This window comes from Sphingobium chungangianum (assembly GCF_977014255.1).
On record NZ_CDRNIV010000006.1, the window covers coordinates 2,748,565 to 2,920,000 of the forward strand.

General features: G+C 63.3%; 165 protein-coding genes, 4 tRNA genes, 2 rRNA genes and 1 pseudogene (2 of these 172 running past the window's edge). 80 read left to right on the forward strand and 92 right to left on the reverse strand.

The genetic code is table 11. The annotated features are described in order from the left end of the window. Window positions 1-514: the end of an ammonium transporter gene (locus tag ACWNC0_RS20650; RefSeq protein ID WP_449474329.1), read on the forward strand. Its footprint begins 911 nt before the window's first position; 514 of the gene's 1,425 nt are visible here — the last part of the coding sequence; the start codon falls outside the window, past its left edge; its stop codon occupies window positions 512-514. Window positions 515-619: 105 nt separating this feature from the next. Here ACWNC0_RS20650 and ACWNC0_RS20655 read toward each other — a convergent pair whose 3' ends face one another. From ACWNC0_RS20655 to crtY, 4 genes are all read right to left on the reverse strand, one after another. Then, window positions 620-1,519: a phytoene/squalene synthase family protein gene (locus ACWNC0_RS20655; RefSeq protein WP_449474689.1), complete on the reverse strand. Its 900-nt coding sequence runs from the start codon at window positions 1,517-1,519 to the stop codon at window positions 620-622. A 95-nt stretch (window positions 1,520-1,614) separates the two neighbouring features. Further along, a complete protein-coding gene (locus tag ACWNC0_RS20660; protein WP_449474330.1) occupies window positions 1,615-2,196 on the reverse strand; it encodes an LOG family protein in 582 nt (193 codons plus the stop codon). Beyond that, window positions 2,193-3,674: a phytoene desaturase gene (locus tag ACWNC0_RS20665; protein WP_449474331.1), complete on the reverse strand. Its 1,482-nt coding sequence runs from the start codon at window positions 3,672-3,674 to the stop codon at window positions 2,193-2,195. The genes ACWNC0_RS20660 and ACWNC0_RS20665 overlap by 4 nt, the downstream gene beginning before the upstream one ends. Further along, on the reverse strand, window positions 3,671-4,825 hold the full coding sequence (gene crtY, locus ACWNC0_RS20670) for a lycopene beta-cyclase CrtY (RefSeq protein ID WP_449474332.1): 1,155 nt from the start codon (window positions 4,823-4,825) through the stop codon (window positions 3,671-3,673). The genes ACWNC0_RS20665 and crtY overlap by 4 nt, the downstream gene beginning before the upstream one ends. 91 nt (window positions 4,826-4,916) lie before the next feature. Between crtY and ACWNC0_RS20675 the strand changes: the two genes are divergently transcribed. The 3 genes from ACWNC0_RS20675 to ACWNC0_RS20685 all read left to right on the forward strand — a co-directional run bounded on the left by ACWNC0_RS20675 (window position 4,917) and on the right by ACWNC0_RS20685 (window position 7,887). Then, on the forward strand, window positions 4,917-5,189 hold the full coding sequence (locus tag ACWNC0_RS20675) for a metal/formaldehyde-sensitive transcriptional repressor (protein ID WP_449474333.1): 273 nt from the start codon (window positions 4,917-4,919) through the stop codon (window positions 5,187-5,189). After that, window positions 5,186-6,205 carry a CDF family Co(II)/Ni(II) efflux transporter DmeF gene (gene dmeF, locus ACWNC0_RS20680; RefSeq protein ID WP_449474334.1) on the forward strand — a complete coding sequence of 340 codons (1,020 nt, stop codon included), beginning with the start codon at window positions 5,186-5,188 and terminating at the stop codon, window positions 6,203-6,205. Before ACWNC0_RS20675 ends, dmeF begins: the two co-directional genes overlap by 4 nt. Before the next feature lie 251 nt (window positions 6,206-6,456). Next, window positions 6,457-7,887 carry a porin gene (locus tag ACWNC0_RS20685; protein ID WP_449474335.1) on the forward strand — a complete coding sequence of 477 codons (1,431 nt, stop codon included), beginning with the start codon at window positions 6,457-6,459 and terminating at the stop codon, window positions 7,885-7,887. An 18-nt stretch (window positions 7,888-7,905) separates the two neighbouring features. On the opposite strand, the gene ACWNC0_RS20690 is transcribed toward ACWNC0_RS20685, so the two are convergent. The 4 genes from ACWNC0_RS20690 to ACWNC0_RS20705 form a co-directional block, all read right to left on the reverse strand. Further along, on the reverse strand, window positions 7,906-9,099 hold the full coding sequence (locus ACWNC0_RS20690) for an NAD(P)/FAD-dependent oxidoreductase (RefSeq protein WP_449474336.1): 1,194 nt from the start codon (window positions 9,097-9,099) through the stop codon (window positions 7,906-7,908). A gap of 2 nt (window positions 9,100-9,101) precedes the next feature. Next, window positions 9,102-9,530 carry a TIGR01244 family sulfur transferase gene (locus ACWNC0_RS20695; RefSeq protein WP_449474337.1) on the reverse strand — a complete coding sequence of 143 codons (429 nt, stop codon included), beginning with the start codon at window positions 9,528-9,530 and terminating at the stop codon, window positions 9,102-9,104. Between the two features lie 160 nt (window positions 9,531-9,690). Beyond that, window positions 9,691-11,460 (reverse strand): DNA helicase RecQ, encoded by a 1,770-nt coding sequence (recQ, locus tag ACWNC0_RS20700; protein ID WP_449474338.1) that lies wholly within the window; start codon window positions 11,458-11,460, stop codon window positions 9,691-9,693. 297 nt (window positions 11,461-11,757) lie between these two features. Further along, the gene (locus tag ACWNC0_RS20705; RefSeq protein ID WP_449474339.1) at window positions 11,758-12,078 is read right to left on the reverse strand and encodes a hypothetical protein; all 321 of its coding nucleotides are present in this window, start codon (window positions 12,076-12,078) and stop codon (window positions 11,758-11,760) included. 38 nt (window positions 12,079-12,116) lie between these two features. On the opposite strand from ACWNC0_RS20705, the gene ACWNC0_RS20710 reads away from it, so the two are divergent. Then, the gene (locus ACWNC0_RS20710) at window positions 12,117-13,244 is read left to right on the forward strand and encodes a serine hydrolase domain-containing protein (RefSeq protein WP_449474340.1); all 1,128 of its coding nucleotides are present in this window, start codon (window positions 12,117-12,119) and stop codon (window positions 13,242-13,244) included. 267 nt (window positions 13,245-13,511) lie between these two features. On the opposite strand, the gene ACWNC0_RS20715 is transcribed toward ACWNC0_RS20710, so the two are convergent. From ACWNC0_RS20715 to ACWNC0_RS20725, 3 genes are all read right to left on the reverse strand, one after another. Further along, complete coding sequence (locus ACWNC0_RS20715; RefSeq protein ID WP_449474341.1) at window positions 13,512-13,775, reverse strand: DUF5818 domain-containing protein; 264 nt, start codon at window positions 13,773-13,775, stop codon at window positions 13,512-13,514. 6 nt (window positions 13,776-13,781) lie between these two features. Then, the gene (locus tag ACWNC0_RS20720) at window positions 13,782-14,075 is read right to left on the reverse strand and encodes a hypothetical protein (protein WP_449474342.1); all 294 of its coding nucleotides are present in this window, start codon (window positions 14,073-14,075) and stop codon (window positions 13,782-13,784) included. Window positions 14,076-14,179: 104 nt separating this feature from the next. Continuing rightward, entirely contained in the window at window positions 14,180-19,063 is a 4,884-nt protein-coding gene (locus ACWNC0_RS20725) for an autotransporter domain-containing protein (protein ID WP_449474343.1), read from the reverse strand. Window positions 19,064-19,524: 461 nt separating this feature from the next. Between ACWNC0_RS20725 and ACWNC0_RS20730 the strand changes: the two genes are divergently transcribed. Next, the gene (locus ACWNC0_RS20730) at window positions 19,525-20,259 is read left to right on the forward strand and encodes a hypothetical protein (protein WP_449474344.1); all 735 of its coding nucleotides are present in this window, start codon (window positions 19,525-19,527) and stop codon (window positions 20,257-20,259) included. Between the two features lie 43 nt (window positions 20,260-20,302). Here ACWNC0_RS20730 and ACWNC0_RS20735 read toward each other — a convergent pair whose 3' ends face one another. The 5 genes from ACWNC0_RS20735 to ACWNC0_RS20755 form a co-directional block, all read right to left on the reverse strand. Continuing rightward, a complete protein-coding gene (locus tag ACWNC0_RS20735; protein ID WP_449474345.1) occupies window positions 20,303-21,091 on the reverse strand; it encodes a PhzF family phenazine biosynthesis protein in 789 nt (262 codons plus the stop codon). A gap of 401 nt (window positions 21,092-21,492) precedes the next feature. Continuing rightward, window positions 21,493-22,566, reverse strand: coding sequence for a chorismate synthase (gene aroC / locus ACWNC0_RS20740; protein ID WP_449474346.1), 1,074 nt, complete (start codon window positions 22,564-22,566; stop codon window positions 21,493-21,495). A 19-nt stretch (window positions 22,567-22,585) separates the two neighbouring features. Further along, window positions 22,586-23,395: an enoyl-ACP reductase FabI gene (gene fabI / locus ACWNC0_RS20745; RefSeq protein ID WP_449474347.1), complete on the reverse strand. Its 810-nt coding sequence runs from the start codon at window positions 23,393-23,395 to the stop codon at window positions 22,586-22,588. Then, entirely contained in the window at window positions 23,392-24,363 is a 972-nt protein-coding gene (locus ACWNC0_RS20750; protein ID WP_449474348.1) for a YihY/virulence factor BrkB family protein, read from the reverse strand. The genes fabI and ACWNC0_RS20750 overlap by 4 nt, the downstream gene beginning before the upstream one ends. A 14-nt stretch (window positions 24,364-24,377) precedes the next feature. Further along, a complete protein-coding gene (locus tag ACWNC0_RS20755) occupies window positions 24,378-25,310 on the reverse strand; it encodes a DnaJ C-terminal domain-containing protein (RefSeq protein WP_449474349.1) in 933 nt (310 codons plus the stop codon). A gap of 118 nt (window positions 25,311-25,428) precedes the next feature. Between ACWNC0_RS20755 and pdxH the strand changes: the two genes are divergently transcribed. Together pdxH and ACWNC0_RS20765 are read left to right on the forward strand one after the other, a co-directional pair. Beyond that, window positions 25,429-26,004, forward strand: a complete 576-nt coding sequence (gene pdxH / locus ACWNC0_RS20760) for a pyridoxamine 5'-phosphate oxidase (RefSeq protein WP_449474350.1) — start codon at window positions 25,429-25,431, stop codon at window positions 26,002-26,004. Between the two features lie 193 nt (window positions 26,005-26,197). Continuing rightward, window positions 26,198-27,529, forward strand: coding sequence for a dicarboxylate/amino acid:cation symporter (locus ACWNC0_RS20765; RefSeq protein WP_449474351.1), 1,332 nt, complete (start codon window positions 26,198-26,200; stop codon window positions 27,527-27,529). A 3-nt stretch (window positions 27,530-27,532) separates the two neighbouring features. On the opposite strand, the gene ACWNC0_RS20770 is transcribed toward ACWNC0_RS20765, so the two are convergent. The 7 genes from ACWNC0_RS20770 to ACWNC0_RS20800 all read right to left on the reverse strand — a co-directional run bounded on the left by ACWNC0_RS20770 (window position 27,533) and on the right by ACWNC0_RS20800 (window position 34,984). Further along, the gene (locus ACWNC0_RS20770) at window positions 27,533-28,417 is read right to left on the reverse strand and encodes a bestrophin family protein (RefSeq protein WP_449474352.1); all 885 of its coding nucleotides are present in this window, start codon (window positions 28,415-28,417) and stop codon (window positions 27,533-27,535) included. Window positions 28,418-28,530: 113 nt separating this feature from the next. Continuing rightward, the gene (locus ACWNC0_RS20775; protein WP_449474353.1) at window positions 28,531-29,100 is read right to left on the reverse strand and encodes an NADPH-dependent FMN reductase; all 570 of its coding nucleotides are present in this window, start codon (window positions 29,098-29,100) and stop codon (window positions 28,531-28,533) included. Window positions 29,101-29,274: 174 nt separating this feature from the next. Next, the gene (locus tag ACWNC0_RS20780; RefSeq protein ID WP_062113188.1) at window positions 29,275-29,457 is read right to left on the reverse strand and encodes a hypothetical protein; all 183 of its coding nucleotides are present in this window, start codon (window positions 29,455-29,457) and stop codon (window positions 29,275-29,277) included. A 4-nt stretch (window positions 29,458-29,461) separates the two neighbouring features. Then, window positions 29,462-30,751 carry an adenylosuccinate synthase gene (locus tag ACWNC0_RS20785; protein WP_449474354.1) on the reverse strand — a complete coding sequence of 430 codons (1,290 nt, stop codon included), beginning with the start codon at window positions 30,749-30,751 and terminating at the stop codon, window positions 29,462-29,464. Between the two features lie 130 nt (window positions 30,752-30,881). After that, window positions 30,882-32,009 (reverse strand): ATP phosphoribosyltransferase regulatory subunit, encoded by a 1,128-nt coding sequence (locus tag ACWNC0_RS20790; protein WP_449474355.1) that lies wholly within the window; start codon window positions 32,007-32,009, stop codon window positions 30,882-30,884. 85 nt (window positions 32,010-32,094) lie between these two features. Next, a complete protein-coding gene (gene serA, locus ACWNC0_RS20795) occupies window positions 32,095-33,675 on the reverse strand; it encodes a phosphoglycerate dehydrogenase (protein ID WP_449474356.1) in 1,581 nt (526 codons plus the stop codon). A 148-nt stretch (window positions 33,676-33,823) separates the two neighbouring features. Next, entirely contained in the window at window positions 33,824-34,984 is a 1,161-nt protein-coding gene (locus ACWNC0_RS20800; RefSeq protein ID WP_449474357.1) for a phosphoserine transaminase, read from the reverse strand. Window positions 34,985-35,143: 159 nt separating this feature from the next. Between ACWNC0_RS20800 and ACWNC0_RS20805 the strand changes: the two genes are divergently transcribed. From ACWNC0_RS20805 to ACWNC0_RS20830, 6 genes are all read left to right on the forward strand, one after another. Next, window positions 35,144-35,839 (forward strand): extensin family protein, encoded by a 696-nt coding sequence (locus ACWNC0_RS20805; protein ID WP_449474358.1) that lies wholly within the window; start codon window positions 35,144-35,146, stop codon window positions 35,837-35,839. A gap of 19 nt (window positions 35,840-35,858) precedes the next feature. After that, window positions 35,859-36,734: an LOG family protein gene (locus ACWNC0_RS20810; RefSeq protein ID WP_449474359.1), complete on the forward strand. Its 876-nt coding sequence runs from the start codon at window positions 35,859-35,861 to the stop codon at window positions 36,732-36,734. 211 nt (window positions 36,735-36,945) lie between these two features. Next, a complete protein-coding gene (locus ACWNC0_RS20815; protein ID WP_449474360.1) occupies window positions 36,946-37,617 on the forward strand; it encodes a pyrimidine 5'-nucleotidase in 672 nt (223 codons plus the stop codon). After that, window positions 37,614-38,453, forward strand: coding sequence for a 2,3,4,5-tetrahydropyridine-2,6-dicarboxylate N-succinyltransferase (gene dapD, locus ACWNC0_RS20820; RefSeq protein ID WP_449474361.1), 840 nt, complete (start codon window positions 37,614-37,616; stop codon window positions 38,451-38,453). Before ACWNC0_RS20815 ends, dapD begins: the two co-directional genes overlap by 4 nt. Window positions 38,454-38,640: 187 nt before the next feature. Then, a complete protein-coding gene (locus tag ACWNC0_RS20825; protein ID WP_449474362.1) occupies window positions 38,641-40,500 on the forward strand; it encodes an ABCB family ABC transporter ATP-binding protein/permease in 1,860 nt (619 codons plus the stop codon). 11 nt (window positions 40,501-40,511) lie between these two features. Further along, the gene (locus ACWNC0_RS20830) at window positions 40,512-40,787 is read left to right on the forward strand and encodes a hypothetical protein (RefSeq protein ID WP_449474363.1); all 276 of its coding nucleotides are present in this window, start codon (window positions 40,512-40,514) and stop codon (window positions 40,785-40,787) included. A gap of 52 nt (window positions 40,788-40,839) precedes the next feature. On the opposite strand, the gene ACWNC0_RS20835 is transcribed toward ACWNC0_RS20830, so the two are convergent. From ACWNC0_RS20835 to ACWNC0_RS20845, 3 genes are all read right to left on the reverse strand, one after another. Further along, window positions 40,840-41,457, reverse strand: a complete 618-nt coding sequence (locus tag ACWNC0_RS20835; protein WP_449474364.1) for a hypothetical protein — start codon at window positions 41,455-41,457, stop codon at window positions 40,840-40,842. A gap of 89 nt (window positions 41,458-41,546) precedes the next feature. After that, the gene (locus ACWNC0_RS20840; protein ID WP_449474365.1) at window positions 41,547-41,945 is read right to left on the reverse strand and encodes an acyl-CoA thioesterase; all 399 of its coding nucleotides are present in this window, start codon (window positions 41,943-41,945) and stop codon (window positions 41,547-41,549) included. A gap of 82 nt (window positions 41,946-42,027) precedes the next feature. Beyond that, window positions 42,028-44,088 (reverse strand): S9 family peptidase, encoded by a 2,061-nt coding sequence (locus tag ACWNC0_RS20845; protein ID WP_449474366.1) that lies wholly within the window; start codon window positions 44,086-44,088, stop codon window positions 42,028-42,030. 106 nt (window positions 44,089-44,194) lie between these two features. Here ACWNC0_RS20845 and ACWNC0_RS20850 point away from each other — a divergent pair, with 106 nt between their 5' ends. After that, window positions 44,195-45,976: an aminopeptidase P family protein gene (locus ACWNC0_RS20850; RefSeq protein WP_449474367.1), complete on the forward strand. Its 1,782-nt coding sequence runs from the start codon at window positions 44,195-44,197 to the stop codon at window positions 45,974-45,976. Window positions 45,977-45,989: 13 nt separating this feature from the next. On the opposite strand, the gene ACWNC0_RS20855 is transcribed toward ACWNC0_RS20850, so the two are convergent. After that, window positions 45,990-46,160 carry a hypothetical protein gene (locus tag ACWNC0_RS20855; protein ID WP_449474368.1) on the reverse strand — a complete coding sequence of 57 codons (171 nt, stop codon included), beginning with the start codon at window positions 46,158-46,160 and terminating at the stop codon, window positions 45,990-45,992. An 86-nt stretch (window positions 46,161-46,246) separates the two neighbouring features. On the opposite strand from ACWNC0_RS20855, the gene ACWNC0_RS20860 reads away from it, so the two are divergent. Next, a tRNA-Thr gene (locus ACWNC0_RS20860) sits at window positions 46,247-46,321 on the forward strand. A gap of 151 nt (window positions 46,322-46,472) precedes the next feature. Further along, entirely contained in the window at window positions 46,473-47,414 is a 942-nt protein-coding gene (locus ACWNC0_RS20865) for a GGDEF domain-containing protein (protein ID WP_449474369.1), read from the forward strand. Between the two features lie 51 nt (window positions 47,415-47,465). Here ACWNC0_RS20865 and ACWNC0_RS20870 read toward each other — a convergent pair whose 3' ends face one another. The 5 genes from ACWNC0_RS20870 to paoA all read right to left on the reverse strand — a co-directional run bounded on the left by ACWNC0_RS20870 (window position 47,466) and on the right by paoA (window position 54,181). Beyond that, a complete protein-coding gene (locus ACWNC0_RS20870; RefSeq protein ID WP_449474370.1) occupies window positions 47,466-48,176 on the reverse strand; it encodes a Crp/Fnr family transcriptional regulator in 711 nt (236 codons plus the stop codon). Between the two features lie 132 nt (window positions 48,177-48,308). Beyond that, window positions 48,309-50,321 carry a TonB-dependent receptor plug domain-containing protein gene (locus ACWNC0_RS20875; protein ID WP_449474371.1) on the reverse strand — a complete coding sequence of 671 codons (2,013 nt, stop codon included), beginning with the start codon at window positions 50,319-50,321 and terminating at the stop codon, window positions 48,309-48,311. A gap of 58 nt (window positions 50,322-50,379) precedes the next feature. Continuing rightward, the gene (paoC, locus tag ACWNC0_RS20880; RefSeq protein WP_449474372.1) at window positions 50,380-52,596 is read right to left on the reverse strand and encodes an aldehyde oxidoreductase molybdenum-binding subunit PaoC; all 2,217 of its coding nucleotides are present in this window, start codon (window positions 52,594-52,596) and stop codon (window positions 50,380-50,382) included. Beyond that, complete coding sequence (locus ACWNC0_RS20885; RefSeq protein ID WP_449474373.1) at window positions 52,593-53,549, reverse strand: FAD binding domain-containing protein; 957 nt, start codon at window positions 53,547-53,549, stop codon at window positions 52,593-52,595. Before ACWNC0_RS20885 ends, paoC begins: the two co-directional genes overlap by 4 nt. Further along, entirely contained in the window at window positions 53,546-54,181 is a 636-nt protein-coding gene (gene paoA, locus ACWNC0_RS20890) for an aldehyde dehydrogenase iron-sulfur subunit PaoA (RefSeq protein ID WP_449474374.1), read from the reverse strand. The genes ACWNC0_RS20885 and paoA overlap by 4 nt, the downstream gene beginning before the upstream one ends. Before the next feature lie 248 nt (window positions 54,182-54,429). Between paoA and ACWNC0_RS20895 the strand changes: the two genes are divergently transcribed. The 8 genes from ACWNC0_RS20895 (at window position 54,430) to ACWNC0_RS20930 (ending at window position 63,484) form a co-directional block, all read left to right on the forward strand. Then, a tRNA-Gly gene (locus ACWNC0_RS20895) sits at window positions 54,430-54,504 on the forward strand. Window positions 54,505-55,074: 570 nt separating this feature from the next. Then, complete coding sequence (gene kdpF, locus ACWNC0_RS20900; protein ID WP_449474375.1) at window positions 55,075-55,164, forward strand: K(+)-transporting ATPase subunit F; 90 nt, start codon at window positions 55,075-55,077, stop codon at window positions 55,162-55,164. 15 nt (window positions 55,165-55,179) lie between these two features. Next, window positions 55,180-56,883, forward strand: a complete 1,704-nt coding sequence (gene kdpA / locus ACWNC0_RS20905) for a potassium-transporting ATPase subunit KdpA (protein ID WP_449474376.1) — start codon at window positions 55,180-55,182, stop codon at window positions 56,881-56,883. A 14-nt stretch (window positions 56,884-56,897) separates the two neighbouring features. Continuing rightward, window positions 56,898-58,928: a potassium-transporting ATPase subunit KdpB gene (gene kdpB / locus ACWNC0_RS20910; protein WP_449474377.1), complete on the forward strand. Its 2,031-nt coding sequence runs from the start codon at window positions 56,898-56,900 to the stop codon at window positions 58,926-58,928. Between the two features lie 11 nt (window positions 58,929-58,939). After that, window positions 58,940-59,530 (forward strand): potassium-transporting ATPase subunit KdpC, encoded by a 591-nt coding sequence (gene kdpC, locus ACWNC0_RS20915; protein WP_449474690.1) that lies wholly within the window; start codon window positions 58,940-58,942, stop codon window positions 59,528-59,530. Further along, window positions 59,527-62,193, forward strand: coding sequence for a DUF4118 domain-containing protein (locus ACWNC0_RS20920; protein ID WP_449474378.1), 2,667 nt, complete (start codon window positions 59,527-59,529; stop codon window positions 62,191-62,193). Before kdpC ends, ACWNC0_RS20920 begins: the two co-directional genes overlap by 4 nt. Then, window positions 62,190-62,876, forward strand: a complete 687-nt coding sequence (locus ACWNC0_RS20925; RefSeq protein WP_449474379.1) for a response regulator — start codon at window positions 62,190-62,192, stop codon at window positions 62,874-62,876. Before ACWNC0_RS20920 ends, ACWNC0_RS20925 begins: the two co-directional genes overlap by 4 nt. Window positions 62,877-63,094: 218 nt before the next feature. Further along, window positions 63,095-63,484, forward strand: a complete 390-nt coding sequence (locus tag ACWNC0_RS20930; protein WP_449474380.1) for a hypothetical protein — start codon at window positions 63,095-63,097, stop codon at window positions 63,482-63,484. 45 nt (window positions 63,485-63,529) lie between these two features. Here ACWNC0_RS20930 and ACWNC0_RS20935 read toward each other — a convergent pair. The 17 genes from ACWNC0_RS20935 to mnmA form a co-directional block, all read right to left on the reverse strand. Continuing rightward, a tRNA-Phe gene (locus ACWNC0_RS20935) sits at window positions 63,530-63,605 on the reverse strand. A 51-nt stretch (window positions 63,606-63,656) separates the two neighbouring features. Beyond that, on the reverse strand, window positions 63,657-63,851 hold the full coding sequence (locus ACWNC0_RS20940; protein WP_449474381.1) for a DNA gyrase inhibitor YacG: 195 nt from the start codon (window positions 63,849-63,851) through the stop codon (window positions 63,657-63,659). Further along, window positions 63,841-64,830: a ribonuclease gene (locus ACWNC0_RS20945; RefSeq protein ID WP_449474382.1), complete on the reverse strand. Its 990-nt coding sequence runs from the start codon at window positions 64,828-64,830 to the stop codon at window positions 63,841-63,843. Before ACWNC0_RS20945 ends, ACWNC0_RS20940 begins: the two co-directional genes overlap by 11 nt. Before the next feature lie 62 nt (window positions 64,831-64,892). After that, entirely contained in the window at window positions 64,893-65,465 is a 573-nt protein-coding gene (locus ACWNC0_RS20950) for a Maf family protein (RefSeq protein ID WP_449474383.1), read from the reverse strand. Window positions 65,466-65,477: 12 nt separating this feature from the next. Next, entirely contained in the window at window positions 65,478-65,696 is a 219-nt protein-coding gene (infA, locus tag ACWNC0_RS20955) for a translation initiation factor IF-1 (protein WP_003049127.1), read from the reverse strand. A gap of 59 nt (window positions 65,697-65,755) precedes the next feature. Continuing rightward, window positions 65,756-67,045, reverse strand: a complete 1,290-nt coding sequence (locus ACWNC0_RS20960) for an adenosylmethionine--8-amino-7-oxononanoate transaminase (RefSeq protein ID WP_449474384.1) — start codon at window positions 67,043-67,045, stop codon at window positions 65,756-65,758. Window positions 67,046-67,111: 66 nt separating this feature from the next. Beyond that, entirely contained in the window at window positions 67,112-67,531 is a 420-nt protein-coding gene (locus ACWNC0_RS20965; protein ID WP_449474691.1) for a DUF4168 domain-containing protein, read from the reverse strand. 168 nt (window positions 67,532-67,699) lie between these two features. Beyond that, window positions 67,700-69,721, reverse strand: a complete 2,022-nt coding sequence (locus ACWNC0_RS20970; RefSeq protein ID WP_449474385.1) for a M13 family metallopeptidase — start codon at window positions 69,719-69,721, stop codon at window positions 67,700-67,702. A 102-nt stretch (window positions 69,722-69,823) separates the two neighbouring features. After that, the gene (gene bioD / locus ACWNC0_RS20975; RefSeq protein ID WP_449474386.1) at window positions 69,824-70,438 is read right to left on the reverse strand and encodes a dethiobiotin synthase; all 615 of its coding nucleotides are present in this window, start codon (window positions 70,436-70,438) and stop codon (window positions 69,824-69,826) included. Beyond that, the gene (locus tag ACWNC0_RS20980) at window positions 70,435-71,559 is read right to left on the reverse strand and encodes an 8-amino-7-oxononanoate synthase (RefSeq protein WP_449474387.1); all 1,125 of its coding nucleotides are present in this window, start codon (window positions 71,557-71,559) and stop codon (window positions 70,435-70,437) included. The genes bioD and ACWNC0_RS20980 overlap by 4 nt, the downstream gene beginning before the upstream one ends. A 106-nt stretch (window positions 71,560-71,665) precedes the next feature. Beyond that, window positions 71,666-72,346 (reverse strand): DUF2490 domain-containing protein, encoded by a 681-nt coding sequence (locus ACWNC0_RS20985; RefSeq protein ID WP_449474692.1) that lies wholly within the window; start codon window positions 72,344-72,346, stop codon window positions 71,666-71,668. Between the two features lie 217 nt (window positions 72,347-72,563). Then, complete coding sequence (locus ACWNC0_RS20990) at window positions 72,564-74,687, reverse strand: sodium-translocating pyrophosphatase (protein WP_449474388.1); 2,124 nt, start codon at window positions 74,685-74,687, stop codon at window positions 72,564-72,566. 252 nt (window positions 74,688-74,939) lie between these two features. Continuing rightward, a complete protein-coding gene (thiL, locus tag ACWNC0_RS20995) occupies window positions 74,940-75,854 on the reverse strand; it encodes a thiamine-phosphate kinase (RefSeq protein ID WP_449474389.1) in 915 nt (304 codons plus the stop codon). Between the two features lie 54 nt (window positions 75,855-75,908). Then, window positions 75,909-76,355 carry a transcription antitermination factor NusB gene (gene nusB / locus ACWNC0_RS21000; protein WP_449474390.1) on the reverse strand — a complete coding sequence of 149 codons (447 nt, stop codon included), beginning with the start codon at window positions 76,353-76,355 and terminating at the stop codon, window positions 75,909-75,911. A gap of 94 nt (window positions 76,356-76,449) precedes the next feature. Continuing rightward, window positions 76,450-77,739, reverse strand: a complete 1,290-nt coding sequence (hisD, locus tag ACWNC0_RS21005) for a histidinol dehydrogenase (protein WP_449474391.1) — start codon at window positions 77,737-77,739, stop codon at window positions 76,450-76,452. Then, entirely contained in the window at window positions 77,729-78,391 is a 663-nt protein-coding gene (hisG, locus tag ACWNC0_RS21010; RefSeq protein WP_449474392.1) for an ATP phosphoribosyltransferase, read from the reverse strand. Before hisG ends, hisD begins: the two co-directional genes overlap by 11 nt. A 41-nt stretch (window positions 78,392-78,432) precedes the next feature. Then, window positions 78,433-79,539 (reverse strand): tRNA 2-thiouridine(34) synthase MnmA, encoded by a 1,107-nt coding sequence (mnmA, locus tag ACWNC0_RS21015; protein ID WP_449474393.1) that lies wholly within the window; start codon window positions 79,537-79,539, stop codon window positions 78,433-78,435. A 123-nt stretch (window positions 79,540-79,662) separates the two neighbouring features. Here mnmA and ACWNC0_RS21020 point away from each other — a divergent pair, with 123 nt between their 5' ends. From ACWNC0_RS21020 to ACWNC0_RS21030, 3 genes are all read left to right on the forward strand, one after another. Continuing rightward, a complete protein-coding gene (locus tag ACWNC0_RS21020; RefSeq protein ID WP_196224785.1) occupies window positions 79,663-79,959 on the forward strand; it encodes a hypothetical protein in 297 nt (98 codons plus the stop codon). A 107-nt stretch (window positions 79,960-80,066) separates the two neighbouring features. Continuing rightward, the gene (gene sciP, locus ACWNC0_RS21025) at window positions 80,067-80,366 is read left to right on the forward strand and encodes a CtrA inhibitor SciP (protein ID WP_097092542.1); all 300 of its coding nucleotides are present in this window, start codon (window positions 80,067-80,069) and stop codon (window positions 80,364-80,366) included. 210 nt (window positions 80,367-80,576) lie between these two features. Next, complete coding sequence (locus ACWNC0_RS21030) at window positions 80,577-80,831, forward strand: GlsB/YeaQ/YmgE family stress response membrane protein (RefSeq protein ID WP_449474394.1); 255 nt, start codon at window positions 80,577-80,579, stop codon at window positions 80,829-80,831. Between the two features lie 67 nt (window positions 80,832-80,898). Here the strand turns inward: ACWNC0_RS21030 and ACWNC0_RS21035 are convergent, their stop codons facing one another. Continuing rightward, on the reverse strand, window positions 80,899-81,147 hold the full coding sequence (locus tag ACWNC0_RS21035) for a GlsB/YeaQ/YmgE family stress response membrane protein (protein WP_449474395.1): 249 nt from the start codon (window positions 81,145-81,147) through the stop codon (window positions 80,899-80,901). A 175-nt stretch (window positions 81,148-81,322) separates the two neighbouring features. Between ACWNC0_RS21035 and ACWNC0_RS21040 the strand changes: the two genes are divergently transcribed. The 4 genes from ACWNC0_RS21040 to ACWNC0_RS21055 all read left to right on the forward strand — a co-directional run bounded on the left by ACWNC0_RS21040 (window position 81,323) and on the right by ACWNC0_RS21055 (window position 88,193). Next, window positions 81,323-82,492 (forward strand): efflux RND transporter periplasmic adaptor subunit, encoded by a 1,170-nt coding sequence (locus ACWNC0_RS21040; protein WP_449474396.1) that lies wholly within the window; start codon window positions 81,323-81,325, stop codon window positions 82,490-82,492. Between the two features lie 24 nt (window positions 82,493-82,516). Beyond that, a complete protein-coding gene (locus tag ACWNC0_RS21045) occupies window positions 82,517-85,678 on the forward strand; it encodes an efflux RND transporter permease subunit (RefSeq protein ID WP_449474397.1) in 3,162 nt (1,053 codons plus the stop codon). Between the two features lie 67 nt (window positions 85,679-85,745). Next, window positions 85,746-87,011 carry a DUF445 domain-containing protein gene (locus ACWNC0_RS21050; RefSeq protein ID WP_449474693.1) on the forward strand — a complete coding sequence of 422 codons (1,266 nt, stop codon included), beginning with the start codon at window positions 85,746-85,748 and terminating at the stop codon, window positions 87,009-87,011. Between the two features lie 99 nt (window positions 87,012-87,110). Then, a complete protein-coding gene (locus tag ACWNC0_RS21055; protein ID WP_449474398.1) occupies window positions 87,111-88,193 on the forward strand; it encodes an alkene reductase in 1,083 nt (360 codons plus the stop codon). Window positions 88,194-88,318: 125 nt separating this feature from the next. Here ACWNC0_RS21055 and ribH read toward each other — a convergent pair whose 3' ends face one another. The 6 genes from ribH to ACWNC0_RS21085 all read right to left on the reverse strand — a co-directional run bounded on the left by ribH (window position 88,319) and on the right by ACWNC0_RS21085 (window position 92,961). Beyond that, window positions 88,319-88,741, reverse strand: a complete 423-nt coding sequence (gene ribH, locus ACWNC0_RS21060; RefSeq protein ID WP_196224790.1) for a 6,7-dimethyl-8-ribityllumazine synthase — start codon at window positions 88,739-88,741, stop codon at window positions 88,319-88,321. 16 nt (window positions 88,742-88,757) lie between these two features. Further along, on the reverse strand, window positions 88,758-90,041 hold the full coding sequence (gene ribB, locus ACWNC0_RS21065) for a 3,4-dihydroxy-2-butanone-4-phosphate synthase (protein WP_449474399.1): 1,284 nt from the start codon (window positions 90,039-90,041) through the stop codon (window positions 88,758-88,760). Window positions 90,042-90,114: 73 nt separating this feature from the next. Then, entirely contained in the window at window positions 90,115-90,726 is a 612-nt protein-coding gene (locus ACWNC0_RS21070; RefSeq protein ID WP_449474400.1) for a riboflavin synthase, read from the reverse strand. 32 nt (window positions 90,727-90,758) lie between these two features. Further along, on the reverse strand, window positions 90,759-91,742 hold the full coding sequence (gene ribD / locus ACWNC0_RS21075) for a bifunctional diaminohydroxyphosphoribosylaminopyrimidine deaminase/5-amino-6-(5-phosphoribosylamino)uracil reductase RibD (protein WP_449474401.1): 984 nt from the start codon (window positions 91,740-91,742) through the stop codon (window positions 90,759-90,761). An 8-nt stretch (window positions 91,743-91,750) separates the two neighbouring features. After that, window positions 91,751-92,263 carry a hypothetical protein gene (locus ACWNC0_RS21080; RefSeq protein WP_449474402.1) on the reverse strand — a complete coding sequence of 171 codons (513 nt, stop codon included), beginning with the start codon at window positions 92,261-92,263 and terminating at the stop codon, window positions 91,751-91,753. Between the two features lie 8 nt (window positions 92,264-92,271). Continuing rightward, window positions 92,272-92,961: an energy transducer TonB gene (locus tag ACWNC0_RS21085; RefSeq protein WP_449474403.1), complete on the reverse strand. Its 690-nt coding sequence runs from the start codon at window positions 92,959-92,961 to the stop codon at window positions 92,272-92,274. 144 nt (window positions 92,962-93,105) lie between these two features. Here ACWNC0_RS21085 and ACWNC0_RS21090 point away from each other — a divergent pair, with 144 nt between their 5' ends. The 5 genes from ACWNC0_RS21090 (at window position 93,106) to ssb (ending at window position 96,589) form a co-directional block, all read left to right on the forward strand. After that, the gene (locus ACWNC0_RS21090) at window positions 93,106-93,771 is read left to right on the forward strand and encodes a COQ9 family protein (protein WP_449474404.1); all 666 of its coding nucleotides are present in this window, start codon (window positions 93,106-93,108) and stop codon (window positions 93,769-93,771) included. An 87-nt stretch (window positions 93,772-93,858) separates the two neighbouring features. Then, entirely contained in the window at window positions 93,859-94,113 is a 255-nt protein-coding gene (locus tag ACWNC0_RS21095; RefSeq protein WP_449474405.1) for a FeoA family protein, read from the forward strand. Continuing rightward, complete coding sequence (feoB, locus tag ACWNC0_RS21100) at window positions 94,110-95,774, forward strand: ferrous iron transporter B (RefSeq protein WP_449474406.1); 1,665 nt, start codon at window positions 94,110-94,112, stop codon at window positions 95,772-95,774. The genes ACWNC0_RS21095 and feoB overlap by 4 nt, the downstream gene beginning before the upstream one ends. Beyond that, the gene (locus ACWNC0_RS21105) at window positions 95,728-95,970 is read left to right on the forward strand and encodes a hypothetical protein (protein WP_449474407.1); all 243 of its coding nucleotides are present in this window, start codon (window positions 95,728-95,730) and stop codon (window positions 95,968-95,970) included. Before feoB ends, ACWNC0_RS21105 begins: the two co-directional genes overlap by 47 nt. Window positions 95,971-96,019: 49 nt before the next feature. Then, entirely contained in the window at window positions 96,020-96,589 is a 570-nt protein-coding gene (gene ssb, locus ACWNC0_RS21110; RefSeq protein WP_449474408.1) for a single-stranded DNA-binding protein, read from the forward strand. Between the two features lie 315 nt (window positions 96,590-96,904). On the opposite strand, the gene ACWNC0_RS21115 is transcribed toward ssb, so the two are convergent. The 3 genes from ACWNC0_RS21115 to ACWNC0_RS21125 form a co-directional block, all read right to left on the reverse strand. Further along, complete coding sequence (locus ACWNC0_RS21115) at window positions 96,905-97,804, reverse strand: UTP--glucose-1-phosphate uridylyltransferase (protein WP_449474409.1); 900 nt, start codon at window positions 97,802-97,804, stop codon at window positions 96,905-96,907. Between the two features lie 86 nt (window positions 97,805-97,890). Next, the gene (locus ACWNC0_RS21120; protein ID WP_196224798.1) at window positions 97,891-98,319 is read right to left on the reverse strand and encodes a hypothetical protein; all 429 of its coding nucleotides are present in this window, start codon (window positions 98,317-98,319) and stop codon (window positions 97,891-97,893) included. 195 nt (window positions 98,320-98,514) lie between these two features. Next, on the reverse strand, window positions 98,515-98,688 hold the full coding sequence (locus tag ACWNC0_RS21125) for a DUF1674 domain-containing protein (protein ID WP_449474410.1): 174 nt from the start codon (window positions 98,686-98,688) through the stop codon (window positions 98,515-98,517). 89 nt (window positions 98,689-98,777) lie between these two features. Here ACWNC0_RS21125 and htpX point away from each other — a divergent pair, with 89 nt between their 5' ends. From htpX to ACWNC0_RS21170, 9 genes are all read left to right on the forward strand, one after another. Then, window positions 98,778-99,710: a zinc metalloprotease HtpX gene (gene htpX / locus ACWNC0_RS21130; protein ID WP_449474411.1), complete on the forward strand. Its 933-nt coding sequence runs from the start codon at window positions 98,778-98,780 to the stop codon at window positions 99,708-99,710. A 156-nt stretch (window positions 99,711-99,866) separates the two neighbouring features. Continuing rightward, window positions 99,867-101,153, forward strand: coding sequence for an RsmB/NOP family class I SAM-dependent RNA methyltransferase (locus tag ACWNC0_RS21135; RefSeq protein WP_449474412.1), 1,287 nt, complete (start codon window positions 99,867-99,869; stop codon window positions 101,151-101,153). 53 nt (window positions 101,154-101,206) lie between these two features. Continuing rightward, the gene (locus tag ACWNC0_RS21140) at window positions 101,207-101,692 is read left to right on the forward strand and encodes a diguanylate cyclase (RefSeq protein WP_449474413.1); all 486 of its coding nucleotides are present in this window, start codon (window positions 101,207-101,209) and stop codon (window positions 101,690-101,692) included. Window positions 101,693-101,783: 91 nt separating this feature from the next. Continuing rightward, complete coding sequence (rpe, locus tag ACWNC0_RS21145; RefSeq protein ID WP_449474414.1) at window positions 101,784-102,446, forward strand: ribulose-phosphate 3-epimerase; 663 nt, start codon at window positions 101,784-101,786, stop codon at window positions 102,444-102,446. Continuing rightward, window positions 102,443-104,212: a heparinase II/III family protein gene (locus ACWNC0_RS21150; RefSeq protein ID WP_449474415.1), complete on the forward strand. Its 1,770-nt coding sequence runs from the start codon at window positions 102,443-102,445 to the stop codon at window positions 104,210-104,212. The genes rpe and ACWNC0_RS21150 overlap by 4 nt, the downstream gene beginning before the upstream one ends. Before the next feature lie 96 nt (window positions 104,213-104,308). Continuing rightward, on the forward strand, window positions 104,309-105,898 hold the full coding sequence (purH, locus tag ACWNC0_RS21155; protein ID WP_449474416.1) for a bifunctional phosphoribosylaminoimidazolecarboxamide formyltransferase/IMP cyclohydrolase: 1,590 nt from the start codon (window positions 104,309-104,311) through the stop codon (window positions 105,896-105,898). Between the two features lie 114 nt (window positions 105,899-106,012). Next, entirely contained in the window at window positions 106,013-107,539 is a 1,527-nt protein-coding gene (locus ACWNC0_RS21160) for an NAD(P)/FAD-dependent oxidoreductase (RefSeq protein WP_449474417.1), read from the forward strand. A 10-nt stretch (window positions 107,540-107,549) separates the two neighbouring features. Beyond that, on the forward strand, window positions 107,550-107,963 hold the full coding sequence (locus ACWNC0_RS21165) for a GtrA family protein (RefSeq protein ID WP_449474418.1): 414 nt from the start codon (window positions 107,550-107,552) through the stop codon (window positions 107,961-107,963). Next, the gene (locus ACWNC0_RS21170; protein WP_449474419.1) at window positions 107,941-109,770 is read left to right on the forward strand and encodes a hypothetical protein; all 1,830 of its coding nucleotides are present in this window, start codon (window positions 107,941-107,943) and stop codon (window positions 109,768-109,770) included. Before ACWNC0_RS21165 ends, ACWNC0_RS21170 begins: the two co-directional genes overlap by 23 nt. Here ACWNC0_RS21170 and msrB read toward each other — a convergent pair. Genes msrB through ACWNC0_RS21185 form a run of 3 tightly spaced genes read right to left on the reverse strand, consistent with a single transcriptional unit; the run spans window position 109,751 to window position 112,392 of the window. Then, window positions 109,751-110,227: a peptide-methionine (R)-S-oxide reductase MsrB gene (gene msrB / locus ACWNC0_RS21175; RefSeq protein WP_449474420.1), complete on the reverse strand. Its 477-nt coding sequence runs from the start codon at window positions 110,225-110,227 to the stop codon at window positions 109,751-109,753. The genes ACWNC0_RS21170 and msrB overlap by 20 nt on opposite strands. Window positions 110,228-110,236: 9 nt before the next feature. Continuing rightward, window positions 110,237-111,433, reverse strand: a complete 1,197-nt coding sequence (locus ACWNC0_RS21180; RefSeq protein ID WP_449474421.1) for an ABC transporter permease — start codon at window positions 111,431-111,433, stop codon at window positions 110,237-110,239. Further along, complete coding sequence (locus ACWNC0_RS21185; protein ID WP_449474422.1) at window positions 111,430-112,392, reverse strand: ABC transporter ATP-binding protein; 963 nt, start codon at window positions 112,390-112,392, stop codon at window positions 111,430-111,432. The genes ACWNC0_RS21180 and ACWNC0_RS21185 overlap by 4 nt, the downstream gene beginning before the upstream one ends. A gap of 22 nt (window positions 112,393-112,414) precedes the next feature. Here ACWNC0_RS21185 and queG point away from each other — a divergent pair, with 22 nt between their 5' ends. Continuing rightward, on the forward strand, window positions 112,415-113,464 hold the full coding sequence (gene queG / locus ACWNC0_RS21190) for a tRNA epoxyqueuosine(34) reductase QueG (protein WP_449474423.1): 1,050 nt from the start codon (window positions 112,415-112,417) through the stop codon (window positions 113,462-113,464). Between the two features lies 1 nt (window position 113,465). Here queG and ACWNC0_RS21195 read toward each other — a convergent pair whose 3' ends face one another. Next, window positions 113,466-113,834, reverse strand: coding sequence for a hypothetical protein (locus ACWNC0_RS21195; RefSeq protein ID WP_449474424.1), 369 nt, complete (start codon window positions 113,832-113,834; stop codon window positions 113,466-113,468). Then, window positions 113,831-114,499: an EI24 domain-containing protein gene (locus ACWNC0_RS21200; protein ID WP_449474425.1), complete on the reverse strand. Its 669-nt coding sequence runs from the start codon at window positions 114,497-114,499 to the stop codon at window positions 113,831-113,833. Before ACWNC0_RS21200 ends, ACWNC0_RS21195 begins: the two co-directional genes overlap by 4 nt. A gap of 109 nt (window positions 114,500-114,608) precedes the next feature. Here ACWNC0_RS21200 and ACWNC0_RS21205 point away from each other — a divergent pair, with 109 nt between their 5' ends. Beyond that, entirely contained in the window at window positions 114,609-115,613 is a 1,005-nt protein-coding gene (locus ACWNC0_RS21205; protein WP_449474426.1) for an adenosine kinase, read from the forward strand. A 61-nt stretch (window positions 115,614-115,674) separates the two neighbouring features. Here the strand turns inward: ACWNC0_RS21205 and ACWNC0_RS21210 are convergent, their stop codons facing one another. From ACWNC0_RS21210 to tsaD, 3 genes are read right to left on the reverse strand one after another with little or no spacing between them, the layout of a single operon-like run. After that, window positions 115,675-117,198, reverse strand: coding sequence for a lipopolysaccharide biosynthesis protein (locus ACWNC0_RS21210; RefSeq protein ID WP_449474427.1), 1,524 nt, complete (start codon window positions 117,196-117,198; stop codon window positions 115,675-115,677). Window positions 117,199-117,246: 48 nt separating this feature from the next. Further along, window positions 117,247-118,218: an NAD(P)H-dependent glycerol-3-phosphate dehydrogenase gene (locus ACWNC0_RS21215; protein WP_449474428.1), complete on the reverse strand. Its 972-nt coding sequence runs from the start codon at window positions 118,216-118,218 to the stop codon at window positions 117,247-117,249. Continuing rightward, complete coding sequence (tsaD, locus tag ACWNC0_RS21220; protein WP_449474429.1) at window positions 118,215-119,249, reverse strand: tRNA (adenosine(37)-N6)-threonylcarbamoyltransferase complex transferase subunit TsaD; 1,035 nt, start codon at window positions 119,247-119,249, stop codon at window positions 118,215-118,217. The genes ACWNC0_RS21215 and tsaD overlap by 4 nt, the downstream gene beginning before the upstream one ends. Before the next feature lie 44 nt (window positions 119,250-119,293). Between tsaD and hemC the strand changes: the two genes are divergently transcribed. The 4 genes from hemC (at window position 119,294) to ACWNC0_RS21240 (ending at window position 122,660) form a co-directional block, all read left to right on the forward strand. Beyond that, window positions 119,294-120,232, forward strand: coding sequence for a hydroxymethylbilane synthase (gene hemC / locus ACWNC0_RS21225; RefSeq protein ID WP_449474430.1), 939 nt, complete (start codon window positions 119,294-119,296; stop codon window positions 120,230-120,232). Further along, entirely contained in the window at window positions 120,229-120,897 is a 669-nt protein-coding gene (locus ACWNC0_RS21230; protein WP_449474431.1) for a uroporphyrinogen-III synthase, read from the forward strand. The genes hemC and ACWNC0_RS21230 overlap by 4 nt, the downstream gene beginning before the upstream one ends. Window positions 120,898-120,907: 10 nt before the next feature. Then, on the forward strand, window positions 120,908-121,795 hold the full coding sequence (locus tag ACWNC0_RS21235) for a hypothetical protein (RefSeq protein ID WP_449474432.1): 888 nt from the start codon (window positions 120,908-120,910) through the stop codon (window positions 121,793-121,795). A 115-nt stretch (window positions 121,796-121,910) separates the two neighbouring features. Beyond that, window positions 121,911-122,660 carry an esterase/lipase family protein gene (locus ACWNC0_RS21240; RefSeq protein WP_449474433.1) on the forward strand — a complete coding sequence of 250 codons (750 nt, stop codon included), beginning with the start codon at window positions 121,911-121,913 and terminating at the stop codon, window positions 122,658-122,660. 22 nt (window positions 122,661-122,682) lie between these two features. On the opposite strand, the gene gltX is transcribed toward ACWNC0_RS21240, so the two are convergent. Together gltX and ACWNC0_RS21250 are read right to left on the reverse strand one after the other, a co-directional pair. Further along, complete coding sequence (gene gltX / locus ACWNC0_RS21245) at window positions 122,683-124,008, reverse strand: glutamate--tRNA ligase (protein WP_449474434.1); 1,326 nt, start codon at window positions 124,006-124,008, stop codon at window positions 122,683-122,685. Window positions 124,009-124,012: 4 nt separating this feature from the next. Beyond that, window positions 124,013-125,667 (reverse strand): annotated as a pseudogene (locus tag ACWNC0_RS21250) (NAD+ synthase). A gap of 117 nt (window positions 125,668-125,784) precedes the next feature. Here ACWNC0_RS21250 and ACWNC0_RS21255 point away from each other — a divergent pair. After that, on the forward strand, window positions 125,785-126,720 hold the full coding sequence (locus tag ACWNC0_RS21255; RefSeq protein ID WP_449474435.1) for a ribose-phosphate pyrophosphokinase: 936 nt from the start codon (window positions 125,785-125,787) through the stop codon (window positions 126,718-126,720). A 28-nt stretch (window positions 126,721-126,748) separates the two neighbouring features. On the opposite strand, the gene ACWNC0_RS21260 is transcribed toward ACWNC0_RS21255, so the two are convergent. Together ACWNC0_RS21260 and ACWNC0_RS21265 are read right to left on the reverse strand one after the other, a co-directional pair. Then, window positions 126,749-126,985: a hypothetical protein gene (locus ACWNC0_RS21260; protein ID WP_449474436.1), complete on the reverse strand. Its 237-nt coding sequence runs from the start codon at window positions 126,983-126,985 to the stop codon at window positions 126,749-126,751. Window positions 126,986-127,034: 49 nt separating this feature from the next. After that, window positions 127,035-127,463: a VOC family protein gene (locus ACWNC0_RS21265; protein ID WP_449474437.1), complete on the reverse strand. Its 429-nt coding sequence runs from the start codon at window positions 127,461-127,463 to the stop codon at window positions 127,035-127,037. Window positions 127,464-127,543: 80 nt separating this feature from the next. Here ACWNC0_RS21265 and hisN point away from each other — a divergent pair, with 80 nt between their 5' ends. Continuing rightward, window positions 127,544-128,329: a histidinol-phosphatase gene (hisN, locus tag ACWNC0_RS21270; RefSeq protein ID WP_449474438.1), complete on the forward strand. Its 786-nt coding sequence runs from the start codon at window positions 127,544-127,546 to the stop codon at window positions 128,327-128,329. 34 nt (window positions 128,330-128,363) lie between these two features. On the opposite strand, the gene ACWNC0_RS21275 is transcribed toward hisN, so the two are convergent. Both ACWNC0_RS21275 and ACWNC0_RS21280 read right to left on the reverse strand, forming a co-directional pair. Further along, window positions 128,364-128,894, reverse strand: a complete 531-nt coding sequence (locus ACWNC0_RS21275; protein ID WP_449474439.1) for an O-acetyl-ADP-ribose deacetylase — start codon at window positions 128,892-128,894, stop codon at window positions 128,364-128,366. Window positions 128,895-128,934: 40 nt separating this feature from the next. Beyond that, window positions 128,935-131,115: an AsmA family protein gene (locus tag ACWNC0_RS21280; RefSeq protein ID WP_449474440.1), complete on the reverse strand. Its 2,181-nt coding sequence runs from the start codon at window positions 131,113-131,115 to the stop codon at window positions 128,935-128,937. 158 nt (window positions 131,116-131,273) lie between these two features. Here ACWNC0_RS21280 and rpmI point away from each other — a divergent pair, with 158 nt between their 5' ends. From rpmI to ACWNC0_RS21320, 8 genes are all read left to right on the forward strand, one after another. After that, window positions 131,274-131,477, forward strand: coding sequence for a 50S ribosomal protein L35 (rpmI, locus tag ACWNC0_RS21285; RefSeq protein ID WP_183955972.1), 204 nt, complete (start codon window positions 131,274-131,276; stop codon window positions 131,475-131,477). Between the two features lie 13 nt (window positions 131,478-131,490). Further along, the gene (rplT, locus tag ACWNC0_RS21290; RefSeq protein WP_022682430.1) at window positions 131,491-131,853 is read left to right on the forward strand and encodes a 50S ribosomal protein L20; all 363 of its coding nucleotides are present in this window, start codon (window positions 131,491-131,493) and stop codon (window positions 131,851-131,853) included. Window positions 131,854-132,014: 161 nt separating this feature from the next. Then, window positions 132,015-132,632: a LysE family translocator gene (locus ACWNC0_RS21295; protein WP_449474441.1), complete on the forward strand. Its 618-nt coding sequence runs from the start codon at window positions 132,015-132,017 to the stop codon at window positions 132,630-132,632. A gap of 71 nt (window positions 132,633-132,703) precedes the next feature. Next, window positions 132,704-133,807, forward strand: coding sequence for a phenylalanine--tRNA ligase subunit alpha (gene pheS, locus ACWNC0_RS21300; protein ID WP_449474442.1), 1,104 nt, complete (start codon window positions 132,704-132,706; stop codon window positions 133,805-133,807). After that, window positions 133,804-136,218 (forward strand): phenylalanine--tRNA ligase subunit beta, encoded by a 2,415-nt coding sequence (gene pheT, locus ACWNC0_RS21305; RefSeq protein ID WP_449474443.1) that lies wholly within the window; start codon window positions 133,804-133,806, stop codon window positions 136,216-136,218. Before pheS ends, pheT begins: the two co-directional genes overlap by 4 nt. A 157-nt stretch (window positions 136,219-136,375) precedes the next feature. Beyond that, window positions 136,376-137,257 carry an aldose 1-epimerase family protein gene (locus ACWNC0_RS21310; RefSeq protein ID WP_449474444.1) on the forward strand — a complete coding sequence of 294 codons (882 nt, stop codon included), beginning with the start codon at window positions 136,376-136,378 and terminating at the stop codon, window positions 137,255-137,257. A gap of 121 nt (window positions 137,258-137,378) precedes the next feature. After that, complete coding sequence (locus tag ACWNC0_RS21315) at window positions 137,379-138,944, forward strand: peptide chain release factor 3 (RefSeq protein ID WP_449474445.1); 1,566 nt, start codon at window positions 137,379-137,381, stop codon at window positions 138,942-138,944. A gap of 17 nt (window positions 138,945-138,961) precedes the next feature. Beyond that, complete coding sequence (locus ACWNC0_RS21320; protein WP_449474446.1) at window positions 138,962-139,579, forward strand: glutathione S-transferase; 618 nt, start codon at window positions 138,962-138,964, stop codon at window positions 139,577-139,579. On the opposite strand, the gene metW is transcribed toward ACWNC0_RS21320, so the two are convergent. Then, window positions 139,576-140,169 carry a methionine biosynthesis protein MetW gene (gene metW / locus ACWNC0_RS21325; protein ID WP_449474447.1) on the reverse strand — a complete coding sequence of 198 codons (594 nt, stop codon included), beginning with the start codon at window positions 140,167-140,169 and terminating at the stop codon, window positions 139,576-139,578. The two genes, ACWNC0_RS21320 and metW, sit on opposite strands and share 4 nt — an antisense overlap. Next, window positions 140,166-141,302, reverse strand: a complete 1,137-nt coding sequence (gene metX, locus ACWNC0_RS21330; protein ID WP_449474448.1) for a homoserine O-acetyltransferase MetX — start codon at window positions 141,300-141,302, stop codon at window positions 140,166-140,168. Before metX ends, metW begins: the two co-directional genes overlap by 4 nt. 66 nt (window positions 141,303-141,368) lie before the next feature. On the opposite strand from metX, the gene ACWNC0_RS21335 reads away from it, so the two are divergent. The 3 genes from ACWNC0_RS21335 to ACWNC0_RS21345 are packed head-to-tail and all read left to right on the forward strand — an operon-like array spanning window position 141,369 to window position 144,364. Beyond that, complete coding sequence (locus tag ACWNC0_RS21335; RefSeq protein ID WP_449474449.1) at window positions 141,369-142,316, forward strand: 2-hydroxyacid dehydrogenase; 948 nt, start codon at window positions 141,369-141,371, stop codon at window positions 142,314-142,316. 41 nt (window positions 142,317-142,357) lie between these two features. Next, window positions 142,358-143,455: a histidinol-phosphate transaminase gene (hisC, locus tag ACWNC0_RS21340; RefSeq protein WP_449474450.1), complete on the forward strand. Its 1,098-nt coding sequence runs from the start codon at window positions 142,358-142,360 to the stop codon at window positions 143,453-143,455. Window positions 143,456-143,458: 3 nt separating this feature from the next. After that, window positions 143,459-144,364: a prephenate/arogenate dehydrogenase family protein gene (locus ACWNC0_RS21345; RefSeq protein ID WP_449474451.1), complete on the forward strand. Its 906-nt coding sequence runs from the start codon at window positions 143,459-143,461 to the stop codon at window positions 144,362-144,364. A gap of 178 nt (window positions 144,365-144,542) precedes the next feature. Here ACWNC0_RS21345 and ACWNC0_RS21350 read toward each other — a convergent pair whose 3' ends face one another. The 4 genes from ACWNC0_RS21350 to ftsE are packed head-to-tail and all read right to left on the reverse strand — an operon-like array spanning window position 144,543 to window position 147,425. Continuing rightward, the gene (locus tag ACWNC0_RS21350) at window positions 144,543-145,271 is read right to left on the reverse strand and encodes a lysophospholipid acyltransferase family protein (RefSeq protein ID WP_449474452.1); all 729 of its coding nucleotides are present in this window, start codon (window positions 145,269-145,271) and stop codon (window positions 144,543-144,545) included. A gap of 11 nt (window positions 145,272-145,282) precedes the next feature. Then, on the reverse strand, window positions 145,283-145,813 hold the full coding sequence (locus ACWNC0_RS21355) for a YdcF family protein (RefSeq protein WP_449474453.1): 531 nt from the start codon (window positions 145,811-145,813) through the stop codon (window positions 145,283-145,285). Further along, window positions 145,810-146,712 (reverse strand): cell division protein FtsX, encoded by a 903-nt coding sequence (locus ACWNC0_RS21360; protein ID WP_449474454.1) that lies wholly within the window; start codon window positions 146,710-146,712, stop codon window positions 145,810-145,812. The genes ACWNC0_RS21355 and ACWNC0_RS21360 overlap by 4 nt, the downstream gene beginning before the upstream one ends. Beyond that, complete coding sequence (gene ftsE / locus ACWNC0_RS21365) at window positions 146,709-147,425, reverse strand: cell division ATP-binding protein FtsE (RefSeq protein ID WP_196224841.1); 717 nt, start codon at window positions 147,423-147,425, stop codon at window positions 146,709-146,711. Before ftsE ends, ACWNC0_RS21360 begins: the two co-directional genes overlap by 4 nt. 170 nt (window positions 147,426-147,595) lie before the next feature. Here ftsE and ACWNC0_RS21370 point away from each other — a divergent pair, with 170 nt between their 5' ends. Beyond that, window positions 147,596-148,423 (forward strand): MJ0042-type zinc finger domain-containing protein, encoded by an 828-nt coding sequence (locus tag ACWNC0_RS21370; RefSeq protein WP_449474455.1) that lies wholly within the window; start codon window positions 147,596-147,598, stop codon window positions 148,421-148,423. 171 nt (window positions 148,424-148,594) lie between these two features. Here the strand turns inward: ACWNC0_RS21370 and ACWNC0_RS21375 are convergent, their stop codons facing one another. After that, window positions 148,595-149,500, reverse strand: coding sequence for a pirin family protein (locus tag ACWNC0_RS21375; RefSeq protein WP_449474456.1), 906 nt, complete (start codon window positions 149,498-149,500; stop codon window positions 148,595-148,597). Between the two features lie 14 nt (window positions 149,501-149,514). After that, window positions 149,515-149,802: a BolA family protein gene (locus tag ACWNC0_RS21380; protein ID WP_449474457.1), complete on the reverse strand. Its 288-nt coding sequence runs from the start codon at window positions 149,800-149,802 to the stop codon at window positions 149,515-149,517. Between the two features lie 44 nt (window positions 149,803-149,846). Here ACWNC0_RS21380 and ACWNC0_RS21385 point away from each other — a divergent pair, with 44 nt between their 5' ends. The 6 genes from ACWNC0_RS21385 to ACWNC0_RS21410 all read left to right on the forward strand — a co-directional run bounded on the left by ACWNC0_RS21385 (window position 149,847) and on the right by ACWNC0_RS21410 (window position 155,171). Next, on the forward strand, window positions 149,847-150,464 hold the full coding sequence (locus tag ACWNC0_RS21385) for a DnaJ domain-containing protein (protein ID WP_449474458.1): 618 nt from the start codon (window positions 149,847-149,849) through the stop codon (window positions 150,462-150,464). Between the two features lie 88 nt (window positions 150,465-150,552). After that, window positions 150,553-151,560 carry a cobaltochelatase subunit CobS gene (gene cobS / locus ACWNC0_RS21390; protein ID WP_449474459.1) on the forward strand — a complete coding sequence of 336 codons (1,008 nt, stop codon included), beginning with the start codon at window positions 150,553-150,555 and terminating at the stop codon, window positions 151,558-151,560. A 4-nt stretch (window positions 151,561-151,564) separates the two neighbouring features. Next, window positions 151,565-151,984: an OsmC family protein gene (locus tag ACWNC0_RS21395; RefSeq protein WP_449474460.1), complete on the forward strand. Its 420-nt coding sequence runs from the start codon at window positions 151,565-151,567 to the stop codon at window positions 151,982-151,984. Then, window positions 151,981-152,766: a tyrosine-protein phosphatase gene (locus tag ACWNC0_RS21400; RefSeq protein ID WP_449474461.1), complete on the forward strand. Its 786-nt coding sequence runs from the start codon at window positions 151,981-151,983 to the stop codon at window positions 152,764-152,766. Before ACWNC0_RS21395 ends, ACWNC0_RS21400 begins: the two co-directional genes overlap by 4 nt. Beyond that, entirely contained in the window at window positions 152,766-154,592 is a 1,827-nt protein-coding gene (gene cobT / locus ACWNC0_RS21405; RefSeq protein WP_449474462.1) for a cobaltochelatase subunit CobT, read from the forward strand. The genes ACWNC0_RS21400 and cobT overlap by 1 nt, the downstream gene beginning before the upstream one ends. A gap of 108 nt (window positions 154,593-154,700) precedes the next feature. Further along, complete coding sequence (locus ACWNC0_RS21410) at window positions 154,701-155,171, forward strand: GreA/GreB family elongation factor (RefSeq protein WP_449474463.1); 471 nt, start codon at window positions 154,701-154,703, stop codon at window positions 155,169-155,171. Window positions 155,172-155,238: 67 nt separating this feature from the next. Here ACWNC0_RS21410 and ACWNC0_RS21415 read toward each other — a convergent pair whose 3' ends face one another. The 3 genes from ACWNC0_RS21415 to ACWNC0_RS21425 all read right to left on the reverse strand — a co-directional run bounded on the left by ACWNC0_RS21415 (window position 155,239) and on the right by ACWNC0_RS21425 (window position 156,777). Next, window positions 155,239-155,730: a Dps family protein gene (locus ACWNC0_RS21415; RefSeq protein WP_449474464.1), complete on the reverse strand. Its 492-nt coding sequence runs from the start codon at window positions 155,728-155,730 to the stop codon at window positions 155,239-155,241. 132 nt (window positions 155,731-155,862) lie between these two features. Then, window positions 155,863-156,429, reverse strand: a complete 567-nt coding sequence (locus ACWNC0_RS21420; protein ID WP_449474465.1) for a TMEM165/GDT1 family protein — start codon at window positions 156,427-156,429, stop codon at window positions 155,863-155,865. A gap of 15 nt (window positions 156,430-156,444) precedes the next feature. Then, the gene (locus ACWNC0_RS21425; RefSeq protein ID WP_449474466.1) at window positions 156,445-156,777 is read right to left on the reverse strand and encodes a hypothetical protein; all 333 of its coding nucleotides are present in this window, start codon (window positions 156,775-156,777) and stop codon (window positions 156,445-156,447) included. 207 nt (window positions 156,778-156,984) lie between these two features. Here ACWNC0_RS21425 and rpmG point away from each other — a divergent pair, with 207 nt between their 5' ends. Continuing rightward, complete coding sequence (rpmG, locus tag ACWNC0_RS21430; protein WP_007687342.1) at window positions 156,985-157,152, forward strand: 50S ribosomal protein L33; 168 nt, start codon at window positions 156,985-156,987, stop codon at window positions 157,150-157,152. Window positions 157,153-157,347: 195 nt separating this feature from the next. Here rpmG and ACWNC0_RS21435 read toward each other — a convergent pair whose 3' ends face one another. Beyond that, window positions 157,348-159,216, reverse strand: coding sequence for a PhoX family protein (locus ACWNC0_RS21435; protein ID WP_449474467.1), 1,869 nt, complete (start codon window positions 159,214-159,216; stop codon window positions 157,348-157,350). A 248-nt stretch (window positions 159,217-159,464) separates the two neighbouring features. Next, window positions 159,465-159,827 carry a response regulator gene (locus ACWNC0_RS21440; RefSeq protein WP_196224854.1) on the reverse strand — a complete coding sequence of 121 codons (363 nt, stop codon included), beginning with the start codon at window positions 159,825-159,827 and terminating at the stop codon, window positions 159,465-159,467. Between the two features lie 71 nt (window positions 159,828-159,898). Here ACWNC0_RS21440 and ACWNC0_RS21445 point away from each other — a divergent pair, with 71 nt between their 5' ends. Genes ACWNC0_RS21445 through ACWNC0_RS21465 form a run of 5 tightly spaced genes read left to right on the forward strand, consistent with a single transcriptional unit; the run spans window position 159,899 to window position 163,140 of the window. Further along, window positions 159,899-160,195 carry a DUF3572 family protein gene (locus ACWNC0_RS21445; RefSeq protein WP_449474468.1) on the forward strand — a complete coding sequence of 99 codons (297 nt, stop codon included), beginning with the start codon at window positions 159,899-159,901 and terminating at the stop codon, window positions 160,193-160,195. Next, the gene (locus ACWNC0_RS21450; RefSeq protein WP_449474469.1) at window positions 160,192-160,854 is read left to right on the forward strand and encodes an HAD family hydrolase; all 663 of its coding nucleotides are present in this window, start codon (window positions 160,192-160,194) and stop codon (window positions 160,852-160,854) included. The genes ACWNC0_RS21445 and ACWNC0_RS21450 overlap by 4 nt, the downstream gene beginning before the upstream one ends. Further along, window positions 160,844-161,308 (forward strand): RidA family protein, encoded by a 465-nt coding sequence (locus tag ACWNC0_RS21455; protein WP_449474470.1) that lies wholly within the window; start codon window positions 160,844-160,846, stop codon window positions 161,306-161,308. Before ACWNC0_RS21450 ends, ACWNC0_RS21455 begins: the two co-directional genes overlap by 11 nt. Continuing rightward, the gene (locus tag ACWNC0_RS21460; RefSeq protein WP_449474694.1) at window positions 161,289-162,014 is read left to right on the forward strand and encodes a glycerophosphodiester phosphodiesterase family protein; all 726 of its coding nucleotides are present in this window, start codon (window positions 161,289-161,291) and stop codon (window positions 162,012-162,014) included. The genes ACWNC0_RS21455 and ACWNC0_RS21460 overlap by 20 nt, the downstream gene beginning before the upstream one ends. Beyond that, on the forward strand, window positions 162,007-163,140 hold the full coding sequence (locus tag ACWNC0_RS21465) for a GNAT family N-acetyltransferase (RefSeq protein WP_449474471.1): 1,134 nt from the start codon (window positions 162,007-162,009) through the stop codon (window positions 163,138-163,140). Before ACWNC0_RS21460 ends, ACWNC0_RS21465 begins: the two co-directional genes overlap by 8 nt. A 3-nt stretch (window positions 163,141-163,143) precedes the next feature. Here ACWNC0_RS21465 and ACWNC0_RS21470 read toward each other — a convergent pair whose 3' ends face one another. Continuing rightward, window positions 163,144-163,440: an SEL1-like repeat protein gene (locus ACWNC0_RS21470; RefSeq protein ID WP_449474472.1), complete on the reverse strand. Its 297-nt coding sequence runs from the start codon at window positions 163,438-163,440 to the stop codon at window positions 163,144-163,146. Window positions 163,441-163,638: 198 nt separating this feature from the next. Between ACWNC0_RS21470 and ACWNC0_RS21475 the strand changes: the two genes are divergently transcribed. Continuing rightward, the gene (locus ACWNC0_RS21475; RefSeq protein WP_449474473.1) at window positions 163,639-164,916 is read left to right on the forward strand and encodes a multidrug effflux MFS transporter; all 1,278 of its coding nucleotides are present in this window, start codon (window positions 163,639-163,641) and stop codon (window positions 164,914-164,916) included. 40 nt (window positions 164,917-164,956) lie between these two features. Here ACWNC0_RS21475 and ACWNC0_RS21480 read toward each other — a convergent pair whose 3' ends face one another. After that, a complete protein-coding gene (locus ACWNC0_RS21480; protein ID WP_449474474.1) occupies window positions 164,957-166,573 on the reverse strand; it encodes an amino acid permease in 1,617 nt (538 codons plus the stop codon). A 140-nt stretch (window positions 166,574-166,713) separates the two neighbouring features. Between ACWNC0_RS21480 and pgeF the strand changes: the two genes are divergently transcribed. Further along, the gene (gene pgeF, locus ACWNC0_RS21485; protein ID WP_449474475.1) at window positions 166,714-167,472 is read left to right on the forward strand and encodes a peptidoglycan editing factor PgeF; all 759 of its coding nucleotides are present in this window, start codon (window positions 166,714-166,716) and stop codon (window positions 167,470-167,472) included. A gap of 22 nt (window positions 167,473-167,494) precedes the next feature. Here pgeF and ACWNC0_RS21490 read toward each other — a convergent pair whose 3' ends face one another. The 4 genes from ACWNC0_RS21490 to ACWNC0_RS21505 form a co-directional block, all read right to left on the reverse strand. Continuing rightward, the gene (locus ACWNC0_RS21490) at window positions 167,495-168,406 is read right to left on the reverse strand and encodes an oxidoreductase (protein ID WP_449474476.1); all 912 of its coding nucleotides are present in this window, start codon (window positions 168,404-168,406) and stop codon (window positions 167,495-167,497) included. 249 nt (window positions 168,407-168,655) lie between these two features. Then, a tRNA-Met gene (locus tag ACWNC0_RS21495) sits at window positions 168,656-168,732 on the reverse strand. Window positions 168,733-168,817: 85 nt separating this feature from the next. Next, a 5S ribosomal RNA gene (gene rrf, locus ACWNC0_RS21500) occupies window positions 168,818-168,932 on the reverse strand. Between the two features lie 133 nt (window positions 168,933-169,065). Continuing rightward, a 23S ribosomal RNA gene (locus tag ACWNC0_RS21505) occupies window positions 169,066-171,436 on the reverse strand (it continues 443 nt past the right edge of the window).

Here is a 171,436-nt window from a genome sequence, read left to right on the forward strand (position 1 = left end):
GGTTGAACAGGTCCACCACGGCAAGGCTTCTCTGCTCGGCGCAGTCACGGGTGCTGTCGCTGGCCTCGTCGCCATCACCCCGGCGGCTGGTTTTGCGGCTCCCATAACCTCCATCGTGCTCGGCTTCGCCGTCTCCCCGATCTGCTACCTCTTCGTGGCATTCGTGAAGGGCAAGGTCGGCTATGACGACAGCTTGGACGTGTTCGGCGTGCACTGCATCGGCGGCATCGTCGGCGCGATCGCGACAGGTATCGTCGCGGCTCCTTCGCTCGGCGGCCAGGGCGTGTTCGACTACACCGTCTTCCCGGCAGCCTTCCATCCGGAAGCCTACAGCATCCCGGGCCAGGTCTGGATCCAGATCAAGGCGGTCGTGTTCACCCTGCTCTTCTCGGGCATCGGCAGCGCGATCCTCTACTTCATCATCGACAAGACCATGGGTCTGCGTCCGAGCCGCGATGCCGAGATGGAAGGCCTGGACCTCGCGAGCCACGGCGAGCGCGCCTACAACTACTAAGACTTCGGCAGGGCGGGCCGGAAAGAACGGCCCGCCCGCCACACGATGTTCCTCCTGCGAACACGCCTCGGGACCGGTACGAAAGTATCGGTCCTTTTTTTGATGTCAGGCCTTTGGTCGGGTCCAGAGATGTGCCGGTCGGCGCATCGATAAGGGCCAACGGCGGGACCGGGCCACGACGTGCAGCCCCGCCCGAAACACCCAACCCAGTTTCTCACTCTTCGGCGTCACCACGCGATCGTCCCAGGCATGATCGCCCCGCCGATCCACTTCCCGAGCGATATCGCCATAAATGCCCGCTGCGGCCAGAACCGCCCAGGCGGAGCGGCTCGGCAAGGCGCCCGTGCCATGCCGGGCGCTCGCCTCAAAATCCGCGGCCAGCCCGGCGAGACGGCGCGCCAATATCACTAGCTGCGGACGGAAGCCTGGCTCCATATGCCTGCCGCAAGGAATGTGCATCTCCGCCAGCCATTGCTGGGGCAGGTAACAGCGTCCCGCCGCCTGATCCTCGCCGATGTCGCGCGCAATGTTGGCGAGCTGAAACGCCAGTCCCAAGTCGCAGGCCCGGTCAAGCGTAGACTCATCCGCCGGATCAACCCCCATCAGCACCGCCATCATGCAGCCGACCGCGCCAGCAACATGATAACAATAGCGCAGCATGTCCGCTTCGCTCTGAGGCCGCCAATCTTCAGCATCGAGCGCGAAGCCTTCGATCAGGTCATGCGCATAGCGGGCCGGGATGGCGCATTCGCGCATCACTAGGCCAAAGCCATCGAAGGCGGGATCGCCCGTCGGCTCGCCGCGCAGGGCGGCATCGGTCAGCGCCCTCATACTGGCAAGGCGCGCCTGCCCATCGGCCACGCCTCTCATTACGCCACCATGATCCTGCCCGTCGGCGATATCGTCGCACTTGCGGCACCATGCATAGAGAAGCCAAGCACGCTCACGGGTTTGCCGGTCGAACAGCTTCGATGCCAAGGCGAAGGATTTGGAGCCCCGGGCGATACTTTCGCGGGCATGGGCGACGAGGGCGGTGCGATCGAGAATGGTCACACTGCGGCCATGCCCCGCGCCGATGGTCGCCGCAAGGGTGGCACGAATTACAGCCTGTCGGCCTTCATCGAAAAGATCGGCTCGTGCGCCTCATAGGCTGCCATTTTATCAAGCAGCGCCTCGATCGAGTCGGCATGGACCAGGATGTCGGCATGTTGCGGGCGGATGAAGCCGGTGTCGATCATATGCCGGTTGAAGGCGATGAGCTGGTCATAGAAGCCGGATGCATTCAGCAGGCCAACGGGCTTGGCATGATAGCCAAGTTGCGCCCAGCTGATCGCCTCCCACAACTCATCCATGGTGCCAACGCCGCCGGGCAGCGTGATGAAGCCGTCAGACAGATCGGTGAAGCATGCCTTGCGCTGATGCATGGTCTGGACGACGTGAAGCTCGGTGCAGCCCTGATGCGCGACCTCCGCCCGTACCAAGGCTTCCGGAATGACGCCGATCACCTCGCCTCCGGCCTCGAGCGCGGCATCGGCAACCGCGCCCATTAAACCCAGCCGCCCCCCGCCATAGACGACTCCAATGCCGCGCCCAGCAAGCGTGCGGCCGACTTGGCGAGCGGATTCCACATAGACCGGATCAGCAGGTAAAGCCGATCCACAATAGACGGCCAGCCGCTTCACAACAGGTCTTCGAGCATCAGCGCGGCGGTCGCCTTCGCACTGCCCACGACGCCAGGGATGCCCGCCCCCGGATGAGTACCGGCGCCAGTGAGATAGAGGTTCGGGATCACGTCATCGCGGTTATGGGCGCGGAACCAGGCGCTTTGCGTCAACAGCGGTTCAAGACTGAAGGCGCTGCCCAAATGCGCGGACAGGTCGCTCTGGAAATCGGGCGGCGCATAGTGAAATTGCGTGACGATGCGAGAGCGGATGTCGGGGATCAATCGGTGTTCGATCTCGTCAAGAATGCGCTCAGCATAAACGGGGCCGAACTGCTTCCAGTCGATCGGCAGCTTGCCCATGTGGGGCACGGGCGCAAGAGCGTAGAAAGTCGAATGTCCGTCCGGCGCCATCGACGGATCGGTGACGGTCGGGTGGTGCAGGTAGAGCGAGAAATCCTGAGGCAGCACGCCGTGATCATAGATGTCGGTCAGCAACCCTTCATAGCGGGGACCGAACAGGATCATATGGTGGGGGATGCCGGGCCAGCTACCCTTGATACCGAAATGCAGCACGAACAGGCTGGGCGACCAACGCTTTCTCGCGAGGCTCTCGGCCTGTTTCTGCCCCCTTGGGTGATGGCCGAGAAGGTCCCGATAGCTATGCATGAGGTCGCCGTTCGTGGCGACAGCATCGGCCTCCCCCCGCCATCCCGACGCGGTCGAGACAGCGACCGCGCGGTCGCCATGGGTCTCGATGCGCACGACCGGGTCGGCGAGGCGCAGCGTACCGCCGAGCCGCTCGAAATGCGTCGCCATGCCCTGGACCAGGCGGTTCGTGCCGCCCTTGGCGAACCAGACGCCGCCATCCTTTTCCAGCTTGTGGATCAGCGCATAGATCGCGCTGGTCTGCATCGGATTGCCGCCGACCAGAAGCGTGTGGAAGGACAGCGCCTGCCGCAGCCTTTCGTCCTTCACATAGGAAGAGACGATGGAATAGACCGAACGCCATGCCTGATGCTTCGCCAGCGCTGGCGCGGCGCGGATCATGGAAGCGAAGTCGAGGAAAGCCACCGAGCCGAGCTTGCGATAGCCTTCCTCATACACGCCTTCAGCATAGTCGAGAAAGCGCTGATACCCCGCAACATCCTGCGGGTTCAGCTTTGCGATTTGCGCTCGCAGGCTGTTTTCGTCGTTGGAATAATCGAAGTTTGTGCCGTCGCGCCAGTTCAGCCGGTAAAAGGGGGTGACCGGCACCAGGCTGACGTCTTCCGCCATGTCGTGGCCGGACAGGCGCCAGAGTTCTGCAAGGCAATCTGGATCGGTGATGACGGTCGGGCCTGCGTCGAAGACGAAGCCGTCCTTCTCCCACATATAGGCGCGCCCGCCCGGACGGTCCCGCGCTTCCACCAGAGTGGTGTCGATGCCCGCTGATTGCAGACGGATCGCAAGAGCAAGGCCACCAAAGCCCGCCCCGATAACTATCGATTTGCGGTTCATCGGGCGGAGGGGGTCAACAATGCGCGCATGGCGCTCCTTATGGGCACCGGCGGGCGTCCACACAAGATGCGGATGCGATCGGCCCAAGTTGATCGGCCCGCGTAGAAGCGACCGACCAGATGGGGATTGAGGCGATAGAAGCGCTCGAAGATGCGCCATCGCTGGTCCGGCCGGGCAGCGCGAAAGAGCATCTTGCCGAGCAGCCGGTAATATCCGCCAGCGCGCCAATGCGCCGCAGCGCGGGCACGGGTGGTGGCGGCAAGGTCTTCGAGGGGCTGGTCGGCGAGCCAGAGCGCGGTGGCAGCGGCGTCGGGAAGTGAATAGCCGGTCATCGGGTGAAACAGTGCGGCGCGAACTCCGGCGCGGGCAATGTCATCATCCGCTGGCCAGAAGCGATCGAAGTTGCCGCCATGGACTACGGGAAGAACGCCGCTTTCCTGATGGGTGATCTGTTCGACGTGCCAGCCCCGATCCTTTGCATAGTCGGCGATGCGACTGGCGAGCGTCGGGACATCGAGCGCAGGATCGTCGCTGTAATAGGTGTCCTCGACGAAGATGGTGTGATCATCGAAAGGGAGCAGATAGACGAAGCGGTAGCCGTCGATCTGCGCAACGGTCGCGTCCATGATCACGGGGCGTTCCAACCCGTGCGGATGGCTGAGGCGAAGGGCCTGACCGACGAACTTTTGCCAGCCGCACTCCAGCGCCGACATATCGCCGTCGCCGCGCGTATCGAGGACGGTGCGAGCGTGGATATGACGGCCTTCTTTAAGGGTGACGCTGATCGGCGTGATGTGGGGGACGTCGGCGTTGAGCAGGACGCGATCGCCGAGCAGTTGGCTGGCGTGGGCGTCAAGCTGAACGGAGGCGATGCTGTTATAGGCAGTGGGCAGGCGGCGCTGGTATGCGGGGAAGCGGACCTCATGGCCTTGGGGCCAGCGATGGGTGATGAGCGGATCGACCAGCCAGCGATCGGCGGGGCGGACATCGCCGTCGAAGAAGGACCAGAGATGGTTGCCGCCCAGCGATTCGCCGCGTTCGATCAGGAGCAGGTCGATGTCGGGGCGGAGTTGGGCGAAGGCGAGTGCGGTCAGAGTGCCGGAAAGGCCGCCGCCCAGAATCGCGAGGTCGCAGTCGAACGTCTTGGCCATGCTGTCCTGTTAGGGAGGGGGAATTAATGAAGCAATTGGCGAAAAGAACGGGGTTTGACGAAAATGGCCGTATAGGATAGGGGGGTATCCTATGCATGTGATCGAGAACAAGGAAAAGCTGCTGGCGCGGGTGCGGCGCATTGCGGGGCAGGTCGGCGCGATCGAGCGGCAGCTAGGCGGAGATGCGGGCTGTTCGGAGACGTTGCAGCTGGTCGCATCGGTGCGCGGCGCGGTTGGTAGCCTGATGGAAGAGCTGATCGAGCAGCATATGCGCGACCATGTCGCCCGCCCCGGCCTGACCGATGAAGAGCGGCAGACGGCGGCGGAAGAAATGCTGGCGCTGATCCGGCGGTACGGGAAATGACGATGCACGGCCACAGCCACGATCATGACGAAGCAAAGGCCCAAAGCGAGGCCCTGCCCCCCTTCCCCACCAATGGGGATGAGGAGGAAAGCCATTATTTCGACCATATTTACCTGAGCGCGGGTCATGACCAGAATGCCCGGCGGACGATGTGGGTCGTGTGGCTGACCGCCGCGACCATGGTGGTCGAGATCGTGTTTGGCTGGATCACCGGGTCGATGGCCCTGCTGGCCGATGGGTTCCACATGGCGACCCATGCGGGCGCGCTGGCAGTGGCGGCGGCGGCCTATGGCTATGCCCGGCGCCATGCCCGCAATCCGCGCTTCACCTTTGGCACGGGGAAGGTCGGCGACCTTTCGGGCTTTGCATCCGCCCTGTTGCTGGGCGTGACCGCCCTTTTCATCCTGGTCGAATCGGTGCTGCGCTTCTTTGAGCCTGTATCGGTGAAGTTTGGCGAGGCGACATTGGTCGCGGTCGTCGGCCTTGCCATCAACCTGATCAGCGCGTTGCTGCTGGGGCATGACCATAGCCATGATCATCATGGGCATGATCATGAGCATGCGGGGGGCCATGGGACGGATCACGATCATGGGCACGATCACAAGCATGGGCATGCCGACAATAATCTGCGCGCCGCCTATGTGCATGTGCTGACCGACGCGCTGACATCCGTGCTGGCGATCGCGGCGCTGCTCGCCGGGCGCTATATGGGCTGGTGGTGGCTCGACCCGGCGGTGGGCATATTGGGGGCGGTGGTGATCGCGCGCTGGGCCTGGGGGTTGATGAAGGACACCTCGGCCATCCTGCTCGACACCGCCGAACCGGCGTTGATGAAGCGGATCAAGGCACTGGTGGAGGCGGAGGGCGCGATCATCCGTGACCTGCATGTCTGGCGGATCGGGCCGCATGCACATGCCGCGATCATCAGCCTGGCGCCTGGCGGCGATGTTGGCGCGGTGCGCCAGCGGGTGCGCGCGCTACCGCGCATGGAGCATGTTACGGTCGAGTGCGGTTGAACGCAGCTTTGTTTCCATTCCGGCTGAACGGTGGGACAGCCCGAACGGGGTGATAAGAGGCACGACGCTTTAGCGTTCGGCTTGGGGCACGAGATCCCAGCGTTCGCTGGGATGACGGTTGAAAAAATACGTCAGCGTTTCGCTGTCATGTAAGCGAAAGATATTTGTCACTGAACTGTCACTGAAAAATCATAATCCGCCGGTCGATCGAGACAGGGGAAATTTTCGTGACAGGTTCCAAGAGGAAAAGCATGGCTCTGGCGGTGAGCCTGCTGGCGTTGATGCCGGAAGTGGCGCAGGCGCAGAGCAACGAGGCGTTGCAGCGCCAGATTGACGAGTTGAAGGCGCAGGTTCAGGCGCTGACGAATGCGCTTGCCGCCAACAAGGGCAGTGAAGTCGCCAGCGCGAACGCATCGGCCACGCCTGCTCCGGTCACGGGCTCGGCGACGGCTCCTGCGGTTCTTGCCGCTGCGCCCGCGCCGCCGGTCGTGACTCAGGCATCGGCGCCGGAAAAGAAGTCGAAGGCCTGGTATGAGCGGCTGTCGCTGCGCGGCTATACCCAGATGCGCTATAACGCGTTTCTGTCGGGCGACGACACCGCACCGGCAGGCCAGTCGCGCCTGCGGTCGGTGCATGACAGCGGAATTTCCGACAAGAGCAGCTTCTCGCTCCGCCGGACGCGTCTTGTCGTTCAGGGTGACATTTCCGATCGCGTGTCGCTCTACCTTCAGTCCGATTTCTCCGCTGCCGTAAACAATCAGGCAGGCAGTGAGCGGCGGGAAGGCTTTGTACAGCTGCGCGACGCCTATGCCGACGTCTTCCTGGACAAGGCCAAGACATTCCGCGTGCGCCTGGGCCAGTCCAAGGTGCCCTATGGCTGGGAGAATATGCAGTCGTCCTCCAATCGCCTGACGCTGGACCGCAGCGACGCGATCAACAGCGCGGTGCCGGGCGAGCGCGATCTGGGCATCGTCGGCTATTACACGCCGCCTTCGGTGCAGAAGATCTGGGACCGGCTGGGGCATGACGGGCAGAAGCTGTTCGGCAATTATGGTGCGTTCGGTCTGGGCGTCTTCAATGGTCAGGGCATCAACAAGACCGAGCAGAATCGCGGGCTGATGAAGGTTGCCTTTGCAACCTGGCCATTCGAACTGGATGGTCTGGGCGGCATGTTCGAGGATCAGGTGTTCGAAATCGGCGGATCGGCGATGATGAACGACTACCAGCCGGAAGTGCGCAACGGATCGGCGGTCGCGATCAGTGAGCAGTCCTATGACGAAAAGCGCGGCGGAATCCACGCGATGCTCTATCCCCAGCCCTTCGGCATTCAGGCCGAATGGAATTGGGGCAAGGGGCCGGAGTTCGACCGGGTAAGCCAGTCGATCGAAAAGAAGAAGCTGAACGGTGGCTATGTCCAGATGATGTATCGCCTGCCCACGGATTCGATCGGCGTGCTGGTGCCTTATGGCCGCTGGCAGCATTATCGTGGCGGGTGGAAGGCTTCCACCAATGCGCCTCGCCTGGAAACGGACGAGTTTGAATTGGGGCTGGAATGGCAGCCGTGGAAGGCGCTGGAGATCACGCTGGCCTATGCGCGGATGAAGCGGGCCGAAGCAGACGAGCGGCGGACGGGTCGGGCGACGGGTGATTTGATCCGTACGCAGGTGCAGTGGAATTACTGATTGGTGGCGGGCAAGCGGTCAGCCTTCGCTGATCGCCTGCCCCGCTGCCCAGCCGCTGGCCCATGCCCATTGAAAATTATAGCCGCCTAACCAGCCGGTGACATCGACGGCTTCGCCGATGGCGTAGAGGCCGGGGACGCGGCGCGCCTCCATCGTGCGGGAGGAGAGTTCGGCGGTCGAGATGCCGCCGACCGTGACTTCCGCCTTGGCAAAACCTTCGGTGCCATTGGGGGCGAAGGACCAGGCGGCAAGGCGGCGCTGTGCCTCTTCCAGCTTGCGGTCGGCGATGTTGCCAAGATCGCCGGGCAGCGCGAGGCGATCGGCCAAGGCGTCGGCGAGGCGGTCGGGGAGTTGCGTGCGCAGCAGCGCGGTCAGCGATGTGCGCGGCTTGCTACGCTTGGCTTCCGTCAGCCAATTGGCGGGCATGTCGGGCAGGAAGTCGAGGCTGACTTCGCTGCCATGACGCCAATAGGAGGAGATTTGCAGGATGGCCGGGCCGGACAGGCCACGGTGGGTCAGCAGCGCGGCTTCGCGGAAGGCCGTCTTACCATGGCGGGCGATCACGGGCGTCGAGACGCCGGAAAGTTCGCGGAACAGCATGTCTTCGCCGCCGAGGGTGAGCGGAACGAGCGCGGGGCGCGGCTCCACCACCTTGAGGCCGAACTGGCGGGCGAGGTCATAGGCAAAGCCGGTAGCGCCCATTTGCGGGATCGACGGGCCGCCGGTGGCGATCACCAGCGCGGGGGCCTGTGCAGTTTGGCCGCCATGGACGACGCTGAACCGGCCATCAGCGTGGGTGATGGGGCCGAGTTGGTGGCCGAGGCGGATGGTGACGCCGCCTGCCTCGCATTCGGCAAGCAGCATCGCGACAATCTGGCGCGCGGACTGGTCGCAGAAGAGTTGACCCAGCGTCTTTTCATGCCAGGCGATGCCGTGGCGATCGACCAGCGCGACGAAATCTGCCGCCGTATAGCGGCCGAGCGCGGACTTGGCGAAATGGGGGTTGGCCGAGAGATAGCGGTCGGGCGCGGTGTGGATGTTGGTGAAATTGCAGCGGCCGCCGCCGGAGATCAGTATCTTCTTGCCCGGCTGATCGGCGTGATCGAGGACGAGGACGCGCTTGCCGCGCTGCCCGGCCGACGCCGCGCACATGAGGCCCGCTCCGCCAGCGCCGAGGACGATGGCGTCAAATTGATCGGCTGTGGTGGACAAGATCAGCCTGCGGAGAGCGCGTCCATGATCTGACGAATGGGGGTGAGGTCATAGCCAGCCGCTTCCGCTTTTTCGCTGAGCGCTGCGGGGTGTTCACCGGCGCGGGCGCGTGTGAGTGCCCAAAGGAGCGTGCTGCGGGTGCCGGAGCGGCAATAGGCCAGGACCTTGCCTTCGCCTGCTTCGTTGAGTGCGGCGGCCATACCGTCAAGCTGCCAGGGGGCAAAGCCGCCATGGGCGACGGGGACAGCGGCGTAGGCGAGGCCTGCGGCCTTTGCGGCGGCCTCGATTTCCGCGCCGTTGGTCTGGCCCGGCTCCTCATCATCGGGGCGGTTGTTGATGATGACGGTCACGCCCAAGGCCTTGGCTTCCTCGACCTGATCGACGCTGATCTGGGGGGAGACGTAGAGGTTGGGGGTGATCTGACGGAACATGGGGCGGGACTCCTTCTGCCGCGAGCCATGCGCTTGTGGGGGGCGGGATTCAAGTGGGGTTTTTGGTGGGCAGAGGGGGCATCCGCCCTCCCCTCTCCAAGTACGCCTAGCTGCTGAAGCAGCAACGCTCCCTATCCTCTCCCCTGAAGGGGCGAGGAAGTTAGAGGTAGGGGCGGATCGCGGCTAGGAAGGCGTCGCCAAAGGCGTCGAGTTTGCGCTGGCCGATGCCGCTGATGTGGCCGAGTTCGGCGAGTGTCGCGGGGCGTTGTTCGGCCATTTCGCGCAGGGTGGAATCGTGGAAGATCACATAGGGGGGCACGCCCTGTTCCTGCGCCAGTTCGCGGCGGCAGGCGCGCAAGGCGTCGAACAGCGGATCGCCGACGGGGTTTTCCGGTTTGCCGTTACGGGCGCGGCGGCGGCGTTCGCGGCGTGGGGGGAGGATCAGGCTGACCTCCTCCTCCCCGCGCAGGATCGGGCGGGCGCTGGGGCCTAGTTCGAGGCCGCCATGTTCGTTAGTTTGCAAAGCATCTTTTACGAGCAGCGCGCGGGAGACTGGGCGGAGCAGCGCTGTCTCTTCTCCGGAGACGATGCCATAGACGGAAATCTTGTCGTGGCCGCGTTCCCGGATGCGGTCGGTGACGGCGCCGGTCAGGACTTGCTCGATATGGCCGGTGCCGAAGCTCTGGCCGGTGCGATAGACGGCGGACAGATATTTGCGCGCGGTTTCGGTCGCGTCGATGCTGGGCGGGGGATTCAGGCAATTGTCGCAGTTGCCGCAGCTCAGCGGGGGATGCTCGCCGAAGTGACGGAGGAGGATGGCGCGGCGGCAGGTGCCGGTTTCGACGAGGCCCCCGAGGGCGGTGATACGGGTGCGTTCGCCCTGCTGGCGGCTGGGGTCGAGTTCGGCGATGCGCTGGCGGGCGCGGGCGAAATCGTCGGCGCCCCAGAAGAGATGTGCTTCGGCCGGTTCGCCGTCGCGGCCTGCGCGGCCGGATTCTTGGTAATAGCCCTCGATCGACTTGGGCAGCGCGGCGTGGGCGACGAAGCGGACGTCGGGCTTGTCGATGCCCATGCCGAAGGCGATTGTCGCGACCATGACCATGTCTTCGCTGGCGATGAAGGCGGCCTGGTTGGCGGCGCGGATGGCGGGGTCCAGCCCGGCATGATAGGCGCGGGTCGGGCGGCCGGTGCGGGTCAGGGTGTCAGCCAGCTTTTCGGTGGCCGCGCGCGTGGGGGCGTAGACGATGCCGGGACCTTCGCTGGCGGAGATGAGATCGGACAGCTGTCGCGGCAGGCCGTCGCGGGGGTGGACGGCGTAGCGGATATTTGGGCGGTCAAAGCCCGCGATGATGAGGCCTTCGCGCGGGATGCCGAGCTGGACGAGGATGTCGTCGCGTGTGTGATGATCGGCGGTGGCGGTGAGCGCGAGGCGGGGGACGGTGGGAAATTCGTCCAGCAAGGGCCGGAGCAAACGGTAGTCGGGGCGGAAGTCGTGGCCCCATTCGGATACACAATGCGCTTCGTCTATGGCAAAGAGGGCGATCTTTGCCGAGCGGAGGAGGCTGCGGAAACCTTCTCCGCTTGCGCGTTCGGGCGCGACGTAGAGCAGGTCTAGGTCGCCGTTGCGCAGGCGGTCCTGGGTCTCGCGCCAGTCGGCATCGACGCTGGTCAGGCTGGCGGCGCGGATGCCGACCGCCTGCGCCGCGCGGAGTTGGTCGTGCATCAGGGCGATCAGCGGCGAGATGACGACGCAGCAGCCACCGAGCGCGACGGCGGGGAGTTGGTAGCAAAGCGACTTGCCTGCGCCCGTCGGCATGATGGCGAGCGTCGGCTGGCCCGCCATGACGCGTTCGACGACCTGTTCCTGTACGCCGCGAAAACCGGGGAAGCCGAAAATGTCGTGGAGGAGACTGGGGATGTCCGAACGCATTCGGCGGCTGTAGCGGGTTCGGCTGGCGAGGCAATGCAGATGCGCGACGGAAGAAGGTCGCGCTTCAGGTGGGCTGATAAAGTGGCTGTGCTGTGGATTTGCGGGCAGAGGGTTTGCCGAGCGCTGTGGCCGAAACGCTTTTAGGGCATCGCGTCTTAATTCCGCGATATCCCCCTGTTACCGTTCGCCCTCAGTCTGTCGAAGGGTCTACTTCCTTTTTTGCAAGAAGAGGGCTTCGACAAGCTCAGCTCGAACGGGGTTGGGCTCTATTTTGGATCTTGGGTCCCCCTATGCGGGTTAGTCGATTGGGTCGAGGAGGCAGCCCCAGCCCTTGCGGTAGCGCGCCGTGCGGGAAGCAAGAAGAGGGACGCTGGCTTCGACGCTGCGCGATTCGGGATTGTCGGAGAGGGTGACGAAGGTCATGCCCGGTTCCTTGTCGCCCTTGCAGCTGTCCATTGCCCGCCCCTCCACATAACGGCAGGAACAGGTGACGCGCGCGCCAAAACCAGCGCCCACGGCGGCGCGGGCGCGCAGGGCGCTCCAGTTCCATGCCAGCAGCAGGACGAGCAGCGCGACGATGGCGGCGAGCGCATAAATCCATTTCGGGCGTGCGGACATGCTCCCCTTTCCGATGAGCCGTGCTAAGGGCGCGGCTTATGAAGCTCGATCGGAAAAGCGTAAAGGCTGTTGGCGCTGGCGCTGCCATTTTGTCGCTGCTGGCGCTGGCGGGGGGCCTCGCCGTGCGCGCCGCCGATCCGGAGACGGATTATCAGGTGTCGGCGGATGCGGGCGTGAATGAAGGGGATTTGCGCGCCGCGATCGATCCGCTGTTCGAGGGCGACGAGGATGTCGGCGAGACGCGGGCGCTGATCGTCATGCATCGGGGCGAGATCGTCGCGGAGCGCTATGCTCCCGGATTCGGGCCGGAGACGAAGCTGCTTGGCTGGTCGATGGGCAAGAGCGTGACGGCGGTGCTGGTTGGATTGATGGTTGCTGACGGGCGGCTGGCGCTGGATTCGCCGGTACCGGTCGCGGCATGGGGTCAGCCGGGCGATCCGCGCGGAAAGATTACGCTGCGGCAATTGCTCGCCATGACGTCAGGGCTGGATCATGTCGAGGATGACGAGCCGCTGGCCGAGGCGGACACGGTGCGCATGCTGTTCACCGACGGCGCGCAGGATATGAGCGCCTTTGCCGAAGCGAAACCGCTGGCGCATGCGCCGGGGTCGCGCTTTTCCTATTCGACCGGCAACACATTGATCCTGGGCGACCTGATGGCGCGGATGGTGACCAGCAATCCCGATCCCGATGTGCGGCGGCAGGCGATGCAGACATTCATCGATGGACGACTGAAAATCCCGGCGGGGATCAAGAGCCTGACGGTGGAATATGACGCCGCTGGCACGATGATCGGCGGCAGTTTCCTGCATATGACGGCGCGCGATTATGCACGCTTTGGCGAACTGCTGCGGAACCATGGGCGGGGGCCGAACGGACATCAGATCGTGCCGGAAAAATGGGTCGATTTCATGCGCACGCCTTCAGGGCGCAATGCGGCCTATGGCGCGCATCTGTGGCTGAACCGCGAAAGCGAGGAAAGCGTACTGATGCCGGGGGATGCGCCGCGCAGCCTGTTCGGCTGTGTAGGACATGGGGGGCAATATATATTGGTGTCGCCGGGTCAGGCGCTGACGGTCGTTCGGATCGGAGCGTCGCCGGAAAAGGAGCAGCGAACGGCGGTTAAGCGGGGGCTTGCGCGGTTGATGCGGCTGTTCCCTGCCTGAGGGTGATTTCGTCCGGTATTATGCCCGGTTATCGGGCTGAATGATCCAGATACAAGGCACGATGCTATGGCGCCTCGCCGGGGCCTGCGCCCGCTCGCTAGAGCATGATGATGTTTGGGCGATCGTCGCCCCAGACTTGATCCGGGATCCCACTTCTTTTCTGACGCTGCCGAGGCAGCGGGACCCCAGGTCGAGCCGGGGTTACGGAAAATCGGCCCTAATGCTCATGCTTCCGTGTAAGACGATCACGCTATAGAGGCCGCCACGTCAACCGAGGCTGAAGCGCCCAAATAGTGCCGACCAGGTAGGCAGCAGCCGTTTTTCCAGGCCGTCGCCCGGACAGATGCGATGCACGTCCAGCAGGTCAAAGCCCGACCGCCTGCCCTCTACCGTCACTCGCCTGTCGAGATAGCGTCGCGCCGATCGGGGGGCGTCAAGCTGCCACGTGCCGCCATCATCTCTCTCCAGCGCATAGCCCCATTGGCCGATGCGCAATATTCCGGTTTCCACATGCCATGTCCCTTTGGGCATCGCGGCCTATCCCCGAACCCGCTGGCGGTGCGCCCCTCCGGCGCTGCCTGACGCCGACAGTCGATCGAATATGGCACGTTTGAGCAGCGGGGACGAGTGGATGAGATGTTGCAGTTCGCGAATGGCGCCATCGACCACGCCCTTGTCATAATCACTGACTGTCCAACGACGGGTGGATGGGGACGTTGGATCGACGAAGAAGCATATCGTTTCCTGTTCGCCCGTCAGAAGCTCAACATGGTGTTGCCTTAGCCGCTCGATCAGCATGTCAGCGACATAGTGTTCCCATTTCATATTCATGCCCGTCGTTCCAATCCTGGAATGTCATGGTCTGCCAGCACGGTAGCTGGAGCAAAAAAAGGGCGCGTCGAAATCGACGCGCCCAGTGCATGAGGAGGGTTGGATCAGAAACCGAAGCTGATGCCGCCGCGGACCTGAGCCAGGCTGTTGTGCCCACCGAAGCCGTAGCCGCCGGACAGGAACAGGTTGACGCGCTTGTTCACCGAAGTGTCGATGCCAAGTTCGATCAGGCCATGACCATCGGGATCGACGCCCTTCAGGTTGAAGGCATTGCCGCCGCCCACATATTGGACGGTGCGATCGCTGCCGATGTTGCCCTGGAAGCTGTACTGCACCTTGGCATAGGGGCGGTAAGCCACACCATCGACATCACCCAGCAGAGCGCCTGCCTTCACACCGATGACCGGCGAGAAGACCGTCTTCGACGCGTCTTCGACGTTGAGACCGATGCCTGCGCCACCTTCTTCGGTGAAGCCGTTCATCGACCAGCGGCGAAGCGCCAGCTTACCGAAGGGCGTTACGACGAGACCGTTACCGGCCGCGAAGTCATAACCCATTTCCAGGCTGGCATCCCACTGCGAACCCTTGAAGTTGCCTTCGATCGTGCGGGCAAGCAGGGTCAGGTCACGTTCGACTTCAAACTTCGAGAAGCCGTAGGCGAACTGGAAGCTGCCGTAGAAGGGACCAAAGCCCTGCGTCGCATAGGCACCGATGGTGTAGGTGCGGACCTGCGCTTCTTCCGGCGAACCCTGAGCGGTTACGTCATGCTGACCATAGCCGAAGCCAACACCGAAGGCGCCGTCTTCCTGATAAGCGACGTCGATACCGAAGGCGCCGCCATAGCTGTTGGTCTTGATCTTCGACGCGCCCGAGCGAGTGCCGCCCGTCTTGGCGAAGTTAGCCGAGGGGTTGAACCAGAGCTGGGTGCCCAGAGCCTCTCCATAACCGCGACGTGCCGCCAGACGGTTGACCGTGGTGTTGAAGACCGCGTTCTGATCCACCGCAGCAAGCGAACCGTAGATCTCGGCCGAGGAAAGCTCGTTGAAGACCTGCGCCGCCTGAGCGCTGTTCAGGCGCCAGTCGAGACCGGCCGCGATGTTGGCGATGTCCTGAGCGTTGGCGATCTCCGTGACCGAAGCAAAGCCATTGCCACCAGCAGCGTCCGTCTTCACCCGGGCGATGACGTCAGCCAGAGCGCTGTCGAGACCCACAGCCGCGGCAGCCGCGTTGCGGTTGGTCGCGCCGACGGCATAGCTGTTGCGGGTCGCTTCGATCGCCACGGTCTTGGCGGTCGTGTCATGCTTCAGGCCGAAGGTGACGAACTGCGAGCTGAGCGACGGGGTTGCGGTTGCCGTGACGTCGCCCGTTCCGGTGTAGGTGAACAGCGTGTAGCCGTCGCCCGTGGAATAGAGGCTGTCCTTCGACACGGTCACCGCGACCTTGCCAGCCAGGTTCAGGTTCCCATCCACCGACACAGATGACGGGGTCGAGAAGACACCGGCATTTTCGGGAGTGGTGAAGTAGGGAATGCTGACGCCGCCGGTGATCGGGCCCAGGATTTCCGGAGCCGAACCGCCATCGTTGACGTTCAGGCTGCCGAAGCGGACCAGCGAGGGGTTGACGCCCACAACCGTCGTGCCGTTGGCAGTCTGGGTGTAGTTGCCCTGCTGATAGACTTCGATGCCCTTGATGGCTTCAGGACCCGGGGTGACGATGCTGTTGCCGACCGTGCGGATGAAGGTCGGTGCGCGGCGGCCGAGGACGAGGGTCGCATCATTGTTGATGTTGCCCTTGATCCCGAAGACCGCGTCGTCCGAAGCGACGTCCAGCTGGAGTTCGCCAGCCTGCACGTTGAGGTTGCCGACATCCATCGTCCAGGCTGCGGGCGAGGAGCCTTCAGCCGGAACATATTCGGCGCCCGTCACGACGAAGGTGCCAGCGCCCGTCTTGTTGACGGTGTTGACGCCCAGCACGCGAACGGCCATCGGGTTGAACAGCCCTTGCGCGTCTTGCGGCAGGGTCGCGACCGGCGTGAAGTTGGCCGGGGTGGTCGATCCAGCCAGCTTCAGTTCGCGGGCGCCCAGGAAACCGCCGCCGTTCAGGTTGACGGTCGTGTCGGTCAGATAGGCACCGCTGTCGTCGCGCTGTGCGTCGATGTCGCCGAGCGTGATCGACCCGTTGTTGAGGTTGATCGCCGCCTTGATGTCGGCTGTCTTGACGGCAGCTTCGCCACCCACGCTGAGGTTGAACGCGGCAGGATCAACCTGCGATGCGTTCAGGGGAACGCCCGCGCCCGAAACCAGCGAAGCCAGTTCGGAGGCGACTTCGCCCTGCGTCGATACCGCACCCGTCACGGTGAAACCGCGCGAGATGCCGTTCTGATCGACCGTGTAGGTCTGCGCCGCAGGAGCAGCCGTGACGGTGACGGCGGTCGTGTTGACCGTCGCATCGACAGTAGCCGTGCCGCTGAACACCGATCCGCCGAGCGTCGTGTTGCCCGTCAGGATGCCGTTGTTCGTGACAGCACCAGTGACGCCTTCCAGCTCGACGTCGCCAAAGGCGATGCCGTTGTTGGTGAAGCTGGCGTTGCCGCCTGCCGGAGCCGCCGTGACGTTTGCCGCGATCGTGCGGGTGCCAGCGTCGGTCGGGTTGGTGTCGGTGATCGTCGCGGAGCCGCCACCGTCCAACGCGGAAACGCTGAACACATTGCCCGCACCCGGCGTGCCGAGCGAGCCATTGTTAACGAGCGAGGCGGAGGCCAGACCTTCGACATCGACATCGCCAAGGACAGTGCCGTTGTTCGTGACCGAAGCCGCGGCGCCGACCGGCTGACCCGTGAACGTCGTTACGACGCTGACGGGGGTGAAGCCATCAGCCGCATAGGTGGTGACGGTTTCTTCGCTGCTGTCGAAGCCCGAGCTGCTGGCGAAAAGGTTGCCGCCGGTCCCGTTGTTGGCATCGCCGATGACGCTGCCTTGGCCGATGGTGATCGATGCACCGCCTACGCCGGAAGCGAAGACGTTGCCCGCCACGCTGGGCACGCCCTGCTGCGAGGGAGCATCCACGACGACCGAAGCCTGACCACCTGCGGAGGTGAAGCTGTTGGTTTGCGTGCTGGTCGTCAGCGTGTCGATACCGCCAGTGACGCTGTAATTGTCAACGCTCTCGCTGTTTGACAGGTCGGTGCCCGACGAGGCGAAGACCGATCCGCCGACCGAGCCGGTGATGTTGGCGCTCGCGTTGCCGAAAGCCGAGGTGACGCTGCCGTCACCATCGATGCGTCCGGCATTGTTGAGCGTGGCGTTGCCAGCAGCGGCCGGAGCCGTTTGCGTCGAGGTGGTGGTGACAGTAGCCGTGCCATCTCCAGCGGCGTCTACCGTCCGCGTTGCGGAGGTGGCGAATGCCACGTCAGCGGGCGTGAAGGCGAAGGGGCCGACCTGCGCGGTGCTGACAGACACGTTGCCAGCGACAGCTGCATCCGCGCCGATGTCGGCCAATGCCGAAGCGGTGCCTGCGACGTTGAGGTTGCCGCCTACATTGGCAGCGCCTTGAAGCGCGACGGAAGCCGCACCGCCGGTCTGGCTCTGGGTGAACTGCGAGCTGGCGGACGAGCTGGTTCCCTGCAGAACGCCAGCGTCATAGGTGTCGGTGCTTTCCGAGGCGTTCGTCAGGTTGATGGCGAAGCCCTGGCTCGTCGAGGTGACGTTGCCCGAGATCTGGCCGCCGTTGACGTTGACCGCACTGCCTGCGTTGCCGGAGGAGAACACATCGCCGTTGCGGCCAGAATCACCGGGAGCAACCGTTCCGCTGATGTTGACGGTGCTCGTGCCGCCGGTGGTGGCGAAATCGGTCGTATCAAGGCTGGTGGCGACGACCGTTCCGGTGCCTGCGCCATCGCGGGAGTCCGTCGCAACGTCCGTGCTGGCAGTTGCGGATGACCCACCCTGGGCTACAGAAGACACGTCGCCATAGACGCTGCCGCTGACTGTCGCAGTGCTGTTGGCGGCGGAGAACTGGCTGACGCTGCCGTCATTGCCGGTGCCGAAGTTCAGCGAGCCGTTGATGCCCGCATAGGTGCCGGTGACGTCGCCGCCGACGGTTTCGCTCGAACTGCTCGACTGCGTGGTCGTGGTCGTTCCCGATACGGTGACCGTGGGACCGGTGCTGGTCGAGACCGTGCTGCCGCTCGACGCGGTGGTCTGGCCGAGGACCTGGCCATTGTTCGCGATCGTGATCGCGCCGGTGTCCGAATCGGCATCTACGTCGCCGCTGATCCGTCCAGCGGCGGCATTGGTGATCGAGATGGCGCCATCAGTGGTTGAGGCCAAGGCGTTGCCGCCGACCGAGCCGCTATTGGCCAGGGTGACGGAGCCGGTTGTTGCCGTGCCGACAAGGTCGCCATCGACGGAACCGGCGTTGGTGACGGAGACGTTGGCGGTATCGAGGGCTGAGCCGATCAGGCTGCCGCCGACTTCGCCCGCGGGACCGTTGACGAGCGCAACATCACCATAGGCCGAGCCGAATACGCTGCCGCCTACCGAACCGTTATTGGTGACCGAAGCCGTGCCGCCGAAGTCCGTTGCGCTGATGCTGCCCGTGACTTCGCCATTGTTGGTGGCGGTGAAGCTGTTCGCGGCGGCAGTGCTGCCGACGCCGCCAAAAGCGATGCCGGTGACCAGGCCATCGTTGGTCAGTGAAACAGCGCCATCGCCCTCGCCAGCGGCATAGCCGCCCGCGACGAAATCATAGCCGACGCTGCCGCCGCTGATGTCCGCGCCCGAGGCGATCGTTACCGTAAGGTCAGGGTTTGCAGGAGTGGTGATCGCGGCATCGATGCTGGCGTTCACCGCGGCGCTTGTACCCGCGCCGGTGGGCACGTTCACAGTTGCGGGAGCGGCTGAGGCTCCACTGGCGTTGGCGAGGAGCGCCATCGCCGGCATCGAGGCTGACAAGAGCAGCATCCGATGCAGTTTCGAGTTATTTCTCATTCTTTATTCCCCTAGTCATCGTGCAAAGCCGCAAAGCCAGACGGCAGAAGGGGACATCCGGGCCGGGACGACACCACCCGACCTGCCGCATCTGATATGCGCGGTGAAATCCCCTTCACCCCCTGCACATTGCTAGACGCACTTCACGTGCGTGTGCGCAACTTGCGCAAATCTCCTATGCGCAATCGCATTCGTTCGCAATCGCTTTTTGCGGCGTCGCAAAGATGTGCGCAAATAGCTCCGAGATTTGACGGATTTAGCCCGGGCTTTAGGCCTTTTCCATGAAAATTCTGGATTCTTAAGTGCGCAAATTGTATGATCGTTCAATATGCACTTGGCAGGTTTGCGACAGCGGTGTGAACGCTTCTAGAAACAACAACGAACAAAAGGCGACGCAAGATTTGCGATCGTCGGTTTTCCAGGTGGTCGCACGGGTGTGCCAAGAACAGGCGCAGAAAAACATGTCTTTTGATTATGAGTGGGATCAGCAGAAAGCGCGTGGGCTGATCAGCTGCCTGATAGAGGAAACCGGCCTGTCGGCGACGGAAGTAGCGCGCCGATCAGGGCTGGCTCCATCGACGCTGACGCGCATTTATCCCACACCTTCGGTAGGCTATTCCCTTTCGGCGCGGAGCATATCCAAGCTCAAGGAAGCATTCCCCGAGCCATTCGCCATGTGCGAGGCAAGGGGGATCACCGCCACCCCTTCACCGGCCCCCACACATCTAGTGAAGGAGCGGCCCCTGCCCTTTGCGATGCCGAGTGAAAGGACCATCCCGGTTTATGCCGCGTCGCTGCTGTTCCCGGACGAGGACAGTATATCGCTGGCCAACGACCTGGAGATGTGGGAGGGCGACTTCACCCAGCCGGCCGCCTTTATCCCCGCGCCATTCGGCCGTGCCGACGCGGCCCGCTATTTCGCGATCTACATCCCCAGCGAAGCGATGGAGCCGAGGTTCCGGGCAGGCGAGCGGGTGATATTGGACAGGATCAAGCCTGCGTCCATCGATACCGACGTAATCGTGCAACTGCGCGACGAAGAGGAACGGTCGCTTTGGACGATAGGCAGACTGAGCGCGCGGGACCGCAACCTGATCGGCCTGACCCAATATAAGGACCGGGTGACCGCTTCCATTCACCGCAGCAAGGTCCGGCATATCTTCCCCATCATCGGGATGCTCGGCGACGAGGCTTGAGGGTTGACGCGGCCCGGCTGCCGCCAAGCTCAATATCGCTCGCCTAGAGCAGGAACTGCCCCTCTATCACCGTGCGACAGGCGCCGGTCAGGATGACCCGATCGCCGTCCAGACGGCAGCCGAGGCGACCGCCGCGAGCAGATGCCTGCACGGCGCTGAGCTTTACCTTATCGAGCCGGGACGCCCAGAAGGGGGTGAGCAGGCAATGGGCCGAGCCGGTCACGGGATCCTCGTCCACGCCACCGCCTGGCACGAAGACGCGGCTGAGGATGTCGCTGTCCTCACCCTGCGCGGTGGCAATCAGCATGATGTCACCGAGCGCCGTCAATGCCGCAAAGTCAGGCTGGAGCGCGCGGACGGCCGCAGCATCAGGGAAGAGGAACAGGCTGTACCCGCCGTCGCGCCAATGGGATTCGAGGGGCTCCCCGCCGAGCCCGGCCGCAAGATCGGGCAGCGCGCGCGGCTCCATATGCCACGCGGGGAGGGAAAGGGTATAGCCATCCCGGTCGCGCATAACCGTCAGCACGCCCGCGTCACGGGTGCGGAAGCGCAGCGCGGTGCGGCCGCCCATCAGCACATGCCCGCTCGCCAGCGTGGCATGGCCGCAAAGCTTCACCTCGACCGTGGGCGTGAACCAGCGCAGCGCATAATCGGCGTCGGGATCATCGGGCGTCGGAACGGTGAAGGCGGTTTCCGACAGGTTGTTTTCAGCCGCGATCGCCTGGAGGGTGGCATCGTCCAGCCAGCGGCCGAGCGGCATCACGGCGGCGGGATTGCCGGTGAAGGGCGCGTCGGCGAATGCGTCAACCTGGGTGAAGGGAAGGCTGGTCATGGATTGGGTTTCCGCTGGCTTGTGAGGCCAATGATGACGCGCGGTGACGCCGGGCGATAGGGCCAGCGAGGAGACATTGGTCTGGATGTGCGTCAAGGGGGAGAGTGATCTGGCGTTCGATGCAGGGGCCTGAGATGCCAGCTTTCGCTGGCATGACGTAGGTGGGGGAAAGGAAATGGGCCAGCCATATGAAATGGCTGGCCCGTGTTCGCGGCTTTAGGGGACGCTTTGACCGTCAATCCAATTTTGGCCCGAAGGCCGGTGAGGAATGACGCTCCCCAGGCTTACGCACTGCCGCTCGCCCTCCCGCGGGCGATCGATGCTGACGATGTTAACGCAGATTCACTGAGTCGTCTCGCGCAAACATGGTTTTCAACGGGTAATCGGCTCGTGTCAGCCGGTTATGCGCCGCCGCATTGCGCGCGATGCAGGAGTTTCTGGTCCGCCAGCACCAGCGCCATCATCGCTTCGACGACCGGCACGCCACGGATTCCCACGCAGGGGTCGTGGCGGCCCTTGGTGATGATGTCGGAAGCTTCGCCCTCCCGCGTGATTGTTTCCACGGGGATGAGGATCGAGCTTGTCGGCTTGAACGCGACCCGCAGCTTCACCGGCTGGCCGGTCGAGATGCCGCCTGCAATGCCGCCAGCATGATTGGCAAGAAAGGCTGGCCCCTCTTCGCCCGGACGCATGGGATCGGCATTTTCCTCGCCACGCAGGCGGGCAGCGGCGAAACCGTCGCCGATTTCCACGCCCTTGACCGCGTTGATGCTCATCATCGCGGCGGCGAGTTCGCTGTCGAGCTTGGCGTAGAGCGGCGCGCCCCAGCCTGCCGGCACGCCGGACGCGACGCATTCGACCACGGCGCCAAGGGACGAACCGTCCTTGCGCGCGCCGTCCACCAGTTGCTCCCACCGCTTGGCAGCTTCAGGGTCGGGGCAGAAGAAGGGGTTATTGTCGATTTCCGCCGCGTCAAAACGGGCATAGTCGATCGCGTCGCCGCCTATCTCACTGACATAGGCGAAGATATCGACCTCCGGCAGGACGAGGCGGGCCACCGCGCCCGCAGCGACACGGCTGGCGGTTTCACGCGCCGACGAACGACCGCCGCCGCGATAGTCGCGAAAGCCATATTTGGCATCATAGGCATAGTCGGCATGACCCGGCCGATAGGCCTTGGCGACGTCCGAATAATCCTTCGACCGCTGATCGGTATTCTCGATCATCAGGCTGATCGGGGTGCCGGTGGTCTTGCCTTCGAACACGCCCGACAGGATGCGGACCTCGTCCGGTTCGCGGCGTTGGGTCGTGAACTTCGATGTGCCGGGCTTGCGCTTGTCCAGATAGGGCTGGATGTCGGCTTCGCTGATCGGCAGGCCGGGAGGGCAGCCATCGACGATCGCGCCGATGGCCGGACCATGACTCTCGCCCCAGGTGGTGAAGCGGAATACGCGGCCGAAGGTGTTGAAGCTCATATCCTGTCCCTAGCCCGGATCAGCCCTTGTCGAGCGCGATATCCGGCGCGTCTTCGGCCTTCATGCCGATGACATTGTAGCCAGCGTCGACATGATGGACTTCGCCGGTCACGCCCGATGCCAGATCCGACAGGAGGTAGAGGGCCGCGCCGCCGACATCCTCGATCGTCACATTGCGGCGAAGCGGGCTGTTCAACTCGTTCCACTTCATGATGTAGCGGAAGTCGCCGATGCCGCTGGCTGCCAGCGTCTTGATGGGGCCTGCCGAGATGGCGTTGACGCGGATATTTTCCGGTCCCAAGTCCATCGCCAGATATTTGACGCTGGTTTCCAGGGCCGCCTTGGCCACGCCCATGACGTTGTAATGGGGGATGACCTTTTCGGCGCCATAGTAGGACAGCGTCAGCATGCTGCCCCCCTCCGCCATCAGCGCGCGCGCGCGTTTGGCGACGGCGACGAAGCTGTAGGCCGAAATGTTCATCGTCATCAGGAAGTTTTCGAGGCTGGTATCGACATATTTGCCGCGCAGCTCATTCTTGTCGGAAAAGCCGATCGCGTGGACCACGAAATCAAGCTTGCCCCAGCGCGCCTTCACTTCGTCGAAGGCCGCGTCGAGCTTATCCATGTCGGACACATCGCAATCGAGCAGGAAGTCCGATCCCAGTTCCTCGGCAAGCGGGCGCACGCGCTTGGCCAGCGCATCGCCCTGATAGGAGAAGGCGAGTTCCGCCCCCTGTGCGCGCAATGCCTTGGAAATGCCCCATGCAAGCGACTTGTCATTCGCCAGGCCCATGATGAGACCTCGTTTTCCCGCCATCAAGCCCGTCATTCTACCGTCCCGTTCCCTTTACGATCCTCCATGCCACGCTCCACTTCCTCTTCGGGAAATTCGGCAAGCGCCGCATTGAGTTCCGCGCCAATTACCACGCCAAGCCCGACGAGGAAGAAAAAAATGAGTGTGATCATTACGCCAGCCAGACTGCCATAGGTGCGGTCATAGCCGCCAAGCAGCGAAAGGGTGGGCGGCAGCAGCATGGTGACGCCATACCACCAAAGCGCCGTAGCGACCGCGCCGGGCCATTTGGGAAAGCGTTTGTCCTTGTAGGCGCTGGGTGTGAGCGAGAAATAGAGATAATAAAGGGCGACGCAGAGGATCAGCATCGGCAGGGCGCGCGTCAGGGTGACGATCTGCATCGCCTGGTCCGCGAAGGGCAGCAGCTGGTGCAGGAACTGGTCGATGCCGGTTATGACGACCTGAAGGGAAAAGGCGAACATCACGGCAAACACGCTGACCAACGTGATGCCGATGGCGGTCAGGCGATAGTGCCAGAAAGGGCGCGTGCTTTTGGTGCCATAGGCCCGGCGGAGAATGTCGCGGATAGTTTCGATGAGGCTGCCCACCGTCCACAGACCGACAAGGCCGCCCAGCCATAGGAGAGGGCCGGTGCGGGCGGTGAGCACATCGATGATGGGCTGTTTCACCACGCTGGCGACGCCGGGCGGCACGGTTTCGAGGAAAGCGCCCACCGCCGCCAGACCATCCTGCGACCGGCCGAAGATGCTGGCTACCGCCGCCGCGACGATGAAGAAGGGGAAGAGCGTCATCAGCGAAAGATAGGCGAGGTTTCCCGCGTGGATGAAGCCATCGCTATAGGTGCCGACAGCCACCCGCTTCATGATTTCGAAGGCGTGGCTGCCGGGTCGGACCTTGGCTATGCCGCGGTTGAGATGGGCACGAGCGTCGTCCGCGATCCGTTTGCGGCGGGATTCGGGTGAGTAGGGTGAAGGCTGCGGCATGCCCTCCTAACGTCCTAGACGCCCAGATGGGCGCGAACGGCACGGCCATCCTGCCAGCTTTCGACCAGCGACAGGATCGCCGGGTCGTCGCCGGGGATGTCGATCAGCAGGCGGACGAGCTGATCGCCCCGCTCCCCAGCCTTGTGCGTGAAGCCCTTGCCGCGCAGGCGCAGCGTCTTGCCCGATGTGGTCCCGGCGGGGACGCCGAGCATCACCGGACCATCGACGGTGGGCACCTTGACCTTGCCGCCCTTCACCGCTTCGTCGAGGGTGATGGGGAGGTCGAGCAGCACATTGTCGCCGTCGCGGGTGAAGAAGGGGTGCGGTTTCACCTCGATAGTGACGATAGCATCCCCTGCCCCGGCTGGCCCCGCCTGCCCCTTCCCCGACAGCCGCATCTGCGTGCCGGTTTCGACGCCAGCAGGCAGCTTGAGGTCGATGCTCTTGCCGTCCTGCAGGGTGATCCGCTGCGGCGCGAGGGTGGCCGCGTCGACGAACGCGACGGCCAAGCGGTAGGACACATTGGCGCCCTTCTGGGGTGGCGCTCCACGACCGAAGCCGCCGAAACCCCCGCCACCGCGCCGGGCGCCGCCGCCGCTGAACAATCCTTCGAAGATATCCCCGAAGTCGGCACCTTCGTTGAATTCAAAGCCGCCGCCGCCACCCGGACGTCCACGAAAACCGCCGCCGCCGCCAGCGCCGCCAAATCCGAAGGGAGCGGTGGGATTGCCGTCGCCGTCAATCTCTCCCCGGTCGAAACGCGCGCGCTTATCCTTATCCGACAGCAGCTCATAGGCGCTGGAAACCGACGAGAAACGCTCGGCCGCCTTGGGATTATCCTGATTCCGGTCAGGGTGAAGCTCCTTGGCGAGCTTGCGGTAGGCCGACTTGATCTCTGCCTCGCTCGCGCCGCGCGCGACGCCCAGTATGGAGTAGGGATCCGCCATTGCCGAGTGTCTATCCTTGTTCGTGAAAGCTGATTTGCACCTTATGTGGCGAAATAGTCACGATCGTTCAAGCGGCGTGGCCATCGACATGAACGGAAACCAGCCGTAGATCAGCAGCATGACCGATCCCTTCATCCTGTTCGACCAATGGTATGGCGAAGCGCGCGACGCCGAGATCAACGACAGCAACGCAATGGCGCTGGCAACCGCCGACGCGCGCGGGCGGCCGTCGGTGCGAATGGTGCTGCTGAAAGGGCATGGGCCGGAAGGCTTTATCTTTTATACCAACTTCGAAGGGCGCAAGGCCGAGGATTTGCTCGCCAATCCGCATGCGGCGCTGCTGTTTCACTGGAAATCTCTGCGGCGGCAAATCCGGATCGAAGGGCCGGTCGAGACGGTGGATGAGGCCACGGCAGACGCATATTTCGCTACGCGCAGCCGCGACAGCCAGCTGGGTGCATGGGCTTCCGACCAGTCGCGACCCCTGCCGTCTCGGGAGGTTTTCATGGCCCGCTATGACGATGCGGTCGCCCGGTTCGAGGGCGGGCCGGTGCCTCGCCCGCCACACTGGTCGGGATTTCGCGTGGTGCCGCAGCGGATCGAATTCTGGCAGGACCGTGAGCATCGGCTGCACGAACGGCGGTTGTTCGAGCGGGATGGCGATGGTTGGCGCGAAGGGCTGCTGTATCCTTGAGGCGCGGGGGCCGCGTAGCGGTGGTGGAGGGAGCGTGGCCAGCGTTGCGCATTTCCCCTCCACCAGCCTTTGGCTGTTCCCCTCCCCACGCCTCCGGCGCAGGGAGGATAAGGCTGTCGTCGTTCGTTCAACAGGATAGGCGTTCCGGTCGGCGCCTGTTAGATGTGAGGCCAGCACGGCTAAGAGGGGTTGCATGCGGAATCGACTGACGGCCTTCATTCTTGCTGGCATGATCCTGGGCGTTCTCACCGGCTTTGCGGCCAATTTGTGGGTCGGAGCCGACAAGACCCTTGCCAAGGATGTGGCAGGATATTTCCACCTGCTGGCCGACATTTTCCTGCACCTCATCAAGATGATCATCGCGCCGCTGGTGTTTTCGACGCTGGTCGCGGGGATCGCGCATATGGGCGACAGCGCGGCGTTGGGGCGGATCGGCGGGCGGGCGTTGGCTTGGTTCATCATCGCCAGCCTGATTTCGCTGACGCTGGGCCTCTTCTTCGTCAATTTCTTCGCGCCGGGTGAAGGGCTGAACCTGGTCCGGTCAGGCGCGCAATCCGGGGTGAATACCGAGGCGCTCAATTTCAGGGATTTCGTCCTGCACGTCTTCCCCACCTCCATGGTGGGCGCGATGGCGGAAAATTCGATCCTCCAGATCGTCGTCTTTTCGCTGTTCGTGGGCGTCGCGCTGACCGCCATTGGCGAGAAGGGCAAGCCGATCGTCACCGTCATCGAGGCGATGGTCGAATTGATGTTGCAAGTGACGGGCTATGTGATGCGCGTTGCCCCCCTTGCCGTGTTCGGGGCGCTGGCGTCGGCGATCACGACCGAGGGGCTGGGCGTGCTCAAGACCTTTGGCGAGTTGGTCGGCGAATTCTATCTGTCGCTCCTCGCGCTTTGGCTGCTGCTCTGTGGCGCGGGTGCGATCTTCCTGGGGCGGCGCATGGTCAAGCTGATCAAATATGTGCGCGAGCCGCTGCTGATCGCCTTTTCCACGGCATCGTCGGAGGCGGCTTATCCCAAGATGCTGGAGCAGCTCGATCGGTTCGGCGTGCCCCGGCGCATCTACAGCTTCGTGCTGCCGCTTGGCTATTCGTTCAATCTCGACGGGTCGATGATGTATTCGACCTTCGCCACGATCTTCATCGCGCAGGCCTATGGCATCGACCTGCCGATCGCGACGCAGATCACCATATTGCTGGTCCTGATGGTGACGAGCAAAGGCATCGCCGCCGTCCCGCGCGCCTCGCTCGTCGTCGTTGCGGCGACACTGGGGCAGTTCGACCTGCCGGTGGAAGGCATCGCCTTCATCCTGGCCGTCGATCATTTCATGGACATGGGCCGCACCGCGACCAACGTGCTGGGCAACGCCATCGCCACGTCGGTCATCACCAAATGGGAAGGCATGCTGGAGGTCGAGGAACCCGACTATGTGCCGCATCCCAAGGCCCCGGCCCATACGCCCGCGCATGGCCGCGCTGGGCTGGAGCTGGCGTCGGACATGGTGGACGAAGAACCGCGAAGCTGACCGCTACCACAATATGCCCCTAACCGGCTGATCCGGTGCAGGCGCATCGTCACCGATGGATTGGAGCAGGTCGATCTCGATCGTGCGGCACATGGCGGAGAGTGGCACGTCATGTACGCTGCCCGCGAAAGGATCGACCAGATCATCGCCAATCCGCAGCACGGCGAGGAACATGAGGCCCGCCACCGTCGACCCCAGCGGCGTCGCAAGGCCGAGGGTTTCCACCAGCCCGATCGGCAGCAATACGCAGAAGAGATGCGTGAACAGCGTCGGCAGGAACCGATATTGGATAGGCAACGGCGTGTTCTTGAGCCGCTCCATGCCCCCTTGCGCATTGGAGATATCGACCAGCGTCTTTTCCATCTGCGTTTGCTGGATAGTGTCGATCCATCCTTCCCGGCGGGCGATGTCGATCCGGCGCCCGGCGCTGTCCAGCAGGCCATTGGCTGGATTGGTGCGCGCCAGCGCATGCTCCTTGTCCCGTTCCTCGATAAAGCCGGTGACCCGATCATCGAAGGGTTGGCGGCGCAACTGGCATCGCAAGGCGTTCACATAGGCGACCTGCCGTTTGATGATCTCTCGCTTCAGGTCCCGCGCTTCGGGATCGGGCAGGAAGTTGCGCGTGGCGCGCGCCAGGCTGCGCGAGGCGTTGATCATCGCGCCCCAAAGAATGCGCCCTTCCCACCAGCGTTGATAGGATGAGTTGCTGCGAAAGCCGAGGAAGAGCGCCAGCGCCGAGCCGAACAGGGTAAGCGGCAGCGGTGGCGCGCGAAAGGGCAGGATGAAATAGGTGATCGTGACCGCGCAGTCCCAGATGAACAACAGGGCGAGCGGCTTCCAAACTTCACTCGCAATCTGGCGCAGGCTGGGCGCGGCATTGACGATCATGCATTTCTCCGGATTTCAGCACAGGAGGGCATAAACAAAGCGGCCCTCCTTTGGATGCGGGCGGGGGACAATTTACCGGCTGCGCGTTACGCCCTTTTTGCAACGGGGGGAGGTCAGCGCGCTGCCTTCGCCGCTTCCGCCCACCAGATGAGGCTGCTCGCGAAACCCGCAAAACCGCGTTCGAGCGCCGCGCCGCCGTCACCCTGGGGCTGTCCCTGTTCATCAAGCGTCTGGGCGATCTGGCCGACGCTCAAACGTTCCGGGATGACGGCCATGCCCATGGCGGACAGCGTCACCGTCCAGGCGGCGTGGCTGTTGACCCCGGCATAGCGGCCCGCCGAATAGCTGGCGATGGCGGCGGGGCGACGGTCGAATTCCTTGAGATAATGATCCACCAGGTTCTTGAGGCCCGGCTGAACGCCGCGATTATATTCGCCGGTCACGAAGACGAAGGCATCGGCAGCGGTGAGGCGGTCGGCAAGCGCGGCCATGGCTGCGGGGGCCTGGCCGGGCGGGTAGTCACTGTAGCGCTGGTCGAGCATGGGAAGGCCGACCTGCATCGCGTCTATGAGTTCGGGCATGTGGCCGAGTTGCTGGAAGCCGTTGATGAGATAGTCGGCGAGGCGGATGCCCATGCGGTTACGCCGGTAGGAGCCGTAGAGGACGAGGAGGTTGAGGGACATGGCGGCGCTCCCTTGCTGTAAAGGGAGGTTTGTCGCATCGGCATGAGCGCGCGTCCAGCATATCGGCTCACCCCTTCATTCGTCATGCCAGCGGAAGCTGGCATCTCAGGAGAGAGGGCACGGCGTGAGGCCCGAGATGCCAGCTTTCGCTGGCATGACGGGATTCGATGGCCTTTACCGCAACTTCGCTATCGAAAGCCCGTCCTGCTTGGCGCGGGCTTTTACCGACTCCTCGCTGCGGGTCAGGGCCTTGGCGATCGCTTTCAGTGCCATGCCCTTTTTCGCCAGAGAATGGAGCTTTTGCAGCTCATCCGCCGTCCAGGGCTGTTTGTGACGCTCGAAGCGATCGCCTGCCATCGGATCAATCCGCGAAGGGATCGCGCACGAGGATGGTGTCCTCGCGCTCGGGACTGGTGGAGACGAGCGTGACCGGGCAGCCGATCAGCTCCTCGATCCGGCGGATATATTTGATCGCCTGCGCGGGCAGGTCGGCCCAGCTGCGGGCGCCCGCCGTCGTGTCCTGCCAGCCTTCGATGTCTTCGTAGATGGGCTGCGCCTTCGCCTGATCCTGCGCATGGGCGGGGAGATAGTCGTAGGTCTGGTCGCCGATCTTGTAGCCGACGCAGATTTTCAGCGTGTCGAAGCCATCCAGCACGTCGAGCTTGGTGAGCGCGATGCCGGTGACGCCCGAGACGGCGACCGACTGGCGTACCAGCACGGCGTCGAACCAGCCGCAGCGACGCTTACGGCCGGTGACGGTGCCGAACTCATGGCCGCGCTCGCCAAGGCGCTGGCCGGTTTCGTCCTCCAGTTCCGTCGGGAAGGGACCGGAGCCAACGCGAGTGGTGTAGGCTTTGACGATGCCGAGCACGAAGCCCGCGCCATTGGGGCCAAGGCCAGTGCCGCTCGCCGCCGTGCCCGCGACCGTGTTGGACGAGGTGACGAAGGGATAGGTGCCGTGGTCGATGTCGAGCAAGGTCCCCTGCGCGCCTTCGAACAGGATGCGCTGGCCTGCCGCCTTCGCCTTGTTGAGCGTCAGCCAGACGGGCTTCACGAAGGGGAGGATGAACTGCGCGATGTCGCGGAGGTCCGCCATCAGCGCGTCGCGGTCGATCGGCGCTTCGTTGAAACCGGCGCGCAGGGCGTCGTGATGGGCGGTCAGGCGGTCGAGTTGCGGGCCGAGATCGTCCAGATGGGCGAGGTCGCAGACGCGGATGGCGCGGCGGCCGACCTTGTCTTCATAGGCAGGGCCAATGCCGCGACGAGTGGTGCCGATCTTGCCCGCGCCCGATGCGTCTTCGCGCAAGCCATCGAGGTCGCGGTGGAAGGGCAGGATCAGCGGGCAGGTTTCGGCGATCTGGAGATTTTCGGGGGTGATCTCGACGCCCTGCCCCTTCAGCTTCGCGACTTCATCGCGGAAGTGCCAGGGGTCGAGGACCACGCCGTTGCCGATGACGCTGAGCGTGCCGCGCACGATGCCCGAGGGGAGCAACGAGAGCTTGTAGACCTTTTCGCCCACAACCAGCGTGTGGCCCGCATTATGGCCGCCCTGAAAGCGGGCGACGACATCGGCGCGCTCCGACAGCCAGTCGACGATCTTGCCCTTGCCTTCGTCACCCCATTGGGCGCCGATCACGGTCACGTTAGCCACAGATACAGTCCTCCGCCCGCCGCGGGGACCGGCCATGCCCTTCGACGGGACTCGGCATGCCGGTGGGATCGAGTGGGCGAGATCGCCCTATGCGGGGGCGCGTTAGCGGCGCTGCCCCATGTCCGTCAAGTCAGTAAGGGCGCGGTTCGTCGCCATCCAGCCAATGAGTGCAGCGCAGAGCTTCGCCATTTTCCTGGCCTGTGAGGGCTGCGACGGTCTGCCAGCCGTCAGCGCGAAGTTGCGCGGCGCGACTTTCGTCATGGTGCAGGGGCAGGAACAGGCGCTGAGGCGTTTCCGCGCCGAAACCCGCGTCGATGAGTGGATCGGGGTAGAGCGAGAAGCCGATCGCCGGTTCTTCCGACCCGTCCGCGCGGGTGATGGCGTAGCTGCCGCCCCGGCCGATCTCGCCGATGAAGCCTTCCGCAAAGATCGAGAAGCCGAACCAGTTCTGATATTCAAAGCCGTGGCGTTCGGTCGGGTCGAGCGTCAGCGTGATGTCCCAGCCGATCGGCTTGGCGATGGCGCGCAGGCCCGCGATGCGGCTGTCGATCACGCCGCCGAGCTGGGCGCTCAGCGCTTCGAGCTTTTCCATCGCGGGGTGGAAGGGGCCGGTCGCTTCCATCAGTGGGAGATAGGCGGCAGCCGCAGGGCTGATCGCAGCGAGCGCGCCTGCATCCTTGGCGTCGAGTTCGGCGCGGACGGCTTCGATTTCTTCGCCTGCGAGCGGGAGGGGTCCGGCGGCTAGGCTGTCGATCAGGTCCGGCAGGGTGAAGTCGATCGTGATTCCGGTGACGCCCGCGGCTTGCAGCGCCTCGATCGCTACGTTGACGATCTCGACGGCGGCGGCGACGCTATCGCTGCCGATGAGTTCGGCGCCGACTTGCAGGCGTTCGCGTTCGGGGCGGAGTTGGTTGGCCTTCAGCCGGATGACCGGGCCGCCATAGGACAGGCGCAGCGGACGGGGCGCGCTGGCGAGGCGGGTGGCGGCGATACGGCCGACCTGGGCGGTCATGTCGGGGCGGAGCGCCAAGCTGCGCTGCGACACCGGATCGACGGCACGGACAAGGTCCTGCGCGCGCATGGATTTGAGGCGACTGACCAGCGTTTCCTCAAACTCGGCGAGCGGCGGCATGACGCGCTCATAGCCATGGGACGCCACGGTATCGAGCACGCGGCGCGCGAGGCGCGCGGAGGCTTCGGCCTGCGGCGGCAGGCGGTCGGAGAGTCCTTCGGGAAGGAGGCCGGGTGGGATGGTCATGCGCTGGCCTTTAGCAAGATCGGCCAGATTATCCAGCCTCCGTTCGGTTCTCGACAAGCTCGAACCGAACGGAGTTTGTTCAGGATCAGGCGAACTTCAACAGCTTCACCGTCTTCACGCCTGCGAGCTTGCAGATGTCGTTCAGCACGGCTTCGCTGACCGCGCCATCAACCGACAGCAGCAGCACGGCTTCACCACCCTGGCTGCGGCGGCCGAGGTGGAAGGTGCCGATGTTGACGCCTGCTTCGCCGAGCGTTGAGCCGAGACGGCCGATGAAGCCGGGTGCGTCCTGGTTGACGATGTAGAGCATGTGGCCTTCAAGGTCGGCTTCGACCTTGATGCCGAACAGCTCGACAAGGCGCGGGCTGCCGTGGCCGAACAGGGTGCCAGCCACCGACTTGTCACCTGCTTCGGTCTTTACCGTGACGCGGACGAGGGTCTGATAGTCGCCTTCGCGATCGTGACGCACTTCGCGGACATCGAGGCCGCGTTCCTTCGCGAGGAAGGGTGCGTTGACCATGTTCACCGTGTCGGAATAGACGCGCATCAGGCCAGCGAGGACCGCCGCCGTGATCGGCTTCTGATTGAGTTCGGCGGCATGGCCCTCGACCTCGACCGAGACGCCCTGAATGCGGTCGCCTTCGAGTTGGCCAACGAGGCTGCCCAGTTCTTCCGCCAGCGCCATATAGGGCTTGAGCTTGGGCGCTTCTTCAGCGGACAGGCTCGGCACGTTCAGCGCGTTGGTGATGCCGCCGTCGAGCAGATAGTCGCTGAGCTGTTCGGCGACCTGAAGCGCGACATTGACCTGCGCTTCGTCGGTGGATGCGCCAAGATGCGGGGTGCAAATGAAGTTGGGGGTGCCGAACAGCGGCGATTCCTTGGCCGGTTCCTGCACGAACACGTCGAGCGCGGCGCCAGCGACATGGCCCGAATCCATCGCTTCCTTGAGCGCGGCTTCATCGACCAGACCGCCACGGGCGCAGTTGATGATGCGCACGCCCTTCTTGGTCTTGGCGAGGTTTTCCTTGCTCAGGATGTTGCGGGTCTGGTCGGTCAGCGGCGTGTGCAGCGTGATGAAGTCCGCCTTCGCCAGCAGCGTGTCGAGGTCGGCCTTTTCCACGCCCATTTCAACGGCGCGCTCGGGGGTGAGGAAGGGGTCGAAGGCGACCACCTTCATCTTGAGGCCAAGCGCGCGGCTGGCGACGATCGAGCCGATATTGCCCGCGCCGATCAGACCCAGCGTCTTGCCGGTGACTTCAACGCCCATGAAGCCGTTCTTGGGCCACAGGCCCTGCTGCGTCTGGGCGTTGGCTTCGGGCAACTGGCGGGCGAGCGCGAACATCAGCGCAATGGCATGTTCGGCGGTGGTGATCGAGTTGCCGAACGGGGTGTTCATCACGATCACGCCCTTGGCCGAAGCCGCGGGGATATCGACGTTATCGACGCCGATGCCTGCGCGGCCGATGACCTTGAGGTTAGGCGCGGCGTCCAGGATTTCCTTGGTCACCTTGGTCGAGCTGCGGATGGCGAGGCCGTCATATTGGCCGATGATCGCCTTGAGTTCTTCCGGGGTCTTGCCGGTGATTACATCGACTTCCAAGCCACGTTCGCGGAAGATCGCGGCGGCGCGGGGGTCCATCTTGTCGGAAATGAGTACCTTGGGCATGACGAATTGCCTTTCTTGCAATTCGTCATCCTGACGAAAGCTGAAACGAGTCACTTGCCTCGTTTCAGGATCTCAGGCGACTAGGTCGAACCTAGAGGCCTGAGATCCCAGCTTTCGCCGGGATGACGGGGATATGGGGAGAGGTTTGTTAAGCAGCCTTGGCCGTTGCGTAGGCCCAGTCGAGCCACGGGCCGAGCGCTTCAATATCGGCGGTCTCTACCGTCGCGCCGCACCAGATGCGCAGGCCCGCCGGGGCGTCGCGGTAACCCGCGACGTCATAGGCCGCGCCTTCCTTTTCCAGTAGGCCAGCCATGCTCTTAATGAGAGCTTCGTCCGCGCCTTCGACCGTCAGGCAGACGCTGGTGGTCGAGCGGGTCGCCGGATCGGCGGCGAGATGGCCGAGCCAGCTACGCTCCTCGACGATCTTGTTCAGCGCCGCCGCATTGGCGTTGCTGCGCGCGATGAGGCCGTTGAGGCCGCCGAGCGACTTGCCCCATTCCAGCGCGAAGATCGCGTCTTCGACCGCCAGCATGGAGGGGGTGTTGATCGTCTCGCCCTTGAAGATGCCTTCTGCGAGTTTGCCCTTCGCCATCAGGCGGAAGACCTTCGGCAGCGGCCAGGCGGGGGTGTGGTTTTCGAGGCGCTCCACCGCGCGGGGGCCGAGGATCAGCACGCCATGACCGCCTTCGCCGCCGAGAACTTTCTGCCAGGAGAAGGTGGCGACGTCGATCTTGGTCCAGTCGATCTCGTACGCGAAGACTGCGCTGGTGGCGTCGGCGAAGGTCAGGCCTTCGCGATCCGCCGGGATCCAGTCGGCGTTCGGCACGCGCACGCCCGAGGTCGTGCCGTTCCAAGTAAAGAGAACGTCGTTCGAGAAATCGACGGTGCCAAGGTCAGGCAGCTGGCCATAGTCGGCGCGGACTATCGTGGGATCGAGCTTCAGCTGCTTGGCGGCGTCGGTCACCCAGCCTTCACCGAAGCTTTCCCACGCCAGCGTCGTGACGGGGCGGGCGCCAAGCATCGTCCACATCGCCATTTCGAAGGCGCCGGTGTCGGAGCCCGGCACGATGCCGATGCGATGAGTTTCGGGCAGGTTCAGCAGTTCACGCATCAGGTCGATGCAGTAGGCAAGACGGGTCTTGCCGATCTTGGCGCGGTGCGAGCGGCCGAGGGATTCAGCGCTCAGCTTGTCGGCGCTCCAGCCCGGAGGCTTGGCGCAGGGACCGGAAGAGAAATAGGGGCGAGCCGGTTTATTCGTCGGCTTGGCCGCGGGCGCAATAGTGGCGTCGGCGGCGGTAACATCAGTCATGTACGCTTCTCCTTGCAGAGAGCTCGCGCGGCGTTGGGACCGCGTGGCCCGCTGGCCGCCCTAAAGATCGCAGGGGAAGAGTCAAGCTGAATGTCTGGATGCGACGAACCGTTGCGCTCGTTAACCCTCAATTGTGTAAGCCATGGTAAATGGTTGATCATGAACGAGCGGGTCAGGGGGAAAGCGGCGATACGCGGCGCGGGCCAAGCGGCTCTGCTGGCGCTGTGCATGACATTGGCATCGTGCGGCGGGGACCTCGTCCCGCGCGGGCGGGTGGAACGTCCGTCCAAGCCTGTAAAGAGCGCCCGCCCTGCCGCGCCTTCGCCGATGGAATTGCGCCAGTGCCTGGTGAAGCTGCAATCGCAATCGGTGCTGTTCACGCCCCTGCCCGATCAGAATTTCGGCGGCGGCTGTTCGGCGATGGGCAGCGTCAAGCTGCTCGACATCGGCGTGCCTGCCACCAATCTGGGCGCGATGACATGCGGGCTGGCCGCCAATTTCGCGGCATGGGCGCGCTATGGGGTTCAGCCTGCGGCGCGGCTGATCCTGGGCGCGGAGATCGAGCGGATCGAGACTTTCGGCACCTATAATTGTCGGCCGATCGCTGGCAGCGGCAGGCTGTCCGAACATGCGCACAGCAATGCGGTGGATGTGTCGGCCTTTGTCCTGTCAGACGGGCGGCGGATCACCATAGAGCAGGGATGGAATGGCGACCGGCAGACGCGGCAGTTTCTGGAGGTAGTCAGAGCGAGCGCCTGCAAGCGGTTCCGCACGGTGCTCAGCCCCGACTATAATGTCGCGCATCATGACCATTTTCATTTCGATATGGGTGGAAGAGGTGGCTTTTGCCGCTGACCTTCCTAAGTTGGGTTGAATGACAAGAAAAGAAATCGAAGAACGCAAATTCCGTCCCGCCCGGCAGGAAGCCGCCGATGCCCAGAAAGGCGTGGACACCCCGCAAACCACCAGCGCCGCCTACCGCCTGGCTTTTCAGGATACCGAGTTCTTGCTGCGCGAGGATTTGCGGCCGGTGCGGTTTCAATTGGAACTGTTGAAGCCGCAACTGTTGATGGACGAAGCGAGGATCGAATCCACTTTCGTCTTTTATGGGTCGGCGCGCATCCCGGAGCCAAGCCAAGTGCAGGCGCGGATCGACGCCGCCACGACGCCCGACCAGCGGCGGATCGCGGAGAATCTGGGGAAGAAGGCGCGCTATTATGAAGAAGCGCGCAAGCTGGCGGGGATGGCGGCGCAATATCCGGTGAATGAGGCGGGATGCCGCCACTTCGTGGTGTGTTCGGGCGGCGGCCCTTCCATCATGGAGGCGGCCAATCGCGGCGCGGCGGATGTGGGCGCGCAGACGATCGGGATGAACATCGTGCTGCCCCATGAGCAGGCACCCAATCGTTTCGTGACGCCGGAACTGAGCTTCCAGTTCCACTATTTTGCGCTCAGGAAGATGCATTTCCTGCTGCGGGCGCGGGCTTTGGCTGTGTTTCCGGGCGGGTTCGGCACGTTTGACGAGATGTTCGAACTGCTGACGCTGATCCAGACGGGGAAGATGAAGCCCATCCCGATATTGCTGTTCGGGCGGGAGTTTTGGACACGGGTCGTGGATTTCGAAGCGCTGGCGGATGAGGGGGTGATTTCGCCTTCGGACCTGAATTTGCTGACCTGGGTCGAGACGGCCGAGGATGCGTGGGAGGCTGTGCAGACTTTTTATCAGGATAGTGAAGTGCCGGGGTGCTGATGCTTGTCCTCTCTCCTTCAGGGGAGAGGATGTGGAGACTTGGTGCGAAGCGCCTAGTCGGAACTGGAGAGGGGCGAGAGATGACGCCTAGCCCCTTCCCCCTCATCCAACTTCGCCTAAGGCCTTTCGGGCCAAGGCTTCGTATCCTTCTCCCCATGGGGGAGAAGGGTTAGATGTTGCCTCTTGGGGTTGTGAAGACTAGGGCGCGGCCATGCGTGCCGAGCTTGATCATGTCGATTGCTGGATCTTCGATCTGGACAATACGCTGTACCCGGCGAAGGCGGACCTGTTCGCGCTGATCGACGTGAAGATGGGCGAGTTTATTCAAGGGCTGCTGGGCTGTGACCCGGACGTCGCGAAGGCCACGCAGAAGCGCTATTTCATGGAACATGGCACGACGCTATCGGGGCTGATGCATCATCATGGCATCGAGCCGCGCGCTTTCCTGGACTATGTGCATGATATTTCCATGGATCGGCTGGAGGTGGATGAGGCGCTGAATGCGCATATCGCTGCCCTGCCCGGCCGCCGCCTGATCTTCACCAATGGCGATGCGGATTATGCGCAGCGGGTTCTGGATAAACTGGGCCTTGGCCAGGCTTTCGAGCTGATCCACGACATCCATGCCTGCCAATATATTCCGAAGCCCGATCCGTCGGGCTATGCCGAGCTGTGCCGTGTCCATGGCGTCGATCCTACCCGCGCCGCTTTCTTCGAGGACATGGCGCGCAACCTGCAGCCTGCCAAGGCGATCGGCATGTCCACCATCTGGGTGAATAATGGCTCTGAAGCAGGCAATCACGAGCATCATCCGGATTTTATCGATTTCGAAACCGACCATCTGACGCCATTTTTGGCCGACATTCTGGGGACAAGACCATGAGCCAAGATCTGATCGCCACCATCGACGCCGCCTGGGAGGACCGGGCCAATGTGAGCCTGACCACGCAGGGCGAAGTCCGCCAGGCGGTGGACAAGGCGCTGGCGATGCTGGACAAGGGCGAACTGCGCGTTGCTGAACCCACGGCGGAGGGCTGGCAGGTTAATCAATGGGCGAAGAAGGCGGTTCTTCTGTCCTTCCGCCTCAACGATAATGCCATGATCGACAATGGCCCCGGCGCTGGCCATTGGTGGGACAAGGTGCCGAGCAAGTTTGCGGGCTGGGACGAAGCGTCGTTTCGCGCCGCCGGTTTCCGTGCGGTGCCGGGCAGTTTCGCCCGTGCGGGTTCGCATATCGCGAAGAATGTCATCCTGATGCCGAGCTTCGTCAATATCGGCGCATTTGTCGATGAAGGCACGATGGTCGACACCTGGGTGACGGTGGGCAGCTGCGCGCAGATCGGCAAGAACGTCCACCTGTCGGGTGGCGTTGGCATTGGCGGCGTGCTGGAGCCGTTGCAGGCCGATCCGGTGATCATCGAGGATGACTGCTTCATCGGCGCGCGGTCGGAAGTCGTTGAAGGCGTGCGCATCGGCAAGGGCTCGGTGCTGTCGATGGGCGTGTTCATCGGCATGTCGACCAAGATCGTCGATCGCGCCACCGGCGAAGTGTTCATCGGCGAAGTGCCGCCCTATTCGGTGGTCGTGCCGGGGTCCTTGCCGGGTAAGCCGCTGCCTGACGGCACACCGGGGCCGAGCCTTTATTGCGCGGTGATCGTGAAGCGCGTGGACGCGCAGACGCGGTCGAAGACCGGGATCAACGAGTTGCTGCGGGATTAAGCGACACTACTCCCCTCCTGCAAGCGGGAGGGGGTGGGGGCGAGCGAAGCGAGCGTGCTGACCGAAAGGTTGCCGGCGATCATTACATGATCGCACCCACCCCAGCCCTTCAAACGAGTCACGTGCCTCGTTTGAACTTGAAAGGGAGGGGCTTATAAGATGGGCGCCGGTCGCCTACATTCCCCCGATGCCGCCATCCACGCCTGACAACACCCCCCTTCCGCCCGTTTGGGCTACATTGCGGCGGTTTCTGCCCTATCTCTGGCCCGCAGACGCCCCGGCGCTGCGGCGGCGCGTGTCCATTGCCATGCTGCTGGTGATATTCGCCAAGGTCATCAGCCTGGCGATGCCCTTCGCCTATAAGGCCGCGGTCGACCGGATGGCGCCGGGTTTGGAACCGGGCGTAGCGCTCGCCGTAGCCCTGGTCGTCGCCTATGCGGGCGCGCGGTTTGGGAGCGTGCTGTTCGACAATCTGCGCAATGCGGTGTTCGAGCGGGTTGGGCAGGAGGCCGGGCGGCGGCTGTCCGATGATGTCTTCAAGCATCTGCACCGGCTGTCGCTGCGCTTTCACCTTGATCGGCGCACGGGCGCGGTCACCAAGATCGTGGAGCGGGGGACCAAGAGCATCGACACGATGCTGTATTTCCTGCTGTTCAACATTGCGCCGACGGTGCTGGAACTGGCGGCGGTCTGCGTCATCTTCTTCGTCAAGTTCGGGCCGGGCCTCGTCGTTGCGACATTGGCGATGGTCGGCCTCTACATCTGGTTTACCCGCACCATTACAGAGTGGCGCAATCAGCTGCGCCGCGACATGGTGGACATGGATACCAACGCGGTCGCCCATGCGGTGGACAGCCTGCTGAATTTCGAGACGGTCAAATATTTCGGCGCGGAAAGTCGTGAGGCGGCGCGCTATTCCAGGGCGATGCGGCGTTACGCCGATGCCGCCGTCAAATCGGAAAACAGCCTTGCCTGGCTGAATATCGGCCAATCGCTGATCACCAACCTGATGATGGCGGGCGCGATGGGCTATACAGTGTGGGGATGGAGCAAAGGCAGCTTCACCACCGGCGACGTGGTGCTGGTTAACACGTTACTTAGCCAACTATTCAGGCCGCTCGATCTGCTGGGCATGGTTTACCGCACGATCCGGCAGGGCGTGATCGACATGGAGGCGATGTACAAGCTGATCGATACGGAGGCGGAGATCGCCGATGCGCCGAACGCCCCGGCGCTGCACGTCCACGCGGGGGAAGTACGCTTCGATCATGTGCGCTTCGGCTATGATCCCGATCGCGAGATATTGCATGATGTGAGCTTCGCCGTGCCAGCCGGACGGACATTGGCGATCGTCGGGCCTTCGGGTGCGGGCAAGTCCACCATCGCGCGTACGCTGTTCCGTTTCTATGACATTCAGGGTGGCCGCATCCTAATCGATGGGCAAGACATCGCGCAGGTTACGCAGGCATCCCTGCGCGCCGCGATCGGCATCGTGCCGCAGGACATGGTGCTGTTCAACGACACGGTCGGCTATAATATCGGCTATGGCCGTGCAGGCGCGACGCAGGCGGAAATCGAGACAGCGGCCAAGGCTGCCTCCATCCACGATTTCATCATGCGGCTGCCGCAGGGCTATGATACGCGCGTGGGTGAGCGCGGGCTGAAGCTGTCCGGGGGCGAAAAGCAGCGCGTGGCGATTGCCCGCACGCTGCTGAAGGACCCGCCCGTGCTGGTGCTGGACGAGGCGACAAGCGCGCTCGACAGCCGCACGGAGACGGAAATTCAGGACGTGTTGCGCAATATCTCCCGCAAGCGAACGACACTGGTAGTGGCGCATCGCCTGTCGACGGTGGTGGACGCAGATGAGATCATCGTGCTGGATCAGGGACGGATCGTGGAACGCGGACGCCATGCTGATCTGGTGCGGGCCGATGGACTCTATGCCGCGATGTGGACGCGCCAAGCGACAGAGCGAGAGGAGATGCCCTCAGATCCGGTGATCGATGACGGCATCGCTGTCAGGGAAGCCTCGATGAGGACGGGTTGAGGATGGGGCAGATGACGGACAGCGGTCGCGGCTGGCGATTGGCACCTTGGGCGGCGATCGCGATCATCTTGATGGTACCGCTGGTCGCAATGCAATTCACCAATGAGGTGCGCTGGACGGGCCATGACTTTCTTGTAGCGGGCGTGCTGCTCGTCAGCGCCGTGCTGATCTATCAGCTCGGTGCGCGGCTAATTACTGGGCGCGGGCGGCGGTTGTTGTGGGCCGGTGCCGTCTTCATCGTGGCGATGTTGCTATGGGCGGAAGGCGCCGTGGGCATCTTCTCCTAAGGTTAGGCAAGCGGCCCCGGTTTGGAACGCGAGGCCGCTTGCCTTCCAGCTATCAGCGGTTGGTGACGGTCGTTGTCGTCTTTTCGACAACCGTGGCACGCGCGGGCGCGGACGTCTTCTTGCGGACGATCTTGCGCTTGACCGGCGCGGCCTTGCGGACGGTTGCCACCGGCGCGCTTTTCACGGTTTCGGTAGTGACGGTGGTGGCCGCCGGGACAGTCGCAGCGGCGGCCCGAGCGGCCCGTGCGTCGGCAGCAGCGGAAACGGCGGCACGTTCGGCCGCGTCAGCGCGCGCATTGGCGGCGGCGGCATCCTGCTGCGCGGCGGCGGCGGTGGAGGCCTGAACCTCTGCATCGGTCTTGACGCTCACCTGGCTCTGGCCGATGGCGGTGTCGGCAAAGCCCTGCGCTTCGACCGCAGCCTTGATGGCATCCTGTTCCTTGCCGCTCTTGAGCCGTTCTTGGGCGAGGCGGAGCGAAGTCTGAGCTTTGGCGAGAACGGCCGGATCGAACTGGCCCGCCTGCAGCTTGGCGGCGGCGTCGATCTTGCCCTGCGCCTGCGCGATGGCCTTGAGCGCCTGTTCTTCATCGCCTGCGAGCGCGGGACCGCTCGCGAGGAAAAGCGCCGAAGCGGCGGCAAGAGCGCGTAGGGAGTAGCCGGATTTACGCATATTCTCTCCTGAGACTGTTGAGAGCCGGGTAACGTGCCGGAATGAACCGGGTTCCGGATGCGCGGTTGCTGGAGAGAGACGGGCTGCCGTCAGTCTGGCAGAAAAGGGGCGGCTACATCGGTCGGCACGCGCAGGATGCGGCCGCTTGTCCGGTCGATGATCGCCCAGGTGGATTTGGCGCTGACCTTGACCTTGCCGTCCGGGCCGATGAACTCCATGTGCCGGTCGAAGCGCGCGCCACGCGGCGCTTCCGCTATCCAGGTGCGGGCGGTAACCACCTCCCCCTCCCGCACATTGCCGCGATAGTCGATCTCGTGCCGCGTCACGACCCAGAGATAAGCGTCGAGATGTTTCGGCGCGGCATCGCGGGTCCAATGTTCGGTCGCGACCTGCTCCATCCACTGCACCCAGACGGCGTTGTTCACATGGCCTAGCATGTCGATATGCTCGGGGCCTGCGGTGATCCGGGTGGTGTAGGTGGAGGACATTATATTGATGCTCCGTTGCTGGCTCGCTGCGCTCGCACCCTCCCCCGACCCCTCCCTTAAAAGGGAGGGGAGAGATTATTGGCTATTGAGATACGCCAAGCTGCCAAAGGATGAAGGCAAATTCCTCGGCCGTTTCCTGGAGGCTTTCGAAGCGGCCCGACTTGCCGCCATGGCCCGCGCCCATGTTGGTTTTGAGCAGCAGGACATTCTGGTCCGTTTTGGTCGCGCGCAGCTTTGCCACCCACTTGGCCGGTTCCCAATAGGTGACGCGCGGGTCGTTAAGCCCGGCGGTGACGAGGAGCGGCGGGTAGGATTGCGGCTTCACATTATTGTAGGGATCGTAGGACAGGATCGTCTCGAACGCCGCCTTGTCCTCGATCGGATTCCCCCATTCGGGCCATTCGCCGGGCGTCAGGGGCAGGCTTTCATCGAGCATGGTGTTGAGGACATCGACGAATGGGACGTGCGCGACGACGGCGCCCCATAGGTCAGGATCGCTATTGATCACCGCCCCCATCAACTCGCCGCCTGCCGAGCCGCCCGAAATGCTGATTCGGCCCTTTGACGTATAGCCGCGCTCGACCAGTCCCTTCGCCACATCGACAAAGTCGTTGAAGGTGTTGGTGCGCTTGTCGAGCTTTCCGTCCAGATACCATTGCTGGCCAAGGTCATCGCCGCCCCGGATATGGGCGAGAGCGAACACAAAGCCCCGGTCGAGCAGCGACAGGCGGCTGGTCGAAAAACCCGGTTCCATCGCGATGCCGTAGGCGCCATAGCCATAGAGGTGGAGCGGCGCGCTGCCATCGCGGGGGTGGTCCTTGGGATAGACGATTGAGACCGGGATGGGCGTGCCGTCACGCGCGGGGATGGTCAGCCGTTCGGTTGCGTAGCGGGTCGCGTCGTAGCCCGAGGGGATTTCCTGGACCTTCAGAACCTCCATCTCGCCGTTGCCGAGGTGGTAGTCGTAGATGGTGTCCGGCGTGACCATGGATTCATAGCCGATGCGCAGCTTCGTCACATCATATTCGGGATTGTCGTCGAGCGAGGCGGAATAGCTCGCCTCCGGGAAGGAAAGCCGCTTGGCCGAGTGGGTCGCGTAATCGCGCAGTTCGATCTGGTCGAGCCCGTCCTGCCGCCCTTCGGTGACGTAGAAGTTTTTGAACAGGGTGAAATCGGTCAGGTAGAAATGCGGATCGGCGGCGATCACTTCCGACCAGTTATCCGGAGCATTCAGCGAGGCTTTTACCAGCCGGAAGTTGGGATGGGTGTCGTTGGTGCGGATGTAGAGCGTGTCCTCATGCTCATCGACATCATATTCGCGGCCGGGCTTGCGCGCGGAAACGAGCAGCGGCTGAGCCAAGGGATTGTCGGCGGGCAGCAACCAGCTTTCGGTGGTGACATGGTCGCCTGTGGCGATGACGATCCATTTTTCCGAGGAGGTGAGGCCAACCGACACGCGGAAGCCCTCATCATCCTCATGGAAAAGCTCGACATCGCTATCCACCGGCTGGCCCAGCCAGTGGAGCCGCGCATTGTCAGTGCGCCATTGGTCGTTGGCAATGCCGTAGAGGAGGCCCTTGCTGTCACTGGTCCAGACAAGGGATGAGAGCGTATCGGGGATGACTTCGGGCAGGATTTCGCCGGTGAACAGGTCCTTGATCCGCGCCTCGAACCGTTCCGACCCATTATTGTCGATGGCGTAGGCGAGGTAGCGGCCGTCCGGGCTAACCGACAGCGCGCCGAGGCGGAAATATTCATGGCCTTCCGCCAGTGACGGCTCATCCAGGATCAGTTGGTCATCGCCGCCAGCGACCGGGCGGCGATACCATTTGCGATATTGCGCGCCGGTTTCGAACGCCCGCCAATAGACATAGTCGCCGTCTTTTTGCGGAACGGAGCTGTCATCTTCCTTGATGCGGCCCTTCATCTCCGCAAAGAGCGCGTCGGTCAGCCGCTTGTGCGGCTCCATCGCCTTTTCGAAAAAGGCGTTTTCCGCCTCAAGATAGGACAGGACATCCTTGTCCTTCACGTCCGGATAACCCGGATCGCGCAGCCATGCCCAGGGATCTTCCACCGTGATGCCGTGGCGGGCGAAGCTGTGCGGGCGGCGGGCGGCGGAAGGAGGCGTGCTGTCGGCGGTCATTCAGTATCCTGATTCTCGTATAGGAGGCGCGCTGGCATAAGCGGCTGGGCCTGCTTATGTTGGCGGCAGCCTGCCCTGCGCAAGGGTTCTCGATCAAGGAAATGCGATGTCGACCCATGAAGACCGTCTGAAAGCCCTGCGCGAACAGTTGGTGCGCGAGCGGCTGGACGGCTTTGTTGTGCCGCTGACCGATGAGCATATGAGCGAATATGTCGGCGAATATGCGCAGCGCCTCGCCTGGCTGACGGGCTTTCAGGGATCGGCGGGGAGCGCGGTGGTGCTTCGGCAAGAAGCGGCGATCTTTGTCGACGGGCGCTACACGCTGCAAGTGCGCGAGCAGGTCGATGCCGCGCACTGGCAATATGAAAGCGTGCCGCAGACCTCCGTCGCAGCATGGCTGGGCGTTCATGCTCCCGAGGGCGGGCACATCGGCTATGATCCCTGGCTGCACACCCGCGCATGGGTGAAGGCGGCGAGCGAAGCGCTGGCTGAACGCGGGGCGGAGCTGGTGGCGGTGGATAGCAACCCGGTGGACGCGGTCTGGCCCGATCGCCCTGCCCCTAGCGATGCGCGGCTGGTGATCCATGAGGATCGCTATGCCGGACAGAGCGCCGCGGACAAGCGGCAGGCAATGGCCGACTGGCTGACGGCGAAGAAGGCGGACGCGGTGGTGCTGTCGGCGCTCGATTCCATCGCCTGGACCTTCAACATCCGGGGCAAGGATGTGTCGCGCACCCCTGTCGCGCTGGCCTATGCCATCGTGCATGCCGATGCGACGGCGGACCTCTATGTCGCGCCCGAGAAGATGGACGAAGTGGTCGTGCAGCATCTGGGCAACGCAGTGCGCGTGCATCCGCGCGCGGACTTTGCCGGGGCGCTGGGAGATTTTGCAGGCAAGACGGTGGCAGCGGACCCGGAGCGGGCCGTGGCGGCGATTTTCGAAGCGCTGGACGCGGGCGGGGCAACGATATTGTCGCTCCGCGATCCGGCGGTGCTGCCCAAGGCGATCAAGAACCCGGTGGAGATTGCGGGGCATAAGGCAGCGCAGGCACGCGACGGAGCTGCCCTGTCACGTTTCCTGCACTGGATTGCCGTCGAAACGCCCAAGGGTGGCGTAGACGAGTTGACGGCCGCCGCCCGACTGGAGGCGTTCCGCAAGGAGACCGGGCTGCTGGAGGACCTGTCCTTCGACACAATCAGCGGCGCTGGTCCCAATGGCGCGGTGGTGCATTACCGGGTCGAGGAAAAGACCAATCGGCCGATTGAACAGGGATCTTTCTATCTGGTCGATTCGGGCGGCCAGTATCGCGACGGCACCACCGATGTGACGCGGACGATCGCGATCGGCACGCCGACGGAAGAGATGAAGCGGCGCTTCACGCTGGTGCTGAAGGGGCATATCGCGCTTGGCCGGGCGCTGTTTCCGGCGGGAACGCGCGGGAGCCAGCTGGATGTTCTGGCGCGCCAGTTTCTTTGGGCGGAAGGGCTCGACTATGCCCATGGCACGGGGCATGGCGTCGGCAGCTTCCTGTCGGTGCATGAAGGGCCGCAGCGCATTGCGACAGCCGGAGGTGGCGACGAACCACTGCAACCGGGCATGATCCTGTCCAACGAGCCGGGCTATTACAAGACGGGCGAATATGGCATCCGCATCGAAAATCTGGTGCTGGTCGAGCGGCGTGACGTGCCCGGTGCCGAGCGGGAGATGCTGGGCTTTGAAACGCTGACCTTCGCGCCGATCGATCGCAATGCCATCGCGGTGGAATTATTGACGGCGGACGAACGGGCGTGGGTCGATGCCTATCATGCCAAGGCGGTCGAGATTGTCGGGCCGCAGCTGGATGGTGACGCGCTGGAATGGTTGAAACAGGCCTGCGCGGCCTTGTGACGGCGTCGCACCCTTATTCGTCGGCCTGATCTTTCTGGTTGGCTGGTGACGGCGTGGCGCGACCTGCCTCCTCCCGCGCCTGCGCCTTGCGGCGGCGTAAATTGTCGCGCAGCGCCTGCGCCAGCCGTGCCTTGCGATCGTCCTGTCCACTGGTCATCGCCGCGCCATAAGCAAATTGGGGCATCGGCCGCAACCCGCCTTGACAAGCAGGACGCGCGCGGCCATAGGCCCGGCTCCGCAGCCCGAAAGGCTCTGCGGGATGGTGAAAGTGCTGCCGTAGCTCAGTGGTAGAGCGCATCCTTGGTAAGGCTGAGGTCGCGAGTTCAATCCTCGCCGGCAGCACCATTTCCCGACCGGCTGGAGCAGTCATGCTCGCCTATTTTCCTATTTTTGATTATTGTTACGTAATTTAATTCATATTATTTCGCCTGCGGGGAATCGGGAAATCCGGGGGGAATTTTAGGTGCGCGAGCAACAAGCCGTTGCGCACGAGGTCTTGACGTTTCTTCAACGTCAAAGCCTCGCGCCTACGCCGCAAAATTATGCAATGGGCTACGTGCTGAAAAGCGGCACGAACGAGCCGCTGTCGAAAGCCGTCAACGATGCCACGGATGGCGGCATCAGGATGAGTCAGCAGCAGGCGGACGACATCTTCGTGCGCTGTCTCGGCAACTTTGGCGGTCAAGGTACAGCCCATAACGCCGACGCCCTGAGAAACCAGACCCGGCATCAACTCCTGCGGCTGGCCGAAGTCGCCAACAGCGCGGCAGAACGGACCGGAGATTTCAACCGGGACCTCAACATCGGTTATGAAAAGCTGGCGGACAAAGACGTCGCTGGCGTGGGCCTTGTCATTTCCGACATGATCGAACGCTCATTGCGGGCCGAGCAGGATCTGGCCGCAGCAGCAAGGGAGGTGGAGGTCCTAAGGCAGGAACTCGACACCGCGCGCCATGACGCGAACCTTGATGCGTTGACCGGTCTGTTTAATCGGCGGGCGCTGGAAACGGCGATGGACCAGCTGAAAAGCGCGAAACGCTCCTTCGCCGTCGCGATCTGCGACGTCGATCATTTCAAGCGCGTCAACGACCAATATGGCCACTCGGTCGGCGACCGGGTGCTGAAGATGGTCGCAACTTCCCTAGTCGAAAGCTGTGGTGGCCAACTGGTGGGCCGCTGGGGCGGCGAGGAATTTCTGGTGGTAATGAAGGGATTGGCGCCAGAACAGGCCGTGGAGTTGCTGGACACAGCCCGGCGCGACCTCGGCCAACGAGCCTTCAGGCTGCGTGACACCGATGAGCCGATGGGCGCCATAACCTTTTCGGCGGGCGTCGCGCTGGTCAACGAAGGTGCGGATTGGGCAGGCGCGCTCAACGATGCCGACGCAGCGCTATACCGGGCCAAGGCGCAGGGGCGGAACATGATCCTGATGGGATGACGGGCGGTCCTGCCGCGTTCCCGGCTTTTCCTGGAGCATGGCAGACACAGGTCATGGCAGCGGCTTTGGCAGCCAACTCAAATCCCGCGCGAGTGTACGGGGCGGTACGCCGCTGAGTTTGCGCAGGGCCGGAATGTCGAGCAGTTCGATCATGTGGCCGTCCCGCAGGATGAGTCCCTTGTCCTCCAGCGCGCGGAAGACGCGGTTCACATGGACGGCGGTAAGGCCGATGACGTCGCCAATCTGTTCCTGCGTCAGCGGATGCTCGAAGCGCGGCCCGGTGCCCCGCTGAACCACGTTCAGGCGGCCATGCAGGTGGACCAGAAAGTCGGCGAGGCGGGATTCGGCCGAAGTGCGGCCGATCGAGCATAGCCGGTCCATCAGCATGACGCGTTCCTGCTGCACGCTGAGGAACATGAGGGCCGCCATGTGCGGCGCGCGGGTGAAAAGGCCGCCAAAGGCCGACAGGCTGATCGTGCGCAGCTTGACGGGCGTGAGCGCCGTCAAAGTCTCCGCCGCCCGGTCGAGCGCCATGCTGGGCGTGCCCAGAATGTCGCCGGGCAAATGCACCTTCAATATCTGCCGCCCGCCATCGGCCAGTGTCATGCTGCTGATCGCCCAGCCTTCCAGCAGCATATAGATTGACTGGGGGGTATCCCCTTCCCGCCGTATCGTCCGGTTGCGCGCGATCTGCTGAACCGGGCCTGCGAGGCTGGAGAAAATTTCCAGTTCCGCCGGGCTTGGCGACCGAAATTCAGCCAATCGGGCCGTCGAAAAAGCTGGCGGGGAAGAGTCATCGAAAATTGCGCGCACGGAACCTCGGATCGGATCGTTCCGGCCGCTCTAGCAAAGCGCGCGTCTGCCCTCTTTAAAGTGGAGCAAGAAGCGTAAGATTCAGCGGTTGAGGGTCAGTCCGACCCACAAGGTACGTGGCGCGCCGAGGTCCTCCGACACCCCCGTGCCGGTGGTGACGCGGCGGGTGACGACATCTTCATCGAACAGATTTTCGCCGCGCAGGATGAGTTGGACGCCGTGACCGATCGGCAAGCGAGCGACGGCGTCGGCCGTCACGGCGCCCGGCAGGCGATCGGCATGAAGATCGTCTTCATACTGGGCGGAGACATAACGCAGGGTGGCCGACAGGCTAGATCCGCGCCGGGGCTGCCAGGCCAATGTCGTGCTGGCGGCGTGGCGGGGCGTCTGGGCAGGGGAAAGGCCGTCGAACAGGCTGCCCGGCGCATGAACGACGCTGTGGCTGTAGGCATAGGAGGCGGACAGGAAGAGCGAGCCTATCTTGCCGATAGCGCTCAGTTCGACCCCCTTGGCCACGATGGCATCGACATTTTCCCGCTTGCGCAGATTGGTGCCGATCGTGACGTTGGCGATCGCGTCGTCCAGCCGGTTATAGAAGGCGGTTGCCGACAAGGTCATGCCTTTGACGGGGCTGACATCGATCCCGGCCTCGATCCCCTTCAGCTTCTCGGGCACCAGAGCGTCGTTGGCCTGCGTCGTGACCGGAAAGACGACGAAAGGCCGGTAAAGCTCATTCAGCGTCGGCAAGCGGAAGCCGGTATACGCCGCGCCTCGCACGGCAATCCCCTCCCCGGCATGCCATAGTACCCCAGCCCGGCCCGACATCTGCCAGTCGGAGCGATTTTTAAAATCCCGGTCGGTCGCGCCAGCACCCGCCGCGCGGAAGAAGCCGTCGGATATCGTCCAACGGTCGGCTCGCACCCCTCCAGTCAGGACAAGGCGACCCAGCGTCCAGTCATCTTCGGCGAACATGCCCGTGGTGAGTTGTCGCCCCCCCGCATGGCGGCGCGCGGTGACCAATCCGGTGACAGCGCTGTAGGCATCCTCGAACATGTCGCCGCTGGCGAAGCGGCTGTCCACGCCGATGCGCAGCAGATGGTCCGGGCCAACAGGCGGCCGCAGTTCGACTTTGCCACCAAGGCCCGTGGAAGGCGTGTTCCGCTGATCCAGCGTCTTGCGGAAAGGCGGATTGGAGGAAATCACGATGTTCGAAAAGTTGCGCGCCTGAACATAGGCAAGGGCGTCGACCTGCCACCGGCCCCGCGACACATAGCGGATGCTTGCATCCTGCCCTTCGCTTACACTGTCCGCGCCACGAAAGCGAAGCGTCCGATCGTCGTGGAACAGCGTCGTGCGGAATTGCAGTTCCTCGTTGGCGGAAACCGGAACCACGGCGCGCAGATTGGCCGACCAACTGTCATAGGCGGCAGGAACCGTCGCTGAAACGCGCTGGTCCGATGGCGTAGTTTGGAAGCCATCTCCTCTGTCCCAACGGCCGGAGAGGGAGACGAAGCCGCCGCCAAGATCAGGCGTGAGGCTGGCGGACAGTTCGGTCGCGTCGCGGCTGCCATAAAGGGCGCTGGCGGCCAGCATGGGCAATTGTTCACGTGTGGCGCTTGCCAGTTCGATGGTCCCTGCGACCGCGCCCGATCCGAAAGCGCCGACGCCGCCCCCACGCGTCACGCGTGCGCCTGAAAGCCGATCGGGCACCAGCGCGCTGAAAGGGATGTAGCCGAAAAACGGGTCGGCCATCGGCACGCCGTCCAGCAGCACCAGCGTGCGGCTGGACGCATTGCCACCCAAGGCACGCAAGCTTGCCCCTTGGGCCGAGGGGTTTGCCGACCGGCTGTCCGACCGGCGAAACTGCTGGAACCCGGATACGTCGGTCAGGATGCTTTCGATCCTGCCGGACGCGCTGTTTAGCAGGCGTTGCCGTTCGATCTCCACCGACCCATAGGCAGGCGTGCCGGGCGGAAGGGGCAAGCCCGCTCCGGTGATGACGATGCGTGCCTGCGCATTGTCAGATGCCGCCGGTTGGGCGAGCGCGGCAGAGGACAGCAATGCAGGCAATAGGCAAAGGCGCGCGGCTTTCATGGCGCCGCTGATAGCGGTGCGCCCTGCCCCTGACAACGACGCCGCCCGGCGTGCGGCGTCAGGCCAGCGCCGACCCTTCCCGCCCGGCCAGCAGCTTGTCGATGGTGAGCGGATAGTCGCGCAGGCGGATTCCCGTGGCGTTATAGATGGCATTGGCAACCGCTGCGCCAGCACCGCAGATGCCGAGTTCGCCCACGCCCTTGGCCTTCATCGGAGAGGATTTGTCGTCCAGTTCATCAAGGAAAAGTACATCCTGTTCGGGGATGTCGGCATGCACGGGGACCACATATTCCGCCATGTCATGATTGACGAAGAAGCCAAATCGCGTGTCGACATGCAGCTCCTCCATCAATGCCGCGCCAACACCCATCGTCATGGCGCCGATGACCTGGCTGCGGGCCGATTTTGGATTGAGGATGCGGCCCGCCGCGAACGCCCCGCCCATTCGCCTGACCCGTACTTCGGCCGTGTCGATGTCTACCCCGACTTCGCAGAAATGCGCTCCGAAGGTCGCCTGCGCATAGTCTTTGGTCAATTTGCCGAAGGTGATCCGATCCTCCGCCCACAGGCCGCCCTCTTCCGCGAGACTGCCGATGGGCTGCGACTGATTGCCAAATCGCACCAGCCCGTCTTCGAAAATGACGTCGTCCGCCGGGAAGCCAGCCTTGGCGGCCAGCTTGGCTCGCAAAGCAACGCAGGCAGCATAAAGTCCTGCGGTTGCGCTGTTCGCGCCGAACTGGCCGCCCGATCCAGCCGATATGGGGAAGCGACTGTCGCCCAGACGCACCGTAACCGCTTCGATCGGCACGCCCAGCATTTCCGCCGCCGTCTGGGCGAGGATGGTGTAGCTGCCGGTGCCGATGTCCGTCATGTCGGTTTCCACAATGACATGGCCGCGCCGGTCCACGCCGACCCGTGCGCCGGAGGGCGCGACGAGATTGTTGCGGAAAGCGGCGGCCATGCCCATGCCGATCAGCCAGCGGCCGTCCCGTATCTGGCCGGGCTGCGGATGACGCTTCTCCCATCCGAACCGCTCCGCGCCCTGACGCAGGCATTCGACGAACTTGCGGCTGGAAAAGGGGCGCTGCGGTCCTGCTTCCGGATCATATTGCACATCATTACGGATGCGCAGCTCGACCGGGTCAATGTCGCAGGCTTCGGCCAGTTCGTCCATGGCGACTTCCAGCGCCAGCAGGCCGACGGCTTCGCCTGGCGCGCGCATCGCATTGGCTTCGGGCAGGTCCAATACCGCCAGCCGGTGCGCGGTCAGCCGATTGGCACCCCGATAAAGCAGGCGCGTCTGTTGCGCCGCGACCTCCGGACCACCGCCGGGCAAGTCGCCGGACCAGACTTCATGGGCGATCGCGTCGATGACGCCATCCTTGTCCGCACCGATGCGAATACGCTGAATGGTCGCGGCGCGGTGGGTGGTGTTGTTGGGCACCTGCGGCCGGGCGAGGGCCACCTTGACCGGCCGACCCGCCATCCGTGCGCCCAGAGCCGCCAGCAATGCGTCGGCGCGCAGGAACAGCTTCGCGCCAAAGCCACCGCCGATATAGGGGGAGACGACCCGGACGTTTTCCTTCGGAATCTTCAGCGTGGCCGCCATGTCCTCGACGGTCCAGGCGACCATCTGGTTGGATGTCCACAAGGTCAGCTGATCGCCATTCCATGCAGCCGTGGTCGCATGGGGTTCCATCATCGCATGGCTTTGGTCGGGCGTCGTGTAGCTCCGGTCGATCTTTACCGCCGCGCTGGCGAAACCCGCGTCGAAATCCCCCGCGCGCGTGTCGGCCGGGCCGCCAAACCCCTCTTCCGGCACGATGGCATTCCCGCGTTCGGTAGCGAGATCGTAACGCCCTTTTTTCGGGCTGTAATCGATGCGCAGCAGCCTGGCGGCGTCGCGGGCATTTTCGAACGTATCGGCGACGATCAAAGCCACTGCCTGATCATAATGTTCGATCACGGGTCCGCCCAGCAGATGAGCGGTATTCCTCCCGCCCTTTGCCAGCGGCCCGGCATTTTGATGCGTGACGATAGCCAGAACGCCGGGTGCCGCTTGAGCGGCGCGCAGGTCCATGGCCTCAATCTTGCCCTTTGCGATTGCCGATCCGACAATCCAGCCATAGGCGGCATGGGGCGCGGCATCGTGCCGTTCATAGGCGTAGGGCGCGGTGCCGGTAACCTTTGCCGCCCCGTCGATGCGATCATGCGCAATCCCGACCACGCGGCCGCGATCGATGGGATTTGTCGTGGCTGGCTTGTCGAACTTCATGGCCGCGCCTCCTTCTGGCGGAAGAGGGATGCCAGCGTCCTGGCGGTCAGTTGCTGCTTGAACGCGTTCTGATCGGTGGGCCGTGCGCCTGCCAACGCGGCTTCAGCGACCGCAGCCGGACCAGCCTTAGCCGCCGCATCAGCCGCCGCGACGCGCCATGGCTTGGGCGCGATACCGCCAAAAGCGAAGCGGGCGCCTCCATCCCCGTCGAACACTGCCGCCACGGAAACAAGGGCAAAGGCATAGGAATGGCGATCCCGCACCTTGCGATAGACATGGGTGCCGCCAATCGGCCGGGGCAGGGTTACGGACGTTATGAGTTCGCCCGGTTGCAGCGCATGTTCGACATGCGGCGTATCCCCCGGCAGCAGGTGAAAATCCGCTATGGGAATGGAGCGGCGCGTCCCGTCCGGGGCCACCGTATCCACCGTCGCATCCAGCACGCGCATCGCCACGGCCATGTCGGAAGGATGCTGCGCGATGCAGGCGTCGCTGGTGCCGATGATCGCCAGACTGCGGCTGATCCCCTTCAATGCTCCACATCCGCTGCCCGGTTTCCTTTTGTTGCAGGGCATGCGTATGTCGTAAAAATAGGGGCAGCGGGTGCGCTGGAGCAGGTTTCCGGCAGTCGTTGCCTTGTTGCGCAATTGGCCCGATGCGCCCGCAAGCAGCGCACGGCTGAGCACTGCATAGTCGCGCCGAACCATTTTGTCCGCCGCAAGTGCCGTGTTGCGGACCATCGCCCCGATCCGTAAGCCGCCCTCGGCCGTCCGCTCGATCCGATCGAGGCCGAGATGATTGACGTCGATCAGATGCGAGGGTGTTTCGATCTGCAGCTTCATGAGGTCGAGCAAATTGGTGCCGCCTGCGATGAAGCGCGTCCCTTTCGTATCCGCAGCGGCTTTCACGGCATCTTCGACGCTGGCGGCTCGGCTGTAGGTGAATGGCCTCATGCCTTTTCCTCCCCGGCGACATCACGAACGGCGGCGATGATGTTGGGATAGGCGGCGCATCGGCAGATATTGCCGCTCATCCGCTCGCGCAATTCCGCGTCCGACGGAACCACCTGCTCCAGATCATCGGTCACGTGGCTGGGAATACCCGCCTTGATCTCGCCCAGCACGGCGACGGCGGAACAGATTTGTCCGGGCGTGCAGTAACCGCATTGATATCCGTCATGCGTGATGAAGGCCCGCTGCATCGGATGGAGCTTTTCCGGCGTGCCGAGCCCCTCGATCGTCGTGACTGTTTCGCCTTCATGCATGACGGCCAGCGTGAGGCAGCTGTTGATCCGCTGACCCTCGACAATCACCGTGCAGGCGCCGCACTGACCATGGTCGCAGCCCTTCTTGGTGCCGGTGAGGTGCAGATGCTCACGCAGGGCGTCCAGCAATGTCGTGCGCGGATCGAGTTGCAGATGCACCTGACGGCCGTTCACGGTCAGCTCCACGGTAGTCATGTGTCTTCCCTCGTTAAATTCGGGCACGCGCATCGCCCCGGTTTTCGCGTCCGCCACGGCCGGAACCGCCATCGCCGCGCCCCCGCCTTGCAACACGGCACGACGAGTCAGATCATCTGGCGCCATATCGTCCTTCCTCCTGCCGTAGCCAATACGAAGCATATTCCCGGATGATCCGCCACGGTCAGAAAAGATGCGGCACCGCCCAGATAGGGCGAGCACCTTCCACAGCCAAGCGCAGTCCTTCTGCCCCCGCCCAAAAGTCCGCCAGCGGGATAAATTTGGGCCGGGGCCAAATTCTCCCTTGCCGACCTCCCCAACCGCTGCTAGTTGCCCGCCTCACCCGCCGAGAGGGACTTCCTCCGGCCGCCAGAGCGGGCGTAGCTCAGGGGTAGAGCACAACCTTGCCAAGGTTGGGGTCGAGGGTTCGAATCCCTTCGCCCGCTCCAGATTTTCGAAGATTTTAGCAGCGTCTTTCGCAGTAATGCTCGGAGTTCGGATGTCCCGGGATTGCCGTCAAGGATATCCGTGCGCCGAATGTGAAAGAAGCCAGCCGCAGATTCCTCCGCGAGGCGCTCCCTTCGGTATTCAGCCTTATGCCTTCCCGCCCGGCGGGGTTTTCTCCAAGTGCAAGGTTTTGACTGGCGAAGAACGCCGCCCCGGGACCTGCGCTGATCGCTTGCTTGGCCCGGTAAGCGCCTCCCGTCCCTGTGAGAACAGGACGCTACCCTATGCAAATACTATGAAGATCGCCACTTCTCGATCTCGATAAGAAATGGCGGCCCATCATATCTGCAACCCCTCACGAATCGCCGCCGACCGGGTGGCGCGTATTTGGGGAAGATCGGACATGACCAGAACCGCAGCATTTGAGTGCCTGCCCCGCCGTTCGGCCGCGCCAGCGCCGGGGGAAGGAGCGTGATGATGCAGGACCTGCTCTGGATTGGCGCACTGGCCGGGCTGCTGGCGGCAACGCTGGCTTATGTCCGCCTGTGCGATCAGGCGTGAGGGGGGCGGGGATGACGCTTGACCTCACTCTCGCGGCGATCACGGCGATCGGCCTTCTTCTGTATCTGGTGGCGGTGCTCATTCGCCCCGAACGCTTCTGACGAGGAGCCCGGACCATGACTATCCAGGGCTGGATCCTGATATTCGCTTTCGTGGGCATATTGCTGGCGCTGACCAAGCCGATGGGCCTCTGGCTGTTCGCGCTCTATGAAGGCCGCCGGACGCCCCTTCATGCCGTGCTCGGGCCGATCGAAACCGGCTTCTACAAGCTGTCCGGCATCAATCCCGACGAGGAGCAGAGCTGGCGCCGTTATGCGGCGCATATGCTGCTGTTCAACTTCGCGGGATTGATCTTCACCTATGCCGTATTGCAGTTGCAGGGGGTGCTGCCACTCAACGGCCTTGGCTACGCAGGGATTGGCGCCGATGGCGCGTTCAACACCGCGATCAGCTTTGCCACCAACACCAATTGGCAATGGTATTCGGGCGAGGCGGCCATGTCCAACCTTTCCCAGATGCTGGGGCTGACGCTGCACAATTTCCTGTCAGCGGCGACCGGCATCGCGCTTGCCTTCGCCTTTTTCCGCGGGTTCGCCCGGCGCGAGGCAGCAAGCATCGGCAATTTCTGGGCGGACGTGACCCGCGTCATCCTCTACCTACTGCTGCCGATCAGTCTGGTTTACGGCGTTTACTTGGTCGCTTCGGGCGTGCCGCAAACCATGGCCGCTTCGGTCAATGTGACCACGCTGGAAGGCGCAAAGCAGGTTATCGCGCTTGGCCCGGTTGCCTCCCAGGAAGCGATCAAGATGCTGGGCACGAATGGCGGCGGCTTTTTCAATGCGAATTCGGCGCACCCGTTCGAAAATCCGACCGCGCTCACCAACCTGATCCAGATGCTGTCCATATTCGTGATCGGCTTCGGTCTTACCTGGTGCTTCGGCAAGGCCGTTGGCAACACCCGGCAGGGCTGGGCGATATTGTCGGCCATGACGTTTTTGTTCCTCCTGGGCGTGGCCGTCACTTACTGGCAGGAGGCGGCGGGCAATCCCGTTCTTCACAATCTTGGTGTTGCCGGTGGCAATATGGAGGGCAAGGAAGTCCGGTTCGGCATCGCCGCCTCCGCCCTTTTCTCGGTCGTCACCACGGCGGCGAGCTGCGGCGCGGTCAACGCCATGCATGACAGTTTCACCGCGCTGGGCGGCATGATCCCCTTGTTCAACATACAGCTGGGGGAAGTCGTCATCGGCGGCGTCGGCGCGGGCATATACGGGTTCCTGCTGTTCGCCATCCTCGCCGTGTTCGTCGCGGGGCTGATGGTCGGCAGGACACCGGAATATGTCGGCAAGAAGATCGAGGCGCGGGAGGTGAAGCTGGCGGTGCTCGCCATCGCCATCCTGCCGCTCTGCATCCTCGGCCTGACGGCGGTCAGCGCGGTGTTGCCTGCCGGACTAGCCGGGCCGCTCAACAAGGGACCGCACGGATTTAGCGAAATCCTCTACGCCTATACTTCGGCCACCGGCAATAACGGGTCCGCCTTTGCCGGGCTGACGGCGGGCACGCCCTTTTACAACGCGCTGTTGGGCGTGGCGATGTGGCTGGGGCGCTTCTTCGTCATCGTGCCCATGTTGGCAATCGCGGGCAGCCTCGCCGCGAAGAGGCATACGCCCGAGAGCGCCGGGTCTTTTCCCACGACCGGCGGCCTTTGGGTCGGGCTGCTCGTCGGGATCATCCTGATCGTGGGCGGTCTCACTTTCCTGCCGAGCCTCGCGCTTGGTCCCATCGCCGATCATCTCGCCATGATCCGCGGGCAACTTTTCTAAAAGGGGGGCGCCCAATGGCTCGCGCAACCAGCAAATCCCTGTTCACCGCCGAGTTGATCGCACCCGCGATCCGCGACGCCTTTTTCAAGCTTCATCCCAGGCAACTGATCCGCAACCCGGTGATGTTCGTGACGGCAAGCGTCGCCTCGCTGCTGACGATCCTGCTCGTCATCGGCACCGATACGCTGGGCGTTGGTTTCAAGCTTCAACTCGTCATATGGCTGTGGCTGACGGTGTTGTTCGGCACCTTTGCCGAGGCGCTGGCCGAAGGGCGCGGCAAGGCGCAGGCCGCGTCTCTCCGCGCCACCAAGGCGGAGCTGGTCGCTCGGCGCGAGAAGAACGGCCGGGTCGAGGAAATCCCCGCCAGCCAGTTGCGCGCAGGCGACATCGTGCTGGTCACCACCGGAGACCTGATCCCCGCAGATGGCGAAGTGGTCGAGGGCGTCGCTTCCGTCAATGAATCCGCCATCACGGGGGAATCCGCGCCAGTGATCCGCGAGGCAGGCGGCGATCGCTCTGCCGTGACGGCGGGCACCCGCGTCATTTCCGACGAGATCAGGGTCAGGGTGACCGTCGATCCGGGGCAGGGCTTTCTCGACCGGATGATCGCCCTGGTCGAGGGCGCAGAGCGGCAGAAGACGCCGAACGAGATTGCGCTCACCATCCTGCTTGTCGGCCTTACCATCATATTCCTGATCGCGGTCGGCACCGTTCCGGGCTTTGCCAGTTATGCCGGTGGGGCGATCCCCGTCGCCATTCTCGCGGCGCTGCTCATCACGCTCATTCCCACCACCATCGCCGCCCTGCTGTCGGCCATCGGTATTGCGGGCATGGACCGGCTGGTGCGCTTCAATGTGCTGGCCAAGTCGGGCCGGGCGGTGGAGGCGGCGGGGGACATCGACGTGCTGCTGCTCGACAAGACCGGGACGATCACCATCGGCGACCGGCAGGCGTCCGAATTCCGGACGGTGGGCGGCGCCCAACCGGGCCAGTTGGCTGAAGCCGCCCTGCTCGCCAGCCTGGCCGACGAAACGCCGGAGGGACGCTCCATCGTAGTGCTGGCGCGCGAGAAATTCGGCGTCGGGACAGCGTCCCTGCCCTGGGATGCGGAGGTTATCTCCTTCACCGCCCAGACACGCATCTCCGGCGTCAGGGTGGGCGGAACGTTGATCCAGAAAGGAGCGGTGGACTCGATCCTGAAGGCCAATCCCGGTCTGGACGAGACCGCCGCAGCGACCGAACTGCGGCGCATCACCGACGAGATCGCCCGGGCGGGCATGACCCCGCTGGCGGTCGCGCAGGACGGTCGGCTGCTGGGCGCCATCGCGCTCAAGGACATCGTCAAGGCGGGCATCCGGGAGCGGTTCGCGGAGCTTCGCCGCATGGGCATCCGCACCGTTATGATCACGGGCGACAATCCGCTGACCGCCGCCGCCATCGCGGCCGAGGCGGGCGTGGACGACTTCCTCGCGCAGGCGACGCCAGAGGACAAGCTGGACCTCATCCGCAGGGAGCAGCAAGGCGGCAAGCTGGTGGCGATGTGCGGCGACGGCACCAACGACGCGCCCGCGCTGGCACAGGCCGATGTCGGCGTTGCGATGAACACCGGCACGCAGGCCGCGCGCGAGGCGGGCAATATGGTGGACCTGGACAGCGATCCGACCAAGCTGATCGAGGTGGTGGGTCTGGGCAAGCAGATGCTGATGACGCGCGGGGCGCTCACCACCTTCTCGGTCGCCAATGACGTCGCCAAATATTTCGCGATCATCCCGGCGATGTTCGTCGCGCTCTATCCGGGGCTCGGCGTCCTGAACGTCATGGGCCTATCCACGCCGCAAAGCGCGATCCTGTCCGCCATCATCTTCAACGCGCTCATCATTCCGCTGCTCGTGCCGCTGGCGCTGAAAGGCGTGACGTATCGGCCCATGGGTGCCGGTCCGCTGCTGGCGCGCAACCTTGCGATCTACGGCCTTGGCGGGCTGGTGGCGCCGTTCATCGGCATCAAGATCATCGACATGATCGTCGGCGGCCTCGACCTCGCGTAAAGGAACATATGATGGGCAAGGACATCCTTTCTTCGCTGCGTCCGGCGATCGTCATGACGATCCTGTTCGCCATTCTGCTCGGGATCGCCTATCCTCTCGCCATGACGGGTATTGGACAAGCGATCTTCCCCCGCGCCGCCAATGGCAGCCTGATTCGCGACGACAGGGGTCAGGTGATAGGATCGACGCTGATCGGACAAGCCTTCACCGCCGACCGCTATTTCCAGACGCGTCCTTCGGCGGCGGGCAAGGGCTATGATGGCCTGGCCTCCGCTGGTTCCAACCTTGGCCCGACTTCCAAAGCACTGGCGGATCGGGTGAAGGCCGATGTGGAAAAGCGGCGCGCCGAGGGTGTTGCCGGACCGGTTCCGGCCGATCTTGTTACGACCAGCGGCTCCGGCCTAGATCCCGACCTGTCGCCTGCTTCCGCCATGGCGCAGGTGTCCCGTGTCGCCCGCGTTCGCGCGCTTGACGAACGGCTGGTGCGCGATCTCGTCAGCCGCCATGTCGAACGCCCATTGCTGGGCTTTGTGGGCGAGGCGCGCGTAAATGTGCTGGCGCTGAACCGGCAGCTTGACCAGCTTGGCGGCAGCGCGCGTTGAACGAACGGGATCGGCCTACCCCGGAAGCCTTTCTGCGCGCCGCCGCGCAGGAGGGTCGAGGCGGGCTGAAGATATTTCTGGGCGCGGCGCCCGGCGTCGGCAAGACCTATGAAATGCTGGTGCAGGGCGCGGCTCGGCAGAAGGCGGGCGTCGATGTCGTCGTCGGTGTTGTCGAGACGCATGGCCGTGTCGAAACGCAGGCGCTGACGCAGGCGCTGGAGATTCTCCCGCGCCGATCCATCGACTATCAGGGCCATGTCCTGACCGAGATGGACATCGACGGCCTGCTGGAGCGCCGACCGGCGCTGGCGCTCGTAGATGAACTGGCCCACACCAATGCGCCGGAAAGCCGTCATCCCAAGCGGTGGCAGGATGTCGAGGAACTGCTTGACGCCGGGATCGACGTCTATTCGACACTCAACATCCAGCATGTGGAGAGCCTGAACGACGTCGTTGCCTCCTTCACCCGCGTGCGCGTGCGCGAAACTGTGCCCGACGGCATCCTCGAACAGGCAGAGATTGAGGTCGTCGATATTCCGCCCGCCGAACTGATCGAGCGGCTGAAAGAGGGGAAGGTCTATCTCCCGCAGGAGGCGACCCGCGCCCTTGCCCATTTCTTTTCCAAGACCAATCTGTCGGCGCTCCGCGAACTGGCGCTGCGCCGGGCCGCACAGGCTGTCGATACGCAGATGCTCGAGGATCTTCGGGCTCAGGCGCTCGGCGGTACATGGGCAGGCAGCGAGCGCATATTGGTTGCCGTCAGCGAACTGCCCGGCGCCGAGACGTTGGTGCGCGCCGCCAAGCGCATATCCGACGCCGCCCGCGCGCCTTGGAGCGCGGTCCATATCGAAACGCCCCGGGCGCAATATTTCGGCGAAGCGGAAATGCGCCGGATTGCCTCTGCGCTCAACCTGGCATCCAGTCTGGGCGCGACGGTCGCCACGGTGCCCGCCTCCACGGTATTCGAGGGCCTGAAAAGCTACGCCGACGAGGCGCGCGCGACCCAGCTGGTTGTCGGCAAATCCATCCGATCGCGCTGGTTCGAGTTCCGGCACGGCTCGATCGTCGATCGGTTGGTGCGGGAAACGCCGGGCGTGGCGGTCCACGTCCTGCCGCTGGATGAAAGCGCCCCGGCCAGCCCTGCGCGCGCACGCCCATTGAACCATTGGGGCAAGCCTGCGGGATATCTCTGGACCGCGCTGCTGGTCGCTGGCGTGACAGCCCTTGGATCGGCCCTTTTCCACATCCTCAACCTGGGTAATGTCGGCCTGCTCTATCTGCTGCCGGTCATGGTCGCCGCCAGCCTGTTCGGCCTGCGCACCGGGCTGTTTGCCGGGATCGTGTCCAGCCTTGCCTATAATTTCTTCTTCCTGCCACCCACCGGCACGCTGACGATCAGCAATCCGGAAAATGTCATTTCCATCTTCGTCCTGCTGGGCGTGGCGATCGTGACCAGCCAGTTGACCTCGCGCGTTCGATCGCAGGCGGACCTCGCCGCTTCCAGCGCGCGGACCAACGCCGCGCTCGCTGGCTATCTGCGGCAACTGACGGCGCTCGGCGACCGGGAGGAAGTGGGGAGGACCGCCTGCCAGGAAATCGGGCGCCTGCTCAAACTCCGCGTGCTGATCCTGGAACGGCATCGAACGGGCTTGGTCGTCCAGGCCGCAAGTGAACCGGGCATCAATGTGGAAACGATGGAACTGGCCGCCGCGCAGTGGGTGCTGGACACCGGCCAACCCGCCGGGCGTGGCACGGGCAGCCTTGCGGCATCGGACTGGCAGTTTCAGCCGCTGCGCGCGGGAGAGCATATTCTGGCGGTCATGGGCCTTGCGCGCGACGACGGCAGCGATCCTATCCGTTCGGACCAGCTTCCGCTGCTCACCAGCCTGCTGGACCAGACTTCGCTCGCGCTCGAACGGCTGCGCCTGGAAAGCGAGATGCGCGATGTCGACAAGGTGCGCGAGCGCGACCGGCTCCGCGCCGCGCTGCTATCCTCCGTCAGCCATGACCTGCGCACACCGCTGACGGCGATCCTGGGCGCGGCGGCCGAGTTGCGCCAGCGCAACAGCGATCCCCTGCTCGACACGATCGAGAGCGAGGCCGTGCGGCTCAATCGCTTCGTGGCGAACCTGCTCGACATGGCGCGGGTAGAGGCGGGAGCGCTGCGCCTGCATATCGAGCCGGTGGACCTGACCGACGCCGTGGGCGGGGCCGTCCATGACACGCGCCGATCGCTGGAGGGGCATCCGATCCAACTTGACGTCCCCCCTGACCTGCCGCTCGTCAATGTCGATGCCCAGCTTTTTCACCATTGCCTGCTCAACCTGCTCGACAATGCCGGGCGCTATGGCGACCCCGGCACGCCGATCGCGATCCGCGCAGAACTTTCCGGCAGCGAACTCATCCTGTCGGTGCTGGACGAGGGGCCAGGACTTCCCACCGGACAGGAGAAGGAGGTATTCGAGACGTTCAAGCGGCTGGAGGGGTCCGATCGGTCGGTCAGCGGCACTGGTCTTGGCCTCGCCATCGTGAAGGGTTTCGCCGAGGCGATGGGCATGAATGTGGATGCGGGCAATCGGCCAGATGGCAAAGGCGCCCGGTTCAGCCTGCATTTCCCTGAATCCCTCCTCACCCGCGCTACGGAGCAGGACCAGCATATATGAGCAGCCAGCGGATTCTCGTCGTAGACGATGAGGTGCATATCCGGCGTCTGTTGCACGGTACGTTGACGCGGGCGGGCTATGACGTCGCCGAAGCGGTGAACGCGGCACAAGCGCTGGACGAAGCCCGGCGGACTAAACCCGATGCCATCCTCCTCGACCTGGGCTTGCCCGACCGCGACGGGTTGGAGATTGTCCAGTTGCTCAAGGCGGCGGTAGCCGCGCCCATCATCGTCGTGTCTGCCCGCGAAGCGACCGAGCAAAAAGTCGCCGCACTCGATCTGGGCGCGCATGACTATGTCACCAAGCCCTTCGATAGCGAGGAAGTGCTGGCCCGCCTTCGTGCCGCGCTGCGCGAGCGCGTCGCGGCGCAAGGGGCCGCGCCCGTGGTTCAGTCCGGCCTCGTGGAAATCGACCTCGCCAATCGGCGCATCATGCGTGACGGCGAGGAAGTGCATCTGACCCGCAAGGAGTTTGAGGTCCTCACCCAGTTGGCAATGCACCCCGGCCGCGTCGTAACGCATCAGCGAATTCTGGCAGCCGCCTGGCCGCACGATCATGATCGCCGGATCGACTATCTGCGAATCGTCGTGCGCAATTTGAGGCAGAAGCTGGAAAAGGACCCCGCGCGCCCGTCCATGATCGTCAATGAACTTGGCATCGGCTATCGACTGATGGCGGATTAGAGCGCGCTGCGTTAAATCGGACGCAAGGCGCGCGTTCTAGTTACTGTTGTCGCATCGTTTTTGCGCAAAACCGGTTCCCACTTTTGCGCACGATGCTCTAGGCCCGCCCCGCCTCCGCCCTGCAAATGCTATGATAATACTATGGCGATCGGAGATCCGGCCGCTCGAAAGCATATGCGCCCATCCGTAAGTCTCATGCCGCCACGATGGAGGGCGACATGCAGGCCAGGAAAACAAGCTTACAACAGGATATGGGCCTGCGACTGGCCGGAATTTCCCTGATTGGCGCGAGCTGGTTCGGCGTCAGGCTTCTGTCCCGGATGGTGAATCTTCCGCCGGAACATGAGGCGACCATGGCAGAAATGGGTGTGGCGGCGGCGAGCTTCCTCGGCGCAACGAGCGGGGTCGCATTGTCGGTGATCGGGGCGCATATCTTCGACCCCGTTCCACTATCGGCTCTCTGGGTCAGCGCTCCGGATCATGATGTAAAGAATGAGCAGTCGCGCGCGGCGCTATTCCCGTCCCGCTCGACGCGGAGACGTACCGATGGCGTCATCTCATCCAAAACTACTTCTGCAAACTCACAGAGTTCACACGCGTCACCATAATTCCGGGCAATTCGCGAGAATAAATCTTTATTTTCAGTGAGTTAGTGGTGCCCGGGGACGGAGTCGAACCGCCGACACTGCGATTTTCAGTCGCATGCTCTACCAACTGAGCTACCCGGGCACGAGCGCCGGGGAGGACCACCGGCGGCGTTGAGAGGCGTGCCTATAGGCATCAATCCGGGGGGTTGTCCACCCCATCATCGTCGCTTTTTTTCATCTCGTCGGCGGCGAGGGTTCCGGGGACGCGATAGCCTTCGCCCAGCCATTGCAGCAGGTCACGGTCACGGCAGGCCTTTCCGCAGAAGGGCCGCGTGTCGGGATGCGCTGGCTGGCCGCAGATCGGGCAGGAGGAGGATTTAGGCGACATGGGCCGCCGATATGGCAAGGGCCGGGTCCGCCTTCAAGCTGACGGCGCCGCCGCGTCGGCGGGCGAGCTGCTCCAACCAGTCGGTCGCCTTGTAAAGGCGGTCGATGATGGAGGGCGCAGCGGTGATCGTCACCGGCCCGCCATTGCCTTCCCTTTCGGCACGGCGGAGCAAGGCGAGAGCCGCCGTTTCGGTCGGATCAGCCCGCAACAACTCCATGAGATTCATCCGCTCGCGGCGGCGGATGACCTGGACGAAGCCGAAGCCGTTGACCGCCGTACGCTCAAAAGGAAGCGGCAGATATTTGTCGATCTGCGCGGAGGCGACGGCGCGCTCATCCTTGTTGTTCATGGTGGGCAGATCGACGCCGATCGATCCGGTCAGCCCCATGCGACGGATCGCTTGCGCCGCCAGTTTCGCGCCCTTGGGGCCGAGCTTCGCGGGCGGCAGCGATCCGTCTACGTCGATCAGGATCATCGCGGGCGTCGGGAAGATGCGGAGCGCCGCTTCCTCCGAGCCGATTTCACCAGACATCGCCTCTTCCATGAGTTCGCTCCAGCCATGGGCTTCGAAGCGATCCTCGCCATGGGCCGGGCATGGGGTGATGGGGAGGCCCGTGGCGCGCAGGCGCTGGAGGAGGCTGGGAGCCGGATGCACCTTGGAGCCCGGCTGGGCGATGCGGGCCTTGGCCAGCTTGGGGCGGCCTTCCTCCGGGATGGCTTCGCGCAGGATTTCGAGGAGAACGGTCGCACCCTCTGCGGTTTTTGGCGGGATTGGTTCGACCAGCACTTCCTCGCCCGAGATCAGGCGGGCGATGCCGCGCTTCTTGGGGATGATGGTCCGGACGAGCTTGCCCTGCATGACCGCACCGGCGCGGGCGCCATCTCCCTCACGCTCGATCTGTGCCTCGACCAAACGGCCCTTTTCGATCAGCGCGGCGCGGGCCTCGCCAATCCCTTCTTCATAGAGCCATTCGGCCATAATATATTCCTGTTGGTCGGGATTGCCGAGCCGGGAAATGTGCCATTTCCCTTGCCATCCCTCTAGTCCAATGGGTAGCCCGCTGCCTTCAGCAGCGCGCGGGTTTCGTAAAGGGGCAGGCCCATGATCGCGCTATGGCTGCCCTGTATCGCGCGGATCAGCCCGGCGGCACGGCCCTGAATCGCATAGCCGCCTGCCTTGCCGTGCCATTCTTCGCTGGCGATATAGGCGTCGATCTCGGCGCGCTCCAGACGTTTGAAGATAACGATATTGGTGGAAAGGCGATGCCTTGCCCTGCCCTCGCCATCGATGAGCGTGATAGCGCTCAGCACGCGGTGACGGCGGCCGGAGAGCAGCGAAAGACAGGCTCGCGCTTCACCCTCCGTCTCTGCCTTGGGCAGGATGCGGCGGCCTGCCGCGACGACCGTATCGCCGGAAAGCACCAGCGCGCCGGGATGACGGGTAGCCACCAACGCAGCCTTTTCACCGGCCACGCGCGCGGCATAGGCGGCTGGCAATTCGCCTTTCAAAGGGGTTTCATCAAGATTGGCGGGGTCCACAGCGTCGGGACGCACGCCGATCTGACCCAGAAGTTCACACCGTCTGGGAGAAGCCGAAGCAAGGATGAGCCGCATCGAAAAAGCGGCTTATTTGAAGCGGTAAGTGATCCGACCCTTGGTCAGGTCGTAGGGGGTCAGTTCGACCAACACTTCGTCGCCCACCAGCACGCGAATGCGGTTTTTCCGCATCTTGCCCGCCGTGTGGCCAAGGATCTCGTGATCATTTTCAAGCCGGACGCGGAACATGGCGTTGGGGAGAAGCTCCACAACCTGTCCGCGCATTTCAAGCAGTTCTTCTTTTGCCATAATATCCTGGGGAAACCAAAAATCGCGCCGCCATAGCGGCAAAATGCGGAAAATGAAAGTCAGGCTGACACGCCAAATACATCGCCCGCGTCAGACAAGGCCGCAAAGATGTGATCAAGCTGATCCACATCCGTACAAAAGGGCGGCATCAGGTAGATGCTGTTGCCCAAAGGACGCAGCAAAATGCCCCGATCAAGGAAGAAGGCGCGCAGGCGGGGAGCGAGGTCCGACAGATACCCTGCGTCCGGCGCGATCAGGTCAATCGCGACGATCGTGCCAAGCTGCCGGGCATTCGTGAAGGCTGGATGAAGCGCCAGCTTGCCGAGTCGCTCCGCCATATTCTGTTCGAGCGCGGCGATGCGGCCGAGCACATCCTCCTCGCGCCAGATGGCGAGGTTGGCCGCCGCCGCCGCGCAGGAGATGGCATTCGCTGTGTAGCTGGACGAATGGTAGAAAAGCCGCGCCCGGTCCTGTGACTTGTGCGCGTCGAATATGCGCGCCGTCGCGAGCGTCGCCGCAAGCGGGACGGAGCCGCCGGTGATCCCTTTGGCGACGGCCATAATGTCCGGCACGACGCCCGCCTGCTCGCAAGCGAAGACTGTGCCGGTGCGGCCCCAGCCGGTCATTACTTCGTCGGCAATGAAGAGAACATCATGTCGGGCGCAGATTTCCGCCATCTGCCGCAATATGGCAGGCGAGTAGATCAGCATCCCGCCAGCACCCAGCACCAAAGGTTCGACGATGAAGGCCGCCGGATGCTCCTTGCAAGCCGCTTCCAGCGCGTCGAGCGTCTGTTGCTCCGTTCCCGGCGCAGGGAAGGGAATGGTGCCAACGTCGAACAGCAAGGGCGTCCATGCGGCATTGTACACGCCACGCTCGCCGACCGACATCGTGCCGATCGTGTCGCCATGATAGCCATGTTCGAGAACGAGGATGCGATGCCGGGGCGCGGACAAACCATCCAGCGCGCGATTGTGCCAATAGCCGAGTGCCATCTTCAGCGCGACTTCGACGGAGGTCGATCCGCTGTCGGAGAAGAAGACATGGGCGAGCGGGTCGCGCCCTTCCGCGCGGGGGGCGAGTTCGATCAGGCCGCGCGCAACCTCTTCGGCGGGCTCATGCGTGTAATTTGCGAAGATCAGCTGGTCGAGCTGCCCAGCCTGCCGAGCGATGGCAGAGGCGATGCGGGGGTGACAGTGGCCATGCGTCGTCACCCACCAACTGGAGATGGCGTCGATCAACGTGCCGCCATCTGCCAGATGCAACAGGGAGCCTTCCGCACGAACGACATGCGGGATGGGTTCGTTGAGGCCGTGCTGGGTGAAGGGGTGCCATATAGGGGAGGTCATGACGAGACGCTTAGAATAGCCCAAGCGTCAGGCCAAGCACCCTCCCTTATATTATGCCGCTTACGCTTACTTGGCCGGAGTGGCCGGGGCAGCAGGGGCGGCTGGTGTCGCCGGTGCCGCAGGCGCGGCGGCCTGGATACGCTGCTGTAACGCAGGATCGGCGGCTGCAGCCTGGCCGATCTCATTGAATTTTTCCGGCGCGATGCCCGATGCCTGCAACGCGGCGAGCATCTTGGGTTGTTTTTCCGCATCAGCGATGCTGGTGTCGGACTGAATCTTGGTCACTTCGACCGCAGCAGCCGCAAACAGCTTGATATCAGCATCGCTAAATTTACCCGCATCGGCCGAAGGCGCCGCCGGAGTGGCAGGCGTCGCGGGCGTAGCCGGAGTTGCGGCGCCCTGAGCCAGAACTGGAGCCGCTGCCAACAAAGCGACCGATGCCATTGCCGTCTTCAAAACCAGTGATGAACGAAAACCCGTCAACATGCTTCTCCTTGCGATTTGATGTCTCAAAGCTGTGGAAGAGCGCACGAGGTTTAAAGAGTGTTCCGGCGAAACGTGAGATTTGAGGGACGACGGCCGGGAGTCGCGCGGCTCGTCCCTCGCATCATCACGGTTCATCGCAGGGCAGAATCGTTACTGGTCCTCATCTTTTCACCAGATTCTCACTCGATCCTGAGGCGCGAGATAGAGCTTGCTGCCGGGCGTAGGGTTGAACGCGGCGTACCATTGATCGAAATTACGCACGGTATCCGCCCGATATTGCGACGGCGAATGCGGGTCGGTGACCAGCCGCTGGCGCAAGTTGGGCTCGCGATAATTGCGCCGCCATACTTGCGCCCAGCCGAGGAAGAAGCGCTGGTCCCCGGTGGTGCCGTCGATCACCGGCGCGGGCTTGCCGCCGAGCGACGCATGATAGGCATCCAGCGCCACCGCGACGCCCGCCAGATCGCCGATATTTTCGCCCAACGTGAAATCACCCTTCACATGCGCGCCGGGAAAAGGCTCATAGGCGTCATATTGCTTTATCAGCTTGCCGGTCAGGGCCTTGAAGGCAGCGACATCAGCATCGCTCCACCACTGATTGAGCTTGCCGGTCTCATCATATTTCGCGCCCTGATCGTCGAAATGGTGGCTGAGTTCGTGGCCGATGACAGCGCCAATGCCGCCATAATTCACCGCCGGATCGGCATGGGGATCGAAGAAGGGCGGTTGCAGGATGGCGGCCGGAAAGACGATCTCGACCATGGAGAAGTCCGCATAGGCGTTGATCTCCATCGGCGTCATCTGCCATTCCCAGCGGTAGATGGGCTTGCCGAGCTTTCCCATCTGATAGTCGAATTCATATTGGTTCGACCGCAGCGCGTTGCCGAACAGGTCGCCCGCGGTGATTGCAAGCCCGCTATAGCCCCGCCATTTGTCAGGATAGCCGATTTTGGGCGTGAAGGCCGCCAGCTTCTTATGCGCCCTCGCCTTCGCGCCATCGCTCATCCAGCTGAGGCCATCGATGCGGCGGCCCATGGCGGCGATCACATTTTTGACGAGCTGGTCCATTGCCGCCTTGGTTTCCGGCGGGAAATAGCGGGCTACATAGATTTTGCCGACTTCCTCGCCCATCGCCTCTTTCACGAAGCCAACGGCGCGCTTCCACCGATCTTCGCGCTGCGGCGTGCCGGACAGGGTGGTGCCGTAAAAGGCGAAGTCGGCGTCGGCGATCCGATCGGGAAGATAAGTGGCGTAGCTGTGGAGGCTGCGCAGCAGCAAGGCGTCCTTCAGCACGCCGATCGGTGTCCGCGCGATCAGTGCTGCTTCGCCCGCGATCGCCGTCGGCTGCGCGACGATAAGCGCCTCTGGCTCCAGGCCGTTGGCGGCGAAATAGGCCGGGAAGTCGAAGCCGGGCGCGGCTTTCTGCAAATCGGCGAGCGTCATTCGGTTGTAGGTCTTGTCGGCCTCGCGGCTATCGACCTGGGTCCAGTGGACTTTTGCCACTTCCGTTTCGAACGCCATCAGGGCAGCGGCGCGCGCCTTTGCGTCGCTCGCGCCCGCCAGTGTCAGCATCTGTTCGAGATGCGCGAGATAGGCGGTACGGATTGCCGCCATCTTCTCGTCGGGCTGTAGATAGAAGTCTCGATCCGGCAGGCCGAGGCCCGATTGGCGCAGGTTCAGGATGTAAGTGTCGGGCGCCTTGTCATCCTGTCCCACATAGAAAGTGAACGGGCCTGCGATACCGGCTCGTGCAGCCTCCGCCGCGAGACGAGCATAGCCTGCCTTGTCCTTCACCGCCGCGATCTTCGCGAGCCAGGGCCTGATGGGGGTCAGGCCCTTCGCTTCCACGGTGGGGGCGTCCAGATAGCTGGCATAGGCGAGACCGATCCGGCTGGCGGGGTCTTTCCTTGCCTCCTCCAATATGCCCCGGGTGCGTTCGCGCGACAGGTCGTCAAGGACGTTGAACGCGCCATAGTTGGACTTGTCGGCAGGGATCAGCGTGGCCTTGGCCCAGCCGCCATTAGCATGAAGGTAGAAATCATCGCCCGGCTTGACGGCCGGGTCCATGCCCTTCTCGTCAAAGCCGTAGCTGCCATAGGTCGGCTTGGCAGATGACGCCTGGTCAGCCTGCGCGGTGTTTGCGGCGAACAGCAGAGCGCCAACAGCGACGCTCATCAAAAGATTTTTCATCGAAGCATCCCTTGCTTGATCCGATCATGGCAGTTGACCCGGCGCAGGGCGACAAGTCCATGTCATTTGTCGAAAATCCTGCAAAAGCGGCTGCGCCCCTCTTCAGGGCAAGTGGATATTCTCGGCGAAAGCAGCCTTCAGGCTGGCGGCATCCAACGGGTCGAGGCGCGGGAGGCGGCCGAGGCTTGGCACCCTGGCGAGTTGGGGGATAATGCGCTCATTCTCCTCATGGGGATCGCCGATGAAAGCGATACCCGCCAGCGGCACGCCCCGGCTGCGCAGCGCTTCGATGCTGAGCAGGCTGTGGTTGATCGTGCCGAGCGCGGTGCGGGCACATAGGATGACCGGCAGCTGCCAATGGGCGAAGAGATCGGCCATCAGCAAGGTTTCGCTGACGGGCACCAGCACGCCGCCTGCGCCTTCGACGACCAACGGGCCGTCCACTTGCGGCAAAGCGAGATTGTCGAGGCGGACTTCAACCCCGTCGAGGCGAGCCGCCAAATGGGGCGAGGCGGGCGTGGTAAGGCGGTAGGCTTCCGGCAGGATGCGCGCATTGGGGATGCCGCCTAGCCGTGCGACCGTTTCCTTGTCGCCTTCGGGGTCGATCCCCGCCTGAACAGGCTTCCAATAATAAGCGCCAAGGGCGTCCGCGAGCCCGGCAGCGAAGACTGTTTTGCCGATGTCCGTATCGGTCCCGGTGACGACGAAGCGCGTCATGCCATCACCCTTTGCAGTTCTTCGCCAAGAGCCGCCACATCGGCGCGGCCGACATTCAATGTCAGGGAGATGCGCAGGCGGCTGGTGCCGGGCGGGACCGTCGGCGGCCGGATGCCGCGCACGTCGAAGCCTGCCTCCTGCAGCGCGGCGGCGGCGGCCATGGTGCGCCGGTCTTCGCCAAGCAGCACGGGGACGATGTGGGTGCGCGGCGCAGGCAAGCCCAGTGGCGCGCAGATGACTTCGGCGGCATCGACGCACAGGGTCTTCAGCCGCGCGCGCAGGTCATCCGCCTGCTCGATCCGGTCGAGCGCAGCCGACGCCGCCACCGCCATCAGCGGCGACGGCGCTGTGGAAAAGATGAAGGCGCGCGCTCGGTTGATCAGATAGTCGATGATGATCTGCGGCCCGCAAATCAGTGCACCTTCCACACCCATGGCTTTGCCGCAGGTGTGGAGCGTCACCACATTATGCAGCCCATCCAACCCGGCGGACAGACCACGGCCGCTGGGGCCGAACACGCCCGTTCCATGTGCTTCATCCAGGATCAGCATCCCGTCATGCTGCGCGGCCAGTTTTGCAAGATCAGCGAGCGACGCCGTGTCGCCGTCCATCGAATAAAGCGTTTCGACCGCGATCCAGATGCGGCCCTTGCCACCTTCCTCGCGCCAAGCGGTAATCAGGTCGGCGAAACTCTGCACATCATTATGTCGGGCAAAGACAGTGGCGGCCTTGGACAGGCGGATGCCGTCATGGACGCTGGCGTGGATCAGCTCGTCCGCGACGATCAGGTCGCCACGCTGCGGCAATGTCGAAAACAAGGCGCAGTTGGCGGCAAAGCCATTGGCGAGAAACAGCGCCGCCTGTGTCCGGAAGAAGGCAGCCGCCTTCGCCTCCAGCCCTTCATGCTCAGGTGCATTACCGCGCAGCAGGCGCGAGCCACCCGATCCCACGGGCACGCCACGCGCCACCGCATCCGCCACCGCCTGACCGATCAGCGGATCGGACGCCAAGCCCAGATAGTCGTTGGAGGCGAAGTCGCGCCCGGCGCGCGGCACCAGACGGCGCAGGCGGCCGCGCTTTTCAAGGGCCGCCAGTTGCGATCGGAAGGGTTCGCTGGTCATGGCGCGCCCTATAGGCCCGCGAGGGGTAGAGGGGCAAGCTGGGCAGCCGCCGCTTCATCCGTCGGGCGGGGAAAGGCACCGCCCTCCCCCGCTCCGGTGCCGAAAATCAGAAGGAAAAGCTCAGCGCTAGCGATGCCACATTGTCGTTGGCATCGTCGGCATTCGGACGGAAGCCATGCTGATGCAGATAGCCGATTTCCGCATTCACATTCTTCGCGATCGGGGTCGTGATGGCGATCATGTTACGCATCCGCTCTTCGCCCTCGACCCGCTGAAAATTGGTGGTGTTGAGGTCGATGAAGCTTTCATGGCTCAGCACCAACGCGGTCTTGCCGCCTTCCTTGAAGGGCAGCACATATTTGACATAGGGGCGGAAGCGCCAGGCCGTGCCATCGACGCCTTCGCGCCAACGCTCCTCAAGGCGCAGGCGGGCGCTGAGCTGGCCGGGGCCGATCTTCACCATATTGTCGAACGTCACCTGCTGGCGGCCGCGATGTTCCATCACCGAGAAGTCACCGGCATTGTAATTGGGATCATGGGTATAACCCGCCCAAACCGTCACCTTCTTGCTGACCTTGTAGCCGATCATCGAGTTCATCTCGACCTCGTACAGACCGTCGCGATCGTTGCTGAACCGGGCAATGACCTCCTGCGAGAAGCGCCATTTGTCGCTCAGTTTCACAGTGGCGCTAACGCCGGTCCAAAGCTGGTCATCCTCCGAGGCATGAGCCACAGCCGGAATGGCCAAAGCCACCAGCGCAGGCGCCAGTTTCAAAATCGGTCGCATCATAATCTCCCTCCGCCCCATGGCGTCGGGGCGCGACTATGACCTTTATGTGACAACGTCATTTCTATTTTATGTAATATTTGTGACTATTGTTTCTGCGGCGTGACCGATAGCGGCAACCGTCAAAGCCGATTTGATCGGCCTTCCGCCTTCCGCACAAAAAATGACCCCGCCCCATGATAGGGCGGGGTCATATCCTTTTCGTTGCGAAATGCCGTCAGACGCCGTGCGCCAGAGCGGCGAGCAAGAGCAACGCGACGATGTTCGTGATCTTGATCATCGGGTTGACCGCAGGCCCCGCCGTATCCTTGTAGGGATCACCCACGGTATCGCCGGTCACGGCCGCCTTATGCGCTTCGGATCCTTTCCCGCCATGGTTGCCATCTTCGATATATTTCTTGGCATTGTCCCATGCGCCGCCGCCCGATGTCATGGAAAGGGCGACAAATAGTCCGGACACGATCACGCCCAGCAGCAATGCACCGAGCGCTGCAAAGCCATTGGGTGTTCCCGCCACGGCAGAGATCGCGAAATAGACGACGATCGGCGCCAGCACTGGCAGCAGGCTGGGGATGATCATCTCCTTGATCGCCGCTCGGGTGACAAGGTCGACAGTGCGGGCATAGTCGGGCCGTGAGGTGCCTTCCATAATACCTCTGTTGGTGGCGAACTGATCGCGAACATCCTTCACCACGTCGCCCGCCGCGCGGCCCACTGCCGTCATGCCCATTGCGCCGAACAGATAGGGCAGCAATGCGCCGAGCAGCAGGCCGACGATGACATAGGGGTTGGACAAGCTGAAATCGACCGGCTCGGTCAGGCCGAGGGCCGAGTTATAGAATTTCAGATCCTCGGTGTAAGCGCCAAACAGCACCAGCGCGGCAAGCCCGGCTGACCCGATCGCATAGCCCTTCGTCACCGCCTTGGTCGTATTGCCCACTGCGTCCAGCGCGTCGGTCTTGCTCCGCACACTGTCATCCAGATGCGCCATCTCCGCGATGCCGCCCGCATTGTCGGTGACGGGACCATAGGCGTCGAGCGCCACGACCATGCCCGCAAGCGCCAGCATCGCCGTAGCCGCAAAGGCAATGCCGATCAGGCCCGCCTGACTATAAGAGACGATGATGCCGCCCACGATCACCAGGGTCGGCAGCGCGGTCGCCTCCAGGCTGACGGCCAAGCCCTGGATAACATTGGTGCCATGGCCAGTTTCCGATGCGCGGGCGATGCTGCGCACCGGGCGATAGTTGGTCCCGGTATAATATTCGGTGATCCATACAATGAGACCCGTCACGCCGAGGCCCACCATCATCGACCAGAACAACTCCATGCCGGAATAGCCGCCATTGCCATCCAGATCGGTGCCGAAGCGCGTCTGAAGATCGCCCAGCGTGAACTGGGTGACGAAATAGAGCGCGGGGATCGACAGGATCGCTGTCGTCCAGAAGCCTTTGTAGAGCGCACCCATGATCGACTGGCTGGCACCAAGACGCACCATATAGGTGCCGATGATCGACGTGATGATGCACACCCCGCCGACGATCAGCGGCAATGCCATCAGCCGTTGCAGGAAGATGTTATCGACCCCGCTCACCAGCAGTGCCGTCAGCACCATGGTCGCACCAACGGTGACGACGTAGGTTTCGAACAGGTCGGCCGCCATGCCGGCGCAGTCGCCCACGTTGTCGCCCACATTGTCGGCGATCACGGCGGGATTGCGTGGGTCATCCTCTGGAATGCCCGCTTCCACCTTGCCGACAAGGTCGGCGCCAACGTCCGCCGCCTTGGTAAAGATGCCGCCGCCGAGGCGCGCGAAGATCGAGATGAGGCTGGCGCCGAAAGCCAAAGCGACCAGAGAGTCGATCACCAGTCGATCGTCCGGCGCATGACCTGCGGGTCCGGTCAGATACCAGAAGAAGACACTGATCGCGAGCAGCGCCAGACCCGCCACCAGCATGCCGGTGATTGCGCCAGCACGAAAGGCGACGGTGAGGCCGCTCTGCAAAGTCGTGCGTGCCGCTTCGGCGGTGCGGACATTGGCGCGCACCGAAATGTTCATGCCGATGAAGCCAGCCGATCCGGACAGGATTGCGCCAATCAGGAAGCCGATTGCGGATGTTGCGCCTAAAAAGAAGAAGACGATCGCCGCGACCACGACCCCGACCATGCCGATGGTCATATATTGGCGGCTGAGATAGGCCTTCGCCCCTTCCTGGATCGCCCCCGCGATCGCTTGCATGGTTTCATTGCCGGCGGAGGCCGCCAGTACCTGACGACTGGTTATCAGGCCGTAGAGCAGGGCTAATAGCCCGCACCCTATGGCGATATAGACAATCTGCATGAATGTTCCTCTCCCCCTGTTTTTGCTGTCATCGGCCGCTCCGCAGGGAAAAACGGGCGGGCGAAAGGCATAAGCGCGGGCGGCCGGAATTCACGCATCCGGCATCAGGCACCGCGTCAATCAGCATCAAGGTTACGCGCGTCATGGGCGTCCAACCGGGCTGAGAAAAGGATGGACGGAAGCTACAGGCAGGACGGGCGGCGTCAAGCCGTTACGAAACGCATCCGAATCAGGGTCTTGCGGGGTCCTGGTTCAGCCATGTTCCCAACCAAGCCGGTCGGGCAATGGCATATCCGCGCCGTCGATGATCAGCTTCAGCCCCGACCCCGATGAGAAACAACCCACCGGAATGGCTCGTACTGGCGGATTTGTCGTGGGCGGCAGTGCGAACAGCAACTCATAGTCATCGCCCGCCCGCGCCGCGGCGACCTGAGCGGCAGTGCTGCCGCCGCTGACCGCCTCCAGCGCCGAGGAAAGCGGAACATGATCGATGGTGACAGCCAATCCGCTAGCCTGCGCCATGCGCGCGGCATCGATCAGCAGGCCGTCGGACACATCCATCATCGCATGGACTTGGCCTGCAAGCAGCGCGCCTTCGGTGAGCCGGGGTCGCGGGCGGCGATAAGCCTCCACCAGCGGCCCGGAAGCGGCGGCGTTCGCGCGGAGCAGTTCAAGCCCCGCGCCGGCATCGCCAACGGGACCCGTCAGATAGAGACGATCACCTGCGCGCGCGCCGCTACGGGCGGGCACGGGGCCGCTTGTCTCGCCAATCGCCGTCAGACTGTAGCTGCGCGGACTGCCCAGCGGCATCTGCACCGTGTCGCCGCCCAGTAGCGGCATGGCATGACGGCTAAGCGCCTCGCCAAGCCCCTCTAGAAACGCCGCGTCCCAGCCATCGTCGCCCGACAGCGCGTAATTGAGCAGACAACCCACTGGCCGCGCACCCTTGGCGGCAAGGTCCGAGAGGTTCACGGCGGCAAGTTTCCAGCCGATGTCCGCAGGGGGATCGCCGGGGAGATAATGCACCCCCTCCACCATCGTGTCGCTGGTAAGGATCAGGCGAGCGCCACCTACATCCAGCACCGCTACATCGTCCTGCAAGCCGCGCGCGGCGGGATCATTGGCTAGCAGGCGCAAGAGGGTCAGGAAACGGGATTCAGCGGACATAATTGACCTCCGTTCGCCCTGAGCCTGTCGAAGGGCTCCGCCCGAGGTGGTTCGTTACTGGCGCACGTCCTTCGCCACGCCGTCCAGCAGGCCGTTGACGAAACCCGCCTCCCGCTTGTCGTAAAAGGCATGAGCGACATCGACATATTCGCTGATGACCGTGCCGGTCGGTACATCCTTGCGCGCGATCAGTTCATAGGCGCCCGCCCGCAAGATCTGCCGCATCGGCTTGTCCAGCCGCTCAAGGCTCCAGCCCTTGGACAGGCGGGAGGTGATCATGGCGTCAATCTCGTCGCGCCGTTTGTCCACGCCGGTCACGACATCGTCGAAAAAGCTCTCTTCCGCATCGGCATAGGTCACGTCTTCGATCGTCGCGCCCAGTCGGTGCTGATGGAATTCATGCAGCAGGGTGGCGAGGGGCGTCCCTTCCATTTCCAGCTGGTACAGCGCCTGCACCGCGGCAAGCCGGGCTGCGGAGCGGGATTTGGAGCGTTCAGTCATCGGGATTCCATATAGCCATGCGGGCTGGGCCTGTCGAAGCCCTGCCCTTCTTGAAGAAAATACTGCCCTTCGACAAGCTTGGGGCGAACAGAGGTTATTTGAGCCGCACCGCCACCGAGGCGGCATGGGCAGGCAACCCCTCCGCCTCCGCCAGCGCGACCGCCGCCGGGCCGATCGCATCGATCGCAGCCTGATCAAGGCTGAGGAAGCTGGTGCGTTTCATGAAGTCGAGTACCGAAAGCCCCGAGGAAAAGCGTGCACGGCGACCCGTGGGCAGCACATGGTTGGGGCCTGCGACGTAATCGCCGACAGCTTCGGGGGTCATGCGACCCAGAAAGACCGATCCGGCGTGGCGGACCTGCGCAAACAGGGCGTCGGGATCGTCCACCGCCAGTTCCAGATGTTCGGCCGCCAGCCGGTTAACCAGCGGCATCGCTTCTTCCATATCGCGCACGAGGATGATCGCGCCGTTTGCCGCCCAGCTGGTCGTGGCGACTGCCTGCGTCGACAATAGCGGCAGTCGTTTTTCGACGGCCGCCGCCACGGCATCGGCGAAAGCGGCATCGTCGGTGAAGAGGATCGACTGGCTGGTCGGATCATGCTCCGACTGGCTCAGAAGGTCAGCGGCGATCCAGTCCGGATCATTTTTCCCGTCGGCGACAACGACGATCTCGGACGGTCCTGCGACCATATCGATGCCGACGACGCCATAAAGCTGACGCTTGGCTTCGGCGACCCAGGCATTGCCAGGGCCTGTGATGACATCGACCGGTTTGATCCGATCCGTGCCATAGGCGAGCGCAGCCACGGCCTGCGCGCCGCCCACGCGCCAGATTTCCTCTATCCCCGCAATGCTGGCAGCGGCAAGGACGAGCGGGTTGATCACGCCATTGGGCGTCGGCGTCACCATGGCGATACGTGACACGCCAGCCACCTTGGCGGGAATGGCGTTCATCAACAGCGAGCTGGGATAGGCTGCCCGGCCGCCCGGCACGTAAAGCCCAGCCGCGTCCACCGGCTGCCAGCGCGCGCCCAGCCGTACGCCAGCGCTGTCGGTGCCGTCGCTGTCCTGCGGTCGCTGCTTTTCGTGATAGGCGGTGATCCGCGCCGCCGCGAGTTCCAGCGCCCCGCGCAACTCAGGCGAGATGCCGTCCAACGCGGCGCGGCACTCCGCGGGGGTAACCGCCCAGCCGCTTGCCTCCAGATCGTGCCGGTCGAACCGGCTGGTGTAATCGGCCAGCGCGGCGTCGCCTTCGGCGCGGACGCGCTTCAGGATTGCCGCGACATCGCGCGACACATCTTCATCCGCCTCGCGCCGGGCATCGACCAGCGCCGTGAACGCAGCGGCAAAATCAGCGTCGCGGCTGTCGAGCCTAAGCGGCATCGCGCTTCCCCACGGCCTTGCGGAAGCTTTCCACCAGCGGCGCCAGTTCGGCCGAGCGCATCTTGTAGGCGGCGCGATTGACGACAAGGCGCGCCGACACCTGCATGATGACATGGGTTTCGACCAGCCCGTTAGCCTTGAGCGTCGCGCCCGATGATACCAGATCGACGATCCGGCGCGACAGGCCGAGCGAGGGCGCGAGTTCCATCGCCCCGTTCAGCTTCACGCACTCGGCCTGGATGCCGCGCGCCTCATAATAGCGGCGCGTGAGGTAAGGATATTTGGTGGCGACCCGCACATGGCTCATCGCGGCCTCATCCTCGCCCGCAAGGTCAACCGGTTCAGCGACCGACAGACGACAATGACCGATGTCGAGATCCACGGGCGCATAGAGTTCGGAATAGTCGAACTCATCGACCACGTCCGACCCGACGATGCCGATCTGCGCCGCGCCATGGGCGACGAAGGTCGCCACATCGAAGGCGCGCACGCGGATGATCGAAATATCGGGCCTGTTCGTGGCGAAACGCAGCGCCCGGCTTTTCTTGTCATGAAATTCCGCTTCAGGTTCAATACCGACGCGCGCGAGCATCGGCAGCGCTTCATCGAGGATGCGGCCCTTGGGAATGGCGAGTGTGAGCGGACGAGTCATGACCGGCGGGCCTTAGCCGCGCGCGCCACAAAGGACAATATTCATGCAGCTTGCGCCAGTGCAGCCTCGGTGGCCTCGATCCAGCCGCCGCCCAGCACCCGGTCGCTCGCGTAGAGCACGGCGGCCTGACCTGGCGCCACGCCATATTCGGGGGCGTCAAACATCAGGCGATCACCCTCCAGCCTTGCCGGAACAGGCTTTGCCATCGACCGCACCTTGGCGGTCAACGGCCCGCTGAAGTCGCCGCCAAGCCAGTTTATGTCGCTCAGCCGCGCCGCTGAAACCGCGAGCGCCGCTTTGGGTCCGACAATCACCCGCCGAGCATCGGCATCCAGACGGACGACATAGAGCGGCTCGGCCTGCCCACCGATCTCCAGTCCTTTACGCTGGCCTACGGTGTAGTGGATCAGCCCCTTGTGCGTGCCCATGATGCGGCCGTCGATATGGACGATGTCGCCACCTTCATCGGCGTCGGGGCGAATCTTGCGAACCACGCCCGCATAATCGCCATCGGGTACGAAGCAGATGTCCTGGCTGTCCGGCTTCAGCGCCACCGACAGGCCAAGTTCTGCGGCGATTTCGCGGACTTGCGGCTTGGGGAGACCGCCCAGCGGAAAGCGCAGATAATCAAGCTGTGCCTGGGTGGTAGCGAAGAGGAAATAGCTCTGGTCCCGCGCGGGATCGGCCGCGCGGTGCAGTTCGGCGCCCTGCGCGCCCTCGACGCGGCGGACATAATGGCCGGTCGCCAGACAATCGGCGCCCAGATCGCGCGCGATCTGGAACAGGTCGGTGAACTTCACGCCCATGTTGCATTTGACGCAGGGGATGGGCGTCCGCCCCGCCATATATTCATCGGCGAAGTCGGCGATGACGGAATCCCTGAAACGGCTTTCATAATCGAAGACATAATGGGCGATGCCGATACGGTCGGCGACAGCGCGCGCGTCCCGTATATCCTGCCCCGCGCAACAGCTGCCCGTGCGGCCGACAGCGGCGCCGTGATCGTAAAGCTGTAGCGTGACGCCGATGGTTTCGGCGCCCGTACGCGCGGCAAGGGCGGCGACGACGCTCGAATCGACGCCGCCAGACATGGCAACGACGATTCGCCGCTTCGCAAGCGGTTCGGGCAACTGGAACTGGGGCTGCATGGCCGGGCATATAATCGTCCGCGCCGTTGCATTCCAGCGGGATTCCACGCCGCGCGCTGCAAAGCGTCGTTTCGGCCCCGCGAGTTTACCGGACCTTATCCTTTTTTCGCTACCTCCCTTCCCATGGATTTTGGTTTCCTTCGGGCAGGCGGGCTCAAACCCGCCAATGCCAGACCCGTCAGTCGGCCGCATGCGCCGGTCTGGCCGCTGCTACGCGCCGCTTCGGCAGCGGAGCAGGCGGCCAGCCCGACCGCGCGGGCGGTGGCCGGGGTCCTGCGGGGGCAGGATGAGACGAGCGACTGGATCCAGGATTTGGCCGAAGTGTTCGCGCCACGTCCGGGCGGCATGATCGAGGCCGCACGCCCAACGGGAAGTTTCAACCCGTTGATCGCACAGCATTTAAGAGTGGGACAAGGATGATGAAGGGGGCGTTTACCGTGGCGCTTTAGCTGATCTTCAGGGCTGACGCGCATACCGGTTGCCGCTGCTGAATTCGGCAACGCCAGTGCCGCTTTTTGAGGGTGAGAATGATAGAAAATCAAAAAATCCGACCTGCTCAGGTCGTCGGGCCGCTCGGGGAACCCTTGACTCTGGAGAGCTTGCCTCCCGCGAATACGACGCGTTGGGTCGTCCGTCGCAAGGCTGAGGTGGTCGCCGCCGTCAACGGTGGTTTGTTGACCGTCGATGAAGCCTGCGCGCGCTATTCGTTGACGCTTGAGGAATTTGCAGGCTGGCAGCGCGCTGTCGATCGGTCGGGCATGCACGGCCTGCGTGTTACGCGGATCCAATATTACAAGTCGCTCTACGAACGGCAGCAGAAATACTGATCCTCCGTGTCCGGCTCAACGCCGGGCAGCGAAGGATGCAGGCACATCAAGGGCCGCCGGATGCAAATCCGGCGGCCCTTTCACTTGGATCGCGCACCGATTCACCGGCCATTGTCAAGCCAGAAACATTTCCCAGGGAACGCGAAGCCGACTTCGCCGTTAAATACATCAGCCAACCCGCTGGGGGCGGTGGTCCAAGGAGAGTGTGAAATGGGTATCATTTTGTGGCTTGTTGTCGGCGGCATCATCGGCTGGCTTGCCAGCATGGTCATGCGCACCGATGCGCAGCAGGGCATCCTTCTAAACATCGTGGTGGGCATAGTCGGCGCCTTTATCGGCGGCCTGATTTTCAGTGGCGGTTCGATCAATGAGGGTCTGACGCTGTACAGCTTCCTCGTGTCCCTCGTGGGTGCGATCGTGCTGCTTGCCATCGTCAACCTGGTCCGTCGCGGATCAATGCGTTAACCACCCCGGAAGCTAGGCTGGCGGGTATGAAGGGCTGCGTTTCGACGCGGCCCTTTTCGCCGTTCGTTCAGCCGCGCCCCGCAAACCAGCGATAGATGGCCAGAACGGCTATCGAGCCCAATACGGCCGCAAGAAAGCTCGCCTGTTCGTCCGCTTCATAGACACCCAATAATCGACCGACATAAGCGGCGAATAATGCCCCCGCTATTCCCAGCAGGATCGTAACCACGCATCCACCGGGATTTCTGCCCGGCGTCACAAACCGGGCAATCGCTCCTGCGAACAGGCCGACGATGATCCAACCTAGTAATTCCATCCTAGCCTCCCATCCACTTCATGCCGCATAGCGCCACAGGCGCATGAATTTGGCAAGCAAAGGCGGCCAGCCCGCGTTGCTCCGCCGTTGCGCAAAGTGTATTGAGGGTTGAGCCGGGTGATGTATTCATATAACACAGCGCCGGTCGGCCCGTCGGCCGAATGATGGAATCAGGATGAATTACGAAACTCAGGTGGCCGGAGATGTTCCGGCGCGCGTCTTTGGCGAAGAACCGCGCCCTTCAAGGCGGCGGGCGCTGACGATTGGCGCGGTGATTGCGATCATCCTGATTGCCGTTGCAGCCTGGATCAGCATGCATGGCAAGAAAGGGGATGGGGCAGCCCCTGCGGAAGACGCGCCGGTCGTCACCGTCCTCGTGCCAGGCCGGTCCGTCGTGGCCCGCACCGTCAGCGGCACGGGATCACTGGCCGCGCGTGTCGAAATGCCTGTCGGCGTCGTTGGCGAGGGCGGGCAGGTGACGCGCGTGCTGGTGCAACCGGGCGATTGGGTTCGCGCCGGGCAGGTGCTTGCGGTGATCGAGCGGTCGGTACAGGCGGAGCAGGTTCGTTCGCTTGCCGCACAGGTAGAGGTAAATCGCGCCGATGCGAAGCTGGCTCAGGCGCAGCTCGACCGTGCCCAGGCCCTTGTGAAGCGCGGCTTCATCAGCCGGGCCGATATCGATCAGCGCACAGCCACGCGTGATGCCGCCAACGCCCGAGTGAATGTCGCGGTTGCACAATTGGCCGAACAGCGTGCCCGGACGGGACGGCTTGATATTCGCGCCCCTGCATCCGGGCTGATCCTGACCCGCGATGTCGAACCCGGTCAGATTGTCGGTTCGGGCAGCGGCGTGCTTTTCCGCATGGCCAAGGATGGCGAGATGGAACTTCTGGCCCAACTGAGCGAGAGCGATCTCGCCACGTTGCGGCCGGGAAACAGCGCGACGGTCACCCCTGTCGGTGGCCAGACGGAATTCACCGGACGCATTTGGCAGGTTTCTCCGGTCGTCGATCCACAGACGCGGCAGGGCATCGCGCGCATCTCCATACCCTATAACAAGGCGATCCGCCCCGGCGGATTTGCCGCTGCCCGCATCGTCAGCGGCACGGCAACGGCCCCGCTGCTGCCGGAGTCCGCCGTGCAGACCGATGCCAAGGGACAGTTTGTCTACATCGTCAACGCGCGGGACGAGACCGAACGGCGCGGCGTCGAGGTCGGACAGGTCTCCCCGAAGGGCGTTGCGGTTACGCGAGGCCTGAATGGCAGCGAGCGCATTGTCGCGTCGGCAGGCGCCTTTCTGCGGCCCGGGCAGAAGGTGCGGCCGCAAATTCAAAAGGCCGGGTAAGCCCGCGCAGGCGAGGAAGCCGTCATGAGTTTTCGTAATATGTCGGCCTGGGCCATCCGCAACCCGGTGTCCCCGCTCGTGCTGTTCGTCGCCCTGCTTCTCGCGGGAATGGTCAGCTTTGGCCGCATGGACATCAACCAGCAGCCCGACGTCACCTTCCCCATCGCTCAAGTGCTGGTATTGCAGCCAGGTGCCGCGCCGCCGGAACTGGAAACCCAGGTAACGCAGCGTGTCGAGGCCGCCGTGCGCGGCATCAGCGGCGTTGACGAGATCACCTCGACCGTCTCCGAAGGCAATTCGATGACGATCGTGCAGTTCCAGATCGGAACGCCGATCGATCGGGGCGTCGCCGACGTCAAGAACGCTGTCGACCAGATCCGTAGCGAACTGCCAGAAGGCATATTGGAACCGCAGGTGACGCGGCTCGATGCCGATCGTCCGATCGCCTATTTCAGTGCCGAAGCGACCGACATGACGCTGGAACAATTGTCATGGTATGTCGATAATACTGTCGCCAAACGTCTGCTTGCCGTGCCGGGCATGGCGGCGGTCAGGCGTGGTGGCGGCGTCACCCGCGAAATTCGCGTCATCCTCGACCCCGCCAAGCTGCAGTCGCACGGCGTCACGGCTGCGCAAGTCAATCAGCAGTTACAACAGGTCAACCTGAACGCGGCGGGCGGCCGCACCGAAATCGCGGGAGCCGAGCAGGCGATCCGCGTGCTCGGCAATGCGCAGGACGCCTATGCTCTGGGCCAGACCCAGATCGCCATCTCCGGCGGCCGCACCGTCAAGCTGTCCGACCTTGCCGATGTGCGCGACATGTATGGCGAACAACGGTCGCTTTCGCTGATGAATGACATGCAGGTGACGAGCTTCAGCCTGGAAAAGGCGAAGGGGTCATCCGACGTCACCGTGTTCGACAATGCGATCAAGGTGCTGGACCAGCTTAAGAAAGAAAATCCGAAGATCCGTTACAAGGAACTCTTCAACAGCGTCGATTATACCAAGAGCCAATATCATGCGGCGATGCAGTCCATGATCGAAGGCGCGGTGCTGGCGGTCGTCGTCGTGTTCCTGTTCCTGCGCGACTGGCGCGCGACGATTATCGCCGCCACGGCAATCCCGCTGTCAGCCATCCCGACATTCTGGTTCATGGACATGATGGGCTTCACGCTCAACGTGACCTCCTTGCTGGCGCTCAGCCTGGTCGCGGGCGTGCTGGTCGATGATGCCATCGTGGAGATCGAAAATATCGTGCGCCACATGCGCATGGGCAAGACAGCCTATCAGGCATCGATCGACGCGGCCGACGAGATTGGCCTGGCAGTGCTGGCGACGACAATGGCTATTGTCGCCGTATTCCTGCCAGTTGCGCTGATGCCCGGCGTTTCGGGCCAGTTCTTCATCCAGTTCGGCATGACCGTCGTGGTCGCGGTGCTGCTCAGCCTGGCTGTCGCCCGCCTCATCACGCCCATGGTCGCGGCCTATTTCCTCAAGGCGCACGGCCAGGAAAGCCATGGCGAGGGCTGGCTGATGGACGTCTATATGCGTGTGCTGCACTGGTCGCTCGATGAAAGCCGGGCCAAAGCCTATCGCGCATCAGGCGCCCGCCCCCGCTTTGCGGCCTGGCTGCGCGACCACCGCATCTGGACCGTCGGCATCGGGGGGCTGGCCTTCATCGCCACGCTGCTCGCCTTCGGGACGCTGCCAATGGCATTCCAGCCATCGATGAACACCGATTACAGCCAGGTGAAGATCGAAACCGTGCCCGGCAGCACGCTACAGCAAACCACCGCAGTCGCCCGGCGCGTTGCGGACATGTTGACCGCCGACACCAAGTTCGTCAACGCGGCCTTCGCCGACATCCAACCGACCAGCGCCAACATCTATCTTACACTGAAGAAGGACCGGCCTGCTTCCTCGGTCGAGTGGGAACGCAGCATGGCGCCCCGCTTCCAGCAAATTCCGGATGCCCGTGTGAACTTCCAGTCGCAAGCGGGTGGAGGCATGGGCCGTGACGTTACGATCATGCTCGGCAGCGACAATGCCGCGCTGCTGGATCGTGTCGCTAACAAGCTGGTTTCCGAAATGAGCGGCGTGAAGGAAGTCCGGTCGCCCCGGGTCCAGGGCGACATGAATAGGCCCGAGATCATCATCAAACCCAGATTCGACCTGGCCGCGAGCCTGGGGGTCACCACCGCCGCGCTCAGCCAGACCATTCGCGTGGCCACGATCGGCGACATTGACCAGAATACGGCCAAATTCTCGCTATCGGATCGCCAGATTCCCATCCGCGTGGCCGTGGCCGAGGACAGCCGCAGCGACATCGCGACGATCGAGAACATGCCCGTGCCGACCGTCAGCGGCGGTTCGGTTCCGTTGAAGGTGGTCGCCGATATCGAATTCGGTGCCGGGCCGACGCAAATCCGTCGCTATAACCAAATCCGCCGGATCGTCGTCGATGCCGACTTCGCACCCGGCATCGTCAGCAGTCAGGCCATGAAGAAGATCAACGCGCTGCCCACGATGAAGGAAATCAGTGAAGGCCGTATCCCGGGCATTCAGAAGATCAACACCGGCGAATCGAAGTGGCAGGCAGAAATGCTCAAGAACTTCACGGTTGCGGTCATTTCCGGCATCCTGCTCGTGCTGGCGGTGCTGACACTGCTTTACAAGCGATTGATGCCGCCGTTCGTCAATCTGGGATCGTTGCTGCTGGCGCCGCTCGGCGGGGCATTGGCGCTGCATCTTACCGGGCACCCTATCTCCATGCCGGTGATGATCGGCATCTTGATGCTGCTCGGGATCGTCGCGAAGAACTCCATTCTGGTGATCGACTTCGCGCTGGAGGAAATCCAGAAGGGCGTGCCCCGGTTCGACGCGATCATCGATGCGGGGCACAAGCGCGCACAGCCGATCGTCATGACCACCGTCGCGATGGTTGCGGGCATGGTGCCCACCGCCATCTCGCTGGGCGGCGACAGCGCATGGCGCGCGCCCATGGGCATCACAGTGATCGGCGGTTTGCTGCTGTCCACGCTCCTCACCCTTGTGATCGTGCCCGCGACATTCAGTCTGGCGCTACAGATCGAAGGATGGGCGGGTCCGCGCCTCAGCCGCCGTCTGCTCACATACAAGCCGGGGGACGATGCAAAGCATGAGGGAAATGCACAACCGGCGGAATGATGGCAGTCGGCTCGCCTGAAAGAAGCGCATGGCTGAACGAAACGGCGGCGTAACCGTTGGACGGACGATGAAGCAGCTTCCCGTTCCCCCGACCGTCGCCGACGTGCCTGTCCGGCCGCCGCGCGACATGCGGGTGGTTGCGACGGGCATGTTGATCGCGATGGCGGTACTGTTCCTCGCTGCGCGATCTACCGTCCATCTGCATCCAGCTATCGGTTTCGTTCAGGCATTTGCGGAAGCCGCGATGGTGGGCGGCCTTGCCGACTGGTTCGCCGTCACCGCGCTGTTCCGGCATCCGCTGGGCCTGCCCATCCCGCACACGGCGATCATCCCGCGCAACAAGGACCGGATCGGCGATACGTTAGCCTTCTTCCTGCGCGACAATTTCCTGACCCCCGCCGTTGTTGCGCGCAGGATGCAGCGGCTGGACGTCGCCGCCGCCGCAGGACGCTTCCTCGCTAGCCCGTCAGGCGGCGATGGGCGCTTGCGCGAAGGGGCGTCCCGGCTGGTGGCGGACATGCTGGAGGCGCTGGATCAGGAGCGGCTTGGCGGCATGGTCAAGGGTGCGATCGCCCAAAGGCTGCGGGGCATGAATATCGCGCCGCTGATCGGTCAGGCGATCGAGGCGGCAATGCGCGATGGCCGCCATGCGCCTGTGATGGACGGCATTATCCATTGGGCCGATCGCACGCTGGAGGCCAATGACCACCTTATCCGCCAGATGGTGCATGACCGGGCGGGCAAGGTTCTGCGCTGGACGGGCCTGGATGAAAATCTGTCCAACGCCATCATCGACGGGTTGCGGCGCCTGCTCGTCGAGATGGCGGCCGATCCGCAACATAGCCTACGCCTCAAGGCCGAAGAGGGCATGGCGAAGCTGGCAAGCGACCTGCAATTCGATGCCGCCATGCAGGAACGCGTGGCCCGCCTCCGCGACGAGATCGTGGAAAATCCCGCAATGCAGCGTTGGATAGACGGCCTTTGGGAACAGGCACGATCCGGCCTGCTGCGCGCCGTCCGCGATCCGGGCAAGGCGATGGCGGGGCGGCTGGGCGAAGCGCTGCGCCAACTGGGCACCACGCTTCAGGACGATGCCCGCCTTCGCCTGCTGATCAACCGCTTCGTGCGGCGCGCGGCTGTCGGCGCGACGGCCGCCTATGGCGATTCCATCGTGAAGCTGGTGAGCGAAACCGTGCGCGGCTGGGACGCGGGAACCGTGACCAGCCGCCTCGAAAGCGCTGTCGGCCGCGACCTTCAATATATCCGGATCAACGGTACTTTGGTCGGTGGCCTTGTAGGATTGGCCATTCATGCGGTCGACACACTGTTTTGACATCTTGCCGCGAACAGGCTTGAAAGCCTGATCACCGATCCCTAGCTGGCGTCGGCAAGCTTATGCGTTGCAAATTGCAACCGTAATAAGGGGATTTTCATGACCAGCCTCTTCGATCCTGTTCAGTTGGGCGCCATCAAGGCCCGTAATCGCATATTGATGGCGCCGCTCACCCGCGCCCGCGCCAGCCGCGATCATGTGCCGACGCCGATCATGGCCGACTATTATCGCCAGCGCGCTTCGGCCGGCCTGATCATCAGCGAAGGCATAGGCGTGTCGCGTCAGGGACTAGGCTGGCCCTTCGCGCCGGGCATCTGGACGGCCGAGCAGACGGAGGCCTGGAAGCCGATTACCCAGGCCGTGCATGAAGTCGGCGGCCGTATCTTCGCGCAGCTTTGGCACATGGGGCGCCTCGTCCATTCCAGCGTCAGCGGGCAGCCGCCGGTATCTTCGAGTCCGATTGCCGCGCCCGGCCATGCCCATAGCTATGAGGGCAACAAGCCTTATGAACAGCCCCGCGCGTTGGACGCAGAGGAAATCCCGGCCCTGATCGCCACTTATGTCACAGCTGCGCGCAATGCGCGGGAAGCGGGATTTGACGGCGTTCAGGTTCACGCCGCCAACGGCTATCTACTCGACGAATTCCTTCGCGACGGCGTCAACCAGCGGCAGGACATCTATGGCGGCAGCCCCGAAAACCGTGTCAGGCTGCTGCGCGAGATCACGCAGGCCGTAGCGGACGCCGTTGGCGCCGACCGCACGGCGGTGCGGATTTCGATCAATGGCGCCTCGCAGGGGACGGACGACAGTGATCCCGCGAGCCTTGCCATCGCCATTGCCAAGGTGCTTGCCCCGATCGGCATCGCCTTTCTGGAGATGCGCGAGCTGCGTCCGGACGGCAGCCGAGGCGCGAGCGACGTTCCGCGTCAGTCGCCGCTCGTCCGCCGTCATTTCAGCGGCCCGCTCGTCCTGAACAGTGATTATGACGCGGGGCGGGCGCAGGAGGATCTAGACAGCGGCCTTGCCCAGGCGATCAGCTTTGGCCGTCCGTTCATAGCCAATCCGGATCTGCCGGATCGCCTGTCGCTAGGGGCTCCGCTGAACCCCTTGAGCACCGATACGCTCTACACGCAGGGCCGCGAGGGCTATGTGGATTATCCGGTTCTCGCCAAGGCGGGCTGAACCTTATGGAGAAAGGGCCGCTCCGATGACGGTCGGCCCTTTCTCCTTAAAAAAGAAGTAGAACCCTTCGACAAGCTCAGGGCGAACGGGATTAAGAGGCGATGCTCTTTTAAAGCCCGAAGCGCCTAGGCGCCGAATTTCTCGCGCAGGCCCAGCATGGCGATCGCGGCTTTGGCCGCTTCGCCGCCCTTGTCCTTCTCATCCGGCTTGGCGCGGGTCAGCGCCTGCGCCTCATTCTCGACGGTCAGGATGCCATTGCCGATGGGAATGCCGTCCATGCTGAGCGCCATAAGGCCCCGCGCGCTTTCGTTCGACACCACTTCGAAATGATAGGTTTCGCCGCGGATCACCACGCCGATCGCCACGAAACCGTCATAGCGTCCGGACTCCGCCGCCAGCGCAACCGCGCCGGGGATTTCCAGCGCGCCGGGCACCGTCACCACTTCATATTTATGCCCTTCCGCCTCCAGCGCGGCCACCGCGCCTTCGATCAGAAGGTCATTGAGATGTTCGTAGAAGCGGGCTTCAACGATCAGGAATTTCGCCACGGCCGATATCCTTTTTTTATAGCTCGACGGGTCGATGCCCAACCACGGCAAGGTCATAGCCGTCAAGCGCGATGAGGCTGTGGCTGGAATTGGTGAGCAGGATCATGTCGTGCACGCCGAGTTCAGCGAGGATTTGCGCCCCTACGCCATAGTCGCGCAATTCGTCCATGCCGCTGCCAGGCTGGCCAGCATGATGGCGCAGGATGCGAGTCAGGAAATCGGCCGGCGAATTGCTGGTCAGGACGACGATGAGGCCCGCGCCTTCCTTGGCGATGATCTCCATCGACTTGCGCAGGATTTCGCAGCGGGGGCCGCTGGCGCCGTAGACATCGTCGAGCAGCGAAAGCTGATGCACGCGCACCAGCGTCGGTTCGTCGGGCGAAACATGGCCCTTTTGCAGCACCAGCTGTTCGCTTTGCGTCGCCTTGTTATAGAAGCTGATCGCCTTCCAATCGCCGCCCCACTTGCTGTTGAAGACCGTTTCGGCGCGCCGTTCGACCATATGGTCATGACGGCGGCGATAGGCGATGAGGTCGCGGATCGTGCCGATCTTCATCTTGTGCTTCTGCGCGAAAGGGATGAGGTCGTCGAGGCGCGCCATGGTGCCATCGTCTTTCATCACTTCGCAGATCACGCCCGACGGGTTGAGCCCGGCGAGACGCGCCACATCGACAGCCGCCTCGGTATGGCCGGTGCGCACGAGCACGCCGCCATCCTTGGCCACGAGGGGGAAGACGTGGCCGGGGGTCACGATGTCATCGCGGCCCTTGGAGCCGTCGATCGCCACGGAAATGGTGCGCGCGCGGTCGGCGGCGCTGATGCCGGTGGTTACGCCCTCGCGCGCCTCGATCGACACGGTGAAGGCAGTTTCATGCCGCGTGCCGTTGTTGCGGCTCATAAGGTCGATGCCCAGATGATCGACCCGATCCTTGGTCATCGCGAGACAGATGAGGCCCCGGCCATGCGTCGCCATGAAGTTGATCGCATCGGGTGTCGCCATCTGCGCCGGGATCACCAGATCGCCTTCATTTTCGCGGTCTTCATCATCGACCAGGATGAACATGCGGCCGTTGCGCGCTTCGTTGATGATTTCTTCCGGGGAGGCAAGCGCAGTGCCACCCTCGCGCCGCGCCAGATAATTTTCGAGCTTGCCCAGCGTTTCGGCGGTCGGGTTCCAGTCCGTTTCGCCCAGTTTCCGCAGGGAATTGGCATGAAGGCCCGCAGCGCGCGCAAGGCCCGACCGGGACATGCCACCTTCGTTGACTAGCGTGCGAATGGTATCGATAAGCGCGGAAGACATGACTGCGACTCCTTGACCAGATCGGCCTCGGGACGCAGTTATCACATCATAGTGTGATCATTTCAAGCGCGAATCACATCGATCCGCGAAGGCTCTGCATGCGGTCGAGATAACGGGCCAGCACGTCGATCTCCAGATTGAACCTCCGGCCGGTCGCCAGATCGTCCAGCGTCGTAGCCGCAGCCGTATGCGGAATGATGTTCAGACCGAACTGAACGGACCCGTCCGGCTGATCCTCAACGCTGTTAACGGTCAGAGAGATGCCATCGACCGTGATAGATCCTTTTGCGGCAAGCGCGGACGCCAGCGCCGGGGGCGCGGCGATCACCAGCCGGGTAGAATCCCCTTCCGGCGTGATCGACACCAATGTGCCCACGCCATCGACATGGCCGGTCACGATATGCCCGCCCAGTTCATCCCCAACCTTGAGCGCGCGTTCAAGGTTCAGCCTGCCGCCCTGCTTCCACAGGCCGGGCGCGGTTCGCTCCATCGTTTCGGCTGACAGATCGACGGCGAACCAGTCCGCGCCCTTTTCGACCACGGTCAGGCATGCGCCCGAGCAGGCGATCGACGCCCCGATCGCAACGCCTTCCATGTCATAGGCGGCGCCGATGACGAGGCGCAGGTCTCCGCGCTGCTCGGCGGAGCGGATGGTGCCGATGTCGGTGATGATGCCGGTGAACATGGGTATGCGATCCTGCTGGTTCCGTGACGCTCCTAAGCGCCGCGTCGCCGTTCGTAAACCTCCAGCCGGTCCTCGCCCAGCTGGCGTCCATCGGTCAGGGTCCAGCGCTGGTGCGCCTCGCCAAGATCGGTGAGGCCAATATCACCGATCCCCGCAAGGCCGCCGCCGATGATGATCGGCGCGCGGTAGAGCAGAAGGCGGTCGACCAGATCGGCGCGCAGGAAGGCCGCCGCCGCTGCCGCGCCGCCCTCAACCATCAGATGGTCCACATGATCGAGCGCGGCGATATCCTCCGGCTGCGCGATGGCCTCCCACCCCTTGGGCGCCCGGCCGCGAGTCAGCAGCAGGCGGTGGGGTGAGCGATCCTCCAGTCCCGGTAGCCGGACATCAAGGCGGGGCGCGTCGGCGCGCAAAGTGCCGCCGCCGACCAGGATGGCGTCATGCCGCGCCCGCTCTAGATGTGCATGGGCGCGCGCCGCCTCGCCGGTGATCCAGCGGCTCGACCCGTCCTTGAGCGCGATGCAGCCGTCGAGTGACAGGCCAAGCTTCAAGGTGACGGCCGGGCGGCCCAGCGTCTGCCGCAGGACAAAGCCGCGCATCGCCGCAGCAGCTTCATGCGCCATCAGGCCCATCTCGACCTCTATGCCTCGCGCGCGCAGATGCCCCGCACCTTGGCCATCGGTGCGCGGGTCGGGATCACGCAGCGCGATCACTACGCGCGCGACGCCAGCCCGCGCCATCAGGTCGGCACAGCGCGGCCCACGAGCGGACAGATGGAAGCAGGGCTCCAGCGTCACATAGGCGGTCGCGCCGCGCGACTGATCCTTTGCTTCATCGAGCGCTTGGGCTTCGGCATGAGGTCGGCCACCCTTTTGGGTCCAGCCGCGACCAACCACCGCGCCGTCGCGGACGATCAGGCATCCGACATTGGGATTGGGGGTGGACAGACCGCGACCGCGCTCGGACAGGGCGATGGCCGCTGCCATGAAACGGCGGTCCTCGACGGGGTCGGCCATCGGGAAATTCAATTCTGGCTGGTCTGGGGCGCGGCCTTTTCCGCCGCCTCCGCCTTGGCCAGTCGCGAATCGAGCTGGGCATTGATCTGCTTCAACGCTTCCTTGCGGCGCGCGCTGTTGCGGGCTTCTTCGGTGCGCCAGTCGATGCCGAATGAGTCGGCCCATCCCTGCATCTGCTTCTGCCGCTTCTGCAGTGCCGCCTCGCTCTTCGCCAAGTCGATCTTCTGTTGCAGGATGATCGCCGCGTCCGACCGGCTCGCGTCCCAGCTCTGGACGTAGATGATCTTGTTGCGGGTCGGCATCGTGTTGGTGTTCGCGTCGACCATGAACACCCACATGATCACCCAGGTGATCGCCATCGACAGCCCGAGCAGCGGCCATTTATGCGGCCGATTCTCGCGAAAATAGCTCCACATATCGCCTAGAGCGCTTCTGGGAGAGACCGGACGGGGGAAGATCGCCATCGCCGCTATATAGGATAGGGCGGCGCCGGATGCAAAGCCGGGCCTTGCATCCGGCATGGCGGCATTCAACGGTCGGTCAGCTTGAAATGGACGGTCAGCACCTTGGTGCCGGGCACGGCCACGCCATCCCGAGTCGCGGGGCGGAAGCGCCATTTGCGCATGGCGTGCCGCTGGGTGGCGATCCAGAAGGCCTCGTCCGTGGCGGAGAGCCGTTCGATGGCTGTCACCTTGCCATCTGTGCCGATGCTGACGCGGACGGTGACGGAGCCTTCCATCCCCTGGCGGATCATCGATCCGGGATAGTCGGGCTGGAACGCCGACATGGCGCGCGGGTCGATGCCGGGTTCGACGAGCCGAGGCTCGTATACTGGTTCAAGCGGCGGGAGGGTGATACCCCCGCTCGTGTCAGTACCAGTGTCACCAGCGGGCACGATTGGCCCCGTTCCGCTGTCAGGCAGCTTCACCAGATCATCGGGATTTGTCGGGATCGGGTCGGTCGTCGGACCCACCGGCAGCCTGCTCTCGGGCGGCTGGGGCTGCGCTTCGGGTGGAGGCGGCGGGTCGAGCGGGATCTGCTTGCCGATCAGGATCTGCGGCACATAGGGGGCGATCACCTCCTTGGGTATAAGGATGAAAGCGCCCACCACCAGCGCGTGGACGGCGATGGTCGCTCCGATCGCTACGGGCGATCCGCCCCCACCACTATAGCCAGGCCGCGTCCCGCCGCCAGTTGCATGCATTGCCATTACTGCCATCGCATCCTCCATCCTAGAATCCTCGCGAGCTTCTGCCCGTCACAGACATGATGTTACATCATATCTCATGATATGTTGCAACATCATGTTTTGATCGAAGTCCTGCGCTTGTGTGCAGGCGTGCCGCGCCTTACCATAAGGGGCATGACGACCTTGCCTGAAGACCCGACCCTTGATGAAGTGCGGGCGTTTCTCGCGCCGATCCTGCCCCGCCATGCCGCATTTGACGGCTGGCGCGCCGAAGCGGTCACCATGGCCGCATCGGAAGGCCGGGTGGATGCCGACATCGCGCATCTCGCCTTTTCGGCGGGCGCCATGGACATGATCGATGCCTGGTTCGCCAGCATCGACACGCGCATGCTGGAGGCGCTGACGCCAGAGAAGCTCGTCACCATGTCGATCCGCCAGCGCATCATCGCGCTGGTCACGGCACGGCTGACACTGCTGGCGCGCGACCGGGAAGCCTTGCGCCGCGCGCTCGCTATCATGGCCCTGCCGCAGAACAGCGTTCGCGCAGCTCGCCTGGGCTGGCGATCGGCCGATGTGATGTGGCGCGCGGCTGGCGACAGCGCGACCGACCTCAATCATTATAGCAAGCGCCTGACGCTAGCGGCGGTCTATGCCGCAACGCTGCTGGTGTTCGTGGACGATGAAAGCGAAGATTGGGCGGATAGCCGCGCCTTCCTCGATCGGCGTATCGAAGGGGTGATGCGCTTCGAACGGGCCAAGGCGAGGTGGAAAGGCATAGGCGGCGGTGAGCGGCTGAGCCTTGCTCGCTTCATCGGCAGGCTCCGCTACCCCGCAACCTGACTGCCCACGAAAGGCCGCGATTCCGGCTGGCCTTTTCCTATCTATATTGATAGTCACTCGCAGGTGATCTCAGCGAGTTTTACTTCCTTGCGCCTGTCCGAACTGCCGTTGCGCCAGCCAGCCTATGTGGACCTGATCGACTGGGACGCGCTTTCCGCGTCGGATGGCCAGCGTCTGCGTGAATTCGGTCTGTGCGAAGGCGCGAGCGTCGAAGCGCTGCATCATGGCGGTTTGCTCGGGCGTGGTCCGATCGCCTGCAAGGTCGGGCGCATGACCATTGCGATGCGCCGCAATCATGCGGCCGCGATTACCGTCCGCACGGGTACGGCGGAGGCGGCATGAGTGGCCTGCCACTGGTCGCGCTGGTCGGCAATCCCAATGCCGGCAAGAGCGCCCTGTTCAACGCCCTGACCGGCGCGCGGCAGAAGCTGGGCAACTATCCCGGCGTCACGGTGGAACGTAAGGCAGGCAGGCTGTCGCTTTCCGATGGCCGCCCGCTCGAATTGGTCGACCTGCCCGGCACCTACAGCCTCAATCCCACCAGCCCCGATGAGCAGGTGACCCGCGACGTCGTGCTTGGCAAGCAGCATGGCGAGCGGCTGCCGGACGCGCTCGTCGTGGTCGTCGATGCCTCCAACCTCGACAATCACCTGCGGTTCGCGCTTGAGTTGATCGCCCTTGGCCTGCCGACGGTCGTGGCGCTCAACATGGTGGACCTTGCCACCCGCGACGGGCTGGAACTGGACGCGAATATCCTCTCGCGCGAACTGGGGGTGCCGGTTATCTCGACCGTTGCGGTTCGCAAACGCGGGCTCGACCATCTTCGCACCGAACTGGACGCCTTGTTCGATGGCAGTGCCAAGGTCCGGCCTGCTGCCGCGCCTCTCGACTTCGATGCCCTGCGCAGCGAGGCGCGCAGGATCGCGCGCGCGGCGGTGGTTCGCGAAACGCCCTCGCGCCGCCTGACCGCTGCGGTCGACCGGGTTGCGCTCCACCCCGTTGCAGGTCTGCTGCTGCTGCTCGCGCTGCTCTTCATCATGTTCCAGGCGGTCTATGCCTGGTCCGCAGCGCCGATCGCCATGATCGAGGGGCTGGCCGAAACGGCAAGCAAGATCATCACCAACGCGTTGCCCGATGGCCTGCTACGATCCTTCCTGGTCGATGGCGTCATCAACGGCGTCGGATCGGTGGTCGTCTTCCTGCCGCAGATCCTCATCCTCTTCTTCTTCATCCTGATGCTGGAAGCGACCGGCTATATGGTCCGCGCGGCATTCCTGATGGACGGCCTGATGGCCCGTGTCGGCCTGTCGGGCCGCGCATTCATCCCGCTGCTTTCCTCCTTCGCCTGCGCCGTGCCGGGAATCATGGCGACGCGCACCATCGCCGATCCGAAGGACCGGCTCACGACCATATTGATCGCACCGCTCATGACTTGCTCGGCCCGCTTGCCGGTCTATGCGGTGATCATCGGCGCCTTCATCCCGGCGCGCAACGTGGGGCTGGGCATCGGCCTTCAGGGACTCGTACTCTTCTGCCTCTACATCGCCGGGATCGTCGGCGCGATGCTGGTCGCGCTGATCCTCCGCGCCACCGTCACCAAGGGCGCAAGCGGCAGCTTCCTGATGGAAATGCCGAAATATCAATGGCCGCGCCCGCAGGACATACTGCTTGGATTGTGGCAGCGGGCGGTGATCTTTCTGAAGCGCGCGGGCACCATCATCTTCACATCGACCGTGATTCTGTGGGTGTTGCTCAGCTTCCCCAAGGCGCCGGACAACAGCAGCGTCAGCCAGGTCAATTATTCGGTCGCCGGACGGATCGCCAACGGGCTCAACGTCGTGCTGGAGCCGATCGGCTTTAACCGCGACATTTCCCTCGCGCTTATCCCGGCAATGGCCGCACGGGAAGTAGCGGTGTCGGCACTCGCGACCGTCTATTCGCTCGATGCGGATCAAGATGAAGACCAGGCTGGAACGGAGCCTGGGCGATCGGTTGAAGGATAATTGGCCGCTGCCCACTGCGCTCGCCTTCCTCGCCTGGTTCGTGTTCGCGCCGCAATGCATCTCGACGATCGCCGTGACGAAGCGGGAAACCAACGGCTGGAAATGGCCGCTCTTCATGATCGGCTATCTTTTCGCGCTCGCTTATGTCGCGGCGGGAGTCACTTACTGGACAGCAACAGCCCTCGGTTTAGGGTAGCGTCCGCAGGCCAGCCGACTATAAGAACCTCCAAAGTATCGGAGGAAATATGGCGGGTTCGGTCAACAAGGTCATTCTGGTAGGCAATCTGGGCGCTGACCCGGAAGTGAAGAGCTTCCAGAATGGCGGCAAGGTTTGCAATCTTCGCATCGCCACGTCCGAAAGCTGGAAGGACCGCAATTCCGGCGAGCGCAAGGAGCGCACAGAATGGCATAGCGTCTCGATCTTTTCCGAAGGTCTGGCGGGCGTCGCCGAGCGGTTCCTGCGCAAAGGATCGAAGGTCTATGTCGAGGGCCAGCTGCGCACGCGTAAGTGGCAGGACCAGTCGGGTAACGACCGCTACACCACCGAAGTGGTTTTGCAGGGGCCGGGCGCGGTGCTGACCATGCTCGACGGCGCGCCTGGTGGTGGCCAGGGCGGTGGTCGCTCGCAGGGCGGCGGCAGTGATTGGGGCGCCAGCTCGGGCGGCTTTGGCGGCGATTATGATGATTTCGGCGGTGGCAGCGGCGGCGGTGGCGGCTTTGGCGGCGGCAGCGGCGGGCGCTCGTCCGGTGGTGCCCGGGGCGGCGCTGGCGGGCCGAATTTCGACAATGATCTGGACGACGAAGTGCCGTTCTGAGGCTTCGCGCTGAAAGGATGAGAAAGGCGGCTCTGCGAAGGGCCGCCTTTTTCATGTCGATGATGGATATTTGGAGGGTCGGCCCGGAGACATTCTCCTCCCGCAAGCAGGAGAGGTTAGGGGTGGGCGCGAGCTTGGCAAGCTCTCGCGATAACCCCTCCTAAAACAAGGCTGATGTTGCGCTGGCCCACCCCCGACCCCTCCCGCTTGCGGGAGGGGAGATGATAGAGAGGTCTGCGGTAGGAACGGCTCCCTCCGTACCAAACAAAAAAGGTGGCCCGGCAGCACCGGACCAACTCTCTTAGTGAAATACTCTCAGGCAGCAGCAGCGATCGTCGTTGCGCCCAATTCCGCCAGTGCGAACTTGCGAATATGCTCGCCCAGATCTTCGCGCTCCAAAGCCAGCGCCAAGTTCGCTTCGATATAGCCGGCCTTTGACCCGCAATCGAAGCGGCGGCCGTCGAAGGTCACGCCATGGAAGGGCTGCTGCCCGATCATCGATGCCATGGCGTCCGTCAGCTGGATCTCGCCGCCCGCGCCCTTTTCCTGGGTCGCGAGAATCTTCATGACCTCAGGTTGCAGGATGTAGCGGCCCGGCAGGATGAGGTTTGAGGGCGCGGTGCCGGGCGCTGGCTTTTCGACAAGGCCCTTTACCTCGGTCAGCGCACCATCGCGCTGGCCCGGATCGATCACGCCATAGCTCGGCGTATCAGCCATCGGCACTTCAAGCGCGCAGACCAGATTGCCGCCGACCTGATTATAAGCATCGACCATCTGCTTGAGGCAGCCCCGTCCCGGCGCGCCCTTCATGAATTCGTCGGGCAACAGGATAGCGAAGGGTTCGTCCCCGACGATGTCGCGCGCGCACCAGACTGCATGGCCCAGGCCCAGCGGTTCCTGCTGACGCAGGAACACCGCGTTGCCGGGCGCAAGGCGCGTGCCGTCCAGGGCTGACAGGTCCTTGCCGCGCTCTCGCTGGGTGGCTTCGCTTTCATAGGCGATGTCGAAATAATCCTCGATCGCGCCTTTGCCGCGCCCGGTCACGAAGATCATCTGTTCGATGCCCGCCTCGCGCGCCTCATCGACAGCATATTGGATCAGCGGACGGTCAACGACCGGCAGCAGTTCCTTGGGCACCGATTTGGTGGCTGGCAGAAAGCGCGTGCCGAGGCCTGCGACAGGAAACACGGCTTTGCGGATAGGCTTGTAGGGCATGGTACTCCATTCTCGCTAGACGCGCGGACAGGCTTCGCCCTCCACGTGTCAAAGGTCAAGCATAGCGGGAGGATTACCTCGCCCGGTCAGACGGCCAGCAGGCGCTGTGCCACCGTTTCGAGCGAAGATATCTCCGCATCGAGATGATCAAGTGAGACATGCGTGTGATTGTTCCGCGCATCGCGGCACGTAAAGCCGCCCGGCGCGGGCTGCTGAAAGCCGCCAATGATGAGCGATCGGAAGCGATCGATCCTCTGCATGTGTCGCTCGATATCCGAAATCTCCTTGAGCGCGCTGGCGTTGCGCTTGTCGCGCATCGCCACCATCGTCCGAAGCTCGGTCATCAGTTTGGCCATGCCGGGGCGCATCCGGGTGCCGACAGTTCGTACGTCACCCATCGCTTCCCGCATCATGGCGATTTTCGCCTCCAGACTCTGTTCCAGCATCGTCCAGGCACAGACCAGACGACCCACGGCACAAAGCAGCGCCGCATCTTCCGGCGCATATTCAGACACCACCCTCACCTTTATCTCGGCTATATGATTCACGACCCACCCCGGCTCTGTTTTCTTCCTTCGCCCCGCTGAATCCTGCACGGAAGCGGATGGCAAAGGCTAGAGGAACGCGCCGCGCCGCTCGCAGCGAGGGCACAGGCCAGCGGAAGACGTGCATAATCAGCGATGAACCGATCGAGAGGCGGGCGCCGACATTCAAAAATCGATAGCGATTCCCTTGCGTTCCCAGTCTCCATAGCGGACGGGGCTCAATTCTTCCTCATGGCGTGAGGGGGTGTCGATCGGGTCGGGCGCAGGCACCGGCGGGCTCTTCGACAGATGCGCGGGCGGCTTCACATGCGCGGGACGCTTGCCGTTATATGTTCCCATGTCCAAAAGCCTTTCGATTGTGGCGCCGCACCGGCAACCCCATATTCATGCATGCCCCGCTATCTGGGCTGCAAAGGAGTGGAAGACAAGTGAGCGGTTTCAAGACGGTGATGCTGTTGTCGGCAATGACGGCGCTGTTCATGGCGCTGGGCTATACGCTGGGCGGCAGCGGCGGCGCGATGATTGCGCTGCTGGTTGCGGCGGGCATGAACCTGTTCACCTTCTGGAACGCCGACAAGATTGTGCTGTCGATGCACAATGCGCGGGAGGTGGATGCGCAGAGCGCGCCCGAATATTATGGGCTGGTGCGCGATCTTGCCCAGCGGGCGGGTCTTCCCATGCCGCGCGTCTACCTGATCGAGCAACCGCATCCTAATGCCTTTGCCACGGGCCGCAATCCCGAACATGCCGCCGTCGCCGCGACGACGGGCCTGCTGTCTATGCTGACCCGTGAGGAAGTGGCGGGCGTGATGGCGCATGAACTCGCCCATGTGCAAAATCGCGACACGCTGATCATGACCATGGTCGCGACGATCGCGGGCGCCATTTCGATGCTCGCCAATTTCGGCCTTTTCTTCCGTGGCGGCAATGAGGAGAATGGCCATGGCAACATCCTCGCCACGCTGATGGCGGTCATCGTCGCGCCCTTCGCCGCGATGATCGTGCAGATGGCAATCAGCCGCACGCGCGAATATGGCGCCGACGCCGCCGGAGCGCAGATCAGCGGCAATCCCCGCGCGCTCGCATCCGCACTCGCCAAGATTTCCGGCAAGGCGGAGATGATCCCGAACCATGTGGCCGAGCGCAATCCCGCCGCCGCCCAGCTCTACATCGTCCCTGTTCATGTGAGCGAGCTCTTCTCCACCCACCCGGCGACCGAAAAGCGCATCGCGGCGCTGGAGGAAATGGCGGGAGACATGGGAATGCCAGTGGCTGCCGTGGCGCGGGCCTCGGCGTTGAGCCCGGTAGCGGCGCCAGCGCGTCGGCGGTCAAGTGCGCTTGATCCTTTGGGCCGGGACTGAGATCCGCCTTCTGCCGTCATGCCGGCGAAAGCTGGCATCTCGTGCCGCTCTGCATCAAGGCCTGAGATCCCAGCCTGCGCTGGGATGACGAATGTTGTGAGCGAGGGTGCGGAAGGGTCATGACTTTCTTGCCGAAACTGGCGTAAGGCGATCGCCATGCCTCGTCCTTCCCAACCCACAGATATTCCCGGCCTCCCCGCCCGCCGCGCCGCCTTGCGCCTGCTCGACGCCGTACTGCGCCGGGGCGATCCGCTGGAGTTGGCGCTGCATGGCGCAGCACAGGGCCTGCCCGCTCCCGACCGGGCGCTCGTTCATGCCATCGCCGCCGAGACACTGCGCCACCTGCCCGATCTCGACGCGCTGATCGACGGCGCTACCCGCCAGCCGCTGCCCCCGGATGCCAAGGCGCGCATGGTCCTGCGCATTGCCCTCATCCAGGTGCTGGCGCTAGGCACCGCGCCCCATGCCGCCATTGCGACCGCGCTGCCGCTGGTCGATGGCGGCCCGCGCAAGCTGGTCCATGGCGTCTTCGGCACTGTCACGCGCGCCACACCCACCCTCCCCGATCCACCCACATTGCCGGACGAAGTCGTGGCGCGCTGGGAAAGCCAGTGGGGCAGTGACATGCCCGCTGCCGCCGCGCGCGCCTATGCCGTGCGCCCGCCTGTCGATGTCACCCTGCGCAACCCGGCAGAAACCGCGAGCTGGGCCGAAAAGCTGGGCGGCGAAAGTTTTGCGCCCGGCCATGTCCGCCTGCCCGATCACGGATCGGTGACGGAGCTTCCCGGCTTCACCGAGGGCGCATGGTGGGTGCAGGACATCGCCGCCTCCTGCCCCGCGCGCCTTCTTGGCCAGGGCGAGGGCCGCACGGTGATGGACCTCTGCGCGGCACCCGGTGGCAAGACGATGCAACTCGCCGCCGCAGGGTGGCAGGTGACGGCCATCGACCAGTCGAAGAAGCGGCTGGAACGGCTGAGCGAAAACCTGTCGCGCACCGGCCTTTCCGCCACGATCGTTCAAGCCGATCTGCGCCAGTGGGAGCCCGCCACCCCCGCCGACGCCATCCTGCTCGATGCCCCCTGCACCGCGACCGGCATCTATCGCCGCCATCCCGACGTGCTGCATCGCATTGGGGGCCGCCAGATTGCCGAACTTGCCGAGTTACAGACGGAGTTGCTGAGCCGCGCGGCCAAATGGCTAAGGCCCGGTGGCACCCTGATCTACGCCACTTGCTCCCTGGAACGAGCGGAAGGCGAAGATCAGTTGGAAACCTTCCTTCACGCCCATCCCGATTTCAGCATTCAGAGCGCGAACGTGGCCGAATTGCCGCAGGGCCTGCCCCCCCGTCCGGACGGTTGGCTGCGCACCCTGCCCGAGACGCTGGCCGACCAAGGCGGAACGGACGGATTTTTCGTTGCCCGGCTTGCCCGCGCGCCACAATGAATTAAGATCAACCCTGTAAGAACTGAGATCTGGCAACGTCTGAAAGGCATCGCTTGCGCCCGACCGAGCCCCTTGCCCTGAACCATAGCTGGCCGCTCTACGACCTGCACCAGCATCTCGCCTCGGTGTCGCTCGACGATCATACCGCGCGCGATGATCAGGCGCTGGCGGAGCGGGGCATTGGCCTATGGCACTGCAATCTTGACGACGACAGCCTGTGTTGGACAGGCGGCGTCTATGATCTGTTTGGCCTGGAACGGGGCATGACGGTTCAGCGCCCGCTCGCCACATCGCTCTACCAACCCGACTCTCGCGAGGCGATGGAGCAGCTACGCGCCTATGCCATTCGCCATCGCCGCGGCTTCACCGTGGACGTCGATATACGGCCGCTCGACGGCGGCGAATGCACCATGCGCCTCATCGCCGCCCCGATATTGGAGGGCGCGCATGTCGTCGCGCTCCACGGCGTGAAGCAGTTTTTGCCGCGCGGATCGGTGGCGTCACGCGGCCTTGATCCCACTATTTTCAACCTGCCCTGAATCCCGCGCCAACGAGCACTGAAAAAGCCTGTGGATAAGGTCGAACTGCGCCGTTGCCCTTGACCCAAGGCGCGGCTAGAGCCGACTGTTGATGACCAGCCCTATCCTTATCTCGCCCTCCATCCTCTCCGCGGACTTCGCCCGTCTGGGCGAGGAGGTCCGCGCGATTGACGAGGCGGGTTGCGACTGGGTCCATATCGATGTGATGGACGGCCATTTCGTGCCCAACATCACGATCGGCCCGGCTGTCGTGAAGGCCCTGCGCCCGCACAGCAAGAAGCCGTTCGACGTTCACCTGATGATCTCTCCGGTGGACCAGTATCTCGACGCCTTCGCTCAGGCAGGTGCCGATATCCTGACCGTCCACCCGGAAGCCGGGCCGCACATTCACCGCTCCATCCAGTATATCAAGTCGCTGGGCGTGCAGGCGGGCGTAGTGTTGAACCCCGGCACCCCGGCCAAGATGCTCGATTATCTGATCGATGATATCGACCTGATCCTGGTGATGAGCGTCAATCCCGGTTTCGGCGGGCAAAGCTTCATCGAAAATCAGCTGCGCAAGATCGAGGCGATCCGCAAGATGATCGACAAGAGCGGGCGTGACATTCGCCTGCAGGTCGATGGCGGCATCGATTTCGCCACTGCCCCGCGCGCGATCGAAGCGGGCGCAGACGTGCTGGTCGCTGGCACCGCAACCTTCCGTGGCGGGCCTTCCGCCTATGCCGACAATATCCGGAAGCTCAAGGGCGGGTGAGCGACAAGCGGCGCATCCCCAGCCCATCGCTTGCGGATACGGCGGAATCAGAACCAGCCGAAAACGGAATCGAACAGGGCAAGCGCCTCATCCGCGTCGCGGATGACAAGGGCCTGTCGCTGGCCCAACGGGTCGCCAACCGCTTTTACCTGATGAGCTGGAAGACGCCGATCCACGGACGGCGGCTGAAGGGGAAATATCCGCTCAAACTGCTCGCGGTGCCCGATGATGAGATTGCGGGTGATGCGAAGGCTGGCCAGGCGATCCGGGCAGGCTATTTCCTGTTTCGCGGACTGAAGCAGCCGCTCAACACGCTGGATTTCAACCGCCTGACTGTCATCCCGGCATTCGCCGATTATCTGCACAGCTTCGCCTGGCTGCGCGACCTGTCATCGGCGGCGACGCGGGAACAGGGCGCGCCCATTGCCGAAGCCGTGCTGCGCAAATGGCTAGACGTGCATGCCGAAACGCCCGGCGAACCCGCCTGGCGCGCCGACAATGCTGGTTGGCGGCTGCTTTTCTGGTCGGCCCATGCGCCGCTTATCCTGTCGTCCAGCGATCTGGTCTATCGCTCGCTGGTGCTGAACTGCATCGCACGGACGGCGCGGCATCTGGATCGCGGCGCGGACAAGGCGCCGCTTGGCCTGCCCCGTCTGGTGGCCTGGGGCGGGATCGTCGCGGCTTCGATGCTGCTGCCGGGCGGCGCTGCCCGCAAGATTTTCGGTGAGGCGGGTCTCAAGCGCGCGATCGAAAACACGGTTCATGGCGATGGCGGCATTGTCTCGCGCTCGCCCAGTGACCAATTGGACGCCATCATGCTGCTGGCAATGGTGCGGGCGGTTTATGATGTTCGCCGCGAACAGGTGCCGCCTTTCCTCGCCGAAGCGCAGGGGCGAATGGTTCCCGCGCTGCTCGGCCTCACTCATGGCGATGGCGGGCTTGGCAGTTGGCAGGGCACGGGCGCCATCGACCCCGCCATCATAGAAGCCGTGATCCGGGCGAGCCGCGTGCGGGCGCGTCCGCTGCGGCAGGCGAGCGACTGGGGCTATCAGCGGCTCGTTGCGGGCTCGACCATCGTTCAGATCGATGCTGCGCCGCCACCGGTCGCCCGACTGGCCGAGGCGGGATGCGCCTCCACCACCGCGATCGAGATCAGCGACGGGCCGCAGCGGCTGATCGTCAATTGCGGCGGCGCGGCGCTTGAGGGCGCATGGATGCCCGGCGGCCTCGCACAGGGCCTGCGCACCACGGCGGCGCATAGCACGCTGGTGCTGAACAACAGCAATTCCACGGCCTTGCTCCCCGACGGCACGCTGGGACGCGGCGTCACCGAAGTCGAATTTCACCGGCAGGAGCAGGAAAGCGGCAGCCGGATAGAGATCAGCCATGACGGCTATGTGCGGCGCATGGGCTATGTCCACCGCCGCCTGCTGCTCGTCAGCATCGATGGCCGCGAAATCCGGGGCGAAGACATGCTGACACCCGCCGCGCGCCGCCGTCGGCCGGTAAAGCTGCCCGCCGAACTACGCTTTCACCTCGCCCCCGGAGTAGAACCCACCGCCACAGCCGACGGCATGGGCGCGTTGTTGCGCATCGAGATGGGGCCTATCTGGCAGTTCCGCGCCAATGCCGGGAAGCTCGCCATAGAGGAAAGCCTCTGGGTGGATGGAGAAGGTCGTCCGCATGAGACCCGCCAATTGGTCATCACCGCCGAAGCGCTGCCCGGCGGATCGACCATCGGCTGGCTCTTCAAGCGGATGAGCTAAGCCCCCTTGCCCCGAATCCTGTCCTTGCCGCATCGGCCCGGCAGGACTAGAGGGCTGCGGCAAGCCTGAGCGGCACTTTGAACAGCAGGAAGCATCATGTCAGACGTCACCATCAAACGCGCCCTCCTTTCCGTATCGGACAAGTCCGGCCTCATCGAACTGGGTCAGGCGCTGGGCAAACATGGCGTCGAACTGGTGTCCACCGGCGGCACGGCCAAGGCTCTGCGCGACGCCGGGCTGGAGGTAAAGGATATTTCCGACCTCACCGGCTTCCCGGAAATGATGGACGGCCGGGTCAAGACCCTGCATCCCAAGGTTCATGGCGGCCTGCTCGCCGTCCGCAACAATCCCGACCATGTCGCCTCCATGCAGGAACATGAAATCGGCGCCATCGATCTTGTCGTCGTCAACCTCTACCCCTTCGCCGCCACGGTCGCGAAGGGGGCAGAGCGCGAGGAGATCATCGAGAATATCGATATTGGCGGCCCCTCGATGGTTCGCTCCGCCGCGAAGAACCATGAGAGTGTCGCCATTGTCACCGATCCGGCCGACTATGCCCGTCTGATCGCGGAGATGACGGAAAAGGGCGGCGCGACCAGCTATGACTTCCGCCGGAGGCTTGCCGCCAAGGCTTATGCCGCCACCGCCGCCTATGACTCGATGATCGCCAGCTGGTTCGCCTTTGCCGATCAGGGCGTCGATTTCCCCGAGACGCTGGCCGTATCGAGCAAGCTCGGCGCGACGCTGCGCTATGGTGAGAACCCACATCAGTCGGCCGCGCTCTATCTGCCCGTCGGTCCTTCCGCCAACGGCATTGCCCAGGCGAAGCAGATTCAGGGCAAGGAGCTGAGCTACAATAATTACAATGACGCCGACGCCGCGCTGGAGCTGGTAAGCGAGTTCCGCGATGGCCCGCCGACCGTGGTGATCGTCAAGCACGCCAATCCCTGCGGCGTCGCTACTGGCAATACGCTGATCGAAGCCTATGAAGCCGCCCTCGCCTGCGACAGCGTGTCGGCCTTTGGCGGCATCATCGCCGTCAACCGCCCGCTGGACGGCCCGACCGCCGAAGCGATCAGCGGCATCTTCACCGAAGTCGTCGCCGCGCCCGACGCTAACGAAGAAGCCAAGGCGATCTTCGCCAAGAAGAAGAATCTCCGCTTGCTGCTGACTGGCGAACTGCCCGATCCCGCCCGCACCGGGCTGATGATGAAGAGCATTGCCGGTGGCATGTTGGTGCAGAGCCGCGACAATGGCCGCATTACGCGCGATCAGTTGAAGGTCGTGACCAAGCGCGCGCCCACCGATCAGGAGCTGAATGACTGCCTGTTCGCCTGGACCATAGCCAAGCATGTGAAGTCCAACGCCATCGTCTATGCCAAGGGCAACAGCACCGCAGGCATCGGCGCGGGGCAGATGAACCGTCTCGAATCCGCCCGCATCGCGGCGTGGAAGGCCAAGGATGCCGCTGATAAGGCAGGGTGGAGCGAAGCCCGCACCATCGGGTCGGCGGTGGCTTCCGACGCCTTCTTCCCCTTCGCCGATGGCCTGCTGGCGGCGGTCGAAGCTGGCGCGACGGCAGTGATCCAGCCGGGCGGATCGATCCGTGACGAGGAAGTCATCGCGGCGGCGGACGAAGCTGGCCTCGCCATGGTCTTCACCGGCATGCGGCACTTCCGCCATTGAGACAGGCTGGCGGGGCGGTCCACCTGTCCCGCCATGCTTACCTGATCATTAACCATTCCTTAGATGATTTCCGCCAATTCCGATGATAGAAGTTAGCCTATCGGGGGGCATTGCATGCCGGAAATCGACCAGAATGTGGATGTCGCCATCATTGGCGCGGGTCCGGCAGGCCTGACTGCGGCCTATTTGCTCACCAAGAAGGGCTATTCGGTCACCGTTATCGAGAAGGACCCCCGCTATGTCGGCGGGATCAGCCGGACTGTCGAGCTGAACGGATTCCGCTTCGACATTGGCGGCCACCGCTTCTTTTCCAAGTCGAAAGAGGTGGTCGATCTCTGGAATGAGATCCTGCCCAATGATTTCATCCAGCGCCCCCGGATGAGCCGCATCTACTATGAGGGCAAATTCTACAGCTATCCGCTGCGTGCCTTTGAAGCGTTGTGGAACCTTGGCGTGTGGCGATCGACGCTATGCATGGCGAGTTTCGCGAAGGCCAGGCTGCGGCCGAACCGCAATGTCCGATCCTTTCAGGATTGGACGGTGAATGCGTTCGGGCACAAGCTGTTCTCCATCTTCTTCAAAACCTATACCGAAAAGGTCTGGGGCATGCCCTGCAACGAGATGTCGGCTGATTGGGCGGCGCAGCGGATCAAGGGCCTTTCGCTCTGGGGCGCGGTAAAGGATGGGCTGAAACGCTCGCTGGGTCTCAACAAGCGGCCCAATGACGGCATGGCGACCAAGACCTTGCTGGAAAGCTTCCGTTATCCACGGCTTGGCCCCGGCATGATGTGGGAAGCCGCACGGGATTTCGTGGTCAAGGGCGACAACAAGGTGCTGATGGCGCATAGCCTCAAGCAGCTGTCGCACGACCAAGGCACCGGCCGGTGGCAGATGGTCGCTCAGGGTCCCGAGGGCGAGGTGCTGCTGAAGGCGCGTCATGTCATCAGTTCCGCGCCGATGCGTGAGTTGGCGGGACGCATTCATCCTTTGCCCGCGACGCTCGGCAATGCGATGGAGCTTAAGTATCGCGACTTCCTGACCGTAGCGCTGATGATCAAGTCGGAGGATCTGTTTCCCGACAACTGGATCTACATCCATGATTCGAAGGTTCAGGTTGGCCGCATTCAGAACTTCCGCAGCTGGTCTCCCGAAATGGTGCCCGATCCGTCGCTCGCCTGCGTCGGGCTTGAATATTTCTGCTTCGAGGGCGACGGCCTGTGGTCATCGAACGACGATGCCCTGGTCGAGCTCGCCAAGCGCGAAATGGCGATACTGGGGCTGTGTGATCCTGCCGATGTGGCGGGGGGAGCAGTTGTCCGTCAGGAGAAGGCCTATCCCGTCTATGACGACGACTACGCCGCCAATGTGCTAAAGATGCGGACGGAACTGGAGCAACTCTACCCGACCCTGCATCTGGTCGGCCGTAACGGCATGCACCGCTATAATAATCAGGATCATGCGATGATGACCGCCATGCTGACGGTGCGGAACATCGAAGCTGGCGAGCGGCAGTTCGACATCTGGGCGGTCAACGAGGATGCCGAATATCATGAAGCTGGCGAGGAAGGCGAAGAAGCCATCGGGCAGAATGCGGCGCTGGGGAGCGTGCGGCGGGTGCCCGGCCGCCTGAAGGCCGCGTAAACCGGCAGTCATGGCATTGATGAACCTTGGCCATCTGAGCAGCGCCCTCACCGTCCGCTTCACCTTAGTCCGCTATTTGCTGGCGAGCCTTTGCGCGCTTTGCGGCGACATGCTGCTGTTCCTGACGCTGCTGCGGTTCGATGTGCCGCCTACGATGGCGGGAGCCATCGGCTATGCATCGGGCCTGCTGTTGCACTGGTTGATCAGCGTTCGTTTCGTTTTTCCTTCGGCTGTCGGCCCGACGAACCGGCAGCGTCTGGGCTTTGCCGTCAGCGCGGTGGTGGGCATCGCCGTGACATCCGGCCTTATCAGTGTTCTGGGAGCCGCCGGAATGGCCCCGGCGCTTGCGAAGCTGTTCGCCATCCCCGCCAGCTTTCTATCTGTATATGCGATCCGGAAGTATGGCGTCTTCGCCGCTCGCTAAGATCCGCACGGGATTTACCCGCGACATTGGGGGGACAACCACCCCTAGTGCCCGCTGGCTCATCCTTGCCTGGATTTGCTGTTCCATCGTTCTGTTGTGGCTGGCCCGCGACCAGCTAGACATTTTGGGCTTTCGTGATCCGGACGACGCAATGCGCCTTCAGCAGGTGCGCGACTGGCTCGGCGGCCAGGCCTTTCTGGATGTCAGTCAGCATCGGGTGAACCCGCCCTTTGGCGGACCCATGCATTGGTCGCGGATCGTCGATATGCCGATCGCGGCGATAATCCTGCTGCTGCGACCGGTGCTGGGCAGCCACCTGGCCGAAGTGATCGCCTGCTCGATGGTTCCACTGCTGTTGCTGGGTGCGTTGGCATGGGCGCTGCATGTTGCCGGCGTTCGCATTGCCGACAAGCCGGCGGCGATGCTGGCGCCGGTGCTGTTGCTGACGACGCCGACCATCCTTGTGCAGTTCGGGCCGCTGCGAATCGATCACCATGGCTGGCAGATCCTGATGGCGACGATCGCTCTTGCCGGTGCCATGGATACGCGGCCTGCACGCGGCGGCGTGGTCGCAGGCACGGCCATGGCCGTGTGGCTACAGATTTCGAGCGAAGGACTGCCCTATGCCGCCCTGTTCGGGGCTGTATTGGCGTTGCGGCAGTGGCGAGATCGAGATGAGACGCCCCGCTTTGTAGCCTATGCGCTGACCTTGGGCAGCGCCGCGCTGCTGCTGCTGGCTGTCCTGCGCGGCATGGCGCCGCTGGCGCACGCGCAATGCGATGCTCTTTCAGCGGCCTATATCTGGCCATTGATCGCCTTCGCGATCGTAACGCCGATTGTCTTCCGCATCGCCGCCCCCGTTTCCGCGACTGGGCGGTTCGCCGCCGCCGGAACAGGCGCATTGGCCGCCACCGCGCTGTTCATCATCACCGGCAAGTCTTGCCTGACCGGCGATCCTTTCCAGTCGCTGGGACCCGTCGCCTATAAACTCTGGTATTTGCATGTCATGGAAGGCCGCCCGATCTGGGAACAGGGCCGTTCGATGATGGGGCTCATCCTGCTGCCCCCACTCGCGGGACTGGCCGGGTCGATCATGGCGGCGCGAATAGCCGATACGGCCAAGGCGCGTGATCGCTGGCTGGCTGTGGCGCTTCTTCTGACCGGGGCGACGCTGGTCGCTATGCTGGTGATGCGGGCGATGTCGGTCGCCCATGTACTGGCGCTGCCGGGGGTGGCCTGGTTGATGCTGCGGCTCTTCCGGCGGGCGCAGCAGAAAACCGCGACGATCCCGAGGGTGTTCGCGTCCTCGGCGGTCGCCTTGCTCACACCAGCGGCCTTGTGCGCGCTCTGGATCGCAGCGACGGCGGGCGCGGAGAAAGAGGAGAAATCGCCCACGCCTGCAGGCGAATGCCGGACTGCCGCGGCGTTGAGCCCATTGCGGCAGTTGCCCAGATCGACGCTGTTTGCGCCCCTGGATATAGGTCCCGACATTTTGATCCGCACCCCCCACGACGTCATCGGCACGGCGCATCACCGGAATGCGGCCGGGATCACGGCGGTGGTCGAGGGCTTTACCGCGCCGCCAGCTAAGGCGCAGGCTATTCTGAAGGCTTTGAATAGTGGCAAGGGACCAGACTATCTAGTGACCTGTCCCAGCCTAAATGAGTTCAGACATTATGCTCAGGAGCATCCGGGCAGTCTGGCAATGATTTTGGACAAGGGTGGACATCCCGACTGGTTGAAGCCGGTCAGGCTTCAGGGGATGACGTCCTTGCGTGTCTACAGGATCATGCCGCCGAAAAACTGAGCGCCACGCCGTTCATACAATAACGTTTCCCGGTGGGCGGCGGTCCATCATCGAAAACATGGCCCAGGTGGCCGCCACATCTGGCGCAATGAACCTCGATCCTTGGATAAAGCAAGGACATGTCTCGCGATGTGCCCGTGGCACGGGGCAAGGGCGCCCAGAAGCTAGGCCAGCCTGTGCCGCTGTCGAATTTGGTCTTTGAACTGAACAGTGCCTGGTCGCAACCTGCGCATTTGAAGGTGCCCGCGCGATGTTCCTTGTTCAACGGACTGGTGAAGGGATGTTCGGTGGCCTGCTTGCGCAGCACATTATAGGCAAGCGGGCTGAGGCGCTTGCGCCATTCAGCATCGGTCAGGGTAAAGGGATAAGCGGCGGCAGCCTCTTCCATGCCCAATCGCCAGAAGGCGAGAGCGGCTACCGCACAGGCGCCACTTTTGAGAAGATCCCGCCGTGTCATCCCGTCTACCTAACCAACCGAGGCTGAGCGCCGCCTGAACCATTTCCGGCTGCTGCCATGGCCTGATTTCAGCACATGCCTACGGAACAGCCAAACGCCCAGACGGATGATTGCGGCGACCCAAATGGCCTGCCAGACGATCGCAAGAATATGGGGCCATAGCGCTGCGTCCTGAGCCGCCCGCGCGATCATGGCGAATGGCGAGGAAAAGGGGAAGATGATCGCGCCAATCTCTGGAGCGGAGCCCATATGATCAACCGCATAGGTCGCGAAAAAGAAGACGCCCATCTGCGCCATGGTGACCGGCATGTTGAGGGTCTGCACCTCCCGCACGGTTGCGGCCTGCGCGCCGATGCCCAGGAATAACGAGCCCAGCAGGGCGTAAGCCATGGTGAAATAGACGCCGCCAAGCAGCAGGAACATGGGCCATCCAACCGCAGGAGTAGGCGGCGCGATGTCCGGCCCCGCGAAAATCCGGACGCCCAGCACGACCCCCGCCCCCCAGAAGCCGATGCCGACGAAGCTCATCCCCAGCATGGCGATAAGCTTGCCCAGGAAAACGGAGTCGATCGGGACGGCAGCGGCGAGGATTTCGATCACCTTGTTGGTTTTTTCCTCCACAAGGTTGGAAAGAACCATGCCCGCGAGGAGCATGGTGAGCAGGAATATCAGGACTTGCGCGGCCCGGCCCGTCAACAGTCGCGATTGCGCTTCCGCGCCCGCGCTGGCTGTAACAAGCTGCTTCTCGATCCGGACGTGGGGTAGCTGTTCGCCAGCGACGGCCGCGCTTGCGAGCAGGCTGATATCGCCTTCCAGCATGGCGAGATCGTCGGCTTTGCCGGTGAGCACAGGATGGGTGATCGTGCCCGACACGATGGCAATGAAGCGGGCGTCGGGCCGCATAAGCAAGGCGCGCGGCGCTCCCTTGGGCGCGCGTTGCAGGCGAGGGAGGTTGTCCGCCCCCAATCGGGCGGCCAGAACGTCATGGGCACGTTCCATGCGCACCGCATCCTCCTTCGCCATGGCGATGCCGACGGTGGGGCGCAGGCTTTCGGTCGTGATCTTTTCACCCAGGCCGCCAAACGCCATGCCGATCACGACCGGGAACAAGGGGCCGAGCAAGAACAGGATGAAGGTCTTTGAGAAGATCACGGCGGAAAAATCGCGGCGGGCGATGACCAGAGCCGCGCGCAGAACTTCGCTCATCCCGCGGGCTCCTCTTCCGCATCCTGCATCTGCTGGGCCGCGGCGGCACCCGCGATGGAGACGAACGCGTCATGCAGGCCGGGCCGTTCGATCGAGAGACTTTCGATACCTGCCTGCCCGTCGAGCAAAGCCCGGAGCAGCGGCTCGATCCCCTCATCCGGCAGATCAAAATGCCATGCGCCATCGGCCGCCAGCGTTTCAGCAGGCAAGGCACGGCGCCAGCTGCCATCGCTCGCGCGGGTCCGCAGGCGAACCTGCGGGCGCAGCTTGTCGCGCGCCTCACCCACCGATCCTTCGAACCTGATGCGCCCGCCCGCGACGATGGCGATGCGTTCACAGAGGCGTTCGGCATGCGCGATGACGTGGGTGGAAAAGAGGATGGTGACGCCCCGCCGCGCCTGATCGCGGATCAATAGCTCCAACTTGCCCTGGTTGATCGCGTCGAGCCCGGAGAAAGGTTCGTCGAGAACTATCAGCCGAGGCTCGTGGACGATCGTGCCGAATAGCTGAACGGTCTGCGCCATGCCCTTGGACAGTTGACGGATCGGCTTGTCGATCGAACTGCCCATGCCATGTTCGGCCAGCATCTCGCGTGCGCGCTGACGCCCTGTTTTTAGCGGCAGCCCGCGCAAAGCACCCATGAACGCGATCGCTTCCGCCGCCTTCATCGAGGGATAGAGGCCCCGTTCCTCGGGCAGATAGCCGATGGCCCGCGCCTGACGCAGCGGGACATCATCCCCTAGCAGTCGGCGAGAGCCCTCGTCGGGATCGATGATGCCGAGCAGCGTGCGGAGCAAGGTCGTCTTGCCCGCTCCGTTAGGCCCGAGAATGCCGTAAATGGAGCCCGTGGGAACGGCGAGGTCGATGCCATCGACTGCCCGGAATTTGCCGAATGTCTTGACAAGAGCATGGCCTTCGACGGCATAGGCCGAAGGGGGAGCCGGATTGTTACGGATCATCCACTCCTGATAGTCGCACAGCATGCCAACGCAAACCGAAACCTTGGAACAGCGCCTGAAGGCGCAAGCGCAGCGGCTGGGGTTTGCCGCATGCGCCATCGCGCGCGCGGACGCCGCGCCCGAGGCCGGGCGGCGCTTACGCAAATGGCTGGACGATGGCTGTCATGGCGAGATGCTGTGGATGGAGGAGCGCGCGGAGCAGCGCGGCTCACCCAGCGCGCTGTGGCCCGACGTACGCAGCGTCATCATGCTGGGGATGAGCTATGCTCCGGGCCGCGATCCGCTGACGCTGGCAGAGGAGGGCGATCGTGGACGCATTTCCGTGTACGCTCAGGGGCGCGACTATCATGACGTCGTGAAAAAGGGACTGAAGAGCCTCGCTCGCTGGCTGGTGGAGGAGCAGGCGAGCGCCCTTAAGGTATTTGTGGACACCGCGCCGGTGATGGAAAAGCCTCTGGCGGTGGCGGCGGGTTTGGGCTGGCAGGGGAAGCACAGCAATCTCGTCAGCCGCGCGCACGGCAGCTGGCTGTTCCTGGGCGCGATCTATAGCGAACTGGCCCTGGAACCCGACCTGCCCGAAGTGGATCATTGCGGCAGTTGCACGGCCTGCCAGTCGGCCTGCCCCACCGATGCTTTTCCTGCCCCCTATGTCGTGGATGCGCGGCGTTGCATCTCTTACCTTACGATCGAGCATAAGGGGCCGATCCCGCCCGAGTTTCGCGAGAAGATCGGCAATCGCATCTACGGCTGCGACGATTGTCTGGCGGTGTGTCCGTGGAACAAGTTCGCTGATGCGGCAGCGGCAAACCGGGCGTTTCTCGGACGGGCCGAACTGGCTGCGCCTGAACTTGGCGACCTGCTGGCTTTGGACGATGCGGGGTTTCGGGAGGTTTTCTCAGGGTCGCCGATCAAGCGGATCGGGCGCAGCCGGATGGTCCGCAACGCGGCCATAGCGGCGGGTAACAGTAGCGACCCTCGTCTTTTGGCGCGATTGCACCCATTGCTGATTGATGACGATCCCGTGGTGGCGGAAGCGGCGGCGTGGGCCGTGGAGCGGCTGTCCGCGCCCTGACCTATCGCCGAAGCGCTGAAGCGCAGGCGCCCGGATCTGTATCGGCCCCGGCGGGGGTGCGAGCATCGACATGGGTGACAACAGGCTCCTTGCCGCGAGCCGGTGCATAAAGATAGGCGTCCAGAACGCAGCGCCCGTTAGCGAACTGGAGCTTACGCATGGTGCTTTCCCGGATATCAAGCCGCGGCGTACCGAATTGCTGGACGAGGTGGCGCACGTCCATTCCCATGAGCGGACCCGATTTCATGAAGGCGCTGGCGGGCGGCCCGGCTGGAGACGGGCGCATCGGCGAAGGCGGCACAATCGACCCGCCGCAAGCTGCCAGTGGCAGCGCAAGCAAGACCGAGAGGATATGTTGGGGGGCTTTCATCGTGACTTGTTCCGGACGCCATGCAGCATGTGCACCGCCATAGCCGCGCTCCAAACGGGCGCAAGCAAGTTGATGAAGGGAATGAGGAACATAAGCGCCGAGACGAGGCCCATGAGCCACCGGCCGAGGCGAGGGATCGGCAAAAGCCCCGGATGCCGCTGTTCCACCATATCACTGAGATCGCGACCCAGCAGATAGGCGTTGAGCGCCAGGAAGAGCAGGACCGTGCCGACGCCGGTGACCAGAAGAAGGAGGAAGACCGGCAGCGCCAGCAAGTTCCAGCCAGCCGTGCGGGCGGCCGAAGCGAGGGCAAGCCGCAAGCTGGGCGTGAAGCCCAAGGGTCGCGCGGCGGCTGCGGCGGCGGGATAACTGTCCCGTTCGACCGCAGCCACGATGTCGTCGGCGAACAGGTTCATGACTGCCATGGCGATGGTCCGGAAGAGCAGCCATGCAAGCGCGACCAGGCTCATAGCCATTACGGCGGCTTCCGCTAGGCCACCACCACTCCAGCCGAAATATGCGCGCATTGCGTGGACTGCTGTCCAAAGACCCAATCCGGCCAGCGCGAAAATCAGCAGCGTCAACATGAGCGTCTTGGCCAACAGGCGCAGAGCAGCCCGATGGAAGATGACGGGAAAGGCACGAAGGGCGGCGGCGATCACCATTAGGCACGCTATTCCGCGCTCTGCACGCATGGTCAATCTGCAACGTTGCACGCAGCAGCGCGGCTCGATAGACACGGCGCGATTTTGAGCCTTTGAGTAAGGATATCGCGTGACCGCTGCTGCTGCTCCCTCGCTAGATGTTGTCGCGATCGGCAATGCCATTGTCGACGTGCTTGCTCCCAGCGATGACGCATTCCTTGCCGAACATGCGCTGACCAAGGGCGGCATGCAGCTGATCGACGCGGAGACGGCCGAGGCGCTCTATGCCGACATGGGAGCGGGTAAAGAGGTCAGCGGCGGATCAGCGGCGAACACGCTGGCTGGCCTCGCGGCACTGGGCAAGCGCTGCGCCTTCATCGGGCAAGTGCGTGACGACCAGCTGGGCGAGGTGTTCACCCATGATGTGCGCGCCCTCGGTATCCGCTATGACACGCCAGCAGTGGGGGGCGAGGTGCCCACCGCGCGCTGCCTGATCCTGGTGACGCCGGACGCTCAACGCACGATGAACACCTTTCTGGGCGCGTCGCAGTTTCTGCCGGAATCAGCGCTCGACCTCGACCTGATCCGTTCAGCCTCGATCCTCTATCTGGAAGGCTATCTGTGGGATCCTGAACAGCCGCGTGCTGCCATGCGGGCCGCCATCGACGCCGCGAAGGGGGCAGGCCGCAAGGTTGCCTTCACCTTGTCCGATGGCTTCGTCATTGAACGACATCGGGATGATTTCGTGCAACTCATCGATCAGGGGTTGATCGACATCCTCTTTTCCAACGAGCATGAAATTCAGTCGCTGGCGCAGATCGATGATTTTGACAAAGCGGTGGCGTCATTCGCTGGGCGTGTGCCGGTGCTGATCTCGACGCGCAGCGAAAAGGGCGCGATCGCTGTGGTGGACGGCGTTCGCTACGAGGTGCCTGCGGCGCCTGTTGCGCAGGTGATCGACACCACGGGTGCAGGCGACCTGTTCGCCGCAGGATTCCTTGCCGGTCATATCGAGGAACTGGACGTGCATCACTGCCTCGAACTGGGCGCAGCAGCCGCAGCCGAAGTGATTTCCCATTGGGGCGCGCGGCCCGAGCAGGATCTGAAGATGATCCGGGCGAAGCTGGGGCGGTAAGACCGCGGAACGCTCATCCGCATCGACCGGGAAGATCCAAGCCGCCTAAGCTCTATTTGGGTCAGGCGGCTTTCTGGCGCCGGAACAAGGCCCGGTCATCGGGGCCGAAGCCCCATCGCCAAATGACAAAGCCGTAGACCGCCAGGATCGTCCCAACACCGAAAACAAGTTCGATCCATTCCAGCGCGGGCGGCAGAGCGACGAAGGCGGCGCCCACGATGCAGGCGACGCCACATGCGCTAAGCAATGGCCAGCGCCAGGCATTTACCTTGGCCTTCAGCAGATGAGACAAAAGGCGCGCCTTCACCAGCGCGCCAACCCCCAGCGCAATGGTGAGCGCGAGAGCCGGTGCCGCTGCTATCGCCATCGGAGACAAATCAAATCGGCGCGCCAGCAATATGAGCCCGAAACTGAGCGCGGCCTGCAATCCGATCATGAACAGCGAAATCATCAGGTTGCGGTGGCGAGCGATATACACCAACGCGGATTCGCTGACCACGGCAGTGGCCGCGACGACCTCCGCCAGCAGGAGAAAGGCGAGCGCTCCGGTGCCGCCAACGAAATGCGGCCCGACTAGCCCCATCACCGCCTCACCGGGGATGCCCAGCGCAAGGGCGATACCGGCCTGTGCAGCGATGATCCAGAAGCCCACCTGACTGACCTGCCTCGCAATGGCGGCAAGATTACCCTCGGCAAGGTTGCGGGTAATGACCGGCCCCAGAATTGGATCGAAGCTGGTTTTCAGCTTTTGCGGCAATGAGGCGACCTGCTGCGCCACATAATAGACGCCGACAATCGCGGGACTGACGAACAGGCCCAGAATGGCGAGGTCAAGGCGACGCGATCCCCATTCCACGCCATCGGCGGCGGCGAGCGGCAAGTTACGGCGCGCGAGACGCCAAAGTCTGCCAAAGTCGGGGCGCCATCCATAAGGTATGCCATAGTGGCGGGTCATGGGGATGATAGAGGCGACGAACGCCGCAATCATGGAAACGACGTAGGAGAGGATCAGGCCATCGCGCGTCGAATAAAAGGCGAAGGCGAAAGCCCCGATGCTGATAGCCCAGGGCTCTATGATGGACCTGGCACGAACTGTTGCCCCTATGTCAAAACGATAAGCACAGGCGGCGAGTGCAACGTCTGACCCTGCAACGGCAATCACGATGAGCGCGAGCAAGCGGTCAAGGCCATTGATGCCGCTGTTGGGGAACATCGCTTGCGGGAAGGCAACCAATATGCAGCTGCCGAACGAGGCGGCGATCAGCGTCACAAGCATCGCGTCCGTGACGACATGGCTGTGCGGTCGCTCGGTTTGAGCCAGCGCGCCAGCCAGACCGCGCTTCAGCCCCAGCGTCGCCAGTTGCGCGATGAATTCAACGACAAGGACGGCATAGGCGAAACGGCCTAGCGCATCGGCACCATACCAGCGGCCAGCGATGAAAAGGAAAGGGAGGCGAGCAGCCAGGCGCAGAAGAAAGCCGAAGATATTCGTCCGGCCACCTCTGGCAAGCGCCGCGATGTCATCCTGTTGCGCGGAGGAAGCCTGCTCAGTCGGCAAAGAAAGTGGATCCCCCTGTCGCGTCATATTCTCTGTTGCCGAACGGTAAACAATAAATGATCGAAGGGCGACGGATTATTCGGGACGCAGCGGACGCGCGAGCAGCGCGTCGATGACTTTGCCCAGAGGGGCCGCATCTTCCAGCAGGGCACAGACGGCTTCGACCACCGGCATTTCGACAGAGGCCGCGCGTGCAGCCTCGCGCAGCACTGGCGCGGTAAAGGCGCCTTCGGCAACGGTGCGGCGATTGGCAAGCAATTCGGCAGCCGATCGGCCTTCGCCCAGCCCCTTGCCGAGCGAGAAATTACGCGAATTGGTCGAGGAGCAGGTGAGGACCAGGTCACCCAACCCTGAAAGGCCCGAGAGCGTTTCGGCGCGCGCGCCGCGCGCGAGGCCGAAACGCGTCATTTCGGCGAAGCCTCGGCTGATGAGCGATGCGCGAGCGTTCAGGCCGAGGCCCGCTCCGTCTGCAACGCCGCAAGCGATGGCGAGCACATTCTTGACGGCCCCGCCAATCTCCGCGCCTACGATGTCATCGGACAGATAGGGACGAAAGGCGGGGCGGGCGACACGCGCCGCAATACGCCCGGCAAGCTGGGCGTCATCGCAAGCCAAGGTGACGGCGGTGGGAAGCCCCCGCGCGACTTCATGGGCGAAGGTCGGACCTGACAAAACGCCGATCGGCGAACTGGGCTGAGCCTGCTTGGCGACTTCCGACATCAGCAGGCCGGAGCCAGCTTCGATCCCCTTCGAACACAGGATGAGCGGGATACCGGCAGGGAGTCCTGCCACGACAGCGCGCAGGTGCTGGGCCGGGCTGACGATCAACAGCAGTTCCCGGTCAGCCATGTCCGCCATGTCCCCCGTCGCCTGCACGGCTGGATTAAGGGGAATCCCGGGAAGATAAAGGGGATTGAGATGATCCTGATTGACGGCGCTGACGACGTCCGGTTCAAGCGCCCACAAACGAACATCCTCGCCTTGCGACGAAAGGGTTTGCGCAAGGGCCGTGCCCCAGGCGCCCGCTCCAATGACACCCGCCTTCATGCCTTCACTCCTGCCCCACGCGCTTTTTCCGCATCCGGATCCAGCGGCCAGCGCGGCCGGGCTGGAACGGTAAGATCATCGACGAGCCCGGCTGCATAGCGTTCAGCCCCGGCCCAGGCGATCATTGCGGCATTGTCCGTGCAAAGCCAAAGCGGTGGCGCGACAAAAGGAAGATCATACCGCGCGGCGAGTGCCTGAAGCGCCGCGCGGATCGACTGGTTGGCAGCAACGCCACCCGCGACGACCAGGGCGGTTATCCCGTCCAGCGCGGCAAGCTGCTTTTCAGTCCGATCGACGAGGCAATCAATCACTGCCTGCTGGAAGCTCGCAGCGATGTCTTCGGTCGAATATTGTCCCGATTGGACGGCGCGCATCACCGCGCTCTTGAGCCCGGCAAAGGAGAAATGCGGCTCGGCCGTTCCGACCAGCGGACGCGGCAGGGGAACGGCCTTAGGATTGCCGCTTGCCGCAGCCCGCTCGACCGCAGGACCTCCGGGGTAGCCGAGGCCAAGCAGCTTGGCGGTCTTATCGAACGCCTCGCCGCTGGCATCGTCAATCGTGGTGGCAAGGCGGGCATAGTCACCCGGTCCCCGGACATGGAGCAACTGGCAATGTCCGCCGGAAACCAGCAGCAGCAGATACGGGAATTGCAGCGACGGGTCGGCAAGCCTGGGCGACAGCGCATGGCCTTCGAGATGGTTGACGGCGACCAGCGGCTTGTTGACCGCATGGGCGAGCGCCTTGCCAGTCACCAGACCGACCATCACGCCGCCGATCAGTCCGGGGCCTGCGGTCGCGGCGATCACGTCAACCTGATCCAGGGTCAAATCTGCGTCGGCAAGTGCCGCTTCGATCAGGGGAGCCAATGCCTCGACATGGGCGCGGGCGGCTATCTCAGGCACAACGCCGCCATAGGGGCGGTGCGCCTCCTCCTGCGTGGCAAGACGGTGGGCGAGTATCTTCCCATCAGCCGTCACCAACGCTGCCGCAGTTTCGTCGCAGCTAGATTCCAGGCCGAGGATGATCGTCATTGCTGCTTCCATCTAATGGCCACGGATATTAGAGCAAGCGGCATATGACATTGCAATCTTTCACGCCTGATCGCCCGCTCCGTCTTGGCACGCGAGGTTCGCCCCTTGCGCTGGCGCAAGCGCGCATGACGGCCGAGGCGCTCTGCGCGCAGCATGGCTGGGCAGCGGACACGATCGAGACGGTGATCGTCCAGACGAGCGGCGACCGGATTCAGGACCGGGCGTTGGCGGAAATCGGCGGCAAGGCGCTGTGGACGAAGGAACTGGACCGGGCACTGGTGGAAGGTCAAATCGACTTTGCCGTCCACTCCATGAAGGATGTGGAGACTATCCGACCTGCCGAAATCACCATTGCGGCCATGCTGCCCCGCGCGGATGTCCGGGATCGGCTGGTCGGCGCGGAAAGCTTTACGGCCCTGCCCGAGAACCCGGTGGTGGGATCAAGTTCCCCCCGGCGGGCGGCGCAGGTCAAGCGGCTGCGGCCTGATGCGCAAGTCGTGCTGTTCAGAGGGAATGTCGCGACGCGGCTGGCGAAGCTTGCCGCCGGGGAGGTGCACGCGACATTGCTTGCGGCGGCGGGGCTCGACCGGCTGGGGCAGCCGGACGTCGGGACATGCATCCCGCTTGACGTCATGCTGCCAGCACCATCGCAGGGCGCAGTGGGCATTGAGACATTGAGCGACAATGCGCAAATGCAGGCGCTGCTGGCCGGGATCAACGATAGCGACACGTTTGATTGCGTGATGGCCGAACGAGCGGTCCTCAAAGGGCTGGGCGGGACGTGCCATTCGCCGATCGCGGCTCTGGGGCGGCTGGAGAATGGGAATATCCGTCTCGCAGCCGAGATATTGAGCGCTGACGGGCGCGAGCGGGTGGATGACATAAGGGTCATCGCACGCGGCGATCTCAGCGCGGCGGAGGCGCTGGGACGCTCCCTGCTCGACCGTGCCAGCGCGGAGCTGCGCGCTCTGTTCGAGGCGTGAGGCCGGTCATCATCCTGCGGCCCGAACCGGGCGCGAGCGAGACTGCCGCGCGGGCAAGGAAGCTGGGCCTCCTACCCCGCCTTTGCCCATTGTTCGAGGCACGGCCGATGGGCTGGGACGCACCTCCGCCTGAGCGGTTCGATGCGCTGTTGATGACCAGCGCGCAGGCTGCGCGGCTCGGCGGATCGCAGCTTGTCGGTTACCGGGCGCTACCCGCCTATGCGGTCGGGAGCGCGACCGCCCAGGCAATGGCAGAGCATGGCTTCGCGAATGTCGTCAGCGGCGATCAGGATGGCAGCGCCATCGCGGCCCGCATGGCGGCGGACGGACACCGGCGGGTGCTGCATCTGGGGGGCACGACACTCGCCCCGATAGAGGCGGGGCAGTTGAGTATCGAGCGGGTGGCCGTCTATACGATCGGCGCGCGGCCGCAGGCGCAGCTTGATCCTCAGCTGGAGCCGGGCGCGATATTGCTGGTTCATTCCCCGCGTGCGGGCGCCAACCTTGCAGAAATGATCGCCCCGGAGCGGCGGCGCGATTTCCATATCATCGCCATCAGCCCGGCGGCTCTTTCAGCCTGCGGACCCGGCTGGGCCAGCGGCGAAGCGCCCGACAGGCCCGATGACGAGAGGATGCTGGCTCTCGCGGCACGATTGTGCGAATGATCCCGCCAAGATGGAAGAAAGGTCCTCAATGAGCGAAGAAGGCGGCGCGACAAGCGTCACGGCGATTCCGCCGGTTCCTCCGCGCAAACGGAGTTCCTGGCCGATCTTCGCGGCCCTGCTGCTTGCCTTTGTGATCGGCGTTGCGCTTGCCATCGGCACGATGCTCTATTTTCAAGGCCGCTGGAATGATCGCGCGCAACCGTCGGTCGCCACCGCCGACCCCTATTTGCGCCCCGGCGTCGCGCTACGCCCACTGTCCGCAGACGCGGCGCAGATGCTGGACGGACGGGTAGTGCAGCTGGAAGATCGGCTCAATCGCATTACCGTAGAGGCTCAGGCAGCGTCCGGAAATGCAGCGCGCGCCGAGGGATTGCTGGTCGCCTTCGCAGCGCGCCGTGCGCTCGATAGCGGAATGCCTCTCGGCTATATCGAAGGGCAATTGAGGTTGCGCTTTGGCCAGGCGCAGCCGCGCGCCGTGGCGACGATCATCAATGCGGCGCGCGAGCCGGTCACGATTGCCGACCTGCGCGCCGGACTTTCCGGCGTCGCCGATCAATTGACGACGCCCGGGCCACAAACGAGCTGGTGGGAATCGGTGGAGCATGAGGCCCGCGAACTCGTCACCATCAGGCGGACGTCCACACCCTCTCCGCGCCCGGAGGCCGCGATGGAACGGGCGCTGCGTTATATCGATGCGGGACGGGTAGGTCCTGCTCTTGCAGAGGTGGAGAAAATGCCCGGCAGGGCGGCCGCCGACAGGTGGTTGCAGTTCGCCCGCCGCTATATCGAAGCACGACGGGCGCTCGACCTGATCGAGACCGCAGCCATATTGGAGCCGCGTCAGTTGCACGGCGTCAGTGGTGGGCCAGTCATCCAAACCTCTCCCCTCGCGCCCTGAAGAACCTGTCATAATCGACCAGCCGTTGAGACGGCCGCGCGAAACCATTGGACGCGCGGCGCATTTGTCATGAGAATGTCATCTTTCGCCTTCGGGCCTTGGAGACTGTTTTCTCGTGCCGCCTTATGTCGATTCGATCACCAGCTTCTGGAAGGGCCGCGTAGCGCAGCATCCTAGCGATGCAGTGCGGCCTTCCTTGCGGCATCTGCTGGGCAACGCTTCCATGCCGATCGATCTGGCGCGCAGCCGTGCTCGGGCCGGTGCCTTGTCGCGAGCTATAAAGGGCGATGGGCGCCACATCCTGCTGATCCCCGGCCTACTCGCTTCAGAGCAGCGGATGGAGATGATGCGCGCGATCCTTCAGGCTGCGGGATATAGCGCTCATAGCTGGGACATGGGACGCAATCTGGGTCCCCGGCCAGACACGCTCGAGCAAATCGACCGGCGAGTGGACAGGATTCGCAAGGAAACCGATGCACCAGTGACTCTGGTGGGCTGGAGTCTGGGAGGGCTGTTCGCACGAGAATATGCCAAGGTCGCGCAGGAGAAAGTTGCTGGCGTCATCACCATGGGCACGCCCTTTTCAGGCGATCCGCGTGCCAATCATGCTTGGCGGCTCTATCAGCTGGTGGCGGGTCATCCCGTCGATTGCCCGCCTTTTGCCTGCAATCGGGAGGTAAAGCCGCAGGTCCCCACCATTGCCCTCTGGTCGCGGCGCGACGGGGTTATTGTGCCGGAATGCGCAAAGGGCAGGCCCGGCGAGCGCGACAGGGCCATCGAGGTGGATTGCACCCATATGGGCTTTGCTGTCGCGCCCGAAGGCATATTGGCTGTGGGCAAGGCGCTGGAAGCCATACGCGCCTGATCTGCTCAGGGCGCTGCCCGACTCAACCCAGGCGGCGAAGCGCCTCCTCCCTGCCGATGAGCGGCAAGAGTTGAGCCATATCCGGGCCGTGATCCAAGCCGGTAAGGGCACGGCGTAGGGGCAGGAACAGCATTTTGCCCTTGCGGTCTGTACGCTCCTTGAGCGCGCCGGTGAGCGCAGGCCAAATGTCCGCGTTGAAGTCCAACTCCAGCAGCATTTCCCGAGCAGTTGCGAGGAAGGTGCGATCATCGTCGTGGGGCGCAGGCGCTTCGACGGGGCCAGTCACGATGCGCCACCAATCGGCGGCTTGCCCCACATTTTCGAGGTTCGGCCGGATGGCGTTCCAGCCTGCCTCATTCATCCCGGCAGGCAGGCGGCCGGACACGGCGTCATAGGGTAGAAGATGGACGATCTTCTGGTTAAGTGCGGCAAGTTCCGCTTCATCGAAGCGGGCGGGCGCTCGTCCGAAATGGGCGAAGTCGAAGCTTTCGACCAGCGGCTCGACATTCGCGAATGGCTCTACCGGCATCGATGTGCCGAGGCGGGCGAGTAGCGCCAAGACAGCCATAGGCTCCAGCCCGATCTCGCGGAAATGGGCGACGCCTAGCGAGCCCAAGCGCTTGGAGAGCTTGCCTTCGCTACCCGTCAGCAATGCCTCATGCGCGAAGAAGGGGAGCCCGGCCCCTAAAGCGGCGAACATCTGGATTTGCGTCGCCGTGTTGGAGACATGATCTTCGCCGCGCAGCACATGGGTTACCCCCATGTCCACATCGTCGATCACGGAGGGGAGCATGTAGAGCCAGCTGCCATCGGCGCGGCGGATCACCGGGTCGGACAACAGCTTGGGGTCAAAGCGCTGCTCGCCACGGATAAGGTCGGTCCAGACGATCGGCTGATCATGATCGAGCTTGAAGCGCCAATGGGGTGTGCGGCCTTCGGCTTCATAGGCGGCGATCTGATCGGCGGTCAGCGACAGGGCGGCGCGGTCATAGACTGGCGGAAGTCCCCGGCCGAGCAGCACCTTTCGGCGCAGCTCCAGTTCTTGGCTCGTTTCATAGGCCGGATAGACATGGCCCGACGCCTTCAATTGCTCGAACCGGCTTTCATACAGGGCGAAGCGATCCGACTGCTTTTCCTCGCCATCCCAGTTCAGGCCGAGCCAGGACAGGTCCGCCCGGATCGCGTCGGCATATTCCTCGCGGGAGCGCTCAAGGTCCGTATCGTCAAGGCGCAGGAGGAACTTGCCCCCGCTTTTGCGTGCCCAAAGCCAGTTATGCAGCGCGGCGCGGATATTGCCGACATGAAGGTTGCCGGTCGGCGACGGCGCAAAGCGGGTGATGACGGTCATGAGCTTAAAGGGTCCGGAAAGCGTTGGTGATCGGATAACGGCGATCACGCCCGAAATTGCGCATGCCGAGCTTTACGCCCGGAGGGGATTGGCGTCGCTTATATTCAGCGACATAGAGGAGGCGCTCGATCCGGGCGACCACATCCTTGTCGAAGCCGCGCGCGACAAGCTCTTCCACCGAAAGCTCCTCCTCCACCAAACCGTACAGGATCGGGTCCAACACCTCATAGGGGGGAGGCTGTCCTCGTCCTTCTGATCGTCCCGCAATTCCGCGCTTGGCGGCTTGGTGATCACGCGTTCGGGCATGACTGGACCGGACGGACCAAGGCCGAACGACGAGACATGCTCGTTGCGCCAACGGCTGAGGTCGAAGACGGTGGTCTTGTAGGCATCCTTCAACACCGAATAGCCGCCCGCCATATCGCCATAGATGGTGGCGTAGCCGACCGACATCTCGCTCTTGTTGCCGGTGGTCAGCAGCATGTGGCCGAACTTGTTGGACAGGCCCATCAACGTCACGCCACGAATGCGGGACTGGAGATTTTCTTCGGTAAGGTCGCGCTGCCGCCCTGCGAAAGCATCGGCCAGCATCATGTCGAAGGCCGCCACGGCAGGCTCGATCGGGATCGTGTCGTAGCGGATGCCGAGCAAGCGGGCGCATTCGACGGCATCGTCCAGGCTGTCCTGGCTGGTGAAGCGCGACGGCATCATGACGCTCCAGACGCGCTCCGGCCCCAGGGCGTCCACGGCCACCGCTGCCGAGAGCGCCGAGTCGATGCCACCTGAAAGGCCGAGGACGACACCAGGAAAGCCGTTGCGGTTCACATAGTCGCGCAGGCCCAGCACCATCGCATTATAGATGTCGGCCGGGCGGCTATCGAGTTCGTGCCGATCGCCGGGAATGCAGACCCACTGGCCTTCCCATTTTTCCCAATGGGTGAGGACGAGCGCTTCCTCCCAGTCAGGAAGTTGGTGAGCGATGCCGCGGTCGGCGCCCATGACGAAGGATGCGCCGTCGAACACCAGTTCATCCTGGCCGCCGACGCGGTTCAGATAGACGAGCGGCAGGCCGGTTTCACGCACGCGCGTGCCAGCGACGGCGTTTATGCGGCGGTCGTCCTTGTCGACTTCGAAGGGGCTGCCATTGGGGCTGATGAGGATTTCCGCCCCTTCGGCCCGCAGATGGGCGGTGACGAAGGGGAACCAGATATCCTCACAAATCGGCACGCCGATCTTCACGCCTTTGAAGTCGATGGGCGCGGGTAGCGGGCCGGGCGCGAAGAGGCGCTTTTCATCGAACGTGCCATAATTGGGCAGTTCGCGCTTCTGGCGGATGGCGGTGACGGCCCCATCTTCCAACAGGGCGATGACGTTGAACAATACGCCTTGGGAGGCGACTACGGTGCCGACCAGCATCGCGGGGCCGCCGTCCGCTGTCGCCTGGGCCAGACGATCCAGTTCATGGTTGGCGCGATCGACCAGTGCGGGCTTCAAAACCAGGTCTTCGGGCGGATAGCCGATCAGCTGGAGTTCGGGAAAGACGATGAGGTCGGCACCGGCCGCGCGCGCCCGCCATTCGAGCATCGCGTCCGCATTGGCCTTCAGGTCGCCCACGCTCTGTGTCATTTGGGCAAGGGCGATCACGAGTTTGTCGGTCATGCCCGCGCCCTAGTGCATTTTGCCCCCCTGCGCAAAAGCGCCTTTCCAGTGAGGGCAAGCGCGGCTAAAGGGGCCGCGTTTCGCGCACCGTCATCCAATCGTCACAGGGGTTTGGCCATGAAACTCATGACCGGCAATTCGAACAAGCCGCTTGCGGCCGCAATTGCAGATTATATCGAGATCCCGCTGACCGATGCGAGCGTCCGCCGCTTCGCGGATGAGGAAGTTTTCGTGGAAATTCACGAGAATGTCCGGGGCGAGGATGTGTTCGTCATTCAGTCGACGGCTTATCCGACGAACGACAATCTCATGGAATTGCTGATCATGATCGATGCGCTGAAGCGCGCGTCGGCCAAGCGAATCACTGCGGTGGTTCCTTATTTCGGCTATGCCCGGCAGGATCGGAAGCCCGGCCCGCGCACGCCGATCTCAGCCAAGCTGGTGGCGAACCTCATCACCACGGCGGGTGCTGACCGCGTGCTGTCGGTTGATCTGCATGCTGGGCAAATCCAGGGCTTTTTCGACATTCCGACCGACAACCTCTTTGGTGCGCCGGTGATGTCGGCGGATATCCAGGCGCGCTTTGGTGATCGCAACCTGATGGTTGTGTCGCCGGACGTAGGCGGCGTGGTGCGCGCCCGTGCGCTGGCCAAGCGGCTGGACAACGCCCCGCTCGCCATCGTCGACAAGCGCCGCGAGCGCGCGGGCGAATCGGAAGTGATGAACATCATCGGCGACGTGAAGGGCCGCTTCTGTGTCCTGATCGACGACATCGTCGATTCGGCCGGTACGCTGTGCAACGCGGCCGGGGCGCTGAAGGCCGCAGGGGCGGAGGAAGTGGTCGCCTATGTGAGCCATGGCGTGCTGTCGGGTGGCGCGGTTGCGCGCGTCGAGGCGTCGGAACTCAAGGAACTCGTGATCACCGATTCGATCCAGGGCACGGACACGGTGTGCACTGCCAAGAGCATCCGTCACCTGCCGATTGCCCCGCTGCTGGGCGAAGCGATCAAGCGGATTGCGGACGAAAGCTCGGTTTCCAGCCTGTTCGACTGACAGGAGAAGTTGCGCCGCGCGACTTCTATTAGACGCCCGGCAGCAACACTATGGGCAGGCAGAATAGCAGGATCAGTCCGCCAACGACCCTCTGAGCGCGGGAAATGCCAAGCGGCTTTTCCCGCCAGAGCATCGGGCAGGCGAGCAGCGCCAGCAGCAGGAGCATGTTGGAAAGGGTAGCTGACCCGCCGACGGGCGCGTCCTGCCGCATGGCGAGAGCGCCCAGCAAGGCCGCGAAACTCAAGATCCAGCCGATCAGCGCCACAACGATTCCCTTCCGATACGAAGCGATAAACGGCGCGGATTGACGAAGCTTAAACGGCGGCTGCCCAAGGATCATAGGTGCCGAAGCTCCAGAGATTCCCTTCCGGATCGAGCGCCTCATAACCGCGTCCGGGATAGCCCTGATTATCATGCGGCTCGTTCACCACCACCGCACCCTGATTGCGGGCATGCAGGCAGTGGGCGTCGGCATCCGGGACCACCACATAGATGCAGGTCGTGACACCGCCCAGATCGCGCGGCGTCGTCCAACTGTAGAGCGACTCGGCCTCGCCATCGCGCGCGCTACCCAGCATGACCATGCCCTCGCCCAATATGAGTTGCGCGTGGTGGATGATGTGCGGGTCCGCTTCGTCCTCATAACATGCGTGCAATGCAAAGCCGAAAGCGTCTTGCAGGAAGTTTATAGCCGCTGGAGCATCGGCATAGCGCAGGCCGGGGATCAGTGAGGAGCCAGGCATGTTTTTTCCTTCCTTCGTCGCGATCAGGAACAGGTTGGCAAAGCCTAGCGCAGCAGGTGCTTTCCGGCTAGGCGGGAGCGATGACGACCCGCGATGACCTGACCCTTGCCCACCGCCTCGCCGACGCCACGGCGGCGGCCATCCGGCCCTTTTTCCGCGCGCGATACGACATGGAATTCAAGTCGGACCAATCGCCGGTGACCGAGGCGGATCGGGCGGCGGAAGCAGCGATCCGAGCCATCTTGGAAAAGGAACGCCCCCAGGACGGCATCATCGGGGAAGAATATGGAGCGACACGCGAAGACGCGGAGCGCGTCTGGATCCTCGACCCGATCGACGGCACGCGCAGCTTCATTGCGGGACGGCCGATCTTTGGCACGCTTATCGCGCTGACTGAGGCGGGATGGCCGACGGTCGGCATCATCGACCAGCCAATCGCGCAAGAGCGCTGGGCAGGCATGATGGGCCAGCCCACCACCTTCAACGGCGCACCCGTCACCGCCCGCAGTTGCCGGTCGCTTGAAGAAGCGATCGTCGCCAGCACCGGGCCGCAATATTTCCCCGGATGCACCGGCGAGCATTTCTCGCGGCTGGCTGGTCAGTGCCGCGACACGGTGTGGGGCGGCGACTGTTATAATTACGGCCTCATCGCGTCGGGCCATGTCGATATCGTCGTCGAAGCCGGGTTGAAGCTGCACGATATCGCCGCGCTCGTCCCTGTCGTGGAAGGTGCGGGGGGGCGGATGTGCGATTGGGCGGGCGACCCCATCACGGCGGAAAGCGACGGACAGGTTATCGCGATCGGCGATCCTGCTCGGCTGGACGATGTGCTGGAAGCGCTTGCCGAGGGACATCACGCTCATTGATGTTTAAGGCATTGATGTTTCAGGCCTTGATGTTTCAGGCGGCCACCGCCGTTACTGCTTCAGCATAGATACGCGCGCTCTCGTCATCGAAGCAGATGAACAGGATGAGATCGAAGGCCGACGGGAAAGCAGCAAGCTGGCCCCGCACCGTCTGGGCCGCGATCCGAGAGGCCTGTTCTTTCGGATAGCCATAAATGCCGGTGGAGATGGCGGGGAAGGCTATACTGCGGAGGCTGTGCTCCCGCGCCAGATCGAGCGATGATCGGTAGCAATTGGCGAGCAACCGGGGTTCGCCCGAAGCCCCGCCCCGCCATACCGGACCGACGGTATGAATGACATGGGCAGCGGGCAGGCTGTAGCCGCGCGTGATCCGCGCCTCCCCCACTGGACAGCCGCCCAGCATACGGCATTCGGCGAGCAGTTCAGGCCCTGCCGCACGATGGATCGCACCATCCACGCCGCCGCCCCCCAGCAGAGAACTATTGGCGGCGTTGACGACCGCGTCCGTTGCGCAACGGGTAACGTCGCCAGTTCGGATTTCCCAGCGGGCGGTGCCGAAGATCATATCGCAGCCCCTCTCAATTAATTACGTTCGCAGCATTGCCCTAGAAAATCCCCAAAAACTTCTTCTTCTGCTTCTTTTCTTCCCTGGCGTTGGCCTTGCCGGACTCTTCCTTTGAAGTTGTGCCCCGGCCCACGTCATCTCGGGGCTTCCCACCCTTCGTCCTCTGCGCAATGGCGGTCGCGCCAGCGAGAACGGGGCCACACGCGGCACTTTTGGCGTCGCCCACATCGACAAAGGCCAGCACGGCAGCGATTGGGCTTGCCGCGATCCCCAGCGCCGCCGCCGCACCGCCGCGCGCGATCAGTTCAGGACTGATGACGTTGATGCCCGGCCTTGCGAAATATCCTGTGATGCCGACCGGCGACTGGCCGGAAAACAGGCTGAACTTTTTGCCGTCAGCGCGGAAGGCGAGATCGAGGCTCTCGTTGCGGAAGGAAAAGCCGCCCCGCCCCAGCATGACGTTCTTCCTGGTATCGATGATGATCGGGTCCGCCGCCGCGATGCCGTTGCGAACGGTGAAGGCGATGAGTCCGCAATTGATCTGGACAGGTTCCTTCAGCTTCTTTTCGAACATCTTCGTGATGAAGGTGCCCACATCGAGTTCAGCAAGCTGAACATTGCGGGCCCACATGGTGCCCGCAGGCAGGATGACCGCGATCCTGCCATTGACGGTACTAAGCGAATCATGCACCGTGTTTCCCGAACCTGTCATTTGCGCCCGCGCCTTGATGATGCCGGTGGTCCCCGATTCCTCAACACCCCAGCGGCCAAGCAGCTTGCCCATGGGTGTCGGTGACAGGCGCACATCGTAGCGCGTACGCACCGGCTGAGCCCGCGCATTGATCTCTATGTCCGAACTGACATGCCCACCGGACATGTCGAAAGTGAGAGGCGAAAGCGTCAAAAGGCTGCGCTCAAGCGCTAGCGTAAGGCCGATATTGGAAATGGGCACGTTGGGCGCTCTGACCTGGCGCACGTCGTATCGAACATTGGCATCGAAGTTGCGCAGCGCCTCTACCCTGAGCGGCGCGTCCGGTAGGACGCGCGGCCTGCCGCTGACATTCTCGATCGCGCCACTGGCGCCCTGCGCTTCCAGCTTTTGGGGATTGTAGCCGATGAAGGGACCCACATCGACAATATCGAGGGTGCGGGTGGCGAGGTCAGCCTTCAAGCGCAGGCGATTGTCGGGCAGAGACACGGTCATGCGCCCGGAAAGGTCGCTGTCGCCGAACCGGCCCTTGAGATGGGTGAAGCGCCATTCTCCGTCCTGCTTGGTAAGCGCAGAGGTGAAGCGGTAGGTGCGGGTTTCGGGGATGGCGACGCCCAGAAAGTCGAACAGCAGGGCAAGATTGGGGCCGCGCGTCAGCAGCCGCAAGTCCGCCCCCTCAATCTCAGTCGCGCCGGGCAAGGTTCCGCTGACCTCCAAAATTGTCGGCCCGGATTGCGCGTGAAGAGCGAGACTGTTCTTGCCGCCTGTTACAGTTTCGTTGGGCGAGAGCAGTCCGCCACGCAGAGTGAAGGGACGGCCCCGCATCGTGCCGTCGCCGGAAAATCGGATGTCGCTCGCAAAGCGCGTGTCCTGCGCCTTCACCGTTTCGAATTTTATGTCGGTGGACAGCTGCACCCGGGGGTCGCGATAGCGCAAGGTCGTCCCGTCAAGCAGCGCCCGGCGCACGAGAGGCAGATTGAGCGGCTCTCCTTTCTTACTCGGGTCACCGAAGGTCCATGTATTGCTCTTGCCATCCCTCGACCATTCCAGGTCAGCGGCGGCGTTGCGAAGCTCAAGCCAACGAACGCGATATTTGTCGCCGAAGATCAGGCTGAACGGGGCGATCCGCGTGTCGATAAGGTCGGAATGGAAGAAATGTGGCCTGCTCGCCCAGGGCGTGTTGGCAATCGTCATTTCCTCGGCGCGAAACTTGATCGTGATGGGCGCGAAATAGAGCTGGAAGTCACCGGCGACCTTGACCGGGCGCTCCAGCCGACTTGTGAGGAATCGCTCGAACGGATGTTTGAGGAAACGGCCCTTCGTGATGAACAGGATCAACCATAGTAGGAAGATCAGCCCGACGATATAAGCGATGATACGCAGCGGCAGGGGAACATTGCGCCATTTCTGACGTGCGGAGGACCAATAATGGCCAACGCCTCCCGCCCCGCTGTCGAGCGCAGGAGCCGATTTCGCCGGGGTGCCCGGCCGCAGGGGATCGGCGTCGGCCATGGCGCAAGAACGCCCTTCCCCTGCTTTAGGTCCGAATCACCTTGCTTTCCGGCGGCCGGCCGATTATGCGCGCCCCTTCGCGATATTTGGAAGGACCGCCCGGCTAACTAGGGCTGCCGTGGCTGTCCGTAATCGTCGCGCTGAAGAAGGAGACGAAAATGCCCAAGCTCAAGACCAAGAGCGGTGTGAAGAAGCGCTTCAAGTTCACCGCTTCCGGCAAGGTCAAGCACGGCGTCGCTGGCAAGCGTCACCGCCTGATCAGCCACAACGCAAAGTATATCCGCCAGAACCGCGGTACGTCCGTGCTGTCGGATTCCGATGTCGCTCACGTGCGCCTCTGGGCGCCCTACGGCCTGAAGTAAGGAGTAGAGGCACATGGCACGCGTAAAACGTGGTACGACCACCAAGGCGAAGCATAAGAGGATTTTGGATCAGGCGAAGGGCTATTATGGCCGTCGCAAGAATACGATCCGTATCGCTCGCCAGGCCGTCGAAAAGGCCGGCCAGTACGCTTATCGCGACCGCAAGGTCAAGAAGCGCACCTTCCGTGGCCTCTGGATCCAGCGCATCAACGCTGGCGTCCGCGCCGAGGGCCTGACCTATTCGCAGTTCATGCACGGCCTGAAGCTGGCTGGCGTCGATCTGGACCGGAAGGTTCTGGCCGACATCGCCATGCACGAAGGCGAGGCGTTTAGCGCCATCATCGCCCAGGCAAAGGCTGCGCTGCCCGCGGCCTGAGCATAGAGCGGTCGAAAGATCGTCCAAGGGGCGCCGGGGCAGATGCTTCCGGCGCCCTTTTTGTTTTGTCGTGACTTCCGTTCGCTTCGAGCGACGTCGAGAAGCGGTTGCGCAGCACGGCTCGACCTTGCTCGAAGCGAACGGCGGGTAAGGAGATGTCCATGCCGCTGCACGTCTGGTGGCTCTATGTCACGGCGGTGCTCCTGATCTCGGCGACGCCGGGACCGAACATGCTGCACGTGATGACGCAGAGCATCGCGCATGGACCGCACAAGGCAATCGTGACGATGGCGGGCTTGATGAGCGCAGTATTGCTCTGCCTGATTGCGTCCGCGCTGGGATTGGGCGCATTGCTCAAGGCGTCGCCGGTGCTTTTCGATGCGCTGCGCTATGCCGGTGCGGCTTATCTGATCTGGCTTGGCGTCAAGGCTTGGCGCGCGCCCGTCGAATCCGACGAGGGTGAAGCGACAGTCGCGCGGCCCGTCAGCAAACTGTACGGCACCGCGCTGCTGACCGGCCTTTCGAACCCCAAGCTCATCATCTTTGCCGCCGCGCTCTTCCCGCAATTCATTGATACGGAACGACCGTTCGCGGTGCAGCTGGCAATCCTTGTGGCGAGCTTCGTCGTGATCGAAAGCTTCTGGTACGCCATGTATGCACTGGGCGGGATGAAGTTGAAACGCTGGCTCCTGCCCGCAAACCGGCAACGTCTGTTCAATCGCGGGACGGGCTTGCTGTTCATCGGCTTTGGCGGTGTGCTGCTAGGCGCGCGGGCCTGACCCTTTCCTTGGCGCTCGCGCCCGGCTAAGGCGCGCTCAATATTTCGCCTTCGCGGGAATGATGAATACTTATGAGTGAAATTGCCAATCTAAAAGCCGGCCTGATCGCCGACATCAATGCCGCCGACACGCTCGACGCGCTTGAAGCCCTGCGCGTGGGGGCCATGGGCAAGAATGGCGTGGTGACGGGGCTGCTCAAGACATTGGGGTCGATGAGCCCGGAGGATCGGCTGGAGAAAGGCCCACCGATTCAGGACTTGCGCGAGAGCGTGACTGCGGCGCTGGCCGAGAGGAAGGCGGCGCTTGAAACAGCCGCGCTCGACGCAAAGCTGGCGGCCGAGAAGATCGACATGACCTTGCCCGCTGATCTCGGTGCACAGGGGTCGGTGCATCCGGTGAGCCAGGTCATGGATGAACTGGCGGAGATTTTCGCGGATCTGGGCTTCTCCGTTGCGACCGGGCCGGAGATCGAGGACGACTGGCATAATTTCACCGCGCTCAACATTCCCGAGACGCATCCGGCGCGCGCGATGCACGACACCTTCTATTTCCCCGATGGCCCCGACCAGAATGGGGACGGGAAGAAGATGCTGCTGCGCACCCACACATCGCCGGTGCAGATTCGCACGATGATGAGTGGCGAGCCGCCGATCCGTATCATCGCGCCGGGCCGCGTTTACCGGTCGGACAGTGACGCAACGCATACGCCGATGTTCCATCAGATCGAGGGGCTGGTGATCGACAAGGGCATCACCCTTGGCCATCTCAAATGGACGTTGGAAACCTTCCTCAAGGCTTTCTTCGAGCGTGACGATATCGTTCTGCGCCTGCGGCCGAGCTACTTCCCCTTTACCGAACCTTCGGTCGAGGTGGATGTCGGCTACACGCTGGTGAGCGGCCAGCGGGTGATTGGCGGCGACGGCGATGCGCCCGGCGGCGGCTGGCTGGAAGTGTTGGGCAGCGGCATGGTCAACCGGCGGGTGATTGAAGCCTGCGGGCTGGACCCGGACGAGTGGCAGGGCTTTGCCTTCGGCACCGGCGTCGATCGGCTCGCCATGCTGAAATATGGGATGAACGACTTGCGCGCATTCTTCGACGGCGATCTGCGCTGGCTGAAACATTACGGCTTCTCGGCGCTGGATGTGCCGACGCTGAGCGGAGGAGTGGGCGCATGAAGTTCACGCTGAGCTGGCTCAAGACGCATCTCAATACCGATGCCGACCTGCCGACAATCCTCAAAACGCTCAATGATATCGGCCTTGAGATCGAGGGTGTGGAGAATCCGGCGGAAAAGCTCGCGCCCTTCCGCATCGCCAGGGTGCTGACCGCCGATCCGCATCCGCAGGCGGACAAGTTGCAGGTGCTGACCGTGGATGCGGGCGATGGCGCGTTGCAGGTCGTGTGTGGCGCGCCCAACGCGCGGGCGGGCCTCGTTGGCGTGTTCGGGACCGAGGGCGCGGTGGTGCCCGTCAATGGCATGGTGCTCAAGAAAACTGCCATTCGCGGGGTCGAATCCAACGGCATGATGTGTTCGTTCCGGGAACTGGAACTGGGCGAAGATCATGAAGGAATCATCGAATTAAACGCGGATGCGCCGGTGGGGCGGGTCTATGCCGAGTGGGCCGGGCTGGATGACCCGGTGATTGATGTGAGTATAACACCTAATCGTCAGGACTGCATGGGCGTGCGGGGAATAGCGCGCGATCTGGCGGCGGCGGGCCTCGGGACGCTGAACGCGATCGTGGTGCCGGAGGTCGAGGGCGTCGGGCCGGGGCCGGACGTGCGGATCGAGGATGAAGATGGCTGCCCGGCCTTCTTCGCGCGGACCGTCAGGGGCGTGACCAATGGGGCGTCGCCCGAATGGATGGCGCGACGGTTGAAGGCGATCGGGCAAAAGCCGATCAGCACGCTGGTCGATATCACCAACTATCTGATGATCGACCTTGGCCGCCCGTTGCATGTCTACGACATGGCCAAGCTGCAAGGTCCGCTGACTGCCCGCCTGGGCAAGGCTGGCGAAGAGGTGCTGGCGCTCAATGGCAAGAGCTACACGGTTGATGAGACGATGACGGTCATCGCCGACGATGTGGCGGTGCACGACATTGGCGGCATCATGGGCGGCGAACATTCGGGCGCCAGCGAGGCGACGACAGATGTGCTGATCGAATGCGCCTATTTCACGCCCGAACGCATTGCGGTCACCGGACAGAAGCTGGGCCTGACCAGCGACGCGCGGGGGCGGTTCGAACGCGGGGTGGACCCGGCGTTCCTGGATGACGGTTTGTCGATCGCGACCGACCTGGTGATGAAGCTTTGCGGCGGCAGCGCCAGCGAGGCGACGCGCACCGGCATGCCGCCCGCCGCAAACGAGGTCATCCGGTACGAACCGTCGCAATGCCTGACGCTGGCTGGCGTTTATGTGGGCGATGCCGAGCAGAAGCGCGTCCTGGAAAGCCTGGGCTTTGGCGTCGAGGAACATGATGCCACGTTCGATTATGACGACGGCGTCCCGGTGACGACGAGCGCCCATTGGTCGGTCAGCGTGCCCAGCTGGCGGCGTGATGTCGATGGCTGGCCCGATCTGGTCGAGGAGGTCGTGCGCATTGTGGGACTGGATCAGGTCCCTTCCACCCCCCTGCCCCGCATGCCCGGCGTCGCCAAGCCAACGGCAACCAGCGAGCGGCTGATGGAGCGGCGGGTGCGGCGGACGGCGGCGGCCCGGGGCCTGGCCGAGGCGATCAACTGGTCGTTCATCTCGGAAAAGGAAGCGGCGTCGGTCGGCGGTGGCGACTGGACGCTGGCGAACCCGATTTCTGAGGATTTGAAGGTTATGCGCCCTTCGCTGCTGCCCGGCCTGCTGTCGGCCACGCGGCGGAACATGGACCGGAGCGCGACTTCGGTGCGGCTGTTCGAGGTGGGCCGTCGCTATTTCAGCGACAAGGAGCGGGCCACGGCCAGCTTCGTACTGGCGGGCGAGAAAGTCGCGCGCGGATGGCAGACGGGCAAGGCGCAGACTTTCTCCGCCTTTGACGCGAAGGCCGAGGTGATCGCGTTGCTGGCCGCAGCGGGCGCGCCCGTGGCCAACCTGCAAAGCTTTGGCGAGGCATCGGGCGCCTACCATCCGGGTCAGTCGGGGACGTTGCGCCTTGGTCCCAAGGTGGTGCTGGCCGAATTTGGCGTGCTGCATCCTTCGCTGGCTAAGCAATTTGGCATCAGCGGCGCGGTAGTGGCAGGCGAGATTTTCCTGGATGCGATCCCGGCCAAGCGGAAGAGCGGCTTCATGCGCGCGCCCTATGCGCCACCCGCCTTGCAGGCGGTGAAGCGCGACTTTGCCTTTGTTGTCGATGAGGCCATCGAGGCGGACGCGCTGGTGCGCGCGGTCAAGGGCGCGGACAAGAAGAGCATCGTCGATGCGCGGTTGTTCGACGTCTTTGTCGGGCCGGGCGTGGATGAGGGCCGTAAGAGCCTGGCCATTGAGGTGACGTTGCAGCCGGGCGAGAAGAGCTTTTCCCAGGAGGAGCTGGACGCCATCAGCGCCGCTGTCGTGAAGGCGGCGGAGAAGCTGGGCGCGACGTTGCGGGGGTGAGGGAAACCTCGCCATTCACATTGGGGTCTGGCTGAACGATTCGGGGGGGGAGTAGCGAGGCTGGCTTTACTCCGTTGAAGAGAAGAGAAGGACTTCGACAAGCTCAGTCCGAACGGAAATAGTGGGCTGGACCGACAGGATCAAAAGTAGAGGGCTGATGGACGAGCTTGTAACGATCGTGTCGGACGGGCTGACCGCCGCTATCAACCCGCTGGGCGCGGAGCTTTGGTCGCTCAAGGATTCTGCCGGGCGCGAACTCATGACCGATGCCGATCCGCGCTGGTGGACAGGGCATGCGCCGTTGCTGTTTCCTTTTGTCGGGCGGTCGCGCAACGATGTGTATCGGCTGAACGGGCATGATTATCCGATGCCGCAGCACGGCTTTGCCCGGCACATGGCGTTCGCGCTGGTGGAGCATCTACCGGAATCGGTGATCTTCCGGCTGGAGGCGGACGCCGCGACGCGGGCAGTCTATCCGTTCGATTTCCGGCTGGACATGCAGTTCGCTGTCGCGGGCCGCACGCTGATGATGACGGCCACGGTCATAAACCGGGGCGAGGCGGACATGCCCTTTTCCTTTGGCTATCATCCGGCCTTTGCCTGGCCGCTGCCCTTTGGGGGTTCGGCGGAAGATCATCGGATAGAGTTTGAGAAGGCGGAAACGGCACCGCTGCGCAAGGTGGGAAACGAGCCGGGTCTGATCGCGCGGGAAACCGTTGCATCGCCGGTGAAGGGCAAGGTCCTGCATCCCACCCATGCGATGTTCGAGGGCGATGCGCTGGTCTGGGATGCGTTGGAGAGCGACAGCCTATATTGGGGTGTGCCGGGACAGACGCGGCTGAAGATCGACTTTCCCGATACGCCATGGCTGGGGCTGTGGCAGAAGCCGGGCGCGCATTATCTGTGCGTCGAGCCCTGGGCGGGGATGGCTGACCTGGTCGGGTTCGAAGGAGATGTCTGGGACAAGCAGGGCGTCATGCGGCTACTGCCGGGGGACGAACGGCGGTTCCGCATGGACGTGACGGTCGTGGACGTGTAACGGCGGCTTCCATGATTCCGTTCGGGCTGAGCCTGTCGAAGCCTCTTCCCTGGAAGGAAGTAAAGCCCTTCGACAAGCTCAGGGCGAACGGTTGTTTTTGTACCGAGCCCCCGACAGCATCATGACCATCCCATCCCGCCGTACCTTCGCGATCATTTCCCACCCTGACGCGGGTAAGACCACGCTGACCGAAAAGCTGCTGCTGGAAGGCGGCGCCATCCATCTGGCCGGTGAGGTCAAGGCGCGCGGGGCCAATCGGCGCGCGCGGTCGGACTGGATGAAGATCGAGCAGCAGCGCGGCATTTCCGTGACCAGCTCCGTCATGACGTTCGAACGCGACGGCATCACCTTCAACCTGCTCGACACGCCGGGGCACGAGGATTTCTCCGAAGATACCTATCGCACGCTGACGGCGGTGGATTCGGCGGTCATGGTGATCGACGCGGCCAAGGGTATCGAACCGCAGACGCGCAAGCTGTTCGAAGTGTGCCGGTTGCGCAACGTGCCGATCATCACTTTCGTCAACAAGGTGGACCGCGAAGGGCGCGATACCTTCGCCCTGCTGGACGAAGTGGCGGACGCGCTGGCGCTGGACGTGTGCCCGATGAGCTGGCCGGTCGGCATGGGTGGCGAGTTTGAGGGGATTTACGACTTCGCCAAGAACCGGCTGCGGCAGCCCAGCGGGCCGAGCAAGGAATTTGAGGGCAAGCAGGTGTTTGTCGAGGGGATCGATGATGATGCGCTGGCCGAGCATATTTCCGCGCGGGGCCTCGAAAAGCTGCGCGAGGAAGCGGAGCTGGCGGTCGGTGGCTATGCGGACTTCGATCTGGCGGCCTATCGCCACGGCGATCTGACGCCGGTCTATTTCGGATCGGCGCTCAAGCTGTTCGGTGTCACCGAGCTGATCGACGCGCTTGCCGCCCATGCGCCGCCGCCGCGTGCGCAGCCGGCCGAGCCTGCGCCGGTGGAGCCGGAGAATAGCGAAGTCACCGGATTCATTTTCAAGGTTCAGGCGAACATGGACCCGCAGCATCGGGATCGCATCGCCTTCATGCGGCTCTGTTCGGGCAAGTTCCGGCGCGGCATGAAGCTGACGCCGAGCGGGTCGGGCAAGCCGATCGCGGTGCATTCGCCAATCCTGTTCTTTGCGCAGGACCGCGAGATTGCGGATGAGGCCTTTCCGGGTGACATTATCGGTATTCCCAACCATGGGACGTTGCGGGTGGGCGACACGCTGAGCGAGAAGGCGGGGGTGCGCTTTACCGGCCTGCCGAACTTCGCACCGGAAATATTGCGGCGCGTGGCGCTGAAAGATCCAACCAAGACGAAGCAGTTGAGGAAGGCGCTGGACGACCTGTCCGAAGAAGGGGTGATCCAGGTTTTCTATCCCGAGATCGGCAGCAGCTGGGTCGTCGGCGTGGTCGGGCAGTTGCAGCTGGACGTGCTGATTTCGCGGTTGGAAGCCGAGTATAAGGTGGCGGCGGGGCTGGAGGCATCTCCCTTCGATACGGCGCGCTGGATTTCCGGTGATGAGGCGGCGGTCAAGGACTTGGCCTCGTTCAACGTGGCGAACATGGCGAAGGATCGCGACGGCAACCTCGTCTTCATGGCGAAGAGCGCGTGGGATGTGGGTTATCAGCAGGAGCGGCATCCCAAGGTGAAGTTCAGCGCGACCAAGGAACGCTGAAGTTTGGCGGGCGTGGGATGAGCGCCATCCTCTACAGTTTCCGGCGCTGCCCCTATGCCATGCGGGCGCGGATGGCGCTGATCATCAGCGGGCAGCAGGTGGAGTTGCGCGAGGTCGTCTTGCGCGACAAGCCTGCGTCGATGCTGGCGCTGTCACCCAAGGGCACGGTGCCGGTGCTGGCGTTGCCCGGCGGTGACGTGATTGACGAGAGCCTGGATATCATGCGCTGGGCGCTTCGCCTGGATGATCCGGAGGGTTGGCTCGACGGGGATGACGTGGCAATGATCGCTGCCAATGACGGGCCGTTCAAGCAACATCTCGACCGCTACAAATATGCGACGCGCCATGGGTCGGACCCGCTGGAACATCGCGCCGCAGGGATGGCATGGCTGGGCGAACTGGAAGCGCGGCTGGAGAGCAGTGCTTTCCTGTGTGGCGAGCGCAGGATGCTGGCCGACATCGCGATCTTTCCGTTTGTGCGGCAGTTTGCGGCGGCTGATCAGGCGTGGTTTGACGCACAGCCCGTGCCGCGTGTGCAGGCATGGTTGCGCGCTTTGATCGGGTCGGAATTGTTTGACCGCGCCATGACCCGCAGAGCCGCATGGCGGCCGGGTGACGCGGCGGTTTTTCTTTAGCGGCGCAGCAGGAAGACAGCGTGTTCGGCGAACAGGTTGGCGTTCGCGTGGGTCGTTTCCTTGTCGCCCTTCAGGAACCATTGGCCATCGATCGTCCAGCCGCGATCCTTCACCAGCGCGCGGAAATCATCGACGGTGACATGGTGGATGTTGAGCGTGTCGTACCAGGTGTCGGGCAACAGCCGCGTCACTGGCATGCGCCCGCCCCACATCAGCGACAGCCGTCCGCGCCAATGCGCGAAATTGGGGAAGGAGACGAAGGCCTGACGGCCGATGCGCAGCAGTTCCTCCACCACCAGGTCCGGGCGGCGCGTGGTCTGTAGCGTCTGGCTCAAGATCGCATAGTCGAAGCTGGCGTCGGGATAATAGGTGAGGTCGGTGTCGGCGTCGCCCTGCACGACCGACAGGCCCCGGCCGACGGCGGCGGCGACATTGCCCGCGTCCAGTTCCAGCCCGCGCGCATCCACCTGTTTCTTGTCCCGCAGCGCGGCCATGAGCGCGCCGTCGCCGCAGCCCACGTCCAGCACGCGCGCGCCCGGCGTTACGGTGCGGGCGATCAGGGCGAGGTCCGGCCGAAGCGTCTCGCTCACGCGCGGCCGCCCTTGAGGAAGCCATCGACGACGCGGTTCAATTCCGGGCATTCCAGCAGGAACGCGTCATGGCCGAAGGGGCTGGATAGCTCAACGAAGCTGGCGTGCGCGCCGCTGGCGTTGAGCGCGTGGACGATGATGCGGGATTCGGCGGTGGGATAGAGCCAGTCGGTGTCGAAGCTCACCAGGCAGAAGCGCGCCTTGGACGGGGCGAAGGCGGTGGCGAGGCTGCCGCCATGATCCTCCGCAATGTCATAATAGTCCATGGCGCGGGTGATGTAGAGATAGGAGTTGGCGTCGAACCGCTCGACGAAACTCAAGCCCTGATGGCGCAGATAGCTTTCCACCTGAAAGTCGGCGTCGAAGCCGAAGGTCTTGGCATCGCGCCCTTGCAGGCGGCGGCCGAATTTCTCGGTCAGGCCCGCTTCGGACAGATAGGTGATGTGCGCGGCCATGCGGGCAACGGCAAGGCCGGCGCTCGGCACCTGGGCGTCGGCATAATAGTCGCCGCCGCGCCAGTTGGGATCGGCCATGATCGCTTGCCGCCCGACTTCGTGGAACGCGATGTTCTGGGCGCTGTGCCGGGCGGTCGAGGCGATGACGATGCAGCTTTCGACGCGATCCGGAAAGATGGTTGGCCAGCTAAGCGCCTGCATGCCGCCCATGGAGCCGCCGATGACGGCAGAGAGGCGATCGACGTCCAGATGGTTAAGCAGCAGCGCTTGGGCGCGCACCATGTCGGCGATGGTCAGCACCGGGAAGCGCATCGCATAGGGCGCATTGCTCGACGGATCGACGCTGGCGGGGCCGCTGGAACCCATGCAGCTGCCGATGACGTTGGCGCAGACGATGAAATGGCGCGCAGGGTCGATGGGTTTTCCCTCGCCCACCATGCGCCACCACCAGCCGGGCTTACCAGTGACGGGGTGGTCAGACGCCACATATTGGTCGCCGGTCAGCGCGTGGCAGATGAGGATGACGTTCGACTTGTCTGCGTTCATCCGCCCATAGGTTTCATAGGCGATGTCGACGGGCGCCAAGGCCGCGCCGCTGTCCAGCCGCAGGGGACCGGACAGGCGGACCTGGCGGCGGAGGCCGAAACGGCTGTCGTCGGTGAAGGGGGCGCTGGCCATGGTGCAAGCGGGCTAGGACCGTGGAGGGGTGCTGTCAATCGGCGGGGGATGGGCTAGGACGAGGACATGAGCCAGACCCGCATTCCGATCGTCATCTATGGTCCTGTGTCATCCTATCTGGAAGAGCAGTTGAAGGCCCGATTCATCGTGCATGAGTTGGCGGCGGCTGCCGATCCGGACGCGCTGCCCGAGGCGGTGCGGGAGGCGCGGGCGCTGGTGTCGTTCGGGGCGGTCGGCGCTTCTGCCGCGATCATGGATGCGCTGCCGAGGCTGGAGATGATCGGGCTGTTTTCGGTTGGCTATGACAAGGTCGATGTCGCGCACGCCAAGGCGAAGGGCATCAAGGTCAGCAACACGCCGGATGTCCTGACCGACGACGTGGCCGATCTGGCGGTAGGCCTGCTTTACGCGGCCGTTCGCAATATCGCTGCCAACGATCGGATGGTGCGGTCTGGCGGTTGGGCGCGGGGTGGCACGGTGCCGTTGAGCGGCAGCGTCACGGGGCGCAGGATCGGGATATTGGGACTGGGCCGGATCGGACGGGCGATTGCGCGGCGGCTGGAGCCGGTGGCAAGCGAGATCATTTATCATAACCGCAATCCTGTGCCGGGCGCACCTTATCGTTATGTCGAGGACCGCATCGCCTTCGCGCGGGAGAGCGAGGTGATGATCGTCGCGACATCGGGCGGCCCGGAAGCGTGTAAACTGGTCGATGCGGCGATGCTGGACGCGCTGGGGCCGCAGGGCGTGCTGATCAACATCAGCCGGGGAAGTGTGATTGACGAAGACGCGCTGGTCGCGGCGCTGACGGAAGGACGGATCGGTGCCGCCGGGCTGGACGTGTTCGCGCAGGAGCCGCACGTGCCCGAGGCTTTGTTCGCCATGGATAATGTCGTGCTGCAACCGCATCAGGGCAGCGCAACGGTGAATACACGCAAGGCGATGGCCGATCTGGTGCTCGCCAATCTGGACGCGTGGGCGGCGGGCAAGCCGCTGATCACGCCCGTCATATAGCGGCGCTTTGCCTTTGGTGCGGATGACGCTAAAGCCCGGCCATGACGAAACCTGCTCCCAAGGAATGGATTCTGGGCATTTCGCCCTATGTGCCGGGCAAAGCGGCGGCCGATGACGGACGCCCGCTGATCAAGCTCAGCGCGAATGAAAACCCGCTGGGCACCGGCGAAGCGGCGCGAGCGGCGCTGATCGCGGCGACGGCGGACCTTGCGACCTACCCCGATCCGGGCGCGGCGAAGATGCGCGAAGCGATCGCGGCGGCGCATAGCCTTGATCCCGCTCGGGTGATCTACGGCACTGGGTCCGACGAGTTGCTGCACATTGCGGCGAGCGCCTATGCCGGACCTGGCGACGAGATACTTTACGTCCATTATGGCTTTTCGGTTTACGACATCGCCGCGCGGCGGGTCGGCGCGACCCCGGTGATCGCGCCGGACAAGGATTATGCGACCGATGTGGACGCGCTGCTCGCCTGCGTGACGGAAAAGACCAAGGTCGTTTTCCTGGCCAATCCCAATAATCCCACGGGCACCATGACACCGCGCGAGGATATTGCGCGGCTGCACGCGGCGCTGCGGCCGGACATTTTGTTCGTGCTGGATCAGGCCTATGCCGAATATCTGGACGCAGATGAGGATGATGACGGGCTGGAGCTGGCCAAGAATGCGGCCAATGTGCTGGTGACCCGCACCTTCTCCAAAATCTACGGCCTTGCCGCCGAGCGGATTGGGTGGGGCTATGCCAGCGCGGAGATCATCGACGCGCTGCATCGCATTCGTGCGCCGTTCAATGTCACCACAGCCGGACAGGCGGCGGCGATCGCGGCGGTGAAGGATCAGGCGTGGGTGGATGCCAGCCGGGCGCACAATCGCACATGGCGGGCCTGGCTGGCCGATGAGGTTGCTTCGCTGTCCAACCATGGGCTGCGGGCGGTGCCGAGCAAGGCCAATTTCCTGCTGATCCTGTTCAACGGCAAGCTGACCGCCGAGGCGGCGATGAAGGGGTTGTGGGACGAAGGCTTTGCGACGCGCTGGCTGCCCGGCCAGGGGCTGCCCAATGGCCTGCGCATCACCATCGGCACCGAAGAGCAGGTGCGCGCGGTCGCGGCGAAGCTGCGGGCGATGGCGGAGGCGGCCTGAGCCATGCTGCCTTTCTCCCGCGTCACCATCATCGGCCTTGGCCTGATCGGCTCATCCCTCGCGCGGGCGATCCGCGAATATATGCCGACGGTTCGGGTGACGGGTTATGATGCCGATCCAAATGTGCGGCAGATCGCGCGGGCTATCGACCTGTGCGACGATGTGACCGACACGGCGGGCGCTAGCGTGACCGACGCTGATCTGGTCGTGCTGTGCGTCCCGGTGCGGGCCATGGGCGCGGCGGCGGCGGAGATTGCGGACGATCTGCCCGCCGATGCGATCGTGAGCGATGTGGGATCATGCAAGGCCGATGTGCTGGCGCAGCTGAACGCGGCCCTGCCCGGACGGGTCGTCATCCCCGCACATCCGGTCGCCGGAACCGAGAATAGCGGGCCTGAGGCGGGTTTCGCCAGCCTGTTCCAGGGTCGCTGGTGCATCATCACGCCGCCTGCTGGAGCCGATCCGGCCGCAGTCGCGCGCATTTCCGAACTATGGCATCGCGTCGGCGCGGATGTCGAGACGATGGACCCCCAGCATCATGACCTGGTGCTGGCCGTGACGAGCCATCTGCCGCACCTTATCGCCTATACGATCGTTGGCACGGCCAGCGATCTGGAAGACGTGACCCAGTCCGAGGTCATCAAATATTCCGCAGGTGGTTTTCGCGACTTCACCCGTATCGCCGCGTCCGATCCCACCATGTGGCGCGACGTGTTCCTGGCGAACAAGGACGCTGTGCTGGAAATGCTACAGCGTTTCTCCGAGGACCTGTCGGCTTTGCAGCGGGCGATCCGGTGGAATGACGGGGACACGCTGTTCAACCTGTTCACCAAGACGCGGGCCATCCGCCGGTCGATCATCGAACAGGGGCAGGACGATCCCAAGCCAGATTTTGGGCGGCGTCACTAGGACCGATCTTCTTACACGGAAGCATCGGCATTAAGGCTGATTTTCCGTCACCCCGGACTTGATCCGGGGTCCCACTGCCTCGGCAGCGTCAGAAAAGAAGCGGGACCCCGGATCAAGTCCGGGGCGACGGTCACTCAAATAGGATCATGCTCTAAGGCTTCGCGCCTTTTATCCGGGATCACTCGACCGCGTTTGGGTTAAGCTTGTCAAAGGCATGCGCGGGATTCAGCGCGTTGATCGCGGCATGGACGCGGATTTCGGCGTCTCGGCGGTCCAGGCCGGTCGGGATCACTTCCCCGACCTTGTAGGTGATGACGCCCGCGCGCTTCAGGAATTTGCCGCGCGGGGAAAGGCGCCCGCTGTCGATCGCGATCGGAACGACGGGCAAAGCGAGGAGGGAATAAAGGCCCGCGAAACCCGCCCGCAACGGCGGCGCCTCGCCATGAGGGACGCGCGTACCTTCTGGAAAGAGGCAAACGGCGCGGCCCTGATCGGTTGCGGCGCGGGCGGCGGCTCGCAGGGTCCGCAGGGCGCTGGCCCCAGCGGTGCGCTCGACCGGGATAAGGCCGTACAGCCGACCGATACGGCCCCACAAAGGAATGTCGAGCAGTTCGCGCTTGGCGGCGATGACCGGGCGATCGAAGATGCAGAGCAGGTCGATCGTTTCAAACATCGACTCATGCTTGACGATATAGAGATAGTTGCCGTGCGGCAGGTTGCCTTCGATCCGCACTTTTTGCCCGAGAATCCAGCGCGCGCAGGATCGGTGGAAGCGGCCCCATGCCGTTGCCACGACCGGAACCCCAGCAGGCCATGGCCATGCCACAGCCAGAGCAGCAAGAACCAGCAGCAAGGAGCCGCTGTAGAATATCAGCGTGAAGACGAGCGAGCGCAGGGCGGTGATCATAAGGCCGTTCTTCAAATCCCGACGAGCGCGGCGGCGCGGCGGAGGAGATATTTATTATATTCGCGCATCAGCATCCTGAGGCTCGGCCTGCTCGGCACGGCGTCATAGACGATCGTCAGATTGCCCGGCACCGCCTGGCGCAGTTCAAGCGCGGCGCGGCGCATGTGCCAGTCCGTTGTGATGAGGCGGACGGTGCGGAAGTCCCTGCGCTCCAGCCAATGGGCGGTTTCGATGGCGTTGGAGCGGGTGTCGATCGCTTCACGGCCCAGGGTGATGCAGCAGGAAAATAGCCGTTCGGGCCTTTCATATTGCGCCGCCAGCTCCGCCGGGCGGACGGAACGATCAACGCCAGAGATCAGCATTCGCTTTGCCGCCCCTTCTTCAAGCAGGGCAAGGCCGCGGTCGATCCGGCCCGCGCCGCCCGTCAGCACGACGATGGCGTCTGTCGGGCGGCCATCGAGCGGTTGGGGCAGGAAAATCGCAAACCAGGCGAAACCCAATATCCAGGCGAGCAATGTCACCGCAAAGAGGCGGACGATCATAGCAACCGCCCCAGGGACCGCAGGACGGTCCACCGTGCGGCTAGCGTCGAGAGTAGGACGCCGCCTATGGGCAGGGTGGCAAGGATCAGCCAACTGCTCCACGGCAGGCTGATCGCCGCCAGCAGATCAGACCCTGTCGCCGCGAGCCGGGTGCCCAGCAGGATGATGACCAGCAACGCGGTGACGAAGCCCAGCAGGCCGCCGAACAGCGCGTCGAGGCCGATGCGCCGCTGGAAGAGCCGGGCGATCTGCACATCGGTAGCGCCCATCAGGTGGAGCACGTCGATCGTGCCGCGATGGCTGTCATGCGCGGCACGCGCAGCAAGCACGACGATCGCGGCGGTGGCGAGTGCCATCAACAGAACGATGCCAGCGGCGAGGCCACCTAGCGCGGCAAGCAGGCTGCCGAGCGGCTGGAGGAAGGCGGCGTGGGGTTCGACGCGAATGTTCGGCGACAGGGTCGCGAGGATGCGGCCTAACCGCTGCACCTTGGCCGCCGTCGCGCCGGGGGTTAGTTCGACGTCGATCAGCGCCGGGATAGGCAGGTCGCCGCTCGCGGCATCCTGGCCGAGCCACGGGCGGATCTGGTCAGCCAAGGTCGCGGGATCGACCGGATGGACAGCGCGTACCTCAGCGGATTTGCGCAGCAGGCGGGCTGCCGCGCCGCTCAGCGCCTCGCGCCGGTCGGCATTGGCCTCCACAATCTGGACCGTGGCGCGTCCGGCGAGGTCGGCGCCGACCGACTGCACTGCCGCCGCAAGGCCGAGGCCAGAGGCTGCGGCAAGGACGGTCAGGAACATCATGATCGCGATAACCCAAGGCATGGGTCCGGCGACGCGGCCTTCGGGCAGAAGCCGGTGGCGGGCGGCGGCGGCGGCGCGGCGGTCTGCGCCCGTCATGACGCTGCCGCGCCCTGCGGCCGGGGCGGGTAGCGCAGTGATCCCGTGGGATCGGACAGGCGGCCCTTGTCCAGCCGCATCATCTGCGCGCCTTCGACCTGACCGATCAGCGGCAGGTCGTGGGTCGCGACGACGATGGTGGTGCCGAGGCGGTTGAGCGCTTCGAACAGGGTGAGCAGACGGCGGGCCATGTCGGCATCGACGTTGCCGGTGGGTTCGTCCGCGACGAGGATTTCGGGCCGGGCGATGACGGCGCGGGCGATGGCGACGCGCTGCTGCTCTCCGCCCGAGAGTGTCGCCGGGCGCGCCTGCCCCCGGTCACCAAGGCCGACCCAATTGAGCATCTCCGAGACCGAAGCGTCGATCTCGCTTTCCTCCATGCCCGCGACCCGCAGCGGCAGGGCGATATTGTCATAGGCGGACAGGTGGGCGACCAGCCGGAAGTCCTGGAAAACGACGCCGATGCGGCGGCGAAAGCCCGGCAGGCGCTTGCGGGGGAGCGTCACCACATCCTCTCCGAACAGCCGGATGACGCCGCGACTGGGGCGCTGGGCGAGGTAGAGGAGCTTTAACAGCGACGTCTTGCCCGCGCCCGACGCGCCGGTCAGGAAATAGAAGCCGCCGCCATGCAGCGAGAAGCTGACGTCGGACAGCGTTTCGCTGTCCAGACCATAGCGCAGGCCGACATTTTCGAACTGGACGATCGCCGACATGTTTCGATGAATGCGCCCGCGCGCTCCCTGCTTCCCCTTGGGTACAGCCATGGCACAGCGGGCAGGCAGGCGTAAAGCGCCAAGCGCCATCATCCACCGAGTCGCGGCATCTTCGGCCTCCCCATTCAATGCCGCTTGCCCTCGAGTCCAAGCCATGGCTATGAAGCGTCATGATCCTGGTGTGTCCCAATTGCGCCACGCGCTATATTGTGCCGGACAGCGCCGTCGGCCCCGATGGCCGCCAGGTTCGCTGCGCCTCCTGCAAACATAGCTGGTTCCAGGAAGGTGCGGCTCTGCCGGTCAGGGAAAAGGCCGTGGAGATGGCGGAAGCGCCCGTCGCCGCCGAAGCGCGCCCTGCCCCACCGCCGCCTGTTGCCTCTGCTCCGCCTCCTCCTGCTGCGCCTGTCGAGGCTCCGGCGGAGCCCGCTCGGGTAGTAGAAGCGGTAGCTGCGCCGATACCCGAGCCAGTGGCAGTCGCGCCGAGCATGTCAGCAGCGCAGACCGATAATAGCGTCGATGACATTTACGGCCGGCACCGCGAGGAACCTGCGGAAAGCTACGCCGCGCCGGTCAGGCCGCGCCGCAATCGCCTGAAGCTGTGGACCTATGCGGCAGTGCTTTTCTGCCTTGCGGTTGGCGGCATTGGGGGCGCGCTCTGGTATTTCGGCACGCCAAGCTGGGCGGTCAATCTGGGCTTTGTTTCGGAAGAGGGCGATCCGGACCTGCTATTCTACCTGTCCAAGCCCGCTGAGCGGCGCAAGCTGCCGACCGGGGAGGAATATTTCGCCTTTGGCGCGCGGATCGTGAACAGCGGGAAGCAGACCTTGCCGGTGCCGCCGGTGCTGGTGCAGTTGCGTGATCAGCAGAACCGGCTGGTGTTCAGCTGGACGACGAAGGCGGATCGCACGAGCCTGAAGCCCGGCGAGGAAGCATCCATCAACGAAAGCCGGATCGACATTCCGAAAAATGCCGAGAATTTGTCGCTGACCTTCGTTTAGTAAGCGCGGGTGGGGGCTGTACCACCCACCCTCGTTCGCCCTGAGCTTGTCGAAGCCTGTCCTGAGCGCCTGCCTTGGCAGGCAGTCGAAGGGGGCTTCTCTTGAAAAGAAGGAAGGGGCTTCGACAGGCTCAGCCCGAACGGGGTTAGGTGGTCCCGTTATGCTGGAGGCCTACGGATAGCTCACCGTCTTGGGCCGCCCCTTCGGGATCGGGATGAATTCCTGATCATCGCCGGGGATCAGCGGGAAGCGCATCGCCTCCCAATCCTCGCGCGCCTGATAGAGGCGATCGGTCGAAGAAGAGACGAAATTCCACCAGACATGGCGCGGCGTCTTGAACGCCTCGCCACCGCAATACATCACCCGGCCACCATCGACGCTCATCAATGTGGCGCGGGTGCCGGGACGCAGGACGTAGAGCGTCTGGGGCAGCAACGCGACGCCATCGAGCGCCGCGTCTCCGCCAGCGACATAGATGGCGCGTTCATCCGCATCGGTGTCGATCGGCACGGTCCCGCCGGGTGACAGTTGAATGTCGGCATAGATGGTGTCGGCATAGGTGGTGACCGGCGACGTCGCGCCCCACAGGCTGCCCATGATGACACGCGCGCTGGCACGGCCGCAGTCGATGACAGGCAAGCCGCCCTCGCTGACATGTTCGAAGGCTGGCGCCATTTCCTCGATGCCATCGGGTAGGGCGAGCCATGTCTGAATGGCCGAGATTTTGGACTCGCGCACGCGGTCACTGTCTGGGGAGCGTTCGGAATGGACGATGCCGCTGCCTGCGGTCATCAGGTTGACCGCGCCCGGCTCGATCAGTTGCTCCGTGCCCAAGGAGTCCCGATGCAGGAATGCGCCCTCGAACATATAGGTGACCGTCGAGAGATTGATGTGCGGGTGCGGGCGCACGTCGATGCCTTGGCCCGCGCCGATCTTGGCCGGTCCGGCCTGATCGAAGAAGATGAAGGGGCCGACCATCGTCCGGCCCGGCGCGGGCAGTGAACGATGGACGCGGAAGTCGCCCAGATCATGGGTGGTCGGGCTAACGGTCTGGATGACGAGGTCGTCTAACGTCATGAGCTTTCCCCTGGTCAGGCTTCGCCGGGCGCACGGGCCTTGATCGCCAGCGCATGAACCTTGTCGCGCAGCAGATCGGCGAGCGCGGCGTTGACCAGCCGCTGGCGGGCCACGCGGTTCTTGGCCGCGAACTCGGCCGAGACGATCTCCACCGTGAAATGGCTTTCGCCCGATCCGTCATGTCCCGCATGACCGCGATGCTTCTCGCTGTCGTCGATCACGGCGAGATGCTCTGGCGACAGGGCGGCGCGCAGCCGCTGTTCGATTTCCGTGGCCACCGGGCCTTTCAGTTGGGTGCTCATCGCCCCTATATAGGCCCTTTGTTTCATCATGCATCAGGGCAATCTTGTCTACCGACCCGTACTCGACCCGCCGTTTCAACCGCTTCCATGGCCGCGTGGAAAGTGACCGCCCCTGCGCGGTCAATGGGTGCGCCGAGCCCGGAGAGTTTCGCGCGCCGCCGCTGGAGGGGGCGTCACCCAATCAGGAAGGTCCGCGCTGGCGCTGGCTGTGCCTGGATCATGTGCGCGAATTCAATCAGGGCTATAATTTCTTCACCGGCATGAGCCCCGACGAAATCGCCGCTGCCCAACGACCCTTTGCGGGGTGGGAGCGGGAAACGCGCGCCTTTTCATCGAATGCCACCAGCCCGCCGCCCAAATGGTCCGACTTCCAGGACCCGCTCGACGCGATCGGCGCCAAGTTCAAAGAGCGGGTGGCAAAAGCACGAGCCGACAGCCAGATGCGGCAGGACGGCAAGTTTCTGTCCAACGAGGATCGCAAGGCGCTCTCTATCATGGGCCTCCCCATCGATGCGGATCGCAAGGCGTTGCGACAGCGTTATACCGAGCTGCTGCGGCGCTATCATCCCGACCATAATGGCGGCGACCGCAGCCACGAAAGCGCATTGCAGGGGGTGATCGAGGCCTACGGCCTGCTGCGCAAGGCGGCTGCCTTCGCGTAAATGGACAGGCCGCGTTGGACTGATTGGCCACTCGACACCGGCCTTCGCCATGGGTTACGGCGGAGGAGAGCGAATAGAAAGAAGAGCAATGACCGACATTCCCAACGTCCAGCCCGATACCCGATCAGAGACGCTGCTGGCTGCGCCCGACCGTGAGGTGGATGCGCGGGAAGTGTTCGGCATTGATGTCGATCTGAAAATTCCCGCCTTTTCCGAAGCGGACGAGCGGGTGCCGGACCTCGACCCCGCTTATGTGTTCGACCCGGACACCACGCTCGCGATTCTGGCGGGCTTTGCCTATAATCGGCGCGTCATGGTGCAGGGCTATCATGGCACCGGCAAGTCGAGCCATATCGAGCAGGTTGCGGCACGGCTGCGCTGGCCCTGTATCCGCATCAATCTGGACGCGCATATCAGTCGTATCGACCTGGTCGGCCGTGACGCGATCGTGCTGCGGGATGGGCAGCAGGTCACGGAATTCCGGGAAGGATTGCTGCCCTGGGCATTGCAGCGGCCCGTCGCGCTAGTGTTCGACGAATATGACGCAGGGCGCCCCGATGTCATGTTCGTGATCCAGCGCGTGCTGGAAACCGATGGCAAGATGACGCTGCTCGACCAGAATCGCGTAATCCGACCCAACCCGCATTTCCGGCTTTTCGCGACCGCCAATACAGTCGGGCTGGGCGACACGACCGGCCTCTATCATGGCACACAGCAGATCAACCAGGGCCAGATGGACCGCTGGAATCTGGTGGTGACGCTCAATTACCTGCCCGCCGCGACCGAAGCGCAGATCGTGCTCGCCAAGTCGGGCGAGTATGATCATGAGGGCGGCCGCAAGGAAGTCGAGAATATGATCAAGGTGGCGGAATTGACCCGTCAGGGCTTCATCAATGGCGATATTTCGACTGTGATGAGCCCTCGCACCGTGATCAGCTGGGCGCAGAATGCGTTGATCTTCAAGAATATCGGCTTTGCCTTCCGCCTGTCCTTCCTCAACAAATGCGACGAGGCGGAACGGCCGCTGGTGGCGGAATATTATCAGCGCGTGTTCGGCAAGGACCTGCCCGAAAGCGTCGCCCACCGGGCGGCCTGACGCAATGATAGTCGTAGAGCGCATCGCGCCGGATGGCAGCGCGCACCGGGTCAACATTCGGGGCCATGAGCTGATCGTCGATATGACGCCGCCTGACGGGCATGATGCCGGACCTGATCCGCATGACCTGTATGATTCGGCATTGGGTGCGTGCAAGGCGATGACGATGCTGTGGTATGCGCAGCGCAAGGGCATTCCGGTCGAGGGCATCCATGTTGGCGTCATCCGTGACGCGAGTGAGGAACGGGACGGCATCTACCGGCTGACGACGCGGATCGCGCTGAGCGGGCCTTTGACGCCGGAACAGCATGACACGCTGATCGGCGTTGCCGCGCGTTGTCCTGTCCATAAGCTGATGAGTGACGTCGAAACGCGGATCGAGACCATCGCCGTGCCGCCTGTTGGCGAAGGCGAACGGCCGTGACGGACACCAGCGCCCTGGTCGCTGATCAGCGCCGCCTGCCGTTGGAACGCGCGTTCAACCTGCGCGATTTTGGTGGCTATGCGACGGCGGATGGGCGCGTGGTTCGTCGGGGCGCGCTTTTTCGGTCTGGGACGATGGCGCTGCTGAGCGAAGCGGACGCCGCGCATTTGCGGTCGCTGGGCATCCGGGCGATCTGCGATTTCCGCAGGGGCAATGAGCGCAGCGCCGAACCCACGATCTGGCACGGGGCGGAGGTCGATTATTTCTGCCGCGATTATAGCGAGAGCAGCGGCGTTCTGGGCGAGATGCTGAAGCGGAAGGATGCGACCGCGCAGGACATGCGTGACGCGATGATCGCGCTCTATCGCGCCATTCCGGCGGACCACGCAGCATCCTATCGGGCAATGTTCGCGCAGATTGCCGCCGGGCGCCTGCCGATCATCATCAATTGTTCGGCTGGCAAGGACCGCACCGGCGTTGGCGCGGCGCTGATCCTGGCGGCTTTGGGCGTGCCGCGTGAGACGATCGTCGAGGATTATCTGCTGACCAAAGAGCATGCCGACTGGAATTGGCTGCTGAACCAGCGCAATTCGCTGGTCGCGCGGGCATGGTCGACGCGCGCGGAGGCATTGGAACCCGTGCTGACCGTGGATGTGGCTTATCTGGACAGTCTGTTCGCAGAGATGGACGCCAACCATGGCGGGATCGAGGGGTATCTGGCCGGATCGCTTGGTATCGACGAGGCTGCGCGCCGGACCTTGCGCGAAAGGCTGCTCGACTGATGGCGGAGCGGTCGCCTCTGGATGCTTTCAAGGACGTGCTGTCGGGCGCGGCCCGATCGATCGCTCGCGATGCCGAGGTGGAGGTGGGCTTCACCGCCGACGCGCCGCATATGGCGGGCAAGGCGATCAAGGTGCCTACTCCGGGCCGGAACCTGCCGCCCGATCAGGTGGCGCTCGCTCGCGGGTTTGCTGACGCGAATGCGCTGCGCCTGCGTTATCATAATCTGCGCATGCATACGGCCGCTGCGCCAGCCGACGCGACCGCGCGCGCGGTCTATGACGCGGTCGAGCAGGCGCGGGTGGAGGCGATTGGATCGCGGGCGATGGAAGGGGTGCGTGAAAACCTCAACCATGCGCTGGACTTGCGGCTGAAGTCGGACCCGCTGCGCCGCGCGCGATCCGCCGATGAAGTGCCGCTTTCGACTGCGCTGGCGTTGAAGGTGCGCGAGCGATTGACGGGCCAGCCCGTCCCCAAGGATGCCATCACCGGCATGGCGATGGTCGATGCGTGGATCGAGGAGAAGGCGGGCGCCGATCTTGATGCGTTGGGCCTCGCCATCGACGATCAGCGCGCCTTTCAGAAGCTGGCGCAGGCCATGCTCGAGCATCTGCAACTCGTTGAAAGCGATGTGCCGCCTCAAACCGATGAGGAGGAGCCGCAGGACGAAGGCGAGGACGAGCAAGAGAGCCAAGAAGAAGGCGATTCCGGCGAGGAGGACGCTGGCGACAGCGACATGAACGCCGAGGCGCGCGCCGAGGATCAGGGCGGCGACACCGAGGAAGGCGAAACCGAATATAGCGACGATTTCGACGCCGACAGCGATGAAGGCGCCGACGACATGGGCGATGAGGGCATGATGCCCGTCCGTCCCAACCGGCCGATGTCCGACTTGCCGCCCGGTTTCGACTATAAGCCTTACACCGTCGCGCATGATGAGGTGGTGACCGCCGAGGATTTGTGCGACGAGGATGAGCTGAACCGCCTGCGCGGTTTTCTCGACCAGCAGCTCGTCAGCTTGCAGGGCGCGGTGACGAAACTCGCCAACCGGCTGCAACGTCGGTTGATGGCGCAGCAATCGCGGTCGTGGGACTTCGATCAAGAGGAAGGGATGCTCGATGCCGCGCGGCTGGCGCGGATCGTCATCGATCCCACCCGGTCGCTTTCCTACAAGATCGAGCGGGATACCGAGTTTCGCGATACGGTCGTCACGCTGCTGATCGACAATAGTGGTTCGATGCGCGGGCGGCCGATCAGCATCGCCGCGATCAGCGCAGACATCATGGCGCGCACGCTGGAACGCTGTGGCGTCAAGACGGAGATATTGGGCTTCACCACGCGCGCCTGGAAGGGTGGGCAGAGCCGGGAGGCCTGGCTGGCCGCCGGACGGCCACCGATGCCGGGGCGTCTCAACGACCTGCGGCACATCATCTACAAAAAGGCGGACGAGCCGTGGCGTCGGGCGCGGCGGAATCTGGGCCTGATGATGCGCGAGGGGCTGCTGAAGGAGAATATCGACGGCGAGGCGCTGCTTTGGGCGCATCAGCGTCTGATTGCGCGCAATGAGGAACGCCGTATCCTGATGGTGATTTCCGACGGTGCTCCGGTCGATGACTCCACCCTGTCGGTGAACAGCGGCACCTATCTGGAGCGCCATCTGCGTCAGGTGATCGAGTGGATCGAGAACCGGTCGCCCGTGCAGCTGGTGGCGATCGGCATCGGTCATGACGTCACCCGCTATTATCGGCGGGCCGTCACCATCATGGATGCCGAACAACTCGGTGGGACGATGGTGGAGCAGCTGGCCGGTCTGTTCGACGAAGATTAGGCCGAGACTGTCCCGGCTTGGCCATCTGAGCCCGGCCTTCCCTTGAAAAGAAGATCGGCGATCTCGACCTTGGGATAGGGGTGGGCAGGCATTTTTGAGGAGTGTGCCATGAGTGTCGCCTTTCGCCGCGAGAGCGACGAGGAGCATCTGGAGCCGACGTTCGAGATTCCGATTCCACCTGGCCCCAATTGGGTGACGACGCGCGGGCTGCGGCTGACGCGCGAAAAGGTCGAGGCGCTGGAAGCGATTGATGCGGCGGCCATGGCTGAAGAGGATGCGAAGAAGCATAAGCGCGAGCTGCGCTACTGGCGCACGCGGCTGGCAACGGCGCATCTTCAGCCAGCAGCGGCGGGGGACGCCGTGACCTTTGGTTCGCGCGTGTCTTACCGGCTGAATGGCGCGGAAAAGCGGATCGACATTGTGGGCGATGACGAGGCGGAACCGACGGAGGGGCGGATCGCCTTCACCGCACCGCTTGCGCGCGCGATGATGGATGCGGAAGTGGATGAGACAATCGATTTCGCTGGCAAGCCGGGCGCGATCACCATCATGGCCATCGAAGCGATCGACGGAGAATAGCGTCGGTTATCCGATGTCTTGCAATGGAAAAGCCCTCCAGTTTTATGCTGGAGGGCCTTTCTATGTGTCAGCCGTTGCGGCCAGCTTCGAACAGGAACCAGGCGCGCTCTTCGGCCTGGTCGGTCCAGTCATCGACAATGCCTTCGGTCGCGTTGTCGCCCGCTTCGGTGGCGGCGGACTTGGCGGCGCGCAGCGATTCGACGAGGCGAAGATTATCCTCGCGCAGTTCGTTCAACATGTCGGCGGGGCTGACATATTCCGCGTCATTGTCCTTGATCGACTGGTGACGGCCAATGTCGCCGATCGACCGCAGGGTGGTGTTGCCAGTCTTGCGCACGCGTTCGGCAATGGCATCGGTCACCGCCAGGATTTGCGTCGCCTGCTCATCGAACATCAGGTGATAGTCGCGGAAATGCGGCCCCGACACATGCCAGTGAAAATTCTTGGTCTTGAAATATAGCGCATAGCTGTCCGCGAGCACGCCGTTGAGCGCTTGCGCCACGGACTTTGTGGCGTTGCTCCGCAGGTCGGTGGGCGTCTTGAGATCGGGGGCTGTCATGTCATGCTCCTGGCTCGTGAAAATGATTTCGGGGGTATAATGATCTGATGCCGATAAGGTGCCATCTCAGGGCGGGAATTACCCGACGAAATCATCGCTCAGACTGATCCACTCCGTCGATAAGTAGAGCGCCTATGCCAGGCCCATGGCGGTCACGCCCAGCATTAAGGCGATGATCAGCATCAGTGCAGCGGCGGTCAGGCGGATCGCCCTGACGGGCTTCGCAGGCAAGATGCGGTCGCGGAGCAAGACGACCGGAACGAGCGCCGCCGTCACACCGAGTGCGCCGCCAATTCCGGCCAGCAGCGGTTCTGCCGTCCGCGTGGCGATGCCCAGAATCAGGAATTGAGAGCCATCGCCAAAGCCAAGGATGAACAGCCCCAGCGCCGCGGTTAGAAACGGCCCTGTCGGCCATTCCGCGAGCGGATCGGGGGCCTTCACCCGCCAAAGAAGACCTATGCCCAAAAACAGCACGGCCAGGGCAAGAAACAACAGCCGCGCATCAGATCCCAGCATCGGCGCCAGAAACGCGCCCGCGACGGCGCCGATCGCCGCATTGGCGGCGGCGGCCAGCATGATGCCCGCAATGATCGCGCCATCGCGGCTGAAACGCGTCGCCAGCGCCAGCACCAGTAATTGATTCTTGTCGCCAATCTCAGCCAGGAAGCATCCGAGCAGCGCGGTCAGCAATGCATCCATCGGCAGGGACGGTCGTCAGCAGGAAAGCGGCGTTCCGGCGGTTGCTGCCGGTTTCGCTGCCATGAGGATCGGTATCACCTGCGCATCGGACATTTCCGCCGCGATGGCATCCCGCATCAGGTCGAGGTAGGAAAGTATGACCGGCCCCGTCCCCTGCAACGACAGGGCGGATTGCAGCGTGTCCGCCAGCCCTTCGACGCTGTCGAGATGATAGGCGCGAGCGACATGGCGAATCTGGTCAACTTCATCGCTCAATCGCAGCAGGCTCACCTGCCCGCGCTGCCCCGCAAGGCCGTCGACGCGGCGCAGCATATCGGCAAGAATGGCCAGCATCGGATCATGTCGCATGGGAAGCATCCCCCTGTCCTGTCGCTCCGATGACAAGATGCATCGGAACCTGTTAAGGCCGCGTAAAGTCTAGCACGCGGCCCGTTCAGCCGCCACGCGCGTCTTGACATTATCCCGAATCTCCCTCATGGGCGGCTGCTGAAACGGGGCGGCCCTTCACGGGGCCGCTTCTCTTTTTCACGATATTCACGACCAGGAACCAGGGCCATGGCCAAGCCAGCAACCGTCAAGATTCGCCTCGTCAGCTCGGCTGACACCGGGTTCTTCTATGTTACCAAGAAGAACCCGCGCACGAAGACCGAGAAGCTGAGCTTCCGTAAGTATGACCCGGTCGTGCGCAAGCATGTCGAGTTCAAGGAAGCCAAGATCAAGTGATCTGAAGGCGGCTTCGGTCGCTTCGATCCATTTGATGGCTTCGATGGAAAAGGCCCGCCCCTGTCAGGGAGCGGGCCTTTCCTTGTGTCATTGAACTGTGCTTCCGTTCGTTTCGAGCGTGTCGAGAAACGGTGTGAGAGGCTTCTCGACTTCGCTCGAAGCGAACGGAGGAGGGCGTATAAGCCCTCCCACCCATCAGTTGCCGACTGGCTGACCGTCGGTGCGCGTCACGACGATGGTCGATGAGCGCGGCTGCTGCCCCGCGACCGGCCAGTTGCCCGTGGGATGCTGGATGTTGACGAAGAAGGTCTTGAGGTCCGGCGTGTAGGCGATGCCGGTGATCTCACAGCCAGCGGGGCCGACCAGGAAACGCTTGGACTGCTTGCTGGTCTGATCGACATAGAACATCGCGTTGTGGCCAAAGGCCTGATCGATGGTCGTGCCGGTCACGCCCGAATTGCCGGGCACGCTGTGGTCCGTCTGCACCCAGAGGCGACCCTGCGGATCGATGCGGATGCCGTCAGGGCTGGAGAAGGTGTCTCCATTGATATTGCCGACCAGATTCGCACCACCTGATGCGAGGCTGGGATCGCCCGCCAACAGGAAGATTTCCCAGGTGAAGGTCGTCGCCAGCGGCGAATTGTCCTTCTCCTTGAACTTGATGATGTGACCGTGGAGGTTGCGCGTGCGCGGATTGGCCGCGTCGGTGACCTGGCGGCCGCTATTATTGGTCAGCGTGCAATAGATGGCGCTGTTGTCCGGTGCGACGGTGAGCCATTCCGGACGATCCATCACGGTCCCGCCCGCGACGCGTGCGGCCGACTTGGTGTTGATCAGCACGTCCGCCTGGCTGTTGAAGTTGACGATGACGGGCGTGGGCGGCGTCGTGCTCTGGCTGATGTTGCCGGGGTCCGAAGCGCCGGGCAGCAGGCCGTTCTGCCCCTGCACCAATGCGCGCCATTCGCCCGTGCCGTCGGCGTTGAAGCGGGCTACGTAGAGCGTGCCATAATCCAGCAGGCCGGTATTGGCGGCACGGTTGGATGTGCTGAAAGCGCGATCGGGCACGAATTTGTAGATGCAGCCCGGTGTGGCGTCGTCACCCATGTAAAAGGCAACGCGGTTGTTGCTGTCGGCCATATGCGCGACATTTTCATGGTCGAACCGGCCCATGGCGGTGCGCTTCGTCGGATCGGCCAGTTCCTGATAGGGGTCGATTTCAACTACCCAGCCGTAATTTTGCGCAGGCTGCGTCGGATCGAGATAATTGTCCGTAGTTTCTTCGCAGGTCAGATAAGTGCCCCAGGGCGTGCGGCCCGAGGAGCAATTGTTGAGCATGCCCTTGATCGTGCCGGACAATTGGCCCGCTGCGGGTCCGCCCGCGCGATAGCTGCTGTTGCCGGTGTAGCGCTTGTTGAAGCGCGAGCCTGCCTTCACCGTCCATTTGCCATCGGTGCCCTTGGCGACTTCCACCACCGAGATGCCGACCGCCGAAAGCGCCAGTGCCTTCTGGTCGGCGGTTGCGGTGGCGGCATTGTAGCTGCCTGTGAACAGGATGTTGAAGTCGGGCAGTTCATGATTGATCGCGATCAGTCCGCCACTGTTGGCGTCGGTGCCCGACAGCGCGAAATATTCCATCCCGTCATGGTTGCCGCCCGCCCATTTTTCGGCGTCGGCTGGCGTCGGGAAGCTGCCCGAATAGGGGGTGCCAGTTTCAACGGAGTCACCCGCTTTCAGCAGGACATCGACACTGTAGCCAGCCGGGACCGTGACGGTATCATTCTGGTTGGCGGCGACCGGGGCAAAGGCGATCGCATAGCTGGGCGCGGGCGTCGGAGTAGGCGTGGGGCTGGGCGTCGGGGTTGGGAAGGCGATATCCTCATCATCGCCGCAGGCCGCAAGCGTGCCGAGCATCGGCAGAATGGAAAGACCCAGCAATCCATTCTTCAGCACGGAACGGCGGCCGGGATTGGCGGCGACGATGGCTTCAAGGCAGTCGTTGCCTGCGTCGATTCTGGGTTCCGCATCGCGAAAAGGCGCGCGCGCCTCGTCGGTAAGGTGAGACATGAATTACCCCTGTTCCAGATCGGACTGTCGGCGGAATGCCGCGTCCCTGGGCCGGGGCTTGGCAGCGCTGCGTGAAATCAGCGCTTCATTTCAGGGACATGGGCATGAAAGACCGATGACGGTCTGATGACGATCACCGATAGAGCGCGCTGCGCTTAATTGGACGCAGGTCGCGCGCTCTATTTTTTGTTTTCGCATCGTTGTAGGCGCGAAACCGGTTCCCACTTTTGCCCACGCTGCTCTAGCCGTTACAGCAGGGCATTCACCTGCTCGACAAAGCGCAGCACCGAAATGGGCTTCGACACATAGGCCTGCGCGCCCGCGCCGCGAATCCGGTCCTCGTCGCCCTTTCCAGCATAAGCGGTCACGGCCATGATGGGGACGGATGCCAAACGCGGATCGCGCTTCAGCGAGACGATCAGGTCAAGGCCGCTGACATGGGGCAGGTGAATGTCGGTGATCACCAGGTCCGGGCGGAACTCCAGCGCTTGCGAAACGACGTCGCGCCCATCCCGCAACGGCAGCACTTCATGGCCGTGCGCGCGCAGAAGGTCGCAAAAAAGTTTGAGATTGAGTTCGTTGTCCTCGACAACGAGCACGCGCTTTGCCACCAGTCACCCGCGTTAAATGATGCGCATTGTAAAAGCGCGCTGATACAATTGCCCCTTACCGAGAATCAATCATGCGTTCCGACAGCCCCGATAGCAAGCAACTTGGCCCGGCCGATGGCGAAGAGGCCCTGACGCTGGCCCTGATGGCGCTTGCCTGGACGCTGGGCGATGAGCAGCGGGCGGATCGGCTGTTGGCGCTTACCGGACTGGACGCGGACGCGTTGCGCGCTGGCGTGAATGATCCTTCGGTATTGCGGGCGGTGCTGGATTTTCTGGCCGATCATGAGCCGGATTTGATCGCCTGTGCCGAGGCGCTTGATACCAAGGCCGAGGCGCTGATCACGGCGCGGCGGGAGTTGGGCCGATGAGCCGTCCCCTGATCATCACGGATTGCGACGAGGTGCTGCTGCACATGGTCGTCCCTTTTCGCGAATGGCTGGACGAGCATCATGCCGTGCATTTCGATATGCGCGAGCGTGGCTTTGCCGAGGCGCTGCGCCACAAGGACAGCGGCATCCCGCTGGAGCGCGAACTGGTCTGGCAGCTGCTGGTGGGCTTTTTCGATACCGAGATGCACCGCCAGATGCCGATTGCCGGGGCCGTCGAAGCGATGAACAGGCTGTCGCGCATGGCCGATATCGTCGTGCTCACCAATATCGGGGAGCGGCATCATCAGCAGCGCGTGGAGCAGCTGGCGGCGCATGGCCTCGATTTTCCGGTGCATTGGAACCATGGACCCAAGGGCGCACCGCTGGCCGCGATCGTCGCCGAGCGGCGGCCGTCAGCCGCGCTGTTCATCGACGATTTGGCCGAGCATCATGAATCCGTAACCGAGCATGCGCCGGGCGTGTGGAGACTGCATATGGTAGGCGAGCCTGAAATTTCGGCTGATGTCGATGCCGCCCCCTATGCCCACGCCCGGATAGACGACTGGGCAACGGCGGAGAGGTGGATCGTCGATCGGCTTGCCGACGGCTCCGCACCACTAAACATTGATAACCCAGATGGAGTCCCAAATGAGCGTTGAAGCCCGCCTTGCCGAACTTGGCATCACTCTCCCCGAAGCCGCCGCGCCGGTGGCCGCCTATGTCGCAGCAGTGGAAGCCAATGGCCTGCTCCATATTTCCGGCCAGATTTCGCTTTCCGAAGGACAGTTGATGACGGGCCGTCTCGGCGAAGATCGCGACCTTGATTATGGCGTCAAGGCGGCGCGGGCCTGCGGCCTCAACCTCATTGCCCAGATCAAGGCAGCGCTGGGCAGCCTGGACCGGGTTGAGCGGATCGTGAAGCTGGGTGCTTTCATTAGCAGCGCCCCGAGCTTCACTGACCAGCCCAAGGTGGCCAATGGCGCGTCGGAACTGATGGTCGAGGTGTTCGGCGAGGCAGGCAAGCACGCCCGCAGCGCCGTGGGCGTGCCGGTGCTGCCGCTGGGCGCCGTGGTTGAGATCGACGCGGTCGTCCTTGTCCGGTCGGCGGCCTGATCTTTCCTTCCTGACCGCCCGCCCCTTCGCCCATCGCGGGCTGCATGGGGCGGGCATCAGTGAAAACGGCATGGCCGCTTTTCGCGCGGCCATTGCGCAAGGCTATGGCATCGAATGCGATGTCCGGCTGAGCGGGGATGGCGTCGCGATGGTCTTTCACGACGCCACCCTCTCACGAATGACCGGTGTCGAGGGGTTGTTGTCGGACCGTCGGGCCGAACGCCTTGGGCAGATGAGACTGGCGGACGGCGGCGGCATTCCCCGGCTGGAGACGCTGTTGCAGACATGCGGGCAAACGGTCCCGCTGCTGATTGAATTGAAGGTCACGGGCCGCCATGTCGCGCCCCTCTGTGCAGCGGTAGCAAGCGATCTGGCAAGGCATCCGGATGCTCTGGCCGCCGTCATGTCCTTCAACCCCATGGCAATGCGCTGGTTTGCCCGGCACATGCCGCAGGCGGTGCGAGGCCTGGTGGTGACGGAGCAAGATGACGCAGGATGGCGCGCCGCCGCCCGGCGCGGTCTTGCACTTTGGGTGGCAAGACCCGACTTTATCGCTTGTGATGTTCGTGACTTTCCTTCCCGTTTCGCAGCGGGGGCGCGTGCGCGCGGTCTGGCCGTGCTGACTTGGACGGTTCGCACGGAGGCCGAGCACACGTCGGCCGCGCGTCACGCAGATCAGATCATATTCGAGGTCCCGCGTGACTGAATGCGTGGTGCGGGTAGCTGGCGGGGTCGCGGAACTGTCACGCGATCAATGGGACGCCTGCGCCGGGACCGCCAACCCGTTCATGAGCTGGGATTTTCTGGCCGCGCTGGAACGATCGGGCAGCGTTGGTCCAGGAACCGGGTGGCAGCCCTTGCCGATGCTGATCGATGGTGCGGACGGACGGATCGGAGCCGCTGCGCCGCTCTACGGCAAGACCCATAGCCAGGGCGAATATGTGTTCGACCATGGCTGGGCCGACGCGTGGGAGCGTGCCGGGGGCCAATATTATCCCAAGATTCAGCTCGCCGCGCCCTTTTCCCCTGTTCCGGGGCCGCGATTGCTGCTGCGCGAACCGACGCTGGCCCCAGCCCTGATTGCGGGGATAGAAAGCCTCGTCGAAAGCAACGGCCTGTCCTCCGCGCATGCAACGTTCATCGAGCCAACGCAGGTGCCGCTGTTCGAAGCGGCGGGCTGGCTGATCCGCGAAGACAGCCAGTTCCACTGGATCAATCGCGGCTATCGCGACTTCGACGATTTTCTGAGCAGCCTTTCGAGCGCGAAGCGGAAGAATATCCGCAAGGAACGAGCGCGTGCGGTCGAAGGGCTGGAGATCGTTCACCTGACCGGCCGTGACCTCAAGGAAACGCATTGGGACGCTTTCTGGCATTTTTACCAGGATACCGGATCGCGCAAATGGGGGCGGCCCTATCTGACGCGGGCCTTTTTCTCGATGCTGGGCGAAAATATGGCGGATCGGGTGCTGCTGATGCTCGCACAGCGTCACGGCAGGCCGATTGCGGGAGCGCTCAACCTGATTGGGGAGGAGGCGCTATATGGCCGTTATTGGGGTTGCGCCGAGGACGTGCCCAACCTGCATTTCGAACTATGCTATTATCAGGCGATCGAGGTCGCCATCGCGCTTGGGCTGTCCCGGGTCGAGGCCGGAGCCCAAGGGGGACATAAGCTGGCACGGGGATATGGACCGGAGCCTACTTATTCAGCGCACTTCCTGCCCAATGCTTCGTTCCACCGGGCCGTCGCCGAATTCCTCGCTGCCGAACGGACAGGCGTGCAACAGGACCGGATCTGGCTTAGCGAACGGGCGCCGTTCCGCAAGCAAGGCTGACGATCAGGCGGCGCGCAGTTGGTGTGCGGCAATCCAGGCGCGCGCCTGACGCTGCGCCTCGGCGATTTCGCGGGCGGTCATTTCTTCAGCGATCTCAGCACGCATCGCCTGCCCTTCCTCATTGCCACGCAGCGCGGCGAGGTTGAACCATTTATGCGCTTCGATCAGATCGACTGACTTACCGCCAGTTCCGCAGCTATAGGCGACGCCAAGATCGAAACAGGCCTCCGCCGATTCCCAACCCGCTACTGGCAGGCGGCTTTCCATCAGAAACTGAGCACTTTTCAGACTGTTTGCCACGACCGAATCCCCCTGTGGATTTCGAGATAATGGTTTTCGACAGGCCGCACGGTGCACCGGCAGGGGATAAAAAATGGTTAACGCCGATTTGAGGGTTTAGGCATCAGCGCCCGAAAGTCCTGGATGGTACAAGGTTAATGCGGCAGGCCGCGTGATCTTGGGCTGGCATAGCAACCGGATTGATCCCATAGCCGCGCCATGACCAACCCTTCTCCCCCGGTCGCAATCGGACAACCAAAGAAAGACATCGGCTTTCGCGAATTCGTGGTGCTGAGCGCTTGCCTGATGGCAATGAACGCGCTGTCGACCGACCCGATGCTGCCTGCCCTGCCCGCGATCGGGCACGATCTGGCGGTGGCAAATGCCAATGACCGGCAGTTGATTATCAGCGTCTATTTTCTGGGGCTGGGCGTGGGATCGCTGCTGTTCGGGATTTTGTCGGATCGCTTCGGCCGCAAACCCGTGATGGGCGGCGCGCTGGCGCTGTTCATTGTATCGACCATCGGCTGCGCGGTGGCGCAAAGCTTTCCTCTCATGCTGTTGGGCCGGGCGTCTGCGGGCTTTTTCGCCGGAGCGAGCCGGGTGATCGCCGTGGGCATCATCCGCGACCGGTTTAAGGGAGACGCGATGGCCAGGGTCATGTCGCTCATCCTTGCCGTCTTCATGTTGATACCCGTGATGGCGCCCAGTTTTGGGCAGGCGATCCTCTGGTTCGCGCCATGGCGATGGATATTCTGGATTCTGGCTATTCAGGCGGCGCTGATCCTGATCTGGATGGTCATACGCATGCCCGAGACGCTGAAGCCCGAAAACAGGCTGCGGATGAACCCATCAACGATCTTTCGCACCATGGCGGTGGTGCTCACCAATCGCAGTTCGGCAGGCTATATGCTGGCGAGCGGCGTGGTGATGAGCGGGCTCATCGGCTTCATCCTTTCGGTACAGCAGATTTTCTTCGATCTGTTTCATGCCCAGTCATTCTTCCCGATAGCTTTTGCGATCATGGCGGGCAGCATGGGGGTCGGCAGCCTGCTGAACAGCCGGCTTGTATCGCGATTCGGCGCGCGGCGGCTGAGCCAAGGTGCGGTTCTGTCCATGATCGCGACGAGCGCCGTCCATCTTGTCGTGATCGCGTCTGGTCGGGAAAGCATGTTCACCTTCATGTTCTTCCAGTCGGCGACGATGATGGCCGTCGCCTTCACCGCGTCCAATTTCGGCGCGATTTCCATGGAGCCCTTTGCCAAGGGCGCGGGCGCGGCGTCTTCCTTTCAGGCGTTCCTGACCACGGCGCTGTCCAGTGCCTTGGGTAGCGTGGTCGGGCGGGCGTTCAACGGGACGACCATACCTCTGACGATCGGTATGCTGGCGTTCGGGATCGCGGCGCTTCTTATCGTGCTGTTCGCCGAACGCGGGAAGCTCTTCACCCGCCCGCATCATGGTGCGTTGCGAGAACCGGAATTCGACCCCGTCCACTAAAAAGGAAGGCGGCGATCACGCCGCCGCCTTCCTCAGTTGATCAGGCGTCGCGTCCGCCCGGCGTATGCGCACCGGGCATCGGTGGCACCGGCATCGGCGGGACATCGGCATCCTGCTCATGCGTCTCGACGAGGCCTCGCGCGACATGGCTCTTGCGATAGCCATAGAGGAAATAGAGCAGCAGCCCCAAGCCGCCCCAGACCGGAAGCACGAGCTGCGCATCCACAGGCAGGTTGAAGAAGAGGAAGAGACAGCCGAACGCCGCCATCGGCGCGATGAACCAGATGGCGGGCGTTCTGAAGGGGCGCGGACGATTGGGATCGCGTACGCGCAGCACCAGCACGGCGATTGCCACCATGAAGAAGGCAAAGAGCGTGCCGGAATTGGAAATGTCAGCCAACTGACCCACCGGCAGCAGCGCCGCGGCGATGGCGACAAAGACGCCCGTCACCATGGTTACGATGTGCGGCGTCTTGAAACGCGGATGGATGCTGGCAAGCTTTTCCGGCAACAGCCCGTCGCGCGCCATCACGAAGAAGATGCGGGTCTGGCCGAACATCATCATCAGGATGACCGAAGGGAGCGCGAGATTGGCCGCGAGGCCCAGCGCGTTTCCGACCACGGTCCAGTTGATGGAGCGCAGAACATGGGCGAGCGCCTCATTCGAACAGACCAGATCCCCCGCATGGGCGGCGGTCGCGCAGGCTTGAGCGAAACCGACCGATCCCGGTGCCACGATCGAACCGTCCAGACCAAGGACCGGCTGAGCGCCAATGGCACCAATCGCACCCGCAGCGACCAGCAAATAGAAGACGGTGCAAATCGCAAGGCTGCCGATAAGGCCTATAGGCACGTTGCGTTGGGGATTCTTGGTCTCCTCCGCTGCGGTCGAAACGGCATCAAAGCCCACATAGGCGAAGAAGATGGAGGCCGCCGCACCAACAACGCCCATCCCGCTCGTGCCCTGAGGTCCGAACCACCCGTTGGGCGTGAAGGGGGAGAAGTTGCCCTTGTCCAGCGCGGGCAGTGTCAGCGCGATAAAGGCGGTCAGCGCCGCGACCTTGATCGCGACCAGCACCGCATTGACCCGCGCGCTTTCCGTGGTGCCGATGACGAGCAAGGTGGTCACTGCCAGCGCGACGACGATGGCCGGAATGTTGATGACGCCATGCGAAAAATCGGCATGCGGGATGAAGCCGTTGAAGCTCCAGCCAGGCCCTGCTGACAGGGCGTGGGGTAGCTCCAGTCCCGTCATGCTTTTCATCAAACCCATGAAATAGCCGGACCAGCCCACCGAAACGGCGCTGGCGGCCACGGCATATTCCAGGATCAGCGCCCAACCCACCATCCAGGCGAGCAATTCGCCCACCACCGCATAGGTATAGGTATAGGCTGAGCCCGACACCGGCACCATTGATGCCAGTTCCGAATAGCAAAGCGCGGCGAAGGCGCAGACTGCTCCGGCAATGACGAAGCTCCACATCATGCCCGGCCCGGCCTTTTGCGCGGCGGCGGCGGTCAGTACGAAAATGCCGGTCCCTATGATGGCACCGACACCCAGAAGCGTGAGCTGTATCGGCCCCAATGTCCGAACGAGCGACTTTTTTTCCGCGGTCGCCAATATGGCGTCCAATGGCTTGATGCGCCCGAAGATCATGCGTGGAGCCCTTTGCCTGTCATCTTGTCCCCGATCGGCCGCGAAGCCGACCCGTTATATCTGACGCAGAGACTATCGCCTATTGTGGCCCGCGCAAGTATGTTGCGCGACTTCGGCACATTTGTCCAAGGGAGCTACTGATGATCGAACTGCTGCGCGCCGCCAGCCTGCACGATGTGCCGCATGGCTTTGCCGGGCGTCGTGGCGGTGTGTCGGGCGGGGTGCATGCTGGCTTGAACGTGGGCCTGGGTTCAATGGATGAGCGAGAGGCGATCCTGCGCAACCGCGACTTGGCGAGGGATGCGCTGCTGCCCGGCGCGGCGCTGGTGACCGTGCGGCAGGTCCATTCGCCGGACGTGGTGACCATCACCGGCGCAATAGATGAGGCGGATCGCCCCGCAGCGGATGCCATGGTCACGGATCGCCCCAGGCTTGTCCTCGGCATATTGACGGCCGATTGCGTGCCGGTACTGCTCGCTGACACCGACGCCGGGGTGGTGGGCGCGGCACATGCGGGTTGGAAAGGCGCCATATCGGGAGTCACGGACAGTACACTGGTGGCGATGGAAAAACTGGGTGCCCGGCGTGAACGGATTAGCGCCGCGATCGGCCCCTGTATCGGCCGCGCTTCTTATGAGGTGACAGTCGATTTCGCCCGCAATTTCGAGGAAGAAGATGTGGAAAATGGCCGCTTCTTCTCCGCGGGGCGCGAAGGTCATTGCCAGTTCGACATCGCGGCCTATGTCGCGGCGCGTTTGGCTCAGGCAGGGATCGGCTGGGTCGAGATGCTGGACGAGGACACCTATAGCCAACCCGACCGCTTTTTCAGCTATCGCCGTTCCTGCCATCTGGGCGAGCCGAGCTATGGACGGCAAATTTCCATGATTGCCGTCGGCTGATGCAGCAGCCTGCGTCGGGTGGTCAGTCGGCCGGCAGTTGCGGATCGACCCCGGTCAGCTCAATCGAAAGATCCCAAAGCCGCCGGGCATCCTCAGTACCGCTGGCGCGCTTGTCGATCAGCGCAGGTCCTGACTCACCGCGCATTTCCCATCGCCCCTGGGGTCCGAAATAGTCACCACCCTTCGCGTTCTGATCGGTAGCAGCCTGAAGAGTCGGCCACGCTGCCGCCGCCACCGGATTGAAAAGAGGCCGCACAATAGGCAGCAACGGTTTTGTCCATCGGGGAAGATGGCGCATGAGTTCGGTCAGGGAAACGCCGGGATGGCAGCCGATGGCGCTCACCGGAGATGCCGCAGCCCGTAGCCTTCGGTCGAGTTCAAGGGCGAACAGCAGGTTGGCCAGCTTGCTTTGGGCATAATAGACGTTGGGACTATAGCCTCTCTCGGCGTTCCAATCGTCCCACAGCATGCGCCCCTGACGATGTGCCAGGCTGGACGTAACGACCACCCGCGAACCGGCGGTTTCAGCGAGCTTCGGCAACAAAAGCGCCGTCAGCGCGAAGGTCCCCAAATGGTTCACGCCAAATTGAAGCTCGAACCCTTGGGCCGTGCGGGTAAGGGGCGGTATCATCACGCCCGCATTGTTGATCAGCACGTCGAGCCTGGGTTCGCTGGCGACCCTTTCGGCTGCGGTTCGGACGCTTTCCATATCTGCCTGATCGAGTAGAATGAGATCCAGTTTCGCGCCTGGAGTTGCGGCCGCAATCTGCGCCATTGCATCGGCGCCTCTAGCTGCGTCGCGACAGCCGAGCAGCACCCGCGCGCCTTTCGCTGCCAAAAGCTTGGCGGTCTCAAAGCCGATACCGGTGTTAGCGCCGGTGACCAGGATCGTGCGGCCGTCCTGACCCGACACCTGCTCATTGGTGAACCCCATTCCCGTCTCCCGCTTTTTCCGCCTTATCGATCCTTAGTCACCAATCGTGGGTGAGAAGACAAGGCTAATCAGCTTAGCGCATGGCATGGAGGTGTCGGCGTAGCAGCACCGCGAGTTAAGGAAGGTGCTGGACGTCTCGGCATTGCTCGAGATGTTTGGAAAAACTTCTGTCGCCTTTGTGGTCGCGCGCCATATAAACGACAAAAACCCCCGGCGTATTTCACGCTGGGGGTTTAGGTCGTACACCATTGGTTGCGGGAGCAGGATTTGAACCTGCGACCTTCAGGTTATGAGCCTGACGAGCTACCGGGCTGCTCCATCCCGCGTCACCAAAGGCAAAAGGGCGGCTTTATGGGCCGCCCTTTTGTGAGATTGTGATGGGTTTTTATTTCCAAAAGCGCAAGCTTCAATGCCTGGCGACGCCCTACTCTTCCGGGGCTTGAGCCACAGTACCATCGGCGCAGTCTGGTTTCACGGCCGAGTTCGGGATGGGATCGGGTGGGTCACAGACGCTATGGTCACCAAGCAATGAAGCTTGCGCTTTGGGTTATAATCGATGCCGTGCACGGTATTGGTGTTTGTATTTGTTATCTGGCTTGAGGTGATCACCACGCTCAATGGCTGACGCTGTTTCCAGCATTGTCATTGATGGTGGGACTCTCAGGCGCGATCAGAGCAATTAGGACCGGTTAGCTTCATATGTTACCACACTTCTACATCCGGCCTATCAAGGTCGTGGTCTACGACCGCTCGAAGAAATCTTATCTTGAGGGAGGCTTCCCGCTTAGATGCTTTCAGCGGTTATCCCGTCCATACATAGCTACCCTGCTGCGCCCTTGGCAGGACGACAGGTACACCAGAGGTATGTTCAACCCGGTCCTCTCGTACTAGGGTCAACTCCTCTCAAATTTCGACGCCCACGGCAGATAGGGACCAAACTGTCTCGCGACGTTCTGAACCCAGCTCACGTACCACTTTAATTGGCGAACAGCCAAACCCTTGGGACCTGCTCCAGCCCCAGGATGTGATGAGCCGACATCGAGGTGCCAAACGATTCCGTCGATATGAGCTCTTGGGAATCATCAGCCTGTTATCCCCGGCGTACCTTTTATCCGTTGAGCGATGGCCCTTCCACGAGGGACCACCGGATCACTATGACCGACTTTCGTCTCTGCTCGACTTGTCAGTCTCGCAGTCAGGCGGGCTTATGCCATTGCACTCTAACAGACGGTTTCCAACCGTCCTGAGCCCACCATCGCGCGCCTCCGTTACTCTTTAGGAGGCGACCGCCCCAGTCAAACTACCCGCCACAGAGGGTCCCTGCACCGGATAACGGTGCGAGGTTAGACATCAGAAAACAACAGGGTGGTATTTCACCTATGGCTCCACGACAACTGGCGTCATCGCTTCAAAGCCTCCCACCTATGCTACACAGTTCTTTCCTAATGCCACTCTGAAGCTGCAGTAAAGGTGCACGGGGTCTTTCCGTCTAACCGCGGGTACTCCGCATCTTCACGGAGAATTCAATTTCGCTGAGCATATCCTGGAGACAGTGGGGAAGTCGTTACGCCATTCGTGCAGGTCGGAACTTACCCGACAAGGAATTTCGCTACCTTAGGACCGTTATAGTTACGGCCGCCGTTTACCTGGGCTTCAATTCAGAGCTTGCACTCCTCCTCTTAACCTTCAGGCACCGGGCAGGCGTCAGGCCCTATACGTCGTCTTGAAGCCGACTTAGCAGAGCCCTGTGTTTTTGCTAAACAGTCGCTACCCCCTGGCCTGTGCCCCCCACAAAAAGTTGCCTTGATGTGGGGCCTCCTTCTTCCGAAGGTACGGAGGCAATTTGCCGAGTTCCTTCAGGATACTTCTCTCAAACGCCTTGGTATACTCTACCATTCCACCTGTGTCGGTTTAGGGTACGGTCTATACGGAGGGGCTATTTCCTGGGACAACTTCACTGCCCGGACCAATCCAATAAGGCCGAACAATTTACGCCATCCGTCACACACCTCCAGGCCCACGAATATTAACGTGGTTCCCATCGACTACCCCCTTCGGGCTCGTCTTAGGGGCCGGCTTACCCTGCTCAGATTAGCTTTAAGCAGGAACCCTTGGAATTTCGGCGACAGTGCATCTCACACTGTTAATCGCTACTCATGTCTGCATTCGCACTTCCGATACCTCGACGACCCATTACCAGATCGCTTCAACGGCCTACGGAACGCTCCGCTACCGCGTGATCGTAAACGATCACACCCTAAGCTTCGGTGCACGTCTTGAGCCCCGTTACATCTTCGCCGCAGAACCTCTTATTTAGACCAGTGAGCTGTTACGCTTTCTTTAAAGGATGGCTGCTTCTAAGCCAACCTCCTGGTTGTTTTGGAAGTTCCACATGCTTTCCCACTTAGACGTGACTTGGGGACCTTAGCTGTAGGTTAGGGCTGTTTCCCTTTTGACGACGGACCTTAGCACCCGCCGTCTGTCTGCCGAACTAGACTCGTTGGTATTCGGAGTTTGGTTAGTATTGGTAGATCTCGCGACCCCCGCAACCATCCAGTGCTCTACCCCCAACGGCAATCATTCGACGCTCTACCTCAATAGATTTCGCGGAGAACCAGCTATTTCCCGGCTTGATTGGCCTTTCACCCCTAAGCACAACTCATCCGATAATTTTTCAACATTAAACGGTTCGGTCCTCCAGTGCGTGTTACCGCACCTTCAACCTGGTCATGCATAGATCGCCGGGTTTCGGGTCTAATGCATCAAACTCTGTCGCCCTATTCAGACTCGCTTTCGCTGCGCCTACACCTAACGGCTTAAGCTTGCTTGATACACTAAGTCACAGACCCATTATGCAAGAGGTACGCGGTCAGGTCTCAAGGACCCTCCCACTGCTTGTAGGCATCCGGTTTCAGGTACTGTTTCACTCCCCTCATCGGGGTGCTTTTCACCTTTCCCTCACGGTACTGGTTCACTATCGGTCATGTACGAGTATTTAGGCTTGGAGGGTGGTCCCCCCATGTTCAGACA

Coding starts and splice junctions, on each gene's coding strand:
- ACWNC0_RS21425 (WP_449474466.1), bottom strand. CDS start 156,777: ATGCGACATGATCCGATGCTGGCCATTCTTGCCGATATGCTGCGCCGC.
- ssb (WP_449474408.1), top strand. CDS start 96,020: ATGGCGGGTTCGGTCAACAAGGTCATTCTGGTAGGCAATCTGGGCGCT.
- ACWNC0_RS21380 (WP_449474457.1), bottom strand. CDS start 149,802: ATGAGCACCCAACTGAAAGGCCCGGTGGCCACGGAAATCGAACAGCGG.
- paoC (WP_449474372.1), bottom strand. CDS start 52,596: ATGAAGTTCGACAAGCCAGCCACGACAAATCCCATCGATCGCGGCCGC.
- ACWNC0_RS20885 (WP_449474373.1), bottom strand. CDS start 53,549: ATGAGGCCATTCACCTACAGCCGAGCCGCCAGCGTCGAAGATGCCGTG.
- hisN (WP_449474438.1), top strand. CDS start 127,544: ATGACGACCCGCGATGACCTGACCCTTGCCCACCGCCTCGCCGACGCC.
- ACWNC0_RS20695 (WP_449474337.1), bottom strand. CDS start 9,530: ATGTTCCGTCAGATCACCCCCAACCTCTACGTCTCCCCCCAGATCAGC.
- ACWNC0_RS21115 (WP_449474409.1), bottom strand. CDS start 97,804: ATGCCCTACAAGCCTATCCGCAAAGCCGTGTTTCCTGTCGCAGGCCTC.
- ACWNC0_RS20930 (WP_449474380.1), top strand. CDS start 63,095: ATGCAGGCCAGGAAAACAAGCTTACAACAGGATATGGGCCTGCGACTG.
- ACWNC0_RS20685 (WP_449474335.1), top strand. CDS start 6,457: ATGGCTCTGGCGGTGAGCCTGCTGGCGTTGATGCCGGAAGTGGCGCAG.
- kdpA (WP_449474376.1), top strand. CDS start 55,180: ATGACTATCCAGGGCTGGATCCTGATATTCGCTTTCGTGGGCATATTG.
- ACWNC0_RS20710 (WP_449474340.1), top strand. CDS start 12,117: ATGAAGCTCGATCGGAAAAGCGTAAAGGCTGTTGGCGCTGGCGCTGCC.
- ACWNC0_RS20945 (WP_449474382.1), bottom strand. CDS start 64,830: ATGGCCGAATGGCTCTATGAAGAAGGGATTGGCGAGGCCCGCGCCGCG.
- ACWNC0_RS21195 (WP_449474424.1), bottom strand. CDS start 113,834: ATGAAAGCCCCCCAACATATCCTCTCGGTCTTGCTTGCGCTGCCACTG.
- ACWNC0_RS20725 (WP_449474343.1), bottom strand. CDS start 19,063: ATGAGAAATAACTCGAAACTGCATCGGATGCTGCTCTTGTCAGCCTCG.
- ACWNC0_RS21370 (WP_449474455.1), top strand. CDS start 147,596: ATGATCCTGGTGTGTCCCAATTGCGCCACGCGCTATATTGTGCCGGAC.
- ACWNC0_RS21170 (WP_449474419.1), top strand. CDS start 107,941: ATGGCGTCTTCGCCGCTCGCTAAGATCCGCACGGGATTTACCCGCGAC.
- rpmG (WP_007687342.1), top strand. CDS start 156,985: ATGGCCAAGCCAGCAACCGTCAAGATTCGCCTCGTCAGCTCGGCTGAC.
- ACWNC0_RS20775 (WP_449474353.1), bottom strand. CDS start 29,100: ATGTCCCTCAACCTCCTCGTCCTCTACGGCTCCTACCGGCGTAACCGC.
- thiL (WP_449474389.1), bottom strand. CDS start 75,854: ATGTCCGCTGAATCCCGTTTCCTGACCCTCTTGCGCCTGCTAGCCAAT.
- ACWNC0_RS21295 (WP_449474441.1), top strand. CDS start 132,015: ATGCCGCTGCACGTCTGGTGGCTCTATGTCACGGCGGTGCTCCTGATC.
- ACWNC0_RS21105 (WP_449474407.1), top strand. CDS start 95,728: ATGAAGACCAGGCTGGAACGGAGCCTGGGCGATCGGTTGAAGGATAAT.
- infA (WP_003049127.1), bottom strand. CDS start 65,696: ATGGCAAAAGAAGAACTGCTTGAAATGCGCGGACAGGTTGTGGAGCTT.
- ACWNC0_RS20810 (WP_449474359.1), top strand. CDS start 35,859: ATGACAAGAAAAGAAATCGAAGAACGCAAATTCCGTCCCGCCCGGCAG.
- crtY (WP_449474332.1), bottom strand. CDS start 4,825: ATGGCCAAGACGTTCGACTGCGACCTCGCGATTCTGGGCGGCGGCCTT.
- ACWNC0_RS21210 (WP_449474427.1), bottom strand. CDS start 117,198: ATGACGCGACAGGGGGATCCACTTTCTTTGCCGACTGAGCAGGCTTCC.
- purH (WP_449474416.1), top strand. CDS start 104,309: ATGTCAGACGTCACCATCAAACGCGCCCTCCTTTCCGTATCGGACAAG.
- ACWNC0_RS21320 (WP_449474446.1), top strand. CDS start 138,962: ATGAGCGCCATCCTCTACAGTTTCCGGCGCTGCCCCTATGCCATGCGG.
- ACWNC0_RS20985 (WP_449474692.1), bottom strand. CDS start 72,346: ATGCGACCGATTTTGAAACTGGCGCCTGCGCTGGTGGCTTTGGCCATT.
- ribD (WP_449474401.1), bottom strand. CDS start 91,742: ATGGCCGACCCCGTCGAGGACCGCCGTTTCATGGCAGCGGCCATCGCC.
- ACWNC0_RS21490 (WP_449474476.1), bottom strand. CDS start 168,406: ATGGGGTTCACCAATGAGCAGGTGTCGGGTCAGGACGGCCGCACGATC.
- feoB (WP_449474406.1), top strand. CDS start 94,110: ATGAGTGGCCTGCCACTGGTCGCGCTGGTCGGCAATCCCAATGCCGGC.
- bioD (WP_449474386.1), bottom strand. CDS start 70,438: ATGACGCGCTTCGTCGTCACCGGGACCGATACGGACATCGGCAAAACA.
- dmeF (WP_449474334.1), top strand. CDS start 5,186: ATGACGATGCACGGCCACAGCCACGATCATGACGAAGCAAAGGCCCAA.
- ACWNC0_RS21200 (WP_449474425.1), bottom strand. CDS start 114,499: ATGGTGATCGCCGCCGCCCTTCGTGCCTTTCCCGTCATCTTCCATCGG.
- ACWNC0_RS21070 (WP_449474400.1), bottom strand. CDS start 90,726: ATGTTCACCGGCATCATCACCGACATCGGCACCATCCGCTCCGCCGAG.
- hisC (WP_449474450.1), top strand. CDS start 142,358: ATGACGAAACCTGCTCCCAAGGAATGGATTCTGGGCATTTCGCCCTAT.
- ACWNC0_RS21180 (WP_449474421.1), bottom strand. CDS start 111,433: ATGAGCGAAGTTCTGCGCGCGGCTCTGGTCATCGCCCGCCGCGATTTT.
- hemC (WP_449474430.1), top strand. CDS start 119,294: ATGACATTGCAATCTTTCACGCCTGATCGCCCGCTCCGTCTTGGCACG.
- ACWNC0_RS21435 (WP_449474467.1), bottom strand. CDS start 159,216: ATGTCTCACCTTACCGACGAGGCGCGCGCGCCTTTTCGCGATGCGGAA.
- ACWNC0_RS21450 (WP_449474469.1), top strand. CDS start 160,192: ATGAGCCGTCCCCTGATCATCACGGATTGCGACGAGGTGCTGCTGCAC.
- ACWNC0_RS21040 (WP_449474396.1), top strand. CDS start 81,323: ATGAATTACGAAACTCAGGTGGCCGGAGATGTTCCGGCGCGCGTCTTT.
- ACWNC0_RS21215 (WP_449474428.1), bottom strand. CDS start 118,218: ATGAAGGCGGGTGTCATTGGAGCGGGCGCCTGGGGCACGGCCCTTGCG.
- ACWNC0_RS21235 (WP_449474432.1), top strand. CDS start 120,908: ATGGAAGAAAGGTCCTCAATGAGCGAAGAAGGCGGCGCGACAAGCGTC.
- ACWNC0_RS20800 (WP_449474357.1), bottom strand. CDS start 34,984: ATGACTGATGTTACCGCCGCCGACGCCACTATTGCGCCCGCGGCCAAG.
- ACWNC0_RS20950 (WP_449474383.1), bottom strand. CDS start 65,465: ATGCGGCTCATCCTTGCTTCGGCTTCTCCCAGACGGTGTGAACTTCTG.
- ACWNC0_RS20970 (WP_449474385.1), bottom strand. CDS start 69,721: ATGAAAAATCTTTTGATGAGCGTCGCTGTTGGCGCTCTGCTGTTCGCC.
- aroC (WP_449474346.1), bottom strand. CDS start 22,566: ATGAGCTTCAACACCTTCGGCCGCGTATTCCGCTTCACCACCTGGGGC.
- ACWNC0_RS21135 (WP_449474412.1), top strand. CDS start 99,867: ATGCCTCGTCCTTCCCAACCCACAGATATTCCCGGCCTCCCCGCCCGC.
- ACWNC0_RS20835 (WP_449474364.1), bottom strand. CDS start 41,457: ATGCGTAAATCCGGCTACTCCCTACGCGCTCTTGCCGCCGCTTCGGCG.
- dapD (WP_449474361.1), top strand. CDS start 37,614: ATGAGCCAAGATCTGATCGCCACCATCGACGCCGCCTGGGAGGACCGG.
- queG (WP_449474423.1), top strand. CDS start 112,415: ATGCCAACGCAAACCGAAACCTTGGAACAGCGCCTGAAGGCGCAAGCG.
- gltX (WP_449474434.1), bottom strand. CDS start 124,008: ATGACCGTCATCACCCGCTTTGCGCCGTCGCCGACCGGCAACCTTCAT.
- kdpB (WP_449474377.1), top strand. CDS start 56,898: ATGGCTCGCGCAACCAGCAAATCCCTGTTCACCGCCGAGTTGATCGCA.
- rplT (WP_022682430.1), top strand. CDS start 131,491: ATGGCACGCGTAAAACGTGGTACGACCACCAAGGCGAAGCATAAGAGG.
- hisD (WP_449474391.1), bottom strand. CDS start 77,739: ATGCCGCTTAGGCTCGACAGCCGCGACGCTGATTTTGCCGCTGCGTTC.
- ACWNC0_RS21415 (WP_449474464.1), bottom strand. CDS start 155,730: ATGACAGCCCCCGATCTCAAGACGCCCACCGACCTGCGGAGCAACGCC.
- ACWNC0_RS21410 (WP_449474463.1), top strand. CDS start 154,701: ATGAGTGTCGCCTTTCGCCGCGAGAGCGACGAGGAGCATCTGGAGCCG.
- recQ (WP_449474338.1), bottom strand. CDS start 11,460: ATGCGTTCGGACATCCCCAGTCTCCTCCACGACATTTTCGGCTTCCCC.
- ACWNC0_RS20825 (WP_449474362.1), top strand. CDS start 38,641: ATGCCGCCATCCACGCCTGACAACACCCCCCTTCCGCCCGTTTGGGCT.
- ACWNC0_RS21265 (WP_449474437.1), bottom strand. CDS start 127,463: ATGCCTGGCTCCTCACTGATCCCCGGCCTGCGCTATGCCGATGCTCCA.
- nusB (WP_449474390.1), bottom strand. CDS start 76,355: ATGACTGAACGCTCCAAATCCCGCTCCGCAGCCCGGCTTGCCGCGGTG.
- ribB (WP_449474399.1), bottom strand. CDS start 90,041: ATGTCTTCCGCGCTTATCGATACCATTCGCACGCTAGTCAACGAAGGT.
- ACWNC0_RS20765 (WP_449474351.1), top strand. CDS start 26,198: ATGCGGAATCGACTGACGGCCTTCATTCTTGCTGGCATGATCCTGGGC.
- ACWNC0_RS20960 (WP_449474384.1), bottom strand. CDS start 67,045: ATGACCTCCCCTATATGGCACCCCTTCACCCAGCACGGCCTCAACGAA.
- ACWNC0_RS21480 (WP_449474474.1), bottom strand. CDS start 166,573: ATGATCTTCGGGCGCATCAAGCCATTGGACGCCATATTGGCGACCGCG.
- serA (WP_449474356.1), bottom strand. CDS start 33,675: ATGCCCAAGGTACTCATTTCCGACAAGATGGACCCCCGCGCCGCCGCG.
- ACWNC0_RS21035 (WP_449474395.1), bottom strand. CDS start 81,147: ATGGAATTACTAGGTTGGATCATCGTCGGCCTGTTCGCAGGAGCGATT.
- ACWNC0_RS21055 (WP_449474398.1), top strand. CDS start 87,111: ATGACCAGCCTCTTCGATCCTGTTCAGTTGGGCGCCATCAAGGCCCGT.
- ACWNC0_RS20675 (WP_449474333.1), top strand. CDS start 4,917: ATGCATGTGATCGAGAACAAGGAAAAGCTGCTGGCGCGGGTGCGGCGC.
- ACWNC0_RS20715 (WP_449474341.1), bottom strand. CDS start 13,775: ATGCCCAAAGGGACATGGCATGTGGAAACCGGAATATTGCGCATCGGC.
- paoA (WP_449474374.1), bottom strand. CDS start 54,181: ATGGCGCCAGATGATCTGACTCGTCGTGCCGTGTTGCAAGGCGGGGGC.
- ACWNC0_RS20815 (WP_449474360.1), top strand. CDS start 36,946: ATGCGTGCCGAGCTTGATCATGTCGATTGCTGGATCTTCGATCTGGAC.
- pgeF (WP_449474475.1), top strand. CDS start 166,714: ATGATCGAACTGCTGCGCGCCGCCAGCCTGCACGATGTGCCGCATGGC.
- rpe (WP_449474414.1), top strand. CDS start 101,784: ATGACCAGCCCTATCCTTATCTCGCCCTCCATCCTCTCCGCGGACTTC.
- ACWNC0_RS20965 (WP_449474691.1), bottom strand. CDS start 67,531: ATGTTGACGGGTTTTCGTTCATCACTGGTTTTGAAGACGGCAATGGCA.
- cobT (WP_449474462.1), top strand. CDS start 152,766: ATGGCGGAGCGGTCGCCTCTGGATGCTTTCAAGGACGTGCTGTCGGGC.
- ACWNC0_RS21275 (WP_449474439.1), bottom strand. CDS start 128,894: ATGATCTTCGGCACCGCCCGCTGGGAAATCCGAACTGGCGACGTTACC.
- ACWNC0_RS20665 (WP_449474331.1), bottom strand. CDS start 3,674: ATGAACCGCAAATCGATAGTTATCGGGGCGGGCTTTGGTGGCCTTGCT.
- pdxH (WP_449474350.1), top strand. CDS start 25,429: ATGACCGATCCCTTCATCCTGTTCGACCAATGGTATGGCGAAGCGCGC.
- ACWNC0_RS21475 (WP_449474473.1), top strand. CDS start 163,639: ATGACCAACCCTTCTCCCCCGGTCGCAATCGGACAACCAAAGAAAGAC.
- ACWNC0_RS20770 (WP_449474352.1), bottom strand. CDS start 28,417: ATGATCGTCAATGCCGCGCCCAGCCTGCGCCAGATTGCGAGTGAAGTT.
- ACWNC0_RS21080 (WP_449474402.1), bottom strand. CDS start 92,263: ATGCCGGATGCAAGGCCCGGCTTTGCATCCGGCGCCGCCCTATCCTAT.
- fabI (WP_449474347.1), bottom strand. CDS start 23,395: ATGACGGGCTTGATGGCGGGAAAACGAGGTCTCATCATGGGCCTGGCG.
- ACWNC0_RS21360 (WP_449474454.1), bottom strand. CDS start 146,712: ATGACGGGCGCAGACCGCCGCGCCGCCGCCGCCGCCCGCCACCGGCTT.
- ACWNC0_RS20875 (WP_449474371.1), bottom strand. CDS start 50,321: ATGAAAGCCGCGCGCCTTTGCCTATTGCCTGCATTGCTGTCCTCTGCC.
- ACWNC0_RS21375 (WP_449474456.1), bottom strand. CDS start 149,500: ATGACGTTAGACGACCTCGTCATCCAGACCGTTAGCCCGACCACCCAT.
- pheT (WP_449474443.1), top strand. CDS start 133,804: ATGAAGTTCACGCTGAGCTGGCTCAAGACGCATCTCAATACCGATGCC.
- ACWNC0_RS20805 (WP_449474358.1), top strand. CDS start 35,144: ATGAACGAGCGGGTCAGGGGGAAAGCGGCGATACGCGGCGCGGGCCAA.
- sciP (WP_097092542.1), top strand. CDS start 80,067: ATGATAGAAAATCAAAAAATCCGACCTGCTCAGGTCGTCGGGCCGCTC.
- ACWNC0_RS21125 (WP_449474410.1), bottom strand. CDS start 98,688: ATGGGAACATATAACGGCAAGCGTCCCGCGCATGTGAAGCCGCCCGCG.
- ACWNC0_RS20830 (WP_449474363.1), top strand. CDS start 40,512: ATGACGGACAGCGGTCGCGGCTGGCGATTGGCACCTTGGGCGGCGATC.
- ACWNC0_RS21345 (WP_449474451.1), top strand. CDS start 143,459: ATGCTGCCTTTCTCCCGCGTCACCATCATCGGCCTTGGCCTGATCGGC.
- ACWNC0_RS21050 (WP_449474693.1), top strand. CDS start 85,746: ATGAAGCAGCTTCCCGTTCCCCCGACCGTCGCCGACGTGCCTGTCCGG.
- ACWNC0_RS21315 (WP_449474445.1), top strand. CDS start 137,379: ATGACCATCCCATCCCGCCGTACCTTCGCGATCATTTCCCACCCTGAC.
- ACWNC0_RS20925 (WP_449474379.1), top strand. CDS start 62,190: ATGAGCAGCCAGCGGATTCTCGTCGTAGACGATGAGGTGCATATCCGG.
- ACWNC0_RS20705 (WP_449474339.1), bottom strand. CDS start 12,078: ATGTCCGCACGCCCGAAATGGATTTATGCGCTCGCCGCCATCGTCGCG.
- pheS (WP_449474442.1), top strand. CDS start 132,704: ATGAGTGAAATTGCCAATCTAAAAGCCGGCCTGATCGCCGACATCAAT.
- ACWNC0_RS21030 (WP_449474394.1), top strand. CDS start 80,577: ATGGGTATCATTTTGTGGCTTGTTGTCGGCGGCATCATCGGCTGGCTT.
- ACWNC0_RS20855 (WP_449474368.1), bottom strand. CDS start 46,160: ATGCCCCAATTTGCTTATGGCGCGGCGATGACCAGTGGACAGGACGAT.
- ACWNC0_RS21455 (WP_449474470.1), top strand. CDS start 160,844: ATGAGCGTTGAAGCCCGCCTTGCCGAACTTGGCATCACTCTCCCCGAA.
- ACWNC0_RS20990 (WP_449474388.1), bottom strand. CDS start 74,687: ATGCAGATTGTCTATATCGCCATAGGGTGCGGGCTATTAGCCCTGCTC.
- ACWNC0_RS20730 (WP_449474344.1), top strand. CDS start 19,525: ATGTCTTTTGATTATGAGTGGGATCAGCAGAAAGCGCGTGGGCTGATC.
- ACWNC0_RS20845 (WP_449474366.1), bottom strand. CDS start 44,088: ATGACCGCCGACAGCACGCCTCCTTCCGCCGCCCGCCGCCCGCACAGC.
- ACWNC0_RS21335 (WP_449474449.1), top strand. CDS start 141,369: ATGAGCCAGACCCGCATTCCGATCGTCATCTATGGTCCTGTGTCATCC.
- tsaD (WP_449474429.1), bottom strand. CDS start 119,249: ATGACGATCATCCTCGGCCTGGAATCTAGCTGCGACGAAACTGCGGCA.
- metX (WP_449474448.1), bottom strand. CDS start 141,302: ATGGCCAGCGCCCCCTTCACCGACGACAGCCGTTTCGGCCTCCGCCGC.
- mnmA (WP_449474393.1), bottom strand. CDS start 79,539: ATGCAGCCCCAGTTCCAGTTGCCCGAACCGCTTGCGAAGCGGCGAATC.
- ACWNC0_RS20780 (WP_062113188.1), bottom strand. CDS start 29,457: ATGGCAGGCGATCGCTTCGAGCGTCACAAACAGCCCTGGACGGCGGAT.
- kdpF (WP_449474375.1), top strand. CDS start 55,075: ATGACGCTTGACCTCACTCTCGCGGCGATCACGGCGATCGGCCTTCTT.
- ACWNC0_RS21280 (WP_449474440.1), bottom strand. CDS start 131,115: ATGGCCGACGCCGATCCCCTGCGGCCGGGCACCCCGGCGAAATCGGCT.
- rpmI (WP_183955972.1), top strand. CDS start 131,274: ATGCCCAAGCTCAAGACCAAGAGCGGTGTGAAGAAGCGCTTCAAGTTC.
- ACWNC0_RS20790 (WP_449474355.1), bottom strand. CDS start 32,009: ATGACCATCCCACCCGGCCTCCTTCCCGAAGGACTCTCCGACCGCCTG.
- cobS (WP_449474459.1), top strand. CDS start 150,553: ATGACCGACATTCCCAACGTCCAGCCCGATACCCGATCAGAGACGCTG.
- ACWNC0_RS21255 (WP_449474435.1), top strand. CDS start 125,785: ATGAAACTCATGACCGGCAATTCGAACAAGCCGCTTGCGGCCGCAATT.
- ACWNC0_RS21185 (WP_449474422.1), bottom strand. CDS start 112,392: ATGATCCGTAACAATCCGGCTCCCCCTTCGGCCTATGCCGTCGAAGGC.
- ACWNC0_RS21420 (WP_449474465.1), bottom strand. CDS start 156,429: ATGGATGCATTGCTGACCGCGCTGCTCGGATGCTTCCTGGCTGAGATT.
- ACWNC0_RS21165 (WP_449474418.1), top strand. CDS start 107,550: ATGGCATTGATGAACCTTGGCCATCTGAGCAGCGCCCTCACCGTCCGC.
- ACWNC0_RS21395 (WP_449474460.1), top strand. CDS start 151,565: ATGATAGTCGTAGAGCGCATCGCGCCGGATGGCAGCGCGCACCGGGTC.
- ACWNC0_RS20750 (WP_449474348.1), bottom strand. CDS start 24,363: ATGCCGCAGCCTTCACCCTACTCACCCGAATCCCGCCGCAAACGGATC.
- msrB (WP_449474420.1), bottom strand. CDS start 110,227: ATGACACGGCGGGATCTTCTCAAAAGTGGCGCCTGTGCGGTAGCCGCT.
- ACWNC0_RS20980 (WP_449474387.1), bottom strand. CDS start 71,559: ATGACCAGCGAACCCTTCCGATCGCAACTGGCGGCCCTTGAAAAGCGC.
- ACWNC0_RS20850 (WP_449474367.1), top strand. CDS start 44,195: ATGTCGACCCATGAAGACCGTCTGAAAGCCCTGCGCGAACAGTTGGTG.
- ACWNC0_RS21355 (WP_449474453.1), bottom strand. CDS start 145,813: ATGATCGTCCGCCTCTTTGCGGTGACATTGCTCGCCTGGATATTGGGT.
- ACWNC0_RS20840 (WP_449474365.1), bottom strand. CDS start 41,945: ATGTCCTCCACCTACACCACCCGGATCACCGCAGGCCCCGAGCATATC.
- ACWNC0_RS21020 (WP_196224785.1), top strand. CDS start 79,663: ATGGATTTTGGTTTCCTTCGGGCAGGCGGGCTCAAACCCGCCAATGCC.
- ACWNC0_RS21350 (WP_449474452.1), bottom strand. CDS start 145,271: ATGATCACCGCCCTGCGCTCGCTCGTCTTCACGCTGATATTCTACAGC.
- ACWNC0_RS21445 (WP_449474468.1), top strand. CDS start 159,899: ATGCGTTCCGACAGCCCCGATAGCAAGCAACTTGGCCCGGCCGATGGC.
- ACWNC0_RS21310 (WP_449474444.1), top strand. CDS start 136,376: ATGGACGAGCTTGTAACGATCGTGTCGGACGGGCTGACCGCCGCTATC.
- ACWNC0_RS21160 (WP_449474417.1), top strand. CDS start 106,013: ATGCCGGAAATCGACCAGAATGTGGATGTCGCCATCATTGGCGCGGGT.
- ACWNC0_RS20720 (WP_449474342.1), bottom strand. CDS start 14,075: ATGAATATGAAATGGGAACACTATGTCGCTGACATGCTGATCGAGCGG.
- ACWNC0_RS20735 (WP_449474345.1), bottom strand. CDS start 21,091: ATGACCAGCCTTCCCTTCACCCAGGTTGACGCATTCGCCGACGCGCCC.
- ACWNC0_RS20755 (WP_449474349.1), bottom strand. CDS start 25,310: ATGGCGGATCCCTACTCCATACTGGGCGTCGCGCGCGGCGCGAGCGAG.
- ACWNC0_RS21090 (WP_449474404.1), top strand. CDS start 93,106: ATGACGACCTTGCCTGAAGACCCGACCCTTGATGAAGTGCGGGCGTTT.
- ACWNC0_RS21085 (WP_449474403.1), bottom strand. CDS start 92,961: ATGGCAGTAATGGCAATGCATGCAACTGGCGGCGGGACGCGGCCTGGC.
- ftsE (WP_196224841.1), bottom strand. CDS start 147,425: ATGTCGGCGATCGTCCAGTTCGAAAATGTCGGCCTGCGCTATGGTCTG.
- ACWNC0_RS20940 (WP_449474381.1), bottom strand. CDS start 63,851: ATGTCGCCTAAATCCTCCTCCTGCCCGATCTGCGGCCAGCCAGCGCAT.
- hisG (WP_449474392.1), bottom strand. CDS start 78,391: ATGACTCGTCCGCTCACACTCGCCATTCCCAAGGGCCGCATCCTCGAT.
- ACWNC0_RS21045 (WP_449474397.1), top strand. CDS start 82,517: ATGAGTTTTCGTAATATGTCGGCCTGGGCCATCCGCAACCCGGTGTCC.
- kdpC (WP_449474690.1), top strand. CDS start 58,940: ATGGGCAAGGACATCCTTTCTTCGCTGCGTCCGGCGATCGTCATGACG.